The sequence below is a fragment of the Solwaraspora sp. WMMD1047 genome (genome assembly GCF_029626155.1).
Taxonomy (GTDB): domain Bacteria; phylum Actinomycetota; class Actinomycetes; order Mycobacteriales; family Micromonosporaceae; genus WMMD1047.
Genome location: NZ_JARUBL010000001.1, coordinates 6700626 through 6926813, shown reverse-complemented (window position 1 = coordinate 6926813; position 226188 = coordinate 6700626). Strand labels below are relative to the sequence as shown.

214 protein-coding genes, 1 tRNA gene, 3 pseudogenes and 2 riboswitches (2 of these 220 running past the window's edge) are annotated in these 226188 nt (G+C 72.8%); of the genes and pseudogenes, 133 read left to right on the top strand and 85 right to left on the bottom strand.

The window, feature by feature from the left end:
- Positions 1–80, top strand: the end of a protein-coding gene (locus O7627_RS31730; RefSeq protein ID WP_278097120.1) for a hypothetical protein. It extends 274 nt beyond the left edge of the window; 80 of the gene's 354 nt are visible here — the last part of the coding sequence; the start codon falls outside the window, past its left edge; it ends in the stop codon at positions 78–80.
- Between the two features lie 194 nt (positions 81–274).
- Positions 275–1234 (top strand): hypothetical protein, encoded by a 960-nt coding sequence (locus O7627_RS31725; protein ID WP_278097119.1) that lies wholly within the window; start codon positions 275–277, stop codon positions 1232–1234.
- 157 nt (positions 1235–1391) lie between these two features.
- Here the strand turns inward: O7627_RS31725 and O7627_RS31720 are convergent, their stop codons facing one another.
- The 3 genes from O7627_RS31720 to O7627_RS31710 all read right to left on the bottom strand — a co-directional run bounded on the left by O7627_RS31720 (position 1392) and on the right by O7627_RS31710 (position 4674).
- Positions 1392–1601, bottom strand: coding sequence for a hypothetical protein (locus O7627_RS31720; RefSeq protein ID WP_278097118.1), 210 nt, complete (start codon positions 1599–1601; stop codon positions 1392–1394).
- 64 nt (positions 1602–1665) lie between these two features.
- Positions 1666–2343 (bottom strand): histidine phosphatase family protein, encoded by a 678-nt coding sequence (locus O7627_RS31715; RefSeq protein WP_278097117.1) that lies wholly within the window; start codon positions 2341–2343, stop codon positions 1666–1668.
- An 18-nt stretch (positions 2344–2361) separates the two neighbouring features.
- The gene (locus O7627_RS31710; RefSeq protein WP_278098509.1) at positions 2362–4674 is read right to left on the bottom strand and encodes a DEAD/DEAH box helicase; all 2313 of its coding nucleotides are present in this window, start codon (positions 4672–4674) and stop codon (positions 2362–2364) included.
- Positions 4675–4915: 241 nt separating this feature from the next.
- On the opposite strand from O7627_RS31710, the gene O7627_RS31705 reads away from it, so the two are divergent.
- From O7627_RS31705 to topA, 6 genes are all read left to right on the top strand, one after another.
- Positions 4916–5272: an STAS domain-containing protein gene (locus tag O7627_RS31705; RefSeq protein ID WP_278097116.1), complete on the top strand. Its 357-nt coding sequence runs from the start codon at positions 4916–4918 to the stop codon at positions 5270–5272.
- Positions 5269–5706, top strand: coding sequence for an ATP-binding protein (locus O7627_RS31700; RefSeq protein WP_278097115.1), 438 nt, complete (start codon positions 5269–5271; stop codon positions 5704–5706). Before O7627_RS31705 ends, O7627_RS31700 begins: the two co-directional genes overlap by 4 nt.
- Before the next feature lie 349 nt (positions 5707–6055).
- Positions 6056–8413 carry a sodium-translocating pyrophosphatase gene (locus tag O7627_RS31695; RefSeq protein ID WP_278097114.1) on the top strand — a complete coding sequence of 786 codons (2358 nt, stop codon included), beginning with the start codon at positions 6056–6058 and terminating at the stop codon, positions 8411–8413.
- A 134-nt stretch (positions 8414–8547) separates the two neighbouring features.
- Positions 8548–9090, top strand: a complete 543-nt coding sequence (locus O7627_RS31690; protein ID WP_278097113.1) for a hypothetical protein — start codon at positions 8548–8550, stop codon at positions 9088–9090.
- Between the two features lie 83 nt (positions 9091–9173).
- A complete protein-coding gene (locus O7627_RS31685) occupies positions 9174–9791 on the top strand; it encodes a hypothetical protein (RefSeq protein WP_278098508.1) in 618 nt (205 codons plus the stop codon).
- 329 nt (positions 9792–10120) lie between these two features.
- On the top strand, positions 10121–13039 hold the full coding sequence (topA, locus tag O7627_RS31680) for a type I DNA topoisomerase (RefSeq protein ID WP_278097112.1): 2919 nt from the start codon (positions 10121–10123) through the stop codon (positions 13037–13039).
- 5 nt (positions 13040–13044) lie between these two features.
- Here the strand turns inward: topA and O7627_RS31675 are convergent, their stop codons facing one another.
- Positions 13045–14388 carry a D-arabinono-1,4-lactone oxidase gene (locus O7627_RS31675; protein ID WP_278097111.1) on the bottom strand — a complete coding sequence of 448 codons (1344 nt, stop codon included), beginning with the start codon at positions 14386–14388 and terminating at the stop codon, positions 13045–13047.
- Positions 14389–14616: 228 nt separating this feature from the next.
- Between O7627_RS31675 and O7627_RS31670 the strand changes: the two genes are divergently transcribed.
- A complete protein-coding gene (locus tag O7627_RS31670; RefSeq protein ID WP_278098507.1) occupies positions 14617–15249 on the top strand; it encodes a TetR family transcriptional regulator in 633 nt (210 codons plus the stop codon).
- Positions 15250–15265: 16 nt separating this feature from the next.
- Here the strand turns inward: O7627_RS31670 and O7627_RS31665 are convergent, their stop codons facing one another.
- The gene (locus O7627_RS31665) at positions 15266–16486 is read right to left on the bottom strand and encodes an alanine racemase (RefSeq protein ID WP_278097110.1); all 1221 of its coding nucleotides are present in this window, start codon (positions 16484–16486) and stop codon (positions 15266–15268) included.
- Between the two features lie 334 nt (positions 16487–16820).
- Here O7627_RS31665 and tmk point away from each other — a divergent pair, with 334 nt between their 5' ends.
- From tmk to ricT, 6 genes are all read left to right on the top strand, one after another.
- Positions 16821–18977, top strand: coding sequence for a dTMP kinase (gene tmk / locus O7627_RS31660; protein ID WP_347404726.1), 2157 nt, complete (start codon positions 16821–16823; stop codon positions 18975–18977).
- A complete protein-coding gene (locus O7627_RS31655; protein ID WP_278097109.1) occupies positions 18977–20212 on the top strand; it encodes a DNA polymerase III subunit delta' in 1236 nt (411 codons plus the stop codon). Before tmk ends, O7627_RS31655 begins: the two co-directional genes overlap by 1 nt.
- 130 nt (positions 20213–20342) lie before the next feature.
- A complete protein-coding gene (locus O7627_RS31650; RefSeq protein WP_278097108.1) occupies positions 20343–20669 on the top strand; it encodes a YbaB/EbfC family nucleoid-associated protein in 327 nt (108 codons plus the stop codon).
- Complete coding sequence (locus tag O7627_RS31645; protein ID WP_278097107.1) at positions 20669–20974, top strand: hypothetical protein; 306 nt, start codon at positions 20669–20671, stop codon at positions 20972–20974. The genes O7627_RS31650 and O7627_RS31645 overlap by 1 nt, the downstream gene beginning before the upstream one ends.
- On the top strand, positions 20974–21669 hold the full coding sequence (locus O7627_RS31640) for a hypothetical protein (protein ID WP_278097106.1): 696 nt from the start codon (positions 20974–20976) through the stop codon (positions 21667–21669). Before O7627_RS31645 ends, O7627_RS31640 begins: the two co-directional genes overlap by 1 nt.
- Before the next feature lie 62 nt (positions 21670–21731).
- The gene (gene ricT, locus O7627_RS31635) at positions 21732–22571 is read left to right on the top strand and encodes a regulatory iron-sulfur-containing complex subunit RicT (RefSeq protein ID WP_278097105.1); all 840 of its coding nucleotides are present in this window, start codon (positions 21732–21734) and stop codon (positions 22569–22571) included.
- 21 nt (positions 22572–22592) lie between these two features.
- Here the strand turns inward: ricT and O7627_RS31630 are convergent, their stop codons facing one another.
- The gene (locus O7627_RS31630; protein WP_278097104.1) at positions 22593–24296 is read right to left on the bottom strand and encodes a metallophosphoesterase; all 1704 of its coding nucleotides are present in this window, start codon (positions 24294–24296) and stop codon (positions 22593–22595) included.
- A 57-nt stretch (positions 24297–24353) separates the two neighbouring features.
- A complete protein-coding gene (locus O7627_RS31625) occupies positions 24354–24950 on the bottom strand; it encodes a PadR family transcriptional regulator (RefSeq protein ID WP_278097103.1) in 597 nt (198 codons plus the stop codon).
- A gap of 255 nt (positions 24951–25205) precedes the next feature.
- On the opposite strand from O7627_RS31625, the gene O7627_RS31620 reads away from it, so the two are divergent.
- Both O7627_RS31620 and valS read left to right on the top strand, forming a co-directional pair.
- A tRNA-Thr gene (locus O7627_RS31620) sits at positions 25206–25279 on the top strand.
- Positions 25280–25436: 157 nt separating this feature from the next.
- Positions 25437–27983, top strand: a complete 2547-nt coding sequence (valS, locus tag O7627_RS31615) for a valine--tRNA ligase (RefSeq protein WP_278098506.1) — start codon at positions 25437–25439, stop codon at positions 27981–27983.
- Positions 27984–28166: 183 nt separating this feature from the next.
- Here valS and O7627_RS31610 read toward each other — a convergent pair whose 3' ends face one another.
- Positions 28167–29408, bottom strand: a complete 1242-nt coding sequence (locus O7627_RS31610; RefSeq protein ID WP_347404692.1) for an MFS transporter — start codon at positions 29406–29408, stop codon at positions 28167–28169.
- 60 nt (positions 29409–29468) lie between these two features.
- Complete coding sequence (locus O7627_RS31605; protein ID WP_278097102.1) at positions 29469–29888, bottom strand: DUF4260 domain-containing protein; 420 nt, start codon at positions 29886–29888, stop codon at positions 29469–29471.
- 286 nt (positions 29889–30174) lie between these two features.
- On the opposite strand from O7627_RS31605, the gene O7627_RS31600 reads away from it, so the two are divergent.
- Positions 30175–30648, top strand: a complete 474-nt coding sequence (locus tag O7627_RS31600; RefSeq protein WP_278097101.1) for a hypothetical protein — start codon at positions 30175–30177, stop codon at positions 30646–30648.
- Here the strand turns inward: O7627_RS31600 and O7627_RS31595 are convergent.
- Positions 30637–32193 (bottom strand): metallophosphoesterase, encoded by a 1557-nt coding sequence (locus O7627_RS31595; RefSeq protein ID WP_278097100.1) that lies wholly within the window; start codon positions 32191–32193, stop codon positions 30637–30639. The two genes, O7627_RS31600 and O7627_RS31595, sit on opposite strands and share 12 nt — an antisense overlap.
- 256 nt (positions 32194–32449) lie before the next feature.
- Between O7627_RS31595 and O7627_RS31590 the strand changes: the two are divergent.
- Positions 32450–32920 (top strand): annotated as a pseudogene (locus O7627_RS31590) (DUF2231 domain-containing protein); the annotation flags it as partial.
- A 165-nt stretch (positions 32921–33085) separates the two neighbouring features.
- Complete coding sequence (locus O7627_RS31585) at positions 33086–34204, top strand: glycosyltransferase family 9 protein (protein ID WP_278097099.1); 1119 nt, start codon at positions 33086–33088, stop codon at positions 34202–34204.
- On the opposite strand, the gene O7627_RS31580 is transcribed toward O7627_RS31585, so the two are convergent.
- Positions 34188–35045, bottom strand: a complete 858-nt coding sequence (locus O7627_RS31580; RefSeq protein WP_278097098.1) for a glycosyltransferase family A protein — start codon at positions 35043–35045, stop codon at positions 34188–34190. The two genes, O7627_RS31585 and O7627_RS31580, sit on opposite strands and share 17 nt — an antisense overlap.
- Positions 35042–36916: a D-glycero-beta-D-manno-heptose 1-phosphate adenylyltransferase gene (gene rfaE2 / locus O7627_RS31575; RefSeq protein WP_278097097.1), complete on the bottom strand. Its 1875-nt coding sequence runs from the start codon at positions 36914–36916 to the stop codon at positions 35042–35044. The genes O7627_RS31580 and rfaE2 overlap by 4 nt, the downstream gene beginning before the upstream one ends.
- Positions 36917–37067: 151 nt before the next feature.
- On the opposite strand from rfaE2, the gene O7627_RS31570 reads away from it, so the two are divergent.
- Positions 37068–37616: a type 1 glutamine amidotransferase domain-containing protein gene (locus O7627_RS31570; RefSeq protein WP_278097096.1), complete on the top strand. Its 549-nt coding sequence runs from the start codon at positions 37068–37070 to the stop codon at positions 37614–37616.
- Position 37617: 1 nt separating this feature from the next.
- Here O7627_RS31570 and O7627_RS31565 read toward each other — a convergent pair whose 3' ends face one another.
- Positions 37618–38112, bottom strand: a complete 495-nt coding sequence (locus O7627_RS31565; protein WP_278097095.1) for an NUDIX domain-containing protein — start codon at positions 38110–38112, stop codon at positions 37618–37620.
- A 55-nt stretch (positions 38113–38167) separates the two neighbouring features.
- Between O7627_RS31565 and O7627_RS31560 the strand changes: the two genes are divergently transcribed.
- The 3 genes from O7627_RS31560 to O7627_RS31550 all read left to right on the top strand — a co-directional run bounded on the left by O7627_RS31560 (position 38168) and on the right by O7627_RS31550 (position 42540).
- Complete coding sequence (locus O7627_RS31560) at positions 38168–39814, top strand: fatty acid--CoA ligase (protein WP_278097094.1); 1647 nt, start codon at positions 38168–38170, stop codon at positions 39812–39814.
- 480 nt (positions 39815–40294) lie between these two features.
- Positions 40295–41467 (top strand): SPFH domain-containing protein, encoded by a 1173-nt coding sequence (locus tag O7627_RS31555; protein ID WP_278097093.1) that lies wholly within the window; start codon positions 40295–40297, stop codon positions 41465–41467.
- The gene (locus O7627_RS31550) at positions 41464–42540 is read left to right on the top strand and encodes a hypothetical protein (protein ID WP_278097092.1); all 1077 of its coding nucleotides are present in this window, start codon (positions 41464–41466) and stop codon (positions 42538–42540) included. Before O7627_RS31555 ends, O7627_RS31550 begins: the two co-directional genes overlap by 4 nt.
- A gap of 4 nt (positions 42541–42544) precedes the next feature.
- Here the strand turns inward: O7627_RS31550 and O7627_RS31545 are convergent, their stop codons facing one another.
- From O7627_RS31545 to O7627_RS31530, 4 genes are all read right to left on the bottom strand, one after another.
- Entirely contained in the window at positions 42545–43348 is an 804-nt protein-coding gene (locus tag O7627_RS31545; protein ID WP_278097091.1) for a glutaminyl-peptide cyclotransferase, read from the bottom strand.
- 311 nt (positions 43349–43659) lie between these two features.
- Positions 43660–43884 carry a hypothetical protein gene (locus O7627_RS31540; RefSeq protein WP_278097090.1) on the bottom strand — a complete coding sequence of 75 codons (225 nt, stop codon included), beginning with the start codon at positions 43882–43884 and terminating at the stop codon, positions 43660–43662.
- A gap of 80 nt (positions 43885–43964) precedes the next feature.
- A complete protein-coding gene (locus O7627_RS31535; RefSeq protein WP_278097089.1) occupies positions 43965–44618 on the bottom strand; it encodes an HAD family phosphatase in 654 nt (217 codons plus the stop codon).
- A gap of 77 nt (positions 44619–44695) precedes the next feature.
- Positions 44696–45727, bottom strand: coding sequence for a Ku protein (locus O7627_RS31530; RefSeq protein WP_278097088.1), 1032 nt, complete (start codon positions 45725–45727; stop codon positions 44696–44698).
- Positions 45728–45891: 164 nt separating this feature from the next.
- Between O7627_RS31530 and ligD (O7627_RS31525) the strand changes: the two genes are divergently transcribed.
- The 3 genes from ligD (O7627_RS31525) (at position 45892) to O7627_RS31515 (ending at position 49484) form a co-directional block, all read left to right on the top strand.
- Complete coding sequence (gene ligD / locus O7627_RS31525; RefSeq protein WP_278097087.1) at positions 45892–46833, top strand: non-homologous end-joining DNA ligase; 942 nt, start codon at positions 45892–45894, stop codon at positions 46831–46833.
- Positions 46823–47746 (top strand): non-homologous end-joining DNA ligase, encoded by a 924-nt coding sequence (gene ligD / locus O7627_RS31520; protein WP_278097086.1) that lies wholly within the window; start codon positions 46823–46825, stop codon positions 47744–47746. The genes ligD (O7627_RS31525) and ligD (O7627_RS31520) overlap by 11 nt, the downstream gene beginning before the upstream one ends.
- 445 nt (positions 47747–48191) lie before the next feature.
- On the top strand, positions 48192–49484 hold the full coding sequence (locus O7627_RS31515) for a hypothetical protein (protein ID WP_278097085.1): 1293 nt from the start codon (positions 48192–48194) through the stop codon (positions 49482–49484).
- A 100-nt stretch (positions 49485–49584) separates the two neighbouring features.
- Here the strand turns inward: O7627_RS31515 and O7627_RS31510 are convergent, their stop codons facing one another.
- The gene (locus O7627_RS31510; protein WP_278097084.1) at positions 49585–51246 is read right to left on the bottom strand and encodes a DNA repair helicase XPB; all 1662 of its coding nucleotides are present in this window, start codon (positions 51244–51246) and stop codon (positions 49585–49587) included.
- A 394-nt stretch (positions 51247–51640) separates the two neighbouring features.
- On the opposite strand from O7627_RS31510, the gene O7627_RS31505 reads away from it, so the two are divergent.
- On the top strand, positions 51641–51919 hold the full coding sequence (locus tag O7627_RS31505) for a hypothetical protein (protein WP_278097083.1): 279 nt from the start codon (positions 51641–51643) through the stop codon (positions 51917–51919).
- Positions 51920–51935: 16 nt separating this feature from the next.
- Here the strand turns inward: O7627_RS31505 and O7627_RS31500 are convergent, their stop codons facing one another.
- Both O7627_RS31500 and O7627_RS31495 read right to left on the bottom strand, forming a co-directional pair.
- Positions 51936–54506 carry a helicase-associated domain-containing protein gene (locus tag O7627_RS31500; RefSeq protein ID WP_278097082.1) on the bottom strand — a complete coding sequence of 857 codons (2571 nt, stop codon included), beginning with the start codon at positions 54504–54506 and terminating at the stop codon, positions 51936–51938.
- A 12-nt stretch (positions 54507–54518) separates the two neighbouring features.
- Complete coding sequence (locus O7627_RS31495; protein ID WP_278097081.1) at positions 54519–55082, bottom strand: GNAT family protein; 564 nt, start codon at positions 55080–55082, stop codon at positions 54519–54521.
- A gap of 137 nt (positions 55083–55219) precedes the next feature.
- Here O7627_RS31495 and O7627_RS31490 point away from each other — a divergent pair, with 137 nt between their 5' ends.
- Entirely contained in the window at positions 55220–55837 is a 618-nt protein-coding gene (locus tag O7627_RS31490) for an HAD hydrolase-like protein (protein WP_278098505.1), read from the top strand.
- 51 nt (positions 55838–55888) lie between these two features.
- Positions 55889–56275 (top strand): cold shock domain-containing protein, encoded by a 387-nt coding sequence (locus tag O7627_RS31485; protein WP_278097080.1) that lies wholly within the window; start codon positions 55889–55891, stop codon positions 56273–56275.
- Here O7627_RS31485 and O7627_RS31480 read toward each other — a convergent pair.
- Positions 56236–57069: a 1,4-dihydroxy-6-naphthoate synthase gene (locus tag O7627_RS31480; RefSeq protein ID WP_278098504.1), complete on the bottom strand. Its 834-nt coding sequence runs from the start codon at positions 57067–57069 to the stop codon at positions 56236–56238. The genes O7627_RS31485 and O7627_RS31480 overlap by 40 nt on opposite strands.
- Positions 57070–57193: 124 nt before the next feature.
- Positions 57194–57634 (bottom strand): MarR family transcriptional regulator, encoded by a 441-nt coding sequence (locus O7627_RS31475; protein WP_278097079.1) that lies wholly within the window; start codon positions 57632–57634, stop codon positions 57194–57196.
- Positions 57635–57713: 79 nt separating this feature from the next.
- Here O7627_RS31475 and O7627_RS31470 point away from each other — a divergent pair, with 79 nt between their 5' ends.
- Positions 57714–58625, top strand: coding sequence for an oxidoreductase (locus O7627_RS31470; protein WP_278097078.1), 912 nt, complete (start codon positions 57714–57716; stop codon positions 58623–58625).
- Positions 58626–58719: 94 nt separating this feature from the next.
- Positions 58720–58896, top strand: coding sequence for a hypothetical protein (locus O7627_RS31465; protein ID WP_278097077.1), 177 nt, complete (start codon positions 58720–58722; stop codon positions 58894–58896).
- Here the strand turns inward: O7627_RS31465 and O7627_RS31460 are convergent.
- Genes O7627_RS31460 through O7627_RS31450 form a run of 3 tightly spaced genes read right to left on the bottom strand, consistent with a single transcriptional unit; the run spans position 58893 to position 60959 of the window.
- A complete protein-coding gene (locus O7627_RS31460) occupies positions 58893–60107 on the bottom strand; it encodes a sigma-70 family RNA polymerase sigma factor (protein WP_278097076.1) in 1215 nt (404 codons plus the stop codon). The two genes, O7627_RS31465 and O7627_RS31460, sit on opposite strands and share 4 nt — an antisense overlap.
- A 10-nt stretch (positions 60108–60117) precedes the next feature.
- The gene (locus tag O7627_RS31455; protein WP_278097075.1) at positions 60118–60459 is read right to left on the bottom strand and encodes a YciI family protein; all 342 of its coding nucleotides are present in this window, start codon (positions 60457–60459) and stop codon (positions 60118–60120) included.
- Entirely contained in the window at positions 60456–60959 is a 504-nt protein-coding gene (locus tag O7627_RS31450; protein ID WP_278097074.1) for an SRPBCC family protein, read from the bottom strand. Before O7627_RS31450 ends, O7627_RS31455 begins: the two co-directional genes overlap by 4 nt.
- A 380-nt stretch (positions 60960–61339) precedes the next feature.
- Here O7627_RS31450 and O7627_RS31445 point away from each other — a divergent pair, with 380 nt between their 5' ends.
- The 3 genes from O7627_RS31445 to O7627_RS31435 all read left to right on the top strand — a co-directional run bounded on the left by O7627_RS31445 (position 61340) and on the right by O7627_RS31435 (position 64051).
- Positions 61340–61894, top strand: a complete 555-nt coding sequence (locus O7627_RS31445; protein WP_278097073.1) for a Uma2 family endonuclease — start codon at positions 61340–61342, stop codon at positions 61892–61894.
- Positions 61895–62276: 382 nt separating this feature from the next.
- On the top strand, positions 62277–62696 hold the full coding sequence (locus tag O7627_RS31440) for a YciI family protein (protein WP_278097072.1): 420 nt from the start codon (positions 62277–62279) through the stop codon (positions 62694–62696).
- On the top strand, positions 62696–64051 hold the full coding sequence (locus O7627_RS31435) for a sigma-70 family RNA polymerase sigma factor (RefSeq protein ID WP_278097071.1): 1356 nt from the start codon (positions 62696–62698) through the stop codon (positions 64049–64051). The genes O7627_RS31440 and O7627_RS31435 overlap by 1 nt, the downstream gene beginning before the upstream one ends.
- Positions 64052–64057: 6 nt before the next feature.
- Here the strand turns inward: O7627_RS31435 and O7627_RS31430 are convergent, their stop codons facing one another.
- Together O7627_RS31430 and O7627_RS31425 are read right to left on the bottom strand one after the other, a co-directional pair.
- Positions 64058–64738, bottom strand: coding sequence for a futalosine hydrolase (locus tag O7627_RS31430; RefSeq protein WP_278097070.1), 681 nt, complete (start codon positions 64736–64738; stop codon positions 64058–64060).
- A complete protein-coding gene (locus O7627_RS31425; protein ID WP_278097069.1) occupies positions 64735–66429 on the bottom strand; it encodes an MFS transporter in 1695 nt (564 codons plus the stop codon). Before O7627_RS31425 ends, O7627_RS31430 begins: the two co-directional genes overlap by 4 nt.
- 85 nt (positions 66430–66514) lie before the next feature.
- On the opposite strand from O7627_RS31425, the gene O7627_RS31420 reads away from it, so the two are divergent.
- The gene (locus O7627_RS31420; RefSeq protein ID WP_278097068.1) at positions 66515–67354 is read left to right on the top strand and encodes a DUF3027 domain-containing protein; all 840 of its coding nucleotides are present in this window, start codon (positions 66515–66517) and stop codon (positions 67352–67354) included.
- A 62-nt stretch (positions 67355–67416) separates the two neighbouring features.
- Here O7627_RS31420 and O7627_RS31415 read toward each other — a convergent pair whose 3' ends face one another.
- The 4 genes and pseudogenes from O7627_RS31415 to O7627_RS31400 form a co-directional block, all read right to left on the bottom strand.
- Positions 67417–67620 (bottom strand): DUF2530 domain-containing protein, encoded by a 204-nt coding sequence (locus tag O7627_RS31415; RefSeq protein WP_278098503.1) that lies wholly within the window; start codon positions 67618–67620, stop codon positions 67417–67419.
- A gap of 236 nt (positions 67621–67856) precedes the next feature.
- Complete coding sequence (locus O7627_RS31410) at positions 67857–68735, bottom strand: PfkB family carbohydrate kinase (RefSeq protein ID WP_278097067.1); 879 nt, start codon at positions 68733–68735, stop codon at positions 67857–67859.
- A complete protein-coding gene (locus O7627_RS31405; protein WP_278098572.1) occupies positions 68732–69739 on the bottom strand; it encodes an XRE family transcriptional regulator in 1008 nt (335 codons plus the stop codon). The genes O7627_RS31410 and O7627_RS31405 overlap by 4 nt, the downstream gene beginning before the upstream one ends.
- Positions 69740–70003: 264 nt before the next feature.
- Positions 70004–70207 (bottom strand): annotated as a pseudogene (locus O7627_RS31400) (helix-turn-helix transcriptional regulator); the annotation flags it as partial.
- Between the two features lie 310 nt (positions 70208–70517).
- On the opposite strand from O7627_RS31400, the gene O7627_RS31395 reads away from it, so the two are divergent.
- The 9 genes from O7627_RS31395 to O7627_RS31355 all read left to right on the top strand — a co-directional run bounded on the left by O7627_RS31395 (position 70518) and on the right by O7627_RS31355 (position 78579).
- Complete coding sequence (locus O7627_RS31395; protein ID WP_278097066.1) at positions 70518–70796, top strand: hypothetical protein; 279 nt, start codon at positions 70518–70520, stop codon at positions 70794–70796.
- Positions 70793–71413: a deoxynucleoside kinase gene (locus O7627_RS31390; RefSeq protein WP_278097065.1), complete on the top strand. Its 621-nt coding sequence runs from the start codon at positions 70793–70795 to the stop codon at positions 71411–71413. Before O7627_RS31395 ends, O7627_RS31390 begins: the two co-directional genes overlap by 4 nt.
- Positions 71410–72501, top strand: a complete 1092-nt coding sequence (locus O7627_RS31385) for a zinc-binding alcohol dehydrogenase (RefSeq protein ID WP_278097064.1) — start codon at positions 71410–71412, stop codon at positions 72499–72501. Before O7627_RS31390 ends, O7627_RS31385 begins: the two co-directional genes overlap by 4 nt.
- Positions 72491–73621: a DegT/DnrJ/EryC1/StrS family aminotransferase gene (locus O7627_RS31380; protein WP_278097063.1), complete on the top strand. Its 1131-nt coding sequence runs from the start codon at positions 72491–72493 to the stop codon at positions 73619–73621. The genes O7627_RS31385 and O7627_RS31380 overlap by 11 nt, the downstream gene beginning before the upstream one ends.
- Positions 73618–74082, top strand: a complete 465-nt coding sequence (locus tag O7627_RS31375) for an NUDIX hydrolase (protein ID WP_278097062.1) — start codon at positions 73618–73620, stop codon at positions 74080–74082. Before O7627_RS31380 ends, O7627_RS31375 begins: the two co-directional genes overlap by 4 nt.
- A gap of 98 nt (positions 74083–74180) precedes the next feature.
- The gene (locus O7627_RS31370) at positions 74181–75659 is read left to right on the top strand and encodes an NCS2 family permease (RefSeq protein ID WP_278097061.1); all 1479 of its coding nucleotides are present in this window, start codon (positions 74181–74183) and stop codon (positions 75657–75659) included.
- Positions 75660–75731: 72 nt separating this feature from the next.
- Positions 75732–76181: a MarR family transcriptional regulator gene (locus tag O7627_RS31365; RefSeq protein WP_278097060.1), complete on the top strand. Its 450-nt coding sequence runs from the start codon at positions 75732–75734 to the stop codon at positions 76179–76181.
- A 70-nt stretch (positions 76182–76251) separates the two neighbouring features.
- Positions 76252–77538: an MFS transporter gene (locus O7627_RS31360; protein ID WP_278097059.1), complete on the top strand. Its 1287-nt coding sequence runs from the start codon at positions 76252–76254 to the stop codon at positions 77536–77538.
- 54 nt (positions 77539–77592) lie between these two features.
- Positions 77593–78579 (top strand): aldo/keto reductase, encoded by a 987-nt coding sequence (locus O7627_RS31355; protein ID WP_278097058.1) that lies wholly within the window; start codon positions 77593–77595, stop codon positions 78577–78579.
- 65 nt (positions 78580–78644) lie between these two features.
- On the opposite strand, the gene sepH is transcribed toward O7627_RS31355, so the two are convergent.
- The 3 genes from sepH to O7627_RS31340 form a co-directional block, all read right to left on the bottom strand.
- Entirely contained in the window at positions 78645–79712 is a 1068-nt protein-coding gene (gene sepH / locus O7627_RS31350) for a septation protein SepH (protein ID WP_278097057.1), read from the bottom strand.
- Positions 79713–79859: 147 nt separating this feature from the next.
- Positions 79860–80987 (bottom strand): phosphoserine transaminase, encoded by a 1128-nt coding sequence (gene serC / locus O7627_RS31345; protein ID WP_278097056.1) that lies wholly within the window; start codon positions 80985–80987, stop codon positions 79860–79862.
- Positions 80988–81259: 272 nt separating this feature from the next.
- Complete coding sequence (locus O7627_RS31340; RefSeq protein ID WP_278097055.1) at positions 81260–82366, bottom strand: citrate synthase 2; 1107 nt, start codon at positions 82364–82366, stop codon at positions 81260–81262.
- A 253-nt stretch (positions 82367–82619) separates the two neighbouring features.
- Between O7627_RS31340 and pdxH the strand changes: the two genes are divergently transcribed.
- Both pdxH and O7627_RS31330 read left to right on the top strand, forming a co-directional pair.
- Positions 82620–83258, top strand: coding sequence for a pyridoxamine 5'-phosphate oxidase (gene pdxH / locus O7627_RS31335; RefSeq protein ID WP_278097054.1), 639 nt, complete (start codon positions 82620–82622; stop codon positions 83256–83258).
- Between the two features lie 5 nt (positions 83259–83263).
- Complete coding sequence (locus tag O7627_RS31330; protein WP_278098502.1) at positions 83264–84532, top strand: MFS transporter; 1269 nt, start codon at positions 83264–83266, stop codon at positions 84530–84532.
- A gap of 191 nt (positions 84533–84723) precedes the next feature.
- Here O7627_RS31330 and O7627_RS31325 read toward each other — a convergent pair whose 3' ends face one another.
- The gene (locus O7627_RS31325) at positions 84724–84942 is read right to left on the bottom strand and encodes a winged helix-turn-helix domain-containing protein (RefSeq protein WP_278097053.1); all 219 of its coding nucleotides are present in this window, start codon (positions 84940–84942) and stop codon (positions 84724–84726) included.
- Positions 84943–85154: 212 nt separating this feature from the next.
- Here O7627_RS31325 and O7627_RS31320 point away from each other — a divergent pair, with 212 nt between their 5' ends.
- From O7627_RS31320 to O7627_RS31290, 7 genes are all read left to right on the top strand, one after another.
- Complete coding sequence (locus O7627_RS31320; protein ID WP_278097052.1) at positions 85155–85355, top strand: hypothetical protein; 201 nt, start codon at positions 85155–85157, stop codon at positions 85353–85355.
- Positions 85356–85707: 352 nt separating this feature from the next.
- The gene (locus O7627_RS31315; RefSeq protein WP_278097051.1) at positions 85708–86652 is read left to right on the top strand and encodes an aldose 1-epimerase family protein; all 945 of its coding nucleotides are present in this window, start codon (positions 85708–85710) and stop codon (positions 86650–86652) included.
- A gap of 193 nt (positions 86653–86845) precedes the next feature.
- Entirely contained in the window at positions 86846–87592 is a 747-nt protein-coding gene (locus tag O7627_RS31310) for a nitroreductase family protein (RefSeq protein WP_278097050.1), read from the top strand.
- A 144-nt stretch (positions 87593–87736) separates the two neighbouring features.
- The gene (locus tag O7627_RS31305) at positions 87737–88042 is read left to right on the top strand and encodes a type II toxin-antitoxin system VapB family antitoxin (RefSeq protein WP_278097049.1); all 306 of its coding nucleotides are present in this window, start codon (positions 87737–87739) and stop codon (positions 88040–88042) included.
- A gap of 13 nt (positions 88043–88055) precedes the next feature.
- Positions 88056–89216 carry an acyl-CoA dehydrogenase family protein gene (locus O7627_RS31300; RefSeq protein WP_278098501.1) on the top strand — a complete coding sequence of 387 codons (1161 nt, stop codon included), beginning with the start codon at positions 88056–88058 and terminating at the stop codon, positions 89214–89216.
- Positions 89217–89360: 144 nt separating this feature from the next.
- Complete coding sequence (locus tag O7627_RS31295; protein ID WP_278097048.1) at positions 89361–90200, top strand: DUF4230 domain-containing protein; 840 nt, start codon at positions 89361–89363, stop codon at positions 90198–90200.
- A gap of 25 nt (positions 90201–90225) precedes the next feature.
- Entirely contained in the window at positions 90226–92256 is a 2031-nt protein-coding gene (locus O7627_RS31290; RefSeq protein ID WP_278097047.1) for an arabinofuranosyltransferase, read from the top strand.
- Positions 92257–92410: 154 nt separating this feature from the next.
- On the opposite strand, the gene O7627_RS31285 is transcribed toward O7627_RS31290, so the two are convergent.
- A complete protein-coding gene (locus O7627_RS31285; protein WP_278097046.1) occupies positions 92411–92617 on the bottom strand; it encodes a PspC domain-containing protein in 207 nt (68 codons plus the stop codon).
- A gap of 426 nt (positions 92618–93043) precedes the next feature.
- Here O7627_RS31285 and O7627_RS31280 point away from each other — a divergent pair, with 426 nt between their 5' ends.
- The 5 genes from O7627_RS31280 to O7627_RS31260 are packed head-to-tail and all read left to right on the top strand — an operon-like array spanning position 93044 to position 101141.
- Positions 93044–93871, top strand: a complete 828-nt coding sequence (locus O7627_RS31280) for an ABC transporter permease (protein ID WP_278097045.1) — start codon at positions 93044–93046, stop codon at positions 93869–93871.
- Positions 93871–94617, top strand: coding sequence for an ABC transporter ATP-binding protein (locus O7627_RS31275; protein ID WP_278097044.1), 747 nt, complete (start codon positions 93871–93873; stop codon positions 94615–94617). Before O7627_RS31280 ends, O7627_RS31275 begins: the two co-directional genes overlap by 1 nt.
- Positions 94618–94628: 11 nt before the next feature.
- Entirely contained in the window at positions 94629–96578 is a 1950-nt protein-coding gene (locus O7627_RS31270) for a DUF5941 domain-containing protein (protein ID WP_278098500.1), read from the top strand.
- On the top strand, positions 96575–98770 hold the full coding sequence (locus O7627_RS31265; protein WP_278097043.1) for a bifunctional glycosyltransferase family 2 protein/CDP-glycerol:glycerophosphate glycerophosphotransferase: 2196 nt from the start codon (positions 96575–96577) through the stop codon (positions 98768–98770). The genes O7627_RS31270 and O7627_RS31265 overlap by 4 nt, the downstream gene beginning before the upstream one ends.
- A gap of 13 nt (positions 98771–98783) precedes the next feature.
- Entirely contained in the window at positions 98784–101141 is a 2358-nt protein-coding gene (locus tag O7627_RS31260; RefSeq protein ID WP_278097042.1) for a glycosyltransferase family 2 protein, read from the top strand.
- A 3-nt stretch (positions 101142–101144) separates the two neighbouring features.
- On the opposite strand, the gene O7627_RS31255 is transcribed toward O7627_RS31260, so the two are convergent.
- Positions 101145–102806: a glycosyltransferase family 2 protein gene (locus O7627_RS31255; RefSeq protein WP_278097041.1), complete on the bottom strand. Its 1662-nt coding sequence runs from the start codon at positions 102804–102806 to the stop codon at positions 101145–101147.
- A gap of 257 nt (positions 102807–103063) precedes the next feature.
- Here O7627_RS31255 and O7627_RS31250 point away from each other — a divergent pair, with 257 nt between their 5' ends.
- The 5 genes from O7627_RS31250 (at position 103064) to O7627_RS31230 (ending at position 110303) form a co-directional block, all read left to right on the top strand.
- Positions 103064–105055: a glycosyltransferase gene (locus O7627_RS31250; RefSeq protein WP_278097040.1), complete on the top strand. Its 1992-nt coding sequence runs from the start codon at positions 103064–103066 to the stop codon at positions 105053–105055.
- Positions 105056–105304: 249 nt separating this feature from the next.
- A complete protein-coding gene (locus O7627_RS31245) occupies positions 105305–106618 on the top strand; it encodes an ABC transporter ATP-binding protein (RefSeq protein WP_278097039.1) in 1314 nt (437 codons plus the stop codon).
- 39 nt (positions 106619–106657) lie between these two features.
- On the top strand, positions 106658–107128 hold the full coding sequence (locus O7627_RS31240) for a DUF4442 domain-containing protein (RefSeq protein ID WP_278097038.1): 471 nt from the start codon (positions 106658–106660) through the stop codon (positions 107126–107128).
- A gap of 59 nt (positions 107129–107187) precedes the next feature.
- Positions 107188–107937: a beta-phosphoglucomutase family hydrolase gene (locus O7627_RS31235; RefSeq protein WP_278097037.1), complete on the top strand. Its 750-nt coding sequence runs from the start codon at positions 107188–107190 to the stop codon at positions 107935–107937.
- Entirely contained in the window at positions 107934–110303 is a 2370-nt protein-coding gene (locus O7627_RS31230; RefSeq protein ID WP_278097036.1) for a glycoside hydrolase family 65 protein, read from the top strand. The genes O7627_RS31235 and O7627_RS31230 overlap by 4 nt, the downstream gene beginning before the upstream one ends.
- 74 nt (positions 110304–110377) lie before the next feature.
- Here O7627_RS31230 and O7627_RS31225 read toward each other — a convergent pair whose 3' ends face one another.
- Positions 110378–111406: a hypothetical protein gene (locus O7627_RS31225; RefSeq protein ID WP_278097035.1), complete on the bottom strand. Its 1029-nt coding sequence runs from the start codon at positions 111404–111406 to the stop codon at positions 110378–110380.
- Between the two features lie 3 nt (positions 111407–111409).
- A riboswitch (cyclic di-AMP (ydaO/yuaA leader) is annotated at positions 111410–111542 on the bottom strand.
- A gap of 613 nt (positions 111543–112155) precedes the next feature.
- Here O7627_RS31225 and O7627_RS31220 point away from each other — a divergent pair.
- Positions 112156–112818: a hydrolase gene (locus O7627_RS31220; protein ID WP_278097034.1), complete on the top strand. Its 663-nt coding sequence runs from the start codon at positions 112156–112158 to the stop codon at positions 112816–112818.
- A gap of 17 nt (positions 112819–112835) precedes the next feature.
- Positions 112836–113516, top strand: coding sequence for an NAD(P)-binding domain-containing protein (locus O7627_RS31215; RefSeq protein ID WP_278097033.1), 681 nt, complete (start codon positions 112836–112838; stop codon positions 113514–113516).
- Here the strand turns inward: O7627_RS31215 and O7627_RS31210 are convergent.
- Positions 113464–114627, bottom strand: coding sequence for an AI-2E family transporter (locus tag O7627_RS31210; RefSeq protein ID WP_278097032.1), 1164 nt, complete (start codon positions 114625–114627; stop codon positions 113464–113466). The genes O7627_RS31215 and O7627_RS31210 overlap by 53 nt on opposite strands.
- Before the next feature lie 39 nt (positions 114628–114666).
- A complete protein-coding gene (locus tag O7627_RS31205; RefSeq protein WP_278097031.1) occupies positions 114667–115101 on the bottom strand; it encodes a roadblock/LC7 domain-containing protein in 435 nt (144 codons plus the stop codon).
- A gap of 357 nt (positions 115102–115458) precedes the next feature.
- On the opposite strand from O7627_RS31205, the gene O7627_RS31200 reads away from it, so the two are divergent.
- From O7627_RS31200 to O7627_RS31180, 5 genes and pseudogenes are all read left to right on the top strand, one after another.
- A complete protein-coding gene (locus O7627_RS31200; protein WP_278097030.1) occupies positions 115459–115728 on the top strand; it encodes a metal-sensitive transcriptional regulator in 270 nt (89 codons plus the stop codon).
- 118 nt (positions 115729–115846) lie between these two features.
- Entirely contained in the window at positions 115847–117343 is a 1497-nt protein-coding gene (locus O7627_RS31195) for an MBL fold metallo-hydrolase (protein ID WP_278097029.1), read from the top strand.
- On the top strand, positions 117340–117939 hold the full coding sequence (locus O7627_RS31190) for a rhodanese-like domain-containing protein (RefSeq protein WP_278097028.1): 600 nt from the start codon (positions 117340–117342) through the stop codon (positions 117937–117939). Before O7627_RS31195 ends, O7627_RS31190 begins: the two co-directional genes overlap by 4 nt.
- Positions 117936–118679: pseudogene (locus O7627_RS31185) on the top strand (sulfite exporter TauE/SafE family protein); the annotation flags it as partial. The gene O7627_RS31190 and the pseudogene O7627_RS31185, both read left to right, overlap by 4 nt.
- 153 nt (positions 118680–118832) lie before the next feature.
- On the top strand, positions 118833–119846 hold the full coding sequence (locus O7627_RS31180) for a helix-turn-helix transcriptional regulator (RefSeq protein WP_278097027.1): 1014 nt from the start codon (positions 118833–118835) through the stop codon (positions 119844–119846).
- A 6-nt stretch (positions 119847–119852) separates the two neighbouring features.
- Here O7627_RS31180 and O7627_RS31175 read toward each other — a convergent pair whose 3' ends face one another.
- Both O7627_RS31175 and O7627_RS31170 read right to left on the bottom strand, forming a co-directional pair.
- Complete coding sequence (locus O7627_RS31175; protein ID WP_278097026.1) at positions 119853–120518, bottom strand: response regulator transcription factor; 666 nt, start codon at positions 120516–120518, stop codon at positions 119853–119855.
- Positions 120519–120533: 15 nt separating this feature from the next.
- Complete coding sequence (locus tag O7627_RS31170) at positions 120534–122645, bottom strand: histidine kinase (protein ID WP_278097025.1); 2112 nt, start codon at positions 122643–122645, stop codon at positions 120534–120536.
- A gap of 159 nt (positions 122646–122804) precedes the next feature.
- Between O7627_RS31170 and O7627_RS31165 the strand changes: the two genes are divergently transcribed.
- Both O7627_RS31165 and O7627_RS31160 read left to right on the top strand, forming a co-directional pair.
- A complete protein-coding gene (locus O7627_RS31165; RefSeq protein WP_278097024.1) occupies positions 122805–123752 on the top strand; it encodes a type II CAAX endopeptidase family protein in 948 nt (315 codons plus the stop codon).
- 108 nt (positions 123753–123860) lie between these two features.
- Positions 123861–124100 carry a hypothetical protein gene (locus tag O7627_RS31160; RefSeq protein ID WP_278097023.1) on the top strand — a complete coding sequence of 80 codons (240 nt, stop codon included), beginning with the start codon at positions 123861–123863 and terminating at the stop codon, positions 124098–124100.
- Positions 124101–124108: 8 nt separating this feature from the next.
- Here the strand turns inward: O7627_RS31160 and O7627_RS31155 are convergent, their stop codons facing one another.
- Entirely contained in the window at positions 124109–125647 is a 1539-nt protein-coding gene (locus O7627_RS31155) for an FAD-dependent oxidoreductase (RefSeq protein ID WP_278097022.1), read from the bottom strand.
- A 44-nt stretch (positions 125648–125691) separates the two neighbouring features.
- Positions 125692–126171 carry an MSMEG_6728 family protein gene (locus tag O7627_RS31150; RefSeq protein WP_278098499.1) on the bottom strand — a complete coding sequence of 160 codons (480 nt, stop codon included), beginning with the start codon at positions 126169–126171 and terminating at the stop codon, positions 125692–125694.
- 109 nt (positions 126172–126280) lie between these two features.
- On the opposite strand from O7627_RS31150, the gene O7627_RS31145 reads away from it, so the two are divergent.
- Positions 126281–128161 carry an NAD-binding protein gene (locus tag O7627_RS31145; RefSeq protein ID WP_278098498.1) on the top strand — a complete coding sequence of 627 codons (1881 nt, stop codon included), beginning with the start codon at positions 126281–126283 and terminating at the stop codon, positions 128159–128161.
- A 34-nt stretch (positions 128162–128195) separates the two neighbouring features.
- Here O7627_RS31145 and O7627_RS31140 read toward each other — a convergent pair whose 3' ends face one another.
- The 3 genes from O7627_RS31140 to O7627_RS31130 are packed head-to-tail and all read right to left on the bottom strand — an operon-like array spanning position 128196 to position 129392.
- Positions 128196–128612 carry a type II toxin-antitoxin system VapC family toxin gene (locus tag O7627_RS31140; protein WP_278097021.1) on the bottom strand — a complete coding sequence of 139 codons (417 nt, stop codon included), beginning with the start codon at positions 128610–128612 and terminating at the stop codon, positions 128196–128198.
- Positions 128602–128871: a type II toxin-antitoxin system prevent-host-death family antitoxin gene (locus O7627_RS31135; RefSeq protein ID WP_278097020.1), complete on the bottom strand. Its 270-nt coding sequence runs from the start codon at positions 128869–128871 to the stop codon at positions 128602–128604. Before O7627_RS31135 ends, O7627_RS31140 begins: the two co-directional genes overlap by 11 nt.
- A gap of 44 nt (positions 128872–128915) precedes the next feature.
- The gene (locus O7627_RS31130) at positions 128916–129392 is read right to left on the bottom strand and encodes a MarR family winged helix-turn-helix transcriptional regulator (protein WP_278097019.1); all 477 of its coding nucleotides are present in this window, start codon (positions 129390–129392) and stop codon (positions 128916–128918) included.
- An 83-nt stretch (positions 129393–129475) separates the two neighbouring features.
- On the opposite strand from O7627_RS31130, the gene O7627_RS31125 reads away from it, so the two are divergent.
- Positions 129476–130120 (top strand): NAD(P)H-dependent oxidoreductase, encoded by a 645-nt coding sequence (locus O7627_RS31125; protein ID WP_278097018.1) that lies wholly within the window; start codon positions 129476–129478, stop codon positions 130118–130120.
- Positions 130121–130155: 35 nt separating this feature from the next.
- On the opposite strand, the gene O7627_RS31120 is transcribed toward O7627_RS31125, so the two are convergent.
- Together O7627_RS31120 and O7627_RS31115 are read right to left on the bottom strand one after the other, a co-directional pair.
- Complete coding sequence (locus O7627_RS31120; protein WP_278097017.1) at positions 130156–130545, bottom strand: hypothetical protein; 390 nt, start codon at positions 130543–130545, stop codon at positions 130156–130158.
- Entirely contained in the window at positions 130542–130721 is a 180-nt protein-coding gene (locus tag O7627_RS31115) for a hypothetical protein (RefSeq protein WP_278097016.1), read from the bottom strand. Before O7627_RS31115 ends, O7627_RS31120 begins: the two co-directional genes overlap by 4 nt.
- 168 nt (positions 130722–130889) lie before the next feature.
- On the opposite strand from O7627_RS31115, the gene O7627_RS31110 reads away from it, so the two are divergent.
- A complete protein-coding gene (locus O7627_RS31110) occupies positions 130890–131777 on the top strand; it encodes a helix-turn-helix transcriptional regulator (RefSeq protein ID WP_278097015.1) in 888 nt (295 codons plus the stop codon).
- The gene (locus O7627_RS31105; RefSeq protein WP_278097014.1) at positions 131770–131973 is read left to right on the top strand and encodes a DUF397 domain-containing protein; all 204 of its coding nucleotides are present in this window, start codon (positions 131770–131772) and stop codon (positions 131971–131973) included. Before O7627_RS31110 ends, O7627_RS31105 begins: the two co-directional genes overlap by 8 nt.
- 98 nt (positions 131974–132071) lie before the next feature.
- Here O7627_RS31105 and O7627_RS31100 read toward each other — a convergent pair whose 3' ends face one another.
- Positions 132072–133298, bottom strand: coding sequence for a DUF4032 domain-containing protein (locus tag O7627_RS31100; protein ID WP_278097013.1), 1227 nt, complete (start codon positions 133296–133298; stop codon positions 132072–132074).
- A gap of 183 nt (positions 133299–133481) precedes the next feature.
- On the opposite strand from O7627_RS31100, the gene O7627_RS31095 reads away from it, so the two are divergent.
- Genes O7627_RS31095 through O7627_RS31080 form a run of 4 tightly spaced genes read left to right on the top strand, consistent with a single transcriptional unit; the run spans position 133482 to position 135720 of the window.
- Complete coding sequence (locus O7627_RS31095; protein ID WP_278097012.1) at positions 133482–134264, top strand: phosphatase PAP2 family protein; 783 nt, start codon at positions 133482–133484, stop codon at positions 134262–134264.
- Positions 134265–134285: 21 nt separating this feature from the next.
- Positions 134286–134621, top strand: a complete 336-nt coding sequence (locus tag O7627_RS31090) for a metalloregulator ArsR/SmtB family transcription factor (protein ID WP_278097011.1) — start codon at positions 134286–134288, stop codon at positions 134619–134621.
- Positions 134618–135109 carry an SRPBCC domain-containing protein gene (locus tag O7627_RS31085; protein ID WP_278097010.1) on the top strand — a complete coding sequence of 164 codons (492 nt, stop codon included), beginning with the start codon at positions 134618–134620 and terminating at the stop codon, positions 135107–135109. The genes O7627_RS31090 and O7627_RS31085 overlap by 4 nt, the downstream gene beginning before the upstream one ends.
- Positions 135106–135720 carry a dihydrofolate reductase family protein gene (locus O7627_RS31080; RefSeq protein ID WP_278097009.1) on the top strand — a complete coding sequence of 205 codons (615 nt, stop codon included), beginning with the start codon at positions 135106–135108 and terminating at the stop codon, positions 135718–135720. The genes O7627_RS31085 and O7627_RS31080 overlap by 4 nt, the downstream gene beginning before the upstream one ends.
- A gap of 105 nt (positions 135721–135825) precedes the next feature.
- Here O7627_RS31080 and nagA read toward each other — a convergent pair whose 3' ends face one another.
- The 3 genes from nagA to O7627_RS31065 are packed head-to-tail and all read right to left on the bottom strand — an operon-like array spanning position 135826 to position 138877.
- A complete protein-coding gene (gene nagA / locus O7627_RS31075) occupies positions 135826–136947 on the bottom strand; it encodes an N-acetylglucosamine-6-phosphate deacetylase (RefSeq protein WP_278097008.1) in 1122 nt (373 codons plus the stop codon).
- Positions 136944–137888, bottom strand: coding sequence for an ROK family protein (locus O7627_RS31070; RefSeq protein WP_278097007.1), 945 nt, complete (start codon positions 137886–137888; stop codon positions 136944–136946). The genes nagA and O7627_RS31070 overlap by 4 nt, the downstream gene beginning before the upstream one ends.
- Positions 137885–138877, bottom strand: a complete 993-nt coding sequence (locus O7627_RS31065; RefSeq protein WP_278097006.1) for a sugar isomerase — start codon at positions 138875–138877, stop codon at positions 137885–137887. Before O7627_RS31065 ends, O7627_RS31070 begins: the two co-directional genes overlap by 4 nt.
- Before the next feature lie 181 nt (positions 138878–139058).
- Between O7627_RS31065 and O7627_RS31060 the strand changes: the two genes are divergently transcribed.
- The 4 genes from O7627_RS31060 to O7627_RS31045 all read left to right on the top strand — a co-directional run bounded on the left by O7627_RS31060 (position 139059) and on the right by O7627_RS31045 (position 142693).
- Positions 139059–139844 (top strand): DeoR/GlpR family DNA-binding transcription regulator, encoded by a 786-nt coding sequence (locus tag O7627_RS31060; RefSeq protein WP_278097005.1) that lies wholly within the window; start codon positions 139059–139061, stop codon positions 139842–139844.
- 88 nt (positions 139845–139932) lie between these two features.
- Positions 139933–140952, top strand: a complete 1020-nt coding sequence (locus O7627_RS31055) for an ATP-binding cassette domain-containing protein (protein WP_278097004.1) — start codon at positions 139933–139935, stop codon at positions 140950–140952.
- The gene (locus O7627_RS31050; protein WP_278097003.1) at positions 140949–141959 is read left to right on the top strand and encodes an ABC transporter permease subunit; all 1011 of its coding nucleotides are present in this window, start codon (positions 140949–140951) and stop codon (positions 141957–141959) included. Before O7627_RS31055 ends, O7627_RS31050 begins: the two co-directional genes overlap by 4 nt.
- A gap of 167 nt (positions 141960–142126) precedes the next feature.
- Positions 142127–142693, top strand: a complete 567-nt coding sequence (locus O7627_RS31045) for a DUF3263 domain-containing protein (protein WP_278097002.1) — start codon at positions 142127–142129, stop codon at positions 142691–142693.
- 5 nt (positions 142694–142698) lie between these two features.
- On the opposite strand, the gene O7627_RS31040 is transcribed toward O7627_RS31045, so the two are convergent.
- Positions 142699–142911, bottom strand: a complete 213-nt coding sequence (locus O7627_RS31040) for a hypothetical protein (protein WP_278097001.1) — start codon at positions 142909–142911, stop codon at positions 142699–142701.
- 186 nt (positions 142912–143097) lie between these two features.
- Here O7627_RS31040 and O7627_RS31035 point away from each other — a divergent pair, with 186 nt between their 5' ends.
- Together O7627_RS31035 and O7627_RS31030 are read left to right on the top strand one after the other, a co-directional pair.
- Positions 143098–143952 (top strand): hypothetical protein, encoded by an 855-nt coding sequence (locus O7627_RS31035; RefSeq protein WP_278097000.1) that lies wholly within the window; start codon positions 143098–143100, stop codon positions 143950–143952.
- Between the two features lie 224 nt (positions 143953–144176).
- Positions 144177–144668 (top strand): GNAT family protein, encoded by a 492-nt coding sequence (locus O7627_RS31030; RefSeq protein WP_278096999.1) that lies wholly within the window; start codon positions 144177–144179, stop codon positions 144666–144668.
- 70 nt (positions 144669–144738) lie between these two features.
- Here the strand turns inward: O7627_RS31030 and O7627_RS31025 are convergent, their stop codons facing one another.
- The 8 genes from O7627_RS31025 to O7627_RS30990 all read right to left on the bottom strand — a co-directional run bounded on the left by O7627_RS31025 (position 144739) and on the right by O7627_RS30990 (position 153800).
- Complete coding sequence (locus tag O7627_RS31025) at positions 144739–145116, bottom strand: hypothetical protein (RefSeq protein WP_278096998.1); 378 nt, start codon at positions 145114–145116, stop codon at positions 144739–144741.
- A gap of 62 nt (positions 145117–145178) precedes the next feature.
- Complete coding sequence (locus O7627_RS31020; protein ID WP_278096997.1) at positions 145179–147428, bottom strand: AAA family ATPase; 2250 nt, start codon at positions 147426–147428, stop codon at positions 145179–145181.
- 61 nt (positions 147429–147489) lie between these two features.
- The gene (locus O7627_RS31015; RefSeq protein ID WP_278096996.1) at positions 147490–147945 is read right to left on the bottom strand and encodes a hypothetical protein; all 456 of its coding nucleotides are present in this window, start codon (positions 147943–147945) and stop codon (positions 147490–147492) included.
- Between the two features lie 59 nt (positions 147946–148004).
- Positions 148005–148778, bottom strand: coding sequence for an ATP/GTP-binding protein (locus O7627_RS31010; protein ID WP_278096995.1), 774 nt, complete (start codon positions 148776–148778; stop codon positions 148005–148007).
- The gene (locus O7627_RS31005) at positions 148756–149241 is read right to left on the bottom strand and encodes a DUF742 domain-containing protein (protein WP_278096994.1); all 486 of its coding nucleotides are present in this window, start codon (positions 149239–149241) and stop codon (positions 148756–148758) included. Before O7627_RS31005 ends, O7627_RS31010 begins: the two co-directional genes overlap by 23 nt.
- Entirely contained in the window at positions 149238–149714 is a 477-nt protein-coding gene (locus tag O7627_RS31000) for a roadblock/LC7 domain-containing protein (protein ID WP_278096993.1), read from the bottom strand. The genes O7627_RS31005 and O7627_RS31000 overlap by 4 nt, the downstream gene beginning before the upstream one ends.
- Entirely contained in the window at positions 149711–152572 is a 2862-nt protein-coding gene (locus O7627_RS30995) for a nitrate- and nitrite sensing domain-containing protein (protein ID WP_278096992.1), read from the bottom strand. Before O7627_RS30995 ends, O7627_RS31000 begins: the two co-directional genes overlap by 4 nt.
- Positions 152562–153800: a hypothetical protein gene (locus O7627_RS30990; RefSeq protein ID WP_278096991.1), complete on the bottom strand. Its 1239-nt coding sequence runs from the start codon at positions 153798–153800 to the stop codon at positions 152562–152564. Before O7627_RS30990 ends, O7627_RS30995 begins: the two co-directional genes overlap by 11 nt.
- A gap of 372 nt (positions 153801–154172) precedes the next feature.
- On the opposite strand from O7627_RS30990, the gene O7627_RS30985 reads away from it, so the two are divergent.
- The 5 genes from O7627_RS30985 (at position 154173) to paaN (ending at position 162701) form a co-directional block, all read left to right on the top strand.
- Positions 154173–157127: an alpha/beta fold hydrolase gene (locus O7627_RS30985; RefSeq protein WP_278096990.1), complete on the top strand. Its 2955-nt coding sequence runs from the start codon at positions 154173–154175 to the stop codon at positions 157125–157127.
- Positions 157124–158074, top strand: coding sequence for an ABC transporter permease subunit (locus O7627_RS30980; protein ID WP_278096989.1), 951 nt, complete (start codon positions 157124–157126; stop codon positions 158072–158074). Before O7627_RS30985 ends, O7627_RS30980 begins: the two co-directional genes overlap by 4 nt.
- A 122-nt stretch (positions 158075–158196) precedes the next feature.
- A riboswitch (SAM riboswitch) is annotated at positions 158197–158332 on the top strand.
- A gap of 20 nt (positions 158333–158352) precedes the next feature.
- Positions 158353–159654 (top strand): threonine synthase, encoded by a 1302-nt coding sequence (gene thrC, locus O7627_RS30975; protein ID WP_278098497.1) that lies wholly within the window; start codon positions 158353–158355, stop codon positions 159652–159654.
- A gap of 276 nt (positions 159655–159930) precedes the next feature.
- Complete coding sequence (locus O7627_RS30970) at positions 159931–160950, top strand: GNAT family N-acetyltransferase (RefSeq protein ID WP_278096988.1); 1020 nt, start codon at positions 159931–159933, stop codon at positions 160948–160950.
- Positions 160951–161000: 50 nt separating this feature from the next.
- Complete coding sequence (paaN, locus tag O7627_RS30965) at positions 161001–162701, top strand: phenylacetic acid degradation protein PaaN (RefSeq protein WP_278096987.1); 1701 nt, start codon at positions 161001–161003, stop codon at positions 162699–162701.
- Positions 162702–162705: 4 nt separating this feature from the next.
- Here paaN and O7627_RS30960 read toward each other — a convergent pair whose 3' ends face one another.
- Positions 162706–163263, bottom strand: coding sequence for a GNAT family N-acetyltransferase (locus tag O7627_RS30960; protein ID WP_278096986.1), 558 nt, complete (start codon positions 163261–163263; stop codon positions 162706–162708).
- A gap of 335 nt (positions 163264–163598) precedes the next feature.
- On the opposite strand from O7627_RS30960, the gene O7627_RS30955 reads away from it, so the two are divergent.
- The 3 genes from O7627_RS30955 (at position 163599) to groL (ending at position 166921) form a co-directional block, all read left to right on the top strand.
- Entirely contained in the window at positions 163599–163802 is a 204-nt protein-coding gene (locus O7627_RS30955) for a cold-shock protein (protein ID WP_033342363.1), read from the top strand.
- 145 nt (positions 163803–163947) lie between these two features.
- Positions 163948–164925, top strand: coding sequence for a hypothetical protein (locus tag O7627_RS30950; protein ID WP_278096985.1), 978 nt, complete (start codon positions 163948–163950; stop codon positions 164923–164925).
- Positions 164926–165298: 373 nt separating this feature from the next.
- Positions 165299–166921 (top strand): chaperonin GroEL, encoded by a 1623-nt coding sequence (gene groL, locus O7627_RS30945; RefSeq protein ID WP_278096984.1) that lies wholly within the window; start codon positions 165299–165301, stop codon positions 166919–166921.
- Positions 166922–167025: 104 nt separating this feature from the next.
- On the opposite strand, the gene O7627_RS30940 is transcribed toward groL, so the two are convergent.
- Positions 167026–169467 carry a S8 family serine peptidase gene (locus O7627_RS30940; RefSeq protein ID WP_278096983.1) on the bottom strand — a complete coding sequence of 814 codons (2442 nt, stop codon included), beginning with the start codon at positions 169465–169467 and terminating at the stop codon, positions 167026–167028.
- Positions 169468–169879: 412 nt separating this feature from the next.
- Between O7627_RS30940 and O7627_RS30935 the strand changes: the two genes are divergently transcribed.
- Complete coding sequence (locus O7627_RS30935; RefSeq protein ID WP_278096982.1) at positions 169880–171760, top strand: glycerol-3-phosphate dehydrogenase/oxidase; 1881 nt, start codon at positions 169880–169882, stop codon at positions 171758–171760.
- 48 nt (positions 171761–171808) lie between these two features.
- Here O7627_RS30935 and O7627_RS30930 read toward each other — a convergent pair whose 3' ends face one another.
- Positions 171809–173203, bottom strand: coding sequence for an FAD-linked oxidase C-terminal domain-containing protein (locus O7627_RS30930; RefSeq protein ID WP_278096981.1), 1395 nt, complete (start codon positions 173201–173203; stop codon positions 171809–171811).
- A gap of 126 nt (positions 173204–173329) precedes the next feature.
- Here O7627_RS30930 and O7627_RS30925 point away from each other — a divergent pair, with 126 nt between their 5' ends.
- Together O7627_RS30925 and O7627_RS30920 are read left to right on the top strand one after the other, a co-directional pair.
- Complete coding sequence (locus O7627_RS30925; RefSeq protein ID WP_278096980.1) at positions 173330–174580, top strand: FUSC family protein; 1251 nt, start codon at positions 173330–173332, stop codon at positions 174578–174580.
- Between the two features lie 27 nt (positions 174581–174607).
- Positions 174608–176311 carry a PrsW family intramembrane metalloprotease gene (locus O7627_RS30920; protein ID WP_278096979.1) on the top strand — a complete coding sequence of 568 codons (1704 nt, stop codon included), beginning with the start codon at positions 174608–174610 and terminating at the stop codon, positions 176309–176311.
- A 42-nt stretch (positions 176312–176353) separates the two neighbouring features.
- Here O7627_RS30920 and O7627_RS30915 read toward each other — a convergent pair whose 3' ends face one another.
- A complete protein-coding gene (locus O7627_RS30915; RefSeq protein WP_278096978.1) occupies positions 176354–176692 on the bottom strand; it encodes a co-chaperone GroES in 339 nt (112 codons plus the stop codon).
- Positions 176693–176861: 169 nt separating this feature from the next.
- Here O7627_RS30915 and O7627_RS30910 point away from each other — a divergent pair, with 169 nt between their 5' ends.
- A complete protein-coding gene (locus O7627_RS30910) occupies positions 176862–178196 on the top strand; it encodes an AI-2E family transporter (protein ID WP_347404691.1) in 1335 nt (444 codons plus the stop codon).
- 21 nt (positions 178197–178217) lie between these two features.
- Here O7627_RS30910 and O7627_RS30905 read toward each other — a convergent pair whose 3' ends face one another.
- On the bottom strand, positions 178218–180227 hold the full coding sequence (locus tag O7627_RS30905; RefSeq protein ID WP_278098496.1) for an ATP-dependent DNA helicase: 2010 nt from the start codon (positions 180225–180227) through the stop codon (positions 178218–178220).
- A 328-nt stretch (positions 180228–180555) separates the two neighbouring features.
- On the opposite strand from O7627_RS30905, the gene O7627_RS30900 reads away from it, so the two are divergent.
- Positions 180556–181059: a DUF402 domain-containing protein gene (locus O7627_RS30900; RefSeq protein ID WP_278096976.1), complete on the top strand. Its 504-nt coding sequence runs from the start codon at positions 180556–180558 to the stop codon at positions 181057–181059.
- Positions 181060–181104: 45 nt separating this feature from the next.
- Here the strand turns inward: O7627_RS30900 and sigJ are convergent, their stop codons facing one another.
- The gene (sigJ, locus tag O7627_RS30895; protein WP_278096975.1) at positions 181105–182076 is read right to left on the bottom strand and encodes an RNA polymerase sigma factor SigJ; all 972 of its coding nucleotides are present in this window, start codon (positions 182074–182076) and stop codon (positions 181105–181107) included.
- Between the two features lie 232 nt (positions 182077–182308).
- Between sigJ and O7627_RS30890 the strand changes: the two genes are divergently transcribed.
- From O7627_RS30890 to O7627_RS30880, 3 genes are all read left to right on the top strand, one after another.
- Positions 182309–183214, top strand: a complete 906-nt coding sequence (locus O7627_RS30890) for a PPK2 family polyphosphate kinase (RefSeq protein WP_278096974.1) — start codon at positions 182309–182311, stop codon at positions 183212–183214.
- A 159-nt stretch (positions 183215–183373) separates the two neighbouring features.
- Complete coding sequence (locus O7627_RS30885) at positions 183374–184000, top strand: DUF47 family protein (RefSeq protein WP_278096973.1); 627 nt, start codon at positions 183374–183376, stop codon at positions 183998–184000.
- Between the two features lie 5 nt (positions 184001–184005).
- Entirely contained in the window at positions 184006–185007 is a 1002-nt protein-coding gene (locus O7627_RS30880; protein WP_278096972.1) for an inorganic phosphate transporter, read from the top strand.
- A gap of 7 nt (positions 185008–185014) precedes the next feature.
- Here O7627_RS30880 and O7627_RS30875 read toward each other — a convergent pair whose 3' ends face one another.
- Positions 185015–185983, bottom strand: a complete 969-nt coding sequence (locus O7627_RS30875) for a Gfo/Idh/MocA family oxidoreductase (protein WP_278096971.1) — start codon at positions 185981–185983, stop codon at positions 185015–185017.
- A 93-nt stretch (positions 185984–186076) separates the two neighbouring features.
- Here O7627_RS30875 and O7627_RS30870 point away from each other — a divergent pair, with 93 nt between their 5' ends.
- The 6 genes from O7627_RS30870 to pstB all read left to right on the top strand — a co-directional run bounded on the left by O7627_RS30870 (position 186077) and on the right by pstB (position 191973).
- Positions 186077–186931 (top strand): NUDIX hydrolase, encoded by an 855-nt coding sequence (locus O7627_RS30870; RefSeq protein ID WP_278096970.1) that lies wholly within the window; start codon positions 186077–186079, stop codon positions 186929–186931.
- Positions 186932–187141: 210 nt separating this feature from the next.
- Complete coding sequence (locus O7627_RS30865; protein ID WP_278096969.1) at positions 187142–187606, top strand: hypothetical protein; 465 nt, start codon at positions 187142–187144, stop codon at positions 187604–187606.
- Between the two features lie 304 nt (positions 187607–187910).
- Positions 187911–189002, top strand: coding sequence for a phosphate ABC transporter substrate-binding protein PstS (gene pstS, locus O7627_RS30860; protein ID WP_278096968.1), 1092 nt, complete (start codon positions 187911–187913; stop codon positions 189000–189002).
- A 117-nt stretch (positions 189003–189119) separates the two neighbouring features.
- The gene (gene pstC, locus O7627_RS30855) at positions 189120–190100 is read left to right on the top strand and encodes a phosphate ABC transporter permease subunit PstC (RefSeq protein ID WP_278096967.1); all 981 of its coding nucleotides are present in this window, start codon (positions 189120–189122) and stop codon (positions 190098–190100) included.
- The gene (gene pstA / locus O7627_RS30850; RefSeq protein WP_278096966.1) at positions 190097–191173 is read left to right on the top strand and encodes a phosphate ABC transporter permease PstA; all 1077 of its coding nucleotides are present in this window, start codon (positions 190097–190099) and stop codon (positions 191171–191173) included. The genes pstC and pstA overlap by 4 nt, the downstream gene beginning before the upstream one ends.
- A gap of 20 nt (positions 191174–191193) precedes the next feature.
- Complete coding sequence (pstB, locus tag O7627_RS30845) at positions 191194–191973, top strand: phosphate ABC transporter ATP-binding protein PstB (RefSeq protein ID WP_278096965.1); 780 nt, start codon at positions 191194–191196, stop codon at positions 191971–191973.
- Positions 191974–191989: 16 nt separating this feature from the next.
- Here the strand turns inward: pstB and mshD are convergent, their stop codons facing one another.
- The 3 genes from mshD to O7627_RS30830 all read right to left on the bottom strand — a co-directional run bounded on the left by mshD (position 191990) and on the right by O7627_RS30830 (position 194854).
- The gene (mshD, locus tag O7627_RS30840; protein ID WP_278096964.1) at positions 191990–192925 is read right to left on the bottom strand and encodes a mycothiol synthase; all 936 of its coding nucleotides are present in this window, start codon (positions 192923–192925) and stop codon (positions 191990–191992) included.
- A complete protein-coding gene (locus O7627_RS30835; protein ID WP_278096963.1) occupies positions 192922–193920 on the bottom strand; it encodes a polysaccharide deacetylase family protein in 999 nt (332 codons plus the stop codon). The genes mshD and O7627_RS30835 overlap by 4 nt, the downstream gene beginning before the upstream one ends.
- A gap of 220 nt (positions 193921–194140) precedes the next feature.
- Positions 194141–194854 carry a response regulator transcription factor gene (locus O7627_RS30830; protein ID WP_278096962.1) on the bottom strand — a complete coding sequence of 238 codons (714 nt, stop codon included), beginning with the start codon at positions 194852–194854 and terminating at the stop codon, positions 194141–194143.
- Positions 194855–195185: 331 nt separating this feature from the next.
- Between O7627_RS30830 and O7627_RS30825 the strand changes: the two genes are divergently transcribed.
- The 5 genes from O7627_RS30825 (at position 195186) to O7627_RS30810 (ending at position 198874) form a co-directional block, all read left to right on the top strand.
- Complete coding sequence (locus O7627_RS30825; RefSeq protein WP_278096961.1) at positions 195186–196421, top strand: hypothetical protein; 1236 nt, start codon at positions 195186–195188, stop codon at positions 196419–196421.
- 114 nt (positions 196422–196535) lie between these two features.
- Positions 196536–197339 carry a DUF2993 domain-containing protein gene (locus O7627_RS30820; RefSeq protein ID WP_278096960.1) on the top strand — a complete coding sequence of 268 codons (804 nt, stop codon included), beginning with the start codon at positions 196536–196538 and terminating at the stop codon, positions 197337–197339.
- Positions 197340–197425: 86 nt separating this feature from the next.
- A complete protein-coding gene (locus tag O7627_RS37240) occupies positions 197426–197503 on the top strand; it encodes an Ms5788A family Cys-rich leader peptide (RefSeq protein WP_311202345.1) in 78 nt (25 codons plus the stop codon).
- A 193-nt stretch (positions 197504–197696) separates the two neighbouring features.
- Complete coding sequence (locus tag O7627_RS30815; RefSeq protein WP_278096959.1) at positions 197697–198545, top strand: sulfurtransferase; 849 nt, start codon at positions 197697–197699, stop codon at positions 198543–198545.
- Entirely contained in the window at positions 198542–198874 is a 333-nt protein-coding gene (locus O7627_RS30810; protein WP_278096958.1) for a DUF1416 domain-containing protein, read from the top strand. Before O7627_RS30815 ends, O7627_RS30810 begins: the two co-directional genes overlap by 4 nt.
- A gap of 150 nt (positions 198875–199024) precedes the next feature.
- On the opposite strand, the gene O7627_RS30805 is transcribed toward O7627_RS30810, so the two are convergent.
- The gene (locus O7627_RS30805; protein WP_278096957.1) at positions 199025–199273 is read right to left on the bottom strand and encodes a hypothetical protein; all 249 of its coding nucleotides are present in this window, start codon (positions 199271–199273) and stop codon (positions 199025–199027) included.
- A gap of 629 nt (positions 199274–199902) precedes the next feature.
- Between O7627_RS30805 and O7627_RS30800 the strand changes: the two genes are divergently transcribed.
- Both O7627_RS30800 and O7627_RS30795 read left to right on the top strand, forming a co-directional pair.
- Complete coding sequence (locus O7627_RS30800) at positions 199903–200133, top strand: winged helix-turn-helix domain-containing protein (RefSeq protein WP_278096956.1); 231 nt, start codon at positions 199903–199905, stop codon at positions 200131–200133.
- A gap of 360 nt (positions 200134–200493) precedes the next feature.
- Complete coding sequence (locus tag O7627_RS30795; protein WP_278096955.1) at positions 200494–200724, top strand: winged helix-turn-helix domain-containing protein; 231 nt, start codon at positions 200494–200496, stop codon at positions 200722–200724.
- 76 nt (positions 200725–200800) lie between these two features.
- Here the strand turns inward: O7627_RS30795 and O7627_RS30790 are convergent, their stop codons facing one another.
- From O7627_RS30790 to O7627_RS30780, 3 genes are all read right to left on the bottom strand, one after another.
- A complete protein-coding gene (locus tag O7627_RS30790) occupies positions 200801–201118 on the bottom strand; it encodes a type II toxin-antitoxin system RelE/ParE family toxin (protein WP_278096954.1) in 318 nt (105 codons plus the stop codon).
- A gap of 156 nt (positions 201119–201274) precedes the next feature.
- Positions 201275–201388: a type II toxin-antitoxin system Phd/YefM family antitoxin gene (locus tag O7627_RS30785; protein WP_278096953.1), complete on the bottom strand. Its 114-nt coding sequence runs from the start codon at positions 201386–201388 to the stop codon at positions 201275–201277.
- A 74-nt stretch (positions 201389–201462) separates the two neighbouring features.
- Entirely contained in the window at positions 201463–201930 is a 468-nt protein-coding gene (locus O7627_RS30780) for a helix-turn-helix domain-containing protein (protein ID WP_278096952.1), read from the bottom strand.
- A 136-nt stretch (positions 201931–202066) separates the two neighbouring features.
- On the opposite strand from O7627_RS30780, the gene O7627_RS30775 reads away from it, so the two are divergent.
- Entirely contained in the window at positions 202067–202927 is an 861-nt protein-coding gene (locus O7627_RS30775; RefSeq protein WP_278096951.1) for an NAD(P)H-binding protein, read from the top strand.
- A gap of 181 nt (positions 202928–203108) precedes the next feature.
- Here O7627_RS30775 and O7627_RS30770 read toward each other — a convergent pair whose 3' ends face one another.
- The 3 genes from O7627_RS30770 to O7627_RS30760 form a co-directional block, all read right to left on the bottom strand.
- Positions 203109–203885: a GNAT family N-acetyltransferase gene (locus O7627_RS30770; RefSeq protein ID WP_278096950.1), complete on the bottom strand. Its 777-nt coding sequence runs from the start codon at positions 203883–203885 to the stop codon at positions 203109–203111.
- Positions 203886–204044: 159 nt separating this feature from the next.
- Positions 204045–204428, bottom strand: coding sequence for a hypothetical protein (locus O7627_RS30765; RefSeq protein ID WP_278096949.1), 384 nt, complete (start codon positions 204426–204428; stop codon positions 204045–204047).
- Positions 204429–204516: 88 nt separating this feature from the next.
- Positions 204517–208932: a S8 family serine peptidase gene (locus O7627_RS30760; protein WP_278096948.1), complete on the bottom strand. Its 4416-nt coding sequence runs from the start codon at positions 208930–208932 to the stop codon at positions 204517–204519.
- Between the two features lie 313 nt (positions 208933–209245).
- Here O7627_RS30760 and O7627_RS30755 point away from each other — a divergent pair, with 313 nt between their 5' ends.
- Complete coding sequence (locus tag O7627_RS30755) at positions 209246–209722, top strand: winged helix-turn-helix domain-containing protein (RefSeq protein ID WP_278096947.1); 477 nt, start codon at positions 209246–209248, stop codon at positions 209720–209722.
- Positions 209723–209750: 28 nt separating this feature from the next.
- A complete protein-coding gene (locus O7627_RS30750) occupies positions 209751–210695 on the top strand; it encodes a hypothetical protein (protein ID WP_278096946.1) in 945 nt (314 codons plus the stop codon).
- Between the two features lie 237 nt (positions 210696–210932).
- On the opposite strand, the gene O7627_RS30745 is transcribed toward O7627_RS30750, so the two are convergent.
- Together O7627_RS30745 and O7627_RS30740 are read right to left on the bottom strand one after the other, a co-directional pair.
- Positions 210933–212033: an acetate kinase gene (locus O7627_RS30745; RefSeq protein WP_278096945.1), complete on the bottom strand. Its 1101-nt coding sequence runs from the start codon at positions 212031–212033 to the stop codon at positions 210933–210935.
- A gap of 69 nt (positions 212034–212102) precedes the next feature.
- The gene (locus tag O7627_RS30740; RefSeq protein WP_278096944.1) at positions 212103–212465 is read right to left on the bottom strand and encodes a DsrE family protein; all 363 of its coding nucleotides are present in this window, start codon (positions 212463–212465) and stop codon (positions 212103–212105) included.
- Between the two features lie 25 nt (positions 212466–212490).
- Here O7627_RS30740 and mtfM point away from each other — a divergent pair, with 25 nt between their 5' ends.
- Genes mtfM through O7627_RS30720 form a run of 4 tightly spaced genes read left to right on the top strand, consistent with a single transcriptional unit; the run spans position 212491 to position 214783 of the window.
- The gene (gene mtfM, locus O7627_RS30735) at positions 212491–212595 is read left to right on the top strand and encodes a small membrane protein MtfM (RefSeq protein ID WP_269746704.1); all 105 of its coding nucleotides are present in this window, start codon (positions 212491–212493) and stop codon (positions 212593–212595) included.
- A 4-nt stretch (positions 212596–212599) separates the two neighbouring features.
- Positions 212600–213199 carry an FABP family protein gene (locus tag O7627_RS30730; protein WP_278096943.1) on the top strand — a complete coding sequence of 200 codons (600 nt, stop codon included), beginning with the start codon at positions 212600–212602 and terminating at the stop codon, positions 213197–213199.
- Positions 213200–213251: 52 nt separating this feature from the next.
- On the top strand, positions 213252–213674 hold the full coding sequence (locus O7627_RS30725) for a Fur family transcriptional regulator (protein WP_278096942.1): 423 nt from the start codon (positions 213252–213254) through the stop codon (positions 213672–213674).
- The gene (locus O7627_RS30720) at positions 213671–214783 is read left to right on the top strand and encodes a folate-binding protein (protein ID WP_278096941.1); all 1113 of its coding nucleotides are present in this window, start codon (positions 213671–213673) and stop codon (positions 214781–214783) included. Before O7627_RS30725 ends, O7627_RS30720 begins: the two co-directional genes overlap by 4 nt.
- Positions 214784–214899: 116 nt before the next feature.
- On the opposite strand, the gene O7627_RS30715 is transcribed toward O7627_RS30720, so the two are convergent.
- Positions 214900–215910 carry a medium chain dehydrogenase/reductase family protein gene (locus O7627_RS30715; RefSeq protein WP_278096940.1) on the bottom strand — a complete coding sequence of 337 codons (1011 nt, stop codon included), beginning with the start codon at positions 215908–215910 and terminating at the stop codon, positions 214900–214902.
- 53 nt (positions 215911–215963) lie between these two features.
- Here O7627_RS30715 and O7627_RS30710 point away from each other — a divergent pair, with 53 nt between their 5' ends.
- The 3 genes from O7627_RS30710 to O7627_RS30700 are packed head-to-tail and all read left to right on the top strand — an operon-like array spanning position 215964 to position 218459.
- A complete protein-coding gene (locus O7627_RS30710) occupies positions 215964–216641 on the top strand; it encodes a TetR/AcrR family transcriptional regulator (RefSeq protein WP_278096939.1) in 678 nt (225 codons plus the stop codon).
- A 10-nt stretch (positions 216642–216651) separates the two neighbouring features.
- Entirely contained in the window at positions 216652–217497 is an 846-nt protein-coding gene (locus O7627_RS30705; RefSeq protein ID WP_278096938.1) for a 3-keto-5-aminohexanoate cleavage protein, read from the top strand.
- Complete coding sequence (locus tag O7627_RS30700) at positions 217494–218459, top strand: asparaginase (RefSeq protein WP_278096937.1); 966 nt, start codon at positions 217494–217496, stop codon at positions 218457–218459. The genes O7627_RS30705 and O7627_RS30700 overlap by 4 nt, the downstream gene beginning before the upstream one ends.
- A gap of 108 nt (positions 218460–218567) precedes the next feature.
- Here the strand turns inward: O7627_RS30700 and O7627_RS30695 are convergent, their stop codons facing one another.
- Positions 218568–219365 (bottom strand): alpha/beta hydrolase, encoded by a 798-nt coding sequence (locus O7627_RS30695; protein ID WP_278096936.1) that lies wholly within the window; start codon positions 219363–219365, stop codon positions 218568–218570.
- Positions 219366–219448: 83 nt separating this feature from the next.
- On the opposite strand from O7627_RS30695, the gene O7627_RS30690 reads away from it, so the two are divergent.
- The 6 genes from O7627_RS30690 (at position 219449) to O7627_RS30665 (ending at position 223385) form a co-directional block, all read left to right on the top strand.
- Positions 219449–220063, top strand: coding sequence for a hypothetical protein (locus tag O7627_RS30690; RefSeq protein WP_278096935.1), 615 nt, complete (start codon positions 219449–219451; stop codon positions 220061–220063).
- A 65-nt stretch (positions 220064–220128) separates the two neighbouring features.
- A complete protein-coding gene (locus O7627_RS30685; RefSeq protein WP_278096934.1) occupies positions 220129–220725 on the top strand; it encodes a helix-turn-helix transcriptional regulator in 597 nt (198 codons plus the stop codon).
- The gene (locus O7627_RS30680; RefSeq protein ID WP_278096933.1) at positions 220722–221339 is read left to right on the top strand and encodes a hypothetical protein; all 618 of its coding nucleotides are present in this window, start codon (positions 220722–220724) and stop codon (positions 221337–221339) included. Before O7627_RS30685 ends, O7627_RS30680 begins: the two co-directional genes overlap by 4 nt.
- 68 nt (positions 221340–221407) lie before the next feature.
- Positions 221408–221722, top strand: a complete 315-nt coding sequence (locus O7627_RS30675; RefSeq protein ID WP_278096932.1) for a DUF2516 family protein — start codon at positions 221408–221410, stop codon at positions 221720–221722.
- The gene (locus tag O7627_RS30670) at positions 221719–222609 is read left to right on the top strand and encodes an alpha/beta hydrolase (protein WP_278096931.1); all 891 of its coding nucleotides are present in this window, start codon (positions 221719–221721) and stop codon (positions 222607–222609) included. The genes O7627_RS30675 and O7627_RS30670 overlap by 4 nt, the downstream gene beginning before the upstream one ends.
- 38 nt (positions 222610–222647) lie before the next feature.
- The gene (locus O7627_RS30665) at positions 222648–223385 is read left to right on the top strand and encodes an alanyl-tRNA editing protein (RefSeq protein WP_278096930.1); all 738 of its coding nucleotides are present in this window, start codon (positions 222648–222650) and stop codon (positions 223383–223385) included.
- A gap of 11 nt (positions 223386–223396) precedes the next feature.
- Here O7627_RS30665 and O7627_RS30660 read toward each other — a convergent pair whose 3' ends face one another.
- Together O7627_RS30660 and O7627_RS30655 are read right to left on the bottom strand one after the other, a co-directional pair.
- Complete coding sequence (locus O7627_RS30660) at positions 223397–224326, bottom strand: oxidoreductase (RefSeq protein WP_278096929.1); 930 nt, start codon at positions 224324–224326, stop codon at positions 223397–223399.
- A 32-nt stretch (positions 224327–224358) separates the two neighbouring features.
- Positions 224359–225126 (bottom strand): class I SAM-dependent methyltransferase, encoded by a 768-nt coding sequence (locus O7627_RS30655; RefSeq protein ID WP_278096928.1) that lies wholly within the window; start codon positions 225124–225126, stop codon positions 224359–224361.
- Between the two features lie 273 nt (positions 225127–225399).
- Here O7627_RS30655 and O7627_RS30650 point away from each other — a divergent pair, with 273 nt between their 5' ends.
- A protein-coding gene (locus O7627_RS30650) for a metallophosphoesterase (RefSeq protein WP_278096927.1) crosses the window boundary here: on the top strand, positions 225400–226188 show its 5' portion. The gene runs 393 nt beyond the window's last position; only the first 789 of its 1182 coding nucleotides appear in the window; its start codon is at positions 225400–225402; its stop codon lies beyond the right edge, outside the window.

Below are 226188 nucleotides of genomic sequence, written 5' to 3'. Positions count from 1 at the left end.
CGGCCGATGCCGAGGTGCGCACGCCGGCCGGTCGCACCGCGGCCGGTCCGCTCGGCCAGCGGGCACCGCCGCAGCGCTGATCGCGCCGTCGGGCCGACCGACCGCACCGGTCCGCCGCGACGCCGCCAGGTCCGACCCACAGACCGGCAAACCCATGGGGTACGCCACCCCGCCCGGCCCTTCCGACCACCCGTCCAGCTCGGACGGGTGCCCGCCCGGTTGCGCCGCGGCCAATCGCAGACCCGATCCGTAATCGATCATCAGCGAGGCGCCGATGATGGAAACAGCCATGTACCAGTTCCTGCTCGACGTACCGCGGGCGACCGCGATCTGGCTCGGCCTGATGGTGATCGCTCTGATCGCCATGGTCGGCCTGGTGGCCCGAACCGACCCGGCCGAGGAGCCGGCCCCGGACCCGGTCAAGGTGCCAGATGGAGACCCGGCCGGGGACCCGGCCCTCGACGTGGGCGTTGAGTCGGGCTCCCGCGCGGCCACGGAGCCCGCCCCGGGCTCCGATGCGTCACCGACCCGGCCGGTCCGCCGCCGGGCGGCGGCTGGCGTCGGACGCCGCGACCGCCCGGCCGATCGACGGCGGGCCAGGCTCGTCCGGGCGGAACGGGAACTTCGCCGGTACGCCGAGGAGGTCACGGTCGCCGCGGAACGGGCCGCCGTCACCGCGCAACGCAGGCGCGACGAGTGGGCGCAGGCGCAGGACCGGGTGGAGGCGGCCTGGCGGGCGCTCGACGCCGCCACCGCCGAGGTGGATCGGCTGGCCGCCGCGGCGGCGCTGCCGGCCCCGCACACCCCACGCACCCCCGCCGAGTACGCCGACCGCGAGCGCTACCTGCACCGCGCGGCGATGTCGGCCTGCGTCCGCAAGGAGCTGTCGGTGCTGGACCTCAGCGACGCGCTGGCCCACCGCAAGGGTTGGGATCCGCGCCTGCACCCGGTCGAGCAGGAGTTGGTGCTGCGCCGGGCGGCCCGCGACGAACTGCTGGCCGCCGAGCGGGCAGCGGCCGAGCGGGAACGGGCGGCCTGGGACGACGCCGGGGTGGCGCTGGTGGCGGCTCGGGCGCTGCGCCAGGAGGCGGCCGAGGCGGCCGACCGGGCCCGGCAGGCGCGGCGCCGACTGGGCCTGCCGGAGCCCGGCCAGGTGCCGGAGTCGGAGCCGGCCGCCCCGGCGCGGCCGATCCTCGCCGGCCTGCGCGGGTGGCGGGCTGCCCGGGTGGGCTGACCGGCCGCCCGCAACGGGCGGCGCGGGCGGCCCGGCCGGCTGAGCTGACACGCCTGCACCGGCGGCGCGGCCCGCGGGCGGCCCGGCTGGCTGACCCGGCACGGCCGTACCGGCAGCGCGGGAGACGAGCCGCCCGGCCGCCGCCGGCCGGGCGCGGTCAGCGCGGGCCGGGATCCACGGCGGCTCGCTGGACCAAGCCGTTGAGGAGTTGGTGCATGCTGTACAGCCGTTCCTGGATCATCTCCAGCCGCTCGGCCTGGGCCAGCGCGGCGTAGGCGTGGGAGAGCGCGATCTGCTGATCAACGGTGAGGTTTTCCTGGTTGATGGTGTAGAGCAGGTCGACGGTCTCGGCGATGGTGTCGGCCACGGCAGTCTCCTCAGGCGGCTCCATGGAAGCGCTCCCAAGCCTACTTAACCTGATCGGGTGCAATCTATGCCTGCGACGGTGTCGTTATCGACGGCGATTGCTCCGGCTCACCGTCGGGCCGGTCGCGCTCCGGGCCGTCCCAGCCGGTCGGGAGCAGGTAGGTCCAGCCTTCCCGCCAGCCGAACGGGGCGTGCACCACCTCCTCCAGGACGGCGCCGGCGAGCAGGTGGTCCAGCGCCCACTTGTTCGCCGAATGGGCGATCACCAGCACCTTCTGGCCGTCCCGCTCCCGGCCCAGCTCGCGGAGGAAGTCGGCGGTGGCGTCGACCACGTCGCGGTAACTCTGCCCGCCGGGAAACGGCTCGTCGATCCGGCGGCCCCGATCGGCCGCCAACTCGGCGACGGGGCGGCCGTTCAGCTCGCCGTAGTTGCACTCCCGCAGCCGGACGTCCTGGATGATCGGGATGGCGGTGCCGTCGAACGCGATCCGCGCGGTCTCCACCGCCCGGAGCAGGTCGGAGCTGAACACCGCCGCGAGTCCGGTGTCGCGGCGCCGGGCGCCGAGCTCGACCGCGAGCCGGCGGCCCTGGGTGGAGAGCTGGCCGGGGAGCCAACCGGTCGCGATCCCTTGCTCGTTGTCCTCGGTGAGCGAGTGGGTCTCGTAGATGATCTCGACGGCCATGCCCTTCCCTTCGTCGGCGACGATCCGGCCGAAGATCACCTGCCCTCGGCCCTCTGCCACCTTCTCAGTAGGAAGCGGCTAGCCGGAATCAGCCGGCAGGTTGCCCAGTACGACCTCCAGCACCTTGACCGCGGCCGACTTGGCGAGGGGGTGGTTTCCGTTGCCACACTTCGGAGACTGCACACAGGACGGACAACCGGCTTCGCAGCCGCACTCCGCGATGGTGTCCCGGGTCGCCCGCAGCCAGGCGCCGGCCGCCCGGTAGGCCCGCTCCGCGAAGCCGGCCCCGCCCGGGTGACCGTCGTAGACGAAGACGCTCGGTGCCCCGGTGTCCGGGTGGGCCGCCGTGGAGATGCCGCCGATGTCCCACCGGTCGCAGGTGGCGACCAGCGGGAGCAGCCCGATGGCGGCGTGTTCGGCGGCGTGCAGCGCCCCGGGCACGTCGGTGACCTCGACCCCGGCCGCGCCGAGCGCCGACTCCGACACGGTGAACCAGACCGCGACCGTGCGCAGTTCCCGGGTCGGCAGGTCCAGCGGGCGGGTGTCCAGCACCTCACCGGAGGCCAGCCGGCGCCGCTGGTAGGAGACGACCTGACTGGTGACGTCCACCTCGCCGAGGAACATGCCGACCGGGCCGGCGTCCAGGTAGGAGCGGACCGCCGCCACCGACAGCGAGGTGACGTCGCGGGGGTGGGTGCTCCAGTCCGGCTCCTCGGCGTGCACCAGCGCGCACCCCTCATCAAGGTCCAGGTCGTCCACCACGTACGAGACGCCCTGGTGCAGGTGGACGGCGCCGGGATGGACCAGGAAGTGGGCGGAGGCCGGATCCACGGTGCCCAGCAGCCGGCCGGTGGCGGACTCGACGACGCAGATCGGGCTGCCGCCGGTGCCACGCAGGTCCACCTCGGGCCGGCCGGCGGGCCGCCAGTACCAACCGGTCGGCCGCTGGCGCAGCGCCCCCTTGGCGACCAGCGCGGTGACCGCCTCCTTCGCGCCGGGGCCGAACAGCGCCAGGTCGGCGGTGGTCAGCGGCGCTTCGGCGGCCGCGCAGCAGAGCTGCGGACCCAGCACGTACGGGTTCGACGGGTCCAGCACGGTCGCCTCCACCGGGCGCCCGAACAGCGCCTCCGGGTGGTGCACCAGATAGCTGTCCAGCGGGTCGTCGCGGGCGACCAGGACGGCGAGCGCCTCGCCGCCGGAGCGGCCGGCCCGGCCGGCCTGCTGCCACAGCGATGCCCGGGTGCCGGGGTAGCCGCAGATCAGCACCGCGTCCAGCCCGACCAGGTCGACGCCGAGTTCCAGCGCGTTCGTCGAGGCGAGGCCGAGCAGGTCGCCGTCGAGCAGGGCCCGTTCCAGCGCCCGGCGGTCCTCGCGCAGGTAGCCGGCCCGGTACGCGGCGACCCGGGACCCGAGGCCGGGCACCGCCTCGTCCAGGGCCCGCCGGGCGGTGCTGGCCACCACCTCGGCGCCGCGTCGGGACCGGACGAACGCCAGGGTCCGGGTGCCGGCTGCCACCGCGTCGCCGAGCAGGTCCGCGGTCTCCCGCAGGGCCGACCGGCGGACCGGCTCGGCGTCGGCGTGGCCGTCGCCCGCCGGCGGCAGCAGCGGCGGCTCCCAGAGCGCGAAGGTCACCGGGCCGCGGGGTGCGTCGTCCTGGTCGACGGCCCGCACCGGCAGCCCGGTGAGCCGTTCGGCGGCCGCGGCGGGATCGCCCGAGGTGGCCGAGGCGAGCAGGAACACCGGCCCGGCCCGGTCGGACCCGGCGCCGGCGTAGCGGGCGGTCTGCCGCCGCAGCCGGCGCAGCACGTGTGCCACGTGGGAGCCGAAGACTCCCCGGTAGGTGTGGCACTCGTCCACCACCACGAACGCCAGCCGGCGCAGGAAGGTCGCCCACCGGGCGTGGCCGGGCAGGATGCCATGATGCAACATATCAGGATTGGTCAGTACGAAACGGGCGTGGCGTCGGATCCACTCCCGTTCCGCCTGCGGCGTGTCGCCGTCGTAGCTGGCTGGTCGTACCCCCGGCAGGTCCAGGTCGGCCACGGCCCGCAACTGATCGGCGGCGAGCGCCTTGGTGGGTGCCAGGTACAGCGCCGTCGCGCGGGGGTCGGCCAGCAGCCGGGCCAGCACCGGCAACTGGTACGCCAGCGACTTGCCGGAGGCGGTGCCGGTGGCGATCACCACGTGCTGGCCCGCGTACCCGAACTCGGCGGCGGTGAGCTGGTGCCGCCACGGCGCGACGACGCCGCGTTCCGCGTAGGCCGCGCGCAGTTCGGCCGGCGCCCAGTCCGGCCAGGAGCCGGCGGCGCCCGGCCGGGCCGGAACCCGCTCGACGTGGGTGACCGGGTCGCCGGCCGACCCGGAGCGCCGGCCGCGCAGCAGCTCCAACAGGCCGCCGACCCCGTCCGCGCCCGGCGGTCCGGGCGGACCGGGCGATACCGTGGCTGACGAGGTCACGTCCTGCACTCTCGCACTGGTGTACGCGGGCGGGAAAGGCGGGGCGTGCGGAAAGATGTGCGGCGACCGGCCGATGCGCCGGCCGACCGGTCGATGGTTAGATGCCCCGGTAGTTTGATTCGAGGCCATTGGCCCGGGTAGGTCCCCCGGGCCGGCCCGATTCGAGGAGGATCCCATGGAGCTGTCGCTGACAACCCGTACGCTCGGGGAGCACACGGTGCTGGAGGTCGGCGGCGAGGTGGACGTCTACACCGCACCCCGGCTCCGGGAGCGACTGATCGAGCTGGTCGACGGCGGCGCCCGCAAGGTCGTGGTGGACCTCGGCCGGGTCGACTTCCTGGACTCCACGGGGCTGGGCGTGCTCGTCGGCGCCCTCAAGCGGCTGCGCGCGGCCGGTGGCACCTTCGGTCTGGTCTGCGACAAGGAGCCACTGCTCAAGATCTTCCGGATCACCGCCCTGGACCAGGTCTTTCCGCTCTATCCGACGGTCGAGGCCGCCGCCGGGGCGGACCCGGCGAGCTCACCGGCGTGATGTCGACGGTCCGCCTCTCCTTCTCACCCGCCCCGGTGCACGTGCGCACCGCCCGTCTGGTCGGCGTGGCGGTGGCCCGCCGGGCCGGGGTGGCCGAGGAACTGCTCGACGAGGTCCGGCTCGCGATCGGCGAGGCGTGCGCCCGCGCGGTCGCCCTGCACCGGCAGTACGGCCTGTCCGACCTGGTGCTGGTGGAGATGTCCGACGACGGCGCCTACACGGTCCGGGTGATCGACCGGGCGCCGGTCGAGGCCGGCCTCGGCCTGGCCGCCCTGCCGCCGGACGAGTTGGCCGACGAGTCGCTCACCGACGAGGCGCTCACCGTCGGGGTGGGCTTCGCGCTGCTCGCCGGCTTCGTCGAGGACCTGCAGGTCCGCCCGGTGGCCGAGGGGATCGGCACCGCCGTGCAGATGGCCTGGCCGCTGCGCCGCTGACCGGGCCGCCCGGGGCGGCGGAAGAGCGTACCCGAAACCACCTGCCGACACAGCGATAAAGATCATCGTCGCCAGGCGGGCGCGCGGTGTGACCTCCAACACGAGCGACCGCTAGAGTACGCGGGTTATCTGCAAGTGCCCTGGTCCCGCGCTCGCGGGCCCGGCGCGCACCCGGCCCCGCACCCGTGGGGCCGGGCGCACGCGGGGATCCGCGCCGCGCGGGACCGCTGTGCCGCCGGTCCGTTCACCACCGGCCCGCGGCACCGCTTGCCCGTCGTCGCTCCACGCGTGGAGACGCCTGCCGGTTCGTCCGCCGGCCGGCGCGAGTGTTCGCTACAGGAGGACATAGATGTCCGAAACCTTGGCCGCCGAAGGCGGCGGGTTGTCCCTGACCGGTGAGAACCTGTCCTACGTCGTCATCGCCGCGGTCATCGCGCTGGTGGCGCTGGGCTTCGCCTTCGCCCTGACCAGGGCGGTCCTGGCGACCGGTAAGGGCACCACAAACATGCAGGAGATCGCGGGGGCCGTCCAGGAGGGCGCCTCGGCGTACCTGCTCCGCCAGTTCAGGACCCTCGCCATCTTCGTGGTGATCGCGGTGGTGCTGCTCTTCCTGCTGCCGGTGCACGACACCGACGGCAGCGAGACGCTGGTGAAGATCGGCCGGTCCGCGTTCTTCGTGGTCGGCGCGGTGTTCAGCGCGATCATCGGTGGGGCCGGCATGGCGCTGGCCACCCGGGCCAACCTGCGGGTGGCCGCCGCCGCGCGGCAGGCGCAGGGTGGCCGCGAGGCGGCCATGAAGATCGCCTTCCGGACCGGTGGCGTGGTCGGCTTCCTCACCGTCGGCCTCGGCCTGTTCGGCGCCGCGCTGGTGGTGATCCTCTTCCGGGGTGACGCCCCGACGGTGCTGGAGGGCTTCGGCTTCGGCGCCGCCCTGCTGGCCATGTTCATGCGGGTCGGCGGCGGCATCTTCACCAAGGCCGCCGACGTCGGCGCCGACCTGGTCGGCAAGGTCGAGCAGGGCATCCCCGAGGACGACCCGCGCAACGCCGCCACCATCGCCGACAACGTCGGCGACAACGTCGGTGACTGCGCCGGCATGGCCGCCGACCTGTTCGAGTCGTACGCGGTCACGCTCGTCGCGGCGCTGATCCTGGGTCGGGCCGCGTTCGGCGAGGACGGCCTGGTCTTCCCGCTCATCGTCTCCGGCATCGGCGTCGTCGTCGCGATCATCGGCGTCTTCATCACCCGGCTGCGGGCCTCCGACCGCAACGGCCTGACCGCGATCAACCGCGCGTTCTATCTCTCCGCGCTGATCTCGGCGGTCCTGGTGGCGGTCGCCGCCTGGACCTACCTGCCGGCCGACTTCGCCGACTTCGGCGACGGGGTGGCCGACGTGGACGGCAACCCGCGCTGGATCGCCATCGGCGCGGTCGTGATCGGTATCGTGCTGGCCGCCGCCATCCAGGCGCTGACCGGGTACTTCACCGAGACCAACCGGCGGCCGGTGCTCGACATCGGCCGGTCCTCGGAGACCGGCGCCGCCACCGTGGTGCTCGCCGGCATCAGCGTCGGCCTGGAGTCGGCGGTCTACTCGGCACTGCTGATCGGCGCCGGCGTCTTCGGGGCGTACCTGCTCGGCGGGGGCACCCTGGTGGTGTCGCTGTTCGCGGTGGCGCTGGCCGGCACCGGCCTGCTCACCACGGTCGGCGTGATCGTGGCGATGGACACCTTCGGCCCGATCTCCGACAACGCCCAGGGCATCGCCGAGATGTCCGGCGACATCGACGAGGACGGCGCCCGCACCCTGACCGAACTGGACGCGGTCGGCAACACCACCAAGGCGATCACCAAGGGGATCGCGATCGCCACGGCGGTGCTCGCCGCCACCGCGCTCTTCGGGTCCTACACCGACACCCTGGAGACCGCGTACGGCGACGCCGGGTTCGGCGACGGGGCCGCGCAGGCGATCACCGACGCGTTGAACGTGGCCGACCCGCGCAACCTGGTCGGTCTGATCATCGGCGCGGCGGTGGTCTTCCTCTTCTCCGGCCTGGCGATCAACGCGGTCTCCCGGTCGGCCGGCGCGGTGGTCCGGGAGGTCCGCCGGCAGTTCCGTGAGCTGCCGGGCATCATGGACCGCACCCAGCGGCCGGAGTACGGCAAGGTGGTCGACATCTGCACCCGGGACGCGCAGCGCGAGCTGCTCACCCCCGGCCTGCTGGCGATCATGGCGCCGATCGCGGTCGGGTTCGGTCTCGGCCCGGGAGCGCTCGCCGCCTACCTGGCCGGCGCGATCGGGGCCGGCACGCTGATGGCGGTCTTCCTGGCCAACTCCGGTGGCGCCTGGGACAACGCCAAGAAGCTCGTCGAGGACGGGGCGTACGGGGGCAAGGGTTCCGAGTCGCACGCCGCCACGGTCATCGGCGACACCGTCGGTGACCCGTTCAAGGACACCGCCGGACCGGCGATCAACCCGCTGCTGAAGGTGATGAACCTGGTCTCGCTGCTGATCGCGCCCGCCGTGGTGGCGTGGAGCGTCGGCAACGACCAGAACGACGCGCTGCGGATCACGGTGGCGCTCGTCGCGGCCCTGATCGTGGTGGCGGCGGTGGTCTGGAGCAAGCGCCAGCCGATGGTGATGGACGATTCCGGCTCCGGCCCCAGCGCCGGCAGCGGGGAGAAGCAGCCCGAAACCGTGACCGCCTGACGGCAGCGATGTACCAGCGGCCCCCGGCCGGCGTCCCGCGCGCCGGCCGGGGGCCGTCTTCTTCGGTCCGGGCCGCGGGACCGCCGCCGGTCCGGCCACCCGCCGCGGGCCGCTCAACCCGTACGCTGCAACGCATGCGTACGCCCCGGCCGGCTTCCGCCGCGAGGTTCACGGCGGCGCTGTGTCTGCTCGCGGTCCTCGCCGGGGCCTGCGGCGGCGGGCCGGCGCCGCGCGCCTGGGCCGCCTCGGTCTGCCAGGCGCTCGCCCCGTGGCGGGCCGAGATCAGCACGCTCACCAGCAGCGCCCAGCAGCAGATGACCGCGAAGACCACCCCGGCGCAGGCCCAGGAGAACCTGGTCCGGCTCTTCGGTGGCGCCGAACAGGCCAGCGAGACGGCGCGCCGCTCGGTGCAGGAGGCCGGGGTGCCGGACGTGGACCGCGGCGACGTGGTGTCCCGCGAGTTCCTCGCCTCGCTCACCGCGGTCCGGGACGCCTACGGCCAGGCCCGCCGGTCGATCGAGGAGCTGAGCACCGGGGAGGCCGGCGCGTTCTACGCCGGCGTCAAGACCGCGATCGATACCCTGAACCAGGAGTACGACGCGAGCGCCCTGGACACCAGCGAGCTCGACTCGGTGGAACTCCAAGCCGCCTTCGACGAGGTCCCGGAGTGTCGCTGACGCCGTCTGCCGAATCCCCGCCGCCCGAGCCGGAGCCCGACCCGGGACCGGAGCCGGAGCCGCGGCCCGAGCCCGAGCCCGCGGTGCGGCGGGATCCGGCCCGGCAGCTGTCGCTGTTCGGGGTGGAGGCGGTGGAGCCGTCGGTGGCGGACCTGGCCGGCCTGCTCGCCGGCCCCGGCGAGGTGGTCCGGATGGGCGGCACCGCCCGGGTCTCGGTGGTGGTCGGGAACGCCTGGCGGGTGCACGTGCTCGTCGCCGAGTTGGCGCTGCGCGGCCTCGCCGCGACCTGGTCGGGCACCCCGGCGGGTGGGCACGCGGTGAGTACGTCGTACACCAGTGCCCTGGCCCGGTTGGGGGCGGCCTGGCTGCGGGGCGCGGCCAAGCGCCCGCCGGCCGGTTTCCACCTGACCGGGCCGAGGCTGCGGCTCTGGGCGGCGGCGGCCGGCACCGCCGAGCCGCTCGGGTTCCAGCTTCGGCTCGGCGAGTCGGACGAGGCGGGCTGGGACGCGGTGGGGGCGGCGCTCGCCGCGATCGGCCTGCCGGCCGCGCTGCTCGACGCCCGGTCGGGCGGGCCGGCGTACCGGATCACCGGCCGGCGGCGGTTGGCCCGGCTGGCCGAACTGGTCGGTGACCGGCCGGCGGCGGCGCCGGCCGCGCAGTGGCCGGTGCCACCGGCAGCCCGGTTCGCACCGCAGAGATGACCGAGTTGTCCTACCATCGGCCGTTGTCTGATTCGCGACATGAACGGGGTCAACTCGGGTCGAAAGCGACCTGCCGCCGGATGGTGCCGGAGATCGCATCCTGCGGTGGGGAGCGCGGAGTTTCGTTCGCGGTGTACGGTGTCGCCGATCGGGCATGACCGCCCGTGCGTTGTTGCGTAACCATGCGTGACCGCAGCGTTGCGGGGGCCGGCGTGCCGCCCGCGCGCCCGTAAGCGCGGGAAGCGCGTTACGTTTGGCGTTCCACCCGGGGAAGGGCGATCCACCACCGGGTGGCACCGCGCACCAGTGAGTGAAGGTCAGGGAGAGCCGTGCCGAGCAACGCCAGGAGCACCCGTCTGGTCATCGTCGAGTCACCGGCGAAGGCCAAGACGATCTCGGGTTACCTCGGCCCGGGGTATGTCGTCGAGGCCAGCCTGGGGCATGTCCGCGACCTGCCCCGCAACGCCGCCGACGTGCCCACCAAATACAAGAAGGAGCCGTGGGCCCGGCTCGGCGTCGACGTCGACAACGGCTTCACCGCCCTCTACGTCGTCTCGGCCGACCGCCGGCAGCAGATCAGCAAGCTGACCAAGTTGGCGAAGGAGGCCGACGAGGTTCTCCTCGCCACGGATGAGGACCGGGAGGGCGAGGCGATCGCCTGGCACCTGGTCGAGACGCTCAAGCCCAAGGTGCCGGTCAAGCGGATGGTCTTCCACGAGATCACCCGGGCCGCCATCCAGGCCGCCGTCGCCAACCCCCGGGAGATCGACCGGGACCTGGTCGACGCCCAGGAGGCCCGCCGCATCCTGGACCGGCTCTACGGCTACGAGGTCTCCCCGGTGCTGTGGAAGAAGGTGATGCCCCGGCTCTCCGCGGGCCGGGTCCAATCGGTGGCCACCCGGATCGTGGTGGAGCGGGAACGCCAGCGGATGGCGTTCCGCACCGCCGAGTACTGGGACATCCAGGCCCGGCTGGCGGTCGCCGCGGCCGGTGACGGTCCGCGTACCTTCAACGCCACCCTGATCGCGCTGGACGGCGACCGGATCGCCACCGGCAAGGACTTCGAGCCGACCACCGGCCGGGTCCGCCCCGGCGCCGGGGTGACCCACCTGGACGCCGACGGCGCCCGCGGGCTGGCGGCCCGCCTCGACGGGCGGCCGTTCACCGTCACCCGGGTCGAGGAGAAGCCCTACCGGCGCCGCCCGTACGCGCCGTTCATCACCTCGACCCTGCAGCAGGAGGCGGCCCGCAAGCTGCGGTTCTCCTCGCAGCAGACGATGCGCACCGCGCAGCGGCTCTACGAGAACGGCTACATCACCTATATGCGTACCGACTCGGTGAACCTGTCGGAGACCGCGATCGCCGCGGCCCGCCGGCAGATCGCCGAACTCTACGGCGAGCGCAACGTGCCGCCGGAGCCGCGCCGCTACACCGGCAAGGTGAAGAACGCCCAGGAGGCGCACGAGGCGATCCGGCCGGCCGGCGACACCTTCCGCACCCCCGGTGAGCTGGCCAACGAGCTCTCCGGCGAGGAGTTCCGGCTCTACGAGCTGATCTGGCGGCGGACCATCGCCTCGCAGATGACCGACGCGGTCGGCTCCAGCATCTCGGTGCGGATCCGGGCGGTCTCCACCTCCGGCGAGGAGGCCGACTTCGGCGCCACCGGCAAGACCATCACCGACCCCGGCTTCCTGCGGGCGTACGTGGAGTCCTCCGACGACGAGAACGCCGAGGCCGAGGACGCCGAGCGGCGGTTGCCGAACCTGACCAAGGACCAGCCGCTGACCGCGGAGGAGCTGGCCGCGGTCGGCCACAGCACCCAGCCGCCGTCGCGTTACACGGAGGCGTCGCTGGTCAAGGCCCTGGAGGAGCTGGGCATCGGCCGCCCGTCGACCTACGCGTCGATCATGCAGACGATCCAGGACCGGGGGTACGTCTTCAAGCGCGGCCAGGCGCTGATCCCGTCCTTCCTCGCGTTCGCGGTGGTCGGTCTGCTGGAACGGCACTATCCCCGACTGGTGGACTACAACTTCACCGCGGCGATGGAGAACGAGCTGGACGAGATCGCCGGTGGTGACCACGCCGCGGTCGACTTCCTCACCTCGTTCTACTTCGGCAGCGACGTGGCCGGCGACGATTCGGTGGCCCGGTCCGGCGGCCTGAAGAAGCTGGTCACCGAGAATCTGAGCGAGATCGACGCGCGCAGCGTCAACTCGATCCCGCTGTTCCGCGACGACGAGGGGCGGGACGTGGTGGTCCGGGTCGGCCGCTACGGGCCGTACCTGCAGCGCAGCCTGCCGGAGAACGCGGCACCCCCGGCCGGCGGGCAGCCGGCGGCAACCGGCGACGGCGCCGCCGGTGCCGAGGAGGGTGGCTCCACCGGGGACCGGGCGCCGATCCCGGAGGGTGTCGCGCCGGACGAGCTGACCCCGGAGAAGGTGCACGAGCTCTTCCTCGGCGGCGGCGGGGAGCGCAAGCTCGGCGACCACCCGGAGACCGGGGAGCCGATCCTGCTGCGTTCCGGCCGGTTCGGCCCGTACGTCTCCAGTGGGGACCGCAACTCCTCGCTGCTGCGCTCGCAGTCGCCGGACTCGATCTCGTTGGCCGAGGCGCTCAAGCTGCTCTCGCTGCCCCGCGTGGTCGGGGTGGCGCCGGACGGCGCGGAGGTGCTGGCCGCCGCCGGCCGGTACGGCCCGTACGTCAAGCGCGGTGACGAGTTCCGCTCGCTGGAGTCCGAGGAGAAGATCTTCACGGTCACCCTGGACGAGGCGCTGGCGCTGCTGGCGGCCCCGAAGACCCGGCAGCGCCGGGCCGCCGCGCCGCCGCTGCGGGAGATGGGGCCGGACCCGCTCACCGAGAAGCCGCTGGTGATCAAGGACGGTCGGTTCGGGCCGTACGTCACCGACGGCGAGACGAACGCGTCGCTGCGCCGTGGCCAGACGCCGGAGGCGCTGAGCATCGAGGAGGCCTCCGAGATGCTCGCCGAGAAGCGGGCCAAGGGGCCGGCGCCGCGCAAGAAGGCCGCCAAGAAGACCGCCGCCAAGAAGACCACGGCGAAGAAGGCCACGGCCGCGAAGGCGACCGGCGACGGCGCCACCCCGGCCCGCAAGACGGCGGCGAAGAAGACCACGGCGGCCAAGAAGACCACGACGGCAAAGAAGGCCACGGCGGCCAAGAAGACCACCGCGAAGAAGGCGGCGCCGCGCAAGGCGACCGCCGGGCGGGCCGGGGGCGACCAAACGGACTGAACGGGTCAGCCGCCGAGCACCCGGTCGGTGTAGGCGTTGGCGAAGACCCGGCCCGGGTCGAGCCGGTCGCGGACCGCCAGGAAGTCGGCGAACCGGGGGTACGCCGGTGCCAGCGACGCGGCGTCCCGGTAGTGCAGCTTCCCCCAGTGCGGCCGGCCGGCCAGGTCGGCGGCGATCGCCTCGAACGCCCGGAAGTACGGCTCGTCGGGCATCCCGACGTACTGGTGGATCGCCAGGTACGCCGACTCGCGGTCGTACCCGTGCGAGAGCCAGAGGTCGTCGGGGCCGGTGAACCGCACCTCCACCGGGAAGAGCACCTTGAACGGCAGGCCGTCCACGATCCGGCGCAGCCCGGCCAGCGCCTCCGGCAGCGCGGCCCGGGGCAGGCCGTACTCCATCTCGGTGAAGCGCACCCGGCGGGCGGTGCAGAAGACCCGGTCGGAGCGGGCGGTGTAGCTGCGCTCGGTGAGTGCGCGGGCCGAGATCGCGCTTATCGACGGGACCACGGCGGGCGCGGTCCGGCCGAGCCGGCAGGCGGCGCCGAAGACCATGTTGGAGAGGAACTCGTCGTCGAGCCAGGCCCGCCAGCGGGGCAGCGGCCGGTCGTCGGCGGGAACCCGGTTGTTGGTCTTGACCTGCACCCGGTCGGTGTAGGGGAACCAGTAGAACTCGAAGTGGTCGTTGCCCCCGATCAGGTCGGGCAGGGCGGCGAGCACGTCGGCGAGCGCCGCCGGCCGTTCGTGGGCCCGCAGTACGAACGCGTCGACACAGCGCAGGGTCACCTCGACGATGACGCCGAGCGCGCCGAGCCCGACCCGGGCGGCGGCGAAGACGTCGGGGTGTTGGCTGGCGGAGCAGCGCAGCAGTTCGCCCGTCCCGGTTACCAGGAGTAGTTCCTCGACGAAGGTGGAGAGGCAGCCGTATCCGGCGCCGGTGCCGTGGGTGCCGGTGGAGATCGCACCGGCGATGGTCTGGCTGTCGATGTCGCCGAGGTTGGGCAGCGCCAGCCGGTGCTCGGCGAGCAGGTCGTTGAGCTGCCACAGGGTGATCCCGGCCGGCACGGTGACCAGTCGCCGCTCGGCGTCCACCCGGGGCGGTCCGGTCAGCGCGTCGAGTTCCATCCGCAGGTCGGTGGTGCGGGCGATGTCGGTGAACGAGTGGCCGCTGCCGACCGGCCTGATCCGCCGGCCCTCGGCGGCCGCGGCGCGAACGGTGGTGACCACCTCGGCGTGGTCCCGGGGCCGGACCGGGGACGCGGTGGCCCGCTGGTTGCCGGCCCAGTTGGACCACCCGGTCGGGGTCGGCCGAACGGCCGGAGCCGGGCCGCCGGCCGGTGCTCTGCCGCTCATCTGACCTCCAACGCGAATGTGAGTAGCCTTCATATCAGGATCACCGGGGCGAGTAAATATCGCCTTTCTCGCCCGCTCGTTAACCCAGGTAGCGTGTCGAACTCGCGACGTGCAGATATCTTGATTCCCGTCGAAAGGGAGTGGCGACGAGTGTCCACGTCAACCGCCACAACCGGCCCGCTGCGCCGGGTTCCGGTGCAGGGTCGTAGCGTCGCCCGCGTCCAGCGGATGCTGGACGCGTGCGCCGAACTGGTCGATGAGGTCGGCTATGAAGGGCTGACCACCACCCTGCTCGCCGAGCGGGCCGGGGTGGCCATCGGTTCGGTATATCAGTTCTTCCCAGACAAGCGTGCGATCGTGCAGGCACTGACCCTGCGTAATATGGAGAGTTACCTCCAGCGACTGAACGACCGATTCTCCCAGGGCGACCTCGACCACTGGTGGGACGGGGTCGACGCGGGCATCGACGAGTACATCGCGATGCACCGGTCGGTGCCAGGCTTTCGTACCCTGCACTTCGGCGACGTGGTGGACCTGCACCTGCTCGACGAGGAGCGCGACAACAACGGCGTCATCGCCGAGCAGTTGGCTCAGGTGCTGGTGGAGCAGTTCGGCATCGTCGACGGCCAGCAGCTGCGGTTCGCCCTGGAGATCGCCGTGGAGGCCGCCGACGCGCTGATCAAGCTCGCGTTCCGGCGCGATCCGGAGGGTGACGACCAGGTGCTCGCCGAGGCGAAGGCGTTGATCCGGGAGTACCTGCACCGCCAGGTCGACCAACCGGCCGCCGACCACCCGCGCACCGATCCGCCGGCCGAGGTGGTGGCGGAGCCCGAGCCGGAGCCCGAGCCGGCCGCCTCCTGACCGCAGCCGGCCGCCGTCACAGGAACGCCCGGCCCTCGCCCCGGTAGGTGGCGACCGTCTCGACCACCTGATCGCCCGCGACCAGGTGCAGTTCGGCGACGTGTTCACACAGCTCACCCGCCTTGGCGTGCCGGAACCAGACCCGGTCGCCGACCCGCAGTGCGTCGGCGGCCGGGCCCACCAGCGGCGTCTGCACCTCACCGGCGCCCTCGGCGCCGGTCAGTCGCAGCCCGGCCGGCAGCCACGGGGCCGGCAGCCGGCTCGGCTCGGCCGGTCCGGAGGCGATCCAGCCGCCGCCGAGCACCGTCGCCACCCCGGGGCTCGGCCGGCGGACCACCGGCAGGGCGAAGAAGGCGGCCGGCGTCGGCCGCCAGGCGCGGTACGCGTCGAACAGGGTCGGGCCGTACAGTCCGGATCCGGCGGTGACCTCGGTGACCGCCGGATCCGCGGTGGTCACCGCCACGCTGCCGGTGCCGCCGCCGTTCACCAGTTCCAGGTCGGCGTGTTCGCGGACGGCCGCCACCGCCGCGCCGCGCCGGGCCAGCAGTTCCCGGTACGACCGGCGCTGCAGCGCCCGGATCACCGTGCCCCGGGCCGCCTGTCCGGGCGGCGCGTCGCCGAGCCCGGCGATCTGCGCCTCGTACGCCATCAGCCCGACCAGCCGGAAGCCGGGCCGGGCGGTGATCCGCGCGGCCAGCGCGCCGGCGTCGGCGGCCGAGTGCACCGGTGACCGGCGTACCCCGATGTGCAGCCGGCCGGCCGGCCCGCCCCGCAGCGGGCGCCAGGAGGCGTCCAGGTCGACGCAGACCCGGATCGGCTCGCGCCGGTCGGCGGGGGCGATCGAGTCGATCAGGTCGAGCTGCTCGGTGCTGTCCACCATCACGGTGACCGCCGCCGAAAGCTCCGCGTCGGCGGCCAGCTCGGCCAGCGCCGCCCGGTCCGCACTCGGGTACGCCACCAGCGCGTCGCCGGTGACGCCGGCCCGGACCAGCCAGTTCGCCTCGGCCACGGTGTACGCCATCACCCCGGCCCAGCCCGGCCGCTGCAGGGCCCGGGTCAGCAGTGCCCGGCAGCGGACCGACTTGCTGGCCACCCGGACCGGCTTGCCGGCCGCGCGGGCCGCCAGGGCGGTCGCGTTCGCGTCGAAGGCAGCCAGGTCGACGACGGCGAACGGTGGATCGAGGTGCGCGGTCGCCCGGTCCAGGCGGTCGCGGAGCAGGTCGCGTTCGGTGGGCACCTGAGCACGCTAGCCCGCCGGGGAAAAATGCGAAACACCCTCGCGTAAGCCCGCCCCGGCGCCCGGGCATCGGCGTTCGCCACCGCCCCCTACGCTCGGGATCAGGGGAATGTCGGGGTGGGGGTGATCCGCCCCGCGGCTAGAGTGTGGTCGGGGGAGCCCAGCGATGGGCCGGCACGCGGAGGGTACGGCCATCGAGACGAATGCCAGCGGCGCGGCGAGCGCGGACGGACCAGGCGGTCCGTCGGGGCCGCCGCCATCTCCGGTCGACCGCACCGGCTACCAGGCCCTCCGCTCCGTGCTGCGGATCCGTCCGTTCCGCCGGCTCTGGATCGTGCTCGGGGTGGCCTCGCTGGGCGACTGGCTGGGACTGCTGGCCACCTCGGTCTTCGCCGCCACCCAGGTCACCGGCGACACCGCCAAGGGAGTCGCGTTCGGCGGCGTGATCGCCGTCCGGCTGCTGCCCGCGCTGATCCTCGGCCCGGTGGCCGGCGTGCTGGCCGACCGGTTCGACCGCCGCTACACGATGGTCATCTGCGACCTGCTGCGGTTCGCGCTCTTCGCCTCGATCCCGCTGGTCGCGCTCTTCGGTCTCAGCGGTGGTGCGACCGTCGCCTGGGCGGCGCTGGCCACCTTCCTGATCGAGACGATCACCCTGATCTGGATTCCGGCCAAGGAGGCCGCGGTCCCCAACCTGATCCCCCGGGCCCGGCTGGAGATGGCCAACCAGCTCACCCTGATCACCACCTACGGCCTCACCCCGGTGCTGGCCGCCCTCGTCCTGGCCCTGCTGGACGGCAGCGTCCGCAGCATCGCCGGCGACACGCCCGGCTGGGCCGAACCGGCCACCCTGGCGCTCTACTTCAACGCGCTGTCCCGGCTGGCCACCGCGCTGGTGGTCTTCTTCGGCATCAAGGAGATCAGCGGCCGGGCCGGCCGCTGGGAGTCCACCGACCAGGGGGTGACCCGGCAGTTCATCGAGGGCTGGCAGTTCATCGGCAAGACGCCGCTGGTCCGGGGCCTGGTCTTCGGCATCTTCGGCGCGTTCGCCGGCGGCGGTGTGGTGATCGGCACGGCGAACTTCTTCACCCGGTCGCTCAGCGCCGGTGACGCCGCCTTCTACCTGCTGTTCGGGTCGATCTTCATCGGGCTGGCGGTCGGCATCGGGCTCGGTCCGATGATCGTCCGGGAGATGTCCCGGCGGCGCTGGTTCGGCATGAGCATCGTGCTCGCCAGCGCCTCGGTGCTGCTGCTCGCCGCCTCCCTGCACCTGTCGATGGCGATCCTCGGCGCGGTGCTGGTCGGCGCCGGCGCCGGGATGGCCTTCCTCGCCGGCACCACCCTGCTCGGCGGCGAGATCGCCGACGACGTCCGGGGCCGGGTCTTCGCCGTCGTGCAGACCGGCACCCGGGTGGTGCTGATGCTCGCCATCTCGCTGAGCAGCCTGCTGGTCGGCCTCGGCGGGTCCCGCCAGCTCCGGATCGCCGACCTGGGCATCTCGATCTCCTCGACCCGGCTGCTGCTGCTCGCGGCCGGGCTGGCCGGCATCCTCGCCGGGGTCAGCGCCTTCCGCCAGATGGACGACAAGCCCGGCGTACCGGTGCTGGCCGACCTGTGGGGATCGATCCGGGGCCGGCCGCTCTCGCCGGCCGAACCGTTCGCCTCGCAGGGGCTCTTCGTGGTCTTCGAGGGTGGCGAGGGCGCCGGCAAGTCCACCCAGGTCACCGCGCTCGCCGAGGCGCTGCGCCGGGACGGCCGGGACGTCGTGGTGACCCGCGAGCCGGGCGCCACCGCGGTCGGGGAACGGATCCGCGGCCTGGTGCTGGGGGGCGCGTTGGAGCCGACCGCGCTCTCTCCCCGGGCCGAGGCGCTGCTCTACGCCGCCGACCGGGCGCACCACGTGGCCACCGTGGTCCGGCCCGCCCTCAGCCGCGGCGCCGTGGTGATCAGCGACCGGTACGTCGACTCGTCGCTGGCGTACCAGGGTGCCGGTCGGACCCTGCCGGTCGACGAGGTCTCCTGGCTCTCCTCCTGGGCCACCGGCGGCCTCCGCCCCGACCTGGTGGTGCTGCTCGACGTCGACCCGGCGGTGGGGCTGGCCCGGGTGGCCAGCCGGGGCGCCGGGGTGGACCGGCTGGAGGGCGAGTCGGTCGCCTTCCACGAGCGGGTCCGGTACGCCTTCCTCGACCTGGCCTCGAACGAACCCAAGCGGTACCTGGTGCTCGACGCCGCCCGCCCGGCCCCGGAGATCTCCGGGACGGTCGCGGCCCGGGTGACCGCCCTGCTGCCCACGCCGCCCAGGGACGGTTCGGCCGACCGGCATGACCCGACCGACGGGGACGGTCCGGCCGACCGGGACGGTGCCGCCGCGGCCGCCGACGGTGTCGACGGGCGGACCGACACCGATGCCGGCGGGCCGGAGGCGGACCGGTCCGGCTGGGCCGCCGCGGCCGGACCGGGCCGGGGACCGGGGCTGGAGCGCCGGACCTGATGGCCGATGTCTTCGCCGACCTGGTCGGCCAGGACGACGCCGTCGCGACACTGCGGGCGGCAGCCGCCGCCGCGGCCGAACTGATCGCGGCCACGGACCCGACCGGCACCGAGCCGGGTGCCGTCGAGCCGGCCGGTGCCGGGCCGGGCACCGGCGCGATGACCCATGCCTGGATCTTCACCGGCCCGCCCGGCTCGGGACGGTCGGTCGCCGCGCGGGCCCTCGCCGCCGCCCTGCAGTGCGCCTACGGCACCGGGTGCGGCAACTGCGCCGGCTGCCACACCACGCTGACCGGCACCCACGCCGACGTGCGCTTCGTGGTGCCCGAAGGGCTCTCCATCGGGGTCGGCGAGATGCGGGCGCTGGTGCTGCGCGCCGCCAGCACCCCCTCCGGCGGGCGCTGGCAGGTGCTGGTCATCGAGGATGCCGACCGGCTCACCGAGGCGGCCAGCAACGCCCTGCTCAAGGCGATCGAGGAGCCGCCGCCGCGGACCGTCTTCCTGCTCTGCGCGCCGTCCACCCACCCGGACGACATCTCGGTCACCATCCGGTCCCGCTGCCGGCTGGTACCGCTGCGGCAGCCGCCCGCCGCCGCCGTCGCGGCCGTGCTGACCGGCCGGGACCAGGTGGCGCCGGAGGTGGCCGGCTGGGCGGCGGCGGCCGCCCAGGGGCACGTCGGCCGGGCCCGACGGCTGGCCCGCGACCCGGACGCCCGGCAGCGGCGGGACGCGGTGCTGGCGGTGCCCCGCCGGCTCACCGGCGTCGGCGCCTGCTTCGACGCCGCGTCCGCGCTCATCGACGCGGCCGAGGCGGAGGCGGCGGCCGCGGTGGCCGACGCCGACGCCGCCGAAAAGGCCGCCCTGCAGACGGCACTCGGCGCGGGCGGCACCGGCAAGGGCGCGGCCGGCGCCGCCCGGGGCTCGGCCGGCCAGCTCAAGGACCTGGAACGGCGGCAGAAGTCGCGGGCCACCCGGGCCCAGCGGGACGCCCTGGACCGCGCCCTGGTCGATCTGGCGGGCTTCTACCGGGACGTGCTGACGGTGTCGATGGGCGCCCCGGTGGCGCCGGTGCACACCGACACCGAGCCGTTGGCCCGGGCCGCCGCCGGCAAGTGGACCCCGGAGGGGACGCTGCGCCGGCTGGAGGCCGTGCTGGCCTGCCGGACCGCGATCGAGACGAACGTCAAGCCCCGGATCGCCGTCGAGGCGATGATGCTCGCGCTCTGGAAGGGTTGAGTCACCCACCTCTTCCGTTCGGGAGCGTCGATCGGTATTTTCGATGCCGCCTGCGATCGTCGCGCCACGGTGGGTGTCATTCTGGCGTCCGCCGACGGTCCATGGACCGACACGGGGGAGGAGCCGGCCGATGGCACGGGAGCTCGACGAGTCCTGGGTGGAGGAGGCGATCGAGCGGTACCGCCGCATCGAGGCGTTGCAGGCCGAATTCGAGCAGGCCGCCCGGGGCGTCGAGGTCTCGGTGCACTCACCCGACGGGCTGGTCGAGGTGGTCGTCGCCGCCACCGGCGACATCATCGACGTCCGGTTCCTCGTCCCCGTGCAGAGCCGGACCAACCACGAACTGTCCCGCGCCGTCCGGGCCGCGGTCACCGCCGCCGCGGAGGCCGCCCGGTGGGCCCGCGAGAAGGTGCACACCGAGACGTTCGGCGAGTACCGCCGGCTGGCGGGCGCCTGATGGAGACCCTCACCGAGCTCGCCCGCCGGCTGGACCGGTCGGCGGAGACACTGCCCACCGCCGCCCGGGCCATCGGCCACACCGGTCCGACTCCCGAGGCGTTCGGCGCCGACGGACCCGGCCGGCTCGCCGAGGTCGGCCGGGCACTGCACGAGCAGTGGCTGTCGGCCGCCGTGGCCAGGACCCGGGAGGCGGAGGCGTTCGCCGCCCGACTGGCCGAGACCGCCGCCACCCTGCGGGCGGTCGCCGAGTGCTACACCAACGCCGACGACACGGCCCGCCGTCGGCAACCGGAGCAGCCGTGATGGACCCGCTGGACCGCCTCGCCGCCCCGGCGGCCGACCTGCTCGGCCGGGTCGACGACCTCCTCACCGATGGCGGCGCCCCGGCCGACCACCGGATCTGGCCGCTGCTGCGCCACCTGCGGACACTGCCCGGGCCGGCGGTCGGCGCGATCTGCGCGTTGCGGCCGGCGCCGCTGGCCGCCGCCGGCACCGCCGCCCGCACCCTCCTTCGCGAGTACGACCACACCGGCACCGCCCTGCGCGGGGAGCTGCCGTGGCGGGGTGCCGGCGCGGACGCGTTCACCGCGCACCGGGCGGCGCTCGCCGCCCACCTCGACGGGGCCGGCGAGAGCCTGGTCGGCCGGCTCACCGCCACCGCCGGTTTCGCCGACGCGGTGGCCGACTGGATCTCGCGTACCCGCCTCGGCCTGGCGCGCACCCTGGCGGCGGCGCTCGGCTCGGTCGAGGCGGTGACCCTGGTGACCGGCGACGCCGGTCGGGCCACCGGCACCGGCTCAGGCTCGGGTCCGGCGCCGGGCGGGGCGGCCGCGGCGGAGCTGGGCGCCCGGGTGCTGGGCACCATCGCGACCGCGTACGAGGAGGCGGAGGCGCTCGCGCACCGGTGGCCGGCGGCGGCCGGCGAGCTGGCGTACCGGCCGGCGGCCCCGACCGGAGGAGGGCTGGCGCTCGACGGCACCACCCGGTTGGCGCTCTGACCGGGTCGGCCGGGCGTCGGACCGCTCTCGCCCTGGCCGGCCGGCCGTCGTAGGGTGGGCTGATGGGGATGCTGTGCGCGGTCAGCTTCAACCGGTATGGCCGCCTCTACTACCTCGACCCCGGGGAGCTGCGCCCCGCCGTCGGAGACCGGGTGCTGGTCCCCACCGACGAGGGCACCGAGGTGGCCGAGTGCGTCTGGGCGCCGCAGTGGGTGTCCGAGGACACCTCCGGGTTTCCCAAGCTCGCCGGCCTGGCCGGCGAGCGTGACCTGCAGCGGGACGAGAGCCAACGCAGGCGCAAGGCCGAGGCGAAGGTGGCGGCCAAGAAGCTGATCCGCGAACACGGCCTGCCGATGAAGGTGATCGCCGTCGATCACGTCCAGGAGTCGACCGGCGGCACCTCCTCCGGGGCCCGCACCACCATCTACTTCACCGCCCCGCACCGGGTCGACTTCCGGTCGCTGGTCCGCGATCTCGGCGCCACCCTGCACTGCCGGGTCGAGCTGCGCCAGCTCTCCGCCCGGGACTCGGCCCGGGTGCAGGGCGGCATCGGCTCCTGCGGGCGGGACCTGTGCTGCGCCACCTTCCTCACCGACTTCGAGCCGGTGACGATCCGGATGGCCAAGGACCAGGATCTGCCGCTCAACCCGCTGCGGATCTCCGGCGCCTGCGGCCGGCTGATGTGCTGCCTGAAGTACGAACATCCGCTGTACGCCCAGAGCGGCAGCTACCCGACGAGCGGCCAGCGGGTGGAGACCGACGAGGGGACGGCGAAGGTCGTCTCCCGGCACCCGCCGAGCGAGACCGTCACCGTCCGGCAGCTCTCCGACGGGGCGGTCCGGCGGTGCAGCCTGTCGGAGGTCTGCGGCTCCCGCCGGGCCTTCGACGACCAGTACGGCTGAGCCCGTACCGCCGCCAGCGGTTCAGCGGATGACGATCGGCGGTTCGGCGAGCCGGGCCCGTAGCGGTCGCTCGGGCACGATCCAGGAGGCGTCCACCGCGTCGTCGGGGTTGATCCGCCAGCGCCGCCCGATCCGGTCCACCGCCACCGGATAGACGGTGAGCGTGCCGTCCGGGTCGATCCGCAGTCGCAGGAACGACTTGGCGTCCTCGATGCCCTGGCCGGCGAAGAGCTCGTTGAGGTTCACCCCGAAGTGCCCGGCCAGCACCAGGTAGCCGGCCGTCAACTGGCTGGCCACCAGCCCGGCGACCGGCGCGAAGAGCAGGACCGCCGCGAGGATCGGCAGCGGCCAGACCCACTGGTGGAACGGCAGGCCCAGCCAGACCCAGGCGCCGGCGGCGGCCAGCCCGACGTGCGCCAGCCCGTGGGAGAGGCCGAGCAGCCAGTGCCGCAGCTTGCGTTTCCCGCTCGCGGTCGGCGGCTTGGCGAAGAACGCGGCGCCCAGCAGCGCCACCACCACGATCATCACCAGCGGGATGCTGAACAGCCGCTGGTCGGTCTCGCCGACCCGGGGTGCGGTGGCGCCGGCGATGGCCAGCATCAGCATCGTCTGCAGGGTGCCCAGCAGCGTCACGAAACCCGGGTTGCGCAGCGGCAGCCGGCCGAAGATCCCCCAGCCGTAGCGGCGGGAACGGGCCGGCTCCGGGTAGCGGCCGGCCAGCTCGTACGGCTCGGAGCGGCTGGCCCGGCGGGCCAGGGTGTCCCTCGGCGGCACCTCGATGCACTCCGGCAGCTTGTGCGTCGGGTAGAGGTACGCGCCGCCGCCACCGCAGGTGATCAGCTCCCGGTCCGGGCTGGTGTAGCGGGCGTAGTGGTGCAGGTCACCGGCGAGCAGGAGCCGCACCTGCGCCCCGGTCGGGGTGACGATCGTCCGGATGAAGTAGTCGACGGCGTCGTACGCGTGCGGGTTGTCGACGGCCTTGAGCCAGGTCGGCGCCGGCACCGCCAGGATGACCTTCGAGTCCGGCCCGAGGTTGCGGGCGGCCTGTTCGAAGTAGAGCAGTTGCGGATCGTCCAGGTAGGCGCCGGACTGCTCGTCCAGGCCGAACAGCCACCAGCCGGCGGGCAGCTCGACGGCGAAGTAGGACCGCGCCTGCGGGGTGACCCAGCCGCCGATGTTGTCGTCGCGGGACCGGACGAACAGCCGCAGGAACGCGGTGAGGCCGTCGTACCAGTCGTGGTTGCCGGGAATCGCGAAGAGCGCGGGTGGCTCGGCGCCGGGCGGCGGCTGTGGCAGGGCGGCCTGGTAGGGGCCCTTACAGCGATCCTCGTACCCGCTGCCGCTGGCCGCGGGATAGACCTGGTCGCCCCCCATCACCAGCATCTGCGCGCGGGGCAGCCGGACTCCCTCGTCGAGGTCCAGTTCGGGGCGGGCCATCAGGTGCGCCACCGAGTAGGTCGCGTTGAAGCCGTCGCCGAGGTCGGCGACGTAGTCGAGCCAGAGGCCGCCGTCCGGCCCGACCTGACGATGGGTGTGGCTGGGCAACGAGTTCTGCAGCTCCCGCTTGTCCAGATACGCCCCGAACAGCAGCGCGAGCAGGGTACGCAGGCCGGTGCTGATCAGCAGCAGCGGCGCCAACCACGGGACCGCCTTGCGGCGGGTGAAGCCGAGCTCCAGCGGGTCGAGACTGCGGGGTCGGTCCGGGGGCGCCTGCTGCAGAGTCACGCGACGGGAGCCTAGCCGAGACGGTCGTGGATGGCTGTCGGGTGGGGGACCGCCGGATCAGTCCGGCGGGTCGGCCGACATCCGGTCGAGTTCGTCGAGGACCGCCTGCACCGAGGCGAGCTCCGCGTCGTAGAAGGCGTGCCCCCAGACCGCGACCAGGTGCGGGTACGGGAACTCCGGCAGCAGGTCGGCGCGGATCTGGTGCAGCTCGGCGCGCTGCTGCTCCAGCCAGTCGAGATACTCCGCCAGCAGTTCGTGGAGCCGGTCCGGGTCGGCCTGGTGGCCGAAGAAGAGCCGCAGCATCGGCGAGTGCTTGATGACCGGCGGTTCCAGCTCGCTCTGGTTCTCCCAGTGGCGGAAGGCCCACTGGCCGGCGGCGGTGATGCGGTAGTACCGCTTGTCGGGGCGGCCGCGCTGCGGTTCGCCACGCTCCGTGACGAGTCCCCGACTCTTCAGCCGGCGCAGCTCGGCGTAGATCTGGCTCTGCGCCGGGCTCCAGTAGAAGAACCGCATGTGCTCCGCCCACTTGCGCAGGTCGTAGCCGGTCAGCTCACGGCCGAACGAGAGCAGCCCCAGCACCGCGTACGCGGTGGCCGGCAGATCGCAGCGGCCGGTGGGGGTGCCGTCGCCGGCCGGCTCGGGGGCTGCACTCACATCGACCACTCCCTGCGGGACGCGGCTCGTCGGGACTCGTAATTCAGCGCTGAGCGTAGCGGCCGGCGGGTCATGTGACCGTTAACCGCTATGACTAAGAGTCATATTTCGTTAGGGTCAGGTGGCCGGAACGGGGGAACGTCAAGGTTTGGCGTTGCGGCCGGGTCGGGGCCGGCGCCACCGTCGCGCCGGTCCCGGCCGCAGGCAAACCCGTGGGGTACGGCGCCCGGCGGTGCCGTACACTTGACCGCTGTTGCCGCCTTAGCTCAGTCGGTCAGAGCGACGCACTCGTAATGCGTAGGTCGACGGTTCGATTCCGTCAGGCGGCTCGGAGCGAGGCCCTGCCAGCGGGGGTGCTGGTCAGGGCCTCATATTCTTCTATGGGAGCGTGCGCCGCCTCTGCCCCGGTCCCGGGAGACGATCTCTGAGTAGTCTTTGTAGAGTCGATGGGTGACCGATCTTCCAAAGCCGCAGCTGCAGACCTCTGTGCCCGACAAGCCCACCCTCGACGGCATCGAGCGCAAGTGGCGTGGGGTATGGACAGAGCAGGGCACGTACACCTTCGACCGGTCGGCGACGCGGGACCGAGTGTTCTCCATCGACACCCCGCCGCCGACCGTCAGCGGCTCTCTGCACGTCGGGCACGTCTTCTCCTACACCCACGCCGATGCCATCGCCCGCTACCAACGGATGTCCGGCAAGGAAGTGTTCTACCCGATCGGCTGGGACGACAACGGTCTGCCGACCGAGCGGAGGGTGCAGAACTACTACGGCGTGCGGTGCGACCCCGCGCTGCCGTACGAGCCGGACTTCACCCTGCCGGAGAATCCGCCGAGCCGGCCGCTGCCGATCTCCCGGGGCAACTTCGTCGAGCTGTGCCAGCAGCTCACCGCGATCGACGAGCGGGCGTACGAGGACCTCTGGCGGCAGCTCGGTCTCTCGGTCGACTGGTCGCTCCAGTACAGCACCATCGACGACGCCAGTCGGGCCATCTCGCAACGGGCGTTCCTGCATAACCTCGAACGCGGGGAGGCGTACCTCGCGGACGCGCCGACTCTCTGGGACGTCACCTTCCAGACCGCGGTCGCCCAAGCCGAGTTGGAGGACCGGGAGCGCCAGGGCGCCTACCACCGGATCGCCTTCGGCCTGGCCGACGGCGGCGCGGTGCACATCGAAACCACCCGGCCCGAGCTGCTGCCGGCCTGCGTGGCCCTGGTCGCCCATCCCGACGACGAGCGCTACCAGCACCTGTTCGGCAGCGAGGCGGTCACCCCGGTCTTCGGCGTCCGGGTGCCGATCAGGGCGCACCCGTTGGCCCAGCCGGACAAGGGCACCGGCATCGCCATGATCTGCACCTTCGGTGACCTCACCGACGTGATCTGGTGGCGCGAGCTGAACCTGACCACCCGCCCGTTGATGGGCCGCGACGGTCGCCTGCTTCCCCAGCCGCCGGCCGGTATCGACGCGCCGCAGGCGGTCGCCGCCTACGCCGAGCTGGCCGGCAAGACCGCCTTTTCGGCCAAGGAGAAGATGACCGAGCTACTGCGCGCGGCCGGGGCGCTCGACGGCGACCCGAAGCCGACCCAGCAGCAGGTGAAGTTCTACGAGAAGGGCGACAAGCCGCTCGAAATCATCACCACCCGCCAGTGGTACATCCGCAACGGCGGCCGGGACGCCGCGCTGCGCGCCGCGCTGATCGAGCGGGGCCGCCAGATGACCTGGTCCCCGGGCTTCATGCGGAACCGCTACGAGGACTGGGTGGACGGCCTGGCCGGCGACTGGATCGTCAGCCGCCAACGCTTCTTCGGGGTGCCCTTCCCGGTGTGGTATCCGCTCGACGCGGCGGGCGAGCCGGACTACTCGGCACCGATTACCCCGGCCGAGGACCAACTGCCGGTCGACCCCAGCAGCGACATCCCGCCCGGCTACCGGCCGGATCAGCGGGACACGCCGGGCGGCTTCACCGGCGACCCGGACGTCATGGACACCTGGGCCACCTCCTCGCTGACCCCGGAGATCGCCGGCCGGTGGGGCCTGGACGACGACCTGTTCGCCCGGGTCTTCCCGATGGACCTGCGCCCGCAGGCCCACGAGATCATCCGGACCTGGCTGTTCGCCACCGTGCTCCGCTCGCACCAGGAGTTCGGCGACCTGCCGTGGCACACCGCGCTGCTCTCCGGCTGGATCGTGGACCCGGACCGCAAGAAGATGTCCAAGTCCAAGGGCAACACCGTCACCCCGATGGCGTTACTGGAGGAGTTCGGCTCCGACGCGGTGCGCTACTGGGCGGTCAGCGGCCGTCCGGGCACCGACACCGCGTTCGACACCGGGCAGATGAAGGTGGGCCGCCGCCTCGCCATCAAGATCCTGAACGCGACGAAGTTCGTGCTGCGCTTTGGCGTCGCCGCCGGCGCCGGCCTCGGCGCGGCGGACGTCACCGAGCCGCTCGACCGGGCCATGCTGGGCGAGTTGGCCGCGGTGGTGGCCGACGCCACCAGGCACTTCGAGGGGTACGACTACGCGCGTGCCCTGGAGCGCGTCGAGCACTTCTTCTGGACCTTCTGCGACGACTACCTCGAACTGGTCAAGGGGCGGGCGTACGGCGAGAGCGACGCTCCCGGGGTCCGGTCCGCGCACGCCGCCCTGGCGGTCTCGCTGCGTACCCTGCTGCGGCTCTTCGCCCCGATGCTGCCGTTCGTCACCGAGGAGGCATGGTCCTGGTGGCAGGACGGTTCCGTGCACCGCGCCGCGTGGCCCTCCCGGGAGGAGTTCGCCTCCGCCCTGGACCCGGAGAAGGCCCCGGCATCGCTGCTGAGCCTGGCCAGCACGGTGCTCGGTGTCGTGCGCAAGTCCAAGTCCGAGGCGAAGCAGTCGATGCGCAGTGAGGTGGCGCTGCTGACGGTGCGCGGCCAGGACCCTGAGACGCGGGCGTTCGGCCTGGTCAGCCGGGACGTCCAGACGGCCGGTGTGGTGCATGAGGTGCGGACCGAGGTGGCGGAGGGCGCGCTGGGCGCCGAGGTCACGCTCGCCTGATCTGCGTACGGTGATGGCGACGGCAACCGGGCGGGTCGGCCCCGTCCAGGATGCACGCCGCCGCCAGCCGGCGGCTGCCCGAGCGCGGTTACCAGGTCCAGTCGGTGGGTGGTCACGCCGACCAGGAGGGCGTGCTCCATGGTCCGTAACCGGGCCCGGAACCGGCTCGGGCAGGAGTTTCGGTCATCGCCGGTGTTCATGGGGCTGCGAGGCGCGTTCGGCGGCCTCGATGGCTGGGTCGGTGACCCGGAGCATGCCGAGTAGCAGGGTGAGCGAGAGCAGGCCGGTGACGGCGAAGACCGTGCGGAGGCCGAACGCCTCGGCCAGCAGGCCGCCGGTGAGCGCGCCGAGCGGCATGCTGCCCCAGGCGAGCAGCCGGTAACCGCTGTTCACCCGGCCCAGTAGCCGGTCCGGCGTGATCCGTTGCCGCAGCGACACCGTGATCACGTTCCAGGCGGCGAGCAGAATCCCACCGACGAAGAAAACCACCCCGAGGATGTACGCGTTGCTGGTCACAGCGGGCGAGCCGGCGACCGCCGCGAACGCGACCACGGACGCGCCGAGAGCCCGCGCCCGGCCGAGTCGCCGCTCGATCCTGGCGGCGACCAGCGAGCCGAGCACGATGCCGGCGGCGACCGTGGTCAGCAGGGCGCCGTACCCGGGCGCGGTGAGGCCCATCGCGGACTCCGGCCCGACGGCGTAGAGCACCAGCACCGCGAACATCGCGTTGCTGAGAAAGTTGCTGGCGCCCACCATGGCGGCGAGAGTGCGCAGCAGCCGGTGCCGGAGCAGGAAGCGCAGCCCTTCGGCAATGTCGGCCCGCAGCGTGCTCGCGGTCTCCCGGTCCACCTGGTACCGGCCAGGCACCAGCAGCAGTGCCGCGACGGCGATCAGCCACAGCCCGGCCGGCCCGGCCAGGGCGACTGCGGCGCCGAGGGTCACCAGGAAACCCGCGAGCGGCGGGCCGACGAACTGGTTCGCGGCCAGTTCGACGGCGTGCAGCCGCCCGTTGGCCCGGGGCAGCAGGTCCCGGGCGACCACCTGCGGCAGGATCGACTGGGCGGCGGTGTCGTAGACGGTCTCGGCGCTGCCGACGCCGAACGCCACCAGATAGAGCAGCCAGATCGAGCCCGCGTCGAGGGCCGCCGCCGTCGCCAGCGCGCCGAACAGCGCGGCCCGCAGGGCGTTGGCGGTGAGCATCACCCGGCGCCGGTCCAGCCGGTCGATCAGTGCGCCGGCCGGCAGTGCGAACAACAGCCACGGCAGGCTGAACGCCGCGGCCACCCCGGCGATCAGCACCGGCGAGGTGGTGAAGTCGAGGGCGACCAGGGGCAACGCGATCTTCACGATCCCGTCGGCGAGGTTGGACACCGCCGATGCCGACCAGAGTCGCCAGTACCTCCCGCCGAGCCCGTTCCCCGTCATCCGATCGAGCATGGCAGATCAGCCGTGGCCCGGCGAGGTCCAACAGGGTTCGGCAGTTGGTCAGCGGGGATTCCGCCGGGACTCGGACCGGGCCCGCCGGGCTGTTCCGATCTCGCCTAGGTGGGTGTGTTCGAATCCCTCCGGCGTCTTGAGGCCGTAACCGAGGGCCCGGTCGACGGCGATGTGGAAGACCCAGGCGGCGGCCAGGACCCCGAGCCAGTCGGCCGGTTCGTCCATGGCGGCCGCGGCGACCGCCACCGCGCCGAGCAACGCCGGCAGCGTGTAGGAGTGCCCCAGGTTGTACCAGAACGCGCCCGAACGAGGGCCGCGCAGGTAGCCGAGCATGGAGAGGTCGAAGACGAGGAAGAGGGCCAGCGGCCACCACCACGCGTATCCGGCGGCGATGGTCACGACGACGGCGAGGGCGGCGAGCGCGACGGCCTCGATGCGCTGAGCCGCGGTCGGATTCAATTTCTGCACCTCGTTCCGTGCCTGCCGACTAGCCGGGGTCGTGATGCGACGCGAGGGATTCACCGTATCCGGCTCCGGTCGTGCCTGCTTACGCATCGACTCTGGCCGAGCGGTCACGAGCACCTGGTCGAGGGAACGGTGTCCCAGGGCCGGGCGGCTGGGTAGGTGGTCGGACCGTGCGCGCATGGTCGAGCCCGCCCGGTGAGCGTCCGGGCGGCCACGGCGGTGCCGTGAGACAGTGGGTCAGTAGACGTCCACCCTCCCCGCGGTGGGCGGGGCGGGAGGCGGATCAGCCATGCGACGGTTCCCTGCCCTGCTGGTGGGTGCGATCGTGGTGGCGTTGGCGGCGGCGTGCACCGGTGACGATCCGGAGCCGGCACCCGATCCCACGGGTGCGGCGCCGTCGGCGAGTGCGCTGCTGCTGACGCCCGGCACGTCGGTGGACCTGACCGCCACGGTTGCCCGGGTCCTGGGCGCCCGGGCGTTTCTCGTCGCCGACACCGACCTCCCGCCGGACGGGCAGGTGGTGGTCTCCGACCAGACGGTCGAGGTCCGGGTCACCGATGTGGTGACGGTCGCCGGCCGGGTCGAGAAGGTCGACAGGGCGGCATTGGCGCGGTACGGCGTATCCGACCCGCAGGTGTCGAGCATCTCCGGCGGGCTGGCGGTCGTGGCTACCTCGGTACGCCGGTATCTGCCGGAATCCGTCGCACCGACGCCCGGGTCGCCGACGCCGAGCCAACCGGCCCCGACGGGTTCACCGGGGTGAGCTCGACGGCGTTCCGGAGGGCGAGGGCTGCGGTTGGTCCTCCGGATCGAGGATCTTGCGCTGGATGGTGACGTCGGTGCGGCCGGTGCCACCGATGGTGATCTCGTCATAGGCGCCCAGCGCCTGCTGCGGTCCGAAGTACAGGATCGACATCTGCAGCGAGGTGGGTTCCTCGTTCTCCAGGCCGCGTAGTCCGGCGCCCCCGGTCGATCCCTGGACCATGAGCCGGGTGGCCGGCCGGTCGGGCAGCTGCTCCATGGTGCTGACCTTCCGCTCGTGGTGGTGGCCGGCCAGCACCAGGGGTACGACGCCGTTGAGCGGCTCGGCGGCGACCGGGTCGTGCACGAGGGCCAGGTGGACCGGGACGCCGGCGGCGGTGACGGTGGTGGCGAGTTGCCGCCCCGACTCGCGGACCGGGTCGGCGTCCGGCTCCTCGGCGTCGGCGTCGCGCTTGTCCGGGGTGAACCGGGGGTCGCCGATGCCGGCGATGGTCAGACCGTTGACCGTGGCGATCTGGTCGTCGAGCACCACCGCGTTCGGCTGCCGGGCCACGGCGGTGGCGGTGAGCTGGGAGTCGTGGTTTCCCTGGACGTACACGTAGGGAACCCCGAGGTCGCCGATGGCGTCGACGTACGCGGACTCCGGTGGGGAACCCCAGTCGTTGATGTCGCCGGTGTCGATGACCACGTCGATCGCGTACTGACGGACCACGGCGGTGACCAGCGGCCAGGCGACCGGGTTGAGGTGCAGGTCCGAGATGTGCAGTACTCGGACGGTGCCGGCGGTCGGCTGGTACGCCGGCAGGGTGGAGACGGTGCCGTAGAGCTTGCTGACGTTGTTCACCAGGCGCTGCAACTGGTCGCGGTATCTGCCGAACTGACTGGTGATCTCCTGTGCGTCGCCGATCACCGCGGGCGCGTTCGTCAACAGCCCGCGGTAGGTGGGTTCCTCGACCGACTCCGGCCGGAAGGTGGTCACCGCGACCGTCGCGGTCGCCGCCATCACCGCCACCGCCAGCCCGGCGCTGACCGCCACCCTGCGCGGGGTGCGCAGCACGAAGACGGCCACCAGCAGCGCACCCAGCAGCCCGGCTACGACGTGGCGGATCACCGCGTGGATGATGCCGCTGCGGACGTCGTCGACCACGGTGCGGCTGGCTTCGGCCAACGCGTCGGGACTGGACGCCAGGGCGAGGGTGCGGTTCTGGTCGAGCGAGTCCAGCCGTACGGTCAGTCGTACCGGCCCGTAGTGGCTGTCGAACCACACCGCCCCCAGCGGCGGCAGTTGCACATCGGTGCCTCCCGACCAGGCCGGGGTCAGTGCGAACTTCGCCTCGAACGGTCCGACATCACCGGACGACGGACCCGCCAACAGCATCCCGCCGACCAGACCGGCCAGGGTGGCGACGAGGATCACGACGGCGCGGCCGGTTCGGCGCGTACCACGATGCCGCCGCACCGGGCCGGTGACCGCGGCGATCCGCCGTCCAGCGGCTCGCCCGAACCCGACCAACGACCCGGCCCAACGCCGGACTGTTGTCGACATGGCTCATCAATACCAGATGCCGGACGATCTTAATCCCATCCGTTCTGGCGCACCGCCCACCTTGGCTGACCGGGCGTCGTGCCCGGTCCGGTGTGACCGATGGGGCGCTGGGTCGTTCACCCGATTGGGCGGTAGGTCGGACCTGGTGGGCGGTAGGTCAGGTTTGATTCGCCCGGATCGGGGTACCGCATCTGAATTATCAGCTCAGCGCAATGTAATGAAGACGCTCCGGTTACCGCCGGACTGGGAGGCGACCATGGAGAGCCGACTCAAGATACTGGGCCATCCGGTGCACCCGATGCTGGTGATGTTCCCACTGGCGTTGCTGGCCACCGGCGTCATCTTTGACCTGGTCGACCTCTTCGGCGGGCCGCGGGTGCTCGGCGAGGTGGCCTACTGGAACATCAGCGTCGGTTTCTTCGCCGGTCTGGTGGCGGCCGTGGCGGGCATCTTCGACCTGCTGGCGATCCCGGCCGGCACCCGGGCCAAGCGGGTCGCGGTCGCGCACTCGCTCACCAACGCGGCGGTGCTGCTGCTCTTCGGCGGGATCTGGGTGCTGCGCACCGGGGCCGACGAGCCGAATGCCGGCGGCGCCCTGGTCACCATCGAGGTGGTGGCCCTGGCCGGGCTCGTCATCGGGGCCTGGTTCGGCGGCGAACTCGTCGACCGGCTCGGGGTCGGCGTGGACTCCGACGCGCACCTCGACGCACCCAGTTCGCTGCGACCAGGCCCGACCGTGCCGGCCGCGCCGGGGCGGTCGGCCGAGCCGGGACAGCCCACCGCGGGTTCCGCCACCACCGCAGTCGACCAGCTCGAACCGGTCGAACCGGACGCCGCCGACCCGGCCGCAGACCGGGAACTGCACCGCCCCGACACCGGACTGCGCTGACCGGTGATCGGCCGGGTGCGGGACCTGGTGCCGGGGGTCGAACGGATCGCCGTGCTGCGGGCGAACGCTCTCGGCGACTTCATCTTCACCCTGCCGGCACTGGAGGCGCTGCGGTCCGCGTACCCGGATGCGGAGCTGGTGTTGCTCGGTGCGCCGTGGCACGACAGGCTGCTGCGCGACCGACCCGGCCCGGTGGATCGGGTGCTGGTGGTGCCGCCGGCGGACGGGATCCGGGCCGCCGCCCCGGACGAGCCGCCGATGGCGATGGCGGACTTCCTCGCCGCCGCCCGGCGGGAACGCTTCGATCTGGCGCTGCAGATGCACGGCGGCGGCGCCAACTCCAACCCGCTCGTCGCCGGGCTCGGTGCCCGGGTCACCGCCGGACTGCGGGCCGCCGACGCCCCGCCGCTGGACCGCTGGCTGCGCTACGTCTACTACCAGCCGGAGATCGTCCGCTATCTGGAGGTCGCCGGTCTGGTCGGCGCCGAGCCGGTGACCCTGGTGCCCCGGCTGGCGGTCACCCGCGCGGACGTCGACGAGGCGCGAACCCTGCTGGGTGAGCCGGACCGGCCGAGGATCGCGCTGCACCCCGGCGCCAGCGACCCGCGCCGCCGCTGGCCCGCCGAGCGCTTCGCCGAGGTGGCCGACGCGCTGGCGGCCGACGGGTACCAGGTCCTGGTCACCGGCAGCGTGGCCGAGCGCGAACTCGCCGACCGGGTGGTGGCCGCCGCCCGCGCCCCGGTGCGGTCGCTGGCCGGTCAGCTCTCCCTCGGCGGCCTGATCGGGCTCTACGTCGGCTGCCGGGTGGTGGTCTCCAACGACACCGGGCCGGTGCACGTCGCGGCGGCGGTCGGTACCCCGACGGTCGGCATCTTCTGGGTCGGCAACCTGATCAACTGCGCCGTGCCGCTGCGGGCCCGGCACCGCCCAATCGGCTCCTGGACCATCCACTGCCCGGTCTGCGGGGTGGACGGCAGTCGGGACATCTACCCGGACCGCGACGGCGTCGGTGAGTGCGAGCACCGGGAGTCGTTCGTGACCGACGTGCCGGTGGTGGAGGTGCTGGCGGCTGTCGCCGACCTGGCCGAGACCGGCGGCAGCCAGCTCATCCCGGCAGGCTGACCACCTCCCAGGCCTCCACCTCCCGCTCGGTGACCGTGGTCGGCGACTCCAGGTGGTACGCGCCGCTGGGTAGGATCCCGGCGCCGCCGTACCGGTCCAGCACGGCGAGCTGAGCGGCCACGTCCTCGCCCTGGTGCCGCTCGGGCAGCCGGTGCCAGAAGTCGAATCCGCCGGCCGCCCGGAGCCGCCCCGCGTGGTAGAGCACGCAGCCGCCGATCCAGGAGACCTTGTACGCCAGCCATTCGCCATCGGCCAGGTCGCACGCGTCCGTCACGTGCAGCAGGTTCGCCGCCGAGTGGATCCGGGCCCGGTCCCACTGCGGCATACCGGGCCGGATCCGCTCCGGCGCCGGCCGGCCTGGCCACGGTTCGAAGTGCCGGTGCGTCTCCGGCCGTACGTCATCCAGATAGGACAGACCGTGTACGCCGTTGCCCACGAAGCCGCAGTCGAGTTCCACCATGGCCATCAGTAGCCGGGCCACCGCGCCCGGTTCCAGCCAGACATCGTCGTCCAGGTAGAGCACGTACCCGGCGGCCGACTGGTCGAGCAGGAACGCCCGGTGCTCGGCCAGACCGCGCCGGGGCAGCCGGCGGGTCAGCAGCACCGGATGCCCCCGGTGGCGCAGCACCCGGACCATCGCGGCCACCGCCGGATGCGTCCAGGACGGGTCGCCGTCGGACTGGTCGCTGACCACCACCCCGAACCCGGCCACCGAGTTCGCGGCCAGCCCGCTGAGCGTCACCGCCAGCTCCGCGGCCCGGTTGCGGGTAGGCACGAGTACGTCCAGGGTCCGGCCGCGCCGGAAGTCGGCCGGGTCGCCGAGCTCCAGCGGCCGGTTCACGGCGCCGGTGGCGAGCCGAGCGGGGTCCGGACCGCCCCGGCCGACTCGGAAGCGGCGGCATGGCCAGCCGGTTCCGTGGCACGGCCGGCCGGCTCGGGAGCCGGGGTGTGGCCGGCCGGCTCGGGGCTGCGGCCGGCGGCGCCGGACCGCTGCTCGCCCTGGGCGCGGATCCGGTCGATGATCGCCGAGGTGGACCGGTCGGCGACGTAGCCGAGGGTGCGGACCTGGCCGCCGAGACGGCGGACCAGCGGCGCCTCCGGCACCATCTCGGGCGGGTAGTCGCCGCCCTTGACGTACACGTCCGGGCGGACCGTCTCGATCAGCCCGGTCGGGGAGTCCTCCCCGAACACCACCACATGATCCACACAGGAGAGTGCGGCCAGCACGGCCACCCGGTCGTCGACCGGGTTCACCGGCCGGTCCGGACCCTTCAGCCGGCGGACGCTGTCGTCCGAGTTCACCGCCACCACCAGCAGGTCGCCGAGGCTGGCGGCCTGCGCCAGGTAGCGAACGTGTCCCGGATGCAGCACGTCGAAGCAGCCGTTGGTGAACACGACGCTGCGGCCGGCCCGCCGGTGTCCGGCCACCAGCTCGGCGAGTCCGGCGTGGTCGACCACGATCGGCGAGCCGTCGTCGTGCTCGGCCGAACCGAGCGCGGCGAGCAGGCTCTCCCGGCGGCAGACGCAGGTGCCGGTGTCCGAGACGGTGGTGGTGGCGGCCAGTTGGGCCAGCTGGGTGGCGGTGGCCAGCGGGGTGCCGACGGTGAGCGCGAGGGCCATCGTCGCCAGGTAGGCGTCTCCCGCCCCGACCGCGTAGCTGGCCGGCACCGGTCGGGCGTGGCTGCGCTCGGGGTTCCCGTCGGCGTCGCCGACGACCGCGCCGTCGGTGTCCAGGGTCACCGCGACCACCTTGGCGCCGGTCCGGTCACGCAGCTCGGCGAGCCGGCTGCGGGCCAGCCGGGCCCGGTCGTCGCCGGTCAGCGCCACCTCGTCGCTGCCCACCCGCCCGTCGGTGCCGGCCACCGCCACCTCGGTACCGGCCGCCGTCATCTCCGGCCCGACCACGGTGACCCGGCCGCCCGCCGCTGCCGGTCCGTTGACGCTCGCGGTCGCACCGGCGGCCGGACCGGTGGAGGTCGAGCGTCCGAGCGGACCGGTGGCCGTGGCCCGGGCCCCGCCGGTGCGGCCAGGGCCGTCCAGGAACCGGATCGCCTCGGCGAAGCTCGGAGTCACCACCGTGGGGGCGAGGCCCTGCCAGTGCGCCAGGTCGTGTGCGTCGAGCGCCACCGTGGCGAACCGGCCCCGGTGGGAGATCAGCCAGGCCCGGACCGGCTCCGGCAGCGCGCCCAGGCCGTAGTCGCAGATGACGAGCGTCGGCGCCGGCCCGCCGGTCTCCGCGCGCAACTCGTCGACCGCGCAGCTCAGGGCGGTCAGCAGCCGGCGTACGCCGAGCTGCGGCAGCGGCTCGTCGCTGTTGCCCTCGTCCTCGCGTACCAGGATCTGGTCGGCGGCGAGCAGCCGCCGCTTGACCGGCGTGGGCCGACCCTCCTGGGTCACCGTCCGGTCGCAGACCCCGGCCCGGTCCAGACAGTCGTGCAGCTCGTCGCCGGCCACGTCGGCGCCGACCGGGGCCACCAGCGCCGCGTGGGCGCCGAGCGCGGTCAGGTTGACTGCGGCGTTGGCCGCCCCGCCGGCCGAGGCGATCCGTCGGCGCAGGGTCAGCACCGGCGCGGGTGCCTCCCGGCAGAGCCGGTCGGACTCGGTGAACCGCCACTCGTCGAGCATGGCGTCGCCGACCACCAGCACCCCGCGTCCGGTCCAGCTCTCCACGACCTCGGCGAACCGCCGCCGTTCCGTAGACCCTGTCGCCATGCCGGCGGGTCCCCGGTGACACCCGCGCCAAACCTGGTCATCGGGCGCCGCGGCGGACCTCGTGGCGGCCGTCACGGCAGGTTTGAGCGGTTCCGACCCGGGCAGGACAACCGGTACGCGAACAGCGATACACCGGAAGGAGTGGGACGAGATGGCGGCGAAACTGACCGGCAAGCGGGTGGCGTTCCTGGCTACCGACGGCGTCGAGGAGGTGGAGTACACCCAGCCTCGGGAGGCGATCGAGAACGCCGGCGCCGAGGTCGAGCTGGTCTCCCTCGAAGCCGGTTCGATCCAGGCCTTCAACCACCTGGACAAGTCAAAGACGTACCAGGTCGACACGGTGGTGTCGGCGGCCGACCCGGACCGGTACGACGCGCTGGTGCTGCCGGGCGGGGTGGCCAACCCGGACTTTCTGCGGGCCGACCCGGACGCGGTGAGCTTCGTCCGGTCGTTCTTCACCGCGGGCAAGCCGGTCGGGGCGATCTGCCACGGGCCGTGGACGATGATCGACGCCGACGTGGTCCGGGGCCGGACGGTCACCTCCTGGCCGAGCCTGCGTACCGACCTGACGAATGCGGGGGCGACCTGGGTCGACGAGGAGGTGCACGTCGACAACGGGCTGGTGACCAGCCGCAAGCCGGACGACCTGCCGGCGTTCTGCGCCAAGGTGGTGGAGGAGATCGGCGAGGGCCGGCACTGACCTACTTCAGAACGGTCTGCCCGGTTTCTTCGAAGAACGCCAGGTCGGCCAGGGTCTCGGCGACGGTGGAGGAGAGCGGCGTCGGGAACTGGTCGTAGCGGTAGAAGGCGGCGTCGGTGGTCTCGTCGGTGACGGTGAGCAGCTCTCCTTCCCAGACGTCGACCCGGAACGCGACCACGAAGAGCTGGTAGGTGTCGCCGTACATGTTGGTGAAGGTGCGATCCGGGCCGGTGTAGAGGGCGAACGGCGTCACCACCGTCGACCTCAGGCCGGTCTCCTCCCACACCTCCCGGGTCGCACAGGCGGCGATCGACTCGCCAAGCTCCATGGCGCCGGCCGGCATCGCCCAGTAGCCGTTGTCGGAACGCTGGATCAGCAGCACCCGGCCGGCGTCGTCGCGGACCACGGCGCGGGCGCCGACGAACATCAGCGTCCGGTCGCCGGCCAGCGCCCGGAGCTGCCCGAGGTACGACTCGGCCCACCCGATGCTGCTCATCTGATCAACCTACCGGGGTTCCCTCCGTGTGATCCGCGCCACTAGCTTGTTACACATGCGTAGCACGATGATGGCAACGCCCCTGCAGGTGTCCCGGATCCTCACCCACGGCAGCACGGTGCACGGAGGGGCCGAGGTGGTGACCTGGACCGGTGCCGAACCCCGCCGGATGACGTACGCGCAGGTCGGCGCCGACGCGGCCCGGCTGGCGCACGCGCTCCGCGACGAGCTCGGGGTCACCGGTGACCAGCGGGTCGCCACCTTCATGTGGAACAACAACGAGCACCTGGTGGCGTACCTCGCGGTGCCGAGCATGGGGGCCGTGCTGCACACCCTCAACCTGCGGCTCTTCCCGGACCAGGTCGCCTACATCGCCAACCACGCGGCCGACCGGGTGCTGCTCGTCGACTCCACCCTGATCCCGCTGCTCGCGAAGTCCCTGCCGGAGATGTCCACAGTAGAACATATCGTGGTCGTCGGGGGCGGGGATCCGGCGCCGCTGCTGGCCGCGGGCGGCGGGCGGGTGGCCGTACACGATTGGGCCGAGCTGCTGCGCGACAAGCCGGACCGGTGCGACTGGCCGCTGCTGGACGAGAACGACGCCGCCGCGCTCTGCTACACCTCCGGCACCACCGGCAACCCGAAGGGCGTGGCCTACTCACACCGCTCGATCTACCTGCACTCGCTGCAGATCTGCCTGCCGGAGAGCTTCGGGCTCGGCCCGACCACCCGGGAGCTGGCCATCGTGCCGATGTTCCACGCGATGTCCTGGGGACTGCCGTACGCGGCCTTCCTCTCCGGCGCGTCGCTGATCATGCCGGACCGGTTCCTGCAGGCCGCCCCGATCGCCGACATGATCGCCGCCGAGCGGCCCACGCTGGCCGGCGCGGTCCCGACCATCTGGACCGACCTGCTGGCCCACCTGGACGCCAACGAGGTCGACACCTCCTCGCTGGCCGAGGTGATCGTCGGCGGTTCGGCCTGCCCGCCGGCGCTGATGCACGCCTTCGCCGAGCGGCACGGGGTGGACGTGATCCACGCCTGGGGAATGACCGAGATGTCGCCGCTCGGCTCGGTGGCCCGCCCGCCGGCCGGCGCCACCGGCGAGCTGGCCTGGCGGTACCGCTACAGCCAGGGGCGGGTGCCGGCCGGGGTCGAGGCCCGCATCGTCGGCCCGCTCGGCGAGCCGCTGCCCGCCGACGGCGTGGCCGTCGGCGAGTTGGAGGTACGCGGTCCCTGGATCACCGGCTCCTACCTGGGCGAGGAGGAGCCGGACCCGGAGAAGTTCCGGGACGGCTGGCTGCGGACCGGGGACGTCGGCATGCTCTCCGCCGACGGGTACATCACGTTGACCGACCGGGCCAAGGACGTGATCAAGTCCGGCGGTGAGTGGATCTCCTCGGTCGAGCTGGAGAACGCGCTGATGGCGCACCCCGCCGTGCAGGAGGCGTGCGTCGTCGGGGTGCCGGACCCGCGCTGGGACGAGCGCCCGCTGGCCACCGTCGTGCTCCGGGCGGGGGCGTCGGCCACGGCCGAGGAGCTGCGTGACTTCCTGGCCGGACGGGTGGCCCGCTGGCAGCTACCGGAGCGGTGGGCGTTCATCGAGGCGGTGCCGAAGACCAGCGTCGGGAAGTTCGACAAGAAGCGGGTCCGGGCCAGCTACGCCGACGGCGCCCTGTCGGTCCGCGAGCTGGCCGGCTGAAGCTCGCCGTCCCCGGCCCGGATGAGGTAACTCCCCTTCGGAGCGACCGTAGGACGGCGGGCGTGGGCGAGCAACGCGGGGACGGCGATCCCACCTCCGTCGGCTGGACCGGGCACGTCGAACCTTGCGGGGCTTCGGCTTCGGCGGGGTGAGCCCGTACCGGATGAGCTGACCCATCCGGTACGAGGTGGTGAAGCCGAACAGATAGCGCCCGTTACGGAACACCTTGCCGTCCGCGCGGACGGTCAGGCGGTTGCCGTCCGAGCCGGCACTGTCCCCTCCGATGTAGACAGAACCCTCACCACCAACCCGACGATCGCGGTCATCAGAAGCCTCCTCGCCGGCCGGGACCCCGTGTCGGCACTGCATGTCTGCCGCGCCAACCCGACACCGGGAGGTGCGACAGGCGCGCCAGGCCGCCCGGCTCCGGCTGCTACCGTCGGTTGCGGCGCAGGTCAGACCGGGTCGGAGGGAGCACTGGTGGGACTGTTCGGCAAGCTCCGGGGCGAGCTGATCGACATCATCGAGTGGCTGGACGACAGCCGGGACACCCTGGTCTGGCGGTTTCCGCGCCACGACAACGAGATCAAGATGGGCGCCCGGCTGGTGGTCCGGGAGTCGCAGGCGGCGGTCTTCGTCAACGAGGGCACCATCGCCGACACCTTCGACCCCGGCACCTACACCCTGGAAACCCGGAATCTGCCGGTGCTGAGCACCCTCAAGGGCTGGAAGTACGGATTCGAGTCACCGTTCAAGGCCGAGGTGTACTTCGTCAACACCCGGCAGTTCACCGACCTGAAGTGGGGCACCCAGAACCCGGTGATCGTCCGGGACGCCGAGTTCGGCATGGTCCGGCTGCGCGCGTTCGGGGCGTACACGGTGCGGGTCGTCGACCCGGAGAAGCTGCTGAGCGAGCTGGCCGGCACCGACGCCCAGTTCCGCACCGACGAGGTGCAGGAGTACCTGCGCCAGGTGATCGTGGCCCGGCTGAGCAACGCGCTCGCCACCGCCGGGGTGTCGGTGCTCGACCTGGCCGCCCACCAGTCGGCGCTGGGCGAGCGGCTCGCCGAGGCGCTCACGGGTGAGCTGGCCGGGGTCGGCATCGAGATCCCGACCTTCGTGATCGAGAACATCTCGCTGCCACCCGAGGTCGAGCAGGCCCTGGACCGCCGCAGCCAGCTCGGCATCGTCGGCGACCTGGACAGCTACACCCGGTTGCAGACCGCCGACGCGCTGCGGGACGCGGTACGCAACCCGGGCGGTGGGGCCAGTGAGGGCCTCGGCCTCGGTCTCGGGGTGGCGATGGGCCAGCGGCTCGCCGCCGGCCTTACCCCACCGGCCAGCCAGGGACCACCCACCCCGGGCACCGACAGCCCGGACCCGGTAACGCCGGTTGCCGGCAGCGGCGCCGTGGCGCCGGGCGGCGGGCCGCCGCCGCTGCCGACCCAGGAGCAGTGGTACGCCGGCATCGGCGGCCAGCAGCAGGGACCGTTCGACCGGGCCGGACTGGCCGAGCGGGTCAGCGGCGGCGCGGTCACCGGGACGACCCTGGTCTGGAAGGCGGGGATGGCCGCCTGGACGCCCGCCGGTGAGCTGCCCGAACTGGCGCCGCTGCTGGCCAGCGCCCCGCCGCCGCTGCCCCCGCAGCCGTGACCGAAGCCTTCCCGTGTGAGCGCTGCGGTGCCCGGGTCGAGTACGCCCCGGGCACGACCGTGCTCCGCTGCCCGTACTGCGGCTTCGAGCGCCAGCTCGGCGCCGCCGGCCGAGCGGTCCGCGAGCACTCGTACGCGGAGTTCGCCGCCCTGCCGGCCAAGCCGGTGGCCAGCCTCGGCGCGCACGTGCTGGCCTGCCGCAAGTGCGGGGCGCGGACCGAGAGCGACGCGATCTCGCAGCGCTGCCAGTTCTGCGGCGCCCCGCTGGTGGCCGACGCCGGGGCGGTGCAGCAGGTGGCGCCGGAGGCGGTGCTGCCGTTCGAGGTCGACCGGGCCGGGGTGCGTACGGCGTTGCGCGGTTGGGTGTCGTCGCGCTGGTTCGCCCCGAACCGCCTCAAGAAGGTCACCGCGGCCGAGTCGGTCCGGGGCACCTACCTGCCACATTGGACGTTCGACGCCCGGACGGTCTCGAACTACCAGGGGCAACGCGGTGAGTACTACTGGGTGACCGAGACGTACTCGGTGACCGTGAACGGCCGGTCCGAGACCCGGACCCGGCAGGTCCGCCGGACCCGCTGGTATCCGGCCAGCGGCACCGTACGCCGGGACTTCGACGACGTGCTGGTGCCGGGGACCGGCCGGGTGGCCGGCGACGACCTCGACGCGCTCGCGCCGTGGCCGCTGGAGCGGGCGCAGGCGTACCGGCCGGACTACCTGGCCGGGTACGACACGCTGCGCTACGACGTCGAGCCGGCGGCCGGGTTGGCGGCGGCGAAGGCGCGGATGGCGCCGGTGATCGAGGGCGACTGCCGGACCGACATCGGCGGCGACACCCAGCGGGTGCACAGCGTCGACACCCGGCACTTCGACATCACCTTCAAGCTGTTGCTGCTGCCGGTCTGGATCGCCTGCTACCTGTACGGCGGACGGACCTGGCAGGTGCTGATCAACGGGCGGTCCGGCAAAGTGGTGGGGCAGCGGCCGTACAGCATCCCGAAGATCGTCGCGGCGGTGCTGGCCGGGCTGGTGCTGCTCGCCGCGATCGTGTTCCTGTTCGTCCGGTCGTCCGGCTGACGCGTCACCCGGCGGGGACGAACCGGACCCGGAACATCTTCGGCCAGAGCTTGCCGGTGATCAGGAAGTTGTCGGTGCAGGGCACGGCCGTGATGCCGTTGAGCACGTCGGCGCCGGCGCGCTCGTCGGGGGTGAGCAGGCCGGCGGCGTCGACCACCGCGTCGACGGTTCCGGTGGCCGGGTCGATCCGGACGATCTGGTCGGTCTGCCAGACGTTGGCCCAGACCTTCTCGCCGACGCACTCCAGCTCGTTCAGCGACCGCAGCGGCTGGCCGTCCAGGGTGACCGCCACGGTCGCAGCCGGCTCGAAGGTGTCGGGGTCGCGGAAGGTGAGCCGGTCGGTGCCGTCGCTCATCACCAGCCGGTCACGGTCGGCGTCGTGGCAGATGCCCCACCCCTCGCCGGGGTAGGTGACCTGGCGCCGTTCGGCGAGCGTCGCCCGGTCACGCTGGTAGGCGATCCCGTCCTGCCAGGTCAGCTGCCAGATGGTGTCGTCGACGACGGTGATCCCCTCGCCGAACACCTCGGCCGGCAGCGCCACCTGCTGCTGGACCTGGCCGGTGTCCGGGTCGAGGGCGCGGATCTGCGACCGTCCCTCCAGACCGGTGCCCTCGTACAGGATGCCGTCGTGCAGTTCGAGGCCCTGGGTGAAGGCGCTGGTGTCGTGCGGCACGGTGCCGAGCACCTCGACGCGCAGCCGGGGCGCGGTCTGCTCGGTGGGCTGCGCGACCATGGTCGGGCCGGGCAGTACCACGAACGTGAACGCGGCAAGTGCCGCCCACCGCCAGCTCACCGGGGCCACCTCCATTGATGCTGGTCATTGTAAGAGGCCGTTGGTGGCTGTGGTAGGCCCCGGGCGCCTGGCGCCATACTGCCAGGCTCCGGGGTGTCAGGTGGCACAGCGGCGGATACCCGAGTTCGTCGAGGTGCCCGGCGAGCCGCCGATGATCTCCTGCACCGCACTTCGGATCCGCGCCGGATTACCGCTGGGTCGGCACGGGCCGACTGCGGCACGGTCTCGCCGGATGATTCCAGGTCCGTCCGGACCCGGAATCATCCGGCGCTGACTGTTGGGGGTGTGCTGTTTGTTTGGAGTGGCGGAGAGGAGTCGCCGCCGGCTCAGGGCCGGGGGGACAGCTCCCGCCAGTCGGTACGGCCGCCCAACCAGGCGTCGGCGAGAATCATCGCCGATGCCCGACCTGGGCACTGTTGCACTGTCGAGCGCCCTTCGGCGCCACCGACCTGTGCTTCCACTTCCCATTGCTCGCCATCGGTGCGGATGTAAACGTCACGCCGCGCGAGCTGTCCTCGACTGCCGTTCCACCAGTGCCGCTCAACTCTCACCTTGCCACGGTATAGCAGCCGGGCGGCGTTGGGAACGTGGCGTTACCGCACCGCAAGCAGCGATCTGACATTGGTGGACGTCAGGGCAGCGAACGGATGGTCTCTTCGGTCAATTCGGTTACTCCGGGTAGCACTATCGTCGCTTTTTCCGCAGCATCGGGGTCGAGTGGGTACGCCTCGTGCGGCACCGCCACCACCCGCATGCCGGCGGCCGCCGCCGACCGGACCCCGTTCGACGAGTCCTCGACCGCGACGCAGCGGACCGGGTCGGCGGCCAGTCGGCGCGCGACCGCGACGTAGACGTCCGGTGCCGGCTTGCCCCGCTCCACCCGCTCGGTGGAGAGGGTCACCGCGAAGACCTCGGCCAGCCCGGTGGCGGCCAGCGCGGCGTCGATCAACCGGGTCGGCGACGAGCTGGCCAGCCCCAGGGTCCAGCCGGCGGCGATCCGCCGGACCACCTCGTCCGCGCCGGGGATCAGCGGCAACCGCTCGGCGTACCGGCGGGCCATCTCGTCGATCACGTCGGCGGCGACCTGCTCCGGAGTCCGGTCGACGCCGAGTTCGGCGCTGAGATACCGGGCCCACTCCCGGGTGCTCATTCCCATCAGCCGCCGTTGGCTGTCCGGCTGCCAGGTGCCGCCGTGTTCGGCGACGTACCGGCGGCGTACCTCCTCCCACACCGGTTCGGAGTCAACAATCACGCCGTCCAGGTCGAAGATCACCGCGTCCGTCACGCCACCTATCCTGCCCGACCCGGCGGCGGCGAAACCGCCGGTGGTCGGGCATCGGCGAGCGTGGCTGGACCGTCCGGTCAGGCGGACTTGCGGGCGGCCTTCTTCGCCGCGGTGGTCTTCTTCGCCGTGGTGCCGGTCTTCTTCGCGCCGGTCTTCTTGGCGCTCGTCGACTCCTTCGCCCCGGTGGTCTTCTTGGCGGGTGTCTTCTTCTCACCGGCCGCCTTCTTCGCGGCCGGCGCCTTACCGCCGGTCGACTTCGCGGCGGGGCGCTTGGCGGACCGGGCCGAGGAGATCGGCGTCGCCTCGCCGGCCCCGCCGGACGGCTCCTCGCCCCGCGCGGCCCGGGCCCGGTCCACCGACGCCCGCAGTGCCGCCATCAGGTCCACCGCCGCTGCCGGGGCCTCCTCGGCCTCCTCCGGCGCCACCACCTCGCGCCCCTCGACCTTGGCGTCGATGACCTCCTGCAGCGCCGCCCGGTAGTCGTCGGTGAAGGTGTCCGGCTCGAACTCGCCGGCCATCGAGTCGATGAGTGAACTGGCCATCGCCAGCTCCGGCGGGCGTACCGTGATCTCGTCGTCCAGGAACCCGAAGTCGGGTTTGCGGATCTCGTCCGGCCAGAGCATCGTGTTCAACAGCAGCACCCCCTCCCGGACCCGAAGGGTGGCCAACTGCTCCCGTTGCCGCAACGCGACCTTGACGATCGCCACCCGCTCGGAGTCGGTGAGCGCGTCGCGCAGCAGCACGTACGGCTTGGTCGCGGTCTGCTCCGGTTCGAGGAAGTACGCCTTGTTGTAGAGGATCGGGTCGACCTGCTCGGCCGGCACGAACTCCAGTACGTCGATCGCGTGCGAGGTGCTCAGCGGCAGCTCGGCGAAGTCCTCGTCGGTGAGGATCACCATCTCGCCGCCGCCCAGGTCGTACCCCTTGGCGATGTCGTCGTAGCTGACCTCCTCGCCGCAGACCGAGCAGGTGCGCTTGTATCGGATCCGGCCGCCGTCGGAGCGGTGGACCTGGTGGAAGCGGATGTCCCGTTCCTCGGTCGCCGAATAGAGCCGGACCCCGATCGAGACCAGGCCGAACGAGACCGCGCCCTTCCAGATTGCCCGCATCTGCGCTCCTTCCCCCGCCGCCCGGCCTCCCCGAGCCGCTCGGAAGCCCCCCGGACGGCGCCGGACCCGGGCGGGTCGGGGCGGGGATCTTCCCTGGTAGTCGCAAGGATCGCATCCCATCGAACGACGCGCGAGGGGTTCCGGGCCGTTCTAGGCTCGCAAGCGTGCCGGGCGCACCGATGAAACCCATGCTCGCCGTGACCGGGGAACTGCCCGCCGGCCCCGGCTGGGGGTACGAGTTCAAGTGGGACGGGGTTCGGGCCATCACCGCCGTCGCCGGCGGCGTGGCCGAGTTCTACGCCCGCTCGGGGGTGCGGATCACCGCCGCCTACCCGGAGCTGGCGGCGCTCGGCGGGCAGGTGGACGACGTCCTGCTCGACGGCGAGGTGGTGGTGCTGACCGAGAGCGGGCAGCCGTCGTTCACCGCGCTGGCCGAGCGGATGCACGTCCGCGAGCCCGGCCGGGCGGCCCGGCTCGCAGCCACCGTGCCGGTGACGTACATGATCTTCGACCTGCTCCGGTTGCGGGGCGAGGACCTGACCGGCTGGCCCTACCAGCGCCGCCGGGCGGCGCTGGAGGAGCTCGGGGTCGGCGGGCCGCGCTGGGCCGTCCCGCCGGTCTTCCCGGACGGCCGGGCGACCTACCAGGCGGCCGGGGAGCACGGGCTGGAGGGCGTGGTGGCCAAACGGCTCGGCTCGGTCTACCGGCCGGGTGCCCGCTCGCCGGACTGGGTGAAGGTCAAGTTGGAGGTCACCGCCGACTTCGTGGTCGGCGGCTGGCGGCCCGGCGTACGCCGGATCGGTGGGCTGCTGGTCGGGGTGCCGGCCGGCGGTGGTCGACTGGTCTACCGGGGCCGGGTCGGCGGCGGCATCGGGGCGGCCGCCGAGCGGGAACTGCTGGCGGTCCTGGAGCCGCTGCGCACCGCCGACTCGCCGTTCCTCGGCGGGATTCCCCGCGAGGATGCCCGCGGCGCGATCTGGGTAAAGCCGGAGGTCGTGGTGGAGGTCAAGTACGGCCAGCGCACTCCGGACGGGCGGCTGCGCTTCCCGCGCCTGCGCCGGCTGCGCCCGGACAAGGCGGCGGGGGAGGTCGACGATGGCGGCTGACGGCCGGATCCGGGTCGAGGTGGCCGGGCGCGAGCTGGAACTGTCGAACCTGGACAAGGTGCTCTACCCGGCGGCGGCCTTCACCAAGGGCGAGGTGATCGACTACTACACCCGGATCGCCCCGGTGCTGCTGCCGCACCTGGCCGACCGGGCGCTGACCCGGATCCGCTACCCGAACGGGGTGGACGGGCCGTTCTTCTTCGAGAAGAACGCGCCGGCCGGGACGCCGGACTGGGTCCGGCTGGAGCGGCTGCCGGTGCCCGGCTCGTCCCGGGGCCGGGAGATGCTCGACTACGTGGTCGGCGAGGACCTTCCGACGCTGGTCTGGCTGGCGAATCTGGCCGCGCTGGAGCTGCACACCCCGCAGTGGCGGGTGGCCGGCGACGACCCCGAACCCCGACCCGACCTGCTGGTGGTCGATCTCGACCCGGGCGCGCCGGCGGCCCTGACCGAGTGCTGCGAGGTGGCGTTGCTGATCCGCGACCGGCTCGCCGACGACGGCCTGACCGGGCTGGCGAAGACCTCGGGCAAGAAGGGGCTGCAGGTCTCGGCCGCGGTCTCCGGTCGGCAGTCGGCCGACGTGGTCGCCGGCTACGTCCGCCGGATCGCCGAGGAGCTGGCCGCCCGGTCGCCGAACACGATCACCGCGAAGATGGCCCGCCGGCTGCGACCGGGCAAGGTTTTCATCGACTGGAGTCAGAACAACGCCGCGAAGACCACGGTCACGGCGTACTCGTTGCGGGCGCAGCCGCAGCCGACCGTGTCGACCCCGCTCTCCTGGCCGGAGGTCGAGGCGGCGGCCGGCGGCACCGCCCGTCAGTTCACCGCCGCCGAGGTGCTGGCCCGGGTCGACCGGTACGGCGATCTGCTCGCGCCGCTGCTCGACGGAGGGCCGGAGGTGCCCACCGACTGACCATTCGCGGAATGGCAGGTTGCCGGGCATAGCCAGCCGCCGGAGGTGCCTGCATAATGCCTCCGAGTGGTTTCTCCTCGACCGGGTTCATCGCACGCGGACCCCGTTCGGTTCACCGGTGAGAGATTCACAACATCGTTGAACCGCTGGCATCAACCGAACGGACGACCTGGTCGGTTCAGGTTCTGGGGCATAAGTTTTGCTTAAAAAATTGCTCCGGATTTAATTCGTGCCGATGCCTTGACGATTCACGAAGATTCTTTCTAGCGTGGCTGCCGAGAAGGACGCTTGCCGGCTTCGGCAGTGGATCGCGATGAATGTAGCCGATCGACTCCGGAGTGCGTTCGGCTCAGGTCAATCCCATTCGGACGACGCCCCAACCAGCCGCGCCTCCGACGATGCGAAGGAGCAGGATCCCGTGTACAGATCGGCGAAACGGCGCAGAGTGGCTGCCAGCCGGCGGACCTCGTCCCTCAGCGCCGCGCACAAGCGCGTCATCGCGGTGGTCGGCACGCTGGCGATGTTCGGTGGCATCATCGCGGTCACCCAGGTATCAAACGCCCAGGACAACCGGACCTCCTCGGTGGACTGTCCCGCACCGGTGCCCGGCGCGGACGCGCCGGAGGGCGCTGGCACGACGGTCACCAGGCAGAACGGGCGCCAGGTCCGTCATCACTGGGGTGACGGCCAGGAATGCGGCGAGACCACGGTGGCCACTCTGGCCGCCGGCGACACGGTGGTCTGCCCGAGTGTGGCCGACCGGTTGCCGCGGGTGCCGGGCCGGGCCCGCGGCGAGGTGGACCGCAACCTGGCGCTGCTGGAGACGCAGATCCAGGAGGCCAACCGGCGACTCGCGTCCAGCCAGGGCGAGGGCGGCCCGGCCTTCGTCGACAACGCCATCCTGGGTCCGCTGGCAGGCAAGCGCACCGCCACCATCGACCGGATCGAGATCGCTTTCAGCCGGGTCGGCGAACGGCCCCGCGGCCTGGGCGGACTGGCCAACTGCTCGGTCACCAACCCCGGCAACAACGGCGGTGACGGCCAGGGCGACGGCAACAACAACGGCGACGGCGGTAACAACGGCGACGGTGACAACAACGGCGGTGACAACAACGGTGACGGCCAGGGCGACGGCAACAACGACGGCGACCAGGGCGGCAACGACAACGGTGGCGACAACGACCAGGGTGGTGGCCTCGACATCCTGGCCAACAACTGCGACGACAGCCAGCTCCAGGCGCACAACGGCTTCCAGGACGGCAACCGGTGCGTCAGCACCGCGTTCGGCGAGGTCGGCAGCCGCGACCGCAACCCCACCCTGCTGATCACCCAGTCGCCGGACCAGGTCGACGTCAACCAGCCGTTCAGCTTCCGGGTCAGCACCCGCAACCTGGTTCGGGACCGCTTCCTGGCGGCCGCCCAGGGTGGCTACTACGTCGAGAGCTCGGTGCTCGACGGCCAGGGCCTGACCCGCGGTCACTTCCACTCGTCCTGCCGGCTGCTGGCCAACGACAACGAGGCACCCTCCTCGGACCCGGTGCCCGAGTTCTTCGTGGCCACCGAGGACGGCGGCGGCGGCGCCCAACCCGACCAGATCGACATCCAGGTCGGCGGGCTGCCCACGGCCGGGCTGTACCAGTGCTCCTCCTGGGCGGGTGACGGTTCGCACCGGATCCCGATGATGCAGGCGGCGAACCAGACCCCGGCGTTCGACTCCTTCCGCCTCCAGGTCGGCTGACCGCCGCGGCGGGCGCCCAGCCCGCCGACCACAGACCCGTCAACTGACGGTCGACAGATCGGGCCCCGGGCCGGTGACCACCACCGACCCGGGGTTCGGTCTATCCGGCGAGCACGTCGTCGGCGTCGACGATGGTGTACGCGTACCCCTGCTCGGCCAGGAAGCGCTGCCGGTGGGCGGCGTACTCGGTGTCGATGGTGTCCCGGGAGACGACCGTGTAGAAGTGCGCCTGCCGGCCGTCGACCTTGGGGCGGAGCACCCGGCCGAGCCGTTGCGCCTCCTCCTGCCGGGAGCCGAAGGTGCCGGAGACCTGGATCGCCACCGCCGCCTCCGGCAGGTCGATGGAGAAGTTGCCGACCTTGGAGATCACCAGGGTGGCGACCTCGCCGGAGCGGAACGCGTCGAAGAGCCGCTCGCGCTCCTTGTTGGTGGTGGAGCCCTGCACGATCGGGGCGTCCAGATATTCCCCCAGCTGGTGCAGTTGGTCGATGTAGCCGCCGATCACCAGCACCTGGTCGCCCCGGTGCCGGTCGACGAGCGCCTTGACCACCGGCAGCTTGGTCCGGGCCGAGGCGGCCATCCGGTAGCGCTCCTCCGGCTCCGCGGTCGCGTACGCCATCCGCTCGGCGTCGGTCAGGGTGACCCGGACCTCGGTGCAGTCGGCCGGCGCGATCCAGCCCTGCGATTCGATGTCCTTCCACGGCGCGTCGTAGCGTTTCGGGCCGATGAGCGAGAAGACGTCGCCCTCCCGGCCGTCCTCGCGGACCAGCGTCGCGGTCAGGCCGAGCCGGCGGCGGGCCTGCAGGTCGGCGGTGAACCGGAAGATCGGCGCCGGCAGCAGGTGCACCTCGTCGTAGATGACCAGACCCCAGTCGCGGGCGCCGAACAGGTCGAGGTGGGTGAAGGCGCCGCCGCGCCGCGCCGTCAGCACCTGGTACGTGGCGATGGTGACCGGCCGGATTTCCTTGCGCTCGCCGGAGTACTCGCCGATCTCGTCGGCGGTCAACGAGGTTCGGGCCACCAGTTCCCGCTTCCACTGCCGACCGGCCACGGTGTTCGTCACCAGGATCAGCGTGGTCGCCTTCGCCTCGGCCATCGCGGCGGCCCCGACCAGCGTCTTGCCCGCCCCGCACGGCAGCACCACCACGCCCGAGCCGCCGGCCCAGAACTGCTCCACGGCCTCCCGCTGGTACGACCGCAGCGTCCAGCCCGGCTTGCCGTCCTGGCCCGCCTCGGCCAGCTCGATCGGGTGCGCCTCGCCGTCCACGTAACCGGCCAGGTCCTCGGCCGGCCAGCCGAGCTTGAGCAGCCCCTGCTTGAGCCGGCCGCGCTCGGACGGGTGCACCGCGATGGTGTCGTCGTCGATCTTGTTGCCGAGCATGCCGGCGAGCTTCTTGCTCTTGGCCACCTCGATCAGCACCATCCGGTCCAGTGCCCGCAGCACCAGCCCGTGGTTCGGATCGTTCACCAGTTGCAGCCGGCCGTACCGGTCCATCGTGTCGGCGACGTCGACAAGCAGGGCGTGCGGCACCGGATAGCGGGAGAAGCGCAGCAGCGCGTCCACCACCCCCTCGGCGTCGTGCCCGGCGGCCCGGGCGTTCCAGAGCCCGAGCGGCGTCAGCCGGTAGGTGTGCACGTGCTCCGGCGAGCGTTCCAGCTCGGCGAAGGGGGCGATCGCCATCCGGCAGGCCTGCGCGTCCGGATGGTCGATCTCCAGCAGCAGGGTCTTGTCCGACTGCACGATCAGGGGGCCACCGCTCACCCGTGCCGTCCTCTCCTCGGGCGCACCGGGGCTGGTGCCGTACCCGACCCACAAGTGTTGCACGACCTCTGACGGGCGGAAGAAATTCGGCGCCGGACGCAACCTGGCGGACCGCTGGGGCGTCTAGCACCTGATGGTTGTCGCGGCCGGGGGGTCGTCCGCCATCACCTGGTCGGCGCGGGACGGGCGCGCCCGATCCGTGGCGCGCCGTACCAGGAGCAGGTGGTTCCGGCGGGCGCGGAGCGGGCCTTCGGGGGCGGGCGCGCCCCCCGCGCCGGGCCAGGAGCGGGTGCGCCCGAGCTGTCCCGGTGAGGACTCGCGCCCGGTCGAGACTGTCATATCCCGTCCACAGGTGTAACGCTTGACCCGGTGGGACCAACGGGCGGGAGGCGAGATGTCGGTGGATCGTGAGGCGATGGCACCGGGCAGATCCCCGGAGCGGTCGCCGGCGGACCGGGGCGGTCCGGCCGCCGCCGATCCGGCGGAGGTGAGTCGGGCCACCGTCTTCTGGTATTCCGCGGTCGGCCTGGTGCTGGTGAGCTGGTTCCTGTTCGGCTGGCTGATCCTGGAGCAGGGCTTCATCGACTCGGTCGGCGAGTCGCTCGGCACCGGGTTCGCCCTGCTGCTGGCGGTCTCGATCATCGGCACCGTACGCCGCAGCCGGCGCGACTGACGGCCGTGAATTTTGGTCAGTCGTCCAGGACAGCCGCGGTGATCCGGTGCAGGGCGAAGGTGTGCAGCATCTCGGTCCGCTCGTCCTCGGCGCGCAGGTAGCCGCCGCCGATCGAGACCGGCCGGACCAGCCGGGAAGCGGTCGCGCCGTGCGCGTCCACGTACCCCACCCAGACCAGCGTCCGGTCCCGGACCGCCTGCTGCAGCACGGCGAGGGCCTGGGTGTGCGCGTGGGTCTCGGTCCGGGCCGGGCCGTTGCCGGCCCGGACGGCGCCGGGGGCGCGGCGGGCGGCCCGGGCGGCCGCCTCGCCCCGGCGGATCTGCTCCACCACGCCGAGCAGCCGGGGCCGGCTCAGCTTCGGGGCGCTCAGCCCGTCGGCCCGGCCGGTCGCCGAGCGGACCGGCGCCCGGCGCACCTTGGGGCGGGCCAGCACCAGCGCGCCGGAGGCGTCCTCGGCGACCGGCGCGTAGCCCGCCTCGCGCAGCGCGGCCAGCATCCGGGGCACCTTCAGCGGGGTGATCAGCACGGTCGGCGCGAGCCGGCGCAGGTCCAGCGTGCCGAGCCGCCGGTCGGCGAGCACCTCGGCCAGCAGCGCGGTGTCCTCGCTGCGCAGGTACGCCCCGGCCGCCCCGGCCCGCAGCCCGCCGTGCCGGCGGGCCGTGTCGTCGATCAGGTAGGTCAGCGACTGCGGCACCGGGGTGCGGGACCGCTGGCGGAACAGGGCGTGCAGGTCCTCGGCGTGGTAGCCGTTGTCCAGCGCGCGGCGCACGCTCGCGCCGGTGACCCGGTGCACGCTCGCGCCACCGGCGGACTCCTGCTCGGCCACCAGCTCCAGCTCCTCGGCGAGCCCGGCTTCCGGCGGCCCCGGCACCACCACGGTCAGGTCCGCCTGGACCAGGAAGTGGTCCACCGGGGCCGGCAGCAGCCCGGCCAGCGTCCGGGCCGCCGCCCCGCCGCCGGTGGACCCGGGAACCCAGTTCGCCGCCGACTCGGGATCGGCCGTCCCCAACACGCCCCCGTCGCGGGCACCGCCAGCAACGTCCCGGCCGCCGCTGGCTCGGACGCCGCCGTCCCGGCCGCCGCCGGTTCGGACGCCGAGCGGGTCGGCGGGTCCGCTGGTCTGGTCGGCGGTCTGCTCGGCCAGCAGCAGCCGGCCGTATCCGGTCAGCGCGCCGAGGCCGGTCACGCCGAGTCGGGCGGCCTCGGCCAGCGCCTCCCGGTGGGCCGGCTCCCGCCCCCGGCTCCGGCGCGGGGTGTGCCAGGCCAGCAGGGCCAGCACCTCGTCCGGCGCCGGCGCGGCGCCCGGGTCCAGCCCGGCGAGCAGCGCGAGCACGGCCAGCCGGGCGGCCGGCGCGCCGGCCCGCTGCACCTCGGTGGAGAGCGCGGTGATCACCCGGTCCCGGTCGTCGCGCTGCCCGATCAGGCCCGGCTGTCGGGGCATCATCAACCACGCCTGGGCCAACCGGACCCAGCGTTGGGCGAGTGAGCCGGTCCGCCACAGCTCGTACCCGGCGGTGGGGAGCAGCTGCAGGTCACTGCCGCCCTGCCGGGCGGTGCCCGGCACCTCGTCCTCGCCGGCCAGATCCGCGGCGTACGCCACCTCCAGCAGCAGGGCCAGGGTCTCCTCGTCCAGCCCGACGGCGCGGGCCAGCCGGCGTGACTCCCGCACCCCCAGCCCGCCGGTACGCAGCAGCGGCGGCGGGTCGGCCGACAGTGCCTCCAGCAGTGCCTCGGTGTGGCGTACCACCTCCATGGCCTGGCCGGCCCCGGCGGAGTCGGCGGCCTTCGGCTCCCGCTCGGGGGCGGTCGGTGCCGGCGGCGTCGGGCGGAGCGCCCCGAGCGGGCCGGTGTCGCGACGCAGCAGCAGGCCCACCTCGCGGGGCAGTTCGACGGTGCCGGCGGCGGCCGGTGGGGAGCCGCCGTCGACCGGCGAGGTCGGGGCGGGCAGCCCACCGCCGGCCGGCGGGACCGGCACCAGCAGATGGTTCTCCACCAGCCACCGCACGGCTGGGGCCGCGCCGTTCGAGCCGGCCGGCGGGACGGTGCCCACCGGCGGGCCGGCGGCGAGCCGGTCCAGCACCGCGCGGGCCGGCGGCGGCGCGGCGAGCAGGGTGCGGCGCAGCCGGGCCGGGTCCGCGCAGAGTTCGGCCGCGGCCGGGTCCAGCTCCGCCGCCGGCCGCCCCAACCCCGCCGGGTACGCCGAGCAGACCTCGTCCACGCCGGCCGCGACCTGCAGCGCGTGCTCCGGCCCGTAGAGCAGGAAGAGGGCGCGCAGCCGGTCGATCGCCGGCCGGATCGTCGCCGGGTCGCCGCCGCGCGGGGGCGGGCCGGCGTAGCCGAGCATCGCGTCTACCGAGGTGAGCCCGGTCTGCGGGTCGCGGGTCAGCCGGGCGGCGTCGAGGATCCGCAGGGTGAACTCGTCCAGCCCGTCCAGGGCGCGGGCCACCGACATCCGGGACTGGGCCCGGACGGCGAGCGCGGACACGTCGGTCGGCACCGGCACGACAAGGTCGGGCCGCATCCGCAGCAGCGCGGCGAGCGCGTCGTCGGGGAGCGACCGCAGGTGGTCGGCGAGGGTCGTGGTCATCGTGTTTCCACGCTAGCCGGCCGGGCGGCCGTCGTGCCCCTCGGACGACCGGTCGCCGGTCGCCCCGTCGAACTCCCGCCGCAGCAGGCTGTACAGATACAGGTCGCGCCACTCACCCGACCGGAACTGCACCGACCGCAGGAGTCCGTCCCGGGTGAAGCCGGCCTTCTCCAGGGCACGCTGTTCCGCCACGTTGGCGACGTCCGTGTACGCCTCGACCCGGTTGGCGGTCGTGGTGTCGAAGAGGTAGCTGACCAGCAGGCGTTGCGCCGCGGTGCCGGTGCCCCGGCCGCGGGCTTCGGGCAGCAGCGAGATGCCGATGTTCCAACACCACCAGGAGGGGTCACCGTAGCTGACCTTCCGCCAGGTGACGTCGCCGACCGCGGCCTCGTCGGCGAGCACGATCAGCCGGCCGCCGTCCCGGTCGAGGAGGTTGTTCTCGCCGTGCTGGCGCTTCAGCCGGGCGACGGCGCGGAATCCGGACCAGTTGAAGCTGCCCACGGCGGCCGGATCGACCGCCTGCCGTTCGAAGATCCAGAAGTCCTCGTCGCGTACCGGCCGGAGTGCAACGGGCAACTGCGGACTCCAATCCGGCATGGGCGGGGGTGGGCCAGAGCCTATAGATCCGGGCGCCCCGGGTGCGGGTGATCCCGGTCATCGGCGGGGCGGGCGCCGGCGTCGACCCGGGCCGGGTCCGTGCGACGATGATCGACATGTCCGCACCGGCGATCGGCTTCGACCTGGACATGACCCTGATCGACTCCCGCCCCGGCATCGCCGCCACCTTCCGCGCGCTGACCGGGGCCACCGGGGTCTACGTCGACGCCGACGAGGCGGTCTCCCGACTCGGCCCACCGCTGCACCACGAGATCGCCAGGTGGTTCCCGGCCGACGAGGTGGACGCCGCGGTCGACACGTACCGGGCGCTCTACCCGACGTACGCGATCGCCCCGACGCTGCCGCTGCCCGGGGTCGCCGCCGCCCTGGCGGCGGTCCGGGCCCACGGACGTCGGGTGGTGGTGGTCACCGCGAAGCTGGGCCGGCTGGCGGCGCTGCACCTCGACCACGTCGGGTTGGCGGTCGACGAGCTGGCCGGCGACGTGTTCGCGGAGGAGAAGGCGGCCGCGCTGACCCGGTTCGGCGCCGAGCTGTACGTCGGTGACCACGTCGCCGACATGGCCGCGGCGCGGGCCGCCGGGGTGCCCGGCGTCGCGGTGGCGACCGGCCCCTGCACCGCGGACGAGCTGGCGGCGGCGGGCGCGGCGATGGTGCTGGCCGACCTGACCCGATTCCCGGCGGCGCTGCGCCGGCTGCTCGGGCTAGCCTTGTGACTGTCAGCGGTCAGCTGATGTCACCGTCTCAAACGAAGTAGAGGTCAACAAGTGCCGACGGGTCGAGTGAAGTGGTACGACGCGGCCAAGGGGTACGGGTTCGTCACCAGCGATGAGGGCGGCGACGTGTTCCTGCCGAAGGGCGCGCTGCCCGCTGGCGTCACCGACCTGAAGGGCGGTCAGCGCATCGAGTTCGGTGTGGTGGACAGTCGCCGGGGGGCGCAGGCGCTCGGCGTCAAGCTGCTCGACGCGCCGCCGTCCATGGCGGAGCTGCGCCGCCGCCCGGCCGAGGAGCTGCACGGGCTGGTCGAGGACATGATCAAGGTGCTGGAGGCCAAGGTGCAGCCGGACCTGCGGCGGGGCCGGTTCCCGGACCGCAAGACGGCGCAGACGGTGGCTCAGCTCGTCCACGCGGTGGCCCGCGAGCTGGAGACCTGAGGGGTCAGGCCGGCCGCCGCGGCCCGCTCGAGCAGGGCGGCCACGGCGGCCCGGCCGTCGGCGCCGAGGTCGGCGGTGAACTCGTTCACATACAGCGCGATGTGCCGGTCCACCACGTCCGGCTCCATCTCCTGCGCGTGCGCCAGCACGTAGTCGCGGCTCGCCGCCGGGTCGGCCCAGGCCCGGCGGACCGAGTCGCGGATCCAACCGGCCGCCGCGACCGGGTCGACCGTGTCGCGGCGGGCCAGGATCGCGCCGAGCGGGATCGGCAGCCCGGTGTCGGTCTCCCACCATTCGCCGAGGTCGACCAGGGCGGTCAGCCCGTGCCGGGGGTAGGTGAACCGGGCCTCGTGGATGACCAGCCCGGCGTCGTACCGGCCGGCGGCCACTCCCGGCATGATCTCGTGGAACGGCACCACCTCGATCCGGGCCGGTGGCCGCCGCGCCGACCAGAGCCGGAACAGCAGGTACGCCGTGGTCCGGTCGCCGGGCACCGCCACGGTGGCGCCGGTCAGGTCCGCCCGGTGGCCGCCGCGGGTGAGCACCAGCGGCCCGCAGCCCCGGCCGAGCGCGCCGCCGCAGGGGAGTAGTTCGTAGTCGTCCAGCAGCCAGGGCAGGGCGGCGTAGCTGACCTTGACCAGGTCGTACTCCCCGCGTTCGGCGGCGGTGTTCGTGACGTCGACGTCGGCGAAGGTCACCTCGACCGGCGGCGCGCCGGGGACCAGCCCGTGCGCCAGCGCGTGAAAGACGAAGGTGTCGTTAGGGCAGGGCGAGTACGCCATCTTCAGCGGCACGACCCCACCGTAGCCCGACAGCTCAGCCGGCGGCCCGGCCAGCGCGGTGATCGCCGCCCGTGGTCGGTCGGCTCGTGACTTGAACACCAGTTACCTCAGAACGCGCGCGTAGCGTACCTGGCGTTCACCTCGTGGTCTGGCTCGAAAGGGCCTTGGTGAGGAGGTCGTGCAGGGCTTGCTGTTCGGCGTCGGTGAGGGCGGCGAAGGGCGAGGTGGCCTCGGCCTGCTCGACCAGTCGGGCGCGGGCCGCGCGGCCGGCCTCGGTGAGCACGAGGGTGCGGACCCGGCCGTCGTGCGGGTGTGGCCGGCGCTCGGCGAGCCCGCGTTCCTCCAGTCTGGCGGCGAGCAGGGTGACGTTCGACGGGTCGCAGTGCAGGTGCTCGGCGAGTTGTCGTAGCGGGGCCGGCTCGGCCTCGGGGTCGACGCTCCAGAGCAGGTTGCCCGCCGGTTCGCTCAGCTCCAGTTCGCGCAGCACCGGGCGGAGCCGGTCGACGGATCGGGCGGTGAGTGCCACCACCTGGTCGACCAGGGACGCCGTCTTCCGGTCGAGGTGCGCGCTGGCCATGGAAGCAGTCTATCCCCTTGACAAACTCCATGAGTCTCTCAAGTATTAGCTTGAGAAGCTCAAGGAAAAGAGGACCGATATGTGGACCGAGCAGGATATTCCGAACCTTGCCGGCCGGACCGTCGTGGTCACCGGAGCCAGCAGCGGCCTCGGCCTGATCATCGCCCGGCAGCTCGCCGCCCGGGACGCGACAGTGATCATGGCTGTCCGCGACCCGGTCAAGGGTGCGCGGGTCCGCGCCGAACTGCTGGCCGCCGTACCCCGGGCCAGCGTCGAGCTGCGTGAGCTGGACCTGCTCGACCTGGACTCCGTACGCCGGTTCACCGACCGCCTCCGCGACGAGCGGCGCGGCGTCGACGTGCTTATCAACAACGCCGCCATCTTCGACGTGCCGTACCAGCTCAGCCCGCAGGGGTACGAGAGCCAGTTCGCCACCAACCACCTCGGTCACTTCGCGCTGACCATGGAGCTGCTGCCGACGCTGGCCGAGGGGACCGACCCGCGGGTGGTCACCGTCGCGTCGGACCTGCACCGGATCGGCCGGCTGAACCTCGCCGACCCGGCGGCGACCCGCGGCTACTCCGCCGGCCGGGCGTACGCGGACTCCAAGCTGGCGAACGTCCTGTTCGGACTGGAGCTCGACCGCCGGCTGCGGGCCGTCGGCTCGCCGGTGCGCAGCCTGCTCGCCCATCCCGGAATGGCCGCCACCCCGATGCACTACAGCAACCGGACCCTCGGTCCCCGACTCTTCACCGCGCTGTTCGGCTGGCTGCTCACCCGCCCGGCCACCGACGGCGCCCTGCCCATCCTGTATGCGGCCACCGCACCTGACCTGCCCGGCGGGACGTACGCCGGACCGCAGCGGCTGCTCGGACCGATGCGGCCCGGCCCGGTCCGGCTGGGCAGTCGGGCCCACGACACCGAACTGGCCGACCGCCTCTGGACGGTGTCGGAACAGCTCGTCGGCACCCGCTACCCGGTCGCCCGCTGAACCTCGGTTGGCTCGTTCTGCCGAACGGCCGAAATTGCCGCTGACGTGGGCTTGTCCTTCCGTGGAGAATGGAATCCCGGCGAGGAGGTCGGCGATGACGGATCATCGGGACCGCGTCGAGCGGTCGAGCGACGAGGATTTCGAGACCCTGCGACGGGTCAGGTTCGGGCGGCTGCCCACCCGGGTCCTGCCGGCCGAGCTGGTCGAGACGGCCGAGACGGATCCCCCGCACGAGGAGGCCGACCCGATGGTGCGCCGGGAGTGGGGCTAGCCCGGCTCCCGTAGCCGATCGGCCAGGAAGCGGCGTTCGGCGTCGGTGGGCGCCAGGGCGAGCGCCGCCCGGTAGCTGTCGGCGGCCTCCGCCGTCCGGCCGAGCCGGCGCAGCAGGTCGGCGCGGGTGGCGGGCAGCAGGTGGTAGCCGTCGAGCTGGCCCGCCTCGGTGAGCGCGTCGACAAGCGGCAGCGCCGCCGCCGGGCCGTCGGCCATCGCGATCGCGACCGCCCGGTTCAGCTCCACCACCGGGCCGGGTGCGATCCGCGCGAGTTCCGCGTACAGGCCGACGATCTGGGGCCAGTCGGTATCGGCCGCGACGGGCGCGGTGGCGTGGCAGGCCGCGATGGCCGCCTGGATCTGGAACGGCCCGGCCCGTCCCCGGCGCAGCGCCCGCTCACAGAGGGCGGCGCCCTCGGCGATCCGCGCCCGGTCCCACCTCGAACGGTCCTGCTCGGCGAGCGTGACCAGGTCGCCGGCCGCGTCGACCCGGGTCGCCCGGCGGGCGTCGTGCAGCAGCATCAGGGCGAGCAGCCCCAGCGCCTCCGGCTCGTCGGGCATCAGCGCCGACAGCACCCGCGCCAGCCGGATCGCCTCCTGGCACAGTCGCGCCCGGGTCAGGTCCCCATATCCGGTGTTGAAGAGCAGATAGAGCACATGGAGTACGGCGGGCAGCCGTTCCGGGAGCAGGTGCGCGGGCGGCACCCGGAACGGGATCCGGGCGTGCGCGACCTTCTGCTTGGCCCGGAACAGGCGCTGGCCCATGGTGCGTTCCGGCACCAGGAACGCGCGGGCAATCTCGGCGGTGCTCAGCCCGGCCAGGCTGCGCAGCGTCAACGCCACCTGGGCGTCCAGGTTCAGGGACGGATGGCAGCAGGTGAAGATCAGCTCCAGCCGCTCGTCCGGGATCTCGCTGTCCCGCAGGTAGGGCGGCGGCTCGGGCTCCATCGCGGCCACCTTCCGCAGCTTTGCCGCCTCGGTCCGGGACCGGCGGATCCGGTCGATCGCCAACCGCCGGGCCGTCGTGGTCAACCACGCCAACGGCTGATCCGGTACGCCGGACGCCGGCCACCGCTGCAGCGCCCGCGCGAACGCGTCCTGGGCGCACTCCTCGGCCAGGTCCCAGTCGCCGCCGGTGAACCGGATCATGGTGGCCACGATCCGGCTCCATCCGTCGGCGTAGATCCCGGCGATCTGCTCCGGCACGGTCATCCGGTGCGGGTCACTCCTCGTCGTCGAGCCAGAACGGCCGCAGCTCGATCATCCCGGCCCAGGCCATCGGGTGCTTCGACGCGACCTCGATGGCCTCGTCCAGGTTGGCGCACTCCAGGATGTCGAAGCCGGCGATCTGGTCCTTGGTCTCCGCGTACGGGCCGTCGGTGAGCAGCACCTCCCGGTTGCGGACCCGGACCGTGGTCGCGTCGCTGGCCGGCCGGGTCCGGTTGCCCATCAGCCGGATGCCCTTGCCGTCCATCTCGGTGACCCAGTCCTCCACGTCCGGGGCGCCGTCGTCCTGGCCGGGGGTGTAGTCGGGGTCGGTGCAGACCAGCATCAGGTACTTCATCGAACGGCTCCAATCCGGTTGTCGCTGGTGGTCATCGCGTTGATCGTGGTGGTCATGTTGCGCAGGATCGTGATCAGGCGCTCCTCGAAGGTGCGCGGGTCGGTCTCGCCCTCCACCCGGGCGCCGGTCACGCCGGGGCCGTGGGTGAACGAGTGGCGCACGACCGTGGTGCCGGGCTGGTGGCCTGCCCGCAGCTCGTAACGCCAGGTCGAACCGACCACACCGGCCTCGTCCGGCACCACCCAGGCGAAGGCTGCCGGCCGCTCGGCGGCGATCACCACGCAGGTGACCCTACTTTCGAAGCCGCTCGGGAACCGGTTGTGGCCGGCGAACCGGGCCCAGACGGCCGGCTCCCGGGCGTCGTCGAGCCAGTGGCCGCCGACGGTCTCCGGGCTCCACTCGCCGTACCGCTCGATGGCGGTCACCAACTCCCACATCCGGTCGATCGGGACCGCGACGGTCCGGCTCACCGTAACCTCCGCGCCGGTGATCAGGTCCATGAACTCTCTCCGCTCCGTTGCTCGCCTCGTTGTTCTCGCCTTGATGACGAACGGAACGGCCGCCGCACTACCGGCCCCTGCAAGATTTTTCCGCAGGGTGGCCCACGCTCGCGGTCGGTGCGGGCTTGCCGAGGTCGCTTCAGCCCGAGCGGACGTGCCGAAGGTGCGCGAGCGACTTGCCGCCGCAATTGTGGCCGCGTATCGGGATGGGTGGCGGGTCGGCGAGATCGCCCGGGTCAGTGGCTATGGCCGCGAGCAGGTCCGGCGGATCTTGCGGGCCGGGGGCGTGGAACGCCGGGACACCGGAAACGCCGAATCCTGAACGACGCGACCGGGCTGGGAAGACGCCCGCAGAACTCCGAGCCGGGTACGGTCACGGCATGAGCGCGGAGGCTGTCGGCAGGCACATGCCCTCGGTCGTCACGCTTGACGATCTCACTGCGATGTCGGCCGCAGACGAGCGGCACCGGTACGAGTTGGGTCCCGAGGGGGTCCTCTCCGTCATGCCGCCGGCCGGATATTTCCACGCGGTTGTCGCCACCGCGCTCACGGTGTGGCTGGCGACGGCCGGTGTACCGGCTGACCGGATCGCCCAGGCGGTCGGTCTACGCATCCCCGGTCGTTCCGGCGGGGTCGGTGGGCGTATTCCCGACCTCGTCGTATGGAGCAAGGCCCAGTCCGATGGGGTCTGGTTGCCGGTCGCCGACGTGCTCCTGGCGGTTGAGATCGTGTCACCCGGCTCCGAGGGCGTGGACACGGTGACAAAACGCGCCGAGTATGCCGCCGCCGGTATCCCGCAGTACTGGGTGGTCGACCAGGACGCGGTCCGGAACATCACCATGCACTACCTGACTAACGCCCACTACACCGCGCGGGCGACGATGCCGCTCAAGTGGGTCCTCAACACCAGCCCGGCCGAGTACGACCTCTTCTGAGTCCGACCCGTCGCGCTCAGTGCCGTTTCGCCGGGACTATCCGACGAGCGAGCGGTGCAGGGCGGCGAAGTCCGTCTCCGTGAGGCCCGTGTCGGACCGACGCGGTGCAGCAACGCCCGGCCGTGGTGCGGCGATGCTCTCCCTCGCGGGAACGGAACGGAATCAGCGGTCCGTCCACATCAAGGAAGATCAGTGGACGGTCGGCAGCCGTCTGCACCGCAAGAGCGTACGTTCCAGCATCGAGCCCCGACCCGCGTCCGGTGGCCGCGGGGCCGATCGCCTGGCAGCGAGAATTTTGACGGGTCGTGTCGATCCGGTCCGGGGCCGTTCGACCTTGGGGTGAGAGGGTCGGGACGCGACCTGACGAACGAGGAGCGGACAAGTGGCGAAGTACATGCTGATCATGCGGGGCACCGACGAGTCGATGGCGAAGATGATGGAGACGCCGTTCGAGGAGATGCTCGACACGATGGGGCGCTTCAACGACGAGATGATCAAGGCGGGCGTACTGGTCGCCGCCGAAGGGCTCGATGACCCGTCGCAGGGCGTCGTGGTCGACTTCAGCGGCGAGACCCCGGTGGTCACCGACGGCCCGTACGGCGAGACCAAGGAGCTGTTCGGCGGCTTCTACGTGTTGGACGTGGCCACCAAGGAGGAGGCCGTCGAGTGGGCCAAGCGGATCCCGGCGATGGCCGGCTCGAAGTGTGAGATCCGCCGGGTGCCGACGATCGACGAGTTCCCGCAGGACAACGAGTGGATCATCAAGGAGCGTGCCTGGCGCGAGCGGACCGGCCAGCTCTGATGAGCGCGGTCTCGGGCGACCCGCCCGCCGCCCACCACGGACCGCCGGAGGCCGGGCGGTCGGGGGCCGGCCAGCTGCGGGCCGGGGCGGCGCGGCGGGCCGTCGAGGCCGTCTGGCGCATCGAATCGGCCCGGATCGTCGGCGCGTTGACCCGCTACACCGGGGACTTCGCGCTGGCCGAGGACGTCGCGCAGGAGGCGGTCGCGGCGGCGCTCGTCGCCTGGGAGACCGACGGCATCCCGGCCAACCCGGTCGGCTGGCTGCTGTCGGCCGCCCGGCGGCGGGCCATCGACAGCTTCCGCCGCCGGGCGGCCCTCGACCAGCGGTACGCCATGCTCGCCGGTCAGCTCGTCGAGGGTGAGACCAGCTCCGGTGCGGTGCCCGACCGGGAGAATCCGGATGATCTGCCGTGGGACCCCGACCGGATCGACGACGACGTGCTGGCGTTGATCTTCGTGGCCTGCCATCCGGTGCTCTCGCCCGAGGCCCGGGTCGCCCTGACCCTGCGCGCCGTCGGCGGCCTGACCAGCGAGGAGATCGCCCGGTCGTTCCTGGTGCCGGTGCCGACGATCCAGGCCCGGATCACCCGGGCGAAGAAGACCATCGCCGCGGCGGGAGTGCCGTTCGAGCTGCCGCCGGCCGAGCAGCGGCGGGACCGGCTCGGCGGCGTCCTCAGCGTGCTCTACGTGATCTTCACGGAAGGTTCGACGGCGACCAGCGGTGACCGGCTGTTGCGGCCGGAACTCGCGTACGAGGCGATCCGGCTGGCCCGGATGCTTACGGCGTTGCTGTCCGACGAGCCGGAGGTGCACGGGCTGCTCGCCCTCTGCGAACTCACCGCCGCGCGGTTTCCCGCCCGCACCGGGCCGGACGGCGAGCCGGTGCTGCTGGCGGAGCAGGACCGGCGCCGGTGGGACCGGTCGGCGATCCGCCGTGGACTGGCCGCGCTCGGCCGCGCCTCGGCGCTGGGTCGGGGGCTCGGCCCGTACGGCCTGCAGGCGGCGATCGCCTCCTGCCACGCGGCGGCGGCCTCGGTGCCGGAGACCGACTGGGAGCGGATCGTGCTGCTCTACGAGGCGCTCGGCCGGGTGGCCCCGTCACCGGTCGTCGAGCTGAACCGGGCGGTCGCGGTGGCGATGGCGGACGGGCCGCGGGTGGCGCTGGCGATGGTGGACGAACTGGTCGCCACCGACCGGCTGGCCGGGTCGTACCTGCTGCCGAGCGTGCGCGGTGAGCTGCTGCACCGGCTCGGCCGCACCGCCGAGGCCCGACGCGAGCTGGAGTTGGCAGCCCGGCTCTGCGGCAACGCCCGCGAACGGTCGGTGCTGCTGCGCAAGGCCGCCGAGCTGGGGTGACACCGCTCAGGCGAGGGCGGCGGCGGCCTCGGTCAGGGCGGCGAGGGCGTCGGCGAGCCGCCAGGCCGCCCGGTCTCGGGGGCCGATCGGATTCGAGATCGCCCGCAGCTCGGCGAAGGGCACCCCGGCCTGGGCGGCGGCCACGCCCACCCCGTACCCCTCCATCGCCTCGGCCACCGCGTCCGGGTGCCGGGCGCGCAGGGCCTGCGTGGTGCGGACCGTGCCGGTGACGGTGTTGACGGTGAGGATCACGCCGGCGGTGGCCGACGGCAGCGCGGTGGCCAGTGCGCCGGACAGCGTCGGGTCGGCGGTGACGGCGCCGCCGCCGCGCAGCTGCTCCGGGGTCATGCCGAGCTCGTCGATGGGGAGGAAACCGTCCGGTGACTCGGCGCCCAGGTCGGCGGCGACGCTGCGGGTGGCCAGCACCAGCGTCCCGACCTCGACCCGGTCGGGGAAGCCGCCGGCCACCCCGGCGCTGATCACCGCCCGGTATCCGGTGCCGGCGGCCTCCGCCTTCGCCAGCAGCCGGGCGGTGCCGGCGGCGGCCGCCGCCGGGCCCACCCCGACCGGTACGACCGACCAGGTCTCGGCGGTCAGCCCGGCGCCGTCCAGGCCGGTGCGGACGGCCCGCGCCTCGGCCGGCACGGCGGTGACCACCAGGACGGACGCCGGCTCCGGCGGGCTCAACTGCTCGGCTCCCGGCGGGAGTTCTCGTCGTCCTGGCCGGCGCCGCGACCGGCCGACGAGGGCCGGTAGATGTGGTAACCGGGCGGCGCCAGCTGTTCGTCGTCGGCCCCGACGCCCGCCGCCCCCGAAGCCGTGGCCGGGCTGGCCGGCGCGGCCGGGCTGGTCGGCCGGGCGGTCGGGCTGGTCGGCCCGGCGGCCGGGCGTCGGCCAGCGGACCGGTCCGGGGCGGGCCGCTGCCGGGCCGGTGCGGGGGATACGGGCACCGGGTCGCCGTCCGGCTGGCGGGACAGATCACGGGCCAGTGGTTCCTGGTCGTGGTCCGACCCGGCGCGGCCGTTGAGCTTCTCGCCGCGTAGCCGGCCGGCGACGATCAGACCGCGTACGGCGGCGAGCGCGCCGAAGCCGGCGGCCACCCCGATGCCGACCTGGCCGGGGAACGGGATCAGGCCGAGCGCGCCGCCGGCCACGAAGGCGAGCATCAACACGGTCTCCGAGTGCGCGAACGAGCTGGCCCGCAGCCGCTCCCGGACCCGTTCCTGGATCGAGACGTCCACGGCCAGCTTGCCGAGGCCGCTGATGATCGCCGTGACCAGGCAGAGCACGGTCACCATCAGCAGCGAGAAGCGCAGCGTGGCCAGCACCCCCACCCCGGCGACGATGATCATGCCGCTGGACTGCAACGCCGCCGGGTACGGGATGCGCAGCCGGGTGCCGACGGCGGTGGCCAGGAAGGTACCGGCGGCCAGCGCGCCGCCGACCACGCCGAGGGCCGCCTCGGCGCTGAGCTCCCGGCCGAACAGGTCGGTGTCGAGGTCACCGGCCTTGATCGCGAACGCGAGGTAGAGCAGCAGGAACCCGTAGAGCGCCCGGAGGCTGGCCGCCCCGACCAGGGTGGCGATCACCAGTCGGCCGGACGGTTCGCCCCGACCCAGCACCTTCTCGCCCCGGCCACCCCGGGTCAGGATGGCGCGCAGCGGACTGGGCACGGTCTCCGGCGGGTCGGAATCGGCCCGGGGCGGCAACCGCAGCGCGATCACCATGCCGACCAGGAAGATCACCGAGGCGACCCGGAGCGGCCACTGCGGGCCGAACCAGAACGCGGCCAGGCCGAGCGGCGCCACCACCGCCCCGGCGATGGTGCCGTAGAGGCTGGCCCGGGCGCCGGCCTGGGACAACCCGAGGCCCGCCGGCAGCAGCCGGGGGACGGCCGCCGACCGGGCGACGCCGTACGCCCGGGAGAGCGCGAGCACACCGAACGCGGCCGGGTAGAGCCCGAAGCCGTGGATGTAGTCCGAGATCATCCAGGCCAGGAAGGCCCGACCGAGCATGGTGGCGGCCAGCGCGTACCGGCGGCCGTGCCGGAAGTGGTCGAGCAGCGGGCCGACGACGGGGGCGAGCAGCGCGAACGGGACCATGGTGACCAGCAGGTAGAGGGCCACCTTGCTGCGCGCCTCACCGACCGGGGCGTTGAAGAAGATCGTCCCGGCCAGCCCGATGGTGATCAGGGTGTCGCCGGCGCAGGAGACGGCGTGCAGGTCGAACAGGCGCATCATGCCGGTCTCGCCGGCGGCGCCCTTCTCCCGGACCCGGCCGACCCGGCGGGCCATCCAGCGTCCGCTGCCGACGGACCCCCGCAGCAGCAGGCGTACGCTCCGGATGGCCGTCCCCACGGTACGGCCGAGCACAGACATACCCCCATCCTCGCCCATCCCGGCGACGGTCGTCGGCGGTGGCCCGACTTACTCGCGGGGGAGTCGCCGTGACCGGTCGCGGGGGATGGGGAACAATGGCCGGATGACCAGGAGCACCACCGTGCGCGCAGCTCGTCTCGATCAGGTCTGTGCCGCCGCGGTCGAGGTGGCGCGCTCCGGCATTACGGAGGTGGACGACGCCGACGTCGGCGAGCACCTGACCGCGGTGGCCGAGGGCGAGCGGTTGGTGACCCACCTCTTCGAGTGCCTGTTGGCCGGCTACCGGGGCTGGCGCTGGGCGGTCACGGTCACCCGGGTGGCCCGCAGCAAGCAGGTCACCGTCTGCGAGACGGTGCTGCTGCCCGGCCCCGACGCCCTGCTCGCGCCGAGCTGGCTGCCCTGGCAGGAGCGGCTGCAGCCGGGCGACCTGGGGGTCGGCGACCTGATGCCGACCCCGGAGGACGACGAGCGACTCGCGCCGGGCTACCTGCTCTCCGACGACCCGGCGGTCGAGGAGACCGCCTGGGAGCTGGGGCTGGGTCGGCCCCGGGTGCTCTCCCGGGAGGGCCGGATGGACACCGCGCAGCGGTGGTACGACGGCGACCACGGCCCCGCCGCGCCGATCTCGATGGCGGCACCCCGGCCGGCCCGCTGCGGTTCCTGCGGGTTCTACCTGCCGCTGGCCGGTTCGATGCGGCAGATCTTCGGGGTCTGCGGGAACTACTACGCCCCCGACGACGGCCGGGCGGTGAGCGCCGACCACGGCTGCGGCGCCCACTCCGAGACGCTGACGGCGCCCCCGGAGGTCCCGGTGGAGGAGCTGCCGACCATCTACGACGACAGCGCGGTGGAGGCGGTCTCGGTCAGCCGCCCGGCCGGTTCGGTCGAGGCCGACGAGCCGGCGGAGCCGTACGGCCACAGCTGAACCACGGCCGCTGCTGGCCCACGCCATAGGTGACGTTGGCCCGCGCCGGGCGGGTGAGTCGGTCAGTTGCCGGTGCGTCGGCGGCGGCGGTGGGCGTCGTGCCGGAGCATCACGGCCAGCCCGGGGAAGCCGAGCAGGAAACCGGCGAGGCAGATGCCGAGCCAGTTCTGGTGCCCGTGTGCGGTGAGCCAGTCCCGGAAGAACAGCAGCAGCACCAGCCCGGCCACGGCCCAGACCAGGGTGCCGCCGACCGCGAACGGCACCATCGGCGGGTCGAGCGGCTCGGGTCGAGGCTGCGGCGTAAGTGGCGAGTTCGACGGGATGGGCACGGCTCCAGGTTACGCAGGCTGCCCAAACGAGCGCCGGGAGCACAACAACCCGCCCTCCGGTTCCTGCGCGGACGACGCCGATGTTGCTGCCCTTACCCCAGCCTGCTCGGCGACGTGATGAGAATACAGCGTTGGGCCGATTGGGATTCCACACCGAGGTGCTCGTGCGACCTCTAGTCGGCGACGTGCTTGGTGGCGGCGGTGACGGCGTCGTTGATGGCGTGCGGTAGTGGGGTGTGTTGGGCGAGGCGTGTGGCGAGGGTGCCGAGGAGGACGTCGCCTGCGCCGGTGGTGTTGGTGGCGTGGGTGGGGGGTGGGGTGATGAGGCCGGTGTGGTGGGGGTTGCTGTAGGCGGCGCCGCGGTGGCCTGCGGTGACGATGGCAGTTCGGGGGCCGAGTGCGCGGAGGTGGTCGGCGGCGGTGGTGGGGTCGGTGTGGTGCCGGCCGAGGATGGCGGCGGTTTCGTGTTCGTTGGCGACGAGGATGTCGAGCGCCGCCAGCGCGTCCGATTCCAGGGCCGGGTGTGGGACGAGGTTGCCGATCAGGATCTCGGCGTGGTGGTGGCGCAGTACCGCGTCGACGGCTTCGGGGTGGATGTCGAGTTGGGTGACCACGACCGGTGCCCGCAGTGTCGGCAGGGCGTCGTGTATGTGGGCGGCGGTGAGTTCGGTCGCCGGTGGGAGGGCGAGGACGATGTGGTTTTCGGCGTCGGGGGTAACCTCGACGATCGCGATGCCGGTCGGTGCGGACGGGATGAGCTGGAAGAACGTTGTGTCGATGGCGGCGTCGGTGAGGGTCTGTCTCAGGAAGGCGCCCCAGTGGTCGGCGCCGGCGTTGCTGATGAGGCTGACGTGCGCGCCCGCCCGCCGCGCGGCCAGGGCCTGGTTGAGGCTCTTGCCACCGGCGGTGGTGGTGGCCGGCGCTGAGGCGAACGTGGTGCGGCCGGGTACGGGCCGGTGGGGGATCCGGACGGTGATGTCGATGTTGGCGCGCCCGATGACGACGACGTGCGGTGCCCGCTGGTGGCTGTCGTCGGGTGGTGGGTGGGTCATCCGGTCGCGGCCAGGTGGTCGAGGAGGTGCCGTACCTGCGGCCGGTTGGCGAAGGCTGCCAGTCGTGGGGCCAGGGCGGTGACGTTGCGGTGGGCGCGCGCGGAGCCGGTGGTGGCCGCCAGGGTCAGCGCCTCGGTCGCGACGGTGGCGGCCTGGTCGGGTTCGGAGGCTGCCAGGTAGGCGTGTGCGGTACGGGACAGGTACACGCCGCGTTCCCGCCGGTAGCGGTCGGGCCACTGGTTGACGGCCGTGGTGAAACTGTCGATGGCTCTGCGTGGCTGGTCGAGGCGTAGCCATCCTTCGCCTTCCTGCGCCGCCAGGTACGGCGGGGTGCAGAAGGAACCGAGCGGGTCGCCGTCGCTGTCGCCGGGCACAGGGGCGGTCGCGACGAGGGCGCGGGCCCGTTCGATGCCGGCCTGGAACGCGGTGGAGTCCCCGGCGATGGCGTGGCCGTGCGCCTGCTGGACGGCGGCGAACGCGCGCACGAGCACAGGCGCGTCCGGGACGCGCGATGCCGCCTGGGCGAGCCCGACGACGCGGTCCTCATCGCCGCCGCCGACCATCCGCTGCGCCCTGCGGGCCAGCACGTACGCGCTGAACTCCCGATCATCGGCTTCCTGCGCGATGCTGGCCGCCCGGTCCAGCCACCGCTCACCGGCCGTCCGGTCGCCGAGGTCGTCACTGAGCCAGCCGCCGAACTCGCTCCAGCGCGCCTCGGCGCTGAGGAGTTGGTCACGAAGTTGCCCGCGTGCCTGACGGCGCAGGAGCGCGATCAGGGCGATCTGCTGCTCGACGGTCGACAGGATGGTGGAGCCGCCCAGCCGGTCGTCGGCCCGCACCAGGAACGCGCGCAACTGTGCGAAGTGCCCGACAACCGCGGGGTCGACGGCCCCCTGCGGCGCTGCATCCGTGCCGTTGACGACCCCGAGGGTGGTCAGGCCCGCGGCGATCTCGAACAGCACCCTACGGCTCAACGGGAACGAGAAAGCCTGTCCGCCGGCCATGATCGCAAGGGTAGCCGCACCGGCACTGTCACGGTCCTCGCCGCGCGTGTCGGCGAATCGGGACGCAAATTCCACAACGCTAGCCGGCCCAGCGTCGGCGTGCAGCGGTGGAGCAGCCGCGAGCCTGCGGCCACCGTGATCGCCGGCCGATGAAGGGCCACCCTCAGCTTCGCCCCACCGCCGCAGCTGCGCGGCATCGATCCGTTGCCGGTCGAGTTGCTGCTTGAGCTGGCAATACCGGTCATGAGCGGTCAGCAACTCGCCACCGGTGCCCAGAATCACGTCGCATCGCCGCCAGAAGATCCGGTCCGGACACTGCCGCCCACCTTCCACCCCGGCGATGGTGGTCCGGGATGTCGGCACCCGCCGCGCGAGGACCAGTTGGGTCAACCCACGCGCGTGGCGCCACCTCGCCAGCGCCACGCCCAGCGCCTTCCTCGCCTCCTCGACCCGCTTGGCATCGCTCATGAGACTCCGCCCCTCCGTCGCTGCATGGTTCCGGATCGTAGGTATGGGACGACAGGTCGTATCCCTTCAGGACGGTACGCGACAACGGACGCCAGACCGCTCGCTGTAAACGTCGACGTCGTGTCGAAACCCGTGTCGAGACTGTTCGACATCGGTACCGCCCGGCTTGAGTGGACTCCACGGCGGCGGCGTCACCGGCCCGGCAGAAATCTTATGGCTGCACGACGGAACTGTCGCAGATGTCGCGACGGGCGCGCGCCACGCTCCAACGGTGACCGTCGCCTACCCCTCACCGGAAAGGAGACCGCACGTGCGAGCCCTGAGCAAAGAGCAGTTCACGGCATACGCGAACGGTCAGATCGAGATGGCCGATCAGATCCTTGCCGGTCACCGGCAGGGCCCTGGCGGCTGGTGCTCGTGCGGCAAGCAGTTACCGTGCACCGTCGAGGAGCACGCCACCGCAACCCGGAACCGCTACCGGAACAAACTCGCGCTACTGGACAGCACCACGGCGCTGCCGGTCCTGGCCTGTGCGGCCCCTCCCCGACGGAACCCACTGTGGCGGCGGCTGCTTGCGGGCCTGCGATGAAGGGCCTATACATCGCAGTCGAGGGACCGACCGGGGTCGGCAAGACCACTCTGGCCTCGCGACTGGCCGCAGAGCTCGGCGCGACGGTGGTGTACGACCCGTTCGACGCCAATCCGTTCCTACCTCAGATGCTGGCCGCTGACCGGTCCGACGGGTCGGCGTTGCGGGTCGAGTTGACCTTTGTGGCGCTACGGGTTGCCCAGTTGCGGTACATCGCCGGGCTACTCGCCGCCGGCCACACGGTCGTGGCCGACTGGGCGCTGATCAAACAGCCGATCTTCGCCGCCACCACCCTCGGCCCCGACGACGTCGCCCGGATCACGGCGACCGTGCGGGTGTGGGTCGACAGTGTTGTCCGCCCCGACGTACTGGTGGGCATGTCCGGGCCGACGCCGGTGATCCGCCAGCGGGTGCGCCGACGGGGCCGTGCGATGGAAACCGTCATAACCGGCGCTCACCTGGACGCCTTGTCTGCCGCGTTCGACGCCGCGTACGCGGTCTGGGAGCGACCGTTGATCCGGTTGGACGTGGCCACCTTCGACACCTTCCACCGGCCGCACCTGCGCGAGCTTGCCCGCCAGGTGAGGCAGCTATCGCTCCCCTCGGAGATGAGATGACATCGCCCGCACCTGCCGCCGTCGGCGGCGAACCGACCGATGCCGGGCCTGCGTGCGCCCGGCTGCTGATCACCGGACCTGGCCAGGTTGAACTACTCCAACAGCGGCTCCCGCCGCTGGGTGAGCACGACGTGTATGCCCGTACGGTCATTTCTGGCGTCAGTCACGGCACCGAGATGGCGTGGCTGCAGGGCTCGGCAGCCTCGTTGCACCGCTGCTGGGACCCCCAGCGGCGCTTCTACTCACACGGCCGTGGTCGGGACTATCCCGTCGCGCCCGGCTACGAGTCCATCGCCCGCGTCACCGTCACCGGGTCGGCAGTCACCTCGGTGAGGGCCGGGGATCTCATCGCCGTCGACGCCCCACACGCCACCGGTCACCTGCTCACCGAGCAGACCGCCGCGGTCGGGCTGCTGCCCGAGGGGACCGATCCGCAGCGGGCGGTCTTTCACATCCTGGCCCGGGTCGCGCTCGGTGGCGTCCACGACGCGCGCCCGCAGGTCGGCGACACCCTGGTGGTGATGGGCCTGGGCACCGTGGGGCTACTCGCCATCCAGCAGGCACGCCACGCCGGAGCGCTGGTCATCGGCGTCGACCGGTACCCGCTACGCGTCCAGGCTGCCCACGCCCTCGGCGTATCCGCCATCCACTCCCACGACGGTCTCGACGTCGCCGCGGCAGTGCATGATCTGACCGACGGTGTAGGTGCGGATGCGGCGATCGAGGCTTCAGGTTCCTACCGCGGACTGCACGAGGCGATCCGGTGCCTGCGCGTTGGCGGCCGGGTGGCCACCGTCGCCTCCTACCACGGCGACCAGGCCGGCCTGCGCCTCGGCGAGGAATACCACCGCAACCGCATCACCCTCATCTCCTCCATGACGATCAACGGCTGCGACCAGCGCACCCATCCGCTGTGGACCCTCGACCGGCTCAACCAGACCGCCCAGCGGCTCATCGCCGAGGACGTCGTGCGCGTCGATGGGCTGATCACCCACCGCATCCCGTTCGACCACGCCGCCGAGGCGTACGCGCTGATCACCGACACCCCCCAGGACACCATCAAGGTGGTGCTGACCTATGACACCTGAGCTCACCCATGACGCGGCCCGTCCCGTCAACGACCGGTACACCCCATCCCCCTGCGGGGAACTCGACGAGATCGCCGAGGTCCTCGCCGAGGGTCGCCTGTCCGGCGGTGCCCCCGTCCTGCCCAGGTATGAACAGGCCCTGGCTGACTGGTTCGGGGTCAAGCGAGCGGTCGCGGTCAACTCCGGCAGCTCCGCGCTGCACGCCACCCTGGTCGCCCTCGGCGTACGCGCCGGCGACCAGGTACTGGTACCAGCCACCGCACCCCTACCAACCGCGATGCCGATCCTCACCTGCGGCGCCACCCCCGTCATCGTCGACACCGCACCCGGCAGCCTCGCCATGGACCCCGACGCCGTAGCGGCCAGACTCACCCCACGGGTGAGGGCCGCCATCAGCCTGCCGCTGTGGGGCTACCCAGCCGACGACACCCCCGCCGCGGCGATCCTCGCCGCCGCTGGCGTGCCCGTCATCGAAGACGCCTGCCAGGCCCACGGCACCCGCTCCCGGGGCCGCTACGCCGGCACCAACCACCGCGCCGGCTGCTTCTCCACCCACGACCGCAAACTCCTCAGCACTGGCGAAGGCGGATTCGTCCTCACCGACGACGACAACCTCGCCGACCGCATCGACCACTACACCCACCTCGGCCACCTCACCGGCCGCACCCACGGCGTCAACTACAAACTCGCCGGACCGCTCGCAGCCATCGGCCTGCGCCGGCTACCCGGTCTGCACGGACAGCTCCGAACCCGCCGCGCCAACGCCCACCAGCTCCTCGCCGCCCTGCCCGTCGGCGGCCACCTCACCGAACTCGGCCACGGCGACGCGCAGGACGAGCCCAACTACTACAACCTCGTCCTCACCACCAGCGCGGCCCACCTCGCCCCACGACTCAGCGAGGCATTCGCGAGAGCTGGCCTGGCCCCGGACTCGACCCGCTACGGCTACCGGCCGCTCTACCACCAACAGATCTTCGCCCCCTACGCCACCGCCTGCCCTCACGCCGAACACCTCGCCGCGACCACCTTCCAACTTCCCGTTCACCCCGATATGTCCCCGACAACTCTAGGATGGGTCGCTGACCGCGTCCGCGTCCTCGCCGAAGGGCAACTCCCATGACGATCCGGCACAACACCGCATCCGCCGTCGTCCTCGACCACCGGGACCGGGTACTACTCGTCCACCACAACAAGATCGGACTGTGGCTTTACCCCGGCGGGCACATCGACCCCAACGAGGACCCCGCACAGGCCGCACTCCGCGAGGTGCGAGAAGAAACCGGAATCCGCGCCACCATCCTCGGCGACCCCACCTTCAGCCACTTGGCGGTGGCCAGCCACCCGACACCCTGGGCCATCATCGAGATGGACGTCACCGACTCCCGCGACGGCCAACACCGGCACATCGACTTCGTGTACGTGTGCCGGGCCCCCGGCGGCGACCCGGTCGCGCAACTGGCGGAGGTCGCGGGCGCCCGCTGGGTCCCGGTCGCCGACCTCGCCGAACTGCCCACGCCCACCGAACTTCCCGAACTGGTGGCCGCCGCCGTCCGCTGGGCCAAGACCCAGCGCGGTTTCTGACGTACGGGATCGAGGTTCGTAACCGCGCAGTGCTTTGCCGGAAACACCGCCTCTGGGACGATGCGCTGATCATCATGTGACCAGGTTGCGAGGCACCCATGGCGACAGGGCAGAGCACCGACGCACCGACGACCGAGGCACCCCGACCGCGTAACGCGTTCGACAGGTATTTCGAGATCACCGCCCGGGGTTCGACGGTGAACCGGGAGCTTCGTGGTGGCCTGGCCACCTTCTTCACGATGGCCTACATCGTGGTGCTCAACCCGCTGATCATCGGCAGCGCGGTGGACGGCGACAACGCGAGCCTGGCGATCCCCGCGCTGGCGGCGGCCACCGCGCTGGTCGCCGGCCTGATGACCATCCTGATGGGGGTGGTCGGCCGGTTCCCGCTCGCGTTGGCGGCCGGGCTGGGCGTCAACGCGCTGGTGGCGTATGAGATCGCGCCGGAGATGACCTGGGCCGACGCGATGGGCCTGGTGGTGATCGAGGGGGTGCTGATCGGCATCCTGGTGCTGACCGGGCTGCGTACGGCGGTGTTCCGGTCGGTGCCGACGCAGCTCAAGACGGCGATCGGGGTCGGCATCGGGCTGTTCCTGACGATCATCGGGTTGGTCGACGCGGGCTTCGTGCGGCGGATTCCGGATGCCGCGAACACCACGGTCCCGGTGGGGCTGGGCATCGGCGGGAAGCTGGTCACCTGGCCGGGCCTGGTGTTCGTGCTCGGTCTGCTGCTGACCCTGGTGCTGGTGGTCCGGCGGGTCAAGGGTGCGATCCTGATCGGCATCCTGGCCACCACGGTGCTGGCCATCATCGTGGAGGCGATCGCCCAGGTCGGCCCGTCGTTCGTCGACGGGAAGCCGAACCCGGCCGGGTGGTCGCTGAACGTGCCGGAGCTGCCGGCGACCGTGGTGGACGTGCCGGACCTGTCTTTGCTCGGGCAGTTCAACGTCCTGGGTTCGTGGGAGCGGGCCGGGGTGCTGGTGACGTTGATGTTCATCTTCACCCTGATGATCACGGACTTCTTCGACACGATGGGCACGATGGTGGCGGTCGGCCAGGAGGGGGACCTGCTGGACGGGTCCGGCATGCCGCCCCGGACGAAGGAGATCCTGCTTGTCGACTCGATCGCGGCGGCGGCCGGCGGTGCGGCGAGCACGTCGAGCAACACCTCCTACATCGAGAGCGCGGCGGGGGTGGCCGAGGGCGCCCGGACCGGCGCCGCGAACCTGGTCACCGGCGGTCTGTTCCTGCTGGCGATGTTCCTCGCCCCGCTGGTGGTGATCGTGCCGTTCGAGGCGGCGTCGACCGCGCTGGTGGTGGTGGGCTTCCTGATGATGACGGCGATCCGCACCATCGACTGGGCGGACTACGAGATCGCGATCCCGGCGTTCCTGACCATCGTGCTGATGCCGTTCACCTACTCGATCTCGAACGGCATCGGGGCCGGGGTGATCACCTTCGTGCTGCTCAAGCTGGCCCGGGGCAAGGCCCGCGAGGTGCACCCCCTGCTGTACGGCGTGGCCGCCCTCTTCGTCCTCTACTACCTGCGGGGACCGATAGAATCCGTGCTCTTCTAGCGGCCGCGGTCGTACCGTGATGGTGGTCATATCGGTGGTCGTTAGCCTGGCTTATTAGTTAAGCTAACGATCGTGACGGAGCGGACGGTGATGGCGAAGCGCGTGCCACCGGCGCAGTTGGCGACCCTGCTGCGCGACGCGATCACCCGGCTCAATCGACGGGTACGGCAGGCCCGTCCGGTCGGCGACCTCACGGTGACCCAGCTCTCCGCCCTGACCAGCCTTCAGCTGGCGGGCGCGCTGACTCCCCGGGAGCTCGCCGACACGGAACGGGTCCAGCCGCCGACGATGACCAAGATCGTTGCGAAGCTGGAGGAGCGCGGCCTGGTGCGGCGTACCCCCCATCCGACCGACGGGCGGCAGGTCATCCTCTCGGCGACCGAGGCCGGCCACGAGGTGCTCGCGCAGTTCGAGCGGGTACGCGACGAGTGGCTGGCCCGGCGCCTCGCCGACCTGACTCCGGAGGAACGCGACACGCTCGGGCGGGCCGCGGAAATCCTGCAGCGGGTGGCCCGCGCCTGACGGCGCCGACCATCGCGTTCGCTTCGTCCACCGATGTGGATGACGCGTACGACGAGGAGGCGCACCCCGAGTGCGGGCGAAGCTGAACACCATGTTCCAGTCCCTACGGGTCCGTAACTACCGGCTCTTCGCGACCGGTCAGCTGATCAAGCTGATCGGCGTGTGGATGATGTTCATCGCCCAGGACTGGCTCGTCCTGGAGCTGTCGGACAACTCCGCGACCGCGCTCGGCGTGGTGGTGGCGCTGCAGTTCACCCCCGTGCTGCTACTCACCCTGCTCTCCGGGCGACTGGCCGACCGGTACGACAAGCGCCTGCTGCTCTTCGTGGCCAACTCCGCCTGGAGCGTGCTGGCCCTGGTGATGAGCCTGCTGGTCCTCACCGACCTGGTCGTGCTCTGGCACGTCTTCGTCTTCGCCGCCCTGCTCGGGGTCGCCAACGCCGTCGAGACCCCGGTGCGGCAGTCGTTCGTCTCCGAACTCGTCGGCACCCCGCTGCTACCCAACGCGCTGTCGCTCTCGGCCGCCACCTTCAACTCGGCGCGGATCACCGGCCCGGCCGTGGCCGGGGTGGGAATCGCCGCCTTCGACGTCGGCCCGGTCTTCCTGATCAGCGCGGTCAGCTCGGTGGCGCCGCTGGTGTTCCTGCTGCGGATGCGGGCCGACGAACTGCACCGCGACGAACTGCTGCCGCTCGCCGACCGGGCGTCGGCCCGGGTCGTCGACGGATTGCGCTACGTGGCGCGCCGGCCGGACCTGCTGCTGCCGATGGCCCTGATGTCGGTGATCGGGATGACGCTGTTCAACTTCCAGCTCACCCTCGCGGCGCTGGCCAAGACGGTGTTCGACACCGGAGCCGCCTCGTTCGGGCTGTTCACCACCGCGCTGGCCACCGGCTCGCTGGCCGGTGCGCTGGCCGGCACCGGTCGCCGGGGCCGCCCGTCGGTCTACGTGGTGCTCGGCGCCGCGGTGGCCTGCTCGGCCTTCGGCACCCTGGTCGGGCTGGCGCCGTCGTACTGGCTGGTGGTGGCGCTGCTGGTGCCGACCGGGTTCTTCATGGTCTTCTTCGGGCAGGCCTCCAACCAGCGGGTGCAGCTGGGCGTCGACGCGGCCTTCCGGGGCCGGGTGATGGCGCTGTGGGTGCTGGTCTTCCTCGGCACCAACCCGGTGGGCGCGCCGCTGCTCGGCTGGATCGCCGAGCACTACGGAGCCGGCGCGAGCATCTGGCTGGGCGGGCTGGTCTCGCTGACCACCGCGCTGGTGGCGCTGACCTGGCAGCTGCACCGCACCGGGGCCAGGCTGCGGTTGCGGATGCTGCCCTCCCCGCGCTTCTACGTGGTCGCGGCGGCCGAACACTGACCGGCTGCCGGCGGGCGATCGTCACTCGAACTCTCCGCGTGGCAGGGTGAACGGATGGACTACACGAATCTTGGACGGACCGGACTGTCGGTGAGCCGGCTCTGCCTCGGGACCATGAACTTCGGGCCGCAGACCGAAGAGGGCGACAGCTTCGCGATCATGGACCGGGCGCTGGAGCACGGCATCAACTTCTACGACACCGCGAACGTCTACGGGTGGAAGGTCGGCGAGGGGGTCACCGAGCAGATCATCGGCCGCTGGTTCGCCCAGGGCGGCGGCCGCCGCGACCGGGTCGTGCTCGCCACGAAGGTGTACGGGCGGATGGGCGACTGGCCCAACGAGCAGGGGCTCTCCGCCCGGCACATCATCCGCTCCTGTGAGGACTCGCTGCGGCGGCTGCAGACCGACTGGATCGACCTGTTCCAGATGCACCACGTCTCCCGCACCACGCCGTGGGAGGAGATCTGGCAGGCGATGGAGACCCTGGTCGCCCAGGGCAAGGTGCTCTACGTGGGGTCGTCCAACTTCGCCGGCTGGCACCTGGCCGCCGCGCAGGAGTCGGCGGCCCGCCGGCACTTCCTCGGCCTGGTCTCCGAGCAGTCGATCTACAACCTGCTGACCCGGCACGTCGAGCTGGAGGTGCTGCCCGCCGCCCGGCACTACGGGCTCGGGCTCATTCCCTGGTCGCCGCTGCACGGCGGACTGCTCGGCGGCGCGATCCGGAAGATGGCCGAGGGCGGGGCGGCCCGCGCCAAGAGCGGCCGGTCGGCCGACGCACTCGCCGCGAACCGGACCACCATCGAGGCGTACGAGAAGCTCTGCGCGGACCTCGGGCAGGACCCGGCCGACGTGGCGCTCGGCTGGCTGCTGTCCCGGCCCGGGGTGACCGCACCGATCATCGGCCCGCGGACGGTGGCGCAGCTCGACGCCTCACTTGGTGCCCTGGCAGTGCGGCTGACCGACGAGACGCTGGCCCGGCTCGACGAGCTGTTCCCGCCGGTCGGCCAGGGCGGTCCCGGCCCGGAGGCGTGGGCCTGGTGACCGGTGCGGTGAGGCACTGACCACCAGGTCAGTGCGGGGACAGGCGGCCCCGCACTGACCGTGGGTCAGGACGTTTCGCGGGCGGCGGGGCCGCCGCCGAACAGCACGTCGTCCCAGCTCGGCAGGCGCTTGCGGGACTTGTTCGGCGCGTCGTCCGACTCGCCCTGGGTGGCCGGGCCGGCCGTCCGGCGCGGCCGGAGCACCGCCAGCGACGGCACCGCCGGCACCTCCTTCGGCAGGTCCGCGTCGTCGTCGAAGGCGGAACCGGGACCACCGAGCAGCGCCGCGGCGCCACCGGCCACCGGCCGCTGCCGGGGCGGCTCGGCGCCGGTCTGGGCGGCCGGGTCGAGACCCCGACCGGCCGACGAGCCGAGCGGCCGGTCCAGCGAGGCGAGCAGAGCGTCCCGGCCGGCCCGGATCGGATCCCGACCCGGGCGGCTCGACCCACCGGCGGCAGCGGGCAGCCCGTGCCCACCCCGGCTCGGCTCGCCCCGGGACGGACCGGGCAGCGCGTGCCCACCCCGCTCCGGAGCCGGCTCCTGGCCGAGCAGCGGCGCCGGACGCTCGGCGCAGAGGTACTGCGCCATGTCGTCGTGCGGTGCCACCGACTGCCGGGTCTTGTCCAGATCCCAGATCGCCTGCGCGGTCGCCTTCCCCGACGGCCAGGTGGCGACGATCCGCCAGGTGCCGTCGTCGCGCCGGTAGGCGTCCCAGGAGATCTTCTCCGTGTCGATGCCGTGCTGGGCCAGCCGGCCGTCCACCACCTCGGCGAGCGGCGCGCCCTTCTCGGAGCTCTTCAGCCGGGTCCGCCGGGCGTGCTGGGCGAGCATCGCCCGCTCCTGCAGCACCGGGCCGGCGTACCGCAGCACCCGGTCGACCGGGACCCCGGCGATCCGGGCCACGTCTTCGGCCGACTCGCCGGCCCGGATCCGGGCCTGGATGTCCCGGGGCGACAGCGACGGCGGCGGCTCGTTGGCCGGCGCGGCGACCGCGAGCGGCGTGGTGCCCGGCTCGGTGTGCAGGACGGTGGCGACCCGTTCGTCGATCGGGAGGGCGAGGAGCCGGCCCACCTCGTCGGTGAGGACCAGCGCCTGGCCGTCCTCGGAGAGGGCGACGAAGCGTACTGGGCGCATCTCGGTGCCTCCGTCCCGCCTCGCTGGCCCACGCCACGGGCCAGCCACCCAGGCGTCCTCGCAACACGGTACGCCGATCAGTGCACCCGATGGGGGATGCCACGCCCGGATTTCGCGGATGAGCTGCGAGAACTGATCATGAATCTGTCAGAGGCGCTCGACCACGTGGTCGATGCAGACCGTCAGCGCCTCCACGTCGGCCGGCTCCACCGCCGGGAAGAGGGCGATCCGGAGCTGGTTGCGGCCGAGCTTGCGGTACGGCTCGGTGTCGACGATCCCGTTGGCCCGCAACACCTTGGCGACCTTCGCGGCGTCCACCGAGTCGTCGAAGTCGACGGTGGCGACCACGTTCGAGCGCAGCCCCGGATCGGTCACGAACGGGGTGGCCACCGACGAGCGCTCGGCCCAGCCGTACACGGCCGCCGCGCTCTCGGCGGTGCGCTTGGCCGCCCAGGCCAGGCCGCCCTGCGCGTTCATCCAGTCGGTCTGCTCGGCGGCCAGGAAGACGGTGGCCAACGCCGGGGTGTTGTAGGTCTGCTCCAGCCGGGAGTTGTCGATCGCCGTGACCAGGTCGAGGAAGGCCGGGATGTAGCGGCCGGACTCCTTGACCGCGGTGGCCCGCGCCAGCGCCTTCGGGGACATCAGGGCCAGCCAGAGGCCGCCGTCGGAGCCGAAGCACTTCTGCGGCGCGAAGTAGTAGACGTCGGTCTCGGCGACGTCCACGTCCAGCCCGCCGGCCGCCGAGGTGGCGTCCACCAGGAGCAGGGCGTCGTCGTCCGCGCCGGCGACCCGGCGGATCGGCACCGCGACCCCGGTCGACGTCTCGTTCTGCGGGGTGGCGTAGACGTCGACCCCGGCCTCGGCGGTCAGCGCGGGAGCCGAACCGGGCTCGGCCTTGCGGACCGTCGGCTCACCGAGGAACGGGGCGTCCTTGACCGCCTTGGCGAACTTCGCCCCGAACTCGCCGAAGCTGGCGAACTGCGCCCGGTCCCGGACCAGCCCGAACGTGGCGACGTCCCAGAACGCGGTGGTCCCACCGTTGCCGATGATCACCTCGTAGCCGTCCGGCAGCGCGAAGAACTCGGCGATGCCCCGCCGCAGCCGGGCCACCTCGTCGCGCACGGTCTTCTGCCGGTGCGAGGTGCCCAGGTACGACGTCGCCACCTCGGCGAGCGCGGTCACGGCCGCCGGCCGGACCTTGGACGGCCCGCAGCCGAACCGCCCGTCGGCGGGCTTGATCTCGTCGGGAATCCGGATGGTCGATGGGTCAGCCACGGTTATCGAAGATCCTTCCAGGCGGGCCACGGCGGGCCCTGGAGCCGGTACGGACGGGCGGCGCTGCCGGGCCCCATCCTCGCACCAACGGCCCCCCGCCCGGCCGGCGATCCCACCACACCCGGTGAGGCGTCCCCCACATCGTGACGAGCCTTACCCCGGCCCCGGAGGCGGCATCACCCCTGGCCAGAGGCGGCATCACCCCTGGCCAGAGGCGGCTCTTGCCCGCCCGGGGACGGCCTCGACCGGCGTGCGGTGGGCGTACCCGGGGATCAGACGTTGTGCGGGATGGCGTCCCAGCCCTCCACGTCGGTCGGCTTGCGGGTGCCGGGGCCGACGTAGCGGGCGGCCGGGCGGACCAGCCGCTGCAGCGACTTCTGCTCCATGATGTGGGCGCTCCACCCGCCCATCCGGGCGCAGGTGAACATCGAGGTGAACATGTGCGCCGGTACCTCGGCGAAGTCGAGCACCACGGCCGACCAGAACTCGACGTTCGTGGCGAGCACCCGGTCCGGCTTGCGGGCGTGCAGCTCGGCCAGGGCGGCCTTCTCCAGCGCCTCGGCGATCTCGAAGCGCGGGGCGCCCAGCTCCTTGGCGGTGCGCCGCAGCACCCGGGCGCGGGGGTCCTCGGCCCGGTAGATCCGGTGGCCGAAGCCCATCAGCCGCTCGCCCCGGTCGAGTACGCCCTTGACGTAGCCCTCGGCGTCGCCGCTGCGCTCGACCGCTTCGATCATGTGCAGTACCCGGGACGGGGCGCCGCCGTGCAGTGGGCCGGAGAGCGCGCCGATGCCCGACGAGATGCAGGCCGCCGCGTCGGCGCCGGTGGAGGCGACGATTCGGGCGGTGAAGGTGGAGGCGTTCATGCCGTGCTCGGCGGCGGAGATGAAGTAGGCGTCGACCGCCTTGACGTGCCGGGGGTCGGGCTCGCCGCGCCAGCGCTTCATGAACCGCTCGACGATCGTCTCGGCCTTGTCGATCTCCTTCTGCGGTACGGCGGGCAGCCCCAGGCCGCGCGCGGACTGCGCCACGAAGGAGAGCGCGGTGACCGAGACCCGGGCCAGGTCGGCGCGGGCCTGCTCGTCCGAGATGTCCAGCAGCTGGTTCAGCCCCCAGTACGGGGCGAGCATCGCGACCGCCGACTGCACGTCGACCCGGATGTCACCGGAGTGCACCGGCACCGGGAACGGCTCGGCCGGCGGCAGGCCGGGGCCGAACCGGCCGTCGACAAGCAGCGCCCAGACGTTGCCGAAGGAGACCTGGCCGATCAGATCCTCGATGTCCACGCCTCGATATCGCAGCGAACCCCCTTCCTTGTCGGGCTCGGCGATCTCGGTCTCGAAGGCGACCACGCCTTCCAGCCCCGGCTTGAAGTCGGACATTTCGCTCTCCTGGATCTGTTTTCGTCCGGGCGTCCGGAGGGGGGTCCGTCGCGCCGGAAGGGCTCCTTAAGCAATCCTCAGCAACGTGTTCGTGCCATCTTGCCTGCTGAATTAGCGACAGCGCGACCCAGACGGCCGTGGTAAATGCCCGTCCGTGGTCGCCCGGCCCCAGGTCGGGCGCCGCTGAGCGCGAATACCCTGGCCAGGGCCGTTCTGGACGGGGTTATCGTGCGGTCGACGTGATGGGAGACACATGGAGCCGGCCACAATGCGAAACGAGTACGCCGAGGAGAAAGGCCTTTCCCGGGATGACCTGGCGGCGGACTGGCACACCCAGTTCGGACGCTGGTTCGCCGACGCGGTCGCGGCCGCCCTGCCGGAGCCCAACGCCATGGTGGTCGCCACCGCCGACGCCGCCGGCCGGCCGAGCACCCGAACGGTCCTGCTCAAGGGGTACGACGAACGCGGGCTGACCTTCTTCACCAACTACCGGTCCCGCAAGGGCATCGAGGCCGAAGCGAACCCGTACGCCAGCCTGTTGTTTCCGTGGCACGCGATGCGCCGGCAGGTGGTGGTCTGCGGCCCGATCCGGCGGATCGACCGGGCCGAGACCGAGGCGTACTTCGGCAGCCGGCCCCGCAGCTCACAACTCGGTGCCTGGGCGAGCCCGCAGTCCCAGCCGCTGCCCGACCGGGCCGCCCTGGAGGCCGGCTACCAGGCGGCGGCCGAGCGGTTCCCCGACGAGGTGCCGACCCCACCGCACTGGGGCGGCCTGCGGGTGGTGCCGGAGACGGTGGAGTTCTGGCAGGGCCGGGCCAGCCGCCTGCATGATCGGCTGCGTTACCGTCTGACCGGGAAGGGAGCGTGGATCATCGAGCGACTAGCGCCTTGACGAAGATCGACAAAGAGCCGGCTGCCGACGTCCGCCGGCGGTGGGCGATCGACGTGCGGCCGTTGCGGGTGGTGCCGTACCGGCGGTTGTGGCTCGGCAACGGCGTGGCGATGTTCGGCTTCCAGCTCACCGCCGTCGCGGTGCCCGTCGAGATGTTCGCGCTGACGAACGACTCGCTCTGGGTCGGGCTGATCGGGCTGGCGGCGCTCGTACCGCTGCTGGTCTTCGGGCTGTGGGGCGGGGCGATCGCCGATGCGGTGGACCGCCGCCGGCTGCTGCTGTCCAGTTCGGCGCTGATGTGGGCGTCCACCCTCGGGCTGCTGCTCCAGGCGCTGCTGCGGGTCGACAACGCGTACCTGCTGCTGGCCCTGATCGCGGTGCAGTCGACCGCCTTCGCGATCAGCTCGCCGACCCGCAACGCGATCGTCTCGCGGCTGGTGCCGAAGCCGCTGGTGCCGGCGGCGATCACCCTCAACTTCACCACCTTCCAGGCGACCATGGTGATCGGCCCGCTCACCGCCGGCCTGCTCTTCGCCCGCTTCGACACCGGCGCCGCCCTGTCGCTGGCCTACGGGGTGGACGCGCTGATGTTCACCGTCATGCTCTGGGCCACCTACCGGCTGCCGCCGGTACCGCCGGTGGACCCGGAGCCGGGCGGTGCCCGCAGCGCCGGGCTGCGCAGCATCGCCGACGGGCTGCGCTACCTGGCCACCACGCCGGTGCTGCTGCTGTCGTTCGCGGTGGACGTCATCGCCATGGTGCTGGCCATGCCCCGGGCGCTGTTCCCGCAGGTGGCGCAGGAGCGGTTCGGCGGTGGTTCGGCGGTCGGCTGGCTGTTCAGCGCGATCGCGATCGGCTCGGTGCTGGGCGGGCTCACCTCCGGCTGGATCGGCCGGGTCCGCCGGCAGGGGGTTGGCCTGGTGGCGGCGGTGGTCGGCTGGGGGCTGGCGATCGCGCTGGCCGGACTGGCCCGGCAACTCTGGCTGGTGGTGCTGCTGCTCGCCTTGGCCGGCGCCGCCGACCTGGTCAGCGCGGTCTTCCGCCAGTCGATGCTGCAGGTGTACGCCCCGGACCGGATGCGCGGCCGGCTGCAGGGGGTGAACACCACGGTGGTCGCCGGCGGTCCGCGCCTCGGCGACCTGCGGGCGGGCGTGATGGCCACCGTCTTCGGCGTGACCTTCTCCTGGGTCGGCGGCGGAATCGCCGCTGCCATCCTGGCCCTCCTCCTGGCCGCCACCTTCCCCGCCCTACTCCGCTACCGCTCCCCCCACTGACCCTCGCTCCAAGATCAACAGATGAAAACTCCCGGGTACGCCCCAAAAAGCGCGACTTGATCAGTTGATCACGCAAATCTGACGCGGCTGCCACCGACTCCACCCGGATCTCAAGATCCACAGGACATTGGGCATGGCATTTCGCCGAAGGGCGTGCCGGATGTCCTGTGGATCTTGGTGTCCGCGAGTGTCTAGTGGTCGCGAACGTAGACGCCAGCGCCGGGGAGGGACTCGGTGAGCCCGTTCATCTTCAGGATCAGGAAGACGCGGTCTGCCACGAATGACGAGACCTGGTACTCCGCACACAGTTCCGCGCGACTGGGCAGTCGGGCACCGGGCGGGAACTCTCCGGACTCAATTCTCCTGGTCAGGTCCTCGGCAACCCGCTGGTAGGCGTACTGCGGCGGCATGACGGTGATCTCCCTACGGTCGGCAGACCGAGTCAATCACCCATGGCCAGTCCCTGACTACCGATGGATACCCATGGCAGGTTGGTCCTTGGTCCCTTACGGTCGGCAACCACAGGGGATCAACCGGTAGCGGTCCGGCTCCGTGACAGCAGGCTCCGGGGCCGGGCTGCCTGGCTCTGGGAGGTCTGCGCATGCCGTTGGACGATGGGCCGGTGACGCCCGCTCTGGTGCTCTGGGTCTCCCGGCGGGTGGTACGGCAGCACACCAACTACAGCGGTGGCCGGTGGGAGCCCGGCCGGTGCGAGCAGTGCGTGGACGACGGGTGCCGACTGCTGGAGTGGGCGCGCGGCAACCTGAAGGCGCACCGGCAGGCGGGCAACAGACCGAACCGCTACATCCGGCGCTCCATCTGAGGCGCCACGCGACCGAAGGTTCCCCGGTCAGCTGGCGTTCTGAGTGCCACGCGACCGAAGGTTCCCCGGTCAGCTGGCGTTCTGAGTGCCACGCGACCGAAGGTTCCCCGGTCAGCTGGCGTTCTGAGTGCCACGCGACCGAAGGTTCCCCGGTCAGCTGGCGTTCTGAGTGCCACGCGACCGAAGGTTCCCCGGTCAGCTGGCGTTCTGAGTGCCACGCGACCCAAGGTGCCCCGGTCAGCTGGCGTTCTGAGGCGCGTCCGGCACCGGAGGTACCGGCGGCCAGGTGGCGTACGGCCTCGACCGTTGCGGTAGCCGCGCGGGTCCGGGTGGTAACCGATATCGTCCGAGCATGACGAACGTCCAGGCCGGCCGTCGGCGGCCCCCTTCAGGTGCACAGTGGATGATCTCGGGCGACGGGCAGGAAGCCGTCGTGGTCGAGATCGGCGGCGGGCTGCGGACCTACCGGGCGGACGGGACCGACTACGTCGACGGCTACGCCGAGGACGAGATCTGCGTCGGCGGCGCCGGCCAGGTGCTGGCCCCGTGGCCGAACCGGATCCGCGACGGGCAGTACACCTTCGGCGGGAAGTCCCTGCAGCTGTCGCTGACCGAGCCGGTCCGCAACACGGCGCTGCACGGCCTGGTCAACTGGCTGCCCTGGCGGTTGGAGTCCCACGAGAAGGACGCGGTGACGGTCACCTGCGACCTGATGCCCCAACCGGGCTACCCGTGGCCGCTGCACCTGCGTACCCGCTGGTCGGTCGGGGTCGGTGGGCTGCGCGCGGAGCACGAGGTGACGAACGTCGGCGACGAGCCGTGCCCGTTCGGGTTCTCCGTCCACCCGTACCTGCAACTGCCCGGGGTGGCCGTGGACGACCTGCTGCTGCGGGTGCCGGCGCGCAGCCGGATACTTGTGGACGGCCGGCTGCTGCCGATCGGCGCGGCGAAGGTATCCGGCGGCGACTTCGACTTCACCGAGCCGCGCCGGATCGGCACCGCGGTGCTGGACCTCGCCTTCGGCGACGTCGACCACGAGCCCGACGGCGGGTCGAGCGTCACGCTGGCCAGCCCGGACGGCTCGGCCAAGGTACGCATCTGGGGCGATGGGTCGTTCGGCTGGTGGCAGGTCTTCACCGGGGACACCCTGACCGGGCAGCGCAACCGGCGGTCGGTGGCGGTGGAGCCGATGACCTGCCCGCCGGACGCCTTCCGGTCCGGCCGCGACCTGATCGTCCTCGAACCCGACCAGACCTGGCGGGCCAGCTGGGGAATCCACCCGGGCGACCAGCAGTGATCCGCTCGCCCGGCGGCCGAGTAGGCGCGATCGGCCCGCCGGGCGGTGCGAGTCGGGTATGACGCGTCGGCCCGGCCGGCCACGCAGGCGCGATCGGCCGAGCGGTGCGAGTCGGGTGTGATGCGTCTGCCGGCGGGCGACCAGGCATGATCGGCGGAGCCGCAGTGGGGCGGCGGATCCGGAGGTCACGGTCATGGAGTTCGCCCAGGTTGTCCGGCGGCGCCGGATGGTCCGCAACTACGATCCGGACCGGCCGGTCCCGCCGGATCTGGTGGACCGGATCCTCGACCACGCGATCCGCGCGCCGTCCGCCGGCTTCTCACAGGGCTGGGGCTTCCTGGTGCTCACCGACCCCGCCGACCGGGCCGCCTTCTGGACCGCGACCACCCCGACCACGGCCGAAGACGACTCGGCCGACGGCGGCCCGCCCAGCGGCGGCTCGTCGAGCGGCGGCTCGTCGAGCGGCGGTGCGCCGAGCGGCGGTGCGCCGAGCGGTGGCTCGTCAAGCGGTGGGGCGGATGCGGCGAAGCCGGTCAGTCGGTGGCTGGCCGGGATGCGGCGGGCGCCGCTTATCGTGGTGCCGCACGCCAACCGGTCCGCCTACCTGGACCGGTATGCCGAGCCCGACAAGGGGTGGACCGACCGCGACGAGGCCCGCTGGCCGGTGCCGTACTGGCACATCGACACCGGCTTCGCGGCCCTGCTGATGCTGCTCACCGCCGTCGACGAAGGGCTCGGCGCCTGCTTCTTCGGGATTCCGCCGGAGCGGACGGCGGCCTTCCGAGAAACGTTCGCGGTGCCGGGGGAGTACACCCCGATCGGTGCGCTCACCATCGGTTACCCTGCCACCGACCACCGGTCACCGTCCCTGAAGCGCGGCCGGCGGCCGGTCGACGAGGTGGTGCACCGGGGACGCTGGACCGCCACGGCAGAGCAGTAACGGAACTGACATCGGGTAACAAACCGCTATCTCGCCACCGGTCGCTAGGCTGGCACGCGTTAACGGCGCGGGGGTCGGCTTGTCGGGGCCGACCGGACCCGGCGGGGTGCCGCGTCGGCTGGCCATGGGGAGGGGAGCTTTCGCGTGATCTTCAAGGCGGTCCGGGACGGGCGTCCCTACCCGGAGCACGGGCTCACGTTGAAGCAGTGGTCAGAGATCCCACCCCGGCCGTTGCGGCTCGACCAGCTCATCACCACCAAGCGGGAGCTGGCCCTCGACAAGTTGCTGGCCGAGGACTCGACCTTCTACGGCGACCTGTTTCCACACGTGGTGCAGTGGAGCGGCGGGCTCTACCTGGAGGACGGGCTGCACCGGGCGCTGCGGGCCGCGCTGCAGCAGCGCAACCAGATCCACGCCCGGGTGCTGGTGCTGCCCGAACCGGTGGGCTGAGCCGATGGACCGGATCGCCCCGTTGGACCTGCTCGAACTCGACGCGCTGCTGTCCGACGAGGAACGACAGATCCGGGACGCCGTACGCCGGTTGCTGGACGCCGAGGTGCGCCCGCAGGTCGCCGACTGGTACGAGCAGGGGCGGATGCCGGCCCGGGAGCTGGCGCTCCAGTTCGGCAAGCTGGGCCTGCTCGGCATGCACCTGACCGGCTACGGCTGCGCCGGTACGTCCGCGGTCAGCTACGGGCTGGCCTGCCTGGAGTTGGAGGCGGCCGACTCCGGTGTCCGTTCGCTCGTCTCGGTGCAGGGCTCACTGGCCATGTACGCCATCTGGAGCTTCGGCAGCGAGGAGCAGAAGCAGCGCTGGCTGCCGCCGATGGCGGCCGGCGAGGCGATCGGCTGCTTCGGGCTGACCGAGCCAGACCACGGCTCCGACCCGGCCTCGATGGCCACCCGGGCCCGGCGCGACGGCACCGACTGGGTGCTCACCGGCACCAAGATGTGGATCACCAATGCCCCGATCGCCGATCTGGCGGTGATCTGGGCGCGGACCGACGACGGCGTACGCGGTTTCGTCGTACCCATGACGAGCCCGGGGGTGACGGCGCGCGAGATCCGGCACAAGATGTCGTTGCGGGCCTCCGCCACCGGCGAGATCGTGCTCGACTCCGTCCGGTTGCCGGCGGACGCCCAGCTGCCGGCCGCGACCGGGCTGAAGGCGCCGCTGAGCTGCCTGACCGAGGCCCGGCACGGGATCGTCTGGGGCGCGCTCGGGGCGGCCCGGGACTGCCTGCACGCGGCCCTGGACTACGCCTGCGAGCGGGTGCAGTTCGGCCGGCCGATCGCCGGCTTCCAGCTCACCCAGGCCAAGCTCGCCGACATGGCGGTCGAGCTGCAGAAGGGCTATCTGCTCGCGCTGCATCTGGCCCGGCTCTCCGACGCCGGGGCGCTGCGCCCGGAGCAGGTCAGCATCGGCAAGCTCAACAACGTACGCGAGGCGCTGGGCATCGCCCGGCAGTGCCGGACCATCCTCGGCGCCAACGGGATCAGCGGGGAGTACCCGGTGATGCGGCACGCCAACAACCTGGAGAGCGTGCTCACCTACGAGGGCACCTCGGAGATCCACCAACTGGTCATCGGGCAGCGGCTGACCGGGATCGCCGCGTTCGCCTGACCGGCCACCGGTCCGGCGGTCGGCCCGCCGTTGTCCCGCCGTGACGGGTTCGAGTCGCGAGTGTCGCACCGGAGCCGTACCGTTTTCCCAAGGACCCATTCCGGGGCCGCCGAGGCGCATCTCGGGTGAGGACGGTGAGGGCGGATGTCCGGACGAGGCGAGGTCAGCCAGCCGACCAGCGAGGTCGGTCAGCCCACAACAGGCGTCAACCACCCGACCAGCGAGTTCCCCGAGTACGCGCGGGGAACGGCCAGCCCGGAGCCGGCCCGCCCGTGGTCGGCGGCGGACGATGACGGCCCCGACGAGCCGGCCGACCCGGGCGCCGGGCAGCCCGCCCCGGAGCGGCGCGGCCGGGGACTGTTCTGGCTGATCGGGCTCATCGGCCTGGTGGTCGTGCTGATCCTCGGTGTGCAGGCCACCACCAGTCTGCTGCCGAGCTGGCGCAACCCGTTCACCCAGGAGACCACCGACCGCAGCCAGCCGGCGTTGCTCAAGTCGATCCAGGACCTCAGCCGCTACGTCGCCGCCGAGGGCAACTTCCAGGTCGTCGTGGACCTGAAGCAGGACCGTAAGTACGTGCCGGATTTCCTGGTCAACCAGCGCACCCTCTTCGTCGGGGCGGGCTCGGTCGACGCGTACGTGGACTTCGGGGCGATCTCCGAGGGCGCGATCGTCGAGTCCGAGGACCGTCGCACGGTGGAGATCACCCTGCCCGCCCCGCAGCTCGGCGAGACCAACCTCGACCTGGAGAACAGCTACGTCTTCGCCGAGGAGCGCGGCCTGCTGAACCGGCTCGGCGAGGTGTTCGACGGTGATCCGAACCGCCAGCAGGAGGTCTACCTGCTCGCGGAGGAGAAGATCACCGCGGCGGCCCGGGACAGCGGGCTGGCCGACCGGGCCCAGGAGAACACCCGCAAGATGCTGGAGGGGCTGCTCCGCTCGCTCGGCTACGAGACCGTGACAATCAACTTCACCGCACCCTGACGGGGGTCGGCCGCGTTGACCCCACGTGACGAGGCCCTCGCCGACCGAATCCACCCCGCCGACCGAATCCACCCCGCAGAACGAAGCCGCCACTCGGACCGGCCCCACCGCGCCGGCTGAGCCGGCCGGGACCACCACCCCGGCTGAGTCAGCCGGCGCGCCGGCCGAGGGGACGGCGGTAGCCGGGGCCGGTGCCTTCCCGGCCGGGGGCGGGTCACCGGCGGGCCGGGCGCGGTGGTTCGGGGCCGGGACCGTGGCGGTGCTGACCTGGCTGGTCAGCCTCCCGGTCGCGTTCTATCTGCCGACCCGGCTGGCCCGGGATCCGTTCGCCACCGGCGCGACGGTGCTGCCGCTGGCGGTGGCCTTCGCCGTGGCCGGCGTCGGGCTGACCGGAGCCGCCCTGGCCCGCCGCCCGGCCGTCGCCGAGGCGGTCGCCGGCGCCACCGCCGGGCTGGCGGCCGGCTGGGTCGCGCTGACGCTGCGGCTGGCCCTCACCGGCACCCCGTTCGGGTTCGGCGGGCTGATCGGCGACATGTCCCGCACCACCGCGTCGGCCACCCGCTACACCACGACGCTGGCCAGCTCCGACACCCTGCTGCCGGAGCTGCCGGCCGAGTACCCGCCGCTGTACACCTGGCTGGTGGGCCGGGCCGCGGTGCTGCTCGACCAGCCGGCCTGGCGGCTGCTGGCCGACTTCGAGGTGCTGTTCATGTCGGCCGCGCTGCTCGCCGGCTTCCTGCTCTGGCGGCGGCTGGTGCCGGCCTGGCTGGCGCTGCTCGTCTCCGGGCTGGCGCTTGTCACCTGGAGCGACCCGCGCAAGGCGTACGAGGTGCTGACGCTGGCGATCTTCGTACCCTGGGTGCTTGAGGTCTTCGGGCGGCCGACCCGGCCCCGGCTGTCGTGGCCGGTGGCCGGGCTGGTCGGCGGCCTGATCGCACTCACCTATCCGGCCTGGCTGGTCTACGCCGCGCCGGGGGTGCTCGTCCTGGCGGTGATCACCTGGCGGCGCGAGCCGGACCGGTGGGCGTACCTGCGCCGGCTGGCCCTGACCGGCGGGGTCGCCCTGGCGGTCGCCAGCTGGTACGTGCTGCCGTACCTCTGGGCGGTGGTGACGATCGGCGGCGAGCAGGTCTCCGACCGGTACGTCTCCGCCTCGATCAACGAGGGCTGGTTCCCGTTCCTGGGCGGGTCGCCGCTGGCCGTGCTGCAGCTCGCCGGCCTGGTCGGCCTGGCCTGGCTGGTCCGCCCGACATCCGGGCGGTCGGTCCCGGCCGCCGGGCGGTCGGTCTGGTGGGCCGGGCCGCTCCTGCTGATCGTGGCCGGTACCTACGCCTACCGGCTGGCCGCCATGGTCCGCTACCTGGCGACCGGCCACACCGGCTTCCTGCACTACACCGCCCGGCTCTACGAGGTGGCGCTCACCATCGCCGGAGTCCTGGTGCTGGCCCACCTCGCCCCGGCCGTCGTACGCCGGCTCCGGCTCGGGGCGCCCCCGCTGGCCGGCGCCGCCACCCTGGCCCTGGCGCTCGCCTGGGCGGCGGACACCTTCGCGGTCACCTGGCTGCCCGAACACGGCAACCGGTACGCGGTCGCCGCGCACACCGAGCCGCTGCCCGACGGTGGATACCCGCGGTACGCCCCGGCCCAGGGCCGGCGCGGGTGGTTTCCGGCCGAACCGGTGGGGCAGGCGGTCGAGGGGGAGCTCGGCCCCGACCCCCGGCCGGTGACGCTCGCCGTCGACGACCGGCTCTTCGCCTATCTGCCCTGGCCCGGCTACCTCGACAACGACCGGACCGCCGGCAGCACGCTGTCGCGGTGGGACGAGCGGTACGCCCAGGTACGGTCGCTCGCCGCCGTCGCCGACCCGGACCGGTTCGCCGCCGAGTCGGCCGGCACCCGGTTCGGGCCGATCGACGTCTTCGTGCTGCGCGCGGCCGAGGACGGCTGGCGCTGGCGCGACCAGCGGTTCAACCCGGCGCAGTTCGCCGCCGAGCACTGGGCCGTGCACTCCGGGCTGCCCGGCGGCATCGTGGTGGCGGTCCGCCGCCAGCCGTAGCGCCAGCGGCAGCCCCGGCCGGGCGGCTCAGCGGTGTATTCGGGCCGGGCGGGTCAGCGGGTGCCCCGGGCCGACGCCCGAAACGGCGGCGGCCGGCGGCACGAGCCGCCGGCCGTGGCCAACCGGCCGGTCCCGCCGGCCGGGTTCCTTCCGGTCAGTGGGCGCTGGCCAGGTAGCGGTCCTCGTTCGGCATGATGATCCAGAGCGCCAGGTAGACGATCACCTGGGTGCCGGGCAGCAGCAGCGAGAGGATGAAGAGCAGCCGGACCAGTCCGGCGGACATGCCGAACCGGCGGGCCAGGCCGGCGCAGACACCGGCGATCATGCGGTTGTCGCGGGGGCGTACCAGCTTCTGTTTCATGTCGTTCGGCTCCTTAGCCTCTGGCGGTGCATTCCACGCTACGGGCGGTGCGGCCGCCCGCCCTCGGTCTCGGGGCGGATCCGGACGCCGGGTACCCGTAGGTACTTACCCGGGCGGGCCGGCGTGAATGCCTGCCGACCGATCGGGGTCGCGGTACCCGCCCGACCGGCCGGGGAGGATGCTGGAGGAGGCCGGAAACTCCGGCGCGGCGAGGTCAGCGGCAGGGGGTGGGACGGTGTCGGCGGGGTCGACCGCAGCCGGGTCGGGCGCTTACCGCGCCCATTTACCGACTGCTAACCTATGGCGCGTCAGCGGCCCGCTCCGGCGATTCCGCCGCCAGCAGGCTTCCCGGTTCGGGCGGCGGCGTACGCGACGCGGGCCGTCGCTGTGCCGGTGGCGTGACCCTTTCCTGAGCTGGAGGCGGTTGTGACATCTGGCGTCGCGGCGATCTGGTCGCACCGCGGTTCGCTGCGCCTGCTGGTCAAGCGCGACTTGGCGGTCAAGTACCAGCAGTCGGTGCTGGGCTACTTCTGGTCGCTGATCGAGCCGCTCGGCATGGGCGCGATCTACTTCTTCGTCTTCGGGCTGCTCTACAAGTCGGCTACCGACCGTCACCTCGGGGACGCGTCCGAGTCGTACCCGCTCTTCCTGATCACCGGCATCTTCGCCTGGATGTGGACCAACTCGGCGATCAGCGAGGCGACGAACGCGCTCACCGGCCAGGCCCGGTTGATCACCACGATGAAGATGCCCCGCGAGGTGTTCCCGATCGGCCGGGTGACCGGCCGGTTCGCCGAGTGGGTGGCCGGCCTGCCGATCCTGGCCGGGCTCGCGATCGTCTACGCGGTGGCCGGCCGGATCGAGTTCGGGATCAACCTGCTGGCTCTGCCGCTGGCGATCCTGGTGCAGGCGATGCTGCTGATCGGCGCCGCGCTGCTGCTCTCCTCGCTCAACGTGCTGCTGCGCGACGTGGAGCGGACCATGCGCCTGGTCACCCGGGTGCTCTTCTACGCCACGCCGATCATCTACCCGCTGAGCCTGGTCCGGAACTCCGGCATGCCCGAGTGGGTGAAGATCGCGTACGAGTTCAACCCGCTGGTCGGCATCTTCCAGCTCCACCACGCCGCCTGGTACCCGGACGAGTTCCCGGACGCCCGGCTGTTGATCATCTCGGTCTCGATCAGCCTCGTGACGTTCCTCGGCGGCTGGTGGGTCTTCCGCCGCCTGGAACCCGCTGTCCTGAAGGAGCTGTAGTGGGCGATCACATCATCGAGGCGGACAACCTCGGTATCCGGTTCGTCCGGAACCGTCGCCGGCAGCTCCGGCTCCGGGAGATGTTCATCCACCGCGGCGGCCGGCAGCCCCGCGCCTCCGACTTCTGGCCGCTGCGGCACGTCTCGTTCCAGATCGAGTCCGGCGAGGCGGTCGGGGTCATCGGCAAGAACGGCACCGGCAAGAGCACCCTGCTGCGGCTGATCGCCGGGGTGCTGATCCCCGACGAGGGCGGCATCAGGGTACGCGGGGCGGTGGCCCCGCTGCTCGAACTGTCGGCCGGCTTCTCCAACGACCTGACCGGTCGGGAGAACGTGCACCTGGTCGGATCGCTGCACGGGTTGAGTGCGGCGTTCCTGAAGCGGACCTTCGACGAGATCGTCGACTTCGCCGGGCCGCAGGTGCGCGACGCCATCGACACGCCGGTGCGGCACTACTCGTCCGGCATGAAGGTCCGGCTCGGCTTCTCGGTGATCTCCCAGCTGCCGCACCCGATCCTGCTGATGGACGAGGTGATGGCGGTCGGCGACGCCGAGTTCCGCAAGAAGTGCTACGCGACCATCGAGCGGATGCTCGCCGAGGGCCGCACCCTGGTCCTGGTCTCGCACAACGAGAACGACCTCACCCGGTTCTGCACCCGCGGTCTCTACTTCGACGCCGGCCAGCTGCGGGTCGACGGGACGGTGCGGGAGGCACTTGACGGTTACAACAACGTGGTGCGTACGTGACGCTTGCCGTCCTGCTCGCCCCCGACCCCTCGTCCCCGCCCGTCCCCGCCACCGCTGATCTCCCACCGGGCCGGCTCGACGAACAGCTCCGGCTGGCCGGCGCCGGGCAGGTGCTGGTGGCCGGTGACCTGACGGAGCTGGCCGGCATCGCCGAGCGGGCCGCCGAACCGCTGCTGGTCTGCGCCCCCGACCTGCTGGCCCATCCCGCCGTGCTGCGCCACCTGGCCACCAACCCGCTGCCCGGCTCCGTCGCGTTGGTGCTCGCCGACCCACCGGGGCCGGGTCAGGCCGCCGTCGCCGAGGAGCGCGGCCAGCTGACCGGCGCCGGCCCCGAGGTCGACCCGGGGACCGCCCCGCTGACCTTCGGCGGCGCGCTGCGGGTGCCGCCGGCCGACCTCCCGGCCCTCGCCGCCGCCGCCCACGCCGCCCACGCCGCCGAAGGCAGGCGGGCCGGGCTGTTCGGGCCGGATCGGCTGGTCGCCGAGCTCACCCGGGGTGACACCACGATCTTCACCCAGCGGGTACGACTGCTCGTGGCGCACCGCCCCACCGACCGCGCCGAGGCGTCCGCCGCGCTGGCCGAGATCGCCGCGGTCGACTCCGACGCCGCCGAGCTGCGGCTGGCGGTCAAGGAACGGGACGACTTCTTCACCACCTACTTCGTCAGCACCTGGTCGCCCCGGGTCACCCGACTGGCGGCCCGGCTCGGCCTCACCCCGACCGGGGTGACCGCCATCTCGGTGCTGATGGCGATCGCGGCCGCCGTGCTCTTCGGCGTCGGCGGCCGGCCGGCGCTGGTGACCGGCGCGGTCCTGCTCTACCTCGGCTTCGTGCTGGACTGCGTCGACGGGCAACTGGCCCGCTACACCCGGCAGTTCAGCCCGTGGGGCGGCTGGCTGGACACCATGGCCGACCGGGCCAAGGAGTACCTCGTCTACGCCGGCCTGGCGGTCGGCGTGGACCGCGCCGACCTGGGCAACGGCTGGACGCTGGCGATCGCGGCGATGGTGCTGCAGACCGCCCGGCACATGACCGACACCTGGTACGGCGCCCTGCACGACGAGGCCGCCCGCCGCCCGGCCGCTCCCGGCGGAACCGCCGGCCCCGGCGGCTCAGCCGGCGGCGGGGTGGGTGACCGACTCGGCCGGGTCTCCAGCCAGGCGCTGGCCCGGCCCGGGTCGCTCGTCTACTGGCTCAAGCGCACGATCGTCTTCCCGATCGGCGAGCGGTGGGCGCTCATCGCCATCACGGTCGCCCTGTTCAACCCGCTGGTGAGCCTGGTCTCGGTGCTGGTCTGGGGCGGGCTCGCGGCCGCGTACACGTTGCTGTTGCGGACCCTGCGGGCGCGCTCGATGCGGGTCGCGGTGCTGCCCGGCGTGGACACCGCCCTGCACCGCGACGACGGCCCGCTGGCCCGCTGGATCGGCGCCGCCACCCGACGGCTGCCCGGCCGGCCCGGCCCGCTGCCGTTCGCGCTGCTCGCCACCGCCGCCGCCGGGACGCTGCTGCTGGCGGCGCTGGCCGGCGTGGCGGGGCTGCGCGGGTGGGTGGTGGCCACGGTGCTGGTGATGCTGCTGGCCGCGCTGCCGTCCGCCGTCGGGCACACCGGCGCGCTGGACTGGCTGGTCCCGGCCGCGTTGCGGGCGGCCGAGTACCTGTTCGTGATCGCCATCGACGTGGCCGCCGGGGTGCCGGGGCCGGTAACCTTCGCCCTGCTGTTCGTGCTGGCCCTGCGCCACTACGACCTCACGGCTAGGTTGGAGAAGCGGGAGCGGGCGCCGCTGCTCGCCGCGGCCGGGCTGGGCTGGGACGGCCGGGTCCTGCTCCTGGCGGTGCCGGTGGTGGCCGGCTGGGCCGCCGCGGGCACCGCCGCCCTGGCCGGCTACCTCTTCGTCATCCTGGCCGTCGGCGCCATCGCCGGGTGGGCGACCCCCGGTCCTGCGGAGGAACGGAACCGATGACCCTGATCAGCTTCGTGGTACCCGCCTACCGGGTGCAGGGCTACCTGCGGGAATGCCTCGACTCCATCCTGAACCAGCCGTTCGCCGACGTCGAGGTGATCGGCGTCGACGACTGCTCCCCGGACAGCAGCGGCGAGATCCTGGCCGAGTACGCGGCCCGGGACTCCCGGGTGCGGGTGCTCGCGCTGGAGCGCAACGTGGGCCTCGGCGAGGCCCGCAATCTCGGCCTGGACCAGGCCACCGGCGAGTATGTCTGGTTCCTGGACAGCGACGACTGGCTGGCCGACGGCTGTCTGCCGGCGGTGGCCGAGCGGCTGCGGCAGGACCGGCCGGACGTGCTGATCGTCGACCACGTCCGGGCGCACTGGGACAACTCGGTCCGGCCCAGCGCCCTCGCCAAGACCTTCCCGACCCCGCCCGGTCCCGGCACCTTCACCCTCCGGGACCGGCCGGAACTCGTCGGCGTTCTGCACACCGCCTGGAACAAGCTGGTCCGGCGGCAGTTCCTGGTCGACCTCGGGCTGCGGTTCGGGCCGGGCTGGTACGAGGACGTCTCCTTCACCTATCCGATCCTGCTCGTCGCCGAGCGGGTCGGCGTACTGGACCTGGTCTGCGTCAACTACCGGCAGCGGCGGGCGGGCGCCATCACCCGCACCCGGGGCGAACGGCACTTCGAGGTCTTCCCGCACTGGCACCGGGTCTTCGAGTTCGCCGACCAGCAGGGACCACGGCTGGACGACCTGCGGCCGGTGCTGTTCCAGCGGATGATCTGGCACTACCTGACCGTGCTGGGCAACGGCGACCGGATTCCCCGGGACCGGCGGCGGGCGTTCTTCCAACAGCTGGTCGAGGACTACCGGCGCTGGCTGCCGCCCGGCGGCTACCCGGTGCCGGGCGGCCCCGAGGGGGTCAAGCACCGGCTGGTGGCGCAGGGCCGGTGGGGCACCTTCTCGCTGCTGCGGGCGGTGCACAAGAGCCGGACCCGGGTACGCGAGACCGCCGGCCGGCTCCGGCAGACGATGCTGCCGCCGGCCCGCCGGTCCGCCCGGCTGGGCCGGGATGCCGCGCTGCGGCTCTACTACCGGGCGCAGCTGCGGCTGCCGATGGACCGTGACCTAGCGCTCTACGCCGCGTACTGGTACCGGGGGTACGCCTGCAACCCGGCGGCCATTTACGAGAAGGCGCGCGAGCTGGCGCCCGGAATCCGGGGCGTCTGGGTGGTCCGGCGGGACCGGGTGGCCAGCCTGCCGGCCGGGGTGCCCTACGTGGTGGCCGGCACGCCCGGCTACTACCGGGCACTGGCCCGGGCGCACTGGCTGGTCAACAACGTCAACTTCCCGGACCACGTGATCAAGCGGCCCGGCTCGGTGCACATCCAGACCCACCACGGCACCCCGGTCAAGGTGATGGGGTTGGACCAGCAGCGCTACCCGATGGGCGCCACCGAGATGAACTTCCCCAAGCTGCTGCGCCGGATCGACCGGTGGGACTACAGCATCAGCTCCAACACCTTCTCCACCCAGATGTGGGAGCGGGCCTACCCGGCCGACTACCAGGCGCTGGAGACCGGCTACCCGCGCAACGACCAGCTCGCCAACGCGTCCACCGAGGACATCGCGGCGGCCCGGTCCCGGCTCGGGCTCGCCGCCGACGACCGGGTGGTGCTCTACGCCCCGACGCACCGCGAGCACCTGCCCGGCTACCAGCCGCCGTTCGACCCGGACGAGTTCGCCGCCACCCTCGGCCCCGGCGGCCGACTGCTGATCCGCAGCCACTACTTCAACGACCGGCGTGGCGGCGCGGATCCGGCCGGCCCGGCGACCGGGCAGGTCCGCGACGTCAGCGGCCACCCGTCGGTGGAGGAGCTCTACCTCGCCGCCGACGTGCTGATCACCGACTACTCGTCCGCGATGTTCGACTACGGCATCCTGGACCGGCCGATCGTGATCTACGCCCCGGACTGGGACGCCTACCGGCTCACCCGGGGTGTCTACTTCGACATCACCGCCGAGCCGCCCGGCGCGGTGGTGACCACCTTCCCTGATCTGCTCGACCTGTTCCGCACCGGCGCGGTGGAGACCGACGCCGCCGGCAAGGCCCGCGCCCAGTTCCGGCGCCGGTTCTGCGCGTTGGACGACGGGGGCGCCGCGGAGCGGGTGGTACGACGTACGATGCTCGGCGGAGTCGGGTGATCGGAGGCGGGGGTTGGGGTCGCTGCTGACCGTGGTGGTGCCCATCTACAACGTGGGTGGCTACCTCGTCGAATGTCTGGCGTCGCTGGCCGGTCAGACCTACCCCGACCTGGAGGTGGTGCTCGTCGATGACGGCTCCACCGACGACAGTGGCCGACTGGCCGGGGACTTCACCCGCACCGACCGCCGGTTCCGGCTGATCCGGCAGGAGAACCAGGGGCTCGGCGCGGCCCGCAACACCGGCATCGACGCGGCCACCGGGGAATACCTGGCGTTTGTGGACAGCGACGACGTGCTGCCGCCGTACGCGTTCGAGGTGCTGGTCGGGGCGTTGGAGCAGACCGGCTCCGACTTCGCCTCCGGCAACGTCGCGCTGCTCACCTCGCGCGGCCTGCGGCAGTCGCCGCTGCACCGGGGCACCCACCGGGTGACCCGGCTGCGGGTCGACCTGGCCGCCCAGCGCAACCTGGTCTACGACCGACTGGCCTGCAACAAGGTGTTCCGGCGCTCGTTCTGGGAGAGCCACGGGCTGCGGTTCCCGGTCGGGGTCCGCTACGAGGACATCCCGGTGACCATTCCGGCGTACGCGCTGGCCCGCTCCGTGGACCTGATCGAGCTGCCGGTCTACTACTGGCGGCAGCGGGAGGCCGGCAGCGAGGCGTCGCTGAGCCAGCGGCAGGGCGAGGTCCGCAACCTGGTGGACCGCTTCGCGGCCGTGGACAGCGCCAGCCGGTCGCTGGCCCGGCTCACCGATCCGAAGATCGGTTCCTGGTACGCCGAGACCGCGCTCTCCAGCGACCTGCGGATGTTCCTGGACCTGCTGCCGGATGTCGACGACGACTACCGGCAGCGCTTCCTCGACCTGGCGGCCGACTTTCTGGCCGGCGTCGACGACCGGGTCCTGGACCGACTCGCGCCGCGGCTGCGGATCGCCTGGCGACTGGCCCGGGCCCGCGCGCTGCCGGAGCTGGTCGAGGTGGTGGCGGCCGGCCGGCACGGCGCCACGCCGCCGGTGGTCCGCCGCGGGGTCGGCCGCTACCTGCGGCTGCCGCTGCTGGACGCGGGACATCCGGCGGTGCCCCGCGAGCTGTACCGGATTCCCGGCGGGATTCGCACCGAGGTGCACGAGGTCTGGTGGAGCGGCGACCAGCTCCGGGTCCGCGGGCTCGCCTACGACACCGAGCGCGGCGCGGACCGGCGGGGCCGTCCGGTCCGGCTGCTGTGGTTGCAGGCCGATGGCACCCGGCGGGTCCTGCCGTTGCCCGCCCGGGCCCGCCGCACCGCCGAGCGGCCCAGCTCGGTGCCGTACGGCTGGTCGGGTTTTCAGGTTTCGGTCGATCCGCGCCGGCTGCGCGACCGGCGGGGCTGGGTGCCGGGGAGCTGGTCGTTCAACGTCGCGGTGCTGCGGTCCGCCGGGCTGCCGCTGCGGCGCCGGCTCGGGACCGGCGAGTCGCGACCGGCGCTGCCGGGCCGGTGGGTGGCCGACGGGGTACGCCTGGTGCCGTACCTGCGTAACGGCCAGTTGCGGCTGCGGGTGGACCGGCCGCGCGGCTGGCTGACCGGCGCCCGGTTCGACGGCGCGGACCTGGTGCTGGAAGGGCGCGCCGAGCGGACCGGCGGGGTGGCGACGCTGCGGCTGAGCCGGGTTCCCGGCGTGGTGTGGCGCTCCTACCCGGTCGAGCTGCCGGCTCCGGCCGGGGAAGCGGGAGCGGTCTCCTGGTCGGCCCGGCTTCCGCTGGCCGACCTGGTGGCCGGGGCGGCGCTGCCTGGCCGGGCGGTCCTGGTGGGCGAGGCCGGCTCCGGCTGGCGGGTGTCCCTGGACGACGGCGTCGACCCGCCGGTGGAGCTGCCGGTGCCGGGTGACTTCGGCGGGACGCGGCGCAGCGAGGGCGGCGTCGATGTGCTCGTCGCCCCGAACGACGAGGAACTGCTCGGCATCTGGGTGCTGCCGTCGGGCCCGCTGGTGTGCGGTGCCGAGTTGACCGAGGGCGCCCTCGCGCTCACCGGCGAGCTGCCGGACGACGGGATGGACTGGCGGGAACTGCGGGTGGTCCTGCGGGCTCGGGAGTCGGCCGTGCCGGGCGGGGCGCCGGATCTGGTGCCGCCGCCGGACCTGGACCTCACGGCGCAGGTGACCGGCGACCGGTGGACCGTCCGAATTCCGCTCACCGGTCCGTCCGGGCCGGCCGACGGCGACTGGACGCCCCTCTACCGGCGGTGCGCCGACGCCCCCGCGAACGACCTGCCGTTCGATGTGTCGGCCCGGCGCCGGCTGCCTCGCGACGTCGCGGTGGCCGACCGCCGGCTGGAGCTGCTGCCCGACCGCCACCGCGAGATCCTGCGGCTGGGCCAGCGACTCGCCGCCGGCTGACCCCTACCCGTTGCCGGGGATGCGGCGGTGGCGGACCCGCTGCTTGACCTCGCGGGCGGCGTCGCTGGCGGCCCGGCGGGCGACGAAGCGGGTGGCGTTGGCGAGCGACCGCAGGCCACCGACGGGGATCGTCTCGACGTCGCCGGTGCCGGCCCAGCCGATGTGCTGGCCCGGCCAGCTGACCCGCCGGGGCCGGGGTGGGACCAGCTCCTCCTCGGTCAGCTGGCGCAGGTCGACCACCCCGAAGTCCCGGCCGCTGAGCCATTGTTCACCGGCCACCTCGGCGACCACCTTGTCCAGCGCCTCGTCGGGGCGGCGGACCCGCGTCGCCCGGCTCACCGCCGAGGTACGCCAGAGCGCCACCGCGTCGTGGCGGGACTTGGCGCCGGTGGGCAGCAGCCGCAACAGACCGATCTGCTTCTGATCGGCCAGGTTGATCATCCGGCGCAGGGTGTCGACGTCGAAGCCGGCGTGTGGCGGCAGGTCGAGCCGGAACGGCGCCGGGAAGACCGACTCCGGTGCGTGCTCGACCAGTTCGATCCGCGGGTCCGGGCCGAAGGTGACACCGACCAGTCGCCGGTCCAGGAACGGGTCGTCGAGCACCGAGCGGCGCTCGTCGGTGCAGGCCGACCAGTCGGCCACCAGCTTGATCCGCAGGTCGGTCAGGTCGCCGGCCAACAGCCGGTCCACGCAGGTGCGGACCACCTCGAAGGTGCCCTCGACCGGAATGGTCACGGTGACCAGCGGCACCGTCCAGTTGCCGCTGGTGCCGCGGCGCAGGTAGCGGGGCTGGGCCATCAGGTCGGCGAGGTGCGGCCGGTTGTAGCGGCGTAGCGGCTTGCCCTTGACCATCATGTGCGACGGACCCATGTGCCAGCTCCTGGCCTGCGGCTCGGGTACGAAGACGGCGCCGGTCTGGGCCAGCCGGTAGCCGAACTCGGTGTCCTCGCCCAGCCGCAACCGGGTGTTGAGCCCGCCGCTGGCCAGGTAGAGGGTGCGGTGCAGCGCCGCGGTCGCGCCCACGTGGGCCAGGAAGTTGAGGTGGGTGCCGCGGCGGAGCTGGTCGGTCTTGTCGATCAGCTCCTCGACGTAGTCGTGCGGCTCGGTGTCGTCGGCCGGGAAGAGCCGATCGATCGTGCCGTCCGCGCAGTGCTCCGAGACCTCCTCGGGGGTTGCCCAGCCGGTGTTGACGAACCGCTTGTAGCCGAGGGTGACCACCTCGTCGGAGACGTGGTGCCAACGGGCCTGGGCGGCGAGGTGCTCGGGGAAGGCCACCATGTCCGCGTCGAGCCAGTGCAGGATCTCGCCGTCGCTGTTGACCGCGCCGACGTGCAGGGCGTTCGACCGGCCCCAACCGTCCGAGTGGTCGGCGACCCGGATGATCCGGGTGTTCTCCGGCCGGATCTTCGGCAGCTCGATCGGTGGCTCGCTGCCGTCGTCGACGACGACCACCTCGGTCAGCTCGGCCGGGTAGGTCTGGTGACTCAGCGCGGCCAGGGTGAGGTTCAGCGACTCCTGGCAGTTGTACGCCGGGATGATCACCGAGAGTGACTTGGTCGCTCGCAATTCGTCCGGTCGAGCCGGGGTCAGCACGCTCCAATCGTTGCGGAACAACCGGGTCCGGGAGGGCGCCGTCGACGCGGCGTGCTCATTTCGGCTCGACACGAGGCCAGTCTAGCGACCCGACCGCGCCGGATATCGTCAGCGTCGACCGGTTCCAGCGGGTCACGACCCTCGTCCGGCAATCATGAATCCGGTTACTTTGGGTACAACCGTCCGGCCCTCGCCGGTCCGCTTCCGGCGGTCCGACCGGGCTGGAGGTCCGTCTGGCTACGGTGGGTCAAGCGCCTAATCTGACATGCGAAACGCTCTCCGGCGGTGACGACGTCCCGCCGGGCCACTGTTGGCAGGGAGGACCCGGGTTGTCGAGCAGGGGCACGGCGAGGAGACTGCGCCGTTGGCGGGTGGTGGCCGGGGACCGGCGGTGGTTGGGTCTGCGACGCTGGCCGGCGTACATGCGGGGGGCCGGGCTGACCCGGGTGTCGGGGCAGGGCGGCCGGGGCGATGCCCCGCCCGGCGCCGATGTGGTGGCGACCCGCACGGTGGTGGTGGCGCAGTCCGCCGAGTGGCTGCGGCAGGTGCTCGGCGATCCGGTGAGCCTGCTCAAGACCCGCAAGGTCCGGCTGGTGGTCGAGGACTGGCGTAACCCGCACCGGTCCTGGTCCGGCCGGCTGGGGCCGCTGCCGCACCTGCTGTCGCACCGGGCCCGGATGCCCCGGGGGGACGTCGGCCGGGTCGTGGTCGAGATCGAGCTGCGGTGGTCGGTGCCGTTGCGCAGGATCATCGCGGCGGTGCTCCCGCTGCTGGTGCCGGTCCGGCCGGTGCCGGCCACCGCCAGTGTCGACGTGACGGCGCAGGACCTCATTCCCGGCTGGCTGGGCACCCGGCCCAACTCGCAGGTGGTCACGGGCGTGCTGCCCGGCAACGACGACATCCGCCCGCACGACGTGGTGCTGGCCACCGCCGGTGCGCCGGCCGCCGTCGACGGCGACGCCGAGCCCGGCCAGACGTACGGCGCGTTGCTGGCCGCGACCCCGGCCGGCGCCGGCCGGGACCGGCCGGAGACCGCGGTCGTCGACATCGAGTACGCCGTGCCGCACCGGCGGTACGGACCGTTCGGCCCAACCGCCGGGCGGGCGGAGCTGACCTTCGACGGCGGGGACGACGACGGCTGGCGGCTGACCGGGCCGGCGGGGGTGCTGGTGGCCGGCCGGTCCGACCAGCCGTGGCTGATCGAGACCGCCACCGAGGCGCTGGCCGAGGTCGGCACGGTGAGCTGCCCCACGCTGCCCGGTCGGCGGCCGCTGGCCGAGGCCGAGCTCCTGCTGCGCCTGGTGCTGGCGGGCGTCCTGGTGCACGCTCCCGCGCTGCCGGCCGCGGTCCGGGAGCACCTGACCGCCGAGGTGGGCGACCTGCTGGGCGCCGCGCTGCCGGACGATCCGGCCGCGGAGCTGGAGTGGGAGGTCCGTACCGTCGCGCAGCGCCGGGCGGTGATGCGCGGCCACGGCACTCCGTTCGCGCTGCCCCGACTGGTCGCGGGCGCCTTCACCGCGCTGCCCGAGCTGCCGCCGGTGAGTGCCCTGCTGGTCACCAAGCGGCTGGAGCACGTGCGGGCGGCGTTCACCGCGATCGAGACGCAGACGTACCCGAACCTGGAGATCGTGCTCTGCCTGCACGGCGTCGAGCCAACGGCCGAACTGCGGAATCTGGTCGCGGCCACCGACCGTCCGGTGGAGCTGCTGAACCTGCCGGCCGGGCATGGCTTCGGCGCGGCGATGGGCGTCGCCACGGCCCGGGCCCGGGGCAGCCTGGTGACGAAGTTCGACGATGATGACACCTACGGGCCGGAGCATGTCTGGGATCTGGTCCTGGCCCGCCACCACTCGGGTGCGGAGCTGGTCGGCAAGGCCGCCGAGTTCGTCTATCTGGAGTCGCTCGACACCACGGTGCGGCGGGACGCCGGCCGGGCCGAGACGTACGCCGCGGTGGTGGCGGGCGGGACGATGCTCATCGGCCGGGGTGACCTGGAGCGGGTCGGCGGCTGGCGGCCGGTGCCGAGGTCCGTCGACCGGGGGCTGCTCGACCGGGTGCGGCAGGCCGGCGGGCTGGTCTACCGGACCCACCCGCTCGGGTACGTCTATCACCGGCGGGCCGGCGGGCACACCTGGGATCCGGGCCTGGAGTACTTCCTGCGGGGCGGCGACCGGCAGTGGCCGGGCCTGCCGGAGCATCCGGAGTTCGGCGCCCGGCGCCCGGTCGACCGGGGCGACGGTCCCCTGCTGTTGACCGGGCGGATCCACCAGCGGGAAAGCGACACGTCCACCGCCGCCGCGGCCTCCGTGTGGGCCGACTGATCTGCGGGTTGCCGCAACTTCCACGGGTAGGACGCAACTGGCAACAGAAATCGATGAACGGCCATCGGGTGGGCCCGGGTGGTCGGTTGCCAGGTGACCGGCCCCGCAAACCGTGAGTAAAAGCGTGCTTTCGGGCGTGTAACGAGACTGTCACACCGCGAACATGGAACGTTTACCCGATGTGCGAATCTGATGATGCTCGCCACAGTCATTCCCTGGGGCCGGACATTCAGCTGCGGGGAGGTGACGGTGACCACCGTCGCACTCAAGGACGTCACCAAGGTTTTTCCTGACGGCACGGTGGCGGTGGACAAGATCAACCTCGACGTCAACGACGGCGAGTTCATGGTGCTGCTCGGCCCATCGGGCTGTGGCAAGTCCACCGTCCTGCGGATGGTCGCGGGATTGGAGGATCCGAGCAGCGGTGCCGTGCTGCTCGACGGTGAGTTGGCCAACGACATTCCGCCGCGGGACCGGCGGATCGCCATGGTCTTCCAGGACTTCGCGCTGTATCCGCACATGACGGTCGGTGACAACATCGCGTTCCCGCTGCGGCTGTCGGGGGTCGAGCCGGTGCCGCGTACCGAGCGGGTGGCCGACGTGGCGAGCGCGCTCGGCATCGGTGACGTGCTCGGCCGCAAACCGAGTCAGCTCTCCGGCGGCCAGCGGCAGCGGGTGGCGATGGGGCGCGCGATCGTCCGGCGACCCGGCCTGTTCCTGATGGATGAGCCGCTGTCCAACCTGGACAGTGGACTCCGGGCCGAGCTGCGGGCGGAGATCTCCGCGCTGGTGCGGGAGTTGGGCGTGAGCACCATCTACGTCACCCACGACCAGGCCGAGGCGCTCACCATGGCGGACCGGGTGGCGATCATGCGCAAGGGGGTGCTGCAGGACGTCGGCACCCCGACCCAGGTCTACGGCCGGCCGGCGACGCTCTACGTCGCGGCCTTTCTCGGCAGCCCCCGGATGAACCTGCTGGAGGCGACGGTCTACGTCCACCTGGACCGCTACATCGCGCTCAACTTCGGCAACCAGTCGCTCTACCTGCCCTGGAACGACATCCGGGCCCGGGCGGTGGCGCACTACCACGGCGAGCGGATCGTGGTCGGGATGCGGGCCGAGGCGCTCACCCCGGTCGCGCCGGACACCCCGGGGGACGTGCTGCAGGGCCGGATCCGCTACTTGGAGCACCACGGCCACGAGTCGCTGGCGTACCTCGACATCGGCGCCACCGCCATCATCGTGGACGACCTGGGCGGCACCGTCGCGGAGCAGGGCACCGGGTCGGGACGGCGGATGCGCCGGCTCGGCCAGGTGATGCAGCGGCTCGCCGGGCGGGCTCCCGAGTCCGCCCCCGGCGCCGAGCACGCCGAGCGCAACGGCCGGTCGAGCAGCGTGCTGAGCGACCCGGGCCGGCACCACCGGCGCCCGGCGGAGCTGGCGGTACGACTCGCGCCGTACCCGGCCGTCACCTCGGGGCACCCGATGGCCATCTCGGTCCGGATGGACGCGCTGCACTTCTTCGACGAGCGCGGCGACCGGATCGACGTCGGCTGGCGCTGACCTCGCCAGGACCGGTTACTGAATAGTAACCTGACGGCCATGGCAATCGACTCGCAACAGGTCGCCGCCGGCCTGCTCCAAGCCGTGCCCTTCGCCCGTACCCTCGGGTTGGTCGTTTCCGAGGTGGCGCCGGACGGAGCCGGCGGAGTCCGGGCGGAGGTCCGGCTGCCCGACTCGCCGGCCAGCCACAACCACGTCGGCGGCCCGCACGCCGGGGCGCTGTTCACGCTCGGCGAGACCGCCTCCGGCGCGGTGGTGCTGGCCGCCTTCGGCGAGCTGCTGGACCGGGCGGTGCCGCTGGCGGTCCGCGCGGACATCGCCTACCACCGGCTCGCGACGGGCGAGGCGCGAGCCGTCGCCCGGTTGGGCCGGCCGGCCGCCGAGGTACGCGCCGAACTCGACGCCGGCGACCGGCCCGAGTTCCCGGTGCTGGTGGAGATCGGCCCCGCCGACGGCGAACCGACCGCCACGATGACGGTCGTCTGGACCCTGCGCCCCCACCGGAACTGAGCCCCGACGCTGCGGCGCGCGGTCGGCACCGGCCCGTCCGGGCCGGGTAGGTTGGGTGCGTGCTGGGCCTACCCAACGACGTGACCGCCTGCCTGTTCGACCTCGACGGCGTGCTGACCCAGACCGCCCGGGTGCACAACGCCGCCTGGGCGGACACCTTCAACGCCTTCCTCCGCCGGTACGCCGAGCGCACCGGCGAGCCGTTCCGCCCGTACGACCCGGGGGACGACTACAACCGCTACGTCGACGGCCGGCCGCGCGCCGACGGGGTCCGCACCTTCCTCGCCTCCCGGGCTATCGAGTTGCCCGAGGGCAATCACGACGACCAGCCCGAGGTCGACACCGTCAACGGCCTCGGCAACCGCAAGAACGTCGAACTGCTGCACCGGATCCACACCGACGGGGTGCTGCCCTACCCGGGGTCGGTGCGCTACCTGCACGAGACGGTCCGGCTGGGGCTGCGCCGGGCGGTCGTCTCGGCCAGCGCCAACTGCCGCGAGGTGGTCACCGCCGCTGGCCTGGCCGACCTGCTGGAGGTACGGGTGGACGGGGTGGTCGCCCGGGCCGAAGGGCTGCGGGGCAAACCGCACCCGGACACCTTCCTGGCCGCCGCGGCGCGGCTCGGCGTACCGCCCGAGCGGTGCGCCGTGTTCGAGGACGCGCTGGCCGGTGTCGAGGCCGGCCGGGCCGGCCGGTTCGGCTACGTGGTCGGCGTCGACCGGGTCGGCCAGGCCGACCAGCTGCGGACCCATGGCGCCGACATCGTGGTCACCGACCTTGCCGAGCTGCTTGCCGAGGAGCCGACATGATCCGGGAACGGGCCTACCCCGTCGAGCCGTGGCACGTCCGGGAGACCCGGCTCGACCCGGAGATTCTGGCCCAGTCGGAGTCGGTCTTCGCGCTCTCCAACGGCCATATCGGACTGCGCGGCAACCTCGACGAGGGTGAGCCGCACGGCCTGCCGGGGACCTACCTGAACTCGTTCTACGAGCTGCGCCCGCTGCCGCACGCGGAGGCCGGCTACGGCTTCCCGGAATCCGGCCAGACCATCGTCAACGTGACGAACGGCAAGCTGGTCCGGCTGCTCGTCGACGACGAGCCGTTCGACGTCCGGTACGGCGAACTCCTCGGCCACGAGCGGGTGCTCGACCTGCGGGCCGGCACCCTGCGCCGCGAGGTGCACTGGCGGTCGCCGGCCGGCAAGGAGATCCGGCTGGCCAGCACCCGGCTGGTCTCCTTCACCCAGCGGGCGGTCGCGGCGATCTGCTTCGAGGTCGAGCCGGTCGACGAGGCCGTCCGGCTGATCGTCCAGTCGGAGCTGGTCGCCAACGAGGAACTGCCGCCGCAGAGCAAGGACCCCCGGGTCGCCGCCGTGCTGGAATCGCCGCTGCAGGCCGAGGAGCACACCGCGCAGGGGACCGGCGCGCTGCTGATCCACCGGACCAAGACCAGCGGACTGCGGATGGCCGCCGCGATGGGGCACGACATCGACGGGCCGGAGCGGACCGGGATCAGCAGCGAGGCGTACCCGGACTGGGCCCGGACCACCGTCACCACCGTGCTGAAGCCGGGGGAGCGGCTGCGGGTGGTGAAGCTGCTGACGTACGGCTGGTCCAGTCGCCGGTCCCGGCCGGCGCTGCGCGACCAGGTCGCGGCGGCGCTGGCCGGCGCCCGCTTCTCCGGCTGGGAAGGGCTCGTCGCCGAGCAGCGGGAATACCTCGACACCTTCTGGGACGCCTCCGACGTGCGGCTGGACGGCGACCCCGAGGTGCAGCAGGCGGTCCGGTTCGGGCTGTACCACGTGCTGCAGGCCGGCGCCCGGGCCGAGGTCCGGCCGATCGCGGCGAAGGGCCTGACCGGCCCCGGCTACGACGGGCACGTCTTCTGGGACACCGAGACGTTCGTGCTTCCGGTGCTCACCTACACCCTGCCCTCGGCGGTCGCCTCGGCGCTGCGCTGGCGGCATTCGACCCTGGATCTCGCGCACGAGCGGGCCAAGACCCTCGACCTGGGCGGCGCCGCCTTCCCCTGGCGGACGATCCGCGGCCAGGAATGCTCGGGCTACTGGCCGGCCGGCACCGCCGCGTTCCACATCGCCGCCGACATCGCCGACGCGGTGCGCCGGTACGTGCAGGCCACCGGCGACCTGGACTTCGAACGGGAGGTCGGGCTGCGGCTGCTGGTCGAGACCGCCCGGCTGTGGCGGTCGCTCGGCCACCACGACCGGCACGGCCGGTTCCACCTGGACGGGGTGACCGGACCGGACGAGTACACCTCGGTCAAGAACGACAACGTCTACACCAACCTGATGGCGCAGCGGAACCTGATCGCGGCGGCCGAGGCGGTAACCCGGCACGGCGACGAGGCCTGGCGGTTGGGGGTGGACGACGAGGAGACCGCGGCCTGGCGGGACGCCGCCGCGGCGATGCACATCCCGTACGACGAGGAACTGGGCGTACACCCGCAGGTGGAGGGGTTCACCCGCTACCAGGAGTGGGACTTCGAGAGCACCCCGCCGGAGCGGTATCCGCTGCTGCTCAACTACCCGTACTTCGACCTGTACCGCAAGCAGGTGGTCAAGCAGGCCGACCTGGTGCTGGCGATGCACTGGCGGGGGGACGCCTTCACCGCCGAGCAGAAGGCCCGCAACTTCGCCTACTACGAGCGCCGCACCGTGCGCGACTCGTCACTGTCGGCGTGCACCCAGGCGGTCATCGCCGCCGAGGTCGGTCACCTGGAGCTCGCCCACGACTACCTGGGCGAGGCGGCGTTGATGGACCTGCACGACATCAACCGCAACACCCGCGACGGGGTGCACGTCGCGTCGCTGGCCGGCGCGTGGATCGCGCTGGTCGCCGGGCTCGGTGGACTGCGTGACCATGACGCGGTGCTCTCGTTCGCGCCCCGGCTGCCCAGCCGGATCAACCGGCTGGAGTTCGCGCTGATGTGGCACGGCCTGCGGCTGCGGGTGGACGTACGCCGCGACGAGAGCACCTACACGCTGCGCAACGGTGGCGCGGAGTCGTCGATCGAGATCCGCCACCACGGCGAGGTGGCGGTGGTCACCGCGGCCGAGCCGGTGACGCTGGCCAACCCGCCCTGCCCGCCGGTGGGACCGGCGCCGGAGCAGCCGCGCGGCCGGGCGCCGGCCCAACGCTTCGCCGACCGGCCCTGACGAAACGCCTACCGGCCCCGGGAACTCCCGGGGCCGGTAGGCGTCTGTCGCTTCTGGACGCTCTCGCCCGCCGGCTACAGCAGGGACAGGTGTACGTGGTTCGTGTGGTCGCTGGACGGGTCGCCGAACGCCGCACTGTACGCCCGCCAACCCGCTGAGGGAGTCCAGATCTGCCGGTACCAGATCACGTAGAGCACCCCGAGCTTGTCGGCGTTGCGGACCAGGAACGCGGTGAGGTTGTTCCCGTAGGTCTTGGCCGCACCTGTCGCGTCCCCGCCGAAACCGCTCCGCTGCGGCGAGAAGTCGCAGGCCCGGCCCTTGGGGTGCTCGAACGGACCGCCCGAGCGGAAGCACGACACGAACCGGTCGAACCCGGCGCGCTTGGTCTCCTTCAGCGCGTGCAGCGTACGCGGGGTGATGCACCCCGAGGTGGTGGGGTCGTTCTGGTTGCAGGACTGCGGCGGCCAGGATCCGTCCCGGTTGCGTGGTGCCTGCCGGGCCACCGGGGAGGTGGCCACCACGAAGCCGCCGGTGACCGCGCCGCCGACCAGAGCGAGCGCCTTCTCGGCTTCCCGCTTCTGCTTCGTCATGATGGCGAGCTGCTTCTTCTCCTCGGCCACCTCGGCGTCGATCGCCGCCTTCGCCCGGGTGGCCTGCTCCAGCGCCTCGTTGAGCTCGCGCAGCTTGCTGTTGTCGCGCATCGCCATCAGGTCGAGGTTCTGGGCCCGCTCCAGGAAGTCGTCCGGTGACGCGCTGTTGAGCAGCAGCATCGCCGGTCCGATGCGACCGGTCTTGTAGGAGTTGCTTGCGACCTGCGCCACCTCGGGTTCGAGGTCCGCGATCCGCTGCTCGACCCGGCGCAGTTCCAGGGTGAGCTTCAGTTGCCGCTCCTGCGACTTGGCCACCGCGTTCTTCGCCTCCACGAAGCCGCGACCGGTGGACTCGAGGACGTCGCGCAGCAGTGGCGTGCCACCTTCGCCGCCCGGTTCGCCGGACTCCTGTGCCGCGGCGTTACCGGGACTGAGTGCGGCGCCGGCCAGCACGCCGATGGCGGCGAGCAGAGCCATGGCCAGCGGGAACCGCTGACGTGTTGATACCGTCATTCACGTTCCTCCCATGCGGCCGCCTACCGAGTTAGCTGACGGGTTCGGGACGGAACAACCCCTACCGCTACTGCGGATTCACCCCACCTACCTGGTTCCCCGGCTCGCCTTGTCGGCGATTAGGCGGCGGTCCCCACCGGCACCGAGGGGCGCCACCGGGCGGAGACCGCGGCCAGCTTACCGGATCTACACGCATTGGCGGGAGAGAACGCAAAGGTGCTGTTTTCGCTGGGGAAACGCGTTACCTGACAACAACTTTGGGTAGCATTCCGGATTGATGTGGTGTCCTTTTGCTACCGACTAACCGCTCAGCGTGAGTCGCCGGTCGACGGCACTCCGGAACGGTCATGCGGGGTTACCCGCCGTGGGTCGTCGGCGGTGCGCGCCTGAGCCGCGTCGTCCGCCCAGTCGTGGTCCGGCTGGTCCTGGCCGGGCCGGTTCCGGCGGTCCTTCCCGTTGCCGGCCGAATCGGTGCCGTCCGGTCGTCCTGCCCTGTCCCGGTGCTGCTTCGGTCCGGTGGAGTTTCGGCGGGTCATGGGACCACCCTCACCTCGTTGCTGGGCCCACGTCGGGGCCGGGGATACCCGGCGCTGCCGGCCGGCCGACCGGTCGGCGCGTCGAGGGCGGACCGATCGGGTCCGGCAGCCGCGTTCCCGCCGACACCGCCCACAAACACCCCCGGACCAGGAATGCCGGCCGGATCGGCACCGGCCGGGCTTGGAACGACACCGGCCGGGTATCCGGGGCGGATGGAAGTGACGGTGACCGGGACGACCGTGCCGGTCGGACCGGACCAGCTCGACGCCGACGTGCGGAGCCCGGAGCCGGCGGTCGGGACGGTGCTCTTCGCGCACGGCAGTGGCAGTTCCCGACGTAGCCCACGCAACCTGGCCGTGGCGCAGGTGTTGAACGGGCGCGGCCTGGCGACCGTCCTGGTGGACCTGTTGACCGAGGAAGAGGCCCGGCAGGACAGCCGGGACGGCCGGCTGCGGTTCGACATCGGGCTGCTCGCCGACCGGTTGACCGGCGTGCTCGACTGGCTGGTGACCGCCGCCGGGCCGACCGTCCCCGGCCCGATCGGGCTCTTCGGCGCCAGCACCGGAGCGGCCGCGGCACTGGTCACCGCGGCGGCCCGGCCGATGACGGTGCCGGCGGTGGTGTCCCGCGGCGGTCGGCCGGATCTGGCGGGTGCGGCCCTGACCGGCGTACGGGCCGCGACCCTGCTGCTGGTCGGCGGGGACGACGAGCAGGTCCGGCAGCTCAACCAGGCGGCGATGCCGATGCTGTCCGGTCCGGTCGAACTGCGCACGATTCCCGGCGCCGGTCATCTGTTCGAGGAGCCGGGCACCCTCGGACAGGTCGCCGACGCCGCCGCCGGCTGGTTCGTCGAACGGCTGCCGGCCAGGGCCTGAGACACCGGAGGTGTGGCATGCGGATCGGCGTCATCGGCGCGGGCCAGGTCGGCGCGGCGCTGGCCCGGCTCTTCGTGGAAGCCGGCCATCAGGTGGGGATCGCCAACTCACGCGGGCCGGAAACACTGCGCTGGTTGGTCGACGAGCTGGGAGAGCTGCTGCACCCGGTGGCCGCCCAGGAGGCCGCCGGCTACGGCGACCTGGTGGTGGTGGCGGTGCCGGTCGGCCGGTACGACGAGCTGCCCACCGGCGGTGTGCCGGGCCGGACCGTCATCGACACCGGGAACTACTACCCGCAACGGGACGGCCACCTTCCGGCGTTGGACGCGGATCGGACCACCTCCAGCGAGCTGCTCCAGGCCCGGTTGCCCGACGCCCGGGTGGTCAAGGCGTTCAACGCCATCCGCGCCCACCACCTGGTCGAGTACGGTCGCCAGTCGTCGGCGATGTGGCGGTACGGGATTCCGGTCTCCGGCGACGACCCGACTGCGAAACGCCGGGTCTTCGACCTGGTCGAGCAGGTCGGCTTCGAACCGGTCGACGCGGGTGGGCTGGCCGACGGCGGTCGGCGGCACCAGCCGGGCTCCCCGGTCTACGGCGTGGACCTGCCCGGGGACGAACTGGCCGCCCGGCTGGCCCGGCCGGTCAGGGCGGCTCCGGCAGGCCGGTGGCCCGACGGCAGTCCGCCACCGTCCTGACCACCTGGTAGACGATCGCGGTGAGCGGTACCGCCACGAAGGCGCCGGGGATGCCGGCGGTGAGGGTGCCCGCCGTCACCGCCACCAGCACGACAACCGGGTGCAGCCGGACCTGGTGTTTCATGATCAGGGGCTCCAGCAGGTTTCCCTCCAGCTGCTGGACGGTGATCACCGCGGCGGCGGTCAGCAGTGCGGTGGTGGGACCGTTCGCGGCGAGTGCGACCAGGACGGCGACGCTGCCGGCCACCGTCGCTCCGATGATCGGGACGAACGCGCCGAGGAAGGTGATCAGGGTCAGCGGTAGGGCCAGCGGGACCCGCAGCAGCACCAGAGCCAGCCCGATGCCGGCGGCGTCGATGGCCGCGATGGCCACCGTCCCCCGGGTGTAGGCGGCCAGCGTCTGCCAGCCGGCCCGGCCGGCGGCCACGAAGACCGGCCGGGACCGGTCCGAGGTCCGGCGTAGCACCCAGCGCCACATCGATCGGCCGTCCTTGAGGAGAAAGAAGAGCAGGACCAGGCCGAGCAGGATGGCGCCGACCGTTTCGGCGGCGGTGCGGGCGCCGGCGACCGGATCCGGTGCGGAGCGGCGCAGTCCGGACCCGGCCTGTTCGATGAGCGCGTCCAGCCGGTCGGCGCTGATCGGCGCCGTTCCGGAGGTGAGGAAGTCGCGGAGCCGGGCCGTGCCCTCGTCGAGCTGGCTCACCAGGTTGGTGAACTGGTCGGCGGTGAGCCACCAGGCCAGTGCCACCGAGCCGACCACCACGACCAGGAAGAGCAGCACCGCGGCGAGGGCGGCGAGACTGGCCGGCCAGCCGTGCCGCCGCAGCCGGACGGTCACCGGGTCCAGCAGGGCGGCGATGAACAACGTGGCGGCCACCGCGATGGTCAACGGTGCCAGCCGGGCGGCGACCAGTCCGAGAACGTAGAGGCCGGCCGCGACGATCAGCAGGCAACCGCTGTAGACGACCGACCAGCGCAGCAGCCAGGGCAGCCGGTCCCAGATCCGCCGGACCCGCTCGCCGCCGCCCACGTCGGCGTCGGCGGCCGCGAACGGCACACCCGCGCTGGCCGGGGCGGCGAGGTCGGGTGAGACCGGCTGCGGATCAGGCACCCCTGGGGGTACCCGTCAGGGCGGCGCTGACACCCGGGATCAGTTTCGCGGACCGCCGCCGGGCTGGGCCGGCACCGGGAAGGTGGGCAGGTGCCGGTCCGCGCGACCGGCGAAGAGGGCGACCTCGTACGCGATCCCGGCCACGTCGGCCTCGCCGGTGAAGCGCACCGCGATGACGGCGCCACCGGGAGTGGCGGTGATGAAGAGAAATGCCCGGTGCATCTGGATGATGATCTGGCGCACGGTGCCGGGGCCGGGCGTGTCGGTGCCCTCGGCGGAGTGCCGGCTGGCGGCCAGCGCCAGGGCCTGGAGTCCGGCGATCACGCTGGCGAGCTGTTCGGCGAGCTCCAGGTTGACCTCCCGGGAGGTCGCCAACATCAGGCCGTCGGGAGAGAGCGCTACGGCGTGTTCCGCCTCTGGGACCCGATCCACCAGGTCGTCCAGCAGTTGGGTCAGCTTCTCCGTCGTGACCACCGGGTGAACCACCTGTTGTCCCCTCGCATAGCTGGTTGGCGAGCCGTCTCGGATCATTATTCGTACTGGAGTTCACTCCGCCGATGGCATCCGAAATCTGTTCGGAAAGGAGGCCGGTCCATTCTACTCAAGATCGTCCTGGCCGCCACGGGGAGTCACCCACCGGATTTCCGACAATCAATCCGCTGGGGGCGATGGGCGACGATGATCAAACACAATGGACAGGTCTCGAACCCGACGAGGGCGAGGGACTCCCGGGTCGCTGTTCCGCGGCAAGCTGTCGCCGGCCGTGGTGATGATGACGACTGGCCGCTCCGGTACCCCCCGGGGTATGTTGGTGGTGGAGGTGGTGGAGCGATGAAGATGCGGCCGGAACTGACCGCTGACGCGCTGACCCGGCTGAAGCGGGCACGGGGGCAGTTGAACGCGGTGATCGAGATGATGGAGGACGGTAGGGACTGTCGGGAGGCGCTGACTCAGCTGGCCGCGGTGTCGAAGGCGCTCGACCGGGCCGGATACAAGATCATCGCCGCCGGCATGCGGCACTGCGGCACGTCACGGGAGCGTGGCGAACAGCCGGAGATAACCGAGGAAGAGCTGGAGAAGCTCTTCCTCGCGCTGGCCTGACCGCGGCGTTGCCGCCCGGGACCGCTGCGCCAGCTCGTTGTGCACTGGGAGAACTCTGTCCGAACCATACCCCCCCGGGTATGACTTCTTTGAGAATCTTGAGATGGGAGTGACGGAAATGACAATCGAGGTATCGGTGATTTCGACCTCCTCGCTGGGTGATCGCAGTTATCTGGCCACCGACGGTGACGTGGCGGTGGTGGTGGACCCACAGCGGGACATCGACCGGGTGCTGGCCCTGGCCGGCCGGTTGGCGGTGCGGATCAGCCACGTCGTCGAGACGCATCTGCACAACGACTACCTGACCGGCGGCCTCGAACTGGCCCGGATCACCGGGGCCGAATACCTGGTCGCCGCCGCGGACCAGGTCGCCTTCGAACGCCGGCCGGTCGGCGACGGCGACCTGGTGGCGATCTCGGACCGGATGCGGCTGCGCGCGATCGGCACCCCCGGACACACGTTCCACCACCTGTCATACGTGCTGGAGGAGAACGAGCCGGCGGAGGGCGAGCCGGCGGAGGGCGAGCCAGCGGAGGGCGGGCCAGCGGAGGGCGGGCCAGCCGGCGGCTGGGCGCCGGTCGGTGTCTTCACCGGCGGGTCCCTGCTCTTCGGCACCACCGGCCGCACCGACCTGCTCGGTGCACAGCATGCCCACCAGTTGGCCCAGCACCAGCACGCCTCCGCCCGGCGCCTCGCCGACCTGCTGCCGGACGGCACCCGGATCTGGCCCACCCACGGCTTCGGCAGCTTCTGCTCCGCCACCCAGGCCGACGCGACCGACTCGACCATCGGCCGCGAGCGGGAGGTGAACCCGGTGCTCCGGCTCAGCGCCGACCGGTTCGTCGAGGAGACGCTCGCCGGACTTGACGCATACCCCGCCTACTACGCCCACATGGGACCGGCGAACGCCGTCGGCCCGGCCCCGGTGGACCTCACCCCGGCCAACCGGGCGGACGCGGCCGAGCTGCGCCGCCGGATCACCGCCGGGCAGTGGCTGGTCGACCTGCGCAACCGCCGGGCGTACGCCGAATCGCACCTGGCCGGCACGGTCAGCCTGGGCCTCGACGGTCCGATGTCGACCTGGCTGGGTTGGCTCGCCGAGTGGGGGGCGCCGGTCACCCTGCTCGCCGAGACCCCGGAGCACATCGCCGAGGCACAGCGGGAACTCGTCCGGATCGGCATCGACCGGCCCGCCGCGGCGGCGGAGGGGCAACCGGACGACTGGGCGGTCGAATCCACCGACCTGCGAGAGCTGCCGGTGGCCGACTTCGCGGCCCTGGCCGCCGCCCGGTCGGATACCGACCGGCCCACCCACGAGACCGGCCCGCCCCCGCCCGACGTGCTCCTCGACGTGCGGCTGGGCAACGAATGGCGGGCCGGGCACCTCGCCGGAGCGGTGCACATTCCGTTGCCCGAGCTGCCCGGTCGACTGGCCGAACTGCCCGACGGCGTGGTCTGGGTGCACTGCGGGTCCGGCTACCGAGCCGCGATCGCCAGTTCCCTACTGGCCAATGCCGGCCGCCGGGTCGTGCTGATCGACGACCAGTTCGACAAGGCCGCGCCGGCCGGCATTCCGCTCGCCGCGGACGCCCCGGCCGAGGGCGGAACAGCATGAGCGGCCCGAACCAGCGACGGGCCATCGACGCCGCCGAGCTGCACACGCTGATCGCCGAGGACCGGTCACCTCGGTTGTTGGATGTCCGGACCCGGGCGGAATTCGAGACGGCCCACATTCCCGGCTCGTACCACGTTCCACTTGACCTGCTCCGGGAGCACCGCGCCGAGCTGCGGGCGCACCTCGACGAGGAGGTCCTCCTGATCTGCCGATCCGGCAACCGGGCCGAGCAGGCCGGACAGGCGTTGGCGGCGGCCGGTCTGCCGAACGTGAGGGTGCTGACCGGCGGGATGCTCGCCTGGGAACGGACCGGCGCAGCGGTGAACCGCGGCCGGGTCCGCTGGGAGCTGGAGCGTCAGGTGCGGCTGGTAGCCGGGTCGATCGTGCTGGCCAGCGTGCTCACCTCGACGGTGGTGCCCGGGCTGGAATGGGTGGCCGCCGGCATCGGCGCCGGGCTGGTGGGGGCCGCGGTCACCAACAGTTGTCTGCTCGGCAACCTGCTCGCCCGGTTGCCGTACAACCGGGGCCCGGACCGCGATCTGACCGAGGTGCTGGCCCAACTGCGGGCCGAACCGGGACCGGCGGCACGACCGTGACCAGCTTCGTCGTCACGGTCGTGCTCGCCGCCGGCATCGGCGCCAGCCTGGGCCTGCTCGGTGGCGGCGGGTCGATCCTCGCGGTTCCGCTGCTGGTCTACGTGACCGGGCTCCCGGCCCGGGTGGCGATCGCCACCTCGCTGCTGGTGGTCGGCGTGACCAGCGCCGTCGCGCTCTGGCCGCACGCCCGCGCCGGCCGGATCCGGTGGCGGACCGGCCTGGTCTTCGGATCGGCGGGCATGGTCGGGGCGTACGCCGGAGGTCGGCTGGCGGCGTACGTGCCGACCCTCCTGCTGATGACCGGGTTCGGGCTGATGATGCTGGCCACCGCCGTCGCGATGATCCGGGACCGGCCGGTGCCGGCGGGTGCCGGCGCCGGGGGCGGCCGGACGGCGCTGCGGATCGTCGTCGACGGACTCGTGGTCGGCCTGGTGACCGGCCTGGTCGGTGCCGGCGGCGGATTTCTCGTCGTGCCGGCCCTGGTGCTGCTCGGCGGGCTTGCCATGCCGGTGGCGGTCGGCACCTCGCTGCTCGTCATCGTGATGAAGTCGTTCGCCGGGCTCGCCGGCTACCTGGCCTCGGTCAGCATCGACTGGCGGCTCGCCGCCGCCGTCACGCTGGCCGCCGTCGCCGGCAGTCTCGCCGGGAGCAGGCTCACCGGCCGCCTCCCCGAGCCCCTGCTGCGCCGGATCTTCGGCGGATTCGTTCTTGTCATGGGCGGGTTCGTGCTCCTGAGTCAAGCCACAGCGTGAGTCGCGTTCCGACGGCTTTCCGACACCCGGCGTGTTCCCGAAATTCGGGCCGTCCGGCAGCCCGCCACCAGTGGCCACGCCGGCAGTTCTCGTTGGTACGGGCACCGGCCAGCGGAGCCACCGACGAGGACGGAGCGTGCCATGCCTGACCTACCGCCGGGCGCGATCGACACCATCGCCGAGATCGGGGGCATCGCCTCGTCCTACCATGACCCACTGCAGCGGGCGGAGGCACTGTTGACGGCCCTGCGCCGGTGTGTGCCCTTCGACGGCGGGGCCGTCACGGTGCTCGACACCGATCGGCAGCTGGCCGTCCCGCTGGCCAGCACCGGCTACCAGCAGTCGATCCTGGACTACCGGGGCACCCCGGCCTACCTGGCCGACCTGGAGCGGATCGGGCTGACCCGGCCGGGGCCGCCGCTGTCCCTGCGGGATCTGCCGGTCCCACCCGCCGAACTACCGATCTGGGCGGACTACCTGGAGCCGGCGGGCTTCCGCAACGGGTTGACGGCCGCCCTGTTCGCGCCGGACGGCCGGCACCTGGGAGTACTCAGTACGCACAGCGAGCGCGCCGACGACGCCGACGACCGGATGCGGTCGTTCCTCCGCCTGGTCAGCCCGGTTATCGCCAACGCCGTCGATCCGATACGCTCGGTCGCCGCCCACGCCCGGCTGGTCGCCGGCGCGGCGGCCGGCGTGGTGCTGACCCGGGCCGGCCACTGCCTTCCGCTGCCCGGGCTCGCCGGGGACCGGCGGCTGACCGAGGGCTCCGAAATCGTGCACACCAGCCGGGTGCTCGCCGCCGACAACACACACGTCTCCTTCGTCTGCCCGGAGGGCAGCCGGTACGTCCGGGTGACGGTGATCACCTGCCGGTCCGCCGCCGCGCCCCACCTGGACGCGGTGGTGCTGCTCTCGCCGGCTGGCGACCTGCGCGGCCTGACGCGTCGCGAACTGGGCATCCTCGGCCTGCTCGTGGAGGGCTGGCCGAATCGGCGGATCGCCGCCGCGCTGGTGGTCGCCGGCCGGACCGTCGACGCGCACGTGGCGCACATCCTGGCCAAACTCGGGGCCGGGTCCCGCACCCAGGCCGCGGTGCGGGCGCTGCGGCTCGGCCTGTACGTGCCGCGACCGCTGAACGGGGTCGCGCGCTGACGCCGGTCAGCCCTTCGGCCGGACCAGACCCACGTCGTACGCGAGGATGGTGGCCTGCACCCGGTCGCGTACCCCCAGCTTGGTGAGCAGGCCGTTGACGTGGGTCTTCACCGTGCCGGTGGCGACCTTGAGCCGCTCGCCGATCTCCTGGTTGGAGAGCCCACCGGCGATCAGCAGCAGCACCTCCCGCTCGCGCGCGGTGAGCGTGTCCACTTCAGACGGCCCGGCTGCCGGTGGCGGGGCGACGCCACCCGAGGCGAAGGCGTCGATCAGCCGGCGGGTGATCGCCGGGGCGAGCATCCCCTCCCCGCCGGCGACCACCCGGACGGCCGCGAGCAGGTCGTCCGGTTCGGCATCCTTGAGCAGGAAACCGGAGGCCCCGACCCGGAGCGCCTCGAAGACGTAGCGGTCCTGGTCGAACGTGGTGAGCACGAGCACCCGCGGCCCGTCGCCGTCGGCGGTGAGCAGCCCGGTGGCGGTCAACCCGTCCATGCCCGGCATCCGGATGTCCATCAACGCCACGTCGGGGCGTAGCCGCCGGGCCAGCTCGACGGCGGCCGCGCCGTCGCCGGCCTCGCCGACCACCGTCAGGTCCGGCTCGGCGTCGATGATGGCCGCGAAGCCGGCCCGGACCACCGGCTGGTCGTCGACGACGATGACGCGTACGGGCATGGGGGTCAGCCTCTCCTAGGGTTCGGTGGGGGCATCCCGCAGGTCCCCGAGCAGGCCGCGCATGCCGGTCAACGCGGCCCGGGCGGACTCCGCGACCTCGTCGATCCGGGCCTGGTCGGCGGCCTCGACGAGCCGGCCGGCGTCGTGCAGCACCGCCGCGCGCAGCCCGGCGGCGACCCGGTCCCGCTCGGCGTGCGCCTCGGCGACCACCCGGGCGGTCGCCTCGGCGAGGGCGGACCGCTCGCGGTCGCGTACCCGATCGTGCCGGCGCCGGACCGCGTAGCCGATGCCCCACGCCACCGCGACCGGCCCGGCCGCCAGCATCCCGATCACGGTCGCGATGAAGAGCCCGGCGAGCAGCACGCTGAACACCACGGTGGGCAGCGGCTGGCCGGCCACCGACTCGTGCAGGCGCGGATCCACCGCCAACGGGGCGGCGGCGATCAGCCCGAGCGCCGCCGCCGAGACCGGGATCACCAGCCAGCTCAGCCCCCGCCGGCGGCCGTAGACGGCCACCGCGTACACCGCCGCCAGCTCCGCCACCGCCCCGAAGGCGAGCGTGACCAGCCCGTCCTCGGGCAACAGCCGGTAGCCGAACACCGGCGTCCAGGACGCCGCGGCGGCGAGGACGCCGGCCAGGGCCAGCCAGGGCGCCCGGCGTCGCCACAGCAGTGGCAGCGCGTGGCCGGTCAGCAGTAGCAGGGTCAGGACGAGATCGGCGCCGTCCATTCCGGCCGGCAGCCCCGGCTCCTCCTCGTTGAGCAGCAGCATGCTGGCCGGCAACGTCAGGCAGCCGATCAGCACGACCAGATCCATCGGCCGCAGCCAGCGGCGCATCCGGTGCGCCCCGACGCCGGCCGCGCCGGTCGCGCTCGTCGGCAGGCTGGCCCGGGTCGGCAGGCTGGCTCGGACCCGCCAGCCGCCGCCCGGCTCGGGGCCCGCCTCGAACGAGCCGCCGAGTTCGGCCGCCCGCTCGGCCGCCCCGGCCAGCCCGCGGCCGGAACCGAGCCGGAAACCCTCCCGGCCGGTGTCGGCTTCGGCCCCGGCGCCGTATCCTGCGTCGGTCCCGGCCACGGTGTTGTCAACGGCCGGTCGGGTCGGGCCGCCGTCGCGGACGTCGACCTCAACCGCCCCGTCCCGCTCGACGATGCCGACCCGGACTCCGGCGCCGGGTGCGTAGCGCAGCGAGTTGGTGAGCGCCTCCCGGACGATCGCGTAGGCGGCCTCGGCGACCGGCTCGACGAGCGGCTCGGCCGGGGGCAGGTCCAGCTCCACGACGACCGGCTGGCCGAGCCGGCCGAAACCGGCGGCGAGCTCCCCGATCCGGTCGGGCAGCGGCGGCCCCACCTCCCGTTCGTCCTGCCGCAGCACCGCGACGAGCTGGCGCAGGGCGGCCAGCGTCTCCCGGCCGGTCCGGGCGGCGAAGGCGAGCGCGTCGGCGGCCAGTTCCGGCCGGCTGGCGGCCAGCCGGCGGGCGGCGCTGACCGTGACCACGATCGCGGTCAACTGGTGGGCGCTGGTGTCGTGCAGCTCCCGGGCCAGCCGGTGGCGTTCGGCGACCGCCGCCTGCCGGCGTCGGGTCTCCGCCTCGGCGAGCTGGTCGGCCGCCGCCCGGCGGGCCAGCCGCCACCGCTGCCGCCCCTGGCCGAGCGCGATCGCCACCAGGTAGGAGACCATCCCGAGGCCCTGGAGGTAGGCGTATTCGAGGTCCACGCCGAACAGGTGGGCGTTGGCCAGGGCCAGCCAGCCGGCGGCGGCCGCGGCGGCGCCGACGGTGGTGCGGACCGGCCGGTGGGCGCCGACCGAATAGAGCGCGATCAGGTCGACGGTCGCGACGACCACCAGGCTGTCCAGCGGGGTGGCCAGCTGCCCGAGGGTCAACCCCACGAGCGCGCCGGCCAGGACGGCGACCGGCGCCCGCCGCCGGGCGACCAGGGCGGCGCCGATCAGGACGGTGGCGGCCAGCCCCACCGCCGCCTCGGTCGGGTCGACCGGTTCGCCGCGCCAGAGCGGCAGCCCCGGCCAGTAGCCGAGCTGAGCCGCGACCAGCAGCGCGGGCAGCACCCAGTCCGACCACGACCGCCGGGGGGCGGGCGGGTCGGCGGTGTGACCGGCGGCGGGCTCCATGACGGGTACGACGATAGAGCGCCGCCCGCCGCCGACCACAACCATCGGTATAGCCGAGGATCGGGCCGGCGGCCGACGTCTTCGCCGCCGACCCCGGCGACCATTTGTGGCATGACCGCTTCTGCAGCCATCGACCCCCCTCGCCCGGCAGGTAACACTGTGGACATTGCGCCCCGGCCCGGACTGATCCACCCCGCCGAACCGGGCACGCCGTACCACCGACTCGGCCGCACCGCCGGGCACCGCTGGTGGCAGCCGCTGGTCGGCACCGCCGTCGTGCTGGGCGGCGCCGTAACCGCGATCGTCGCCCTGCTCTCCGGCTCCGTGGTGGTCGCCTTCGCCACCGGCACGCGGACCTGGGTGGACGGGCTGCCCACCGCCAGCCCGCTCGTCGAGCTGGCTGTCACGTTGGCCTCGCTGGGTCTGATCACCCCGTTCGTGCTGGCCGCCGCCCGGGGTGTGCAGGCCCGGCCGGCGGGCACCGTGTCGTCGGTGCTGGGGCGGCTGCGCTGGGGGTGGCTCGGCCGGTGCCTGCTGCTGGCCGTGCCGACGGTCGGGCTGATGATCGCCGGGATCGCCGCCCTGCTGGTCGCGACCGGTGAACCGCTGGACGACGGCCTCTCGGTCTGGGTGGGGCTGGGGCCGTTCCTGGCCAGCGCGGCGCTGCTGCTGGTGCTGGTGCCGTTCCAGGCCGCCGCCGAGGAGTACGTCTGCCGGGGCTGGCTGCTGCAGGCGGTCGGCTCCTTCCTGCGTACGCCGTGGTTGCCGATCGCCGTCCAGGCGGTCGTCTTCGGGGCGGCGCACGGTTGGGGCACCTGGTGGGGCTTTGCCGACCTGGTCGTCTTCGGCGTGGTGCTGGGCTGGCTGACCATCCGGACCGGCGGGCTGGAGGCCGCGATCGCCCTACACGTGGTCAACAACCTGGTGGCGATGGGTCTGGCGGCGGCGTTCGGTGCCCTGGACAGTACGGAGACGGCCGCCGACGCCCCCTGGCAGATGTTCGTGGTGGACGTTCCGGTGTTCGTCGGTTTCGCGCTGGTGGTGAGTTGGCTGGCCCGCCGGCGCCGGATCGACGCGGTAAGCCCCGATCCGAAAATGATTCGGTAAAAGTAATTCGGTGCCCGCGGGTGTTGCCTCTCTCCGAATGTTCTTCGCGGTTTACCTAGCACGAATAGTGGATGGCGAGGGTCGGGGAAATGGTCGAGACTGGCCACCGTGGATACCCCGACCGCTGTCGCCACGCTCCTGCTCGGCATGGTCTTTGGCCTGGTGGCCGGTATCGCATTCGCGATCGCCCGACGTGCCTGGACGGACTACGGAAAGGCCAAGGCCGCCCTGCCCGGAATGCGGAAAACCGCCTGGCTGCTGACCCGTGTCGCGACCACCCGGATCGGCATCGTCGTCCTGGTCTGTGTCGCCGCCGTGGCCTATGCCGCCGTCGACGGACAGCGGTGAGAAAAGGGTCAACCGGGCGGCCGCCCGGCAAGCAGGCCCTGCCGGCGTACCGACCAGAGCGGCTCCGCCGCCCCGCCGGACCGCCGCAGGATGTGGTTGGCGGCCTCGATGCCGGTGATCGCGGACCGCTCCATCAGCGCGCTGGGCAGGTCGCTGTGGACACCGTCGCCGGCCAGCAGCAGACCGTCCGCGTCGGTGGCGACCGCCGGCCGGTCCCGGTGCGCGCCCGGCCGGAACGACGGCGCCTGCGCCTCCACCCGGGCCCGCGAGTCCCGCACCGCCAGCCCGGCCACCTCCGGCCAGAGCTCGGCCAACTCGGCCCGCATCCGCTCGGCCAGGACGGTGGCGGGCACGTCCGGCTCACAGGCGTACGCGTGCAGTTCGACCACCGCGCCGCCGGTGTCGCCGGCCCACCGCCGGGCCGCCCGCTCCAGCCGGTGGTAGAGCGTCACCGAGTCCAGCGTGGGTTGCCGGGACACTCCGCTGAACACCGGCCGGCGCCGGTCCACGTCCCCGGCCAGCCAGTACCGGGCCACCGCGTACGGCGCACCGGCGCCGAAGCCGGCCGCCCGCCGGGCCAGCTCCGGCGCCGCCCCGGCCAGCTCGGGCGAGGTGGCCAACAGTCCGGTCAGCGCCGGCGGGTCGACCGCCATCACCAGGTACCGCGCCTCGTACCCGGCGCCGGAGGCGGTCGCGACCCGCCAGCCGCCCCCCGCGCGCGGCATGATCCGGACCGCCGCCTCCCCGGTGACCACCTCGGCCCCGCGCGCGCCCAGATAGCCGGCCAACGGCCCCCAGATCGCCGTGTCGTAGTCCGCGTCCGGCGCGTCGAACGCCAGCCCCTCCGGGTTGCCGAGCAGATAGAAGTGGAAGTTCGCCACCATCTCGGCGGCCGACATCTCCCGCTCGTGGTTGAAGAACGAGTGGGAGAAGACCTCGAAGAGCATGGCCCGGGCCCGGTCCGGCAGCCGCAGCGAGTCCAGCAACTCCTCGGCGGTGGTGCCGTCCAGCTCGGCGTAGGTCCGCTCGGGATGGTAGGCCAGCAGCGGCAACGCCGCCTTGCCGTCCATCCCGCGCAGGTCCCGCAACCGCAGGCTGCGGCTGCGGGCGATCAGCGCCAGCAGGTTCACCGGCGGGGCCGGCGGCAGCCGGCCGAACTCCTCCGCCGGCCACCGTGCCGAGATCACCGGGTAGCCCGGCACCGACCGCAGGAAGCCCAGCTCGGGGTCGATCCGGCGCAGGATGTTGCGCCAGTTGTAGTACTGCCGGAAGAACGCGTGGAAGCCGTGGTCGACCGGCTGGACGCTGCCGCCGGCGATCGTCTCCGGCCAGGTCGCGAGCCGGCCACCCAGTGACGGGCGGGCCTCCAGCACGGTGACCCGGACGCCGCGTTCGGCGAGCACCACCGCCGTCGACACCCCGGCGATCCCGCCGCCGACCACCAGCGCGTCGACCGAGCCGGGCACCCGGGCCGCACCACCGCCGCCCGGGTCGGCCTGAATCCGGCGTACGCCGATCAGCGCGCCCACCCCACGAGACAGCCGCATCCAGACCCCTCCATCCGATGGTGGGGTCCAGTCTGCCGGTCGGGTCAGCCCGGCGCCGGCCCCGGCGCGCGGTCCGAGGTGGGCCAGACATACGGCAGGTCCGGCAGGTCACCGAAGAGTGGGCGGTAGTGGTCCGGATCCTTACGCAGCAGCGCCGCCCGGTGACTCAGGTGCAGGTCGGGGCGGCCGAGCCAGGGCGGCAGCTCACCGGCGGCGGCGAGCGCGGCCTGGTCGCGTACCTGGGAGAGACCGCGACCGGCGACGAGGTCGGCGCGCAGGGTCGCGGCGCAGGTGTCGGCGCGGTCGCCGGCCGTCCACCGGGCGCAGATGTCCAGTCCGTAGCGGACCAGCGCCTCCTCGTACCCGATCCACATCTTCACCGCCGGGTGGTGCCGCCAGCCGTACCCCGGACGGGTCAGACCGCGCAGCACCTGCACCGCCTCGACCCGCTGCTTGCCGAGCCGCAGCGGGTCCAGCGTCGCGGCGGTCCGGATGAAATCCGGGTACGGCAGGAAGGTCTGCATGTCAGGCACTACCCGCCGCCGTCGCCGGCATGCCGGCGGACCGCACGTAGTGATCAGGATGGCTACCATCGCGGGCGTGGCGGAGCTCTGGCGCGATCGGGCCCGGCGGGTGGTCGAGACCCGACTGCGCGACGGGCTGCGCACCAACGGCGACGTCAACCGCCCGCACTACCTGGTCTGCGGCCAGGACGCGCTCGTCTTCCACCTGGTGAACGAGCTGTTGGCGGCCGATCCGCAGATCCGGGTGACGGTGATCGTGCCGTACCGGCGGCGGCCCGACGGCCCGGACGTCCGGGCGTTGCGCGGGGTACGCGTGGTCAAGGCCGACCGGCTGGACGAGGAGACCTTCCGGACGGCCGGGGTGGCCGGTGCGGCCGGGCTGGCCCTGCTGCACCAGGACGACGTGGGCAACATCCACGCCGCGCTCTGCGCCCAGGCGGTGGCGCCGGATGTCCGGCTGGTGATCCGGATGTTCAACACCGAGCTGGGCAACGGGGTGCAGCGGCTCTTCGCCGACTGCGCGGTGCTGTCGGACGCGTCGATGGCGGCGCCCGCGTTCGTGGCGGCGGCGCTGGGCGAGGTGGCGCCGACGTACTTCCGGCTCGGCGGCCGGACCTTCTATGTGGCCCGGCGGTCGGAGATCCGGCCCGAGCACCTGGTCTGCGGGTTGGCCGACACCAGCGACCCGAACCGGCCGCTGCTGCTGCCGGCCGACCAGTCCACCGCGGATCTGGTGCTGGCCGAGGCGGCCGGCCAGCAGCCCGGCACCGAGCGGGCCGCCCGCCGGCTGGTCCGGGCCCGCCGCCGGCGCCAGCCGATCCGCACCCTGGGGCGGGCGGCGCGGTCGTTCGCCACCCGCAAGATCGGCATCGCCACCCTGGTGGTGCTCGCCGTGGTGCTGCTCTTCGGGTTCCTGCTGGCGCCGACTGAGCACGTCAACCTGTGGGATTCGATCTACGTCACGCTGATCACCACGGTCAGCGGCGCCGACCCGGAGACCGAGAAGTCGTCGATCGCGCAGATGATGCAGGTGGTGCTGACGCTTGCCGGACTGGCGCTGATTCCGCTGATCACCGCCGCGGTGGTGGACGGCATGGTGAACGCCCGGTTGGCGCTGGAGTCGGGCCGGCTGCAGGTCGACCGCGAGGGGCACGTCGTCGTGGTGGGCCTCGGCAACGTCGGGACCAGGGTGATGGGGCAACTCACCGACCTCGGCATCGAGGTGGTGGCGATCGACAAGGACCCGGCCGCCCGGGGTGCCCGGCTGGCGAACCGGCTGAACGTGCCGATGATCGTCGGCGACGCGGCCCGGGAGGAGATCCTGGCCGCCGCCTCGGTCGGCACCTGCCAGGCGCTGGTGGTGGTCTCCACCGACGACGTGACGAACCTGCAGGCGGCGCTGAACGGCCGGGCGGCCAAGCCGGACCTGCGGGTGGTGCTGCGCCTCTTCGACGGCGACCTCGCCGAGCGCATCCAGCAGGCGTTCAACATCGACATCTCGCGCAGCGTGTCGTACCTGGCGGCACCGTCGTTCGCGGCGGCCCTGCTGAACCGGGCGGTGATCGCCACCATTCCGGTCGACCGGCACGCGCTGCTGGTGGCCGAGGTGCCGGTGGCGGCCGGCTCGGCCCTGGTGGGCCAGCAGCTCGGCGAGATCAGCCGGCCGGCGGGGGTCGAGGTGATCGGGCTGACCCGGGCCGGCCGCACCCGGGTCGAGTGGTCGCCGCCGGACCGCAAGGCGGTGCGGGCCGGGGATCGGCTGACGGTGGTGGTCCGCCGCGCCAACCTCGGCCGCCTGCTCCGCGAGGGGACCCCGCAACCCCCGGCGGCGCCGGTGTCTCCCGTGACTGCGGCGGCCTCCGAGTCCCCGGCGTCCACAGATCAGCCGCCGGGCCGACCGTCTCAGCGTCCGTCAGCGGTACGCCCCCCTCGTCCCCGGCCTCAGCCGGAGCAGCCGCATCCTCCACCTGAATCGGACACGCCGGCCTGATCAGCCAGCGGCGGTGGGCCGGGCCGTGTACCGCCTAAGGACGGGCGACCGGATGGACCTGCACCAGACGCTCCAGCCCTTGGAAGTCGTCCGGCTTTGTGGTGTAGAGGGGCACTCCGTTCACGAGCGCCACCGAAGCGATCATCAGATCGGCGATGCGTCGTCGAGGCTTTCGACCCGATGCCAGCACGGCTGCGGAGACCATCCCGTACGCACGGGCTGCGTCGGCGTCGAATGGAAGTGGATCGAACGTGGACTCCGCGTGTTGGAGAACCGCCATCCGTCGCGCACGTTCGGCCGGCTCGTCGGTGTGATGTGGCCCGGCGGAGAGCTCAGCGAGAGTTACGGCGGATATCACCATCTCGTCCGGGAGGTCGACCGGGTCGAGTGCCGCAAGGTGGATGACGATGTTCGTATCGATCAGGCCCCGGGTGCGCCGTTCACCCGGCACGGTCGAATGGATCCTGGTCCAGCGCCTCGTCGAGGTCGCGGCGGAAGCGTTCCGGGTCGAGGGCCGGGGCCGTGGCGAATGCCGCCAGCACCTCCTCACGCGGCACGAATGTGCGGCGGCGTAGCGGGATCAGCCTGCCGACAGGCGTGCCGTTACGGGTGATCGTGAACGATTCGCCCCGTTCAACCCCACGCATGATCGCTCCGGAATCATTGCGTAGTTCGCGCTGGGTGATCTCCCGAGGAGCAGGTTCAGCCATACCGCGAGTCTAGCCGCATGTGCTACAGCGTGCTACGGCGTTGGTTACGGGCTGGTCAGGCCGGTGACTGCTTCGGTGCAGGTGATCGTGGTGCCGGTGGCGGCTCTGCTGAGCAGGTGGTAGAGCGTTTCGCGTTCGGTGGGGTCGAGGGCGGCGAGCACTTCGTTCTCGGCGGCGGCGAGGGCGCATTCGGCCTCGACGAGCCGCTTGGCGCCGGTTTCGGTCAGCTCGACGACGTGCCGGCGGCGGTCCTGGGGTGAGCGGCGCCGCTCGACAAGTTTGTCGGCCTCCAGTTCGTTGAGCAGGCCGACGATGTTCGTGCTGTCCATCGCCAGAGTGCTGGCCAGCGCCTGCTGGCTGGTCCCGCCCTCGGCGCGCAGCACGGTGAGCGCGACCAGGTGCCGGGGGCGCAGGCCGAGCGGCGCGAGCACCGACTCCGACCGGAGGCGCATCCGCCGGGCCAGGTGGTCGAGCAGCGCGCCGGAGCGGTGCTCCGAGGTGGCGACCGGCTCGACAGACATGTGACCGAGTCTACCCACCACCGCGTACGACTAGCGTGGTATTAATGATTGGTCCAGCACCAACGATCTGTGAGGGATCAGCCATGCCTAGCCTGTTGCACATCGACTCGAGCATCCAGGGGGAGCGCTCGGTCAGCCGCAAGCTCACCGCCCGCGCCGCCGAAGCGTGGCGGGCCGCCCACCCCGACGGCACGGTGACCTACCGCGACCTGGGCGCCGAGCCCCTGCCGCACCTCGACGGCTCGGGCGTCGCGGCCTGGGCGACCCCCGGGGAGCAGCAAACCCCGGCGCAGCGCGCCGCCTGGTCGTTGACCGAGCAACTGGTCGAGGAGGTCAAGCGGGCCGACACCGTCCTGCTCGGGCTCCCGCTCTACAACTACGGCGCACCCAGCAGCGTGAAAGCCTGGGTCGACCACCTGACCGTCCCCGGGCTGGCCTACGACCCCGCGACCCGGGCGGGACTGCTCGGTGACCGCGAGTTCATCGTGCTGGCCAGCCGGGGCGGCGGCTACCTCGGCGACAGCCCGCGCGCCGGCTGGGACCACGCCGAACCCTGGCTGCCGCACGGCCTGTCCCTGACCGGCCTGCAGCCGCGATTCATCACCGCCGAGCTGACCCTGGCCCCGGTCACCCCGGCGATGGCCGAGTTGATCCCCCTGGCGCAGGCGAGCCTGGCGGCGGCCGAACGCGCCATCGACGACCTCTGGGCGCCGGCCATGGTCCGCTGACCCGGTCCCCCTGACCCCGGCGCTCAAGGCGCCGCTCACGGCACAGGGATGTGGAACCCGGGACCGGCCGGGTCGAGGCGGACCCAGCAGTCGGCCGGATCACCGCAGACGCGGCAGGTGCCGTCCGCCGCCGGATCGTGCGCCTTCGCCAATTCGTACGAGTTGATCAGAATGTCGACGGCGGTGTACGGGATCCGCTCCTGCGGCTCCCGGATCCAGCCGACGAACCGGTTGTGCAGCCAGCCGGCGGGAATGTGGCGCAGATCCGCGGCGGCGACGACGAAATACTGTCCGAGATAAAGACCGAGCGAGTACGGGCTGCCGTGGAACTCGGCACGTAGTTCGCGGCGTCGGGTGGGGCAGGGCCACTCGGCGCCGCAGCCGGCGCAGGCCCAGCCCGGCGTCGTCGGGTTGTGCCCGGTCACCGCGCCTCCTCCGGGGAGGGCCAGTGTGCGCGGCTGATCGGGGGGCGGTGCCGGACGCGACACGGCAGTGTGGAGCCGCAGACGCACCGGCCCCGGCACCATAGTGGCCGGTGTCGTCGGGCCAGCGTCATCGCGGTCGCGGCCAGGTACTCGTCGTACGAGATCGTTTTTCGCATCCGACCTCCCTCGGTTATTCTTCTGCCCCTACGATCTGCTCCTGTTCGGCCTTGCGCAATCAATCCGTGCCCACTAATTTGAAGTCATTCCAGCACCACAGGAATGCCAAACGGAATTGTTTCTCCGGGCGGTGCCGAATGTTGCAGGAGGGAATGGCGGGATGTTGCATGTTCGATGAAACACAGGGCTCGACGGTGCCGCGCCGGCAGCTCGGCCGGCTGCTCACCCAGCTCCGCGAGGACGCGGCGGTCACCCTGGAGGCGATGGCCCAGACGCTTGACTGCTCCCGGCAGAAGCTGTGGCGCATCGAGAAGGGGCTGGTCCCGGTCCGGCAGGTCGACGCCCGGGTGATGTGCGACCGCTACCGCGCCTCGCCCGAGACGACCGGCATTGTGCTCGGGCTGGCCAAGGAGTCCAAGGCCAAGGGCTGGTGGCACTCCTACGGCGACGCGGTGCCGTCCTGGTTCTCGCTCTACGTCGGCCTGGAGTCCACCGCCTCCGAGCTGCGCCACTACAACAGCGAGCTGATTCCCGGCCTGCTGCAGACCCGCGAGTACACCACCGAGATGATCCGCCGCAAGTCACCCGGGCTGCCCGAGGCCGACCGGGAGAAGCTGGTGGCCGTCCGGCTGCACCGGCAGGACATCCTGGTCCGCCGCCTGCCAGCCGCGCCGCTGCTCAAGTTCGTGCTCAGCGAGGCGGTGCTGCGCCGTCCCATCCCCAGCCGGCTCGAGATGGCCGACCAGTTGCGGCACCTGATCGCGGTGGCGGCCCTGCCGAACGTCTCGATCCGGATTCTGCCGTTCAGCGCCGGCCCACCACTGGCCGCCGATAGCGGGACGTTCGTCATCCTGGACTTCCCGCCGGCCTTCGGCCGCCGGGTCACCGAACCGACCACCGTCTACATCGAGAACATCACCGGCGCGCTCTACCTCGACAAGCAGGCCGAGGTCGCCGCGTACGCGCACGTCTGGTCCGACCTTGAGGCCCGCGCTCTGGATGAGAGAGAATCGATCGAGCTGATCACCGCGATCCTGGGAGAGTGCTATGGCTGACCTGACCGGTGCGACCTGGCGCAAGTCGACCCGCAGCGGCGGCGGTGGCGGGGACTGCGTGGAGGTCGCAGGCAACCTGCCCGGCCTGGTCGGCGTCCGGGACAGCAAGGCCCCCACCGACCCGGCCCTCACCTTCACCCCCGCAGCCTGGACCACTTTCGTCACCGGCCTTAAGGTCGGGCCGGGCGGCCGGTAGGCCGCCGGCTCGGCGGCTCATACCGGCCGGGTCTACGCCGCCGGGCGGGACGGTCACCGCCAGAGTCGGTCAGGCCGGCCGGGTCTACGCCGAGTCGGTCAGGCCGGTAGGGCGGAGACCGCCGCGCCGAGCACGGCCTGCTCGTCGGGGCGGTGCACCAGCTCGTCGGCGAGGAACGACTGCACCGCCGGAGCCAGCCCGACGTCCCGACCCGCCTGCTCGGAGAGCAGCCACCGGTGCTCGATGATCTGCACGAACAGCTCCGACGGCTCCAGCTTGCCGCGCAGGTGCGCCGGCACCGCCCGGACCACCGGCTCGAACACCTCGGTCAGCCAGCGGTGGGCGGCCTGCTGCTCGTCGGGCAGGTCGCTCTCCGCCCGGTAGGTGTCCAGGTCGTTCAGCAGCCGGCGGGCCTGGTTCTCCTCGGCGTCCAGGCCGGTGAGCCGCAGCAGCCGGCGGGTGTGGTAGCCGGCGTCGACCACCTTCGGCCGGACCAGGTAGCGCCCGTCGTCCACAAGGGACATCGCCACCTCGGCCACGTCGAAGCCCAGCTCGTTGAGGCGCCGGATCCGGCCCTCGATGTCGTGCCGGGCCTCCCGCTCGATCTGCTGCTCGTAGGTGATCTCGTGCCAGAGCCCCTCGTACCGGCGGACCACCTCCTCGCAGACCAGCTCCGGGTCGATCGAGTCGTGCAGCAGCCCGGCCGCCTCTAGGTCCAGCGCCTCACCGAAGATGTTGACCCGGGCGATCTCCAGGTCCTCGCGCCGCTGGCCGTTGGAGAGCTGCCGGTGCAGCGCCCCGGTCTCGGCGTCCACCAGGTACGCCGCGAACGCGCCCGCGTCCCGCCGGAACAGCGTGTTCGACAGCGAGCAGTCGCCCCAGAAGAAGCCGGTCAGGTGCATCCGGACGATCAACGCGGCCAGTGCGTCCAGCAGCCGGGTCATCGTCTCCGGCCGCAGCGTGTGCGAGAAGAGCGCCCGGTACGGCAGCGAGAACTGCAGATGCCGGGTGATCAGCACCGGGTCCAGCGGCTCGCCGTCCGGGGCGTGCCGGTCGGCCACGATCGCCACCGCCTCCACCGCCGGAAAGTCGATCCGCTCCAGGGCGCGCAGCAGGTCGTACTCGCGTTCGGCGACCCGTTCGCCGGTCTCCTTGACCGCGTACACCGTGCCGGCCAGCCGGACGAAGCGGACGACGTGCCGGGAGATGCCCTGCGGCAGCGCCACCAGGTGGTCGGCCGGCCACTGCTCCAGCGGCGTCGACCAGGGCAGGTCGAGCAGCGCCGGATCAACAAGGGCCGAGGTGATACGCACGGCCCCAAGCATGACGCCTCGGCCCCGCCCGGCGCCTCCCATCGTGGCTCGACACACACGTCACGCTTGGTCCGATGCTCGCGCGGTCAGCAGCTCGCGCGGTCCGACGTCGGGCCGGTCCGATGCCAGCCCGGTGGGGTGGCGTCCGGTGGTTGACCGGGCGGTCGACCGGTTGTGGGCCGGTACCGTGGGCGGGTGCGCGAGACGACGACGGTGGCCCGGTCGCGGGTGCGGTTGCGGCAGGTGCGGCCGGCCGGCTGGTGGTTCGACGGGCTGTTGCTGGTGGGCGCGGTCGCGCTGACCGGGGCGCTCGCCGCCGGCTGGCTGCTCGACCTGGACCTGGCGATCCGGGACTGGTGCGACGCGCACCGGCCGCCGGCCGCCTACTGGACGGCGCGGGTGTTCAACTTCCTCGGCCAGGGTGGCTGGCTGCTCACCCCGCTGGCCGGGGTGCTGGCGATCGCGGTCGGCTGGCGGACCAGATCCGTCCGGCCGCTGCTGGTGGTGGCCGCCGCGTTCCTGTTGACCGGGTTCACGATCGGGCCGATGAAGCTGCTGCTGGACCGGGGCTTTCCTCGCAACGAGGAGCTGGCGCATCCGGAGGAGCTGTTCAGCGACCCGGCCGGCGGGATGGCGTACCCGTCGGGTCACGTCGCCAACGCGATCGTCTGGTACGGCGTGATCGCGCTGCTGCTCGCCGCGCTGCTGCGCGCGTACGGCCGGCCGGCCGCGCCGCCCGGCCTCTACCGGGCGATCCGGGTGCTGCCCCCGGCGATCGTCTTCTGCACCACTACCTACCTGAGCTTCCACTGGGTCACCGACTCGGTCGCCGGCCTGCTGCTCGGCCTGCTGCTGGACCGGTTGCTGTTCCGGGTCCCCTGGGACGACCTCCCGCTGCCATCCCTGCCGGCCGGCCTGGACCGCCCTGCCGACCTGGATCGCACCGCCAGTGGGACCAAAACTTTGCCGACGGGCTAAGTATGTGCCATGCTTTGCCGCATGGCTAAGTATTCGGAGGCGTTGGACGACGTCTTCATCGCGCTCGCGGACCCGACCAGGCGGGAGGTGGTCCGCCGGCTGGGCGGCGGCCCGGTGAGCGTCGGTGAGCTGGCACGTCCGTTCCCGATCACCCTGCCGTCGTTCATGAAGCACGTGCGGACCCTGGAATCGAGCGGGCTGATCCAGACGGTGAAGACCGGGCGGGTGCGCACCTGCGCGCTGAACCGGGACCGGCTCGCGTTGCTGGACGACTGGCTCGCCGAGCAGCGGCGCATCTGGGAAGCCCGCACCGACCGACTCGAAAACCTCGTCACCCGACCGGAGGAAACCCCGTGACCGCTCCCGAGATAAACCCCGACTACGACCTCTCGCTGCAACGCCTGATCCGCGCCCCGCGACGGGATCTCTGGCGGGCCTGGACCGACCCCGCGCTGCTGGCCCGCTGGTGGGTCCCCGCGCCGACACTCGCCCGGGTCGACCTGCTCGACGTCCGGCCGGGCGGCGGGTTCGTCACCCGGATGAGCGAGGACGGCCGGGAGTTCGTCCCGCACACCGACTCGGTGTTCCTCGTCGTCGAGGAGGAACGCCGGCTGGTCTTCACCAACGCGGTCACCAGTCAGTGGCGGCCGGTGGGGCCGCAACCGGTGGCCATGACGGCGGAGATCGTGCTCGGCGAGCACCCGGACGGCACCGACTACCGGGCGATCGTCCGGCACGGCGACCCGGACGGCCGGGCCCGCCACGAGAAGCTCGGCTTCTTCGACGGCTGGGGCTCGGTCACCGAGGCGCTCGCCACCCTGGTCGAGAAGGGAGCCGCCCGATGAGGATCGCCATGACCCAGTTCGTCACCCTGGACGGGGTCAGCCAGGGCCCCGGCTCCGCCGAGGAGGACGCCACCGACGGCTTTCAGCGGGGCGGCTGGTTCGTGCCGCACCTGGACGAGACATTTGTGCGGCAGGCGTCGGACTGGCTCGACCTCGCCGACGGGCTGCTGCTGGGCCGCCGGACCTACCAGGCGTTCGCGCGCGACTGGCCGCAGATCACCGACCCCGACGACCCGTTCACCGAGCGGATGAACGGTCTGCCGAAGTACGTGGTGAGCAACACGCTCGCGGCGGGCTCATGGCACCCGACCACCGTACTGCGCGGTGATCCCGTCGAAGCGGTCGGAGCGTTGCGGGCGCGACCCGGGCGGGAGGTGCAGATCCACGGCAGCGCCCGGCTAGCGTCCGCACTGCTGGCCGCCGGGCTTGTCGACACGCTGCGCCTGGCCGTCGCGCCCGCCGTCATCGGGCAGGGGCGACGGCTGCTCGCCCACCCGGACACCGACGTCGCGCTCCGGCTCGTCAAGCACGAAGCCACCCCGTCGGGCCTTCTCCTCCTCGAATACGAGACCGCCGGGTCGGCGCCGCGCGCCGAGTACGCGGGCGTCTGACCAGCGCCGGGGCCGGCCCCGGCCCGGCGTCGAGTTCCGGCGCCGAGGTCGGGGTCGAGGTCCTGCGCCGAGGTCGAGGTCGAGGTCGGGTGAGCGCGCGGCCGGTCAGCTCACCCAGGCGCCGGCGCGCATCACCCGGACGACCTCCAGGTTGTCGTCGAGGACGACCAGGTCGGCCCGCCAGCCCGGCATCAGCGCGCCGACCCGGGCGCCCAGGCCGATCACGTTCGCGGGGGTACCGGAGGCCATCCGGCTGGCGTCCGGCACCGACACCCCGGCCTCGACGGCCCGGCGCAGCGCGGCGTCCATGGTCAGGGTGCTACCGGCGATCGCACCCGGCTCGCCACCCGCGCCGGCCAGCCGGGCGACCCGGTCGGCCACCACGACGGTCTGGCCGCCGAGTTCGTACTCGCCGTCGGCCATCCCGGCGGCGGCCATCGCGTCGGTGATCAGGGCGGCCCGGTCCGGCCCGGTGACCGAGGTGGCGAAGGTGAGCGTCCCCGGGTGCAGGTGCACCCCGTCGGCAACCAGCTCGCAGACCACCTTCGGCGAGTTCAGCAGCGCGAAGACCGGCCCCGGCTCGCGGTGGTGGGGCGACGGCATGCCGTTGAACAGGTGGGTGCCGACGGTCGCGCCGGCCTCGATCGCGGCCAGGGTCTGGTCGTAGGTGGCGTCGGTGTGGCCGATCGCCGCGATCACCCCGCGCGACACCAGCAGCCGGATCGCGTCCAGCGCACCGGGCAGTTCCGGGGCGATGGTGACCATCCGGACCGTGCCGGCGCCCAACTCCAGCAGCTCGCCCAGCTCGTCGAGGGACGGCGCCCGTAGGTGCTCGGGGTTCTGGGCGCCGCAGCGGGCGGCCGACAGGTACGGCCCCTCGTAGTGGACGCCGCCCAGGATTCCCTTCTCGACCAGCGGGGCGAACCCGGCGGTGGCCTTGCGCATCAGCTCGAACGGGGAGCTGACCAGGCTGGCCAGCAGGGTGGTGGTGCCGTGCGCCAGGTGGAACTCGGCGGCGCCGCGGGCGGACTCGGCATCACCGGTGGTGAAGGTGTGCCCGCCGCCGCCGTGGGTGTGCAGGTCGACGAAGCCCGGCACGATCCAGTGGCCGTCCCGGATGGTGGGGTACTCGGCCACCGCGGTGATCCGGTCGCCGTCGGTCTCCACACACCCCTGGCGGATCACGCCGGTCGGGGTTACCACCTTGCCGCTGACGCGTACCGTCACGGTGCCTCCAGGGTGTCGAGGGCGAGAAGTGCGGCGCCGAGACGGCCGGCTTCGTCGCCGAGCGCCGCGGGCACCAACCGCGGTTCACGGTGAAAGGTAAGCCGCTGGCGCAGCGCCGCGTGCAGCGGGTCGAGCAGATGGGCGCCGGCCTCGGCGAGTCCGCCGCCGAGCACGATGGTCTCCGTGTCGTAGAGGGCCTGCCCGATCAGCAGCCCGTCGGCGAGAGCCTCCACGGTCTCCCGCCACACCCGCGCCGCCACCTCGTCACCGGGTCCGCCACGGGCGGCCCGGGCGGCCACGTCGGCGGCGGTGGCCGGCTCGCCGGTCAGTTCCGTGTAGCGGCGCCCGACGGCAGCGGCCGAGGCGACCGCCTCCAGGCAGCCGCGCTGACCGCAGCCGCAGACCGGCCCGTCCGGGCGTACCACGATGTGGCCGATCTCCCCGGCGGCGCCATGGGCGCCGGCGAAGGCCGCGCCGGCCACCACATGGGCGGCGGCGATTCCGGTGCCGATCGCGACGAAGAGGACGTGCCGGCTGCCGCGCGCGGCGCCGAGCCGCGCCTCCGCCAGACCACCCGCGCGTACGTCGTGGCCGAGCGCCGTCGGCAGTCCGAGCCGCGTCCCGACCAGCTCCCGCAGGGGTACGTCGCGGAAGCCGAGGTTGGCCGACCAGACGGCGGTGCCGGTGGCCTCGTCGACGACCCCGGGTACCGCGACGCCGACCGCCACTGGCGTCAGGCCGTCGGCCCGGGCGCGCCCGGCCAGCCCGTCGGCGACCGCGCCGATGGTGGCGACCACCGCGTCCGGTCCCCGGTCGGCGCCGGTGGGATGGCGTTCGGTGTACCGGCTGGTGCCGTCCGTGCCGACGAGCCCGCTCTTGATGCTGGTGCCGCCGACATCCAGCGCCACCACCACCTGTCGCTCATCGGCCGGGCTTGTCATGTCAGCACCACGGACCGGGTGAGATTGCGGGGCTCGTCCGGGTCCAGCCCGCGCCCGGCGGCGAGGGCGACCGCGAAGCGCTGCGCCAGGATCAGGTCGGCCAGCGGGTCGAGGGCGGGGCGGCCGGCGGTCCAGCGGCCGAGCACCCCGTACGCGCCGTTGGTGCGGCTGTGCACGAACGCCGCGCCGGTGTTGGAGACCTCCTCGGCGAGCCGGTCGGGCAGGTCGCCGAACGCCCAGACCATCCGGCCGGGGGCGGCGATGGCGATCGGGCCGTGCCGGTAGTCCATCGCGGGGTACGCCTCGGCCCAGAAGCCGGCCGCTTCGCGGCACTTGAGGGCGGCCTCCTGGGCCAGCCCGACGGTCCAGCCCTGGCCGAGGAAGGTGACCTGTTCGATCGTGCCGGGCGGGACCGGCAGCGGCGCCCGGACGGCCACCTCGGCGTCGGCGGCCAGCGCGGACACGTCGGTGCCGAGGTGGGCGCGGAGCAGTGCCAGCGTGCTGGTGGCGAACCGGGTCTGCACCACCGACCGCTCGTCGGCGAACGGCAGCGCGATCACCGCGTGCCCGGCCAGTTCGGCGGCGGGCCGGGCGGCCGGTGAGTCGGGGTCGCCGACGATGACGGTGGTGGCGGTCGCGGTGGCGGTGCTCGACGCGGTGCCGGTCGGGGTCGCCCGTGTGGCGCGCAGCGCCGCGAGCAGGTCCAGCACCTCGGTGGTGGTGCCGGATCGGGTGATCGCGACGAGCCGGTCGTAGCGGCGCCGGGGTGGGAACTCGGACGCCTGGAAGGCATCGGTCTCGCCCTGTCCGGCGGCTTCCCGCAGCCCGGCGTAGGCCATCGCCATGAACCAGGAGGTGCCGCAGCCGACCACGGCCACCCGCTCGCCGGGTCGGGGCAGGGCGTCGACCACCGCCCCGGTGCCGGCGAGGGCGGCGGCGCTGCGCCAGCAGTCGGGTTGGCTGATGATCTCGTCGTCGACGTACCCCATCGGTCGCTCCTCGCGGCTGCTCAAATCGGTGCGATCTGAGGGTCTTTCGCGCGTCATTCTGCTTGAAATCTCGGGCTTCCGGCAACTGTGCGCAAGATCGCGCAGGTCGAACGCTTTGCGCAGCCCAGTTTCGCGCACTAGTGTGCAGCCAACCACTCACCGTATGTGCAAGGAGGCCGCGGTGGACCGGTACGCACGATGGAATGCCCTGCTCGAACTGCTCACCGACAGCGGCCGGGTCTCCGTCGAGGACGCCGCGCTCCGGCTGGACGTCTCACAGGCCACCATCCGGCGGGACTTCGACCAGCTCGCCCAGCAGCAGATGATCACGCGTACCCGGGGTGGGGCGGTCGCCAACGGCGTCTCCTACGACCTGCCGCTGCGCTACAAGACCGCGAAGCACTCGGCCGAGAAGCAGCGGATCGGCGCCGCCGCGGCGGCGCTTGTCGCGCCCGGCATGGTGGTCGGCCTCAACGGCGGCACCACCACGACCGAGGTGGCCCGCGCGCTGGCGGTCCGGCCGGACCTGAACACCAGCGCCGAGGGCGCCCAGCTCACCGTCGTCACCAACGCGCTGAACATCGCCAACGAGCTGCTGGTCCGGTCCCGGATGAAGGTGGTGGTGGCCGGCGGGGTGGTCCGGCCACAGTCGTTCGAGCTGGTGGGGCCGCTCGGCGGCGCGCTGCTGCGGGAGGTGACCCTGGACGTGGCGCTGCTCGGCGTGGACGCCATCGACGTGCGGCTCGGGGCGGCCGCCCACCACGAGGGCGAGGCGTCCATGAACAACCTCATGGTGGCCCGGGCCAAGCGGGTGGTCATCATCGCCGACTCGTCCAAGCTGGGCGGTCACGCGTTCGCCCGGATCTGCCCGGTGGAGCGGATCGAAACCCTGGTCACCGACTCCGGGGCCGATCCGGACACGCTGAGCGCGTTCCGGGAGGCAGGTGTGGAGGTCATCTGCGCCTGAATTACGGCCTTTCCGGCGGGTGGTGCACCACGCGGCATGCATACCGAGTATGGTGTCCGCTGTCACTCACCCGAGCGGGGAGGCCAGCTTGGCTGCCGTACTGGAAATAGAAGGCTTACGCAAGACCTACCGGAGCCGACGCCGGGGCACCCGGCAGGCCCTGGACGGCTTCGACATGGTGGTCGAGGCCGGTCAGGTGCACGGCTTCCTCGGCCCGAACGGGTCGGGCAAGACCACCACCCTGCGCACGCTGCTCGGCCTGATCCGGCCCAACGGCGGCCGGATGGCGATCCTCGGCCAGGAGGTGCCGGCCGCGCTGCCGGTGGTCGCCGGTCAGGTCGGCGCCATCGTGGAGAGCCCGCAGTTCTTCCCGCACTTCTCCGCGCAGGACACCCTGTCGCTGCTGGCCAGCGCCGGTAACGTGCCGCAGCAGCGGGTGACGGAGGTGCTGGAGCTGGTCGGCCTGCGGGAGCGGGCCAAGGAGCGGGTCAAGACCTACTCGCTCGGCATGAAGCAGCGCCTCGCCGTCGCCTCGGCACTGCTCAAGACGCCGAAGCTGCTGATCCTCGACGAGCCGGCCAACGGGCTCGACCCCGGCGGCATCCGGGAGATGCGGGCGCTGATGCGCAACCTGGCCGAGTCGGGCATGACCGTGGTGCTCTCCAGCCACATCCTCGGCGAGGTCCAGCTCATCTGCGACTCGGTCACCATCATCTCGCTCGGCCGCCGGGTCGCCACCGGACCGGTGAGCGAGGTCATCGCCCAGCACTCCGGCGGCGGCCTGCGGGTCCGGCTGGAGGCGGTGAGCGACCTGCCCGTCGCCGCCGAGACCCTCACCCGCTCCGGGCTCCAGGTCACCACCCACGACGACCACCTGATGGTGCGCGGCGTGGACAAGCCGGCCCTGGTGACCCGCACCCTGGCCGGCCAGGATCTCTACGTCAGCGAGCTGGCGCCGATCACCGTCGACCTGGAGAGCGTCTTCCTGGAGCTGACCGCCACCGCCCCGGTGCCGGGCCAGCACCGCCAGGTCGACGAGTCCGCGCACGTCGGCCCGACCCCGTCGGCGCAGCCGTCCGGGCCCGCCCAGGGAGGTTGGGGAGTATGAGCCTGTTCACCACCGAACTGCGCCGACTGGTCAAGCGGCGCTTCGTCCGCTACATGACGCTGGCCGGCCTGCTGGTGCTGCTCGCGGTCGTCGCCGGCACCTTCCTCACCAACGAGAAGATCGGCCGCGACCAGATCGCCGCCGCGGAACGCACCGCCGAGCAGGAGTACCAGAACAACCTCCGGTACACCGCGGAGGCCCGCCAGGACTGCGAACGGGCCAAGGCCGCCGGCGACCAGACGGACCGGTACCCGGCCGACTGCGCCGACATCAGCGACCCGCCCCGGGAGGCCTTCCAGGCCGAGTGGTACATGCCGGCCACGTTCGAGTTCCGCAAGGAGTTCGGCGAGACCGTGACCACCCTCGCGGCGATCCTGGCCCTGGTCGGCTTCGTCGTCGGCGCCTCCTTCGTCGGCGCCGAGTGGAGCACCGGCGGCATGATGAACCTGCTGCTCTGGCGACCCCGGCGGCTCCAGGTCCTGCTCACCAAGCTGGCCGCCCTGCTGGCCGCCATGCTCGCGCTCACCGTCGTGAGCGCCGCCGCCTGGACCGCCGCGTTCTGGGCGATCGGCACCATGCGCGGCAACACCGACGGCATGACCTCGGGCACCTGGCAGTCGTTCGCGCTCACCGGACTGCGCGGTGCCGTTCTGGTCCTGGCCGCCGCGGCGGTCGGCTTCGCGGTCGCCTCGCTCGGCCGGCACACCGCCCTCGCGCTGGGTGGCGCGATCGGCCTGATCGTGGTGGGCCAGTTCGGTCTGGGCATCCTGCTCTCGATGGCGAACGTCGCGTTCGTCGAGGCCTGGCTGCTGCCGACCTACCTGCTCGCCTGGATGAACAAATCGATCACGCTGGAGAACTGGAACGCCTGCAACTTCAGCATGGGCCAGTGCGAGCCCGACACGCTCGAACTCACCTGGCAGCACAGCTCGGCGCTGATCGGGGTGGCGCTGGTGCTCAGCCTCGGCGCGGCGATGTGGGCGATGCGCAGCCGGGACATCACCTGACCGGGCGGGCGGCCCGGCGATGACCGCTGGCGGCGCGGGGCGCGACGGTGCGCCCCGCGCCGCCAGCCGATGTGCTCTTGCGGCGGTCCAACTACCCTGGTGAGGTAATCGACCGCAGCCGTCCACCGGAGACGGTGCCCGCCGCGTCCACCGCCCCGAGGAGCGCCATGCCGCCGCCCGCCACTCCGGCGGCCGATCCGGGTCCGCCGGGCGGCCCGACCGCCGGCCCCGGCCGGGTCCGCCGGTCCCGCACCGGCGCCCGCCCGGCCCCGACCCAGCGCACCGCGCCCGGCGCCGACCGCCGCACCCACCCCGACGACCTGGCCGACCCCGATGATCTGGTCGACTCCGATGATCTGGTCGACTCCGATGTTCCCGTCGACGGTCCGGCTGGTCCGGTCGGATCGGACGGTGCGATACCGGCCGACGACGATGGCGAGCACGACGGTGTCGGTCCGGGCGGTCGGCGTACCGGCGAGGGCCAGTTCCGGCCCGGTCAGCCGACCGCGCTGACCGAGCGGGAGCTGGCCATCCTCGCCTTCGAACGGCAGTGGTGGAAGCATGCCGGTGCCAAGGAACAGGCGATCCGGGACACCTTCGACCTCTCCGCGACGCGCTACTACCAGATGCTCAACGCGCTGCTCGACAACCCCGCGGCGACCGAGGCCGACGCGATGCTGGTCGGCCGGCTACGCCGGCTGCGGGCGTCCCGGTCGCGAAGCCGGCGCCGCTGACCTGGCTATTTCTCGTACGTGCGCAGCCCGTTGCCGAGGGCGATGAAGGTGGGCGCCCACTCGCCGATGAAGATGCCCCAGCGGTCGGCCCGGTCGGTACCCGCCGATTCGAGCCGCTTGGACAGAATCCAGCTGGCGAACGAGAAGCCGATGCTGGCGATCCCGGCGATGTAGAGGTGTTCGGCCCGCAGGCCGGCGTCGTGCAACTGTCGCAACATGGCGCGATCCCCCCGTCGGGCCCCGTGCACCCCGGGACCTACCTGATCCGACGCTACCGCCCGCCGCGCCTCCCGGTCCGCCGGTTGCGCGAACGGGTCCGCCGGTGTCGGCGTACCGGATGGTTTGTCGGATCCGGCGCTCCGGCCCCGCCCGCCGGCCCGGACGGGTAGAACGGAGTCGTGCCGATGATGTGGACCAGTTCGGCCTCGGAACCGGCGCCCGGCCAGCCGGAGAACGAGGACCACGTCTTCCAGGTCGGTCCACTCGTCGGGGTGCTCGACGGCGCGACGGTGCCGGCGGGATTCGAGACCGGGTGCGCGCACGGGCCGGCCTGGTACGCGCGGCACCTGGCCGCCCGGATCGGGCTGGCGGCGGCGCAGCGGCCGACCGGGTCACTGGCCGGCAACCTCGCGGCCGGGATCCTGGCGGTCCGGGCCGACCACGGCGACCGGTGCGACCTCGATCATCCGGGCACCCCGTCCGCCACCGTCTGCCTGCTACGGCCCACCGGCGACCGGTTGGACTATCTGGTGCTCTGTGACAGCCCGCTCGTGGTCGACCGCGGTGGACCGATCCAGGTGATCGCCGACGACCGGCTGGCCGAGGTGATGGCCGAGGTGCGCCGCCAGCCGGCCGTCCCGGTGGGCGCCGCCGGAGGTCCGGCCGAGATCGACCCGGTCGATCGGTTCCGCCGCTCGGTGACCGCGCAGCGGCGCCTGATGAACCGGACGCCCGGCTACTGGGTCGCGGCGGCCGACCCGGACGCGGCGTTCCACGCGCTGACCGGCTCGCTGCCGTTGACCGGACCGGACCGGGTCCGCCGGGCGGCACTGCTCACCGACGGCGCCAGCCGCGCCGTCGACCCGTTCGGTCTCCTGGACTGGGCCGGCCTGCTGGACGTGCTCACCGGGCGCGGGCCGGCCGAGCTGATCCGGCGGGTCCGCCGGGCCGAGCGCGCGGACGATGACCGGCGCGTCCACCCGCGTACCAAGCGTTACGACGATGCCTCCGTCATCCTCTGCCAATTTGACGGGGAGTGACAGGATGCTCCGTTCTGGGCGGGAAATGCCGGTGAAGTCTCACCACCTGTAACGGCCAGCCGAGGATCTGGTTCAATCTCGCCAGGGATTAGGGCCAACCGTGAGTAATTTTCGACGATCGGTCGCGGCCGGCCGCCGGTAGCGGTCAGGTTGGCTCCCTCACCCGGTCCGGCTTTGTCCGACAGGCTGGACCGACCCCACCGCGGGCCGGGAGACTACGGACCATGTCGGGCAACGTACGGCTCACGCCGGTGGACGAGCAGAACCTCGAGTCGCTGCTCTCCGTCGCCGTGGCGGAGGCCGATCCGGACGAGGTGATGCCGCCGGTGTCGGCCCCGGTCGGCTGGTCCCACGCCCGCCGGGAGGCGTTCCGCGAATTCCACCGGGCGCACTTCGGTGGGCTGGCCGGCCCCACCCGGACCGTGATGTACGCGATCGTCATCGAGCGCGACGTGGTGGGGATGATCCGACTCGCCCGGCACCGCGACCTGCCGGACGTGATGGAGACCGGGATCTGGCTCGGCCGCTCGGCCCGGGAACAGGGCATCGGGCCGGCCGCGCTGCGCGCCGTGCTCACCGAGGCGGCCGCGGTCGACGCCAAGGCGGTGGTCGCCGAGACCACGGCGGGCAACGGCCCGGCGATCGGGCTGCTGCGCCGCTGCGGCGCCGAGCTCAGCCGGACCGGCGACGCGGTCCACGCCGAGATCCGGCTCTGACCGGGCGGACCAGGCAGCGCCGTGGGGCGCTGGCGGAGGCGGGCCGTGCTGGCGGAGGCGGGCCGTGCGGTTACTCGCGGAAGCCGTCCATGAAGCGTCGCAGCAGGCCGCCCTCCCGGGGCAGGGCGGCGGCCGGCGGGACGGCGCGCGCCGCCGGCCGGGCCACCGGCTGGTCGTAGTCGGTACCGGCGATGGCGGCGACGGTCTGCGACTCGTCGAAGTCCTCGGACCCCTCGATCACCGGCACGAACCCGACCAGCACCCCGTTGCGGAGCACCTGGGCCTCCAAACCGGCGGTGCCGTCGGTGTCCCAGAGCGCCTCCCGGCCGTCGGGGAGCGCGACCCGGATCCCGAACTGGGAGAGCCCGGCGCGCGGTCGGGCCAGGTGGGCGGGGACGCCCCGGTCGCGCAGCGAGTCGACCACCCGACGAGCCCGGTTCTCATCCATCCCCCCACGGTAGCCACGCCCGCTATGGAGAACCTGAGGGTCCGCTGGGTGGATCCTGCCGGTCAGCCCGCCGCGCGTTGCTGGGCGTACCGCGCCAGCCACTCGACCTGGACCGGGTCGAGCGAGGGCCGCACCCGCTCGCGGGCGGCGGCGACGTGCTCCGCGGTCACCGTGGACGCCTCCAGCGACTCCCGCATCGCCGCGAGCGCGGCCTCCCGTACCAGGGCGGCGCAGTCCGCCGCCGAGAACCGGTCGAGCGAGCCGGCCAGCGCCGGCAGGTCGACGTCCGGGGCCAGCGGCACCGAACGGGCCGCCGCCCGGAGAATCTCCGCCCTGGCCTCGGCATCCGGCGGCGGTACGTAGACCAGCCGCTCCAGCCGGCCGGGCCGCAGCAGCGCGCTGTCGACCAGGTCCGGCCGGTTGGTGGCGCCCACCACCACGACGTTGCGCAGCGCCTCCACGCCGTCCAGCTCGGTGAGCAGGGCGGCCACCACCCGGTCGGTGGTGCCGCCGTCGGACGCCTGGCCACGGATCGGGGCGAGCGCGTCGACCTCGTCCAGGAAGACAAGCGTCGGCGCCGCGTCCCGGGCCCGGCGGAACAGTTCCCGGACCGCCCGTTCGCTCTCCCCGACCCACTTCGAGAGCAGCTCGGCGCCCTTCACCGACAGCACGTTGGCCCGGCCGGTGCCGGCCAGCGCGGTCACCAGGAAGGTCTTCCCGCAGCCCGGCGGCCCGTACAACAACACCCCCCGGGGCGGCTGCACGCCCAGCCGGGCGAAGGTGTCCGGGTAGGTCAGCGGCCAGAGCACCGACTCGGTGAGCATCTGCTTGACCTCGACCATGTCGCCCACGTCGTCCAGCGTGACCTCGGCGACCTCCAGCGTGGACGTCGACATCGAGGTGGGCCGGACCACCTCCAGCGCGGCCGTGAAGTCGGCCATCGCCACCACCGGCGCCTCGGCCGACTTCTGCCGCAGCGCCGCCCGGACGCCGGCCTCGCGGGCCAGCGCGGCCAGGTCGGCCGCGACGAAACCGGGGGTACGCGCGGCCACCTCGTCGAGCCGGACGTCCTCGGCGAGCGGCATCTCCCGGGTCAGCACGGCGAGCTGCTCGCGGCGCAGCGCGGCGTCCGGCAGCGGTACGGCGATCTCCAGCGACAGCAGCTCCGGGGCGCGCAGCGCCGGATCCACCGACTCCGGCCGGCTGGTCGTACAGACCACGGCCGCCCCCGCCCGGACCGCCTCGGCCAGCACCTGGCGGAACACCGTACCCACCGGGCCGGGCTGGTCCCGCGGGGCGAGCGCCTCGACGTCGGTGATCAGCAGGACGGCGGGTCCGGTGGTCCGCACCGAATCCACAGTGGTCCGCAGCCGGCGGGCCGCCGCGTCGTTGGTCAGGGCCGCCACCTCGGGCGCCCAGAGCACCTCGGTCCGGACCCTGACGACGCCGGCCGCGGCCCGGACCAGGGCCGACTTCCCGGAACCGGCCGGCCCGGTGACCAGCACCCCGAGCGAGACGGTGGTGCCGAGGCGGCCGAGCACCTCGCGGTGGTGGAACCCGAGGTCGAGCAGCTCGATCAGCTCCTGTGCCTGGGTCCGCAGCCCGGGCAGGTCCTCGACGCTCGGTGCCGGCTCCGTTGCGGCCGGGGCCGGGGTGACGCCCGAGGCGGCGGCCGGGCGGACCTCCGTCGCGGTGTCACCGTGGGTGACCTGTCCGTGCAGCCAGCCCACCACCGTGTCCATGGTGACCAGAAACGAACCTGCCGACCCCGCTCCCGGTTCGGCGGTGGCTGCCGGTTCGGCGGTGGTGACGGTGAGCAGAGTGCTGGTCCAGGCGTACCCGACGGTGTTGGAGAGGCTGCGCCGGGCGGCCTCCACCAGGGCCCGGACGGCGGTGTCGGGCAGCACGTCCTGGGGGAGCAGCGACACGTCGTCCCCGGCCGTGACCATCTTGCCGAGCAGGGCCAGCCGCAGCATCTCCGGTGACACCGCCGCGGCGATCTCGGCCGGGCCGGTCAACGTCACCCGACCAGCGGCGACCGCCCGTACCGGTGCGATCGTGACCTGCCCTCCGTCGCGCACCCCGAGGTTGCCGAGGATCAGGTCGTCGGCGTAGAGCAGTGCCCGGCTGGCGGTGCTCTCGGCACGGGCGGCGATCCCCGCCGTCGACCGCCGGCCGGTGAGCCGCACCGGTGCACCCGGGTGCAGGCCCAGCGCGGTCAGCACGTCCGGGTGGAGCCGGACGATGCCGCGCCGGGCGTCCAGGGCACCGGGGCGCAGGCTGGCGGTCAGGGTGAGATCGTGATCCGTCACGCGCCGAGGGTATCCGGCCGCCGCCGCCGGCGACCTGCGGTGGGAGGCGTCGGTACCGCGATCAGGACTCGTCGTCCGGGCTGCCGAGCAGGGACGGGTCGCGCCGGATCAGGTCGGCCAACCGGGCGGCCGGGTCGTCGGCCAATCCGTCGGAGGAGGCGGCCCACGCGGGCACCGTCTTCACCGACATCGGCCAGGAGGGAACGTCGGGGGGGCCGGCCGGGTGGGTGGGGGCGTTCGCCGCCGGGTCGATGGCCGCGGTACTGACCGGGCCGGCGACCGGGATCGCCACCACCTGCCCCTCCGACCAGGTGATGTGCCGGGTGGCGGTGTCCTGACCACGGGCGACCAGGACCGTCACGGTGATATCCGGGTGCCGGGCCACCACCCGCTGCACCGCCTCGGTCACCTCGTCGGTCGGCGACCGGGTCTCGGCGGCCAGCTGCTCGGCCCGGCGGCGCTGCGCCTCCTCACGCCGGGCCAACCGGGCCAGCGTGTCGTCCAGTTCGCCTCGCATCGCGGATCACCCTCTCCCAACCAACCACCGGGCCGGGCCCGGCCACCGCCCGGCGACGGTCACGCGTTTCGTTCCCGGATGGCGCGGTCCAGCGCCCGGTCCAACACGATCAGCAGGGCGTCCCGCACCGACAGCCGGTCCCGGGCGTCGAACTGGATCAGCGGCACGTGGTCGCCGATGGCCAGCGCCCACCGGATCGCGCCCAGGTCGTGCGCGAGACGCCCGTCGAACGCGTTCACCGCCACCACGAAGGGTAACCGGGCTCGTTCGAAGAAATCGATCGCCGGGTAGCAGTCGTCCAGCCGCGCGCTGTCCACCACCACCAGCGCGCCGAGGGCGCCGCGGGCCAGGTCGTCCCACATGAAGCCGAATCGCGACTGGCCCGGCGTGCCGAAGAGGTAGAGCTTCAGGCTGCGGTCGATCGTGACGCAGCCGAAGTCCATCGCCACGGTGGTGGTGGTCTTCGCCGACCGGATTCCCGGGTCGTCGACGCCGATGCCCGCCGAGGTCATCTCCGCCTCGGTGGTCAGCGGCGCGATCTCCGAGATCGCCCCGACCGTGGTCGTCTTGCCGACCCCGAACCCGCCGGCGATCAGGATCTTCACCGGCACCGGCGCCGACGACCCCCGGCCGGTGCGGGCGGCGCTGCCGGCGGGCACCACCTGCGCGGTGCCGGACCGGCGTACCGGTCGGGAGGGCAGGCCGGTGGGCAGGACGTTGCCGACCGGTGGAGCACCGTGGCTGGCCGGGGCGCCGTAGCGGCCCGGGGCACTGTTGGCGGACGGGCCGGTCACCGGGACGGGCGGCCACTCAGGAGATCGCACGGAGTCCATCGATCACTCGCAGAATGATGTCGGGGTCGTGGGCATCCTCGACGTCGCAGAGGTGGACGTCGAGGTGACCGGTGGCCCGGAGGTCACCGACCAGGATCTTGGTCACGCCTAGGTGCAACCGGAGTCGGGCGGAGATCTCCGCCACGGACATCGGCTCGGCGCAGAGTGCGACTATTTCCCGGAGTTCCGGAGCCAGCCGGGAGACCGGCGTACCGATCCACGACGGGCTCTCCTGCCGGGCGGTCACCTGGGTTTCCAGGCCGATCGCCGGATCGATGCTGTCCACCCGGCCGGAGGTGAGCACGAAGGGCCGCAGCCCCTGCGGGACGACCCCCGGGGCATCGTCCGCGCCGGCGTCGGCCTCCGGCTCGGCCTCCGCCCGCGGCGGGGGCGCCTGCAGGTAGGGGCGGATCCGGACGACCGGCTCCGGATCCCGCCCCGCGTCGCCCGCCGGATGGGTCACGACTGGACGGAATTCTTCAGCTCGACGATGAGCCGAGGAGTGAGCGCGCCTCCCGCCCGGCCAGCGAAGAGGGTCATCTCGTAGGCCACCGTGCCCAGGTTCGCCGACCGGTCGGCCACCACCCCGAGCACCGAGCCGCTGCTGATCGCGCTCACCAGCAGGTATCCGTCGGTCATGTCGATGATCACTCGGTTCAGACCGCCGAGCGAGTACCAGTTGGCCGCGCCGCCGGCCAGGCTCGTCATCCCCGACACCACCGCGGCGAGCCGCTCGGCGTTGGACCGGTCCTTGATCGCGGACATCGCCATCAGCAGCCCGTCCGAGGAGACCGCGATGGCCTCCAACACGCCGGCCGTGGTCGAGGTGAACGAGTCGAGCAGCCAGTTGAAGGTGCGCGCCTCGGGGCTTAGCTCCGCGGCCGGCGGGGCGTGCTGATCCCGCTCCATGCTGTCCCGGGTGAAGGGAGTGCTCATTGTGACCGTCCCTCTTCGTGGCGGTGGTCTGGACTGACTTCGGTCAGAGCGCGGGCGACGCCGGTCTCGAACTGCGTGATCAGGTCGCGCACCTCGTCCGGATCCGCCGGCCTGGTCCGGGCCGGCGAGTGGTTCGGTCTGGCGGTGGGGGTCGGGACACTCAGGTTAGCGCCCGGCACCCGCCGGTTGAGTTGGCCGGCTCCCGGCCCGGGGACGGGTCCCGGCGCCGGCGCGGGCGCCGGGACAGCGGCCGGTGGTGCGGCGGCCGGTGGGACAGCACCCGGCGATACGGCGGCCGGTGGGACGGCGGCCCGGGACGGGGCCGCCGGGGGCGTCGGGGAGGACGCTCCGTACTGTCGTTGGGCCCGTTGCACCCCGGCCTCGAACTCTTCGAGCAACGCCCGGACGGCCGCGGGGTCGGCCGGGGTCGAGTCGACGGCCCGGTTGGGCCGGGGGGTCTGCGGGAGCTGTGCCCCCGGCACCCGCTGCCGCAGCGAAGCGCCGCTCTGGGCGGCGGATTCGGTGGTTCGGTTCCGGCCGGAACGGGCCTGCTCGCCGGGCCGGGTCCCGAAGGCGTCCCAGGGCTGGCCGGACTCCAACGATTGGGTGGCGCGGCTGAGCAGGACCGGGTTGAAGACCGGGTCGATGGATTCCGGCGCGGGCGCCGGCTGGTCCCGGCCGGTGGTCCGCGGCTCCGGCTCACCGGGGCCGGCCGGTCCGTCGACGGCGGGCGGGGCCGAGGCCCGGGCGGGCATCGCCGGTACCGGCCCACCGTGTACCGGCGCGGGGGACGTAGGTGCGGCCGGTGCCGGTGCGGCGGGGGCCGGGACCGGTGGTGGTCCGGCGGTGGTGGCCAACAGTTCGGCGCCGAGCCCGGCCATCGGTGCCCGGCCCGGTTCGGGGGCCGCCGCGACGGCCCGACCGGCCACCGCCGGGGCCGCCCCGGCCCGGGCCACGCCGGTGGCCGGCGTGCCGGCCCGGCGTACCACGAGCAGCCGGTCGTCGATGTCGAGCTCGACCGTCACGCCGCCGCCCGGGGTCGGGGAGAGGGCGACCCGCCAGCCGTGCCGGCGGGCGAGCCGGCCGACCACGAAGAGGCCGAGCACCTCGGTCGGGGTCAGGTCGAGCCGTTCGCGCCGGGTCAACCGCGCGTTCTCCTCCGCCATCCGCTCCGCCGGCATGCCGATGCCGTGGTCGATCAGGCTGACCCGGGCACCGCCCGGGATCAGCTCGGCGGAGACGGTGACCCTGGTGTGCGGCGGCGAGAAGGCGGTGCCGTTCTCCATCAGCTCGGCGAGCGCCAGCACCAGGTCGCCGATCACCCCGGGCGTGACCATGACGTCGACCCGGATCTGCACGTCGACCCGGGTGTAGTCCTCGATCTCGCCGAGCGCCAACCGGACCACGTCGCCGAGCGGCATCGGTGCCACGTGCCCGTCGCCGCCGGCCGAGCCGGAGAGGACCACCAGGCTGCTGGCGTTGCGGCGCAGCCGGCTGGAGATGTGGTCGAGCCGGTAGAGGTGCTGCAACCGGGACGGCTCGGTCTCCTGCTGCTCCAGCCGGTCGATCAGGGCGATCTGCCGGCCGACCAGGTTCTGGGTACGGCGACCGACGTGGCCGAACATCTGCGCCACGTTGCGGCGGCTGGCCGCCTGGCGTTCCACCAGCCGGGCCGCGGTGCCCTGCACCCGGTCGAAGGCGCGGGCCAGGTCGCCGATCTCGTCGCGGCCGCTGACGTCGACCGGGTCGAGTCGGATCGGCCGGGCGGATTCGGTCTCGTCGTCGGCGATCCGGACCAGTTCCGCCTCCGCGACCCGGGCCACCCGGTCGGCGGAGTGGGTCAGCCGGGTCAGCGGCCGGGCCACCGTACGGGCGACGGTGAGGCTCAGCAGCACGACCACCAGCAGCACCAGCAGCACCAGGCCGACCACGCCGTACGCCGTGACCAGGGCCTGCCGCTGCTGGTCGGCCACCGCGGCGGTGATGTCGGTGACCAGCTTCTTCTGCACGAACTGGCCGATGGTGATCAGCGAGACCACGCCGGGGAAGGTGGTCTGGACCTCCCGGTCGGCCAGCGCGGCGGTCGGGTCACCGGTCAGGTTGACCACCAGCTCCGGCGGGATCCGGGCCGCGGCGGCCTCGGAGACCAGCGTGTAGAGCGCGTTCTGCTCGGCGGTGGCGAGCGCGGTGAACCGGGCCACGGTGTTCTGCAGGACGAGCATGGCGCCGACGTAGGCGGTGGTGACCTGCTGCAGCGCCCTCGGGTCGGCGTCCTTGGTAGCCACCACGAGCACCAGCAGGGCGGCGCCGTGGCTGATCGCCTCATCGGTGCGCAGCACCGCGTCGAGGGCCAGGGTCTGGCGGCCGGCCGAGGTGCCGGTGTCGATGCGGTCGGTCAGTCGGAGCGAGTCGATGAGCGCCAGGTCGATGGCGCCGAAGGTGGCCATGATCTGGTCGGTGGTGGCCCGGCCGCTGAGGATCCCGGCCCGCAGCTCGTTGAGGGTCTGCACGTTGGCCAGCGCCTCGACCACCGGGGTCGACAGCGCCGGGCCGAGATCGGCCTTCAGGTCGGCGACCCGGTCGGTGACGGTGGTGCTCTGCTGGATGAGGTCCGAGCGCGACACCAACCCCCCCTCCGGGTCGAGCAGGTAGCCGAGCGACAGCAGCCGTTCCTTCTGCAGGTCCTGCACCAGGGTGCCGACCTGGCCGGCGACATCGACCGCCTCGGCGGTGTCGGCGGCCCGGCGGGCCTCAGAGACCCGGTCGACCACCACCGGAACGGCGAGGGCGACCATGCTGAGCAGCGGAATGACGACGAGGACGGCGAGTTTGCCGCGGATCCGGAGCCTATCGAGCATCGGTGCGTCCCCAGCGCGCCGGTTCGTTGTCGCGGCCGAGCAGCCCGACGTCCCGCAGGCCCGACTGCGCGGGCCGGCCGAGACCCTGGCCGGCCGGTACCGGATCGGACCATTCCGCCGGTAGCTCCCAGCCTCTGGCCCGGTCGGGCAGCTCGGCTCTGGGCGGGTCGGGCGCGTCGGCGCGGGCCTGCGGGGCGACCGGCGCGGTCGCCGGCCGGGACCGCCGGCCGGCGAGGCTCAGCGCGATCAACGCCAGGGCGATCAGCAGGGCGGCGATGGCGGCGGCCCCGGCGAGCAGCCGTTCGGTGCGCAGCCCGTCGGCCCGTACGGTGACCAGGTTGTCCAGCTCGGTGAGCATGGTCTGGGAGAGATCGGCGCCGGCGGCCTGGGCGGCGGCGCGCGCCTCGCCCACCTGGTTGGCCCGCGTCGGGGTGCCGAGGTCGGTCGCGGCGGAGGCGGCGGCGAGGGCGTCCACCGCGATCTGGTACGCGTCGAGCTGGCTGAGCAGGTTGCCGCTGAGCTGCTGGCTGTCGGTGTTGTTGACGGCCGCCTGCAGACCCTCCACCAGGTCCTCGACCGGTTCGAGAACGCCGCTGCGGGCACCAGTCGCCTGGATGGCGGTGTTCAGGGCCTGGTCCTCGGCGCGGGTGGTGGCGAGCATGGCGATGTCGCCCAGCCGGCCGGCGGCGATCAGCGCCTCGGGCAGCTCCTCCGCCGCGCTGTCCTGCAGGTGGTACGAGTCGGCGTCCGGGTCCCGGATCAGCCCGGAGGTCTCCCGGACCTTGCCGTACAGGGCGAGCAGCAGGTCACCGGCCTCGCTGTAGGCGGCGTAGGCCTCCTCCGGCGCGCGCAGGTTCTGCTGCGACAGTGATTCGATCTTGGCTCGGGCGCCGGCCCAGCGTTCCCGGGTCCGCAGCTCGTCGCCGAGGCGGGCGTCGACCGAGGAGGCGTTCTCGACGGCGCGGGTCAGTGCCTCGCCCGGCACCGACCGGCCGGCGACCGCCGCCGACTGGGCGTCCACCAGGGCGACCGTGACCCGCTCCAGGGACTGCAGGTACTCGATACCCTGGCGTTCCCGTTCGGCGAAGGTGAGTTTCTCGTCGATGCCCTGCCAGGCCTGGACGGAGAGCACGCCGACGGGCACCAGGAGGAGTCCCGCGAGGAGCAGGCGCAGCACGCCGCCGGACAGGTTCGGCCAGCGACGGAACCGCTGCGCTGGAGGCGTCATCAAATCTCTCCTCGGGGCGACTGTCGGCGGAGTCGGAGGGTGGACAGGGGGGAGCCAGGTCCCGTGCACCGGACCGGAAAACTAGCTGACCCCGTACGGCAGGCGATCCAAGCCGAACAGTCAGTTTCGCGTCACTTCGGCAGATGTTGCTGTAGGTAATCAATCTCGTCACATCAAGTATCAAAAGATGAGCGACATGCGTCGATCAAACCTTCTGTTCCTTTGATGTGAATTCACGTGATCCGAACTCTCCGCACCGCGAGCCCCGTTGACCCGGAGCGGACGACCGTCCCGGCGCGCCGTTCGGGCCAGTCGAACGACCATCCGGGGGATCTCAGCCAACCCACAGGCGGAGCGCCGTACGGTGTGCCCATGCCTTCCCCGCTGCCGGCCCGGCTGCGCCGTGCCCTGCCTCGTGTCCGGCTGACCCGGCGGCGGGCGGTCGCAACGTCCCTGGTGGTGGTGCTGCTGGCCGGCCTGGTCGGCTGGGCGGTCTGGCCGGAGCGGGCGACCTACCGGACCACCGACCGGCTGCTCACCGTCCGCTCCGGGCCGGCCGGTGACCAGCCGGTCGAGTTGGACACCCGGTTCTACCTGCCGGACGTGGCGTCGGCCGGGCGGCCGGTCCCGGCGGTGCTGCTCGCCCACGGCTTCGGCGGGACCAAGGAGTCGGTCCGCACCGACGCCGAGGAGCTCGCCGACCTCGGTTACGCGGTGCTGACCTACACCGCCCGCGGATTCGGGCGCAGCGGCGGCCAGATCCATCTCGACCACCCCGACTACGAGGTACGCGACGCGCAGCGGCTGCTGGACTGGCTGGCCGAGCGACCCGAGGTCCGCACCGACGCGCCCGGCGATCCGCGGGTCGGGGTGGTGGGCGGCTCCTACGGCGGCGCCCTGGCCCTGCTGCTGGCCGCCCAGGACCAGCGCGTCGACGCCATCGTCCCGATGATCACCTGGAACAGCCTGGCCCGCTCGTTCCTGCCCGAGTCGACCGGCCAGGACCCGCTCGCCGGGGTGTTCAAGAAGGGCTGGGCGGGCATCTTCTTCGGCGGCGCCGGCAGCCTCGGCGCCGGCCTCGGCGGCCCCGCCGGCCCCGACGACGAGACCGGCACCGGCCCGGCCGGCGGCGCCCCCGACCCGGCCGACGGCGGTACCGACCCAGCCGCCCCTGGCCCCGACCCGGCCGCCCCAGCCGACCCGGCCGCCCCGGCCGACGGCGGCGCCGATCCCGGCGTACCCGTGCCGGTGCCCGGCGGGTCCGGCGGACCCGGCGGGGACCCCGCGTGCGGACGGTTCGCGGCCGATGTCTGCGCCGCCTACCTGGAGATCGCCACCACCGGGCGGGCCAGCGAGTCGGCGGTCGCCCTGCTGGACCGGTCCAGCCCGGCCGGCGTGCTCGACCGGATCAAGGCACCCACCCTGCTGGTGCAGGGCGAGGCGGACAGCCTCTTCCCGCTCGCCGAGGCGGACGCCAACGCCGCCGGCATCGCCGCCGCCGGCACCCCGGTCCGGGTCGCCTGGTTCACCGGCGGGCACGACGGCGGCTCCGGCCCGCAGACCGACGCCGACCGGGTCAAGTACCTCACCGCGCAGTGGCTCAACCACTACCTCAAGGGCGAAGGCGACCCGCCCGGCGACAGCTTCACCTGGTCGCGGATCGCCGGCTTCGACGCCCTGGACCGCGGCCTGGTCGCCACCGGCTACCGCCGCGACGACTACCCCGGCCTCGCCGGCACCGGCCAGCAGCGGGTGCCGGTCGCCGGCCCGGACCAGCGGATCGCCAACCCACCGGCCGGTACCCCGGCGGCCATCTCGTCGGTGCCGTTCACCGGCGGATTCGCCTCCCTGCTGGACGGGGTGGCCGCCGACCTGCCCGGCCAGCACGCCCGGTTCGACTCCGAGCCGCTGGCCGCCGCCGTGGACGTCACCGGCGCGCCGACCATCTCCATCCGGGCCGCGTCGCCGACCGGCGAGGCGGTGCTCTTCGTCAAGCTCTACGACGTCGGCCCGACCGGCGCCAGCACCCTCCCCAACGGCCTGGTGGCCCCGGTCCGGCTGACCGGGCTACCCACCGACGTGGCGGCCGCCGCGCCGGTCCGGGTCACCCTGCCGGCGATCGTGCACCGGTTCGAGGCCGACCACCGGCTGCGGATCACGATCGCCACCTCCGACCAGGCGTACGCCACCCCGGTCGAGCCGACCGTCTACACCGTCGGCCTCGGCGCCGAACCGCTGACCCTGCCGACGGTGGCCGGCGAGCCGATCGCCACCTCGGCGGCGCTGTGGCGCTGGGTGCTGGTCGGGCTGCTGGCCGCCATCGCGGTCGGGCTCGTCGTGGTCGTCGCCGTGGTCCGCCGCCGGCACCGCCGCCACGACACCTCCGTGCTCCCCGAGTACGCCGACCTCCCGCTCGCCGTCCGCGACCTGCGCAAGGAGTACGCCGACGGCTTCGTCGCCGTCTCCCGGGTCGACTTCGAGGTGCGGCGCGGCCAGGTGGTCGGCCTGCTCGGCCCCAACGGTGCCGGCAAGACCACCACCCTGCGGGTGCTGATGGGGCTGACCCAGCCGACCGCCGGCCAGATCTACGTTTTCGGCCACCGGCTGGTGCCGGGCTCCCCGGTGCTCTCCCGGATCGGCTCGCTTGTCGAGGGGCCGGGGTTCCTGCCGCACCTGAGCGGGCTGGAGAACCTGCGGTCGTACTGGCGGGCGACCGGCCGCCCGGCGGCCGACGCGCACTTCGAGGAGGCGCTGGAGATCGCCGGCCTGGGTGACTCGGTGCACCGCCGGACGAAGAACTACAGCCACGGGATGCGGCAGCGGCTGGCCATCGCGCAGGCCATGCTCGGCCTGCCGGAGCTGCTGGTGCTGGACGAGCCGACCGACGGGCTCGACCCGCCGCAGATCGCCGAGATGCGCCGGGTGCTGCGCCGGTACGCCACCGCCGGCCGGGCGGTGCTGGTCTCCAGCCACCTGCTCGCCGAGGTGGAACAGACCTGCACCCACGCCGTGGTGGTGCACAAGGGCGAGATCGTGGCCTCCGGCCCGGTGGACGACATCGTCGGCGAGTCGCCGAGCGTGCAGTTCGACGTCAGCGACGCGGACGCCGCCCGGGAGGTGCTGGACCGGCTCGACGGGGTGCGGGCGGTGGCCTCGGACGGCAACGGTGGCCTGGTGGTGGACATCAACGGCGCCGCCCGCAGCGAGGTGGTGGCCGAACTGGTCCGGGCCGGCGTCGGAGTGGACCGGGTGGTGCCACGCCGCCGGCTGGAGGACGCCTTCCTCGCCCTGGTCGGCGAGAACTCACGGGGAAGCGGGGACCGTTGATGACCACCTCGACCGGGCAGCAGCCGCCAACCGACGGCCCCGCCGCCGACCGCCCCGCAGACGGCCCCACAGACGGCCTCGTCGGCGGCGTCGACGCGGCGGGGGCGGCGGCCGGCTACCGCCCGCGCCGTACGCTGCCGATCCGGGCCGAGTGGCGCCGGCAGGCCGCCCGCCGCCGGACCCAGCTCGCGCTGGCGTTCATGGTGATCCTGCCGTTGATCATTCTGATCGCCTTCGAGTTCGACAGCCAGGACGACGACAACGGTGGCGGCGAGTTCGGCAGCCTGATCGACCTGGCCACCGCCGGTGGCCTCAACTTCGCTCTCTTCTCGATCTTCGTCTCCGCCTCCTTCCTGCTGGTCGTGGTGGTGGCGCTCTTCTTCGGCGACACGGTGGCGAGCGAGGCCAGCTGGGGCAGCCTGCGGTACCTGCTGGCGGTCCCGGTGCCCCGGGCCCGGCTGCTGGCGGTGAAGCTGATCGTCGCGGCCGCGTACTCGGGGTTGGCCCTGGTCCTGCTGGCCGGCACCGCGCTGCTGGTCGGCACCCTGCGCTACGGCTGGGAACCGCTGCAGAGCACGGTCGCCGCGCAGATCCCGGCCGGCGAGGGGCTGCTCCGGCTGCTCGGCATCCTCGGCTACCTCAGCGTGGTGCTGCTGATCGTGGCGGGGCTGGCGTTCCTGCTCTCGGTGACCACCGACGCGGCGCTCGGCGCGGTCGGCGGGGCGGTGCTGCTCTGGATCCTCTCCAGCATCCTGGACCAGATCACCGCGCTCGGCGTGCTGCGGGACTTCCTGCCGACCCACTACAGCACCGCCTGGCTGGGTCTGCTCTCCACCCCGATGCAGACCGACGATCTGGTCAAGGGCGCCATCTCGGCGCTCAGCTACGCCACCGCCTTCTGGGGCCTGGCCTTCTGGCGCTTCACCCGCAAGGACGTCACCTCGTAGGGCGCACCAGGGGCAGGGTGACTACGGCGTACCCGCTGTTGATCTTTGGGGTTGCTCACAGCGTGGGAAGGGGCGGGGACAGGACCGGAGCGCGCCCGTAGACTTACCGGGCACAACTGAATACCTCATCCAGAGGGGCTGAGGGATACGGCCCGTTGACGCCCCGGCAACCACTTCGCTGTCTCGATGACGAGGCCATAGCGAGGCAGGTGCCAAATCCGTCCCCGCCGCGCCGTGCGGCGCTGGGAAAGATGAGAGGACGGCCTCACATGACGTCGATGATCGACGCGATCCCCACCACCACGACCGACGGCCCGACCCCGGGCGTCCCGGCGAACCCGGCCCGCAACCTGGTCTGTCGCGGCTGCGGCGCGCAGTACCCGTTGGTCGCCCAGCACGCCTGCTACGAGTGTTTCGGCCCGTTGGAGATCAGCTACGACCCGGCGGCGTTGGCCCGGGTCACCCGCGCCGACATCGAAGCCGGGCCGCAGAACATCTGGCGGTACGCCGGCCTGCTCCCCGCCGGCCAGGACCCGGCCACCCGGATCACCCTCGACCCCGGCCTGACCCCGCTGGTCAGCGCCGCCGGCCTCGCCGCCGAGCTGGGCATCCGGGCACCGCTGTGGGTCAAGGACGACAGCGCCAACCCGACCCACTCGTTCAAGGACCGGGTGGTCTCGGTCGCGCTGAGCGCCGCCCGTGGGCTGGGCTTCACCCGGTTCGCCTGCGCGTCGACCGGCAACCTGGCGAACTCGGTCGCCGCGCACGCCGCCCGGGCGGGCGTACCGTCGATCGTCTTCATCCCCGGCGACCTGGAGCAGGGCAAGGTCGTCACCACCGCCGTGTACGGCGGTGACCTGGTCGCCATCGACGGCTCGTACGACGACGTGAACCGGCTCTGCGGCGAGCTGGTGGAGACCGACGAGTTCGAGGACACCGCGTTCGTGAACGTGAACGTCCGGCCGTACTACGCCGAGGGCTCCAAGACGCTCGGCTACGAGGTGGCCGAGCAGCTCGGCTGGCGGATCCCGGCGCAGGTGGTGATCCCGATGGCCAGCGGCGAGCTGCTGACCAAGGTCGACAAGGCGTTCACCGAGCTGGTGGAGATCGGGCTGGTCGAGGCGCCGGCGGGCGGCTGGAAGGTGTTCGGCGCCCAGTCGGCCGGCTGCAACCCGATCGCGACCGCGCTGCGCGCGGGCACCGACACCATCACCCCGGTCCGGCCGACCGGCATCGCCAAGTCGCTGAACATCGGCGATCCGGCCGCCGGCAGTTACGCACTGGAGTCGGTGCGGCGGACCGGCGGCTGGATGGACGACGCCACCGACGACGAGATCCGCGACGCCGTCCGGTTGCTGGCGCGGACCACCGGGGTGTTCGCCGAAACGGCGGGCGGGGTGACGGTCGCGGTGCTGCGCAAGCTGGTGGCCAGCGGGAAGCTCGATCCGGATGCCGAGACGGTGGTCTTCAACACCGGCGAGGGACTCAAGACCATCGACGCGGTCGCCGGTCAGGTGGGCCCGACGTACCGGGTGAAGCCGTCGCTGCGGGCGGTCCGCGACGCCGGTCTGCTCGGCTGACGCCCAATGCGGTCCGTAGTTGCGGGTTTTGCCAGCGGTGACGAATCAGGCCGCTGAGGGCTTGACGTCCGGCCCGGAACGTCGCAAGATGCTCCGTGCGGGAGGGCGAATCGCCGTAGACTTCTGAAGTTCTTACGACCCGACGCCGGAGGCGTTGTGCGATCGCCCTCCCGACCAATTCCCCGAGCCGGACCGCTGTCGGTTTCGCGTCTCAACGCTCGCCGCAGGCGGTAATTCGGTCGCGGTCGGGCCGGCCGGAGCGGCACGCTTCACCACATGGACGTCGCCGTCACCGCCCTGGACCCCACCGACCCGGTAGGCACCGAACACGCCTACAAGATCAAGGCGGCCTGTACGGCTGCCGACATGCCGGATTTCCCGCCGACCTGCCGCGAGTTCTTCTTCGGCAACCTGCGCCACCCGTGGCCCGGCGACCAGCCGAGGTACGCCCTCGCGCACCTCGACGGGGTGCCGGTCGGGTTGCTGGAGATCGAGCTGCCCCAACTGGAGAACACCGACAACGCGCCGATCGACATCTACGTGCTGCCCGAGTTCCAGCGCCGCGGGGTCGGTCGGTTCATGTTCGAGCACGCGCTCGACGTGGTCCGTGGGCTCGGCCGCAAGCGGGTCTTCGGGATGACCGTCACCGCGCTGCCGGACGGCCCGCCCCGACCCGAACCGGGCACCCGGTTCGCCCAGGCGATGGGGATGAAGTCCGCCCTCGTCGACGTGCGCCGACGACTCGACACCACCAGCCTCGACGAGGCCGGGCTGGACCGGCTGCTCACCGCGTCCTGGCAGCATGCCGAGGGCTACTCCGCGGTGCGCTGGTACGGCGCGGCCCCGCAGGAGTACCTCGACGACGTGGCCTACCTGGACAGCCGGCTGCTCTCCGACGCGCCCATGGGCGACCTGGACTGGGAGCCGGACAAGACCGACGCGGCCCGGGTGCGGGCGATCGAGGCGGCCCGCGACGCGCGGGGCCGGCGGGCGTACCACGCCGGGGTGGTGCACGACGCCAGCGGCCGGTTGGTCGCCTGGACCACGATCGACGTCAACGCCAGCCAGCGCTGGCACGCGTTCCAGCAGATCACGCTGGTGGAGCCGACGCACCGGGGGCACCGGCTCGGCACCATCGTCAAGATCGAGAATCTGCGCCACGCGATGGCCGGCGAGCCGGAACTGCGCGCGATCGACACCTGGAACGCGGCCGAGAACCAGCACATGATCGCGATCAACGAGGCGATCGGTTTCCGGGCCCGGGACGGCTGGCACAACTGGCAGCTCAACCTCTGACCGGGGCCGACCGGCGGGCCACCCCTGTTACACCGGGCGTCGGTTACGGCATGATGGCTGTCATGGACGCCAGCGATGTCGTAACCACCCCATCCCCCCTGTACGCCAGGCACGCCAAGACCCTTGAGCGGGCGCTGTCCGCGATCGCCGACCGCGGCTACTGGTCGGCCTACCCGGAGTCGCCGAGCCCTCGCGTCTACGGCGAGACCGCCGCCGCCGAGGGCGAGGCGGCCTTCCGTGGCTACCTCGGCGCGGACTTCCCGCTCGACCAGCCCGGCGCCGGGGACCGGGTGGCCACCGAGGCCAGCCCGTTCGGGATCGACCTCGGGGTGCGCTACCCGCACGCCGACGCCGACACCCTGCTGGCCGCCGCCCGCGCCGCCCTGCCCGGCTGGCGCGCCGCCGGCCCGCCGGCCCGCGTCGGCGTCTGCCTGGAGATCCTGGCCCGCCTGCACGCCCACATCTTCGAACTGGCCAACGCCGTGCACGCCACCAGCGGCCAGGCGTTCGTGATGGCGTTCCAGGCCGGCGGAGCACACGCCCTGGACCGGGCACTGGAGGCGCTGGCCTACTCGTACGCCGAGATGACCCGGCACCCCGGCAGCGCCCGGTGGGAGAAGCCGGCCGGCCGGGGCGAGCCGTTGACGATGACCAAGACGTTCCACGTGGTGCCCCGCGGGGTGGCCCTGGTGGTCGGCTGCAACACCTTCCCGACCTGGAACTCGTACCCGGGGATCTTCGCCTCGCTGGCCACCGGCAACCCGGTGGTGATCAAGCCGCACCCCGGCGCGGTGCTGCCGCTCGCGATCACCGTCCGGTACGCCCGCGAGGTGCTTGCCGAGGCCGGCTTCGACCCCAACCTGGTGCAGCTCGCCGCCGAGGCGCCGGGCGAAGGGCTGGCCTCCACGCTGGCCCTGCGGCCGGAGGTCCGGATCATCGACTTCACCGGCTCCACCGAATACGGCGACTGGCTGGAGGCGAACGCCCGGCAGGCCACCGTCTACACCGAGAAGGCCGGCGTCAACACGATCGTGGTCGACTCGACCGACGACTTCGCCGGTATGTGCCGCAACATCGGCTTCTCGCTGACCCTCTACAGCGGCCAGATGTGCACCACGCCGCAGAACATCCTCATCCCGTCCGGCGGCATCGCCACCGACCAGGGCTGGCGCAGCTTCGACGAGGTGGCCGCCGGGATCGCCGGCGCGGTCGGCAAACTCACCGCCGACCCGGCCCGGGCGGTCGAGTTGACCGGCGCCATCGTCAACGACGGGGTGTCGGCCCGGCTCGACGAGGTGGCCGGGCTGGGCACGGTGCTGCTGGCCTCCCGCGAGCTGGCCCACCCGGCGTACCCGGACGCGGTGGTCCGGACCCCGGCGCTGGTCCGGCTCGGCGCCGCCGACGTCGCCATCTACGGGCGGGAGTGGTTCGGGCCGATCTCGTTCCTGGTCGAAACCGACTCCACGGCGCACAGCCTGGAGATCTTCCGGGAGACGGTGACCGAGCGCGGGGCGCTGACCGCCGCGGTCTACGCCACCGACTCCACGGTGCTCGACGCGGCCGAGGCGGCGGCGGTCGACGCCGGGGTGCACCTGTCCTGCAACCTCACCGGCGGGGTCTTCGTCAACCAGTCGGCGGCGTTCTCCGACTTCCACGCCAGCGGGGCGAACCCGGCGGCGAACGCGGCGCTCACCGACGGGGCGTACGTGGCCGGCCGGTTCCGGATCGTGCAGTCCCGCCGGCCCGGCTGACCGGTCAGGCGTCGGCGGCGCGGCGCATCTGCAGCTCGGTGAGCGCCGGAATCGTCGGATGGGCCACCCGTACGCCGGTGTCGGTGAAGCCGAGCCGGCGGTAGGCGCGCAGCGCCCGGTCGTTGCCGACCAGTACCTCCAGCATCAGCTCCGGGCGCCCGGCCGCGACCGACCACGCCGCCACCGCGTCCACCAGGCCGGCCAGCAGGCCGGTGCCCCGCCAGGCCGGGGTGAGGTAGACGGAGAAGACGACCGTGACGGCGGGCTGGTGGGCCACGGCGTGCCCGCCCGCGTGCCCGATGAACCGGCCGGCCCGGTCGGCGACGAACTGGGCGGCGCGGTCACCGTGGGCGTGGCCGGCGACCCGGGCGGCGTACTCGCGGTGCGGTTGGGCGGCGGCGTCGGCGAGCGTCTCCAGGAAGGCCAGCGGGGAGTCGGCGAGCATCTCCAGCCGCAGCGCCCGCATCCGGGCGGCGTCCGCGGGACGGACCCGCCGGATCGTCGCCCCTGTGGGGGCGTGCCGGGCTGGGGCCTGGTGCGGCGTCGGCGCCGGATCGCTCATCACGGCTACCTGCCTACCCGCAGCATCGGCATCAGGCAACGGTATTCACACTCGACTAATCCGTGGTAAGGGGCTATCTCCGCCTCTTGCGGACGATCTAGATAGCGCCGGGGAGCGACGCTAACCGATGGATTGCTGGACGCCCGGTAAGTCGTCTGCTCTCCGTCAGGTGTCCGTTTACGGGTAGTGCGCGCGTGGCAGACCTCGTGTAGCGTGCGGATTCGGTCGCTCGATTCAACGGCCCCGCTAAGGGTCGTGACTCGACCGACCCCGGCAGGCGTGAGCCGGTGTGGGGTGTCGTGGACCCAGCAGGACAGAAGTGAGGGAAGTGCACCGTGGCACAGGGCACAGTCAAGTGGTTCAACAGCGAAAAGGGCTACGGCTTTATCGCGGTCGACGGCGGGCAGGACGTCTTCGTCCACTTCTCGGCTATCGAGATGGACGGCTACAAGGCGCTCGATGACGGGCAGCGCGTCGAATTCGAGATCGCACAGGGCCAGAAGGGTCCGCAGGCAGAGAAGGTCCGTGTGATCGCCTGATCGCGGTTGATCCGTCCTTGATGCCATCCCATCAGGGAGAATCAACCGGCAGTCGAATAAGATCACAAATGCGGGCGCCGACCGTCTACCTTTCCGGGTAGGGGTCGGCGCCCGACCCCTACCCGCCGCCGGTCCTGGAGCCTCGATGTCGCAGCCGCCCCCGCCCGAACCGCCGTACCCGGGCTGGGACCCGGCGCAGCCGCCTCCTGGCACCGGCCAGTGGGGGCCGCCGGGCTATCCACCGAGCTGGGGCGCGGGACAGCCGCCGGGTTGGGGCGCGGCCCACCCGCCGGGCTGGGGTGGCTGGGTGGATCCGCACGACCCGCTGGTCCCGCCGCCCCATGCCGGCCTCAACGGCTGGTCCGAGCGGTTGATCGGCGTGATCCGCCGTAGCTGGCGCACCCTGCTGCCGATCGTGCTCCTCACCCAGTTCCTGCCGGCCCTGGTGATCGGCGTCGCCAGCCTCGCCGCGCCGACCGTTCCCACCGACCCCGCGGCCGGTCAGGGACTGCCGGACCTCGGCGACCTGTTCGCCTTCGTCGCCGGGCTGATCGTGCTCTCCCTGGCGATCGGTGTGGTGAGCAGCGTCGGTTGGGCGGCCGGCACGTGGGCACTGGCGCGGCAGGCGGCCGGGGAACCGGTCGGTGTGCCGGCGGCCCTGCGCTACGGCCTTTCCCGCGGGGTCGGCCTCTGGGCCTGGACCCTGCTGGTCAGCCTGCTGGTGGTGGCCGGACTCTGCGCCTGCCTGCTGCCCGGGATCTACCTGGCGTTCGCGCTGAGCCTGGTCGGTCCGGTGTACCTCTTCGAGCGGGGCAACCCGATCGGCCGCGCGTTCCAGATCTTCCACGGATCGTTGGGCCTGGTGCTCGGCCGGGTCGCGCTGCTGGCGCTGATCGTGGTCGGCGGCGCGGTCCTGATCGAGCTGGTCACCAGCGGCCTGGGGCTGGCCCTCGGCGTCGGGCAGGGGCTCACCGTCGGGGCGGTTCTGGTCACCATCGTCAGCACGCTCGTCGCGTCGCCGCTCTACCTGGTGCAGCTCGTTGGACTGGTCACCACCTACGCCGAGTGGCGTGGCCGACAGGGGCCGGTCGGTACCGGCCAACTCGTCGCCGAGCTGGGCTGATGCCCGTTGGGCGACCGCCGTTGCCGCCCCGGCGGTGACCCGCCGGACGGCCCGGCTCGCTTGCACTCGACAGGCGAGAGTGCTAAACAAGTGATTGGCACTCGCACAGCGTGAGTGCCAAAGGTCGGGACGGTTAGGGTCCCGGTCGCGCTCCTCCGGAAGCGGTGGTGGGTGGCCGGACCGGTCGTCGCGGGCTGTCCGGCCCGGCCGACGGACGTCACTGCCGCCTGGCATGTGGGTGTCCCGGCGTCTTCCGACGCCGACGACTTCCGCGAGCCAGCGCAGTAGTGCCGTCCGAAGGTGCGTAATCAGGCGGCAGAGCCGGGGCCGACAGGTTCCCGGGGGCCGTGAGTGTCCAGGAGGACAACGCCGTATGGCCAAGATGATCGCGTTCGACGAAGAGGCGCGCCGCGGCCTCGAGCGGGGCATGAACACCCTCGCCGACGCCGTGAAGGTGACGCTGGGCCCCAAGGGCCGCAACGTCGTGCTCGAGAAGAAGTGGGGAGCTCCCACCATCACCAACGATGGTGTGAGCATCGCCAAGGAGATCGAGCTCGAGGACCCCTACGAGAAGATCGGCGCCGAGCTGGTCAAGGAGGTCGCCAAGAAGACCGACGACGTGGCCGGTGACGGCACGACGACGGCGACCGTCCTGGCCCAGGCGCTGGTCCGCGAGGGCCTGCGCAACGTCGCGGCCGGCGCGAACCCGATCGCCCTGAAGCGGGGCATCGAGACCGCCGTCGGTGCCGTGGTCGAGGAGCTGGCCAAGCTCGCGAAGGACGTCGAGACCAAGGAGCAGATCGCCTCCACCGCGTCGATCTCCGCCGGTGACAACACCGTCGGTGAGATCATCGCCGAGGCGATGGACAAGGTCGGCAAGGAAGGCGTCATCACCGTCGAGGAGAGCAACACCTTCGGCCTGGAGCTTGAGCTCACCGAGGGCATGCGCTTCGACAAGGGCTACATCTCGCCCTACTTCTGGACCGACCCGGAGCGGATGGAGGCGGTCCTCGACGACCCCTACATCCTGATCGTCAACAGCAAGATCTCGTCGGTGAAGGACCTGCTGCCGATCCTCGAGAAGATCATGCAGTCGGGCAAGGCGCTGCTGATCATCGCCGAGGACGTCGAGGGCGAGGCCCTGGCCACCCTGATCGTCAACAAGGTGCGCGGCACCTTCAAGTCCGTCGCCGTCAAGGCACCGGGCTTCGGTGACCGCCGCAAGGCCATGCTCACCGACATCGCGATCCTCACCGGCGGCCAGGCCGTCAGCGAGGAGCTCGGCCTCAAGCTGGACGCGGTCACCGTGGACATGCTGGGCCGCGCCCGCAAGGTCGTGGTGACCAAGGACGAGACCACCATCGTCGACGGCTCTGGCGACGCCGACCAGATCCAGGGTCGGGTCAACCAGATCCGCGCCGAGATCGACAAGAGCGACTCCGACTACGACCGCGAGAAGCTGCAGGAGCGGCTGGCCAAGCTGGCCGGCGGCGTTGCGGTGATCAAGGTCGGCGCGGCCACCGAGGTCGAGCTGAAGGAGCGCAAGCACCGCATCGAGGACGCCGTACGCAACGCGAAGGCGGCCGTCGAGGAGGGCATCGTCCCGGGTGGTGGCGTCGCGCTGGTGCAGTCCGGCAAGACCGCCTTCGACAAGCTGGACCTCGTCGGCGACGAGGCGACCGGCGCCCAGATCGTCAAGATCGCGCTGGACGCCCCGCTGCGGCAGATCGCCGTCAACGCCGGCCTCGAGGGTGGCGTCGTGGTCGACCGGGTCCGCAACCTGGACACCGGGCACGGCCTCAACGCGGCCAACGGTGAGTACGTCGACCTGCTCAAGGCCGGCATCATCGACCCGGCCAAGGTGACCCGGTCGGCGCTGCAGAACGCGGCCTCGATCGCGGCCCTGTTCCTCACCACCGAGGCTGTGGTGGCGGACAAGCCGGAGAAGACCCCGGCCGCCCCGGCGGCGCCGGGTGGCGGAGACATGGACTTCTGAGTCCACAGCTCCCCGAGCACGAACGAAGGGCGGACCGCGCGAGCGGTCCGCCCTTCGCCATCAGGTGGATGCTCCTACCCGATCTCAAGCCGAAGGCTCCCCGGTCAGCCGGCGGCCATCGCGGCCCGCGTCGCGGCGTAGCCGTTCACCAGGCCGGCGCCCTCGACGTTTGTCGCCGGCCCGCAGCCGTCGTCGCCGGACGACTCGACGCCCGCGACCGGCGTGGCGGTCTCCCGCAGCAGCGCGCGGGTCCGGTCCAGGTCGCCGACCAGGGCCGGGTTGGCCGACCACATCAGGGCGACCACCCCGGCCACGTGCGGCGCCGCCATGGAGGTGCCGTCCAGGGCGGCGTACCCGCCGCCAGGCATCGCGGAGAGCACTTCCGCGCCGGGCGCCACCACGTCGGGCTTGGCCACGCCGCCGGCCGCCGGTCCGCGGCTGGAGAAGAGGGTCACCCGTCGCTCGCGGTCCACCGCCCCGACGCTGAGCACGTCCGGGTACGGCGCCGGTGGGTCGTCGATCGAGCCGCAGAACGGTCCCGTGTTCCCGGCCGCCGCCACGAAGAAGACCCCGGCGGCGGCGAACGCCCGGGTCGCCGGCTGCAGCGCGGACGCGTCACAGCCCTCGAGCGGCGGGCAGCCCCACGAGTTGGTCAACACGTCCGGCGCCCGTTCCGGACGGCCGTCGGTGAACGGATCACCGCCGGTCGGAAACGGCGCGAACATGAACTGGAGGCAGTCCAGGTAGCGTGCCGGATTGCCGAGATTGCGGTCCAGGTTGACGCAGCCGATCCAGCGGGCGCCCGGCGCCACCCCGACGCCCTCACCCACCGCGCTGCCCAGCGTGTGCGTACCGTGTCCGCCCCGGTCGGTCGGGGTCCGGGTGTCGTTCCACGGGTCGTACCAGGAGTCGTCGCCGCCCCGGAATCCGGCGGCCAGCGCCGGGTGGTCGCCGTCCACGCCGGAGTCGGAGGTGCCGACCACGACGCCGGCGCCGTCGACACCGAGTTCCGACCGGACCCGGTCCGCGCCGATCATCGTGATGTTCCACGGCGGCCCCACCGGCGCGGGATCGTTCCCGCTGCCGGTTGCCGCCTCCGCCGGCAGCGGGCGTACCCGCTGGCTGAGCAGCACCCGGTCGACGTCGGCCCGCCGGCTCAACCAGGCCCGCAGCACCGGACCACCGGCCACCTCGATCCCGTTGACCAGGTAGTACGGGGTGTAGTCGAGGCCGAACCGGTCCAGCTCCCGGCGCAGATCCGCCTGCGAGCGCTCCGCGGTCTCCAACAACCGCCGGTGCACCTCCCGGATCCGGGCGTCCCGGCCGGCCCGACCCGGCTCGCCGACCGCGATCGCGGTCAGGTCGGCCTGCTCCCGCAGCACGACGAAGAGCCGCTCGCCGTACCAGCCGGGCTGGCCCAGCCCGAGGTACACCCCGCCGGTAGCGACCAGCAGAACCGCGACGCAGCCGACCGCCACCGCGCGGCGGGGGACGGCGGCCCGGGGCCGGGCGAACCCGAAGCCGAAACCGAGGGCGAGCAGCAGCGCGCCGGCCAGCCCGACCAGGGCGGCGACGGCGGCCCAGAACGGCAGATCCCGGCCGGTGGCCAGGAGCAGGGTCAGCTCCTCCGGGTCGACGAAGGCCAGCGGACCGAGCACGGTCAGCCCGACCAGCCAACCCACCGACGCGGTCCCGGTGGTCGCGGTGGCGCGGAGCGCGGCCAGGGCGAAACCAAGCCCCGGGAGTACGAGCACGGCGGCCAGTTGTGCGCCGGCCTGTCCCACCCCGGCGGCGACCAGGGCCAGCGCCACCCCGGCCACCAGGCCGCCGACGAGCACCGATGCCGCACCCCGCCCGTGCAGACCTGGGCCGTGCCGGCGGACGGCGAGCTGCTCGTACGGCCGCCAGTGGGCCGCGTCGAGCAGGGCGGCGGCGAACCAGCCGACGGCCGCGGCGGCGGCGCCGGCGAGAACGGTCTCCAACACCCCGCCGAGTGCGCCCAGCCAGACCCACGGGAGCAGCATCACCAGACCGGCCGCGACGGCGAACCAGGTGGCGGCGTCTGCCGCGCCCCACCGGGACCGGCGGGGCGGTGCCGGAACATCGGCTCGATCCGCCGCCGGATCACCTGTTCCCGCCGTCGCCGCATCGATCCCGGCCGCCGGAATGGCAGGGCCCACCGGGCGGGCTCGGCGGGCCAGCCGGCAGAGCAGGGCACCCACCGTGGCAAGGGCCGCCAGCGTGGCCAGGTACAGCTCGTGGTGTGGCAGCGCGATGGCCCGCAGCACCCCGAACCCGGCTAGCACGGCGGCCGCCAGCAGCCAGGCCCGGCCGGCGGTCCGGACGGCCGGCGAGCGGGGCACGGTGGCCAGCAGCGCCGCCGGCAATCCCACCAGCAGCGCGTTACCGAGTGCGGTGGCCGGCCAGAGCCAGCCGGGCAGGTCGAGCCCGGCGACGAGCAGCAACTGCGCGACCGCCCAGCCGACGGTCTGGGTGCCGACGGTCAGCACCACCGCCCAGACGCCCACCAGCGCGGCGGCCACCACCGCTCCGGGCCCGCCCCCCGCCGCCGGTCCGGCCGCCCACGGGGTGCCGGGCGGCGGCGGCCAGCCACCCCCCGGCGCCGGCCATGCCCCGGGCGGCGGCCATGCCCCGGGCGGCGGCCATGCCCCGGGCGGCGGCCCGGGCACGTGGTGGGATGGCGGCGCGGCCGCCGCGCCGGGTGGCGGTGTCGGCGGGGTGCCGGGTGGCGGTGGAAGCGGCGCTCCGGGTGGCGGTGCCGGTGGTGGGCCGGGTGGCGGTGCGGAGGTTCCTGATGGGTCGGGGAGCGGTCCGGGGTCGGCCTGCATGTCCGAAACCCTACGACGCGGCGCGCTGCCCGCACCGTGACCACGCGCCAGCGCCGTGACCAGGCGACGCGGCCGAGGCAGGACGGTGGCCGGCGGTTAACGTGGACGGGTGCGCGATCCAAGGGTCTCCCGCTACACGGCCGGTCAACTGTCACCGGCTCGCCGCGCCGCCGATCTTCGCCGGCTGCGCGGTGAGCGGTTCGACGTGCTCGTGATCGGAGGTGGGGTGACCGGTGCCGGCGCCGCGTTGGATGCCGCCTCCCGGGGCCTCAAGGTGGCCCTGGTCGAGGCCCGCGACTACGCGGCCGGCACCTCCAGCCGGTCCAGCAAGCTGATCCACGGTGGGCTGCGCTACCTGGAGCAGTTGGAGTTCGGGCTGGTGCACGAGGCGCTCACCGAGCGCGGCCTGCTCGCCACCCGGCTCGCCCCGCACCTGGTGCGTCCGGTGCCGATCCTGGTCCCGCTGCCGGCCGGCTCGGGTCCGGCGGGTCTGTTCGCCCGCGCCTGGCGCCGCGGCTACTACGGCGCCGGGGTGGCCGCGTACGACGTCTTCGCGGGGGTGTTCGGGAATGGCCGGGGGATGCCGCTGCACCGGCACCTGTCCCGGGAGAGCGCCCGGCACACCTTCCCCAGCCTGCGGGCCGACGCCATCTCCGGGGCGATCCGCTACCACGACGGGCAGGTCGATGACGCCCGGCTGGTGGTGAACCTGGCCCGGACGGCGGCCAGCCTCGGCGCCGTGGTGGTGACGAGCGCCCGAGCGGTCGGCCTGCTCCGCCAGGCCCGCGAGGTGACCGGGGTGCGGGTGCGCGACATGGAGGCGCGGGCCGGTTCGTCGACCGCCGAGTTCGACGTCAACGCCCGTACCGTGATCGCCGCCACCGGCGTCTGGACCGACGACGTGTCCCGGATGCTCGACCAGGTCGGCGCCCGCCCGGCCGGTATCCCGCCGCGCCCGAACTCGATCGTCGGGCTGCGCCCGGGGCTGCGGGTCCGGGCCTCCAAGGGGGTGCACCTGGTGGTGCCCCGCTCGGCGATCACCGGTGACGCGGGGCTGATCCTGCGGACCGCCACCTCGGTGCTCTTCGTCATCCCCTGGGGCGGGCACTGGATCATCGGCACCACGGACACCGAGTGGCGGCTGGACCGGTCCCATCCGGCGGCCTCCGCGCGGGACATCGAGTACCTGCTGGAACAGGTGAACACCGTGCTCGACCGGCCGCTCACCGGGGCGGACATCGAGGGGGTCTACGCCGGTCTGCGTCCGCTGCTCTCCGGGGAGGCCGATTCGACCTCGAAGCTCTCCCGCGAGCACGCGGTCTTCGAGCCGATGCTGGGGCTGCTGCTGGTGGCGGGGGGCAAGTACACCACCTACCGGGTGATGGCCGCCGACGTGGTGGACCAGGCGGTCCGTCGGCTCGGCGGCGGGCGGCTGCCGTCGCGGACCGCCGACCTGCCGCTGCTCGGCGCGGACGGCTTCGCCGCCATGTGGCGGGACCGGGCCGACCTGGCCCGCCGGCACGCGGTGCCAGCCGGCGTGGTCGAGCACCTGCTGGAGCGGTACGGCACCCTCAGCACCGAACTGCTGGCGATGATCGACGCCGACCCGCTCCTCGGTGTGCCGCTGGCCGGCGCCCCGGAGTACCTGGCCGCCGAGGTGGCGTACGCGGTCCAGGCCGAGGGGGCGCTGCACCTCGACGACGTGCTGACCCGGCGTACCCGGATCTCCTTCGAGACCGCGCACCGGGGGGTCGAGTCCGCCGGCCACGCGGCCGAGGTGATGGGCCGGGTGCTCGGCTGGGACGTCACCGTCCGGGCCCGCGAGGTCGAGCACTACCTGGCCCGGGTGGCGGCGGAGCGGGAGTCGCAGCGGATGCCGGACGACGCCACCGCCGACGCCGCCCGGATGGGCGCCCCCGACGTCCGCGGCTTCGCCGCCGACCGGGGTGCAGAGGCGGAGCCGGGCACCCGGGTCAGCCGGTCCCGCTAGCCCGAGCCGGTCCCGCCGGATCAAGACCAGCCGGCCCGCCAGCCCGGTTCAGAGCACCTTGCCGGGGTTGAGCAGCCCGGCCGGGTCGAGGGCGGCCTTGATCGCCTGGTGGACGCGGACCCCGACCGGTCCGAGCTCCCGGGCCAGCCACTCCCGTTTGAGCAGCCCGACCCCGTGTTCGCCGGTGCAGGTGCCGCCGAGGTCCAGGCCGAGGCGCATGATCGCGTCGAAGGCCCGCCGGCCGCGCGCCAGGCTGGCCGGGTCGGCCCGGTCGACCACGATGTTCGGGTGCATGTTGCCGTCCCCGGCGTGCCCGACCACCCCGATCGCCACCTGGTACTCGGCGGCGATCTTCTCGACGCCGTCCAGCAGCGCCGCCAGCGAACCCCGGGGCACCGCCACGTCGTCGATCACCAGGCCGCCGTTGCCGCCGGGGAACGCCTCGGCCGCGTACCGCTCCATCGCCGGGTGGGCCAGCCGGCGGGCCTGCAGCAGGTCGGCGGCCTCGACCGCGTCGGTGGCCGCGAAGACCTCGTCGGCGCCGGCCGCGGTGCAGACCTCGGCCAGCCGGGCCAGGTCGTCGGCGGCGCGGGGGCCGGTGTCGGCCGCCGCCAACAGCAGCGCACCCGCGTCGGTGCGCAGACCCATCGGCCGGTACGCCTCGATCGCGCCGAGGTGGGTGCGGTCCAGCAGCTCCAGCAGGCTCGGGGTGAGCCCGGCCGCGGAGATGCCGGCCACCGCCGCGCCGGCCGTCGCCGTGTCCGGGAAGACCGCCACCATGGTCAGCGACTCCTCCGGCTGCGGCCGCAGCGCGAGGGTGATCTCGGTGATCACGCCGAGGGTGCCCTCGGAGCCGACGAAGAGCCGGGTCAGGTCGTAACCGGCCACCCCCTTGGCGGTCCGGCGGCCGGTGCGCAACACCTCCCCGGTCCCCAGCACCACCTCCATCCCGATCACATATTCGCTCGTCACGCCGTACTTGACGCAGCACATGCCGCCGGCGTTGGTGGCCACGTTCCCGCCGACGGTGGACGACTCCCACGAGCCCGGGTCCGGCGGGAAACGCAGCCCGTGTTCGGCGACGGCGGCGGCCAGCGCCGCGTTGACCACCCCGGGCTGGACCACCGCCATCCGGTTGACCGGGTCGATCTCCACGATCCGGTTCAGCGCGGCGGTGGAGAGGACCACCGCGCCTTCGACGGCGTTCGCGGCTCCGGCCAGGCCGGTCCTCGCCCCCTGCGGGATCACCGGTACGCCGTGCCGGGCGGCCACCTGCAGTACGGCGACCACCCCGGCGGTGTCCGCCGGCCGGGTCACCGCCACCGGCATCCCCGCCACACAGAGGTCGGCCTCGTCCCGCTGGTGGCCCCGGAGCAGGTCGGGATCGGTGAGCACCGCTGCCGCGCCGAGGGCGTCGCGCAGGTCGTCGAGGAGATCGGGCATGGCTCGGAGGCTATCCGGCGGTCCACCCCGACAGCCACGGTCGGTCGCCGCGGACCGCCGCAACCGGCCGCGGGGATTCGTCCCCGGCGGGAGGATTCGGGGAGTTGCTGGCGGGTAGTTCCCGACATGGCCACGACCAGGGACGCCGAGGACGACCGGCAACCCGTGGCCGACACCCTGGTCCGGCTGCGGCAGCGGTCCAAGGCGACCGTCCGGGAGCGGGTGCACCGGGTGCGGATCAGCCTCATCCTGGCCATGCAGGCGGCGATCGCCGCGGCGCTGGCCTGGGTCATCGCGCACGAGGTGCTCCACAATCCGGAGCCGGTCTTCGCCCCGATCGCCGCGGTGGGCACGCTCGCCTCCTCGGTCGGCCAGCGGCTACGTCGTACGGTGGAACTGGTTTTCGGGGTGGCCCTGGGGATCGCCGTGGGTGACCTGCTGATCCTCGCCCTCGGCACCGGGCCCTGGCAGCTCGGGCTGATCGTGCTGCTGGCGATCATCGTGGCGGTGTTCCTGGGGGCCGGCCCGGGTGGGGTGACGCAGGCCGCCGCGACCGCCGTCCTGATCACCTCGCTCAGCCCGAGCGTCGACGATCTGGAGTTCCCCCGGGTGGTCGACGCCCTGGTGGGCGGCATCGTCGGGTTGCTGGTGGTGGCGCTGCTGCTGCCACTGAACCCGCTGCGGGTCGTCGAACGGGCGGCCCGGCCCGCCCTGGACGCCCTCGCCGACGAGCTCACCGCAACCTCGGAGGCGCTCGCCAGCCGGGACGCCGGCCGGGCGCAGGCGGCGCTGGACCGGCTCCGCGGCATCGAGGAGCGGATGGACCAGCTGCAGGAGGCGCTGGAGGGCGGCCGGGAGACGGCGACCCTGGCCCCGGTCCGCTGGCACCGGCGCAGCGCGCTCACCCAGTACGTGGAGGGTGCCGAGTACATCAACCACGCGGTGCACAACAGCGGCGCCCTGGTCCGCCGGGCGGTCACCGCGCTGGAGGACGACGAACCGGTGCCGAAGCCGTTGCCGAGGGCGGTGGCGCTGCTCGGCGAGGCGGTCCGGCTGCTGCACAACGAGCTCTCCGCCGGCACCGAGGCGGAGGGCGCCCGGGAGCGGGCGCTGCGCGCGGTCAGCGAGGCCGGCCGGGCGTACGACGATGGGGTCGGTTTCTCCGGCAGCGTGGTCGTGGCCCAGGTGCGGACCACCGCCAGCGACCTGATCCGGGCCACCGGGATCGGCCGTACCGACGCGAACCGGATGGTCCGCCGGGCGGTCGGTAGCCATCGCGGTACCGAGACCAAGGCAACGGCCGACCAACCGGCCGACCGGGCCGGCGGATCGGAGAACGGCGGCCGGCCGGCTCGACCCGCTGCCGAGGCCCGTTGACGGGTGGTCGGTGGCTACGCTGACGGGATGGTCGAGAACCCGCCCGGCGAGCCGCGCGAGCCGGCGCCGCCGGTTCCGCCCACCCCGGAGCCGCCGCCGACACCGGACCAGCCCCGGGCAACCGACCAGCCCCGGGCGACCGACCAGCCCCGGGCAACCGACCAGCCGGCCGCCGGCCCGTCGGTGGTGCCGCCCGGCCGCGGCCTGAGCTGGCGGCGCGGCCTGTTGATGGCCGCGGTCATCGTCTTCATCGCCGCCTGCGCCATCTACATCGTCGTCTTCGAGCTGGGCCAGAGCCTGGGGATCGAGGCGCTGATCATCGGGTTGGTGGCGGCCATCCTGCCGGTTCCGGTGCTGGTCGCCTGCTTCCTCTGGCTGGACCGCTACGAGCCGGAGCCGATGAAGTATCTGATCTTCTGTTTCGCCTGGGGCGCGTTCGTCTCCACCTCGGCGTCGCTCAACGTCAACCAGCGGTCGGCCGAGCTGTTCGGGGACTGGGGACTGCCCGACTCGCTGGTGGCGGTGCTGGTCGCGCCCTTCATCGAGGAGCTGACCAAGGCGCTGGGGCCCATCCTGCTGCTGGCCTTCCGGCGTCGCGAGTGGTCGGGCATCACCGACGGAATCGTCTACTGTGGACTTTCTGCGGTCGGCTTCGCGATGGTGGAGAACATCCTCTATCTCGGCGGACACGGGTACGCCGCGGGCGTCGCCGAGTACGGGCCGGCCACCGGCGCGCAGAACGTCTTCGCGATCTTCATCCTGCGGATCCTGCTGACCGGCTTCGCCCACCCGCTCTTCACCTCGATGACCGGTGTCGGGCTCGGCATCGCCGCGCGCAGCGCGGACCGGCGGATCCGGGTCTTCGCCCCGCTGGCCGGGTTGCTGCTGTCGATGATGCTGCACGGCGCCTGGAACCTGATGCCGTCACTGGCGATCGCCACCGGACAGTCCCTGATCCTGCTCTACGGCTACATCAGCGTGATGGTCCCGATCTTCTTCGGCATGGTCGGGTTGGCGATCTGGCTCCGCAGCTGGGAGGGGCGGCTCACCGAACGGCGGCTGCCGGACTACGTGCGGGCCGGTTGGCTGACCCCGCCCGAGGTGGCCGCCCTCGGCAGCCTGGGCCGGCGGCACTCGGCGCGGCGCTGGGCCCGTCGGGTGGCCGGCGAGGACGGGCTCCGGGCGATGCGCGGGTACCAGTTCGCCGCGACCCGGCTCGCCCTGCTCCGGGATTCGATGGTGCGCGGTCTGGACAGCAAGCCGGCGGACCTGGCCCGGACGGCCGGCGAGGAGCGGCGGCTGCTCGACTCCATCGCCGGCTACCGGCGGGTCTTCAGCGGCCGGGATCCGCAGGCTCCGGACGCCGAGTGGGACGGCGAGCGCTACCAGGTCACCTTCCCGGACGGGGTACGCCGCACCATCCCGGCTCCGGACGACCCGGTGGTACCCATCCCGGTGGTCCTCACCGCCGCGCCGCCCCCGGCCTTCAGTCCGCCTCCCGGTTATGGCCCGCCTCCTGGCTATGGCCCGCCTCCTGGCTATGGCCCGCCGCCGGGCTACACCGGTGCGCCGCCCGGTTATGGCCAGCCTCCTGGGTATGGCCCGACTCCTGGCTACGGCCCGCCGCCCGGCTACGGCGGGTTCCCCGGCTCCGGTGGTCCGCCGCCCGGCTACGGTCCGCCGCCCGGCTACGGTCCGCCCCCCGGCTACGGTCGGCCGCCCGAGAGCTGACCGGTTGGCGGCCGGGCCGGAGCCGCCGTACCGGGTTGCCGGTCAGAGATACAGGCCGGTGGAGTCGGTCTCGACCCGTTGCGCCGCCACCGCGTGCACGTCCCGCTCCCGCAGCAGGACGTACTCCCGGCCGTGCAGCTCGACCTCGGAGCGGTCGTCGGGATCGAAGAGCACCCGGTCACCGGTGACGATCGACCGGACGTGCGGACCGACGCCGACCGCCGTGGCCCAGCTCAGCCGCCGTCCCATCGACGCGGTGGCCGGGATGACGATGCCGGCGCTCGATCGCCGTTCGCCCTCGCTGCCGTCCATCCGGACCAGGACGCGATCGTGCAGCAACTGGATGGGCAGTCCGTTGTCGGCCTTCGGGTCGGCGGTCACGTCCCGAAACGCTACCGTGTGGCGCACCGCCGGTCGGCAAAGGTCCGGGCGGCGGGATTATCCGCGACGGTGCCGGGGCAAACTGGGGGAGAATTCAGGGCTCAGCGACGATATTCGGCTTGTTTGGGCCGGTTACGGTACCTGAGAACGTCGGAAGTCCAGCCGGGAGGTGCGCTTGAGCCGCTTCGAGCAGGTGCGGTCCAGGGTCCGTCGGGCGTACGAGTCCGGTCGGGCCTCGGTGCGAGCGGCGCAGTCCGGCGCCGACCGGGACGACCCGCGGACCGACGAGCCCCCGGCGGCGGTCGGGCCCGGGCCCGGTGTGGCCGTGGCCGGCGGCGAACCGTCGGGCAACGGTACGCCGGCCGGGCCGCCGGTTCCGCCGTCCAGTGGCCACACCTCGACGGTGAGCCGCGACGACGCGGACGTGCCGCGCGGGCTGCGGATCGCCGCCGCCTGGTCGTGGCGGTTGTTGGTGATCGGGGCCATCTTCTGGGCGCTGCTGCGGATCATCGGCACCATCCGCATCGTGATCATTCCGCTGGCCATCGCGCTGCTGCTGGCCGCGCTGCTGGCGCCGGCGGTGGGCTGGCTGCTGCGGGCCCGGTTCCCGCGTACGCTGGCCACCGCGGTGGTGTTGGTCACCGGCCTCGCGGGGGTGATCGGCACGCTCACCCTGGTGGTGAACCAGTTCATCGAGGGCGTACCCGAGTTGAGCGCCAACGCCACCCAGGGCATCCGGCAGATCCAGCAGTGGCTGCGGGAAGGCCCGCTGCACATGTCGGACAACCAGCTCGACCAGTACATCGCCCAGGGCCAGCAGTGGGTGGACGAGAACACCCAGGCACTCACCAGCGGGGCGCTCTCCACCGCGTCGACCATCTTCGAGGTGCTCACCGGCGCGCTGCTGGTGATCTTCGCGGTCTTCTTCTTCCTGCGCGACGGCGGGACGATCTGGCGGTTCCTGGTCCGGCTGCTGCCGGTGGCCGCCCGCTGGCGGGTCGACGACGCCGGCAAGGCGTGCTGGGAGACGCTTGTCGCCTACGTCCGGGCGACCGTGCTGGTCGCCTTCATCGACGCCGTCGGCATCGGCATCTTTCTGGTGATCTTCGACATCCCGTTCGCCTTCCCGCTCACCGCGTTGATCTTCCTGGGCGCGTTCATCCCGATCGTCGGTGCCACCCTCTCCGGCGCGGTGGCCGTCCTGGTGGCGCTCGTCGACAGCGGCTGGGTGATCGCGCTTGTCATCCTCGGCGTGGTGGTCGGGGTGCAGCAGCTGGAGGGGAACGTCCTGCAGCCCCTGATCATGGGTCGGGCGGTCGCCCTGCATCCGCTCGCCGTGCTGCTCGCCATCACCGCCGGGGTGGTGCTCGCCGGAATCGTCGGCGCGCTGGTCGCCGTACCGCTGATCGCCGTGCTGAACACCGGCGTACGCCGGCTCTCCCGGCGGCGGTCGCCGGAGGTGCCCCCGGACGCCGTGGTGGTCACCTCGCGGAGCGTGGCCTGAGCTGACGGCCCGGACGGGCCGTCAGCTCAGGTTGAGCCGCTGCAGGGCGCCCCGGGCGACGTCCGGCCGGGTGGTGTACCAGAACGGCGGCAGCGACTGCCGCAGGAAGGCGCCGTAGCCGCGGGCCGTCTCCAGCCGGGAGTCGAGCACCGCCACCACGCCGCGGTCCCCGGTGGACCGGATCAGCCGGCCGACGCCCTGGGCCAGCCGGACCGCGGCGATCGGCACGCTCACCGAGGCGAACCCCGAGCCGCCGGCGGCGTCCACGGCGGCGGCCCGGGCAGCGGCGAGCGGCTCGTCGGGGCGCGGAAACGGCAGCCGGTCGATCACCACGAGCTGGCAGGCGTCGCCCGGCACGTCGACGCCCTGCCAGAGCGACATCACCCCGAACAGTGAGCTGGCCTTCTCCTCCCGGAACCGACGGACCAGCAGCGGCAGCGCCTCCTCGCCCTGCAGCAACACGGTCAGGTCGGTCCGGGCGCGGACCAGCTCGGCGGCCTGCAGCGCCGCCCGCCGGGAGGAGAAGAGCCCGAGGGTACGCCCACCGAGCGCGCCCATCAGGGCGAGCAGCTCCTCGCCGGCCGCGGCCGGCAGGCCGGAGGCGGCCGGTCGGGGCAGGTGTGCGGCCACGTACAGGATGCCCTGCTTGGGGTAGTCGAACGGCGAACCGACGTCCAGCGACCGCCAACCCGGCCCGCCGCTGGCCGGGGTGGCGGCGGCAGCGGCGCCGGCGGCGACAGGGTTGGCGGTGCCGGTCCTGGCGGTGCCGACCGGGGCGGGGCCGTTCCGGTCCGGCGGGGTCGGCAGGTCCAGGCCGAGGGCGCGGGCCACGGTGTCGAACCGGCCGCCGAGCGCGAGGGTGGCCGAGGTGGCGACGACGGTACGGTCGTCGTACAGGTGGGTGGCGAGGGTGCCGGCCACCGAGAGCGGGGCGACCACAAGCGCCCGCCGCTGCTGGCCCGGCCGGTCCTGGCCCGGCCGATCCGGCTTCTCCACCCAGGCCACGTCGTGGTCGGCCTCTTCCAACAGCCGCTGGGCGGTCTTGGAGATCTCGTCGAGCACGGCCTTGGCCTGCTGTTTGCGTACCGGGTCGGGGTCGTCGGCCTTGACGTCACCGATCTTCTCCAGGGCCGCCCGGGTCGCGCCGTCGAGCAGCGTGCACGCCTGCTGGAGCGGGTCGGGCAGCCCGGTGGTGAGCCGGCCGGCCGGCGCCTCGGCCAGCCCGACGGCGAGCAGGTCGCCCGCCTCGATCAGCCGCTCGGCCAGCTCGGGCGGGAGCAGCGGCCGGGCCCGGCGGGCGGCCCGGTCGATCGACTCCGGGGTCAACTCGGCCTGGGCGGCCGAGGAGACCCGGTCGGCCAGCTCGTGCGCCTCGTCCACCACCAGCAGCTTGTGCGGCGGCACGATGTGCCGGCCGGCGAGCATGTCGACGGCGAGCAGGCTGTGGTTGGTCACCACGATGTCCGCCTCCCGGGCCCGGGCCCGGGACGCCTCGGCGAAACACTCCCCGCCGTACGGGCAGCGGTTGGCCCCGACGCACTCGCGGGCCGGCATCGACACCAGCCGCCACGCCTGGTCGTCGACGCCCGGGTCGAGTTCGTCGCGGTCCCCGGTCTCGGTCTCCATCGCCCAGTCGCGCAGCCGCTCGACCTGCTTGCCGAGCCGGCCCGCCTCGCCGAGCCACTTCACCGGCGCGCCGCGCGCCGGTTGGTCGCCGACGTCGAAGAGCGCGTCCTCCGGTTCGTCCTCAGTGGAGTTCTCCAGCCGGGCCAGGCAGAGGTAGTGGTGCCGACCCTTGAGGACAGCGAAGGTCGGTCGGCGGCCGAGCACCGGCTCGACGGCGGTGGCGAGCCGGGGCAGATCGTGCTCGACGAGTTGGGACTGCAGCGCCAGGGTGGCGGTCGAGATCACCACCGGCCCGTCGACCGTCAGCGCCGGGGCCAGGTACGCCAGCGACTTGCCGGTGCCGGTGCCGGCCTGGACGAGCAGGTGGTCGCCGGAGGCGATGCTCGCCGTGATGGCCGACGCCATCGCCTCCTGGCCGGGTCGGGTCGAGCCACCGGGCACCGCGCCGACCGCGGCGGCGAGCAGCCGCTCGGTGCTGACCGCGTCGTCCCGGCCCCGGCCGCCGGCCGCCCGGTCGCCCCGGTCGGGTCCGGCGGTCGGGTCCGGTCCGCTGGTCCGGTGGGGATCGCTGATCGGGGCGGTCTCGGTCGGCGCGGTCACCGTGCGACCGTACCGGGCGGCACCGACCGGGTCGGCCGCGACGCGTCCACGGCGCCGTTTCGTTGGCTGCTGGTAACCGGCGCGAGCCGGTGCGTACCGACGAGTGCCGGGTCGAATCGGTTAGGGTGCGGGCATGCCGAGTGACGTGGTTCGGGTGGTCTACCGCAAGTACGACGGGACCGCACACCGCGACTATCCGGCCCGCCGGCTGACCGAGGACGACCTGGGCATCTGGCTGGGGGTCAGCACCGGCACGGCGTCGGTCTACCACGGTCGGCCGTCGGTCGAGCAGATTCCGTTCGTCCTGCTGGTACCGCACCAGGCATGGTGGACCTGCATGTTCAACCCGCCGCCGCGGACCAGTGAGGTCTACTGCGACATCGCCAGTCCGGCCCGCTGGGACGGCGACACCGTCAACCTGATCGACCTGGACCTGGACGTGGTCCGTCGCCGGGCCACCGGCGCCGTCGAGCTGCGCGACGAGGACGAGTTCGCCGAGCACCGGGTCCGGTTCGGCTACCCGGACGACCTGGTCTCCGCGGCGGAGGCGGCCGCCGGCTGGCTGTTCGGGGCGCTGGGCGACGGCACCGAACCGTTCGCCACCGCGTACCGGAAGTGGTTGGCCCTGGTGGTGTGAGCCGGCGGCTGCCGGCCCCCGGGCCTCGGCTGGCGCGGCGGTCGGTCACCAGGTGGGCGGCCAACCGGAGGCGCCCGGTTCCAGGGCCGGCAGGTGGGCCAGCTTCTCGGGGTTGAGCAGGTTGTAGACGCCGGTGATCCGGCCCTGCGCGGCCGTGATCCACAGGACGGAGCGCAGCCGGCCGGTGGCCCAGCCGCCCTCGGTGCGCAGCCCCGGTTCGCCGTTCACCAGCACCGGCTCGGCACGCCGGTCGGTCAGTTCCCGGGCGAGGCGGCGCACCAGGCCGGCTGTGAACCGCGCCACCTGGACGGCGCCCCGGATCGGTTCCCGGGCCACGGGGAAGTGGCCGCCGCCGTCGCTGACGAAGACCGCGTCCGGGGCGAGTACGCCGACCAGCCGGTCCAGGTCCCCGGATTCGGCGGCGGCCAGAAAGGCGGCCAGCAGGCGGCGCTGCTCGGCCGGGTCGGCGCTGTGCCGGGGCCGCTGTTCGGCGATCGCGCGCCGGCCGCGCGAGGCGAGCTGGCGGGCGGCGGCGACGCTGGTGCCGAGCACCGCCGCGATCTCGGTGAACGGGACGGCGAAGACGTCGTGCAGCACGAAGGCGACGCGCTGTTCCGGGCCGAGCCGCTCCAGGACGACAAGCAGGGCCATGGCCACCTGGTCCGTGCGGGCCGCCCGTTCGGCCGGGTCCGGACCGAACCCCTCGGGGCCGCCCGGGCCGGCCGCGCCGGGCAGCCGGTCGATCACCGGCTCGGGCAGCCACTGTCCCGGGTACGCGGCCCGGCGGACCCGGGCGGAGCGGAGCACGTCGAGGCAGATCCGGGCGACGGCGGTGGTCAACCAGGCCCGCAGGTCGCGGATCTCGGCCCGGTCGGTCGGTTCGGCCAGGGCGGCGGCGTACCGCAGCCAGGTCTCCTGGACGGCGTCCTCGGCCTCGGCGCGGCTGCCGAGCATCCGGTAGGCGACCGCCGTCAGGTGCTTCCGTTCGGCCTCGAACTCGCGGGCCTGATCACTCACCGCTTCCCCTTCCGCCACCCACCGGCCGGCTCGGTTCGATCGAAGTGCTCCGATCCGCGACGTCCCGGCGCGGGCCGGCGGGCGGATCTCACCTTTCCGCCGGACGGGCCCCGGGCCGGGCGAGGGAGCAGAATTCTCCGTGACGGCAGGACGAGACAGGTCGGCCCAGTGTGACGCGGTGCTGCCGCCGGTCACCAGGCGGGCCGGCGACGGGACGGAGTGTGGTGGCGTGATGAGTGGCTCGGTACCAGCGATGCGGGACCTGCTGCGGGTCCACACCGACGGGGTGACCCCGGTGGACCTCGCGGCGGTCGATCCGCGGTCCACCCCCGGCCTGCCGGACCGGCGGGTCACCGGGGACGACCAGAAGGGCTGGGCCCGGGCGCAGGTGGCGGCGATCGGTGCCGAGTTGGGGCGCCAGCAGGAGATGCTGTTCGCCTCGGCCAAGGTCGACCCGGCGCAGGGGCGGCGGTTGCTGCTGGTGCTGCAGGCGATGGACTGCGGTGGCAAGGACGGCACGATCCGGCGGGTGGCCGGCGCGATGGATCCGCTCGGTCTGCACATCAGGTCGTTCGGCACGCCGACCTTCGAGGAGCGCAACCACCACTTCCTGTGGCGGATCCGCAAGGCGCTGCCGGCGCCCGGCTACGTCGGGGTGTTCAACCGTTCGCACTACGAGGACGTGTTGATCGCCCGGGTGGAGTCGCTGGTGTCCGAGCAAATCTGGCGGGGCCGGTACGACGAGATCAACGAGTTCGAACAGGAGTTGGCCGAGGCCGGCGTCACCATGGTCAAGGTGATGCTGCACATCTCCGCCGAGGAGCAGTTGGAGCGGCTGCGCAAGCGGCTCGACGACCCGCGCAAGCACTGGAAGTACCACCCGTCGGATGTCGATTCCCGGGCCCGCTGGGACGACTACCAGGCCGCGTACGCGGACGCGCTGGCCCGGTGCGCCACCCCGGAGCCGTGGTACCTGGTGCCGGCCGACCGGAAGTGGTACCGGGACTGGGCGGTGGCCCGGCTGCTCGCGGAGACGTTCGCCGATCTGCGGCTTTCGTATCCGCCGGCCGATTTCGACATCGAACGGGAACGGCGTCGACTCGACGCCGGCTCGGCGACACCCGCCGGCGTCAGGTGAACGCTAGGTTAACGACGAATGAATGCCAGCTGGCCAGGGGTGGGCCGGCGGGCGAGCCGATTTCGGGTTCCCTAGCATCTTGCAGGGCAGGCGCGTCCCGGCCCGCCGCAGCTTCCGTGCCGCACCGTTCCACCCCGCCGAACGACGAGGTCCTTTGCCGTGAAGTTTTCCTTCCGCCCGACCGAGGGCGCCTTCTACGAGCTCTTCACCAGGGCCGCGCAGAACCTGGTCCGAGGCACCGAGTTGCTCAACGAGCTGGCCCTGCCCGGGGTCGACGTGCAGTCGGTGAGCGAGCGGCTCACCGAGGTCGAGCACGACAGCGACCAGATCACGCACGACCTCTACAAGAAGATCAACTCGACCTTCGTGACGCCGTTCGACCGGGAGGACATCTACCGGCTCGGCTCGCAGCTCGACGACGTGATGGACCACCTGGAGGCGGTCGGCAACCTGCTCTACCTCTACGGGCTGACCAAGCTGCCGTCGCTGCCCCGGGAGATGCACGAACTGGTGAACGTCCTCGACCAGCAGGCGAAGCTGACCGCCGAGGCGATGCCCCGGCTGCGGGCGCTGAAGAACCTCGAGGACTACTGGATCGAGTGCAACCGGCTGGAGAACGACGGTGACCAGGCGTACCGGATGTTGCTGGTGCGGCTCTTCTCCGGCGAGTACGACGCGCTCACGGTGCTGAAGATGAAGGAGGTCGCCGACGAGCTGGAGGCGGCCTGCGACGCGTTCGAGCACGTGGCGAACACCGTCGAGACCATCGCGGTCAAGGAGTCCTGACCGACGTGAGTCCCGAACTCGTCGCCGTCCTCGCGGTGATCGCCGTCGCGATGGTCTTCGACTACACGAACGGCTTCCACGACGCCGCCAACGCGATCGCGACAAGCATCTCCACCCGGGCACTCACGCCGCGGGTGGCGCTGGCCATGGCCGCGGTCGGCAACTTCATCGGCGCGCACTTCGGCGCCGAGGTGGCCAAGACCGTCGGCAGCGGCCTGGTCGACCTGCCGTCCGGGGTGTCCAGCCTCGGCATCGTCTTCGCGGGCGTGATCGGGGCGATCACCTGGAACCTGATCACCTGGTACTTCGGGTTGCCCTCCTCGTCGTCGCACGCCCTGATCGGTGGCCTGGTCGGCTCGACGCTGGCCGCCGCCGGCACGGTGCTGTGGGGCGGCATCGCCTCGGACGTCGTACTGCCGATGATCCTTTCGCCGCTGGTCGGCTTCGGCCTGGGCTTCCTGGTCATGGTGGGCGTCCAGTGGATCTTCCGGCACGGACAGCCGGCGAAGCTCAACCGCGGGTTCCGGTATGCGCAGACCGTATCGGCCGCCGCGATGTCGGTCGGGCACGGCATGCAGGACGCCGCCAAGACCATCGGCATCGTGGTGCTCGCCCTCTACGTCGGCGGTTTCCAGGACAGCGCCGAGACCATCCCGGAGTGGGTCTTCTGGACCTCGGCGACGGTGCTCGCGCTGGGCACCTACGCCGGCGGCTGGCGGATCATCCGCACCCTTGGCCGGAAGATCATCGACCTCGGTCCGCCGGAGGGCTTCGCCGCCGAGACCGTCGCCAGCTCGGTGCTCTACTTCAACGCGCTGGTGCTGGGCGCGCCGATCTCCACCACCCACACCATCACCTCGGCGATCATGGGGGTGGGCGCGACCAAGCGGCTGTCGGCGGTGCGGTGGGGGGTGGCCGGCAACATCGTCGGCGCCTGGATCCTCACCTTCCCGGCGGCCGGCTCGATCGGCGCGGTGATGTACTTCGTCGCCCGACCGTTCTTCTGAGCCGCCCTCAGGTGTAGCTGACGCCGATCTGCTCGCGGATGGTGTCCAGCAGACCCATCACCTCCAGGGTCACCGCGTGCGGCACCAGCGGGCTCTCGGTGAGCCCGGCCGCCAGGCAGCGCTGCACCTCGGCCGCCTCGTACTGGTAGCCGCCGCCGACCATCTCGGCGCGGATCACCTCGGGCTCGGCGCCGGCCCGGTGCAGCGTCAGGTGGTCCGGGCGGAAGAACGGCGCCGGCAGCTCGATCCGGCCGGTGGTCCCGGCCACCGTCGCGGTCACCGACGTCTCGCTGATGATCCCGCAGGTGAGCGCCGCCACCGCCCCCGAGTCGTAGCCGAGCAGCACGCCGGTGTTCTCGTCCACGTCCTCCGGGCTGATCTTCGCCCAGGAGCGCACCTGGTCCGGCGCGCCGAGCAGCAGGTGGGCCAGGCTGATCGGGTAGATCCCGAGGTCCAGCAGGGCCCCGCCGCCGAGCGCGCGAGCCCGCATCCGGCTCTCGGGCGGGAACGGCCCGGGCACCCCGAAATCGGCGCGCACGGTGGTCAGGTCGCCGATCGCGCCGTCTCGGATCAGCTCCACCATCCGGAGTACGAGCGGATTGCAGCGCATCCACATCGCCTCCATCAGGAAGGTCTGCCGGGACCGGGCGAGTTCGATCAGCTCGGCGCTGCTGGCCCGGTCCAGCGTGAACGGCTTCTCGCAGAGCACCGCCTTGCCCGCCGCCAGGCAGACCTTCGTCGCCTCGTGGTGGGCCGAGTGCGGGGTGGCGACGTAGATGACGTCCAGCTCCGGGTCGGCGGCCAACTCGCGCCAGGAGCCGTACGCCCGCGGGATGTCGTGCCGGTCGGCGAAGATCCGGGCGGCGTCGGCCGACCGGGACCCGACGGCGACCACCTCGGCGTCCGGCAGCAGCCGCAGGTCGGTGACGAACTGCTTCGCGATCTGTCCGGTCGCCAGAATGCCCCAACGCGTCATCTGAGGCACGCTAGCGGAGCGGCCCGACCGGCTCGCCGCACGGTCCACCTGACAAGATCCGGCCGACGAAGATCACCGACTAGGCTCGCCGGCATGACGAGTGACGCCGGGGCACCCGGCGGCGGGCTGCGGTTCGCCGTACCCGGGTCGCTGCTGGCGCACGCCCGCCGGTTCCGGGCCGAGGGCCGCCCACCGGTACCGCCGCGGGTGGCGGCCACCGTCCTGCTGTTGCGGCCCGCGCCGGGCACCGGCTTCGAGGGGTATCTGCTGCGCCGGGCCGCCTCGATGACGTTCGGCGGGGTGTACGCCTTCCCCGGCGGCGGGGTCGACCGGACCGACTCGGGCTCCGACCTGGACTGGGCCGGCCCGGACCGGCGCTGGTGGGCCGACCGGCTCGGCCTGTCGCCGGAGGCCGCCCAGGCGGTGGTCTGCGCGGCCGCCCGGGAGGTGTTCGAGGAGGCGGGTGTGCTGCTGGCCGGTCCGGAACCGGGCACGGTCGTCGGGGACGTCAGCGGCGACGACTGGGAGGCGGCCCGGGCGGCGCTTGTCGCCCGCGAACTCGGCTTCGCCGAACTGCTCCGGGGCCGGCGGCTCGCGCTCCGGTCCGACCTGCTGCTGCCGTGGAGCCGGTGGCTCACTCCGGAGTTCGAACCGCGCCGCTTCGACACGTACTTCTTCGTCGCCCTGTTGCCGGCGGGGCAGCGGCCCCGGGACGTTTCCGGGGAGGCCGACCACACGATGTGGATTCCGCCGGCCGAGGCGCTGGCCCGGGCCGAGGCCGGTGAGCTGGCCATGCTGCCGCCGACGGCCGTGACCCTGACCGAGGTGGCAGCCTGCGCCGACCTGGCCGGGTTGCCGGCCGTCTCGGCGGACCGCGAGGTCACGACGCCGGTCACCCCCCGGCTTGAGGAGGCTCCGGACGGTTCGTTCCGGTTCGTGGTCGGCTGATCGGCCGTCCGCGCCACCCCGATAGATGATCTTGCGTTACCGGGCGGTGATACTTTGGCGCCTGCGACCGCACGGCCCGACCACACCGCGTCACCCTGTCGGTCGCGACCCTGCAGCTATCGGACGGCCAACTGCCATCGGACGGGGTAGATGAGTGCACTGCCAGGAATGCCGCCGACCGGGAGGGCCCCGGCGCGGGGGGGCGAACTCGTGCCCCTGGCCGTGCCGGCCGAGTACGTCGATCACATCGCCCGGCTGATCGAGGAGCTCGACAAGCGGCCCCGCCCGCTCGACCCGCCCGCGAGGCGGATCCGACCCACCGTCGTACGGCACGGCAAGGAATGGCCGGTGGAGGAGTTGCGCCGGTTCGCCGAGGGCCGATCCCGGACCCACGAGACGGTCTCCGCGATCCTCGACCTGCTCTCGGCCCGTCCGGGCGAACGGCTGTTGGTCGGCGACATCGCCGCCGAACTGGACAGCCCGGTGGACAAGGTGATCGGCGCGCTCGGCGGCCTCACCCGGATCGTCAAGGCGTACCACGACTACCCGATGCTCGGGCTGCCGCTGGATCGGGTCAGCAAGCCGGTCCCGGGCCGGTCCGCCGGGGTCTACTACAGCGTCGGAGCCGAGCAGGCGCGGCGCTGGCGGCAGGTTCGGGAGTCGGCAGCCGAGTAGTGGCCGGGGGGTTGCGGCCCCATGACCGGCGGATGTCCGCCAGCTGCCGGACCGTCCGGTCGCCGATGCCGGCACCGTCCCGGCCGCGGGGTGCAATTCCCCTGCCAGGGGACGTTTCTCACCGCCCGTTGGCGATGTGGGGGCCGAACGATTGACCTACAGGTTTGGTTCACCTGGTGTTCACCATGCACCGCCCGACCGTTTAGCAACGGCTCGTAGCGTCCACCGCGTTCGAGACGGCGAATCGCTTCAGCCTGTGACCCGGGCCGGATCGCCACCCCGACCTCAGAGAGGCAATATCACTGTGAACCGCAGATCCCTTCGGTTGGCCGCCCTGCCGGTCGCCGTGCTGCTTTCCCTCGGCGTGGCCGCCTGCGGTGGCGACGGCGAGGACACCGGTTCGGAGACGTCCACCGAGGTCAGCGGAGACCTCGCCGGTGCCGGAGCCTCCTCCCAGGGCGCCGCCATGGCGGCCTGGATCGCCGGATTCTCGTCCGTGGCGCCGGACGCCACCGTGACCTACGACCCGATCGGCTCCGGCGGCGGCCGCGAGCAGTTCACCAGCGGCGGCGTGCAGTTCGCCGGCTCCGACGCCTACCTCGACGAGGAGGAGATCGCCGCAGCCGAGGCCACCTGCGGCGAGCGGGGCTTCATCGAGTTCCCGGGCTACATCAGCCCGATCGCCGTCGCCTACAACCTGCCGGGCGTCGAGAAGCTCAACCTGTCGCCCTCGGTGATGGCGCGGATCTTCGACTCCAAGATCACGAAGTGGAACGACCCGGCGATCGCCGAACTCAACCCCGACGCGCAGCTCCCGGACCTGGCCATCACGCCGGTGCACCGGTCGGACGAGTCCGGCACCACCGAGAACTTCGTCGACTACCTGTCCAAGGCGGCGCCGCAGGACTGGACCTACGAGGTCTCCGGTGACTGGCCGGCGTCCGGCGGTGAGGCAGCCGCGCAGACCCAGGGCGTGGCCGCCGCGCTGCGCGGTGGCGAGGGCACCATCGGCTACCTCGACGCCTCCCAGGCCGGTGAGCTCGGGGTCGCGGCCGTCCAGGTCGGCGAGAGCTTCGTCGAGTACTCGGCCGAGGCGGCCGCGGCCGTGGTCGACGCCGCCGAGAAGGTGTCGGGCCGGCCGGAGTTCAGCTACGCCATCGACCTGCCCCGCGACACCAAGGAGGCGGGCGTCTACCCGATCGTGCTGGTCTCCTACCAGCTCGCCTGCGTCAACTACGACAGCGCGGAGACCGCCGAACTGGTCAAGGCGTTCATGAACTACCTGGTCAGCCCCGAGGGCCAGAACGCGGCAGCGGAGAACGCCGGTTCGGCGCCGATCTCCGAGGAACTGCGCACCCAGGCCAAGACCGCCATCGAGGCGATCAGCGCGGCCTGATCCGCGCCGACCGCGGGAAGCTCCGGACGCGGGCCCGGTCGACCGTTCGACGGTCGACCGGTCCCGCTCCCGGCGTCGCAACACCCGTCACCGCACCGGCCTGAGGAGGCGCAAACCGTGACAACGCCCGCCACCGCCATGGGTGGAACCCCGACGGGCGGCGAGGAGGAACCGGGCTGGACCGGCTCCACCCGACGCCTCGGCGATCGGATCTTCTCCGGCACCGCGATCGGGTCGGGGATCCTCATTCTCGTCACCCTGGCCGCGGTCGCGGCCTTCCTGCTCTACGAGGGATTCCCGGCGCTGACCGCCGACGGGGCCGACCTGCCCGGGGGCGAGGGCTTCATCTCCTTCGTCGGGCCGCTGCTCTTCGGCACCGTCCTGGCCGCCGTCATCGCACTGGTGGTCGCCCTGCCGCTGTCGGTCGGGATCGCGCTGTTCATCTCGCACTACGCCCCCCGCCGGGTCGCGGCCGCGCTGGGCTACCTGGTCGACCTGCTGGCCGCGGTGCCCAGCGTGGTCTACGGCCTCTGGGGCATCTACTTCCTCGCCCCGCAGCTCGTCCCGGCCTACCGCTGGCTGGAGGAGAACCTCGGCTTCATCCCGCTGTTCGCCGGACCCACCTCGGCCACCGGCCGGACCATGCTCACCGCCGGCCTGGTGCTGGCGGTGATGATCCTGCCGATCATGACCGCCGTGAACCGGGAGGTCTTCCTGCAGACGCCCCGGTTGCAGGAGGAGGCGTCACTCGCCCTGGGCGCCACCCGGTGGGAGATGATCCGGATGACGGTCCTGCCGTTCGGCCGCTCCGGCATCGTCAGCGGCAGCATGCTCGGCCTCGGCCGGGCACTCGGCGAGACCCTGGCGGTTGCCATGGTGCTCTCCCCGGCAGACGTGATCTCGACGAACCTGATCGGTTCGGTCAACAGCAACACCATCGCCGCCAACATCGCCTTGGACTTCCCCGAGTCGAGCGGCCTCGCCGTGAACGCGCTCATCGCGTCCGGCCTGGTGCTCTTCGCGCTGACCTTCTTGGTCAACTACGCGGCTCGGGCCATCGTCAACCGTCGGCGTGACTTCTCGGGAGCGAACGCATGACCACGACGGCCACCCCCACCGACTCGCCCCCGCAGCCGGTCCTCGACACCGGGATGACCCGGGGCATCCTGCCCAGGTGGGCGGTGCCCGCCGTCGTCGCCGGCGCCGTCGCGGTCGGCCTCGTCGCCTGGCTGGCCGGCGTCGCGGTGCCGATGGCCGTGGTGTGCGCCGTACTGCTGATCGTCCTCGCGCTGCCGCTGCTCTCCTGGCGGGTCGAGGGGGCTCGCCGGGCCAAGGACCGGTTCGTCACGGTGGTGGTCTCCATCGCCTTCAGCCTGGCGATCCTGCCACTGCTGTCGTTGCTCTTCACGGTGGCGTCCAACGGCATCGGCCGGCTGGACGGCGAGTTCCTCACCAGCGACATGAGGGGCGTGCTGGGTCCGGGTGGAGGCGCCCTGCACGCCATCGTCGGCACCCTGCTGATCACCGGTGCGGCCACCGTCATCTCGGTGCCGATCGGCGTGATGTGCGCGGTCTACCTGGTCGAGTACGGCAAGGGCCGGCTGGCTCGGTCGGTCACCCTGCTCGTCGACGTGATGACCGGCATCCCGTCGATCGTCGCCGGCCTGTTCGCCTTCGCGCTCTTCGCGATCTTCTTCGGGCCGAGCATCCGGTTCGGGATCGGCGGCGCGGTAGCGCTCTCCGTCCTGATGATCCCGGTCGTGGTCCGGTCGGTCGAGGAGATGCTGAAGCTGGTCCCGAACGAGCTGCGCGAGGCGTCGTACGCACTCGGCGTGCCGAAGTGGCGGACCGTCATCAAGGTGGTGCTCCGTACCGCGGCGGCCGGCATCGCCACCGGCGTGACGATCGCCATCGCCCGGGTCATCGGCGAGACGGCACCGCTGCTGATCATCGCCGGCAGCACCACCCGGGTCAACAGCGACCTCTTCGACGGCCGGATGTCCTCCCTGCCGATCTTCACGTACTACTCCTACAGCATTCCGGGCGCCCAACCCGAGTTCGGCGTCGACCGGGCCTGGGCCGCGGCGCTCACGCTCTTCATCATCGTGATGGGTCTGAACCTGATCGCCCGGGCCATCTCCCACTACTTCACCATCAAGACCAATCGCTGACCCGGAAAGGACGGACCATCGTGGCCAAGCGCATCGAGGTTTCCGACCTCGACATCTTCTACGGCTCCTTCAAGGCCGTGGAGAACGTCACCATGACGATCGAGCCGGCCTCGATCACGGCCCTGATCGGGCCCTCGGGTTGCGGTAAGTCGACCTTCCTGCGGTCGCTGAACCGGATGCACGAGGTCGTGCCCGGCGGGCGGGTCGAGGGCAAGGTGGCCATGGACGGGCAGGACCTGTACGGCGACGACGTCGACCCGGTCGCCGTACGCCGGCACGTCGGCATGGTCTTCCAGCGCCCCAACCCGTTCCCGACCATGTCGATCTACGACAACGTCGCGGCCGGGGTGAAGCTCAACAGCGGCCGGATGCGCAAGCCGGCCCTGGACGAGCTGGTCGAGAGCACGCTGCGCGGCGCCAACCTCTGGGAGGAGGTAAAGGACCGGCTCAACCGGCCGGGATCGAGCCTGTCGGGCGGTCAGCAGCAGCGGCTCTGCATCGCCCGGGCGATCGCCGTCAAGCCCGACGTGCTGCTGATGGACGAGCCGTGTTCGGCGCTGGACCCGATCTCGACGGTGGCGATCGAGGACCTGATGCACGAGCTCAAGGAGCGGTTCACGATCGTGATCGTGACCCACAACATGCAGCAGGCGGCCCGGGTCAGCGACCGCACCGGCTTCTTCAACATCGCCGGCACCGGCAAGCCGGGCCAGCTCATCGAGATGGACAAGACCCAGCGGATCTTCAGCAACCCGCAGGTCAAGGCCACCGAGGACTACATCACCGGACGCTTCGGCTGAGCCCGGCCCGGCGGGGTCAGCTCCGCTCGTAGTTGACGTCGACGGTCCACGGGGCGAAGCCGAGCCGCCGGTAGAGGGCCGTCGCGGCGGTGTTCGACTCGTCCACGTAGAGGGTCACCGTCCGCAGTCCCTGCTCGCGCAGGTGCCGCAGCCCGGCGACGGTGAGCGCGGAGCCCAGGCCGCCGCCCCGCGCGTCGGCGTCCACCCCGACGACGTACACCTCGCCCACCGGGGTCCGGCCGCCGGGCGCCGGTGGGTGGACCTTGGTCCAGTGGAAGCCGACCAGCCGGTCCGTGCCCTCCTCGACGGCGAGCAGGAAGCCGGCCGGGTCGAACCACGGTTCGGCGAGCCGGTCGGCCAGGTCGGCGGCCGTCCACCGACCCTGCTCGGGATGGCTGGCGAACGCCCGACCGTTGACCGCGAGCCAGGCCTGCTCGTCCTGACCGGGCCGGAAGGCGCGCAGCCGTACCCCGGCCGGCAGGCGCGGCTCGGGCAGCGCCGGGCCCAGGTCGCGGCGCATCTGCCACAGCACCCGGTTCCGGGTGAATCCCAGGTCGAGGGCGAGGGCGGCGGCGGACGGGTGGTCGCCGTGGGCCCACATGCGCAACGCTCCGCCGGACGCCGCGGTCGCGGCCGTCAGCAGTGCCCGTCCCAGGCCCCGCCGCCGCCGCGCCGGGTGGACGACCAGTTCCCCGGTGGCCGGCTGACCGGCGGCGGCCGGTTCCAGGTGCGCGTACCCGAGCACGCCGGCGGTGCCGTCCCGGACCAGCAGATGGATGACCGGCTGGTCACCGCCGTGCCGGATCCGCAGCCGGACGTGTTCGGAGAACGGGACGGTGCCGTCGGCGGTGTCCGCGGCGGTGGTCAGGGCGAGCACGTCGCGGATCTCGGTCGACGTCAGCCGTTCGGCCTGATCGACCGGCGGGCGGGGCGCGGATGCGGCGGTGGTCACCCTGCCACGGTAGCCGGCAGCCGAGCGGCCGATCGGGGGGTCGGCCCCGGCCCGGGAAGGGCCTGGGCCGGTCCGGCCCCGGCGCCGCTGCCGGCGGTGACACCGCCTCCGGTGGGCAGCGCGGTGAGCGCGAACCGGCGGGTGAGGTTGGGCAGGATGGAGCGCAACGCCGAGACGGTGCCCTGCCGGTTGCCGCCCGCGTCGTGCAGCAGCACGATCGCGCCGGGCACGGTCGAGCTGGTGACGGCCGTGGCGATGCTGCTCACCCCGGGCCGGCGCCAGTCCTGCGGGTCCACCGTCCAGTGCAGCGACGTCATGCCGAGCTGTGCGGCCACCGTCACCACCGACGCCGTCCAGTTCCCGCCGGGCTGCCGGAAGTAGGCGATCCGGGCGCCGGGCACGGCGGCCCGCAGCGCCTCGTTGGTGCGTACCAGGTCGGCCACGATCACCGAGCGGGACCGGCTGCCCAGCGCCAGATCGTGCGACCAGGAATGGTTGCACAGGGTGTGCCCGTCGGCGGCGATCGCCCGTACCAGGTGGGGGTACTTGGCGACGTTCGCGCCGACCAGGCAGAACGTCGCCTGTACCCGGTAGCTGCGGAGCATGGCCAGCGCCTGCGGGGTGTAGTTCGGGTCCGGGCCGTCGTCGAAGGTGAGCGCCACGGCCGGCGATCCGGTGGTCCGGCGGCTCCCGTACGGTCCGCCGCCGGGCTCGGCCGGCAGTCGGGGCTGCTCGGCCTCGGCGTGCGGGTCGAGCGTCGGTGCGGCTGCCGGACTGCTCGCGGTCGGCGTACCGGTGGGGGTTGTCGGGCCGGCGACGTCGTGCGGCCCGGCGGGTTCGTCGGCGGCCGAGGGGGTGGCGGCCGGTACGCCGGTCAGCAGGCTCGGTCCGGTCGGGCCGCCCACCGCCCGGCCGAGCAGGTAGATGGCGGCCAGGCTGGCGACGGCGACGGCGGCGATGACGGCGAGGGTACGGGTGCTGGGGGAGGCGGTCATCGACTTGCCCGGCCGGGGGTCCGGTGCCGTCGGCGCCTGTCGATCCCGATGTCTGGCGGTCGCACCGCGCCCCCTCCCGGCAGGTCCCTCAGCGCCAGGATACGTACCATCAGCCGGCTAAATAGGGTTTTGCTCCATCGCCGACCGACCTCACCGGGAACGACAGAACGCCACCCGGCACCGGCCGGATGGCGTTCGATCGAAGCGGCGGTACGGGGATCTAGACGGGCATCGGCACCGGCTCGGAGTCAGGCAGCGACCGCGACGGCGGCACGACGAACTTGTAGCCCACCTGGCGGACGGTGCCGATCATCGACTCGTACTCCGAGCCGAGCTTGGCGCGCAGCCGCCGCACGTGCACGTCGACCGTCCGGGTGCCACCGAAGTAGTCGTAACCCCAGACCTCGCGGAGCAACTGGTCCCGGGTGAAGACCCGACCCGGGTGCTGGGCGAGGAACTTCAACAGCTCGAACTCCTTGTACGTCAGATCGAGCGGCCGCCCCTTCAACTTGGCGGCGTAGGTGTCCGGGTCGATGCTCAGCTCCCCGGCCCGGATGCAGCCGCCGGCACCGGCGGCGGCGTTGCTGAGCCGGCCGACCGCGAGCCGCAGCCGCGCCTCGACCTCGGCCGGACCGGCGCTGGCCAGGATCACGTCGTCAACGCCCCAGTCGGCGTTCAGCGCGATCAGGCCCGCCTCGGTCACCACCGCGACCAGCGGCACCCCCAGACCAGTGGCGTGCAGCATGCGGCAGGTCGCCCGGGCCTCGCTCAGCTCGGAGCGGGCATCGACAAGTACGGCGTCCGGGCTCGGGCCGGACACCAGGGTGCGGACATCGCGGGGCGCGGTACGCACCGAGTGGGGGAGCAGGTCGAGCGCGGGCAGCACGGCGGATGGTTCGCCTGCACGCGCGGTCACCAGCAGCAGGATCTCCACACATCACCTCCGTCCCGGCGGCATCAACAGGCCGCGCGGTGGTCAGCGGCGTTACGGTGATGACCGGGTTTGCCGCTGGGACTGGCGTCTTCCCGGCTGCACTGACGGGTGGTTAAGGCCTGAGCCTAACCGATTTCCCGCCCGAAACACTCAGACGGTTGTCTGATCATTTGTGGCCTAGGACATAACGCGATCCCCGGCCGCGTGGCCGCGGTGCGCCCCGGCCACGACCTGCCTCGACGCCGTTGCGAAGCGCGACCCGGCGTTGACGCGTCGCGATGACAGCGGCGCGGGACGGCCGTTCCGGCTCGGGATCTGGCACGATCGGGGCGTGTACCCCTCGACCCCACCCGAGACCGGTCGCGACGCCTGGGCCGACGGCAATCCGGCCGGCCCGGGCCGGACCGGCCGGCCCGGGCACCCGCCCCGCGGCGCTGTGCCGCCACCCGGGCAGACCCGCGGACCCATGCCCCCGGCCGGCCCGGCCCGGGGTGGGGCGGCGGTCGTCCCGCAACCCGGCCCGGGCCGCGGCTACCCACCCGGCCCGGACGGCTACCCGGGTGGCCCCGGCCCGGATCGCGACGGCTATCCCGGCAGACCCGGCCCGGATCGCGACGGCTACCCCGGCGCACCCGGACCGGGGGGCGCTCGGGCGGGCCGGCCGGACGACGACGAGCCGGCGCCGGACCCGGCGCTCCCGGACGACCTGTCAGACGACCCGGACGGTGAAATCTCGGCCGGTCCGGTGCCGGTCCGGCGGCTGCCGTCGCTTATCGTCGCCGGCTTCGCGCTGCTGATCGGCGTCGGCCTGGTCTTCGGCGCGCAGACCTCGGCGCCCGGTGCCCGGCTGCCGTTCGCGCTGGTGGTGCTCGGGGTCCAGCTGCTCTTCGTACTGGCCTGGACGCTGGCGCTGCGCCCACCGGCACTGCTCCTGGTCGCCGGGGTCTCCACCGTGGTGGCGGCGGGCGCGAACGCGGCGGCGGTGCTGCCCGACCTGGCGGCCCTGGCGCCGCTGGGTTACGTGGCCGCCGGCGGGTTCCTGGTCGGCGTCCTCGGTCAGCTGGTGCGGGCGCAGGACCGGGCCCGGGTCACCGAATCGCTCGGGGCGACCCTCTTCATCATTCTCGGCGTGGTGGCGTTCGCCACGCTCATCGTGCTCAGCCGGCGGCTGCTCGGCACCCAGGCGATCTTCGTCTGCCTCACCGCGACCGCGGTGGCACTCGCCGTGGCCCGCCTCACCGACGCCGTGCTGCCCTGGCCCCGGCCCGCCCCGCAGGTGCCGCGTGGCGCCCTCGGCGTGGTGATCGGCGCGATGTGCGGCACGCTGACCGGCGGGATCATCGGCATCTACCTGGTCGGATTCACCCCGACCAGCGGCGCGGTGGTCGGGCTGGTGGCCGGCTCCGCGGCGGTGCTGGCGGACCTGGCCGTCGGCTACATCGAGGCCGGCCGACAGATGGCCGGCGAGGCGCCGACCATGTGGATCGCCCGGCACATGCAGGGCCCACTCGGCGGCTTCGCGCTGGCCGCGCCGGTGGCGTACGGGATGAGTGTGCTGCTGATCTGATCCGCTGCCCGTCCCGGCACGTAAAGCCGATTGGGAATCCGGCGAATCGGGTACTGCACCGACGCGACCGGCGGCGGAGGCCGACCGGCAGCGCGGACAGCGGCAGGAGGCGGCGTGGCAGACAGCTACTCGGCGTACGACGAGACCCACCGGGACCGGCCGCGGCGCCGGCGCGGCCGGAAGGTGTTGATCACCTTCATCGTGCTGCTGGTGGTGCTGGCCGGTCTGCTGGTGGTGGCCGACCGGGTGGCGGCCAGCTTCGCCGAGCGGGCGATCGCCGACCAGATCCGCCAGGAGGTCGCCAAGCAGGAGATCGAGTCCTCCCCGCCGGAGGTGACGGTCGGCGGCTTCCCGTTCCTCACCCAGGTCGTCGCCGGCCGGTACGAGTCGATCTCGATTCTCGTCCGTGACCTGCGGGGCCCGGTGCAGGGCCGGTCGCTGCGGGTGCCCGAGCTGACCGTCGACGCCCGCAACGTGCTCGCCTCGATCGACACCCTGCGCACCGGCGAGGGGGAGGTGATCGCCGAGACCGTCGAGGGCACCGGCACCATCTCCTACGACACGGTGGCCGACTTCATCAACCAGCCCGGCCTGACGCTGCGCGAGGAGCAGGGCCGGCTGCGGGTGAGCGCGCCGCTGACCGTGCTCGGCCAGGAGTTCACCATCAACGGCGCCGCCGAGCTGACCGTGGACGACGAGGGCCGGGTCTTCCTCGGCTTCGACGACCTGTCGGCCGAGGGGCTGCCGGACAACCAGGTGGCCCGGCAGGCGATAAACGCGTACGCCCAGCAGATCTCCGTCGAGCTGCCGGTGCCCGAGATGCCCTTCGCGCTGCAGGTTCGCGACGTACAGACCCTGCCGCAGGGGCTGGCGGTCACCGCCACCGCCCGGGACGTGCCGCTCAATTCGGTCGCCTGACCGCTGCGGTGGGTGCCGACCACCATCCGGGAACGTGACGTCCGACTCTGTAGGGGCCGGCGAAATCGCTGGTAAGCTCCCACCCCATGGGGACGCTCCTCACCAAACGGCGCGCGGTCGACCTGTGCCGCGTGGCCACCTGCCTGTGTCGCCCCGTCATCTGACGGCGGGGCTGCTTCTCCTGCGTACCCTCTGATCGCACGCCCGGCAGCGGCGCCGTCGCACGGAACCCGTGATCCGTCCTATGGGTCCGGCGTGGTGCGACCGAACTTCCGATCTCCACGCCGACTCACTGACCAACGTCCATGCCGCCGGCCACGAATCCCGGCCGGTGGGCAGCTACCAGGGAGTGATCTGATGAGTCGCGACACCGCACTCGTTTCGGCCGACTGGGCCGAGAAGAACCTCGACGCGCCCGGCGTCGTCTTCGTCGAGGTCGACGAGGACACCACCGCCTACGAAGGCGGCCACATCGCCGGTGCGATCAAGCTGAACTGGAAGACCGACCTGCAGGACCCGGTACGCCGGGACTTCGTGAACAAGGCCCAGTTCGAGGCGCTGCTCTCGTCCCGCGGGATCGGCAACGACGACACCGTCATCCTGTACGGCGGCAACAACAACTGGTTCGCCGCGTACGCGTACTGGTACTTCAAGCTCTACGGCCACCGCGACGTGAAGCTGCTCGACGGCGGCCGCAAGAAGTGGGAGCTGGACGCCCGCCCGCTCACCAAGGACGTGGTTTCCCGGCCGGAGACCAGCTACGTGGCCAGCGACCCGGACCTGACCATCCGGGCGTTCCGCGACGAGGCGGTGGCGGCGATCGGCACCAAGAACCTGGTCGACGTCCGCTCGCCCGACGAGTACGCCGGCCGGCTGCTCGCCCCGGCGCACCTGCCGCAGGAGCAGGCGCAGCGCGGCGGCCACATCCCGACCGCGATCAGCGTGCCGTGGTCGAAGGCGGCGAACGAGGACGGCACCTTCAAGTCCGACGACGAGCTGCGCGCCATCTACGGCGACGCCGGCCTGGACGGCGACAAGGACACCATCGCCTACTGCCGGATCGGCGAGCGCTCGTCGCACACCTGGTTCGTGCTCAAGGAGCTGCTCGGCCACCAGAACGTGAAGAACTACGACGGCTCGTGGACCGAGTACGGCTCGCTGGTCGGCGTGCCGGTGGCGCTCGGCGACGAGCCCGGGGAGGCGTGACCGCGATGACCGCTCCCGTTACCGCCGACGGCTGCGCCGCGCCCGACCAGGCCGCGCCGCTGCCCGCCGGGCTGGACCTGGAAAAGGAAACCGTGATCACCGGCGTGGTCAGCGACGGCACCGGCGCCCCGGTCGGCGGCGCCTACGTCCGGCTGCTCGACTCGACCGGCGAGTTCACCGCCGAGGTGGTCACCTCACCGGCCGGCCAGTTCCGCTTCTTCGCCGCACCGGGTTCGTGGACGCTGCGCGCCCTCTCCCGCTCCGGCAACGGAGACGCCAAGGTCACCGCCAACCGCGGCATCAACGAGGTCCCGGTAACCGTCGCCTGACCCGTCTCCCGCATCACGTCGTCGCCGCCCGGGCCACAACTGGCCCGGGCGGCGCCTCCTTTCACGCCGAATCCCCGTCGACCTTGTGGTGTTGAGACGCTGCGTTGTCGTCCCAGTGGCAACGCAGCGTCTCAACACTTGTGGGTTCAGTCAGATGGAGTGGCGGGAGATGCGTTGGCGGGGGCTTTCCGCCAGGCAGGCGGCGGGGTGGTCGGCCGCCAGGAGGCAGCGCCGGCCGGCGTCGAGCAACCGGTCGCAGAAAACCCGATGCTGTACGAGTTGGTCGCACTCCGCGGAGACCGTCGTCTCGGTGCGGGACAGCTCGGGCGCGAATCGCAGCGACCGGGTCAGCTCAATGGCAAGCTGTCGCGCCGCCGCCAGATCAGCGCTGGTCACCATGAGATGAATGACGTACCGTCCGCCGCCGGTTGGGGCGCCGCCGGTTGGGGCGCCGCCGGTTGGGGCGCCGCCGGTTGCGGCGCCGCCGGTTAAGGCGTTTCTGGATGGGCCGGTGTCCGTCGGGCTGCTGTCGGCTGGGCCGGTGCCGGTGGTTGCCGCTGCTGCGGAGTCGCCGGTCATGACCGGGTCCAGTGGCCGCCGGAGTTGTGCGGGCGCCGGGGTGGTGAGTGGCCGGTCCGGGGTCGGGACCGGACTCTGTTGACGAGGCGGCGGAGGAGTCTGCGCACGGTGCATCACCCTTCCTGTCGGCGATGGTGGATGGGCGGCCCGATCCTCGGATAGGGGGAGACGGGACCGGGCCGCCCGGCCCTGCGACCGCAGCCCTGATCGGCGGTACGGCCACGGAGCACACCTGCGGTGCCGGGACGGGTACCCGTCAAACGCGATCCGCCCCGGCTGCGGCGCCGCCACCAGCAGATTTGCCGAACCGCCGGAGCGTGCCAGTCGTCAACCTACCTTAGTAGCTAGGCAAGGTCTAGCCCTCAAGTTAGCTGAGTTTCCCGAGCTATTGCAGTAGCTACAGTAGGTAGGGCATGATCTGAGGTGCCGAACCGACCGGAGACACCTCAATGTCCACAGCGCAACCGCCATTCCGGCGCATCGCCGCCGACATCACCGAGCAGATCAAGAGTGGGGAGCTCGCTCCTGGCGCCAAGCTTCCCTCGACCCGCGAGATCGCCGGGTCCTACAACGTGAGCATGGGCACCGCCTACCGTGCGCTTTCCCTGCTGCACGAACGCGACCTGATCATCGGACACCCCGGGCGAGGCACCTTCGTCGCGGATCACTCCGGCGAGTAGGTCGGGGCGAAGTCGTCGCTCGATCGGTGCCACCTCGCTCGTGGCGCAGCCAGTCGTGATCAGCGCACCCATCTGAATTGTTCAGCGCGACTCGATCGTGGACTCGACACACACGACGGTGTAGGCGTTGTCGTGGGGGAGTGGTGATGATCTGAGCGCTACTGCTGTTACCGGCGGGTTTTAACAGCAGTAGCGCTCAGATCATCAAGGGATCGGGGTGTGGGCGGCCGGGTGGATGGTCGATCTGCGGCTTATGGGTGGGGGACGTCGGCGGCGGAAGTGACCGGGAGGTGGGGCGGTTGTTGTAGTTGCTCTAGTAGGTGCGGCATCATCGATGGGCTGCGCCGACTGGAGGCTCTGATGTCCACAACAAGGCCGTCGTTCCGGCAGATCGTCGACGACTACACCGAACAGATCAAGAGCGGTGAGCTGCCGCCGGGCACCAGGCTGCCCTCCGCGAGTCAGCTCGCCAACACCTACTACGTCAGCCTCGGCACGGTGAGCAGGGCACTGGAGCTGCTACACCACCGCGAACTCATCTCCGCCCACCCCGCCCATGGCCGCTACGTGACCTACCGCACCACCGCATAACCGCCAATCAGCGATCTTGATAGTTTTCGGCCCCTCCGGGGGCCATCCGCTACCAAGATTATTCTCCGGACCCGGGTCAGCGGCGATAGGTGTCACGACGGTGGGCGACGTCGAGGACGTGGATCTCGCGCCGCTTCTCGTCGATGTGATATCGGACGCGGTACTCGCCTCGCCTGGCGTGCCAGAGGCCGTCGAACGGGGCGTTCAGTCGAGCACCCACCCGATGCGGCTTTCGACGGAGTGGTCCGTTGATGAATTCCCACCCGGCGAAGGCGGCACCCGAAGGGAGCCCGTCGGTCAGGGCGCGCCTCGCGCCGGGGGCCAGGATCACCGTGTAGTGCTCGGGCCAGTTCGACTCGCCGGCCGGGTTCTGCTCCTCAGGCGGCCTGTTCACGAGCCCGCCGTTGCGCCATCAGGTGAGCCATCTCCTCGGCGCTGGTGCTCTCGCCCCTGGCGAGCGCCGCTTCGGCCTCCCGAATCCGGGTAAGGGCGGCGGGGTCGGAGAGCAGTTCGATCGTGGCTTCCAGTGACTCAAGGTCCTCGGCGGAGATCAGACATATTCGCGGCCATTACGCGTGATGTGGACGCGGTCGTGGGTGCGGTCGACCTCTTCGGCCACCTCAGAAAGTCTGGCCTTCGCTTCGGACAGCGGCAGCGCTGTCATAGACCAGAATTCTAGTCTGCCGAGAAGTCGCGTCTACGAATCGCAGAAGGGATGTCCCGACCGGACCCCGGGAACTAGCGGTTGGCGTCGTAGTTGGTCTGGGCGGTGAGGATTGTGGGCATCTCGGCCTCGACGAGGTCGATCAGCTCGCGGAGCTTGGTGGCGACTCGCAGGCCGGCTGGGGTGAGGCTGTACTCGACGTGCGGCGGGATGGTGGCCTGCACGGCGCGGCTGACCAGGCCGTCGCGTTCCAGTGCGTGCAGGGTCTGGGAGAGCATCTTCTCGCTGACCCCGTCGACCCGTCGGCGTAGCGCGTTGAACCGGTAGGTGCCCTCGGCGAGGGCGACCAGAGCCAGGATTCCCCACTTGCCGGCCACGTTCTCCAGCGTGCGACGGGACGGGCAGGCGCGGGCGAACACATCGCTGACCAGTTCGTCCGACGGATCGCTCGCGCCGGCGGGGCCGTTCGCAGCTGTGGGGCCAACCGCGGCGGCGTGGTTGCCAGCGGCGTGTTCGAAGTCGACGTCGGTCGCACTGCTCACCACGCCACCATAGCCCTCTCGGCAAGTGCTTTCCAGATGACGGCGCTCACATCAGGATTGTACTTTCGAAAAGTTAGTGCATGCTGGCTGGGGTGCGGGTCATGGGGTCCGCGAAAGAACTCAGGGGAGTTAGCAGATGATCACTGTTACCGCAGCTACCGGTCATCTTGGCCGACTTGTCGTGCGGTCGTTGCTGGACCGGGGTGTGCCGGCCGGGGAGATCGTCGCCGCGGTACGCGACCCGGGCAAGGCCGCCGATCTTGCCGCAGCCGGGGTGCAGGTGCGCGAGGCGGACTACGACCGGCCGGAGACGCTCGCCCCGGCCTTCGTCGGCGCCGACCGGCTGCTCTTCATCTCCGGCAGCGAGGTGGGGCGGCGGGTCGCGCAGCACGCCAACGTGGTGGCGGCGGCGGTGGCCGCCGGGGTCCCGTTCCTCGCGTACACCAGCATCCTCAACGCCGACACCACCGCGATGGAGCTCGCCGCCGAGCACCGCGTCACCGAGAAGCTGATCCGCGACTCCGGCATTCCGTACGTCTTCCTGCGCAACGGGTGGTACATCGAGAACTACACCGACAACCTCGGGCCGGTCTTCGAGCACGGGGTGCTGCTCGGAGCCGCCGGTGACGGCCGGCTGGCCGGCGCCACCCGGGCCGACTACGCCGACGCGGCGGCCGCCGTGCTGCTCGGCGACGGTCCGACCGGCGTCGCCTACGAGCTGGCCGGCGACACCCCGTTCAGCCTCGCCGAACTGGTCGCCGAGGTGGCGGCGCAGAGCGGCCGGACGTTGGCGTACCAGGATCTGCCCGCCGACGCGTACGCCAAGACGCTCGTCGAAGCCGGGCTGCCGGCGGCGGTCGCGCAGACGCTCGCCGACTGCGACCTGGGCATCGCCCGCGGCGAACTGGTCACCGACAGCGGCGACCTGACCGCCCTCATCGGCCGCCCGGCCACCTCGCTCACCGCCGCCGTCGGCGCCGCCCTGAAGACCGACTGACAGCCGGCGGCCGACCGAACGGCGGCTGGGCGGGCCGGTCAACAGCCGTCGTTGGCGGGAGTAGCCGTCGGCTGGCCAGCTGGCAGCCATCCGGTCGGCCGAGCAGCCATCCGGTCGGCCGAGCAGCCGTCGGTCGGCCGAGCAGAATGGCCGGGCCGCTGGCAGCGGCCCCGGACCGGGGTCAGGCGGTGGCGGTCAGGGTCAGCTCGGTGTACTCGGCGACCGGGGTGAAGCCGAGCCGGGCGTAGAGGGCCAGCGCCGGGGTGTTGTCGGCCCGCACGTTGAGGGTGATGTGGTCGACGGTTCGCAGCAGCCGGCGGCAGACGCCCGCCACCAGCGCCGTACCGATGCCCTGGCCGCGCAGCTCCGGATGGGTGGTCACATTGCCCAACGCGCTCACCCGGTACCGCGCCGACCATACGTGTACGCCGGCCACCGCGACCAGCTCGCCGGCCCGCCGCAGCCCCAGGTAGTGACCGGTCGCCAGCATCCGGGGGTCGAACGAGTTGTCCGGGTAGGACAGTCGGTAGAGCCTCTCAAGCTCCGGCAGGTCGGCGGTGGTGAGCGGTTCGCCGGCCGGCTCGACCAGCGGCAGCCGGGCCGGCTCGGTGAGCGCCAGCTTCCGGTGCGGGCCGTGTGACTCGGCCGCGAACTGCCCGGTCAGGGCCGCTTCGGCACCGGGCGACAGGTGGGCGTAGAGGCGCCGGGGCAGCAACGGGGCCAGCCCGGTCAACAGCCCGATCAGCCGGTCCCGCCGCTCGGGCGGCTCGAAGGCGAGCAGGATCGGCGACCCGCCGCCGTGGTACACCAGCGCCACCGAGTCGCCGTCGCGAAACCACGACGTGTACGGCCAGAAGAAGTCGTCCAGATCCCCGAGCTGGTACGCGTGCAGGGCGGGATCGCGCCCCAGCAACCCGGCCAACTCGGCCCGGTCGTGGACAGTACGCGGCGGCGACACCGGGCCATGCTCGCACAGCCCGGCACCATCCAGACCGGCCCGGCAGCTTGGCCGTTGCCGCCCTGGTCCGGCAACCGGGCCACTGCTGGCCCGGTCCGGCGACCGGTCAGCGTGGCAGTCGGGACGACCCGAGTTGCCGTACCGCCGTGGTCGTGGCGATCAGCAGGGCGGACGCGGCGCCGGCGGCGCGACCGGGGTGATCCGCTGCGCGTCGGCCGGCTGCTCGGCCTGCTGGCGGCGGTACGCCTGGGCGGCGAGGCCGGTGGCCACCGGCAGGAGGTAGGGGGTCCAGCGGAACCGCCCGGACTGGGCGGCGAGCGACCAGGCCGCGTTGGCCGAGTACGCCCCCGCCAGCCACCAGCCGCTGCGCCGGTTGGTGGCCGCGACCCGGTTGGCCGGGATCGCCTGCTGGATCGCGTTGGCGGCGCTGGCCGCGAAGATCGGCCCCCAGATCGCGAACGCGTAGTCGGGCGGCGTGATCTCGGTGTCGTACGCCTCGGCGCCCTCCTCGGTGCCGGCGAGCAGCGGTCCCAGGGTCGGCACCAGGATCAGCGCGGCCGTGGAGAGCCCAACCTCCGGAAAAGCCCGCGGGGCCGGACCGAATCCGGCCCGGCCCCGCGGATGAGAAGGATCAGACGCCGCCCAGCCGGTCGGCGCAGGGGGTGGTCGGGGACAGGGTGAAGTCGAGCGACGTCACGAAGCCGGACTGCACCTGGATCCGCTTGGCCTGCGGAATCCAGCCGTCCTTCGCGACGATCACCTGGTACCGGCCGCGCGGCACCCAGTAGGCGTAGCCGCCGCCGTCGGCCGTCAGCGTGTAGCCGACGGTCGGGTCACTGACCAGGCTGAGCCGGACCGTGGCCGGCACCGGCACCGTGCTGCCGCCGCAGGTCTGCCCGGTCACCGAGCCGTGCAGCTTGCCCCAGTTGGCCGGCGGCGAGACGTTCATCTCGACCGGTACGCCCGGCACCGAGTACGGCGTGTCCGAGGCCAGCCCCAGCTCGGCGGTGTACGTGCCCGGCTGGCCGACCCCGAACTCGCCGGTCGCGGTCAGCCGGACCGTCACCTGCCGGGACGCCCCCGGCGCCAGGGTGAAGGTGGTCGGGTCGGTGGTCAGCCACGGCTGGTCGCCACCCTCGTCGCAGGATTCCAGGCCACCGAGGAACTCGGTCTCCGCGGAGCCCACGAACGACGACGGCGAACCACCGATCTTGTACGCCGCGCACGCCGCCCCGCCCCGGTACCGGCTGAACAGCGTGTTCGGCAGGTTCAGCCAGGCCCCGGCGGCCGGGTCGTACGCGACCGTCCGGTTGGTGACCGCGGTGGAGGCGGCGGTGACCCCGCCGGCCAGCACCAGCAGGCCGCCGGCCACCGTCGCCTGGGAGGCCCACAGGTCCAGCGGCAGGTTCGGCAGCGGCGACCAGGCGTCGGCGGCCGGGTCGTAGCCGTAGCCGTTCGAGTACTCGGTCGCCCCGGCGCCGCCGGCGCAGTAGACCTTGCCGCCGATCCCGCCGCAGGACATCCAGGAGACGATCTGCGGGTAGTTCGCCCCGGCCCGGAAGGTGCCGGTGGCCGGGTCGAAGATCACCAGGTTGGCCGAGTCGGTGCAGTTGCTGTCCATGCAGCCACCGACCAGGTAGACCTTGCCGCCGACGACCGCCGTGCCGGCCGCCGACCGGGGGGCCGGGTTGGTCGTCCCGGACAGCGTGCTCCAGGCGCCGGTGGCCGGGTCGAAGACGTCCACCGAGGCGACCGGCGTCCCGCCGGGACCCCAGCCACCGAGCACGTAGAGCTTGCCGCCCACCGCTGCCGCCGATGGCTTCGATCGCGCGTTGGGCAGGTCCGGCAGCGCCGTCCAGGCGGCCGCGCCCGGGTCGTACACCCAGGCCCTGCGCTCCAGTCCGGTGCCGCTGCCGCCGCCGACGGAGTAGACCTTGCCGCCGATGGTGGCCGCGGCGTTGTCGAAGATCGCCGCCGGCAGGTTGGGAAGCCTGGTCCAGGCCTCGTCGATCAGCGGCGCGGCGGCGGTGCCGTCGGTGCCGCCGATGGTGCCGTAGCCGACCCCGGTCCGGGCCTTGCTGATTCCCTTCATCTTGATTTCGTTCAGCTCCGCGCCCTTGCGGGAGAGCAGGTCGAAGCCGCCGCCGCGCTCGACGACATCCACGGTGGCGGGGGCGCTGCCGGTGTTGGTCACCGTCAGCTTCGTCTGGCGGACGCTGCCGTACGGCTGGTGCGACTCGATGGAGCCCGGGCTGACGGTGAGCCGACCGGCGCCGAGCGCGAAGTCCGCCCGGACCGTGCCGTCAGGTTGAACCGTCACCGGCCGGGTGTGGGCGGCGTACGGCGCCTTGCTGGCGGTGAACTCCCGGGTTCCGGTCAGGCTGGAGAAGAGCCAGTAGAAGCCGTCGGGCAGGTTCTGGTCCTCCGGCGTCGCCGCCGAAACGCCCCGGTCCAGCGGCTCCTCCACACTGGACACCGTCACGCCGGTCAGCGGGTCGCCGGTGTTCTGGTCGGTGGTGAAGCCGGTCACCAGGCCACCCGGCACCGGGGTGCAGGACCGGTTGACGACCTCGACGTTGTCCACCTCCCACCACCAGGCGAAGGTGCCGCCGAAGCGGAACCGGATCAGCACCTCTTCCCGCCCGGCGACCAGGGTGAGCGGTACCTCCTCGATCCGGGGGCCGCGCCGGCTGGCGGTCTGGTGCCAGGCGTTCGACCAGTTGGTGCCGCCGTCGACGGAGACGTCGATGTCGGCGAAGTCGCTGACGCCGACCGCCCGCCAGTCACTGTTGAAACGCAGCACCGGCGCGCTCAGGTCGGAGAAGTCCAGCGGCGGCATCCGCAGGTCGGTGTCCTGGGTGTTGCCGCTGCCCAGCGCGTCGCTGTCGATGATCGCGAAGCCACCGGTGCCGCCGGTCTGGTTGCCCCGGTTGCCCAGGTCCTCGAAGGTCCAGCCGCCGTCCTCGGTGCGGTTCACCACCGACCAGCCGGCCGGCGTCTCGGTGGTGTCGAACGACTCCGAGATCAGCGGCTCGCCCAGGCTGGCCCGGTAGCCGGCCGCGGTGCAGGCCGCCGTGACCGGAACCGCGATGTTGACCGTGGGGGCCGTCATGCCGACGTACAGGTCCTGGCTGACAGTCTGGTAGCCGGGGTAGACGGCGGTGGTGGTGATCCGGTACTCGGTGTTGCCCGGCACCGTGAACGAGTACCGGCCGGTCTTCGGGTCGGTGAAGATCGGGCCGCCGGGCCGGCCGGCCACCTCGATCTTCGCGTAGAGCGGCCAACCGTGACCGGAGCCGTCGGTCACCCGGCCGGAGACGGTCGTCTCGGGCGTCTCGACCAGCCCGAAGTCCACCGGCGCGGTGCCGTTCTCGGGGATGGTGACGGTGAGGGTCATGCTCCGGAAGCCGTACGCCGAGGCGGTGATGTCGTGATCGCCGGCCGGCAGGGTCATCCGGTAGGTGCCGTCCGCCGCGGTCCGGACGCTGCGCCCGTTGGCGCTGATGGTGGCGCCCTCCAGCGGCTCGCCGGTGATCGCCTCGATCACCGTGCCGGCGGCCATCCCGACGGGTCCGCGCGGGGCCTGGGTGACCGCCTGGTACGCGTTGAGCCGGCCCTCGCCGAAGTTGTTGTTGTCGTCGACGGTGCCGCCGCAGCCCAGCGAGTCCACATCGGTCGCGGTGTCGTCGAGCAGGGCCTCGGTGGCGGCGATGTCGCCGCGCAGCGCGGCGGACGCCGACCAGACCAGCGCGACGGCCCCGGCCACGTGCGGGGCGGCCATCGAGGTGCCGGTGAAGTTCGCGTAGGTGTTGTCGGGGACGCTGGAGCGCACCGCGCTGCCGGGCGCCGAGATGTTCGGCTTGATGCCGCCGTCCACCAGGGACGCGCCGCGGCTGGAGCTGCTGGCGATGTTGTTGTTGATGTCGTAGTTGCCGACCGCGTACGAGTTGGCGTAGTCGGAGGGGGAGCCGGCGGTGCCGCAGCCCGGACCCTCGTTGCCGGCCGAGAAGACCGGGAACATCCCGGCGGCCCGCCAGGAGTCGACGATCTGCTGGTACCACAGGTCGCCGCCGTCGCCGCCCCAGGAGTTGTTGACGATGTCGGCCCGCAGGTCGGGCCGGGGGTTCTCCCCGTTGAGGTCGGTGGGGGCGAGCACCCACTGGCCGGCGGCGAGCAGCGACGCGTCGGAGCAGCTGCGGGCCTCGCAGCCCTTGGCGGCGATCCAGGTGGCGCCCGGCGCGACACCGATCTGGTTGTCGCCGCCGTCGTCGCCGACGATGGTGCCCATGGTGTGGGTGCCGTGGTCGTTGTTGTCGCAGGGCGCCGGGTCCGCGCAGACGCCGGCCGGGTCGAACCAGTTGTACGCGTGGTCGAAGCCGCTGCCGGTGTTGCCGCGGTAGCTGCCGACCAGCGCCGGGTGGTCGAACTGGACGCCGCTGTCGATGTTGGCCACGACGATGCCCTCGCCGCGTACCCCGTACTCGTCCCAGACCTGCGGGGCGGCCACGTTCGTCACGTTCCAGCCGATGGCCTGGGTGCTGGCCCGGCCGGTCTCGGGCGCGGCCCGCTCCGGCTCGACGAGCGCGTACTCGCGGGACGGGTCGATCCGTTCCACCTCGGGGCGGGCGGCGATCGCGTCCACCAGGGCCCGGTCGCCGGTCACCCGCAACGCGTTGGCGATCCAGTACGCGTCGTAGGGCGCCTTGCGGGCGTCCAGCTCGGCCCGCAGGTCGCGCTGGGTCCGCTCGGCGGTGCCGGTCAGCTCCTGGTAGACCTCGGTGGCCCGGGCGTCGGGGTCGCTGCGCTGCGCCGCGCGGTCCAGTGTGGCGCGTTCCCGCAGGTAGACGACGAAGTCGGTGGTCCCGCCGGCGGCCAGTTCGGCGACCAGTTCACCGCTGACGGTGGCGCCGGCCGAGCCGGCGGGCGGCGCCGCGCCGGCGATGGTGGGCTGCGCCGTGACGCCGATGAGCACGGCGGTCGCCACGGCGAGCGTCCGGAAGGCTCTGCTCCAGCGGGCGGCGTCGCGCCCTCGTGGTTGTTGTGACATTCCCACTCCCCACTCCCTCACGACCCGAGCTGTTCGGGCCGTCGAGCACGCGGCTCCCCTGTGGCCAGTGCCACCGGCGCGTGGGTCGCGAGGTCTTATGGAGAGCGCTCCCCACATCCGCTAGGAGTCATGCTCTGGCTCCTAGTGGTAGTGATCAATGGGCCGGCCAGAGCAGTATCAAGGCAGAATCCGGGCAGAATCCAGGCGCGGGTCAGGTGCCGGACAGCCGCCACCGTCCAATCGGTGTTGACGCGGTAGATCAAACCCGATTGGCTTGGACGGCGTGGAAGGCGCGACAACGGGGGAGGTTGTTGTGGTCAGTGGCGAGATTCCGCTGGTGGTTTGTGTTTCCTCGGACGCGGTGGTGCGGGAACGGCTGGTCCGCCGACTCGACGACTGCGGGACGGTGGTGATCTGCTCGGACCTGTCGGAGCTGCGTTCGATTCTGGGTCCGTCGGCCGCCGAGCGACCGACGGGGCAGCCGTCGACGCCCGTCACGATGGGCGAGCTGTCGGTCGATCCGGCCGGTCACCTGGTCACCTGGCGGGGCGAACCGCTGAGCCTGACCCGACTGGAACGCGAGCTGCTGGCCCGCCTGGTCAGCCCGCCGATCGGGCTGTGGACCTACGAGCGGCTGTTCGCCTCGGTCTGGGGCGGGGCCTACCTCGGCGACACCGCGATCCTGCACTCGGCGGTCAAGCGGCTGCGGCGGAAGTTGAACGCCCTGCCGGACGGCCCCCGGGTGCAGACCGTACGCGGGGTCGGCTACCGGCTGGCCTCGCCGCGCTGACCGGCGGCGCCGTGCCACGATTGGCGGCGTGACCGACCGCGCCGAGCAGACCAGCCCGCCGTCGTACCCGGCTCCACCCGACTGGCCCGGCCCGTCGGACCCGGGTACGCCGGCCGGGCGGCCCTGGGGACGGTGGTTGATCATCGGCACCGTCGTCTGGGCGGTACTGCTGGTCGGGCTCAGCTATCTGTCCATGCGGCGGGACGAGCCGACGGTCCGCGAGCAGCGCACCCTGACCCAGGCGCAGCCGGTGGTGAGCCGGGCGATCGGTGAGCTGGTCCGCGCCGCCGGAACCGAGGCGGTACTCGAACTGGTGGAGCCCCGGCTGACCAGCGGGTGTCGGGTCACCACCTTCCGCGACGGCGCCACCCTGGAACGCGACCTCATCGTGCGGACCACGCCGGACCGGGTGGACCCGCTGCTGGCGACGATCGCCGACCGGCTACCGGCCGGCTACCGCGCCGGGATCCGCCCCGACCGCGACGGCAACGGCAACGGCGGCAACGGCGACGGTGGCAACGGCAACGGCGGCGGCGGCGGTCCGACGTTGCGCGCCGACGCGGGCGACTTCGTCGCGGTCTCCGGCCGGTCGACCGGACCGGGAGTGCTGAGGTTCACGGCGACCACCGGCTGCCGGCCCGTCGAACCCGACCTGGCCCTGGCCGACCTGCTGCCCGGCCTCGGCGTCGACGACCAACCCGGTCAGGTGCTGGCCGCGCTGGGCGCCAGCGAGGTGGCCCCGGCCGGCCGGGTCTCGGTGGCCTGCCCCGGCGGCGGCCAGGCCCACACCGCCCGGGCCACCGGCGTGGCCGCCCCGGCCGCGCCGAGCCCGGCCGAGATCCTGCCGGACCCCGACGGCCCGGTCGCCGCCGCCAACCCCGAGCTGTACGCCTTCCGCGACGGCCCACGCAGCATCGTGATCGAGTCCGTCGACGGCGACCTCCGCGCAGCGGTCACCACCGACTGCGCCTGACCAGCGAGTGCCCAGACCGTCCCTGGCCCGGCCGGATGCAGTCCCCAGCAGTCCGCGCGGTCCAGCGGTCCACGCGGTCCAGCGGTCCACGCGGTCCAGCGGTCCACGCGGTCCAGGGGTCCGCGCGGTCGCCGCCGGTCGCGCGTCCCAGCCGACCGTGGGCCCTCGGCGGTGGTCGCCGGCCGCGCGGTCCTAGCCGACCGTGAGTCCTCGGCGGTCGTCGCCGGCGGCGCTGTCCTAGCCGACCTGGGCGGCTCGTGCCGCCTCGGTGGTCTCCGCCGCCACCTGCAGTTCCTCGCGTGGCTCGACCACCAGCACCGGCACCGCCGCGCCCGGAGCCGAGACCAGACCGTCGGCGGCCAGGTTGCCGGCCACCGGCGGCTCCACCCCGAACAGCCGCAGGCCGGCGCAGACGTCGGCGCGTACCTCCGGTTGATCCCAGCCGATCTCGCCGGTGAAGACCACCGCGTCCAGCCGGTCCAGACTGGTCGCGGCGGCGGCCAGCTCCCGGCGTACCCGATGGGTGTAGACCGCCAGCGCGAGCCGGGCGGCCGGGTCGGAGCCGGCGGCGGCGACCAGGTCCCGGGTGTCGTCGGATCGGCCGCCGGAGAGGCCGAGCAGCCCGGAGCGGCGGTTCAGCCCGTCGGCCAGCTCCGCGCGGTCCAGCCGGCCGTCCAGCAGCCAGAGCAGCATCCCCGGGTCCACCGCGCCGGACCGCTTCGCCATCGGCACCCCGTCCAGCGGGGTGAAGCCCATCGAGGTGTCCACGCTGCGGCCGTCGCGGACCGCGCAGACCGAGGCGCCGCCGCCCAGGTGTGCCATGACCAGGTGCAGCCCGGTTGCCGGCCGGTCGAGCAGCTCGGCGGTGCGGCGCAGGGCGTACGCGTAGGAGATGCCGTGGAAGCCGTACCGGCGCAGCCCCCACCGGTCGCGCCACTGCGCGGGCAGCGGATAGGTCGCCGCCGCGTCGGGCAGCCCGGCGTGGAACGCGGTGTCCGGGCAGACCACCTGGGGTACTGCGGGCAGCTCGGACCGGGTCAGGTCGATCAGGCGCAGGGCGGGCGGCAGGTGCAGCGGCGCGAGGGTGACCAGCTCGGCCAGCTCGGCCCGCAGGTCGTCGTCGAGCAGCCGGGGCCGGTTGACCAGCTCCCCGCCGTGCACCAGCCGGTGGCCGACCGCCGTCGGTGGCTCGTGGTCGGCGACGAACCGCCGCAGCGGCTCGTCGGCGTCGGGCGAGCCGGGCGGGTCGGAGCGGTCCAGCCGGTCGGTCACCTCGCCGTCGCGGACGTACGCGACGTGCAGGCTGGACGATCCGGCGATGACGGTGAGGATGGTCACGCCCGTTGTCATACCCGACCGGACGCGATCCAGTCAGGGAGAGGCGCGACGCAGTCGCGGCCGGCCGGGTCAGTAGACGAGCGCCTGGACCCCGTCGGCCAGGGTCTCCTCGACGAACGCCGCGGCGCCGGCGATCCGTACCCCGGGCAGCACGTCGGCGGCGGTGATCTCCCGGCGGGCGGCGCACTGGGTGCAGACCGTCACCCGGCCGGCGGCGAGCACCGCGTCCAGCAGGTCGGCCAGCGGCGCGGAGTGCGGCAGGTCGAACTCGGCGGCCCGGCCGGGCAGCGCGAACCAGCTCGACTCCCCGGTCAGCCAGAGCGACACGTCGGCGCCGGCCGCGACGGCGGTGGCCGCTACCGTGAACGCCTGCGCACACCGCTCCGGGGCGTCCGAACCGGCGGTGGCCTTGACGACGAGAGTGCGAGCCATCGGGCCAGCATAGGATGACCTTGTCATGGTTACCGAGATTGGGTTCGTCAGCCTGCTGGTGGCGGGATTCGGCGCGCTCGCCGGTGGGCTGGTCTATCTGGCGGTACGGATTTCGAGAGGACGTTGGTGAACCGGTGAGCAACCCGACGGACAGCCCGATCGAGCCGCCACCCTGGCTCAACGCGCCGCCGGTCGACCCGTACCCGTTCGAGGAGACCTACGACCTGCGGGTCGGCCCGGACCTGCACCCGGCGTTGCTCGGCCTGCTGCCCTACATCGGGCAGTGGCGGGGCCGGGGCCAGGGCGGCTACCCGACCATCGACGACTTCGCGTACGCCCAGGAGATCACCATCAGCCACGACGGGCGGCCGTTCCTGCGCTACGAGTCGCGGGCCTGGCTGCTCGACGAGCAGAGCCAGCCGGTGCGGCCGGCGGGCCGGGAGGTCGGCTGGTGGCGGCCGGTGCTGGACGACGGCAAGGCCACCGACGAGTTGGAGGTCATGCTGATGACCCCGACCGGGGTGATGGAGCTCTATCTGGGCCGGGTCACCGGCACCAAGGTCGAGTTGGCCACCGACGCGGTGCTGCGGACCGCCACCGCCAAGGAGGTGACCGCCGGCCATCGGCTGTTCGGGATCATCGACGGCGAGCTGCTCTACGCCCAGGACATGGCGGCGGTGGGGCACCCGCTCACCCCGCACCTCTCCGCCCGCCTGCTCCGGGTCGGCGGCTGACAGTTCCGGCGGCGCACGGGTCCGGTCCGGCCGCCGGACTATGCTCGGAAACGTGTCCGACACATCGCTGGCCGAACTGCTGCGCTCCCGTGGGCTGCGGCTGACCGCCCAGCGCCAGTTGATCCTGGAAGCGGTGCTGGAGCTGCGGCACGCCACCCCGGAGCAGGTGCACACGGCCGTCCGCGAGGTGGCCGCCGGGGTGAACATCACCACCATCTACCGCACCCTGGAACTGCTCGAACGGCTGGGGCTGGTCCGGCACACCCACCTGTCGCACGGTTCGCCGACCTACCACCCGGCCGGCGAGGACCAGCACGTCCACCTGGTCTGCCGGTCCTGCGGGGCGGTGGACGAGTTCGACCCCCGGCTGCTCGAACCGCTCGCCGGCCAACTCGCCGCGGAGCGGGGCTTCCAGGTCGACATCGGGCACGTGGCACTCTTCGGGGACTGCGGCAAGTGCGGGGAGCGGAAATGATCGACATCGCCGGTGCGGTGGCTGTGGAAGCCGTCGACGAGCAGACCCGGGACCGGCCGGAGCCCGAACACGCCGCCGCCGGGGTGCGGTCGGTGGCGGCCCACTACGGCGACCCGATGCGCGAGCAGCGGCAGCTCGCCACCGGCGTCGGCCTGGTCGACCGGTCGCACCGGGGCGTGGTCGCCGTGCCGGGCGAGGAGCGGGCCGGCTGGCTGCACACCCTGACCACCCAGCACCTTTCGGACCTCGCCGCCGGCCAGGGCAGCGAGCTGCTGGTGCTTTCCCCACACGGGCACATCGAACAGCACGCGATGGTCGCCGAGGACGGCACGACCACCTGGCTGGACACCGAACCCGGCGACACCGGCGGGCTGCTCACCTACCTGGAGAAGATGCGCTTCTTCACCCGGGTGGATCCGCGCGACGCGACCGCCGACTGGGCGGTGCTGTCGCTTGTCGGCCCGGAGGCGGTGGCCGCCGCCGGCACCCTCGGCGCGACCGGGCTGGCCGACCCCGACGTGGTCGCGGTGCCGGGACCGAAGTTCACCGCCGGCTCGGTGCCCCCTCGCCCCACCACGCGGTACGCGGTCAGCCCGTTGACCGGCGGCGACTGGGCCCGCCGCGCCGGCCTCGGGGTGGATCTGCTGGTGCCGCGCGCGTCGATGGAGCAGGTGGTGGGGGAGCTGACCGGGGCCGGGGTGCCGGTGGCCGGGCTGTGGGCGTACGAGGCGTTGCGGGTGGCCGCCCGGCGGGCCCGGGTCGGCTTCGAGACCGACCACCGGACGCTGCCGGCGGAGGTGGAGCTGCTCGCCCCGGCGGTGCATCTGGAGAAGGGCTGCTACCGGGGCCAGGAGACGGTGGCCCGGGTGCACAACCTGGGCCGGCCGCCGCGCCGACTGGTGCTGCTGCACCTCGACGGGGTGGGCAGCGACCAGCTCCCGGCGGTGGGTACGCCGGTGGTGCTGGACGGTCGTACGGTCGGCTTCGTTGGCACGGCGGTGCGCCACTTCGAGCTGGGTCAGGTGGCGCTGGCCGTGGTCAAGCGGTCAGTCGCCGACGACGCCCGCCTGCTGGTCGGCGAGCAGGCCGCCGCCATCGACCCGGACTGAGCCGCCATCGACCCGGACTGACCGGCGGGCTCGCGGCGCCGGCCGCGCGCCGACCCGACCCGGCCCGATCAGGCCCGGCCCGGACTTGACGGACGCGCCGCCGGACCGGATGGCCGTCAGGCCGGCACCAGCACCACCTTCCCCACCACGGCCCGGTCGTCGAGCATCCGCAAGGCCCGGGTGGCGTCGGTAAGCGGCAGCCGGGCCGCCACCGCCGGCTTCAGCTCGCCGGTGCGCAGCAGCTCCAGGACGGTGGCCAGGTCCGCGTCGAAGTTCTTGTCCTGCCGGATCCCGTAGAAGCTGGTCCGCCGGCCGTTGGGCAGCGCCCGCCACCAGAGCAGCCGGCCGATCGTCTGCACGTACGGCGTCATCCGCCAGCCCTGGTCGTCCAGGGTCGACGCGCTGCCGTAGACGACGAGCGTCCCGCCCCGCCCCAGCGACCGCCAGGACTCGCGCAGTCCCGGCCCGGCGGCGTGGTCGAAGACAGCGGCCACCCCGTCGGGCGCCAGTTCCCGGACCCGGTCGGCCAGGTTCGGCTCCCGGTAGTCGAGCGGGCTGGCACCCAGCTCGCGGACCCGGTCGTGCTTGCCCGGCGACGCGGTGCCGATCACCCGGGCGCCGGCCCGCAGCGCCAGCCGGACCAGGAGGGTGCCGACCCCGCCGGCCGCGCCGTGCACCAGCACGGTGTCGCCGGCGGCGACCCGGGCCACCCGGTGGACCATCTGGTACGCGGTCACCCCGTTGGTGACCAGCGCGACCGCCTCGGCCGCGTCGACCGACTCGGGCACCGGCACCAGGTGTGTCGCCGGCAGCAGCACGCTCTGCGACCAGGCGCCGGTCCGGGTCATCGCGGCCACCCGCTGCCCGACGGCCAGCCCGTCACCGCCCGACCCGCCCGGTCCGACCGCCTCGATTCGGCCGACCAGGTCGTAGCCGGGTACGAACGGGAACGTCGGCTGGGCGAAGTAGCGGCCGCGCAGCATCTGCACCTCGGCGAAGGAGACGCCGGCCGCCTCGACCCGGACCCGGACCTGACCCGGCCCGGGAGCGGGCAGGTCCCGTTGCTGAACCTTGAGCACCTCGGGACCGCCGACGTGCGGCATGACGATCTCGGTCACCTGCGTCATCGTGATAGCTCCTTACTTGTGTTAGAACCTCTAACTCAAGTTAGAGTATCCCGATGGAGAACGCAACCCGCCGGGAGCGGATCCGGGCCCAGACCCGGGAGGAGGCGAAGGCCGCCGCGCTGCGCCAGATCGCCGCGGCCGGGCCGCAGTCGCTGTCGCTGAACGCCATCGGCAAGGAACTCGGGATGACCGGCCCGGCCCTCTACCGCTACTTCGCCGGCCGCGACGAATTGCTCACCGAGCTGATCAGCGACGGCTACCACGACCTGGCCGACACCATCGAGACCGAGGCCGGCGTCGTCGCCGACCGGCCACCGGCCGACCGGGTACGCGCGCTGGCCCGCGCCTACCGGGCCTGGGCGCTCGCCCAGCCACACCGTTACCTACTGCTCTTCGGCACCCCCGTGCCCGGCTACACCGCCCCCGCGCACACCGTCGCCGCCGCCACCCGGACGCTGCGCACCTTCCTCGACCCGATCGCCGCGCTCGGCGGCGAACCCCGCTATCCGGAGCTGGAGGGCCAGCTCGCCGCCGGGATGGCCGACCGCAACCCGGCCGCGCCCTGGGGCGGCCCGGCGCTGCGGCGCGCGGTGACCGGCTGGACCCGGATGCACGGCACGGTCAGTCTGGAGGTCGAGGGACACTTCGAGCAGATGGGCTTCGACCCCGGCCGGCTCTTCGAGGCCGAGGTCGAGGAGCTGATCCGGGAGGCCGCCGGCGACCCTGGCTAGGATCGCCGGCATGACGACACCGACGTTGATCACGGTCGCCCCCACCGGGGCGGAGTCCGCAAAGACCGAGGTCCCGGCGTTGCCGGTGACCCTCGACGAGCTGCTGCTGACCGCCAAGGAATGCGAAGCGCTCGGTGCCGCCGTGATCCACGTCCACATCCGCGACGAGGGCTCCCGCCCCACCCTCGACCCGGGCCGGCTCCGGGCCACCGTCGCCGCACTGCGGGAGAGCACCGACCTGATCGTGCAGCTCTCCACCGGCGGCGCGGTCACCGACCCGGAGGCCGACCGGCTGGCCGTGCTGGACGCCGGCCCGGAGATGGCCTCCTGCACGATGGGCACGGTCAACTTCGGCGACGGCGTCTTCCTCAACCGGTGGGAGTTCATCGTCGACCTGCACACCCGCATGCAGGAGCGCAACATCCTCCCCGAGTACGAGATCTTCGACCTCGGTCAGCTCACCGCCCTGCAGCGGCTGCTCGGCAAGTACGGTCTGCCGGCCGGCGGGCACGTCCACGTCGACCTGGTGATGGGGGTGCCCGGCGGGATGCCGGGCACCGCCGAGGCGCTGGTCGCCTGCCGGCAGGCGATCCGCGACCTGCCGGCCGGGACCACCTTCTCGGCCACCGGGATCGGCCGCAGCACCATCCCGGTGATGCTCGCCGCGCTGGCCACCGACGGGCACCTGCGGGTCGGCATGGAGGACACCATCAGCTACGCCAAGGGTCGGCCGGTGGAGTCGAACATGCAGCTGGTGGCGCGGGCCGTCGGTCTCGCCCACGTCGCCCAACGCCCCCCGGCCAGCACCGGGCAGGCCCGCGAGCTGCTTGGACTGTCCAGCCGGTCCGCCGCATGACGAAGACGTACCAGGGTGGGGTTCCGCTCGCCGAGGTGGTCCGGTCCGGCTTCGCGGAGAGCGCCCACCGCGGTTCGATCGCGGTCCTGACCGCGACCGGCTCAATGCTGGTGTCGGCCGGCGACATCGAGTCGCCGATCTTCCCCCGGTCGGCAAGCAAGCCGCTGCAGGCGGTCGGCATGCTCCGCAGTGGACTGCGGCTCGCCGACCCGGCCGACCTGGCGCTGGTCTGCGCCAGCCACCACGGAGAACAGCGGCACGTCGCCCGGGTCGCGGCGCTGCTGGCCGGCGCCGGGCTGTCGCCGGCCGCGCTGCGTTGCCCGCCGGACCTCCCGGTCTCCGAGGACGCCCGGACCACCGTGCTGCGGGCCGGCGGCGGCCGGTCCCGGCTCCAGATGAACTGCTCCGGCAAGCACACCGGGATGCTGCTGACCTGCCTGGCCGCCGGCTGGCCGACCGACGGCTACTGGCGGCCGGAACACCCCCTGCAGGAGCGGATCAGTGCCGCGATCGAGGAGTTCACCGGCGAGCCGGCCGTCGCGGTCGGGGTGGACGGCTGCGGTGCGCCGGTGCTGTCCGCGTCGCTGACCGGGCTGGCCACCGCCTACCTGCGGCTGGTCTCGGCCGAGCCCGGCTCGGTGCCGCGGACCGTCGCCGACGCGATGCGCGCCCACCCGACGCTTGTGGCCGGGACCGGCCCGACCGCGTACGACAGCCAGTTCCTGGCCGCCGTGCCGGGGCTGCTGGTCAAGGGGGGTGCCGAGGGGGTGATCGCGGCGGCGCTGCTCGGCGTCGGGGCGGTGGCCGTCAAGGTCGACGACGGCGCCGGCCGGGCCTGCCTGCCCGCGCTGACCGCGGGCCTGCGCCGGCTGGGCGTGACCGCGTCGATTCCGCCCGAACTGGCCGAGCCGGTGGTCTACGGCGGCGGCGAGCCGGTCGGCGCGGTCCGCGCCCTCTGGTGACCGCGCCCGCTGGCGTTTGCGGGTCGTGTCTCCCCGGGACCGGCGGGTTCGGTCCTCGGGACGCCGACGGGTTCGGTCCCGCTGAGACAGCGGTCGGGTGTCGGTGACTCAGGCCAGGAAGTCGAGTAGGGCCTCGTTCACCCGGTCGGGGTGTTCCAGCGGGAGCAGGTGCCCGGCGTCCGGGACGTCCGGAAGGCGGGTGGCGGCCGGCGCCTCGGCGGTGATCTTCGCGGCCAGTCGGCCGATGTCCGGTACGTCGGCCGCGCCAACCTGCACCAGCACCGGCATCCGCAGCTCGCCGAGTCGGCCGACCGCCGGCGGGTCCAGCTCGCCGGTGATCACGTCGCCGAGCGCGGCCTCCGCGGCCAGCGCCCGACGATCCATCTGCTGGGCGAACGCCACCAGATCGGGGTCGACGTCCGCCGGCTCACGGCCGGGTCCGACCACCCAGAACCGGACCTCGGCCGCCGCCATCGCGTCCAGGTCCTCGGCCGGTACGTCGCCGACAAGCGAATCCCACAGATCGCTGGTCTCGGCGGACCACTCGTAGCCGGAGACGGCGGTGCCGAACAACGCCAGGGCGGTGACCCGGTCCGGGTGGGCGAGTGCGGTGTCGATCGCCACCGACCCGCCGAACGAGCAGCCGACCAGCGCGGCCCGCTCGATGCCGAGCGCGTCGAGCAGTCCGACGACGTCGTCGTGGTGGGCGAACGGGGTGCTCGGCAGGTCGGATTCGCCGTACCCCCGCAGGTCCAGCGCGACCACCCGGTGCCGGGCGGCGAGGGCGGCGAGTTGCCCACGCCACATCCGGCGGTCGGCGATCCCGGCGTGCAGGAGGACCACCGGCGAGCCCACACCGGCCTCGTCGTAGGCCAGCGTCGCTCCGTTGACGTCGATGTTCGGCACCAGGCGACGCTAGGGGTCCGGCGACCACGCTGGCAACCGGAATAGCGGCGCGGTCGGGGCGGCCGGGCCGGCACACTTGCGGGGTGACAGGTGTCGGTTCCCGATGGCGCAGCGCCGCGTTGGCGGCGGCGGTCGACCGGCTCGCCGCCGAGGTCGACCAGGCGTGGCGGGCGCTGCTGCGCGAGTACGGGGTGGCCGAGGGCTCTGAAGACGAAGCGGAGCTGGCTCGACTGGTGGTGGCGGACCCGGCCGGTCACGACTGGCGGGTGGTGGACGCCGCCCTCGCCCGGTCGGCGTGCGACGAGTGCGGCGCGCCGTCGACCCAGGGGCCGCCCACCTGCCAGCTCTGCGCGTTCCACCACGGCCAGCGGTTCGGTGCCCGGGAGACCGACCGGCCCGCGGCGCCGCCCGGCAACGAACACGCCAGCCGGGTCGCGTGGGCGGTGGTCCAGGCCCCCGGACGGTACGGCTCCCGGGCCCGGGCGGGCTTCGAGCTGTCCTTGCCCGACCTGCTCGCCGGGCACCTGCCCAGCACGGCGCAGGCGCAGGCAGCCCGGGCTCAGCTCAACCGGCTGACACCCGGGCAGTGTGACCGGGTGACCAGCTTCGCCGAGGTGGAGCGGCTGGCCGCGGCGGCGGTGTCGCCGCCGCACCCGGTCGCGTCGGCGCCCGGCGGGCGGGGTCACCCGGCCGGGTGAGACGTCGCTAACTATCGCAAGCGTTTTGCTTGCAGGAGCTAGCACGACGAACTACCGTCGGTGTCATGCCCACGCCGAAGGATCTGCCCCGCGACGTCGGCGGCTTCATCCGCGACCTGCGCCGCAACGCCAAGATCTCGTTGCGCCAGCTCGCCGAGCAGGCCGGCGTCAGCAACCCCTACCTGAGCCAGATCGAACGCGGGCTGCGCAAGCCGAGCGCCGAGGTGCTCCAGCAACTGGCCAGCGCGCTACGCGTCTCCACCCCGGTGATGTACCTGCGGGCCGGGCTGCTCGACGACCCGGAGGGGCACGGGGTGCTCGCCTCGATCGCGGCCGACCCCGACCTCACCATGGCGCAGAAGCAGTCACTGAGCCAGATCTACGAGACGTTCCGGCGGGAGAACGCCCGCCAGGCCGAGGAGGAACCGACCGGGCCACAACCGTCGGCCCCCGCCCCCACCACACCCACCGAGGCGGTCCTGGAGTCGGTGGCGGTGACCGAGGCCGGCGCCGCCGCGCCCCCACCGACCAGCGGCACCGACCCGACCGCCAGCACCGACCCGACCGAAGACACCAGTAAGCCCGCCCGGAAGGCGGCCCGCCGGGCCGCGTCGCCGGCCAGCAGGACCGCCCCGGCGGTCGAGGAGGAGAACCAGTCATGACCGAGCCGAAGACGACCCGCATCCCGGCCCCGCTCTACGCCGCCGCCGGCGCCGGCGACTACGCGTACGAGCAGCTGCGCAAGCTGCCCGCCGTGGTCAACGGCCTCAGCGGCAAGGCCACCGTCACCACCGCCGAACTGCGCGAGAAGGCGGTCCTGACCACCGCCGAGCTGCGCGAGAAGGCCGCCGCCACGCTGCGCCAGGCCAACACCGGCGCCGTCGCCCTCAAGGAGCGCACGGCCACCGGCGAGCTGGACATGCAGCGGCTGCGCGAGGCGGCCCGCCGCAACGCCGCCGTCGTGGTGGCCGGCGCGCAGGTCGCCCAGGAGCGCGCGCTGGCCGCGTACGCGGCGATGGTCGCCCGCGGCGAGCGGGTGGTCGGCACCGGCGTGGTGCAGGCGGCCGAGACCGTCAACGCCGACATGGAGGCCACCGAGGCGCCGGCCGAGGTGACCGCCACCCCGGCGACCGTCGCCCCGGCGGTCGAGACCAGCCCGGTCGCCCCGACCGGCCACACCGCGACCCGCTCGGCGAAGAGCACCGCGAAGCCGACCGGCCCGGCGAAGAAGGCCACCGGCCCGGCCAAGCGCGGCCGCCCGGCCACCGAGAAGTAGTCAGCGGTCGCCCACTCCGGGTGCGCCACCCCACACGCACCCGGGGTGGGCGACATAAGCTTCACGGCATGGCCACTACCGCGCCGCTCTTCTACCCGGCCGTCGTCTCTGTCATCAACCTGGTCCTGCTGGTGTTCGCGCTCGTGATCCAGGGAGTGGCGCTGGTGCACTGCGTCACCCAGCGCTCGGATGCCTTCCCGGCGATCGGCACGCTGCCCAAGGGCGCCTGGGTCGCGATCCTCGCGGTGTGTCTGGTGTTGACCCTCCTGCTGTATCGGCCGATCAACCTGTTCGCGCTGATCGGGATCGCGGCGGCGCTGATCTATCTGCTCGACGTCCGGGTCGGCCTGCGGGACATGACCGACGGCAAGGGCTTCTGGTGAGAGATTTCCGCTGGCCACCGCCGCCGGACGGCGGGCCACGGACGTACGGACCCGGGCCGAGCGCCCCCCGTACCGGCCGGCCGGCGCTGCCGGAGCCGGCCACCGAGCTGATCGCCACGCCGCACGGCGTACGACTGGAGCGGTTGGTCACCGGCGACGGTGACCCGGTGACGGTCTTCGCGCACGGGCTGGCCAGTGGCATCGCCACCACCCGGCCGCTGGGCAGTGCGGTCGCCGGCCGGAAGGTGTTCTTCCAGTTCCGCGGCCACGGCCGCTCCGACGCGCCGGCCGGCCGGTGGAGCTACGCCGACCTGGCCCGGGACCTGCGGGCCATCGCCGACCTCAGCCAGGCCACCCGCGCGCTCGGAGTGAGCCTCGGCGCGGGCGCGTTGAGCCGGACCCTCTGGGAGAGCCCGGAACGCTTCGAGCGGGTGGTCTTCTTCCTCCCCGCCGTGCTGGACCAGCCGCGCCCGCCGGCCAGCCGGGACCGGCTGGCCGAGTTGCTGGCGGCGATCGCGGCCGGCGACGGGACGGCGGTCGCCGAGGCGGTCTCCGTGGAACTGCCACCGGCCATCCGGGACACCCCGGTGGGCTGGGCCTTCCTGCGCCAGCGGGTCGACCAACTGCTGCGCGACGGGCTCGCCCCGGCGCTGGCCGCGCTGCCCGAGCAGACGGCGATCCGGGACAGCTCCGCGCTGGCCGCGGTCACCGCCCCCGCCCTGGTGATCGGCTGCCTCGGCGACGACCTGCACCCGGTCGCCGTCGCCGAGCGGCTCGCCGCCGCGTTGCCGAAGGCCACCCTGCACGTGTACGACCGGCCGGGGGTGCTCTGGAACCACCGGGTCGACCTGCGGGACCGGATCGCGGGCTTCCTGAACGACGGCTAGCCATCGGGGCGGTACCCGGCGGAGTACGCTGCGCGTTCATGGGCATTTCCCACCATGGCCGCACCGAGCGCCTCGATCTCGTCGATCCTTCCCTGCGGGAGTGGACCTGCCAGGTCGTACACGTCGATCCCGAACGCGGTGTCGTGCTCGACCGGTCCGCCTTCTACCCGGGTGGCGGCGGTCAGCCGCCGGACCGGGGCGTGCTGCTGTGGCAGGGCGTGCAGACCCGGATCGTGGGGACCAACAAGGGCGACGACCTCTACCTGATTCCCGCCGAGGGCGACCCGGTGCCCCCGGTCGGCACCGAGGTGCGCGGCGCGGTCGAAGACGAGCGGCGCAGCATGCTGATGCGTACCCATTCGGGGTTGCACGTGCTCTGCGGGGTGGTGTTCCGGGACTTCGGCGCGCTTGTCACCGGCGGCAACATGGAGCCCGGTGAGGCCCGGATGGACTTCAACCTGCCCGAGGTGCCGCCGGACTTCAAGGCCCGGCTGGAGGAGCTGGTGAACGTCGAGGTCGCGGCGGACCGGTCGGTGGCGGTGAAGGTGCTGCCCCGGGAGGAGGCGCTGGCGCTGCCGGACATCATCCGCACCCAGTCGAACCTGATTCCCGCCGACGAGCGGGAGATCCGGATCGTCGACATCGTCGGGCTCGACGTGCAGGCCGACGGCGGCACCCACGTCGCGTCCACCGCCCAGATCGGCAAGATCCAGGTGGTGAAGGTGGAGAGCAAGGGGCGGGCCAACCGCCGGGTCCGGGTCCGGCTGGCGAACTGACCCCCGGCGGCCTACGCCGCGGCGGTCAGTCCGTAGTGGACCCCGGTCAGCTCCTCGGAGAGCGTCCAGAGCCGTTCGGCGGTACGCGGGTCGGTGGCGGCGGCGCTCGGACGGACCACGACCGGGTGGCCGCGCTGCTCGCCCAGGCCGGCCGGCCCGATGAACTGCCCGCCCTCGGCGCCGGGGGCGGTGGCGGCGTAGAGCTGCGGCAGCGCGCCATCCGCCGCGCTCTGTGCCAGGATCCGGTTGCCGATCGACACCGCCAGTCGGAGCAGGCGGGGACCGGGCCGCACCAGGTTGGTCGCGGCGTACCCGGGGTGGGCGAGGATGCTGCGGACCGGCAGGCCGGCGGCCCGCAGCCGGCGGTCGAGTTCGAGGCCGAACAGTACGTTCGCGAACTTCGACTGGGCGTAGAAGCCGGTCGGCGAGTAGGACCGCTCCCCGGTCAGGTCGTCGAAGTGGATCCGGCCGCGCCGGTGCACCCCTGAGCTGACGGTGACCACCCGGCCGTCCGGCGACCGCCGGATCAGGTCGAGCAGCAGACCGGTCAGGGCGAAGTGACCGAGGTGGTTGGCGGCGAACTGGCTCTCCTGACCCTGCGGGCTCAACGACCGGGGCGGCATCATGATGCCGGCGTTGTTGACCAGCACGTCCGGCCGGACGCCGTCGGCGCGCAGGGCGGCGGCGAAGGCGCGTACCGAGTCCAGGTCGGCCAGGTCGAGGTGGCGCTGTTCCAGGCTGGCGTCGGGCTGGTCGGCCCGCAGCTCCGCGATCGCGCGCTCGCCCTTCGCCGCGTCGCGGACGGCGAGGACGACGTGCCCGCCGTGCCGGGTCAGTTCCCGGGTGGTCGCCAGCCCGAGGCCGCTGTTGGCGCCGGTGACGATGAAGATCCGGCCGCGCTGGTCCGGAATCTGGTCGGCGGTCCACCGCTGCGAGGTCATGGCTCCCAGCATGGCCCGGATGCCAATCGATGTCAGCCCGCCGCCGGCAGCCGGTAGACCGAGACGTGGGAGTCCGATTCCGCGGTGAAGTCGCTCCCCGCCCAGTCGGCGTGCCGGGACTCCAGCTCGAACCCGGCCAGCTGGCCCATCAGGTCCAGCTCGGCCGGCCAGATGTAACGGTGCGGACTGCGGAACAGCCGGGCCTGATCGCTGCCGTCGACGGCGCTGCCGTCGAACCAGAAGTGGTGCGAGACGATGCGCTGCCGCAGCACGTCGAACGTGTCCATCCCGAGGTAGCCCGGCTCGTCCTGGAACACCACCCCGCGCTGACCGGGCGGCAGCTTGCGCAGCTCCGGCACCTCCAGCTCGATCACGAACCGGCCGCCGGGCGCGAGATGGCGGGCCGCGTTGCGGAAACAGGCGACCTGCTCGGCCTGGGTGAGCAGGTTGGAGATCGTGTTGTAGACCAGGTAGACGAGGGAGTACGTCCCCGGCGCGCGCGTCGTCGCCATGTCGCCGATGCGCACCGGGATCGTCGTCTCGTCCGCCTTCGTGCGGAGCTGGCCGACCATCGCGGCGGAGAGTTCGATGCCGGTGACGGGCACCCCCCGCGCGGCGAGCGGAACGGCCACCCGGCCGGTCCCGACGGCGAATTCGAGAGCCTGCCCGCCGCCGGCGAGTTCGGCGAGGCGGTCCACGGTCGGTCCGAGCACCTCGTCGGCGAACATGCCGGACCCCGGGGTGTCGTAGCGCCGGGCGACCTCGGCGGTCCAGATCGCCGCGTTCTCCGCTTCCTCCATCCGGCCAACCTCCACCGGCGTGCCCATCCGTGTCCACCGATTTAGTCCCCTCCGGGACCCAGCTTTGGTCCGCTCCGCCGACCCGGAGGTCGCCCGCTACCGGGACCCTGAGTCCGCGCTGAGCGCCGCCGCGCCGACAGTGGTCGCCTGCTCGCCGGGCGTGTCATGCTGCACGGACGGTGCCCGACGACAGCGGGCGCGACCAGGCGGGCGACCGGCCGGGCGCGACCGGTGGGCGCGGCCGGGCGGCGGGACCGAAGGGGGAGGCGGCCGGTGACGGTTGGCGAGGCGGCTGCGGCCGCACCGGCGAGGCGGTCGCTGCGGGCGCTGCTCTCCGGCCTGACAGTCATCACGATCCTCGGGCTGCTCTTCGGCGTACCGTGGTGGACCCTGACACTGGCCGGCGCCGACTGGCCGGTCGGGGTGGTGGCCGCCGGCAGTGTCGCGTTCGTCACCGCGCTGCTGGCGTTCCCGGTCCTGATGGCCCTCGGGCACGGTGCCCGCCGGCTGGACTGGGCGGCCCGCGCGGGCGACACCCTGCTCGGCGTGATCTGGGTCCTCTTCGTCTGGGCGCTGCTCGGCAACGTGGCGAAGCTGGTGCTGGCCGCCGTCGGGGTGGCCGACCCGACCCGCTCCCGGGCCGTCGCGATCGGCGCGGCCGCCGTCTCGGCCGGGCTCCTGATCTGGGGGTACGCCGAAGCGATGCGGGTGCCGCGGGTCCGGCGGGTGGAGGTGACCCTCGACCGGCTCGGCGCCGGGCTGGACGGGCTGCGGGTGGTGCTGCTCACCGACACCCACTACGGGCCGATCGACCGGGCCCGCTGGTCGGCCCGGGTGGTGGCCGCCGTCAACGACCTCGACGCCGACGTGGTCTGCCACACCGGCGACATCGCCGACGGCACCGTCGCCCAGCGCCTGGCCCAGTCGGCGCCCCTGGGTGACGTGCGGGCCCGGTTCGCCCGCGCCTACGTGACCGGCAACCACGAGTACTACGGCGAGGCCGAGGGCTGGCTGGACCGGATGCGGGAGCTGGGCTGGGAGGCGCTGCACAACCGGCACCTG

Bases quoted from the DNA above. Each gene is read 5' to 3' on its own strand.
- O7627_RS30925 (WP_278096980.1), top strand. From the start codon at position 173,330: ATGGCCACGACCAGGGACGCCGAGGACGACCGGCAACCCGTGGCCGAC.
- O7627_RS31390 (WP_278097065.1), top strand. From the start codon at position 70,793: ATGAAGGGCCTATACATCGCAGTCGAGGGACCGACCGGGGTCGGCAAG.
- O7627_RS30785 (WP_278096953.1), bottom strand. From the start codon at position 201,388: ATGACAGCGCTGCCGCTGTCCGAAGCGAAGGCCAGACTTTCTGAGGTG.
- O7627_RS31285 (WP_278097046.1), bottom strand. From the start codon at position 92,617: ATGAAACAGAAGCTGGTACGCCCCCGCGACAACCGCATGATCGCCGGT.
- O7627_RS31545 (WP_278097091.1), bottom strand. From the start codon at position 43,348: ATGGAGGTGGCCCCGGTGAGCTGGCGGTGGGCGGCACTTGCCGCGTTC.
- O7627_RS31490 (WP_278098505.1), top strand. From the start codon at position 55,220: ATGTCCGCACCGGCGATCGGCTTCGACCTGGACATGACCCTGATCGAC.
- O7627_RS31070 (WP_278097007.1), bottom strand. From the start codon at position 137,888: ATGACAAGCCCGGCCGATGAGCGACAGGTGGTGGTGGCGCTGGATGTC.
- O7627_RS31310 (WP_278097050.1), top strand. From the start codon at position 86,846: ATGGAGTTCGCCCAGGTTGTCCGGCGGCGCCGGATGGTCCGCAACTAC.
- O7627_RS31695 (WP_278097114.1), top strand. From the start codon at position 6,056: ATGTCCGAAACCTTGGCCGCCGAAGGCGGCGGGTTGTCCCTGACCGGT.
- ricT (WP_278097105.1), top strand. From the start codon at position 21,732: ATGGGGATGCTGTGCGCGGTCAGCTTCAACCGGTATGGCCGCCTCTAC.
- O7627_RS31050 (WP_278097003.1), top strand. From the start codon at position 140,949: ATGAGCCTGTTCACCACCGAACTGCGCCGACTGGTCAAGCGGCGCTTC.
- O7627_RS31170 (WP_278097025.1), bottom strand. From the start codon at position 122,645: ATGGAGCCCGCCGCCGGTCACACCGCCGACCCGCCCGCCCCCCGGCGG.
- O7627_RS30930 (WP_278096981.1), bottom strand. From the start codon at position 173,203: ATGCCCGATCTCCTCGACGACCTGCGCGACGCCCTCGGCGCGGCAGCG.
- O7627_RS31645 (WP_278097107.1), top strand. From the start codon at position 20,669: ATGGAGACCCTCACCGAGCTCGCCCGCCGGCTGGACCGGTCGGCGGAG.
- O7627_RS30760 (WP_278096948.1), bottom strand. From the start codon at position 208,932: ATGTCACAACAACCACGAGGGCGCGACGCCGCCCGCTGGAGCAGAGCC.
- thrC (WP_278098497.1), top strand. From the start codon at position 158,353: ATGATCGACGCGATCCCCACCACCACGACCGACGGCCCGACCCCGGGC.
- pdxH (WP_278097054.1), top strand. From the start codon at position 82,620: ATGGAGCCGGCCACAATGCGAAACGAGTACGCCGAGGAGAAAGGCCTT.
- O7627_RS30665 (WP_278096930.1), top strand. From the start codon at position 222,648: ATGGGCATTTCCCACCATGGCCGCACCGAGCGCCTCGATCTCGTCGAT.
- O7627_RS31600 (WP_278097101.1), top strand. From the start codon at position 30,175: ATGCGACGGTTCCCTGCCCTGCTGGTGGGTGCGATCGTGGTGGCGTTG.
- O7627_RS30920 (WP_278096979.1), top strand. From the start codon at position 174,608: ATGGTCGAGAACCCGCCCGGCGAGCCGCGCGAGCCGGCGCCGCCGGTT.
- O7627_RS30675 (WP_278096932.1), top strand. From the start codon at position 221,408: ATGGCCACTACCGCGCCGCTCTTCTACCCGGCCGTCGTCTCTGTCATC.
- O7627_RS31340 (WP_278097055.1), bottom strand. From the start codon at position 82,366: ATGTCCGACTTCAAGCCGGGGCTGGAAGGCGTGGTCGCCTTCGAGACC.
- pstA (WP_278096966.1), top strand. From the start codon at position 190,097: ATGACCACGACGGCCACCCCCACCGACTCGCCCCCGCAGCCGGTCCTC.
- O7627_RS31705 (WP_278097116.1), top strand. From the start codon at position 4,916: ATGGAGCTGTCGCTGACAACCCGTACGCTCGGGGAGCACACGGTGCTG.
- O7627_RS31385 (WP_278097064.1), top strand. From the start codon at position 71,410: ATGACATCGCCCGCACCTGCCGCCGTCGGCGGCGAACCGACCGATGCC.
- O7627_RS31670 (WP_278098507.1), top strand. From the start codon at position 14,617: ATGCTGGACGCGTGCGCCGAACTGGTCGATGAGGTCGGCTATGAAGGG.
- O7627_RS31530 (WP_278097088.1), bottom strand. From the start codon at position 45,727: ATGCGGGCAATCTGGAAGGGCGCGGTCTCGTTCGGCCTGGTCTCGATC.
- ligD (WP_278097086.1), top strand. From the start codon at position 46,823: ATGGCGGCTGACGGCCGGATCCGGGTCGAGGTGGCCGGGCGCGAGCTG.
- sepH (WP_278097057.1), bottom strand. From the start codon at position 79,712: ATGCGCCCAGTACGCTTCGTCGCCCTCTCCGAGGACGGCCAGGCGCTG.
- O7627_RS31215 (WP_278097033.1), top strand. From the start codon at position 112,836: ATGCGGATCGGCGTCATCGGCGCGGGCCAGGTCGGCGCGGCGCTGGCC.
- O7627_RS30970 (WP_278096988.1), top strand. From the start codon at position 159,931: ATGGACGTCGCCGTCACCGCCCTGGACCCCACCGACCCGGTAGGCACC.
- O7627_RS31375 (WP_278097062.1), top strand. From the start codon at position 73,618: ATGACGATCCGGCACAACACCGCATCCGCCGTCGTCCTCGACCACCGG.
- O7627_RS31570 (WP_278097096.1), top strand. From the start codon at position 37,068: ATGGCGGCGAAACTGACCGGCAAGCGGGTGGCGTTCCTGGCTACCGAC.
- O7627_RS31225 (WP_278097035.1), bottom strand. From the start codon at position 111,406: ATGACGGTATCAACACGTCAGCGGTTCCCGCTGGCCATGGCTCTGCTC.
- O7627_RS31175 (WP_278097026.1), bottom strand. From the start codon at position 120,518: ATGCCCGTACGCGTCATCGTCGTCGACGACCAGCCGGTGGTCCGGGCC.
- O7627_RS31455 (WP_278097075.1), bottom strand. From the start codon at position 60,459: ATGAAGTACCTGATGCTGGTCTGCACCGACCCCGACTACACCCCCGGC.
- O7627_RS31650 (WP_278097108.1), top strand. From the start codon at position 20,343: ATGGCACGGGAGCTCGACGAGTCCTGGGTGGAGGAGGCGATCGAGCGG.
- O7627_RS30900 (WP_278096976.1), top strand. From the start codon at position 180,556: ATGCCGAGTGACGTGGTTCGGGTGGTCTACCGCAAGTACGACGGGACC.
- O7627_RS31690 (WP_278097113.1), top strand. From the start codon at position 8,548: ATGCGTACGCCCCGGCCGGCTTCCGCCGCGAGGTTCACGGCGGCGCTG.
- O7627_RS30960 (WP_278096986.1), bottom strand. From the start codon at position 163,263: ATGAGCGATCCGGCGCCGACGCCGCACCAGGCCCCAGCCCGGCACGCC.
- O7627_RS31435 (WP_278097071.1), top strand. From the start codon at position 62,696: ATGAGCGCGGTCTCGGGCGACCCGCCCGCCGCCCACCACGGACCGCCG.
- O7627_RS30720 (WP_278096941.1), top strand. From the start codon at position 213,671: ATGATCGACATCGCCGGTGCGGTGGCTGTGGAAGCCGTCGACGAGCAG.
- O7627_RS31110 (WP_278097015.1), top strand. From the start codon at position 130,890: ATGTTCGATGAAACACAGGGCTCGACGGTGCCGCGCCGGCAGCTCGGC.
- O7627_RS31100 (WP_278097013.1), bottom strand. From the start codon at position 133,298: ATGCTTGGGGCCGTGCGTATCACCTCGGCCCTTGTTGATCCGGCGCTG.
- O7627_RS31640 (WP_278097106.1), top strand. From the start codon at position 20,974: ATGGACCCGCTGGACCGCCTCGCCGCCCCGGCGGCCGACCTGCTCGGC.
- O7627_RS30700 (WP_278096937.1), top strand. From the start codon at position 217,494: ATGACGAAGACGTACCAGGGTGGGGTTCCGCTCGCCGAGGTGGTCCGG.
- O7627_RS31015 (WP_278096996.1), bottom strand. From the start codon at position 147,945: ATGCGAGGCGAACTGGACGACACGCTGGCCCGGTTGGCCCGGCGTGAG.
- O7627_RS31080 (WP_278097009.1), top strand. From the start codon at position 135,106: ATGAGGATCGCCATGACCCAGTTCGTCACCCTGGACGGGGTCAGCCAG.
- O7627_RS31240 (WP_278097038.1), top strand. From the start codon at position 106,658: ATGGCAATCGACTCGCAACAGGTCGCCGCCGGCCTGCTCCAAGCCGTG.
- O7627_RS37240 (WP_311202345.1), top strand. From the start codon at position 197,426: ATGGGGACGCTCCTCACCAAACGGCGCGCGGTCGACCTGTGCCGCGTG.
- O7627_RS31445 (WP_278097073.1), top strand. From the start codon at position 61,340: ATGAGCGCGGAGGCTGTCGGCAGGCACATGCCCTCGGTCGTCACGCTT.
- O7627_RS31355 (WP_278097058.1), top strand. From the start codon at position 77,593: ATGGACTACACGAATCTTGGACGGACCGGACTGTCGGTGAGCCGGCTC.
- O7627_RS31200 (WP_278097030.1), top strand. From the start codon at position 115,459: ATGAAGATGCGGCCGGAACTGACCGCTGACGCGCTGACCCGGCTGAAG.
- O7627_RS31045 (WP_278097002.1), top strand. From the start codon at position 142,127: ATGCCGCCGCCCGCCACTCCGGCGGCCGATCCGGGTCCGCCGGGCGGC.
- O7627_RS31130 (WP_278097019.1), bottom strand. From the start codon at position 129,392: ATGTCTGTCGAGCCGGTCGCCACCTCGGAGCACCGCTCCGGCGCGCTG.
- O7627_RS31370 (WP_278097061.1), top strand. From the start codon at position 74,181: ATGGCGACAGGGCAGAGCACCGACGCACCGACGACCGAGGCACCCCGA.
- O7627_RS30995 (WP_278096992.1), bottom strand. From the start codon at position 152,572: ATGCTCGATAGGCTCCGGATCCGCGGCAAACTCGCCGTCCTCGTCGTC.
- O7627_RS31415 (WP_278098503.1), bottom strand. From the start codon at position 67,620: ATGGTGCCGTTCGCGGTCGGCGGCACCCTGGTCTGGGCCGTGGCCGGG.
- O7627_RS30680 (WP_278096933.1), top strand. From the start codon at position 220,722: ATGACCGAGCCGAAGACGACCCGCATCCCGGCCCCGCTCTACGCCGCC.
- O7627_RS31420 (WP_278097068.1), top strand. From the start codon at position 66,515: ATGGGGAACAATGGCCGGATGACCAGGAGCACCACCGTGCGCGCAGCT.
- O7627_RS31315 (WP_278097051.1), top strand. From the start codon at position 85,708: ATGACGAACGTCCAGGCCGGCCGTCGGCGGCCCCCTTCAGGTGCACAG.
- O7627_RS31135 (WP_278097020.1), bottom strand. From the start codon at position 128,871: ATGGCTGAACCTGCTCCTCGGGAGATCACCCAGCGCGAACTACGCAAT.
- O7627_RS31195 (WP_278097029.1), top strand. From the start codon at position 115,847: ATGACAATCGAGGTATCGGTGATTTCGACCTCCTCGCTGGGTGATCGC.
- O7627_RS31460 (WP_278097076.1), bottom strand. From the start codon at position 60,107: ATGACCGTGCCGGAGCAGATCGCCGGGATCTACGCCGACGGATGGAGC.
- O7627_RS30890 (WP_278096974.1), top strand. From the start codon at position 182,309: ATGAGTGGCTCGGTACCAGCGATGCGGGACCTGCTGCGGGTCCACACC.
- O7627_RS30805 (WP_278096957.1), bottom strand. From the start codon at position 199,273: ATGGTGACCAGCGCTGATCTGGCGGCGGCGCGACAGCTTGCCATTGAG.
- O7627_RS31425 (WP_278097069.1), bottom strand. From the start codon at position 66,429: ATGTCTGTGCTCGGCCGTACCGTGGGGACGGCCATCCGGAGCGTACGC.
- O7627_RS30870 (WP_278096970.1), top strand. From the start codon at position 186,077: ATGACGAGTGACGCCGGGGCACCCGGCGGCGGGCTGCGGTTCGCCGTA.
- O7627_RS31405 (WP_278098572.1), bottom strand. From the start codon at position 69,739: ATGGCCGGCGGACAGGCTTTCTCGTTCCCGTTGAGCCGTAGGGTGCTG.
- O7627_RS31000 (WP_278096993.1), bottom strand. From the start codon at position 149,714: ATGAGCACTCCCTTCACCCGGGACAGCATGGAGCGGGATCAGCACGCC.
- O7627_RS31410 (WP_278097067.1), bottom strand. From the start codon at position 68,735: ATGACCCACCCACCACCCGACGACAGCCACCAGCGGGCACCGCACGTC.
- O7627_RS31725 (WP_278097119.1), top strand. From the start codon at position 275: ATGATGGAAACAGCCATGTACCAGTTCCTGCTCGACGTACCGCGGGCG.
- O7627_RS30775 (WP_278096951.1), top strand. From the start codon at position 202,067: ATGATCACTGTTACCGCAGCTACCGGTCATCTTGGCCGACTTGTCGTG.
- O7627_RS31090 (WP_278097011.1), top strand. From the start codon at position 134,286: ATGGCTAAGTATTCGGAGGCGTTGGACGACGTCTTCATCGCGCTCGCG.
- O7627_RS31500 (WP_278097082.1), bottom strand. From the start codon at position 54,506: ATGACCACGACCCTCGCCGACCACCTGCGGTCGCTCCCCGACGACGCG.
- O7627_RS31125 (WP_278097018.1), top strand. From the start codon at position 129,476: ATGCCTAGCCTGTTGCACATCGACTCGAGCATCCAGGGGGAGCGCTCG.
- O7627_RS30985 (WP_278096990.1), top strand. From the start codon at position 154,173: ATGCCTTCCCCGCTGCCGGCCCGGCTGCGCCGTGCCCTGCCTCGTGTC.
- O7627_RS31325 (WP_278097053.1), bottom strand. From the start codon at position 84,942: ATGCCGCCGCAGTACGCCTACCAGCGGGTTGCCGAGGACCTGACCAGG.
- groL (WP_278096984.1), top strand. From the start codon at position 165,299: ATGGCCAAGATGATCGCGTTCGACGAAGAGGCGCGCCGCGGCCTCGAG.
- mtfM (WP_269746704.1), top strand. From the start codon at position 212,491: ATGGTTACCGAGATTGGGTTCGTCAGCCTGCTGGTGGCGGGATTCGGC.
- O7627_RS31655 (WP_278097109.1), top strand. From the start codon at position 18,977: ATGGCCGATGTCTTCGCCGACCTGGTCGGCCAGGACGACGCCGTCGCG.
- O7627_RS31675 (WP_278097111.1), bottom strand. From the start codon at position 14,388: ATGAGCGGCAGAGCACCGGCCGGCGGCCCGGCTCCGGCCGTTCGGCCG.
- O7627_RS31150 (WP_278098499.1), bottom strand. From the start codon at position 126,171: ATGCAGACCTTCCTGCCGTACCCGGATTTCATCCGGACCGCCGCGACG.
- O7627_RS30800 (WP_278096956.1), top strand. From the start codon at position 199,903: ATGTCCACAGCGCAACCGCCATTCCGGCGCATCGCCGCCGACATCACC.
- O7627_RS31380 (WP_278097063.1), top strand. From the start codon at position 72,491: ATGACACCTGAGCTCACCCATGACGCGGCCCGTCCCGTCAACGACCGG.
- O7627_RS30815 (WP_278096959.1), top strand. From the start codon at position 197,697: ATGAGTCGCGACACCGCACTCGTTTCGGCCGACTGGGCCGAGAAGAAC.
- O7627_RS31450 (WP_278097074.1), bottom strand. From the start codon at position 60,959: ATGGACCTGATCACCGGCGCGGAGGTTACGGTGAGCCGGACCGTCGCG.
- O7627_RS31295 (WP_278097048.1), top strand. From the start codon at position 89,361: ATGTCCGGACGAGGCGAGGTCAGCCAGCCGACCAGCGAGGTCGGTCAG.
- O7627_RS31035 (WP_278097000.1), top strand. From the start codon at position 143,098: ATGATGTGGACCAGTTCGGCCTCGGAACCGGCGCCCGGCCAGCCGGAG.
- O7627_RS30660 (WP_278096929.1), bottom strand. From the start codon at position 224,326: ATGACCTCGCAGCGGTGGACCGCCGACCAGATTCCGGACCAGCGCGGC.
- O7627_RS31465 (WP_278097077.1), top strand. From the start codon at position 58,720: ATGACGGATCATCGGGACCGCGTCGAGCGGTCGAGCGACGAGGATTTC.
- O7627_RS31560 (WP_278097094.1), top strand. From the start codon at position 38,168: ATGCGTAGCACGATGATGGCAACGCCCCTGCAGGTGTCCCGGATCCTC.
- O7627_RS31230 (WP_278097036.1), top strand. From the start codon at position 107,934: ATGATCCGGGAACGGGCCTACCCCGTCGAGCCGTGGCACGTCCGGGAG.
- O7627_RS30795 (WP_278096955.1), top strand. From the start codon at position 200,494: ATGTCCACAACAAGGCCGTCGTTCCGGCAGATCGTCGACGACTACACC.
- O7627_RS31025 (WP_278096998.1), bottom strand. From the start codon at position 145,116: ATGGATGAGAACCGGGCTCGTCGGGTGGTCGACTCGCTGCGCGACCGG.
- O7627_RS31565 (WP_278097095.1), bottom strand. From the start codon at position 38,112: ATGAGCAGCATCGGGTGGGCCGAGTCGTACCTCGGGCAGCTCCGGGCG.
- O7627_RS31505 (WP_278097083.1), top strand. From the start codon at position 51,641: ATGTCGGTGGATCGTGAGGCGATGGCACCGGGCAGATCCCCGGAGCGG.
- O7627_RS31475 (WP_278097079.1), bottom strand. From the start codon at position 57,634: ATGGCCAGCGCGCACCTCGACCGGAAGACGGCGTCCCTGGTCGACCAG.
- O7627_RS31595 (WP_278097100.1), bottom strand. From the start codon at position 32,193: ATGTCGACAACAGTCCGGCGTTGGGCCGGGTCGTTGGTCGGGTTCGGG.
- O7627_RS30740 (WP_278096944.1), bottom strand. From the start codon at position 212,465: ATGGCTCGCACTCTCGTCGTCAAGGCCACCGCCGGTTCGGACGCCCCG.
- O7627_RS30715 (WP_278096940.1), bottom strand. From the start codon at position 215,910: ATGACGCAGGTGACCGAGATCGTCATGCCGCACGTCGGCGGTCCCGAG.
- O7627_RS30710 (WP_278096939.1), top strand. From the start codon at position 215,964: ATGGAGAACGCAACCCGCCGGGAGCGGATCCGGGCCCAGACCCGGGAG.
- O7627_RS30905 (WP_278098496.1), bottom strand. From the start codon at position 180,227: ATGGCGTCGGCCATCACGGCGAGCATCGCCTCCGGCGACCACCTGCTC.
- O7627_RS31105 (WP_278097014.1), top strand. From the start codon at position 131,770: ATGGCTGACCTGACCGGTGCGACCTGGCGCAAGTCGACCCGCAGCGGC.
- O7627_RS31180 (WP_278097027.1), top strand. From the start codon at position 118,833: ATGCCTGACCTACCGCCGGGCGCGATCGACACCATCGCCGAGATCGGG.
- O7627_RS30655 (WP_278096928.1), bottom strand. From the start codon at position 225,126: ATGGAGGAAGCGGAGAACGCGGCGATCTGGACCGCCGAGGTCGCCCGG.
- O7627_RS30990 (WP_278096991.1), bottom strand. From the start codon at position 153,800: ATGACGCCTCCAGCGCAGCGGTTCCGTCGCTGGCCGAACCTGTCCGGC.
- O7627_RS30875 (WP_278096971.1), bottom strand. From the start codon at position 185,983: ATGACGCGTTGGGGCATTCTGGCGACCGGACAGATCGCGAAGCAGTTC.
- O7627_RS31030 (WP_278096999.1), top strand. From the start codon at position 144,177: ATGTCGGGCAACGTACGGCTCACGCCGGTGGACGAGCAGAACCTCGAG.
- O7627_RS31610 (WP_347404692.1), bottom strand. From the start codon at position 29,408: ATGACGGGGAACGGGCTCGGCGGGAGGTACTGGCGACTCTGGTCGGCA.
- O7627_RS31190 (WP_278097028.1), top strand. From the start codon at position 117,340: ATGAGCGGCCCGAACCAGCGACGGGCCATCGACGCCGCCGAGCTGCAC.
- O7627_RS30835 (WP_278096963.1), bottom strand. From the start codon at position 193,920: ATGACCGCCTCCCCCAGCACCCGTACCCTCGCCGTCATCGCCGCCGTC.
- rfaE2 (WP_278097097.1), bottom strand. From the start codon at position 36,916: ATGGCGACAGGGTCTACGGAACGGCGGCGGTTCGCCGAGGTCGTGGAG.
- O7627_RS30705 (WP_278096938.1), top strand. From the start codon at position 216,652: ATGACGACACCGACGTTGATCACGGTCGCCCCCACCGGGGCGGAGTCC.
- O7627_RS31115 (WP_278097016.1), bottom strand. From the start codon at position 130,721: ATGCGAAAAACGATCTCGTACGACGAGTACCTGGCCGCGACCGCGATG.
- O7627_RS31155 (WP_278097022.1), bottom strand. From the start codon at position 125,647: ATGCGGCTGTCTCGTGGGGTGGGCGCGCTGATCGGCGTACGCCGGATT.
- O7627_RS31220 (WP_278097034.1), top strand. From the start codon at position 112,156: ATGGAAGTGACGGTGACCGGGACGACCGTGCCGGTCGGACCGGACCAG.
- paaN (WP_278096987.1), top strand. From the start codon at position 161,001: ATGATGGCTGTCATGGACGCCAGCGATGTCGTAACCACCCCATCCCCC.
- O7627_RS30685 (WP_278096934.1), top strand. From the start codon at position 220,129: ATGCCCACGCCGAAGGATCTGCCCCGCGACGTCGGCGGCTTCATCCGC.
- O7627_RS31065 (WP_278097006.1), bottom strand. From the start codon at position 138,877: ATGGGGTACGTCGACGACGAGATCATCAGCCAACCCGACTGCTGGCGC.
- O7627_RS31265 (WP_278097043.1), top strand. From the start codon at position 96,575: ATGACCCTGATCAGCTTCGTGGTACCCGCCTACCGGGTGCAGGGCTAC.
- O7627_RS30950 (WP_278096985.1), top strand. From the start codon at position 163,948: ATGTCGCAGCCGCCCCCGCCCGAACCGCCGTACCCGGGCTGGGACCCG.
- O7627_RS31010 (WP_278096995.1), bottom strand. From the start codon at position 148,778: ATGGACTCCGTGCGATCTCCTGAGTGGCCGCCCGTCCCGGTGACCGGC.
- O7627_RS31470 (WP_278097078.1), top strand. From the start codon at position 57,714: ATGTGGACCGAGCAGGATATTCCGAACCTTGCCGGCCGGACCGTCGTG.
- O7627_RS31040 (WP_278097001.1), bottom strand. From the start codon at position 142,911: ATGTTGCGACAGTTGCACGACGCCGGCCTGCGGGCCGAACACCTCTAC.